Genomic DNA, 165,707 nt, shown 5'->3' on the forward strand with positions numbered 1-165,707 from the left:
CCAATATGCTGACCAACAGCTGGGATATGAATCTATTATTGATGGCCGCAGGCATTGTCACCTCAGTGCCCCTGCTGTGTTTTGCCGGAGCCGCTGTGCGTATTCCGCTGACTGTGCTGGGATTTTTCCAGTATATCGGCCCCAGCATTATGTTTGTATTGGCCGTCACCTTGTACGGTGAGCCCTTTGATCTGGAAAAAAGCATCACCTTTGGCTTTATCTGGCTCGCCCTGCTCGCCTTCACGGCTGATATGATCTATCGCCGCCGGGAATCCCCCCCGAAAAAAAGCCCCAACACCGCTAAACCAAGGCTGTAAACAAGGGGCTGTCACGTGGCGGGTAGCATCCCCCGCCACTTATTCACCATATCTCACGGCATCAGTTCACTGCTTGCGACTGGGGCTACAATAGCCCCATTAATCTGTCGGCATCAGCCACACTGACAATCACCACATAACCTGCGCGGGTGGGGATCAGGACCGGCTCGACACTGCCAGTCATCATCAATGCCTTGCGACCATCTTGCAATGTAAACCACCCCAAATGCAGGCCGGGTAGCTCCATGCCATTACGGCGATACAGGGGTTTAAACTCTGGCTCAAGGGCAAAATCAAGTCGCCGCACGCCGGTTGATAAAATCTCATCCCGGGGCAACGACAGGGTATAAAAGGGGATATCTAATTTCAGCTCACGGGTATCAAGGGTAAGCTCAGCCTGCAGTGCCGCCACCCAACTCCAGCTACCAAATACCAGCAGCGCGCCGGTCAGCGCCATGGCGACATAATGGCCTCGCCCCGGTTCACGGCGATACTTTAACCAGAGCAACAATAACAGCAGCAGTAACAACGCAATCGCGATGCCGGTATTGGTGCTACTGTCCAATGCCACTAAGTCAAAGATATGAGTATGCATAATCCCTCCCAAGGCGCTCGTTATGGGGATCAAGCTTAGGCCAAGCTGAGGAAACATGCGGCCTGAAACAGCGCATATTTCAGGCCAATATCAGACTTATATTAGTGTGAGAGCAAAAATTTTAGAGCGGCGTTGCAAGTTATATAACTGCTTTTTTTTCACCGGTAAGGCATCAATGTCCACCGGCTCGAACCCTTGTTCTAAAAACCAATGAATACTGCGGGTTGTCAGGGCAAATAATCTGTCATAGCCCCGCGCTTTGGCCTGACTAATAATATTATGTAACAGTGCCTGACCACGGTCTTGATCCCGATAATCTGGATGCACTACCAAACAGGCAAATTCTCCGGCATTATCTTCCTCAAAGGGATACAGCGCTGCACAACCAATAATCAAATTGTCACGCTCTATCACCATAAACTGCTCAATTTCCATCTCCAACTGCTCACGGGAGCGGCGCACCAACACTCCTTGCTCCTCCAGCGGCTGGATCAGCTCTAATACCCCGCCGATATCGGCAATGGTGGCACGGCGCAACTGCTCCGCGCTTTCAGTGACGATTTGAGTACCGATACCTTCTCGCGTAAAGAGTTCTTGTAGCAGAGCACCATCTTCTTGGTAGCTGATAAGATGACAGCGGGCCACACCACGACGACATGCTTCAATGCTGCCGCTAATAAATGCTCGGGTTGCCTGACAAACAGGATGGGGAGGGCAATCAAGATACGCTTGCGCAGTGGCGGGCATTAACTCACTGATTAAGTTAGCATCGCCATCCAGTAGGCCTTTTCGGCAGCTAAAGCCAATCATTTTATCGGCCTGTAAGCGCACGGCCACCTGAGTGGCAACCTCTTCCGCGGTGAGATTAAAACTCTCCCCAGTCACAGAGGCCGCTACCGGCCCCAACAAAACAATACAGCCTTGGTCCAACTGCTGCGTCAAACCATTAATATCAATCCGCCGTACCTTACCCGACAGGCAATAATCCACGCCATCATCAACGCCCAATGGCTGGGCAATGACAAAATTCCCGCTGACCACATTGATCTGGGCCCCCTGCATTGGGGTATTAGACAGGCTCATTGATAAACGAGCGGTTATATCAAACTGTAGCGCCCCGCTGATTTGATGCACTACTCGTAATGCTGACTCATCGGTAATCCGTACGCCATTATGAAACCCGACAGACAATCCCCGCCGATACAGTTCAGTATCAATCTGGGGGCGAGCCCCATGCACGAGTACCAAACGGATCCCTAGGCTATGTAATAGGGCAACGTCATTGATAATGGCGCGATATTGCCCCTCTTCAATGGCTTCACCACCCAGCATAATGACAAAGGTTTTCCCCCGGTGCGCATTCACATAAGGTACTGAATGCCGAAAACTATCCAATAACTGTGTTGTTCCAGCTAACACATGCCACCTCTCACATATCCCTAACGGCGTAAATCAGACGAATTTTGCCATATTAATGCATTAAAATTCACTTTTACAGCATTTATTTTCACGACATACACAAACAAAAAAACAGAATTGCAATGGGAGCAAAAGACAGAAATCAGAGGAAAGGCGCGTGATTGGCGGGTAAAAAAAAGCCCCTCAGAGAGGGGCTTTTCAAGAAACCGTTTCCGCAGTGCGGAACGCAATCAATTACTTGATCTTAGCTTCTTTGTAGATAACATGCTGACGGATCACAGGATCAAACTTTTTGATCTCCATCTTTTCTGGCATGTTACGCTTGTTCTTTTCAGTAGTGTAGAAGTGACCAGTCTTAGCGCTTGAAACTAATTTGATCTTCTCGCGATTACCTTTAGCTTTAGCCATGATCTATTACACCTTCTCGCCACGGGCACGAAGTTCAGCAACAACAACTTCGATACCTTTCTTATCGATGATACGCATACCTTTGGTAGAAACGCGCAGCTGTACGAAACGCTTTTCAGTTTCTAACCAAAAACGGTGATTTTGCAGGTTAGGCAGAAAACGACGACGGGTCGCGTTTTTTGCGTGCGAACGGTTGTTACCAACCATAGGCTTCTTGCCAGTTACTTGGCATACTCTTGACATGTCAATCTTCTCCAAAAAACAATTTTAACGCTCGAGCATTAATGTGCCTCGTATGGCCGTCGCCCGAGGCACACGAAGGGCGCATTTTATACAGGATTGCCGAGGAAAGATCAAGCGGTGGTTAAACAATCCACCCCCTTTCCGCAAAGGAAACAATCTCGCGATCCCCTACTACCATGTGATCCAGCAAGGATACATCTATGGTTGCTAACGCATTTTTCAATCGCTCAGTAATTCGCCGGTCAGCCTGACTTGGCTCTGCGATGCCAGACGGATGATTATGACAAACAATGACCGCCGCAGCCTGTTTTTCCAGCACCAGTGCTACCACATCACGGGGATAGACTGACGCTGAATCAATAGTGCCCCGGAATAATTCAACAAATTGAATTACCCTGTGCTGGCTGTCCAACAGCAGGATGGCAAACACCTCGTAGGGTCTGTCAGCCAGCTGCGTCATCAAATAATCCCGGGTTAAGCCGGGGTTGGTCAAAACCTGCCCTCGATGCAGGTTTTCACGGGCAATTCGGCGCGCAATTTCTGCGGCCGCCTGAAGCTGCGCGTATTTTACCGATCCCACGCCCCGAAGTCGACACACCTTAGCCCTAGAAGCACAAAACAATGATCTTAGGCCGCCAAATTCCAGCAATAGCTGGCGTCCCATGGCAACGGCGCTCTGTCCAGCTGTACCATTTCTGAGCAAAACGGCGAGTAATTCAGCATCTGATAGCTGCCCGGCCCCGCCTTGCAATAATTTTTCCCGTGGGCCTTCCCCTTCTGGCCAATGTTTTATGGTCATTTTCCCTGCCTATTTCAGCCCGATGACTTCAGCAAGTATGGTGTAAATTTATCCATTGACCGCCATGGTGGTATTTATCTGCCCATTATGAGTCATCACCTCCTCTCCTAAGATGTGCCGCAAATGGCAAAAGCGGGAAAAAACTGCCGGGGTGATATCAACAGCGCGGCGGGCTTTATGTTAAGGTTAGCGCCATTATCCCGTGCGTCGGAAAACAACCGTGAGCCTGAAAAATAAAAACATTCTGTTGGGCATTGGCGGCGGCATTGCCGCTTATAAAAGTGCCGATTTAGTGCGCCGCTTAAAAGAGCGCGGTGCCCAAGTACGGGTAGTGATGACCCAAAGTGCCATGGAGTTTATCGCCCCGCTGACACTGCAGGCCCTCAGCGGCCACCCTGTGGCTTCAGATTTGCTTGATCCCGCCGCCGAAGCGGCAATGGGCCATATTGAACTGGCGCGTTGGGCTGATTTGTTTGTTATCGCCCCCGCAACAGCCAATATCATTGCCCGCATGCAAGCGGGGATGGCGGATGAACTGCTGACCACCTGCGCCCTTGCAACAGCAGCCCCTGTGGTGATCTGTCCGGCCATGAACCAGCAGATGTACCAACACGCCGCAACTCAGCACAATCTGCAATCACTACAAAGCCGTGGCACCCATATTTGGGGACCAGATAGCGGCAGTCAGGCCTGTGGCGAAGTTGGCCCTGGCCGTATGCTAGAGCCGCTGGATATTGCCAAGCGCTGTGAAGGCTTTTTCGCGGAGAAACTGCTGGCGGGGCAAAAACTGTTGCTCACTGCCGGGCCAACCCGAGAAGCGATTGACCCGGTTCGTTATATTTCTAATCACAGCTCAGGTAAGATGGGCTTTGCGCTGGCGCAAAAAGCAGCAGAAATGGGAGCTGAAGTCACCCTCGTTGCGGGGCCGGTAAATTTGCCTACACCCGCAGGCGTTCGGCGGATAAATGTGCAGTCAGCACAACAGATGCTTGATGCGGTGATGCAAGCAGTCGCAGAGCAGGATATCTTTATTGCCTGCGCTGCTGTGGCAGACTACCGTATTGCACAAGTCGCCGAGGCCAAAATTAAGAAATCAGCGGAAACCATGCAACTTGCGCTGGTACGCAATCCTGATATCTTAGCCACGGTCGCCGCGCTGCAACATAAGCCATTTACCGTAGGATTTGCCGCCGAAACCCACGACGTTGAACACTACGCCACAGATAAACTGCAGCGTAAAAAGTTGGATATGATCGCCGCCAATGATGTTTCAATTGCCGGACAGGGATTTAATGCTGACAGCAATGCCCTGAAAGTCATTTGGCCCAACGGCAGCCAAGATCTACCAGCCACCGATAAGCATACACTCGCCGGGCAATTGCTCGGTTTGATAGCCCAAGTCAAATAAGCAACATGAAAACACCTATTGAACTAAAGATTCTTGACTCGCGCATTGGCGCACAATTCCCACTGCCAGCTTATGCCACACCAGGCAGTGCCGGTATGGATCTACGCGCCATGCTGGATACTACATTGACCATCGAGCCGGGTGAGACCAAATTGATCCCGACCGGTATCGCAATTCATGTTGCCGACCCATCTTTGGCTGCAGTTATTTTGCCTCGCTCTGGTCTAGGTCATAAACACGGTATTGTTTTGGGTAACCTGGTTGGTCTGATCGACTCTGACTACCAAGGACCACTGATGGTCTCTTGCTGGAACCGCAGCAATGAACCGTTCTCCATTGAAATCGGTGACCGTCTGGCACAGCTGATGTTCGTGCCTGTGGTACAAGCCGAGTTCAAACTGGTCGATGAATTTGATACCAGTGATCGCGGTGAAGGCGGATTCGGTCACTCAGGAACCAAATAATCAAGCCCGGGTGCACCGCAGCGTGCCCCCTGACCGCAGCATTTTTCTGTGCGATCATCCGGGCGGTGCTCCCCGTATAACGTACGCAGGCATCAAGTTGTAATTGAGCGAAGGATACTGCAATGGCCGTAAATCAAAAAATCAATCGGCGTGAACACATTCTCCAATGCCTGGCCCAAATGCTGGAAACCAATCCCGGTGAGCGCATTACGACCAAAAAACTGGCGGCCGAAGTCGGCGTGTCAGAAGCCGCGCTATACCGGCACTTTCCCAGTAAAGCCCGCATGTTTGAAGGGTTAATCGATTTTATTGAAGAATCATTACTGACACGGATCAACCTGATCCTCGGGGAAGAAAAAGACACCATGCGCCGCTGCCAGCTAACGCTGCAACTGCTGTTGGTGTTTGCTGAGCGCAATCCGGGGATTTCCCGGGTATTAAACGGTGATGCACTGCTGGGAGAAAACGAACGCCTGCGCAGCCGCATGAGCACGCTATTTGGCAAAATTGAAACCCAGCTTAAACAGATCCTGCGGGAAAAGACCCTACGCGAGGGGCATGGATTTGCGCTAGATGAAGCCATTCTCGCCAATCTGCTGCTGGCCTTTGCTGAAGGCCGGATTGCCCAGTTTGTTCGCAGTGAATTCAAGTTCAAGCCAACCCAGCATTTTGATCAGCAGTGGCTGTTCATTCAGCAACAATTACTGCAAAGCTAATCTACGATGCCACGATGAATGCCGCACTTGCCGCATTCATCGATTATCTCCCCCATACCCGCCATAATACTTGAGTCAGTTAATCGGTTTTTTTGTCCGTCTGACAGTATGAATTTGCAACAAATCGCGGTATCCTGCCCCATCCTGACGCTGGCCAAGATGTACTGCAGACAAAATATTTTTGCTATATCTTTGTCTGGTAAACAAAAAACTTGTAGCTCAGGAGTGTTAACGCGGAGGATATATGGCATTAAGTGAAGCAGCATCTTTGGTACAAGCCGCCCTGTTAGAGCGGGGACTGGAAACACCTATGGTTCCTTGTGGGCAAAGCCCCGAAGTACGTAAAGAGCAAATAGAGCAGCATATGCGCGCTATTTTGGAACTGATGTCGCTGGATTTAACCGATGACAGCCTGATGGAAACCCCAAAACGGGTCGCCAAAATGTATGTGGATGAGATTTTCTCCGGCTTAGATTACAGCAATTTCCCCAAAATCACCGTTATCGAAAACAAAATGAAATTCGATGAAATGGTGCGAGTGCAGGACATTAGTGTTACCAGCACCTGTGAGCATCATTTGGTAACGATTGATGGCACCGCTTCTGTGGCTTATCTACCAAAGCGCAAAATTATTGGCCTGTCGAAAATCAACCGCATTGTGCGCTTTTTTGCCCAGCGCCCTCAGGTGCAAGAGCGCCTAACGCAGCAGGTATTGGTTGCCTTGCAAACCTTGCTGGAAACCAAAGATGTGGCCGTGAAAATTGATGCGGTACATTACTGTGTTAAATCCCGCGGAGTCATGGACTCAACCAGCTCCACCACCACCACAGCACTGGGTGGCATTTTTAAGTCCAACCCGGCGACCCGGGCAGAATTTTTACAGCAATAACGGCAGCAGTCACAACGCCGGTATGACGATAAAAAAACGCTGCTTGGGCAGCGTTTTTGCGTTGTAAATTAAGGGACAGTTACTCTGTTAAAACAGATTTGGCCGCAGTTTAAATGCCGTATTGTTCTCGGTAAGCACTCACAGCAGCCAGCTCTTGTTCCATGCCCGGTTGCTGCGCCAGATAAGCAATTAAATCAGCCAGCTTAATAATGGAAATCACCTGGCAGCCATAGTCGCGTTCTACTTCCTGAATCGCAGATAACTCGCCTTTACCTTTTTCTTGGCGATCAAGTGCAATTAATACACCGGCTAACTGAGCCTGATGAGCATTAATAATATCCATAGATTCACGGATCGCCGTACCTGCGGTGATCACATCATCAACCAGCATCACTCGGCCTTGCAGCTCACTACCAACCAATGAACCACCTTCACCATGGTCTTTTTTCTCTTTACGGTTAAAGCAGTAAGGCATATCCACATCATGGTGTTCAGCCAGCGCCACCGCCGTAGTTGTGGCAATGGGGATCCCTTTATAGGCTGGGCCAAACAGCAGATCATAATCAATGCCGGCATCCATCAATGCGGCGGCATAAAAACGCCCCAGTCGCGCTAAATCACGGCCGGTATTAAACAAACCGGCATTAAAAAAGTAAGGGCTCTGACGGCCAGATTTAAGTGTAAACTCACCGAATTTCAGCACCTGACGTTCCAGGGCAAACTCAATAAACTCGCGCTGATAAGCTTTCACTCTGTATCCTCTTATTAGGGTATGGGTAGGTTTGCCAGCCCAAAGCTGGCGATGTAAATCGTTATTCCTGACGTTATATTTCACTGCCGCATGTTATTGGCATTATTGCGGCCGAAAAAAAGGACCCCGAAGGATCCTTAATATCAATTCAGTGCAGCGCGCTGCACATCAATAATCTCGCGAATGCCATGTTTGGCTAAATCCAGCATGGTGAGTAACTCATCGTGGCTGAACGGCTCACCTTCTGCCGTCCCCTGCACTTCGATGATCTTACCGGTTTCCGTCATCACCACGTTCATATCGGTTTCAGCAGCGCTATCTTCCACATATTCCAGATCGCAGATAGCCTCACCATCGAAAATGCCAACGCTAACCGCTGCAATCAAAAACTTCAGTGGGTTAGTTTTAATCATGCCTTTGGCACGGGCCCAATTCAGGGCATCAACCAGTGCCACACACGCACCTGTGATAGAGGCTGTGCGGGTACCACCATCGGCTTGGATCACATCGCAATCAATCATAATGGTGTTTTCACCCAGAGACTTCATATCCACGGCAGCGCGCAAGGCTCGACCGATCAGACGTTGAATTTCTTGGGTACGACCGGTTTGCTTACCACGGGCAGCTTCACGATCCATCCGGCTATGGGTAGAACGTGGCAACATGCCATATTCTGCAGTCACCCAACCTTGGCCGCTACCCTTCAGAAAACGTGGCACCCCTTCAGTAAAACTGGCGGTACACAGTACTTTGGTTTCACCAAACTCAACCAATACAGACCCTTCTGCATGGGCAGTGAAATTACGGGTAATGGTGATTGGGCGGGTCTGGGCAGACGTTCTGTTACCTGGGCGCATGAAGATTCCTGTGGTTGAGGCTTAAAAAGCTAAGCGCAATTTTGGCTGCATATTATAGGGAGTTGCGCCGCAGTATGCCACGGCCTAAACCGGAAACCGACCGGGAAAAGACAAAATCCTGTTAAGTGATAAACAACTTGTCTATACAAGTCGGAAAACCAGGATAAATAGGTATGCACACAGCCAATCTCCTCACCACTAGCAATAAAGGGAATCAATGCCCTTAGATTCAACGCCATGCCCCGTGTTACTGGCCACCGCAGTCAAACATACTTTACCCATCGGGGTATCTCCAAGGTTGGCAGCACATGCATTTCACGCCCACATAGGGGTATAATTCAGCGGAACTCTTAAGCAATGCAGGACAGCACATGATTCAAAGCATGACCGCCTATGCCCGTATCGAGCATAAAGCCGACTGGGGCACCGCCTCCTGGGAAATCCGCTCCGTTAACCAGCGCTATCTGGAAACGTATTTAAGACTGCCTGAGCAGTTTCGCAGTTTTGAACCTGTGCTGCGCGAAAGACTGCGTAAACGCCTCAACCGCGGCAAGGTTGAAGTCAATCTGCGCGTTGAGCTGGCTGACAAAACCGATACTGAGCTACAGGTCAACCAGGCCCTGGCCAAACAGCTACTTAATGCAGCTAATTGGCTAAAACAGGAAGCGGGCCAAGGTGATATTGCCCTAACTGATATTCTGCGCTGGCCGGGCGTAATCGCCTCTCAGGAGCAGGATCTCAATGCTATTGGCGCAGAATTGCTGCAGGCATTTAATGCCGCGCTGGATCAGTTTATTGCTGCCCGGGGCCGTGAAGGCGATGCCATCAAAACCATGCTGGAAACTCGCCTGGATGCCATTACCGGCCAAATCGCCATTGTGCGTGAACATATGCCACAAGTGATCCAATGGCAGCGCGATAAGCTGACCAACCGTTTGGCCGAAATCAAAGGGGAATTGGATCCTGCTCGCATCGAACAAGAAATGGTACTGCTGGCACAAAAACTGGATGTTGCCGAAGAAATGGATCGCCTTGAAGCCCATGTTACCGAAGCCCACCGCATTCTGAACAAAGGTGGTGCAGAGGGTCGCCGGATGGACTTTATGATGCAAGAATTTAATCGCGAGTCCAACACACTGGCGTCTAAGTCCATCAGCACCGAAGTTACCGCTGCCGCTGTGGAATTGAAAGTACTGATCGAGCAGATGCGTGAACAGATCCAGAATATGGAGTAAGTTCCAATAAAATTTTCACCCGTTCTTCGAGCCCTGTTTTTACAGGGCTTTTTTGTGCCTACAGTCTAATAAGGTCTATAAAAATTTTGCCTAGATTAATACCTTTCGGGTAGTAAACTGGGTAGAAAATAGAGTACTACCACCTGCCAACTATCTGAAAACCACATTTACTACCCATTGATGCCATTTCCTGCTAAAACAAGATTTATAGGAGTATTGAGGAGTAACAAATGGGCAAGTTGAGCGCGAAAGGCATTCAATCGATAGTTAAGGAAGGAAAACCCGGGCGATACGGTGATGGCGAAGGATTGTATTTGATGCTTCCTAAAAGCGGGCATCCATACTGGATGTTGCGGTATACACTGTTCGGCAAGCGCCGCTCAATGACACTTGGCAAACTGATTAACATTTCTCTTGCCGATGCTCGCGCCCAAGCAGCTTTGCTCAAGCAAAAGATAAATCAGGGTGAAGATCCTATAACCGAGCGTAAATCAGAGAAACAAGTCAGCTTTCAGACAGTTGATGACTTATTTGCTGACTGGTATCAGGATTTAGAAAAAAGGCTCAAGCATCCAAATATCCCTAAGCGCATCTACTCGAAAGAGATTTCCCCTTATATTGGTAACCATCAGATCGATAAGGTCACACCTTTGGATGTCCGCAATATTATTCGCATTATTGCCAAAAGTGGTAGGCCTTCTATTGCTAATGATGCATTAATGAACCTCAAGCAACTCTTTAACCATGCATTGAAACTCAACCTATTGATTTATAATCCTGCATCTGCATTTAAAGTTGATGATGCAGGGGGGATAGAAAAAAGCCGTACCCGCGCACTAACTCTTGATGAGCTCTCACATGTCTTCAAGGTTTTCAGGATGCACTCCACCAGCTTTACACGAGACAACTACTTAGCCTGTGCATTATTGGTTACGCTGGGAGTCAGAAAAACAGAACTAACTGAAGCTAAGTGGCAAGAATTCGATCTTAAACAAGCACTCTGGCATCTACCTAAACACAGGAGCAAAACAGGAACGGCTATTACCATTCCTTTACCGCAATCGGTGATTCAGTGGCTTGAAGAGCTCCATATCCGAGCCTGTGGTTCTGAGTATGTCTTTCCAAGTCGAAGGACAGCTAAAAATCCCCACATGAGTGCAGATACACTTAACCGAGCCATAGCAAAACTGTTTGGTCAGGAGCCAGGAAAGAAAAAGCAACCGAAGAACAGAATGGGGGAACTGGAGCCTTTTACAGTGCACGATTTTCGCCGTACCTGCCGTAGTTTACTGGCAGCTGAAGGCATTGCTCCACATGTTGCAGAGCGCTGCCTCAACCACAAAATTCAAGGCATAGAAGGAATTTACAACCAACATGACTATCTTGAAGAACGTCGACATGCACTTGGGCTAATTGCAGATAAGATCTTTCCCCTGACATTGGCCATATAAATCAGTCAACGACTCTCATACTCACGCTCAATCAGCGCCTCCACCAGCTGGTTGAGCCTGATGCCTCTTGAAGCCGCCATTTCATCAAGCATCTCCTTCACTTCTTCACGAAGTACCAAGTTACATACTTTCTTACCCTGCCGATTGTCACGATGTTTCTTCTGTTGCCACGCTTTATTGAAATCATTTAAAAACAATCTCTTCAGATTTGGAATAGCATCCCAAGTATCAAAAGCAGCAAAGATAGCCAAATACATTTCAACCGTTCCTGTCGGATGAAGATAAGAAACTGAAGGAAGATTCTGGTCAAAACTTGGTCTTGTTAGATATTCCCACGCCCATCGGCATTGCATTTCATCATTACTCTGCAACCAAGATAGCGGCTTACGTGCACTAAAAATACGCCCCCAATTAGATTCTAGCCTGTTCACTAAATCTAATTGCCACCCAAGCGATTGGCCGCTCCTATCAAAAAACTTAACGACCTCTTCAAAGCGATCCATGGTACTTGATGTCTGCAACTTTAAGCCAAGTTTATCGTAGGGTGGAACCTGGGGTTGACTGGGTGCTGAATTTAGAGGGTTTGAGGTATTCAGTTGCAGGGCATACCTTGAATAATCAATATGAGGTAGCACTGCCGGTCGAACAAATTCTTGCAATCCAGAAACTGATAAACCATAGACACCCCCTCTGACTAAAGTTAACCAAACCCAATAACAGGCACGGTCATTTCCTTTAAGCCAATCCAACTCACTTAATGGCAATAGCTTCTGCTTTGCCTCATCAACTAACCACTCGACAAAGCTGTCCTTCTTCTCTGTGCTCTCCTGCCAAGCATGGATTACCTGGTTAATGATATCTGTGCTCTCAGAAGCACTCTGCGCCGTAAAAGGAACAGTTAAACCACTAGCATTCATTAGCCTCAAGCATGACTCAATAAAACGAATGTCACTACTGACAACTTGCCTAACCCCATCCCTGTGGCACGCCATAACTACAACTACTCAGTAACATTTAAAGTAGCACACAAAGTAGCGCAAAAAGTCACCAAAAAGCAATGTATTAAGTAACTTTAAAGTAACTATCCAGCCATTGGTTGATATTGAAAACCCCATGGCAATAGGGTTTCATAGACATTTATCACAGGCAGTAACTTCAGAGTATTGGAAATCGAAGTACAGAAGGCCTCGTCGAGCCAGATGATCGTTTTCCACAAGGGAACCTCTTACATGACAGCAAGCCTAGTTGTCGGATTAGTAATATGTAATGTAAGAAAACTGACTTTGACCAATACGGAATAAGTGATCGAATGGGCGGTGCTTAGTGGGTCGATGAACCGCGATAAATGTAAAGAATTACTCCAGATGCTTCTTCTATGTGTGAGTACGTCACTCGCACCTGATACCATTTAGGAGAAGAGCAAATGACCTATCCTCAGTTAACCAATCAAGGCCCACTGAACCAGAATTATCTGAAACGAATTGAAGAGACTGTTAACGGGGCTTTGGCAATCCACCCCCGCTTGACCGTTATCAGAATTGACCTGAGACTGCCTGACAATGGTGCTCACTCAGACAACCCACTGGAGCATGACACCCCTGCCTTTTTCGCCAACACCGGTCCCAATTTAATAAAGCGATTCATCGCCTCTCTCAAGGCGCAAATTGCTGCAGAGCAATACGAAAAACTTAGACTAGGTATGAGGGTTCACGATACTGGGACTCAATATGTCTGGGCTCGGGAATATTCACAGAACCACAAAAGCCATTACCACCTGGCCTTACTGTTCAACAAGGACCGATATTTTTCACTGGGTAGTTATTACGACCCTAACTCACTGGCAGGGAAGGTTAGAAAAGCTTGGGCCAGCGCATTGGGCATGCCGGTTGAGATGTGCTCTGCCTTGGTTCACTTTCCCGAAAACCCTGTCTACCACCTCAATCACAATGCTGAACCTGCCACCTTCTTGGCTCAGCTCTACCCAATGCTGACACGGCTAAGCTATCTGGCTAAGGAAAACTCCAAAGTTAATGGCACAGGACAGCGAAACTTTGGCTGTAGCAACCCAAAAAAAGAAGTGAGGTAAACCCGCTCCTTTTTGGTGAAACGAAGCAGCGATTTCAACGTCGCTGCTCCATCTTCTGTCTAATCCACGCCTGCACCTCACCGGCGACCCAGGCCACATTCCTTGGCCCCAGATGAACAGGTTTAGGAAAGGTATCGTCACTGCAGTACTTGTAGAGGGTTGATTTAGGCAAGGCGGTTATCGCCATAACTTGCCTGATTTTGAGTAATTGCAATGGCTGTGGCTCAATCAGCTCAGTATTCATAATTCAAGCTCCTTGAAGTCTTGGTCTACCTCCTCCTGGGTGATCCCTATATAGCGCAGTGTCACCCCTTCAGAGCTATGCCTGAGCATCTTCATTACTCGCGCAATATCTCGGGTAGATTTGTAAAGATGATAACCACGGGTTTTTCGCATGGAATGAGTACCCAATGGCAAACGCAGCTCTTCACCAATAATGCCAAATGCCTTACATACGGCACGACGGGTTAACGGGCGAGGAGCCTGGTTGATAGCTTGTCGATTGCGATAGGATTGAAATAGATAGATATGACTCGGATGTTCCTCCCGAATACGGTGAATGATCTGCAGTGCTTTGGGGTTAAGTTGAATACTGGCGTGCTTACCAGTCTTTTGCTCACGGAGATTCAATCTGTCCTCATCGATATCGCTGAACTTGATTGATAACAGATCAGAGATCCTCAGAGCCAGATTGATGCCTATGTTCCAGATATCTGCCATCTGTTGGCTATGATGCCGTGCCAGTAGATGACCGATTAAACGAATCGTATCCGGATCTTTTACAGCCTGAACTTCAGCCATAGCGTGGTTCCTTTTTCCGTTTAAATTGATAGTTTCGAGAAGCTTGAAGGGGGGAGTTGACGCAAACCCTTGTGTGACAAGGAGTGCAAGGTTCCCAAAAGGCCAAAATGGGTACCTGAATGAGACAGTGGCTTAATATGTGGTAATTTCCACTTGGAAGGCGTCTGCATTGTGGTACTGCACAAAGTTCTCCAAATAGGTGTTGATAAGCTCTGCAGCCTGAGTAATGGCACAACTGCCAAAGAAGCTATTAAAAAGCCTGTCCTCACTAAAACAGATATCCAACTCCTTCACCAACTCAGGAAACTGGCCGCCACACCAGGCAAAGTCAGTGACATAACTTAGCTGCCAGTTATCGCTATGGCGAGTCAGTCCGATTTCCACCGGGTGGTAGCCGCCATCCTCAACGCTGTAGTCAGGATCACGAAAGTTAATAGTGAGCAGTGTGCAATCATTGCCGATGGCTCCTGCTTGGTGTTGTTCCAGATAGTGACTGATTAATTGGTAGAAAGGCTCGGGCAATCTGAGCCTGGAGTAGGTTGTAAGTTTCATGTCGCCTCCTGTGGCGTTTGTAAACTGGGGAATATGGGGGCGAGGTTCAGGTATGGCTTTGCCAGTCAGGAGACTGGTTATTGCCATGGTTGTAGTAAACGCCATTGATGATCGGCTGCCACTCGCCTGTAGGCTGGCCGTACTCATTGCAAAGGCATTGCTGGCGCACAAAGGCAATCTCTTTAGGGAGGTGCTCAATGAGATCACTTGGAGAGACCAGCAGCAACGTCCGGCGCAAAGTACTCAAAGGCGCGATTGCTGGTGGTCCTATGACGTGTCCTTCACCATCTAAAGGGCGAGCAAATATCGGCAACGTCAGTTCCAGCGCAAGACGATTAAGCAGTTTGGGGGATGTACTGCAAGCCTCAGCAACGCAGGCCTGCGAAAAGCTATCTGAAAATACAATCATAGTTATTCCTCAAGGCTTAACGGCAAAAATGCTGCCGCCAGGCAGCTAGAAGGGAATCGCAAAAGGATTAAAGCCAGCCGCGCTCCGCAAACGACACAGATGTTTCGCCAACAACAATATGGTCGAGCACACGCACATCAATCAGGGCCAACGCATCCTTGAGTTTATTGGTAATAGCCCGGTCAGCATGTGAGGGCTCAGCCACACCAGAGGGATGATTGTGAGTCAGTATCACAGCTGCCGCATTTGCAAGTAACACGGCTTTGACGACCTCCCGCGGATAAACACTCGCAGCATCAATAGTGCCGAAAAACAGAGGTAAGAACTGGATGAGTCGGTGTTGGCTATCCAAAAGCATCAAAGCAAACACCTCCCGCTCATAATGTCCCATCTTCAAACTCAGGTACTCCTTCACTATTGGCGGGTTCTCGAATATCCCCTCGCGGGAATATTTCGACAGTAAAACTTCCGCCGCCTGCTCCAGTACCTGGTCAATGGGAACAGGCTGATTAACACGTTCTCCTTGCATGAAATACCTCCCCAAAAATCAGTGTCATAGACAATGCAATTCAGTGGCATATGCCTAAAAAGAGTTGGACCAAAAAAAGGAGCAGCCTTAGCTACTCCCTTGATTGCACACAGATTACAAATCTGAGTTCCGTGCCCAGGTATAGCCAGAGACCACACCAAGAACAAACAGCTTAGTTGCTGGCAGCGTTATCAGAAATGGCATCACCTGACTCCTTGAGGTAGCAGTAGATCCCAACGCCGACGATGAAGCCAGCAACGAAAGGTAAAGGCATATCGCCTCCTGATTATGTTCCTGTAGATGAGCGCCAGTTGGAACAAAACATGGCCCCCAACAATGACCTCAATAGCCACTGCATGTAGGTGATATATGCCTGAAAAAAGTTCGAGTCAGGTTCATGCCGAGTTGAAGTATGAGGCCAAGCCATCTTCGCGTCGAAATTTACGCAAAAGCCATATCACATGAGCAAATCACAAGGACAACACTCATGCGATTAATGAAACTGAAAGAAGTCATGTACATCACTGGCTTACCTAAATCGACCGTGTACAAATACATGAACGATGGCAACTTCCCCAAGCCAGTATCTCTGGGCGAGCGCAACGTGGCCTGGGTAGAGAGTGAGATTGAAGATTGGATAATGGAAAAAATCGAACAGCGAGACGCTGCAGAGGCATAGCGCATAAACCGGGAGCAACTGCTCCCGGTTTATGCCGCAGCCATGTTATCGTAACAACAAAACTTCCGAAATATGTTTGCAAAAATAAAATTAATCAGGTCCTGATTACTTGATATTAATCAGGACCTGATTATTATTAGGTCATAACTTACAGATGGAGAGTGGTTATGGCAAAAACAAGACACATCCAACAGCGTATGTCCCAACGAGGGATAAAGCAGTCAACTCTGGAAGTCGTTGAGCAGTTTGGAGCTTGGTGTGGTGATAAACAGATCCTTAATCGGAATGCATGTGACGCAGCATTGAGAGAACTTGACCGAATTCGACATGAATTGATTAAGGCTAAGGAACGAGGTGGATATGTCTTAGTTGAAGCCGGTGGCCAGAAAATTACAACGTATGCCCTCGAGAGCTATTCGAGGGCGCGGTAGGAATCATCAATGGAAAACAAAATCAAAAACCTTGTTAGGAAAGCAAGCGAGTTGATCCGAGGGGTCCCAGATCCAAAGGACGCTCTCCATATTGTAACGGCGCTCATTGCTTGTCGTGTAGCCGCAAACCGAGCAGACCTAGACTTAGATAGACAATTTGCCAATGTAGAAGAGCTGGCGGACTACCTCTCGCCAACGTTACCCGACATTGCAGATGCTTTGCTCGATATCAATGGGATTATACATCGTGCCAAAGTCGATGGTGTCACAGACATGCTTAGATATGCACAGTTAATATTGCAAACTGGCATCGAAGAGGTCGAACTAGGTTGGTTGCTTCACGATCTACATATGGAGGCAAGTGGGAAGAAAGGTCCTCCATTTGTACAGCGAGACCTAGCAGAGTTTGCTGTTGATTGGACGAGTCGAGAAGATATCTACGATACTGCATTTTGCCCTTTTGGAGGCTCATTTAGCTTTGCATATGCCTATGCAAGCAAGGGTATCAAGGCTGTATATATCCCTGATATGTTAATAGAAAGAGCTTGGGCAAGGATGATGTCCGTCTTCTGTGGAGATCGAATCAAAGTAAGCGGAACAAGTTCTATACACGATCATCTTGATGCATTAAACACTCATCAGCGTTTTGTACAGGGGGCGGCATTTCCCTATTGGGGTATGAAACTTAGCCAGAACGACCTACCAGCGTCATCAGAAATAATAGCACCTCATCAACCAGCCAGTAGCGAAGCTTTATTTACGCAGGTGATGCTATACAGCGTAGAAGGCCGCTCCGTAGTCATCGTTCCACCGAGCTTTCTATCTCGAACCGTAACAGGCGATAAGTCGTTAAAAGAAGAGCTGCTAAAAACTGGCAAGTTAGCCGCAGTAGTGCAACTCGCAAGCTTTTCCTTAAACGTTACATCAATGCCCCCGGTTATGTTGCTTCTGGACAAAAGACACAGTTGCAATGCGTTGGCAATAGACGCCTCAGGTGATCACTTTTATTTCAAGGAGCGCTTCAAAAACCACTTTGTCGGTAAACAGGCTCTTTTTGATGCGATTGACGGGCGAGACAAAAGCATATGCCATCACATTACAATTGCTGAAGCTGAGGCGAACGATTGGAACTTAGACGTGCTTCGCTATGTATTGTCAGACGAAGCATGGCAGCTCCAGGAAAAACTGGAGTCGATGCGGACCTGCTCTCTATCTGATGTAGTTAAATTCGTGCGCTGCCAGGCTTTAAAGGTTGATGATGAAGGTGAGCTTTACCAAGAAGCCAATCAAAGTGACATCGATAGAGTGGGCTTATTCAATAGCCCAAAGAAACAGATTCTCATCTCTGATTCCAAAGTTATGACTCGGGTCAATCGTCAACGTATGCTTCCCGGTGATGTATTACTAACGGTGAAGGGCAATGTCGGAAAAGTCGGGCTGGTTCCAAAAACCGCAGAGAACAATTGGATTGCAGGTCAGTCTTTTATCATCTTGAGACTTAAACCCAACGGCCCGATCCAGAACAGTGCATACCTTTATCGCTATCTCAATTCACCGATGGCTCAGCAGGCATTGGTGAGTAAGGCTGTGGGTATCGGTACCGGGATCAGGACTATCAAAATGAATGACCTGGAAGAACTGCCCGTGATTATTCCCACTCAGGCACAGGTCGAGGAAGCATCCGAAAAGCAGCAGCAGATGGTATCGCTGCAAGAACAAATCGCTCAGCTCCAGCAACAGATTGACGCCCTGCGTCACGACGACTGGCTGACACTTTAATTATCTCAAGTTCAAGGCACCGCATTGCTTTGAACTTTAACAAAGAATTACAGGACCCTTATGGACCATTCAGTACACAACAAACTGGTTTCTTTCATCTGGAACATCGCTGACGACTGCCTGCGCGATGTCTACGTGCGCGGCAAATACCGTGATGTGATCCTACCTATGGTGGTGTTGCGCCGCCTTGATACTCTGCTGGAACCTACTAAACAGGCGGTTTTGGACGAAGCCAAGTTCCAGCTTGAAGAGATGAATGAGGTTGAGTTGGATGAAGAGCCGTTGCGCCAGGCATCCTGTTATGTGTTCTACAACACCTCCAAGTGGACCCTGCGTAGCCTGCACAGCACTGCCACAAATAATCGCCAGATCTTGCTAGCCAACTTCGATGACTACCTCGATGGCTTTAGCGATAACGTCAAAGAGATCATCGAGCGTTTTGAACTGAAGCAAAAGATCCGCCATATGGCAGGTAAAGAGGTGTTGCTGGATGTGGTGGAGAAGTTCATCTCCCCACACATCAACCTGACCCCGGAAGAGAAGAACGATCCGGACGGCATTAAAATGCCAGCTCTGAGCAACCTGGGCATGGGCTATGTGTTCGAGGAACTGATCCGCAAGTTCAACGAAGAGAACAATGAAGAGGCCGGTGAACACTTTACCCCCCGAGAGGTTATCGAGCTGATGACCCACCTAGTGTTCGACCCCATCAAGGACAATCTGCCAAACGTACTCACCGTCTACGACCCTGCCTGTGGTAGTGGCGGCATGCTAACTGAAACCCAGAACTTCATCGAAGAGAAGTATCCAATAACTGGATCCAAGCGGGATATCTACCTCTTTGGTAAAGAGATTAACGATGAGACCTACGCCATCTGTAAGTCCGACATGATGATCAAAGGCAACAACCCTGAGAACATCAAGGTCGGCTCCACCTTGTCTACCGATGAGTTTGCGGGTAAGAGCTTCGACTTTATGCTGTCTAACCCCCCTTACGGCAAGAGCTGGGCCTCTGAGCAGAAATTCATCAAAGAAGGTAAGGACGTTATCGATCCTCGCTTCAAGGTGAAGCTGAAGGACTACTGGGGTGAAGAGCATACTGAGGATGTGACGCCACGCTCCAGCGATGGTCAGTTGCTGTTCCTGATGGAGATGGTAACCAAGATGAAGTCCACCAAAGACAGTCCTCTGGGTGCACGCATCGCCTCAGTTCACAATGGCTCCAGCCTTTTTACTGGGGATGCCGGTGGTGGTGAAAGTAATATCCGTCGTTACATCATTGAAAACGACATGCTGGAAGGCATCGTTCAGTTGCCAAACAACCTGTTCTACAACACAGGGATCAGCACCTACATCTGGCTATTGAACAACAACAAGCCAGAAAGTCGCAAAGGTAAGGTGCAGCTAATAGACGCCAGTCTGCTGTTTAAAAAGCTGCGTAAAAACCTGGGGGAGAAAAACTGCGAGTTCACTCCCGAGCACATTGCAGAGATCACCCGTACCTACCTCAGTGCAGCGAGTATTGAACGCGCCACCGATGAGCAGCACAACCCTATAGGCATTGCCGCTCAGGTGTTTGATAACGATGATTTTGGCTACTACAAAGTCACCGTTGAGCGACCAGATCGTCGTAAAGCCGAGTTCCGGGATGATTTAATTGAAACTCTGCGTTTTGACAAGTCACTGAGCGAAGTCATGGCGCACCTCTATGCTGAGCATGGAGAGCAGGTTTATGAGAAGAACTTCCTCAAATCTCAGGAGAAGGAAATCCTCACCTGGTGCGAAGAGAATGACATCACCCTCAATACCAAGGCCAAAACCAAGCTTTTCAGCACCGCGACTTGGGTTGGCCTGAAGGAGCTGGTGGATACCGCTTACCTGCTGAAGCAGAAGGTTGGTACCGAGGAATACCGTGACTTTAACCGGTTCCGCGAAGATGTGGATGCTGTATTGAAAGCGCAGAAGGTCAAGCTGGGTGCACCAGAGAAGAAAGCCATTCTGAACGCCGTTAGCTGGTATGACGAGACAGCCGAAAAGGTGATTAAAAAGGTTGCCAAGCTGACCGGCACCAAGTTGGAGGAGTTATTGGAGCGCTGTGAGTGTGAGTTGGCGGACCTGCCAGACTTTGGCTATTTCCCAACGGGCAAAGCCAATGAGTTCACCACTTATGAGTCCAGCAGTGATCTGCGCGACTCAGAATCCATCCCGGTGAAACAGAGTATCTATGAATACTTCCTAGATGAAGTGAAGCCGCACGTTGAGGAAACCTGGCTCAATATCGACAGCGTGAAGATCGGCTACGAGATCAGCTTTAACAAGCACTTTTACCGGCATAAGCCGCTACGTTGCCTCGATGTGGTTGCAGGTGACATCATCCAACTGGAGCGTCAAGCCGAAGGCCTGATTGCTGAGATCTTAGGTGTGAAGGTGCCTGAGGTTCAGGGAGAATCCGCATGAATAGCCTAATTGCGATGCCTAAATACGAAGATTATAAAGATTCTGGTATAGGTTGTATTGCGGACATCCCATCTCATTGGGAGATCTCTCGCTTGAAATATGTCGCCAATATAAAAAATGGCGATAGCTTAACACCAGCACAAAAAGAACTCTATTCAACTAAAAATGAGTCGACTCTATCATACATATCATCTAAAGATATTAATGTAACCACCTCCGAAATTAACTATAACAGCGGCATTTTTGTTCCCCAGCAAGAGGCAGGATTCCGTTTAGCTAATAAAAATACAACTTTGCTTTGCATTGAAGGTGGTAGCGCAGGTAAAAAAATTGCCTACACCAATCGTGAAGTATATTTTGTAAATAAGCTGGCTTGTTTGTTCGCACAAAAAGCGAATAGCAAGTTCCTATATTACTTTATATTTTCTAAACCATTTCAAGAGCAGTTTAAAAGTTCGATGTCAGGCTTAATTGGAGGGGTTTCTTTATCAAGTTTGAACAATTTTTATATATGCTTGCCAGATCTCGAGGTTCAATCTCAAATTGCAGCTTATTTGGATGTAAAAGTTAAAGGTGTAGATAGGGGCATTGCTATTAAAGAGCAGCAGATCGCGCTGCTCAAAGAACGTAAACAGATCATCATTCAGCACGCAGTTACCCAAGGGCTAAACCCAGATGTACCGATGAAGGATTCTGGAGTTGAGTGGCTTAGGGACATTCCTGAGCATTGGAAAAGTCAACGCTTTAAGTACCTCTTTACCCAGAGTAGACTGCGGGTTAGCCCTGATGATGGTGTTGTTACTTCATACCGGGATGGCCAGGTAACCTTGCGCTCCAATCGCCGCTTGGACGGGTACACTGAAGCCATTCTTGAAGGGGGGTACCAAGGGATCCGAAAAGGACAATTGGTATTGAACTCTATGGATGCCTTTGAAGGTGCAATCGGTGTGTCTGATTCCGACGGCAAGTGTACTCCAGAATATGTGATCTGCGACCCCATCTCGGATGAGTATGTTCCCGAGTATTTTGCCTACCTGCTGCGTGAAATGGCTCTGGCTAGATACATTCAGGTTATCTGCAGTGCCGTCCGGCAACGAGCAGTTAGGATTCGTTTTAATAACCTTGCGACACGGTTTTTGGTTGTTCCACCGAAGAGTGAGCAGCTTGAAATCGTTGAGCACGTTAAACGTGAATCAGCCCGAATTGATGGGGTGATTGCCCATCAGACCAAGCAAATCAGCAAGCTGAAAGAGTACAAAACCACACTGATCAATGCCGCTGTAACCGGCAAAATCAAAGTGGCTTAAGACGAGTCAACTGCAGAGGGCTAGCCCGCTAAAAAAAGCGGGCCAGGCTCTGAATCAAACAAGAAGGACCCCATCAGTTATGGTTAGTCAAACCAACGAACAAGCACTTGAAGCCGCTATTCAAAAACACCTGGTTGGCACTTGCGTTGAAACCCTGCAAGTCGGCGAAGCGACACCAAATTACGGTAACCGCTGCTTCCAGCTTGGATTGCCTGATGACTTCGATATGCAGTACGCGCTGGATACCAAGTACTTCTGGCAGTTTCTTGAACTTACTCAAGAGAAAGAGTTAGAGAAACTTAAGCGCAACAGCCCTAACGACTGGCGGCGTAAGGTACTGGAACGGTTTGACCGACTAATCAGTAAGCATGGGATCTTACACCTTCTGAAGAAGGGATTGAGCGTGGACGATGCTCACCTTCTTTTGATGTATCCAGCCCCATTGACCAGCAGTAGTGATCGGGTGAAGCAAAACTTCGATGAGAACATCTTCAGCTGCACTCGCCAGGTTCGCTACAACAAGCAAAAGCCGCTGCAGGAAATCGACATGGTGCTGTTTATCAACGGCATCCCGATTGTGACCCTGGAGCTGAAAAATGCCTGGACAGGTCAGAATGCCTGTTACCATGGCCAAAAGCAGTACAAGGAAGACCGCGACCCGACTCAGCCTCTATTAAGCTTTGGCCGCTGCTTGGTGCATATGGCTGTGGATACCGATGAGGTCTACATGACCACTAAGTTGGCTGGTAACAAGACCTTCTTCTTGCCGTTCAACAAGGGGGATGACCACGGCAAAGGTAATCCACCGAACCCGCACGGCCACAAGACAGCTTATCTGTGGGAAGAGGTATTTAAAAAAGAGAGCCTTGCCAACATCATCCAACACTTTGTTCGGCTGGATGGCACAAGCAAGACACCGCTGAATAAGCGCACATTGTTCTTCCCTCGCTATCACCAGATGAATGTGGTTCGAAAGCTGATTGATGATGTGTGCAATCGAGGCGTCGGCCAGACCTACCTTATCCAGCACTCTGCAGGTTCCGGTAAGTCCAACTCTATCACCTGGGCTGCCTACCAGTTGATTGAAGCCTACCCAACTAGCAATGAGGTTACAGGAAGCCGTGGTGTGGAGCATCCGCTGTTTGACTCAGTGATCGTGGTGACCGACCGCCGTTTGCTGGACAAGCAGTTGCGGGACAACATCAAAGAGTTCTCCGAGGTGAAGAACATCGTTGCCCCGGCGTATCGTTCTGCTGATCTCAAGTCCGCGCTGGAGAATGGCAAAAAGATCATCATCACCACCATCCAGAAGTTCCCATTCATCATAGATGGGATCTCCGATCTCAGCGATAAACGCTTTGCAGTGATCATTGATGAAGCCCACAGCTCCCAGTCTGGCTCGGCCCACGACAACATGAACAAGGTGATGGGTTCTGATGAAGAGTATGAGGATGCGCAAGACAAGGTGTTGCAAGCGATGCGTGCCCGTAAGATGCGCGGTAATGCCTCCTACCTCGCCTTCACAGCAACTCCGAAGAACTCGACCTTGGAGAAATTTGGTGAAGGTCAGGATGATGGCAGCTTTAAACCGTTCCACTTGTACTCGATGAAGCAGGCCATTGAGGAAGGCTTCATTCTCGATGTGCTGGCCAACTACACCACCTATAAGAGCTATTACGAGATCCAAAAGTCGATTGAGGAAAATCCTGAATTTGACAGCAAGAAAGCTCAGAAGAAGCTGCGGGCCTATGTGGAAACCAGTCAGCACGGGATCGACAGTAAAGCTGAGGAGATGCTCGATAACTTCATCACTAACGTAGTAAATACCAAGAAGCTTAAGGGCAAAGGTAAGGGGATGGTGGTGACGCAGAACATTGAGACTGCCATCCGCTACTACAAAGCGCTTAACCGTCAGCTGGATAAAATGGGGAATCCCTTCAAGGTTGCTATCGCCTTCTCTGGCACCAAAGAGGTGGATGGGGTTGAGTACACTGAAGCTGGCATGAATGGATTCCCGGATACCGACACCAAGGATTACTTCGACGTTAACTACAAACGTAACAATCCCAATGATCCAATCCCGAAGCATGTGGATCAGGACGCCTATCGCTTGCTGGTAGTAGCTAACAAGTATCTGACGGGCTTCGATCAGCCCAAGCTCTGTTCCATGTATGTGGACAAGAAGCTTGCAGGTGTTCTGTGTGTGCAGACTCTATCGCGGCTGAATCGCTCTGCACCAAGCCTCGCGAAGAAGACAGAAGACCTTTTTGTGCTGGATTTCTTCAATACGGTTGAAGACGTCAAGAAGTCTTTTGACCCCTTCTACACATCGACCACCCTGTCTGAGGCAACCGACGTTAACGTGTTGCACGAGCTCAAGGATTCTATGGACGATGTGGGTGTCTACGAGTGGCATGAGGTAGACCAGTTCACCACCCGCTTTATCGATGGTGTGGATGCCCAGGAACTGAGCCCGCTTATTGATACAGCAGCCGCTCGCTTTAACCATGAGTTAGAGCTTGAAAACGACGACAAAGTGGATTTCAAGATTAAGGCTAAGCAGTTCGTGAAGATCTACGGCCAGATGGCGTCCATCATGCCCTATGAAGTTGTCGCATGGGAGAAGCTATTCTGGTTCCTCAAGTTCCTCATACCAAAGCTGAAAGTGGAAGACCCTGAGGCTGATGCACTCGACGCGTTGCTTGATTCTGTTGACCTTAGCTCCTACGGCCTCGAGCGTGTAAAGGTCAGCTATAAGATTGCCTTGGATGCTGAGGAAACGGAACTGGATCCACAGAATCCTAATCCACGCGGTGCCCATGGCGGTGAGAAGGAAACCGATCCGCTGGATGCCATCATCGAGGTGTTTAACGAGCGCTGGTTCCAAGACTGGAGCACGACACCAGAAGAGCAGCGAGTGAAGTTCGTCAATATCGCTGAGAGCATGAGGAATCACCCAGACTTTGAGGCGAAGTACCAGAACAACCCTGATCCTCACAACCGTGAGCTTGCCTGGGATAAGATGCTCATGGAGGTGATGCTGCAGCGTCGAAAGGACGATATGGAGTTTTACAAGCTGTTTGCCAAAGACTCTGCCTTTAAGCTGTCACTGAGCCAAAGTATGCAGCGTATGGTTGGAATGTAGAGCACGGAACGATTGAGTCCTCTAACTACTCATTGTAAAAACATGAAACTCATACGGATTATCAACTTAAAATGTTGCATCATGGCATCTAAAGAACGCTTTCCCTTCCCCGTCACGGGGCCACAAAAAGCGATAGGCCTGCTCCGTATGGCCATTTTAAAGGACTAATTGTGAACCCATCCGTTTCTCACATCACCCACCTAGACAACCTTGCCGGTATTATCCAGCAAGGTTGTCTGTGGTCGGACGCCAAACGAATTGAGCTAGGGCTGATGAACCACAACATTGGCTATAACCATATCAAGCAACGTCGCCTTATTCGCCCTGTTCGTGTCGCTGCCGGTGGCACGATAGGGCAATATGTACCGTTTAATTTTTGTCCTCGCTCAGTAATGCTTTATGTTATCCATAGAGGACACGCCGACTTTCAAGGTGGACAGGACCAGATCCTGCACTTGGTCAGCAATGTAGAAACTGTGTGTCTGAGCAATCAACACTGCTTTTTTACAGATATTCATGCAGACCTTGATTATGCTGAGCAAATAGATGATTTCAGCCGCCTCAAGGAGTTGGACCTGCAACGCATCATCAACGAAAGATACTGGCAAGACTTTAAGGAAGAGAAACAAGCAGAGTTTCTTGCTTTTGAATCGGTAAGTTGGAACAACATCATCCGAATCGGTGTAAAATCAGAGGATGTTGCACAAAAGGTAAATCAGCAAATCGCAAACTGTGCTCATAAACCAATCGTTGAAGTAAAGCCAGGCTGGTATTACTAGGAGGCAAATGATGATCAATTATGTTACTGGCAACATCCTGCATGATCAGTCAGATGCAATCATCAATACCGTCAATACCGTTGGTGTGATGGGTAAAGGGCTAGCGTTACAGTTTAAAAAAGCCTTTCCACACAACTTCACTGTTTACAAAAAAGTATGTGATAACAAAGAGATAACTACCGGAAAAGTATTGTCCGTGTCGCTTAACAGCATGAATGCCCCCTACTACATCATCAACTTCCCTACCAAGTCACATTGGAAAGGTAACTCTAAACTGGAGTATATCGAACAAGGTCTTGATGATTTGCTGAAAGAAGCTGACCGACTCCAACTCAAGTCCGTTGCTATTCCGGCCTTGGGAAGTGGCTTGGGAGGCTTGCCCTGGAATGAAGTCAGCAAAGTAATTGCACAAAAATTATCGACCAGACCAGATATCGAGTGGCGGGTTTATCCTCCGCAATCAGCACCTGATGCCAAAGCAATGGTAGACAAAACTACACGCCCTAAAATGACTCCCGGACGGGCGGCAGTGCTAGGGGTAATAGAACGCTATAAGTCTACCGGCTTCGATTATCGACTTTCTCTATTAGAAATACAAAAGCTAGTCTATTTCTTGGTTGAGTCAGGCGAACCCTTAAATAAAGTCGTGTTCAGTAAACACCACTACGGGCCCTATGCCGATGTTTTACGCCACGTATTGAACCGAATGGAAGGCCATTTCATTACAGGGTTTGGTGACGGCAAAAATAAACCTGAAACGCCCATAGAACTTAAACCTGATGCAGCCGAAGAAGCACTGAGTTATCTAGAGCAACATGCTGACACCAAACAACGCTTTGAGCGCGTTTCTAAGCTCATTGAAGGCTTTGAGTCGCAAAACGGTATGGAATTACTCTCAACTGTGCACTGGGTGGCAACCAAGGAGTCTGACGGCTCTTTAACCCCAGAGGATATTGTTAGTAAAGTTCACTCATGGAACCCTCGTAAGGCCCAAATGAAGCCAGCGCATATTCTGGCCGCGTGGGAACGGCTCAAGGACCAACACTGGATTGCTCAGTAACGATGTTCCTAAACAAGTGGTAGTAATCAAACACAAGCGGGTAGTGATATGGGTAGCAAATGCATTCAAATACCTTAACAACCCCCTTGAAAGCCCACCAAGGCGGCCAAACTAGACAGCCAATCAACATTAAGATCCAGAACGTAGAGTAATTAAATCAAGCTCAAAATTAAAACGCCCGAATGATAGGGCGTTTTTATTTTCAGCTACCTCTAACTTCAATATTCCAGCTCAATGGCTCTTCAGCAGAGGACTAAACAAGAACGGTGGATTCAAATCCAACAAACTGATTAATACCAAGCCAAAGCTGAGTGTGGTTTGCGGCGGCGAGTTGATAAGCCCAGCTAGTTACAGCGGTGGAACGATGAGCATCAGCAGTAAAGCTGCGGCCCAGTTCGGTAGTAATTAAATCAGTATGCTGCACAATATTCTGCTCAAACCAGTTGTCTTTATGGCACTGAGCAGCCAAGAAAGCCTTTTTATTGTTATTACAAGAGCTATGGGCTAATACAAAGTTGTGGGCTAAATCATTGGGATAGCGAGCCCAAGGAATAAAATGATCCACTTGGCCTTTTTCGCGCATCGCTTTACCGCAGTAAAAACAGTTATCCTGCTGGATATGCCGTAATACCTCAGTGACTTTCGCTAACGAGTTGCGATTAGTACCAAACAAAAAGTTCTCTAAATTACCATTGTCACCGATCATGGCGTGATTAGCCGGATATTCTCGGATTTTCTGTAGCCACTGCGCCCGAGTCATGGAGACTACTAAGTCATGAAATCGCCGAAAACAATAATCAACCCCAAGATTTAACTGAATTTCCCGCTTGCTATTCAACTGATGGGGATACAACAAGCACTCATCCACCCCGGCCAATTTCTGCAATCGCCACAATGGCCCATCCATTAAAACTCGCTGGGTTTTCACTAACAGTGCATGCCAATCGGCATGTTTTCTCAGCTGAGTTAAGCTCCCCACACCCTGTAAACGAAATCCTTCTAACTGGCTAATTAAAGCCGATTGTTTGCCCGTATTTTGTCGTAGCAATATCGGCGTTTCACCATTAGCGGAATAGGGCACAGAGTGCTGCCAATAAAGCTCAATAAACTTCTCCGTCAACAGTGATAAAGGAATACACAGTCCATCTTGGGGATCTTTTGGTAGCGATAATTCAACACAGATATCCGCCAGCGCATGCAACAGGGCAAATTTATAAGTGGCAACAAAATCACCCTCAACAAAAATCCGCTGCAGATAAGCAATAAAATTCAGTTGGGTATCGGCATTAGGCACTAACATTGAGCGCCTCCTAGCATGCCTTGCGCTGATGTCAGCACTAGCGTCTGCCAGCTGAGATGATCCCGCGCTAGTGCATCTTTGCCATTATCACAGTGCCTTAGCAGGCTCAGGCCATGCAACGCGGCCAGCTCACACACCTCAGTAACGCTGACATCAAACATCTGCCGCTGCTGTTTATCAAATGCAGTCTGACCAAAGCGCAGCGATATCACCAGCATTCCTTCAGGATGCAACAATGTCGCTAACCGCGCCATTGCCGTCGCTCGGTCATGTGGGGCTAAATGCATCCATACTGCACTGAGTAAAATAAGGTGAAATTGCCCTGCAAACGGCGTCAACGATGACAACTGCGGCAAACTGTCTGTCAGCCATTTAACCGCTAAGTCAGCTGTAAATTGCTGACCAAACTTTGCCAGTTCAGCCACAGGCTCAACTGCAATCACGTTACAACCGGGATAACACAGGGCTAATGCCGCGGCATCCCGGCCTGCACCCGCACCAACATCCAACACCTTGAAACCATTATCAAACACAACTAATTGAGAAAGTAGATCTTGCCAACCGGCATGCACCTGCTCAAAACTAAGAGACTGATATTGAGCTGCCAGCGCTGCTGCATGCTGGCGATAAAAAGCAATCGGCATATATTTACATATAAAACAATGGACTTAGCTGCACACTATACGCATACCTTCATTAGTTTCAGTAATCGCGCTCCGAAATCTGCTTTATTTTCAGTGCCATTTCATACTCCATTGCTATTGCGACAAGCAGATTATTTCCAGCCTCCCGTCATCCCAAGCCATGACGGGAAAATTCCTGCCACAGACACTATCCTATTGAAAACCCAATTTAACCAAGGAATGAGTATGCCTAGCATCACCATCGTCGGGGCTGACACCGTATTTACCCTATCACCGGGGAGCAAACTGACAGAACTTGAACCGCAGCAAAATACCCTGCCGTTCGGCTGCTGCTCCGCGGCCTGTGGTACTTGCGCTATCGAAGTTGTGGCGGGTATGGAACACCTCAATAGTAAAAGCGAGGAAGAAAATGATGTATTGGATAATCTGGGGGAAAATGGCCCCAATCGACGCCTAGCTTGCCAATGTCAGGTTACCGGCGATGTCACCCTGTTGCCATTGGGCTAATCGTCAGAAGGTATCGGCAACAGGATAAATACAGCTTTATATCAATGACAAATAACAAATTAAGTCAAGATTAACTCTCGGTAAGAGTAATTGGTAGCAGTTGACCTAAGTCACTGTTGAGGAATAACTTATTACGCAGCGAGCCACTATTGGCTCGCTGTCTTTTTTCGGTGTGTAGCGCAGCCCGGTAGCGCATTTCGTTCGGGACGAAAAGGTCGGAGGTTCAAATCCTCTCACACCGACCACTTTCTCTTTCTTACCGTAAAACTCAAGCCAAATCTAATACAAATTATATATTACTTGCCAAAACTTCATCTGGCCTTCTACGTCGAATTCGTGAGGCATACTGGGCATCTATCTCATTAAGTAATTCATTAACAGTATTGGCAGTCTCACTCTCATGAAGAAGCTGGCTCAACTCTTCTGCGATCCGCTTACCATGAATCAACACTATCGGATAATTATCCTCTATGACTTCACGCTGTACACTCTCAGAAAAATAGCTTGTAGTGACATACACTCCAAGCCAACCACGTTTTAATCGAGCAACGGTTCTTGCAATGTGGTTTCCTCCTGTAGGCGAATCTAATTTCTCACACTTAGCTTGCCCAAGCACAATTAGTTCAACCTTCGAAAAACCACTCCCTAACACCACCTTCCCCACAAAATCTGCACCGCCATCACTGCTACCTTGCGTGATCCATCCCCGCCGATATATTCCCATGTCTTGACCGATAACCCGCTCAGCAATTAGTTCCGCTAAAGCTTCAAAGTTATGTTTTTTATCTGCATAGAAATCATAAACAGACTTTAAAGTCTGATACTGTCTTGTTCCCTGCTGCGGCCGCTGCTCACCAGCTTTTACAACTTTTAGTTTGGAGACGCGGCGGCGCAAATTATCCAAAGAATTGCTACCAAGCTGAAGCCATGATTTCCAGCTTGAGGGTGCCTTGGCGTTTGTATCTTGTAATGAAAAACCTGAGCGGCGACGCTCATTTATCCACGAAAAATCAAAGCGTTCGTGCTCCAGCTCCAAGGTTAATACGGTAAAATCAAAGGCATAGTTGGTAAAGGAACGCTGCTTATCGTTGTCCCACTGAGTCACCAAGTCCACACTGTTGATAACCCCAAATCCCATAAATTTTGGAAACCCTTTTGAGATACCATTAACAGTCACACGTTGGAAAAACAATATTGGAGGTGTCATTAAGCGTTGTTTGGGATCATGAGAATGAGCTAAGCAAAAGGCTTCAAGTAAAGCTTTATTTCCTGGAGCCATCGCAGGATCTTTCCCAGGTAATTTATTATCACCAAAATAACGAATATGCCCGTTATCTACATCAAAAAAATCTTCCCAAGGAGTCTCTGCACTCCCTTTTTTATTCGGACTACTGGCAACTAAAATTACGGGTCTAACTTTACCAAAATCTGCGCTTTGAATTGCTGACGAGGCATTAATTCCTTTTTCCAACTGCAACCCTTTCACCACAGGCATTTTGGTAAGAAAGTGGAAATTTAAACAACCATCCTCATAAAGATTCTCACTACAAATTACTTTCTTATACCTTAGAATATCACCTACCGCTATACGCATCCCCTTCCCTCTGCGAGTAAAGTCAGACCTGATTTAACCAACAAAACCATATGCTTACATGTTATCTCACATACTTTTGGAATTACATGTTCTTCGATAAATATGTTGTTCTATAAATTCAGATAGCCATCTTAAGAAGACCAAATCACAGGTCATATGATTCATAATCCATAGATCATCCCTCCATTTCACCAATATACACCCCAACGATCATCCAAAAGGTTCCACTATGTACCCACAGCTAGAGAATTATGGGGTTGCCTATGAACCGAACGTTGACAGCTATCAAGCTGGATTAATGTGGTATGTATTTCATAACGACTAAATTTAGGACTCAAGTATTGGATGGCGTCAAAAGATTCACTCACCAAAGCAAGACCCATTCTGGAAACGCGAAATCCGAAGAATAAGCAAACTCCTAGCCTGAAGTTACCAAACAACTACATAAATTCAGCAGATAAAGCGAACAGGCGCACTACAGTCGAGAGTAAACAGCATAAATATTTCCTTAACGATTAAGCTCTTGCAGGCAAGCTTATAAACACAAATATCGAGTCGACTACTGTATAAGGATTTATGTTTGGTAACTCAAACGCCATTAGCCAAGCTCACACTCCGGCAAGTTTTGCTCTATCCGTCACTGAATAACGAAAGCGAGTAACAGTTTGTCGCTTATGCTGTGCCTTTTTGTCCCAATATTGCTCGGTAACAATTGCGTGCGCTATGCTGCTGACAGGTAAAAAAATGCCACTTTGTGACCCAACATGGATTTTTACTATTCTGTTTCAGGCGATACTCATTTAGCTCCGCTATTTAGCTTTTCCCGCCTGATTTTTAGTTAATTTTTACCCCAACTTTCGCTATCAAAACGTAAAAATAAGCACTTAAAACCGTAGTTTTATTTCATCATTTTTTCACCGCAACGCTGACGTCTCTTAAAATTTTCTCTGTGATAACAATAATGTGCGTAGGTCACATTATTCTGGGTTACAGCGGATTTATCCCCCGGCGGAATTTATATTAGCTGCCATAACAACCTCCCCCCTACAGCTCAGAAAGGTGAACCAAGGTGAAAAAGTCCCTCTTTAAAGTAGCGGCACTGTCGCTGGCATTGCTTACTGCTGGCGTCACCGCCAAGGATTACGAAATCGTTAACGTGGTAAAAGTGTCCGGTATTCCTTGGTTTAACCAAATGAATAAAGGGGTTGAGCAGGCTGCGGCTGATCTCGGTGTTAATGCCCGTCAAGTGGGGCCATCTACCCCAGACCCAGCCCAGCAGGTCAAAATTATTGAAGATTTGATCGCCAAGGGTGTAGATGCCATCACAGTAGTGCCCAATGATGTCACCGTATTGGAGCCCGTATTTGAAAAAGCCCGCGCCAAGGGCATTGTGGTGCTGACCCATGAATCGCCAGATAAACACAACGCCGACTGGGATATTGAAACCTTGGATAACGCCGCGTACGCCAAGGCAACCATGGATGAGCTGGCCAAGCATATGGGAGGCAAAGGGGGATACGCCATTTATGTCGGCTCCCTGACAGTACCGCTGCATAATAACTGGGCCGATCTCGCTATCGCTTACCAAAAGCAGGCTTACCCGGAGATGTACGAAGTCACCAGTCGGATGCCAGTGGCTGAAAGTGTTGATGCTTCCTACGCCGCCACCAATGATCTGATGAAAGCCCACCCGGATATGAAAGGCATAATCTCCTATGGCTCTCTGGGGTTGATCGGGGCCGGTGAAGCCATCAAGAAAAAACGCGCTAAAAACAAGATTGATACTGTAGGTATTTTGATGCCAAGTCAGGCAGCCCCATATCTGATGCGTGGTGAAATTGATAAAGGCTTCCTGTGGAATCCGGCCGATGCAGGCTATGCCCTGGTATCCGTTGCCAAGTTGATGCTGGATGGGCAACAAATCAAAGACGGCCTAACCATCAAAAACCTTGGCAAAGCCGAAGTCAATCCTGATACCCGAGTGATTAAATTCAATAAGATCTTGGAAGTGGATAAATCCAACGCCCGTAGCTTGGGCTTCTAATCAGTTCCCCTGTATGGCGGGTCGGATACGGCCCTGACGCCCGACCCGCCATCTTTTCTGTCCGGTACAGTCCCGGCCCGCCCGGGAGACTGCGGATACCCGATTTCGTTTTTCTGCGGGATAGTCCTATGTCCAATGCATTTATCACACTCAACAATGTGTCCAAGCATTTCGGCCCTGTTAAAGCCCTGAGCAACATTAACCTCAGCTTTAATCGTGGAGAAGTTCACTGCCTGGCCGGTAAAAACGGCTGTGGGAAAAGCACCCTGTTTAAGGTGATTTCCGGCGTACACGCTCCGGAGAAAGGGGCTGAAATTATAATTGATGGCAAACGTTATAGCCGCCTCACGCCCCAACAATCCATTGATCACGGCATTCAGGTGATCTATCAGGATCTGTCTCTGTTTCCCAATTTGACCGTGTATGAAAATATCGCCATTCAAGATCATATGCAGTGGCATAAAGGCTTTGTCCGCACCAGTCGATTGAAAGACATTGCCCGCCACGCCATGGCACGTGTGGGCGTATCGCTGCCATTGGAAAAACGCGTGGCGCAACTGTCCATCGCCCAGTGCCAACTGGTTGCCATTTGCCGAGCGATGGCGGCGGATGCCAAGCTGGTCATTATGGATGAACCGACCGCCTCACTGACCCGTACCGAGGTCAACAATCTAATTAAAGTGGTGGCCGATCTAAAAGCCCGGGGCATTACCGTGGTCTTTGTCAGCCATAAATTAGATGAGGTGATGGAGATTTCAGACCGCATTACCGTGATCCGCGATGGCAAATCTGTCGGCACCTTTGACGCCGACAGTGTCGACAGTGATGAACTGGCCTTTTTAATGACAGGTCAGCGGTTTGAATTTACGCCCATAGGCGCATTCACACCGAAAGCCGATGGCAGTGATATCCGGCTGTCCACCAGCAAGCTGACGCGTCAGGGGCAATTTTATGATATCGACCTGATACTGCGAGCAGGAGAGATAGTCTCTATCACAGGGCTGCTGGGCTCAGGCCGCAGTGAGCTGTGCCTGTCACTGTTTGGTATGACCCGGCCAGATCGCGGTGCCATCAGCATTAACGGGGAGCAGGTCTATCTGCGTAATAACCGCGATGCCATTGCCCATGGCATAGGTTATGTCACGGAAGACAGGATGACCACAGGGCTGGTAATGAACCAGAGCATCAGTGATAACACCACTGCCGCCATTTTGCCGCAGCTTAGCCGCCACGGGCTGCTGGATCATCGCCGCGCCCGTGACACAGTGCAAAATCTGATCCGTTCACTGGCCATTAAGGTGTCAGATCCCGCCTTACCGGTCACCAGTCTGTCTGGCGGTAATGCCCAGCGGATTGCCATTGCCAAATGGATTGCCGCCAACCCCAGCGTCCTTATCCTGGACGCCCCAACTGTGGGGGTGGATATCGCCAACAAAGAAAGTATTTACCAAATCGCGCGGGATCTAGCTGCAGGCGGCATGGCAATCTTGATGATCAGTGATGAAATTCCAGAAGTCTTTTACAACAGCCACCGGGTTCTCGTGATGAAAGAGGGGCGCTTTACCCATGAATTCAACCCAAGCCACTGCAGTGAGCAAGACATTATGGAGGCGGTCAATGCCTGAATTTCTGCATCACACCAACCTGAAAGATCTGTGGCAACACCATGAAAGCTATCTAGCCGCCTTGATTGTGTTACTGATAGTTGCACTGGGGCTGGGCACGGAAGACTTTATGACCTTAGGCAATATCTTTGATATGACCGTCAGCTCCGCCATCCTTGGCATCATGGCCTGCGGCCTGTTTGTGGTGCTGATCGCCGGGGGGATCGATATATCCTTCCCTGCCACGGCGGCCATCGCCCAGTATCTGATGGCCAGTTATATCCTTGCCAATGGCGGCAATTTCTACCTCGCCTTTGAAATTGCCGCTGTCACCGGCATGGTATTGGGCATGCTGAATGCCGCGCTGGTGTATTTCCTCAAAGTGCCCGCCATTATCATCACCATCGCCATGCTGAACGTCTATTTCGGCCTGTTGATCTATTTCAGTAACGGTGACTGGCTGTATGGCTTCCCTGACTGGTTTATGAATGGGGTGGAGCTGCTGAAATTTACCGGCAGTGACGGCTACGACTACAGCCTGAATTTACCCATTCTCGTGCTGCTGGGCGTAATTGCCCTGACGGCGCTACTAATGGGTAAAACCCGCATTGGCCGCCAGATTTACGCCATGGGGGGCAACAGTGATGCCGCGGGCCGTATTGGCATCAATCTATTTGGCCTCAACCTGTTTGTGTATGGCTATATGGGTGCGTTGGCGGGGATTGCCGCAGTCGTGCAAACCCAAATCACCCAGTCGGTGGCACCCAACTCCCTCATGGGCTTTGAGCTAACGGTACTGGCAGCCGTGGTATTGGGTGGCACCAGTATGACAGGTGGCAAAGGCACCCTGTTGGGCGTGGTACTCGGGGTGGCATTATTGGCTATTTTGAAAAACGGTTTGACCCTGCTGGGCGTGCCATCTTACTGGCATACCCTGGTAACAGGTCTCATCATTCTGTTCAGCATCAGTATTACGGCGCTGAATGAAAAACGACAGGCAAAGCAGGAGGCCTGATGGACGCGCTAATGAATTCCCTCAAACTGCCCAGTGATAAAAATATTCGCTATCTGCTGGTGATCTTAGCCGCCATTATGGTGTTGATGGCCTGCACATCTGGCACCACCTTTTTCTCGCTGGCTAATTTGCAGTCCATGTCATCCCAGATGCCACTGCTGGGCGTACTGGCGTTAGCCATGGCGGTTTGTATGCTCACGGGCGGCATTAACCTGTCTATTATCGCCACTACCAATGCCTGCGCCCTAGTTATGGCAGGCATTATTACCCAGCACCCTGACAGCCTTGGCATGTTGATGGTGGCGCTGGCGGCGGGGCTGGCAACCGCCGTAGTCGTAGGGTTAGCCAATGGCCTGCTGATCGCTTGGATTGGTGTTTCTCCCATTTTGGCAACGCTGGGGATGATGACCTTTATCAATGGCCTCAATGTGCTGATTTCCGGCGGCAGTGTGATTGCCGGCTTCCCGGATGCCCTGCTCACCCTGGGCAATGGCACCGTACTGGGGATCCCCATGCCACTTCTGCTATTTGCCCTGTTTGCCTTTGGTTTGTGGCTGATCCTGGAACACACCCCGCTAGGCCGCACTATTTATTTGATCGGCTCCAATGAAACCGCCAGTCGCTTTAGCGGTATCAATACCCGTCGCAGCCTGATCGCTGTCTATGTCATCTCTTCAGTACTGTGCTGGGTCGCGGCGCTGATCATGATGGCAAAGTTCAATTCTGCCAAAGCCGGTTATGGCGAGTCCTACCTGCTGGTCGCGATTCTGGCCGCCGTGCTGGGTGGCATTAATCCTGACGGTGGTTTTGGCCGCATTATCGGCATCTGTCTGGCGCTGGTTGTGCTGCAGACGCTGGAAAGTGGCCTTAACCTGCTGGGCGTTTCCAGTTATCTGACCATGGCACTGTGGGGCGGCATCCTTATTCTCTTTATTGCCCTACAGATGCCCACAGCAAAAAAATGATTTGCGCAGTGAAACAGTCTCAACCCATGCCGCAAATTGTTTTTGCCGCATAAGTTATAAAGCATAGGAATCGGTTATGAGCAGCTATTTTATCGGTGTAGACGTAGGCAGCGGCAGTGCCCGAGCCGGCGTATTTGACAGCTGTGGCCGCAAGGCCGGAGAAGCGAAACGGGATATTCAGATGTTTAAACCCCGGGCCGATTTTGTCGAGCAATCGTCAGATGATATCTGGCAATGTGTCTGTATGGCAGTACGCGATGCGGTGTCACAAGCCAATATTGAGCCGATTCAAGTGCGCGGGATCGGTTTTGATGCCACCTGCTCTATGGTGGTGCTAGATAAGCGCGGCCAACCGCTCACTGTTAGCCCCACCGGACGGCGAGAGCAGAACATTATTATGTGGATGGATCACCGCGCGATTGCTCAGGCTGAGCGTATTAATGCCACTCATCACCCGGTGCTGGCATTTGTTGGCAACACCATCTCCCCGGAAATGCAAACGCCCAAGCTACTGTGGTTAAAAGAAAATATGCCACAAACCTGGAGTAAAGCCGGCTATTTTTTCGATCTGCCAGATTTTCTGACCTGGAAAGCAACCGGGGAAGACAGTCGCTCACTGTGTTCCACCGTATGTAAGTGGACCTATTTGGGCCATGAAGGCAAATGGGACAAAGATTATTTCCGCACCATAGGGTTGGATGACTTGCTCAGCGATCATGCTCATGCCATTGGTAGTCATATCCGCCCGATGGGGGAAGCAATCGGCAATGGCCTGACCCTGCAGGCAGCGCAAGAACTGGGGTTGGTAAGAGGTACCCGAGTTGGTACTTCCATTATTGATGCCCATGCTGGCGGTATCGGGGTATTGGGCGCGGCGGGCATGACAGGAGAAGCCGCTGACTTTAACCGCAGATTGGCATTGATTGGCGGGACATCCAGTTGCCATATGGCCGTGGCGAAAACGGCCCACTTTATCGATGGTGTATGGGGTGCCTATTACAGCGCGATGATCCCCAATTACTGGCTAAATGAAGGTGGACAGTCCGCCACCGGCGCCTTAATTGATCATGTGATTGCCGCCCACCCCTATTATGCTCAGGCGCTGGATCAAGCCGCTGCAGCTGGGCAAACCATTTATGAACTGCTGAACCATCAATTACTGAAACTGGCAGGCAACAAAGAGGATATCGCCTTTTTAACCCGCCATCGCCATGTGCTGCCCTATTTCCATGGTAACCGTTCTCCTCGGGCTAACCCGCATCTGACCGGCAGTATGACTGGCCTGACCATGAACCGCTCCTTAGAGGATATGGCGCTACAGTATTTGGCCACCATTCAGGCCATTGCTCTGGGCACCCGGCATATTATCGAGCAGATGAATGCAGCCGGTTACGCCATTGACACCATTATGGGGTGTGGTGGCGGCACCAAAAACCCGGTGTTTATTCAGGAACACGCCAACGCCACTGGCTGCGCCATGTTACTGCCAGAAGAAAGTGAAGCCGTACTGCTAGGCTCTGCCATGCTCGGCGCCGTCGCCGCTGGCTGCTATCAAGATATCCCGGATGCGATGAATGCCATGAGCCGGATTGGCAAAACCGTGACGCCTCAGGCGGATCGCAGCAAGCGCTTCTATGATGCCAAATACCGGGTATTTCAGCAGATGTATGAAGATGATTGTCGCTACCGCGCCATGATGGCGGAGTACTAACCGATAGCGACACAACAATCTTAAATAGCTTCGCGTAATAATTATCGCACATGATAACCGGACATATTTATGCCCGGTTATCATTTCGAATCATCTTTAAGAAATGATGTTAATGCACGGTTTAGTTTGCGGCATCTTGCTGAGGGCCACCAGCAAGCAGCCACTGACGCAACTGCTCATGGTGTGACACTGTCACTGTCGGATTAATAGCGCTATTGCCATCTACGCCAGCAGCGTTATACCAACAGGTATGCATACCCGCATTGATGCCACCGCGAATATCTGTTTGCAGATTATCTCCCACCATCAATACCCGCTGCGGTACTGTGTTCGCCATTTTGCCTAGGGCATGTTTAAAAATAGCCAGATCCGGTTTTGCTGCGCCCACCTGCTCTGAAATCACCATAAGATCAAATACGTTATCTAAGCCGGTTTGAACCAATCTAGCCTGTTGCAGCTCAGTAAAGCCATTGGTGATAATCCCTAATCGCACCTGGCCCTGTAACGACTGCAGCATGGCATCAACGCCCGGCAGGGTTGTACTGATATCTGCCATCGCTTGCATATAATCCAGCTGCAACTGCTCAGTGCTGATCCCTAATCGTGTGCCCCAGTGGTTAAAGCGGGTGGTTTTCAGGGTGTAAGCGTCGATGCGCCCAGCATTGTAATCATCCCATAGTGGATAGTTAACAGCCTGAAAAGCCTCATAATCATCCGGGGTAAACTCCACCCCGTGCCGGGCAAACATCAATGTCAGCCCACGGGGCGCATCAAAATGGAACAGGGTTTCATCGGCATCAAACAAAATCCAATCGTAAGGCATAAGAGTTAATCAACAATAAGGAATTATTCTATAGGCGATATTGTAAGGGGTAATGCACGGTCGTACACACAAGCAAAGGACATTTGATCCAACACATAGGCTTGTTGCTGCAATCGGGTTAAGCTGATTCAGTACAATGTACCGAATCAGGGAGACAGCAATGGAATTGCACGCCATCGGAACACTGGGTCACTTTACTGTCAGCTTCGACGCAGGCGCTGTCGCAGCGACCCCGCCAACGTCAAATAACCACTCATATTTAGCCAGCGCCCTTACCACACCAAACGATGATAGGGTCTTTCAACACTTGGCCTATCATATCAACCCAACACCACTGACAACGGCAGTCACAACACTGCTAGCTGGGCAGCAAGATGATTGGAGCAGTGAAATTACCGCAAGTCACGGCAGCCCATATTTTATCAAACGCGCCTTGTGTGCTGCTGGGTATCAGGTGTCCACCAGCCCGGATTATGATGAGTCTTTACAACACCATAATCGCTGTAGATTTGCCAGTTTCTGGGACTAATAGCTATCTAGATCGCAGCGTGATTCAACGGCTATGCCGCTGGAGATAACACAGGGCAATACTCGTCGCTGCTAAATATCGCGCTGCCATCTTCAGCTATCGGTTGTGAGTACTTTCGCCCACATCTGAGTGATTAACCCTCTGATTCATCATTTGCTTCATCCTGATCTTCCCAGCTTGACTGTCTATAACGCCCCATTGTTAACCACTAAATTGTTATTCAGCCCCAACAAATATCATGCACTTATCAGCATCGCACTCCACCAAATAAAACCTTGTTAAAACAGCGCGATAAATTTTGATGGTGAATTTTTAGACTTGCGTGACTTTGCCGTGATCTTTGCGTGATAACTCACTGTTAGCTTCAGTTCTGTAGCAGCCGGACAGCATCCGGCCATAGGGCAGGCACAGTGCTCTGCCACGGTATCAGCGCCCGGGGATAACGGCACGGATATCGTTAACAATGAGAAAGGGAGCAAGATTATGTTGAAGCAAACTGTTGCAGTCTCACTGCTGATGCTGGCATCCCAGCAAGCGCTGGCAGCCTATAAGAGCCAATATGAAGTTACAGTACAGAATATTACCCGCGGCCAATCATTCACCCCGATTATTGCTGCCAGTCATACCCGCAGTTTTAAACCCTTTGTGGTTGGTGATAAAGCCAGTGACGCCATTGCTGCATTGGCAGAAGGCGGTATGACAGCGCCATTAAAAGCGGATATGGAAGCATCTTCTGCGGTGAAGGGGATCGCCGTGACCGAAGGGCTATTGGGCCCGGGGCAGAAGGTGACCTTTACGCTGGAGTCAGTCTATTACGCCCGGCGTTTTAGTATGGCCGCCATGTTACTGCCAACCAATGACACCTTTGTCGGCGTCAGCGCCAAATGGTTACCGCGCTGGGGTACCCGGGTGATGTATGCCAAAGCTTGGGATGCGGGGAGTGAAACCAATGATGAGAAATGTGAACATATTCCGGGGCCACGTTGTGGCGGGGAAGCATTGTCAGCAGATGATAACGGCGAAGGCTTTATTTACCCATCTCCTGGCATGCATGGGGAAGGCGATTTAAAACAATCCGTTTATGACTGGCATGATCCTGTAGCGAAAATCACTATACGTCGCACCCGCTAGCATCTTAACTTATCGATTCGATATTGCTCAGTCCCGCCAACAGTTTTAAATGTTGGCGGGACAGTTTTGGTTGGGTTTTCCCCGTACGAGCGTTATTCAGCACAGGCTCTTTTAAGGCAATCTCGCAGCACGGTTTGTTGGCGTAATAAACTGGTATACAAGGTAAACTGGTTGGCAGCCCGTTGCAGGTTATGACCGGGATGCGCCACAGGAAAATACCCATCGCCAAGCAAGTGATCCGTTAAAAATCGTGCGCCTAGCATTAAAGGCATAATCCTTACCCCCAGCCACAAGCTATCACATTCAACAGCAGAAAGACTCCCAGCCAGCGCCCGGCAATAACCGTTGGCCATGGCAGCAAACAGATCAGCCCGAATTTCTACCTGCGCCAGTTCGGTGGCGTCTTCGGCGTGGGAAGCGCAGCCGCTACGCACCATATCCCCAAAATCATACATCAAGGGCCCAACCATACAGGTGTCGAGATCCACCACCGCCAGTGGCGTCATTGTTTGCCTGTCAAACAGCAAATTATTCAGTTTGGTGTCGTTATGACAAAGCCGCTGCGGTAACTGGGGTAATAAGGTTGATAACTCAGTCAGCAACGCCTGCTGTGACAGTGCTAAAGATACCCATTGTTCGCAGCCCGCCAACCGCTGATAACTATCCTGCGCAACCGCCTGTTCTAATGCCGCCAGACGTTTCGGCAGATGGTGAAAATCAGCGATCACCTCAGTAATACCACGGTAATCTAAATCCCGCAGACAATAACTAAAATGGCCAAATGCCCAAGCGGTTTGTTCCGCCAACGCCACAGATGGCATCTGCTGCATACTGATACTATCGGGTAAATAGCTTATCGCACGCCAAAAACTATTATCCGCTAACGTCAACGATAGCGCGCCAGACAGGGTTGGATAAGGCTGCATATTGGCTAAGCGGTACTCCCCAGATAACTGTTTGCGCTGCAAGTGCGCTGCAATTTGGGCGGCATTATCCACCACAGCAGAAGGCTGAGGAAAAACCTGGCGATTAATCTGCTGTAGCACCAGTCCGGCAGCAGAGTCAGTGCCTTCTAAGCCGCTTGCCCTACTACGAAGCAAAAAGGTGTGGTTGATATGCCCTTGTCCCAGAGGGGAAATATGGGTGCTATCAGCAGCCAAACCATAGTGAGGCAATATCTGCTGACGGATAAGGGAAAGCATCATACGGCTCCTGTATGACAATGACGAAGGGTGATATCTGGCACAACAACATCACATGCTGTAGGGCAAATTTTATTGGCAAACGCCAACGGCCAAAACACATTGAGCGGTCAGTAGTACTGACCGCCATAACATCAGAGTAATGGGGCAAATGCCTGATGAGCCTCAAGCCGTGACTGAGTGCCCTTGAGGGAAAAGCGGTAACCGCACAATCTTGCATTGCCCCGGTGGGCCACATTACGGATCACATCTCGGGCATCTAACGGTGAAAACCAGGCTTGGGTTTCGCCGCTGGCGTCGGTGATAACACGAATGGGCCGAAAAGCGGAGCCATCATTAAAAGTCAGCTCACTGCAGCGACTATCCCCAGTTGCCGTTGCCAGCGACCACAGGGTACCGGCGGCGTCTTTCTCGCCCAACCAACTAAAAATCAGCTGACGATCTTGTAATGCCAGCGCAAATCCGTCTGGTAATTTAACCTGATCCTTCGGCGTCGGTAGGGCTGGGACAGTGATGCTCTGCGGCAATGTCTCTGTATCGGCGCTATCGGGAACGGCTTGTATAAAGTTTGCCAGCATCATAATGACGCTGATCAGCACCAAGGTAGCAGCAACAGAGACTAAGGCCCAACGTGGTGCGCTTTTTGCCGCAAGCCAAAAGGGCAACAAGGTAAAACCAGTATCATTGTCGTTATCCTGCAGCCAAGCTTCACTATTGGGAGCGTCACTATTGGCAATATGCCCCACATCCGCTGTTGCCTCATCGGCCACCGAAACTGTACTTGCGGTGGCATCAGTTAAAGTCGCCCCAAAAACGGGTTCCACCCGTTGACTCACGGTGCCAGTCGATGTGCTGGGCTGGTGTTGCACATCGCTTGTCGTATCTGCTGCAGCCAGTGACGAACTGACATCGCTATGACAGCTTGCCATTTGTGTCCCCTGACGCAAGCCACCCATACGCTGCCACAATAGCGGCAGCGATAACAGCAAGGGCAGCAGTGGCCAGAATTGAGGTGCTGGCAAGGTCAGTGTCACCACGCCGCCAGTGAATAACAGCAGTGGTAACATAAAGGCCGTAACAGGCTGCAGCAATGGCCGCCGAGGTTCAACCATCGCTGACATCAGACCAATCACAGCAAGTAGCAGCATAATGCCAAACAGCAGGCCACTTCCCAGCAGATAAGGCCCCAGCAATACAGCCAACCAGACGATAGCAAACACACTCAAAAAACGGCGTGGGGACTCCTTCCCCTTGATCTCATTCAACAACCTCTGCAAAGCCTTAATCCTCTCTCAACCCAATATCAGCAGCTTACCCAAATCAATCACGCTTGTCAGTGATAACTGACGGCCAGAGACGGGCGCCGCGCTGGTATTGAGGCCGTCAGGCCAGTTATAATATCTGGCTATTCTGATTTTTCACCTGATAGCGGATATTTGGCCATGAGTGCGCGTGGTAACCTTTTTATTGTCTCTGCCCCCAGTGGGGCGGGTAAGTCTTCCCTGATTTCAGCATTGCTGAAAGATCAACCTGCCGATATGCAGGTGTCCGTGTCTCACACCACACGTCAGCCACGTCCCGGCGAAGTACATGGTCAGCATTACCACTTTGTCTCTGTCGATGAGTTTAAAGTGCTGATTGAACAGGGTGCTTTTTTTGAATGGGCCGAAGTGTTCGGTAATTTTTACGGTACCTCCCGCCTGGTAATCGAGCAGACGCTAGCCCAAGGCATTGATGTGTTCTTGGATATTGACTGGCAAGGCGCGCAACAGGTGAAGACCCTGATGCCAGAAGCCATTGGCATTTTTATTCTGCCGCCATCTCGTCGCGAGCTGGAACAGCGTCTGACTGGTCGCGGCCAAGACAGTGATGAGGTCATTGCCGGCCGTATGGCGCAGGCAGTATCGGAAATGTCCCACTATCATGAATACGACTTCATTATCATCAATGATGATTTTGATACCGCGCTGGCCGATATGCGGGCCATTATCCGCAGCCAGCGTCTAACCGGCGCTAGTCAGATCCATGCCCATAGTGGTATGCTTAATGATCTGTTGGCAGAATAACTGCCTTCATGTACAATTTTGCGTCATTTTTCCCTCACGAAAATACTGGAGTTTCATCCCATGGCTCGCGTAACTGTAGAAGACGCCGCTAAGCAGATCGGCAACCGTTTTGACATGATCCTGGTTGCTGCACGTCGTGCTCGCCAAATCGCCGTTCAGGGCAAAGACCCAATGGTAGAAGAGCAGAACGACAAACCCACAGTGATCGCCCTGCGTGAAATCGAACTGGGCCTGGTTAACGCCCAGACTCTGGACGCTGATGAGCGTCAAAGTGTTCGTGAACGTGAAGCAGCAGAACTGGCTGCGGTTACCGCAATCGCTGAAGGCCGTTCACTGTAATTTGATGTAAGGAGCGCTGCTTGTATCTGTTTGAAGGTCTCAAGGAGTCTGCGTCCGGCTATTTAGAGCCCGGACAGGTTGAATTACTCAGGCAGGCTTTTGTTGTTGCCGATAAGGCGCACGAAGGCCAGACACGCACCAGTGGCGAACCTTATATTACACACCCGGTTGCGGTTGCCCGCATCCTGGCCGAGATGCGTCTCGATCACGAGACGCTGATGGCTGCCCTCCTGCACGACACCATCGAAGACACCTATGTCACCCATCAGGACCTTGCAGAAATGTTTGGCGCCTCGGTGGCGGAATTGGTCGAAGGTGTGTCTAAGCTGGATAAGCTAAAGTTTCGCGATAAAAAAGAAGCCCAAGCGGAAAACTTCCGCAAAATGGTGATGGCCATGACCTTGGATATCCGGGTTATCCTCATCAAATTGGCTGACCGCACCCATAATATGCGCACCCTTGGCGCGCTGCGGCCGGATAAACGCCGTCGGATTGCACGCGAAACCTTAGAAATTTATGCCCCAATAGCCAACCGTCTTGGTATTCATAATATTAAGAATGAGCTGGAAGATTTGGGCTTTCAGGCCTACTACCCTATGCGCTACCGGGCGCTAAAAGCTGCATTGAATGCCGCCAGGGGTAACCGTAAAGCCATTATCGACAATATCCATGAAGCGATTGTCACCCGTTTGGAAGACAACGGCATCCACGCCGAAGTCACCGGCCGGGAAAAAAACCTGTTTTCCATCTATAACAAGATGCGCCATAAAGAGCTGCCATTTACCGAAATTGCTGATCTTTATGCTTTCCGCATTTTAGTGGATTCAGTGGATACCTGCTATCGCGTACTGGGCGCGATGCACAGTCTATACAAGCCGAAATTAAAACGCTTTAAAGACTATATCGCCATCCCCAAAGCCAATGGCTATCAATCACTGCACACCTCACTTATCGGCCCTCGCGGCACTCCGATTGAAATCCAAATCCGTACTGAAGATATGAATCAGATGGCGGACAAAGGCGTAGCAGCCCATTGGATGTATAAAAATGGTGAGCAGGAAGGGGAAGGAACCACTACCCAGGTCCGTGCCCGTAAGTGGATGCAGAGCTTGCTGGAGTTACAGCAAAGCGCCACGAACTCCTATGAATTTGTCGAAAACGTTAAAACCGAACTCTTCCCAGAAGAGATCTACGTTTTCACCCCAGATGGCCGGATCCTCGAGCTGCCACTGGGTGCCACTCCGGTGGATTTTGCCTATGAAGTCCATACTGATGTCGGCAATACCTGTGTCGGTGCCCGCGTTAACCGGCAGGCTTATCCATTAAGCCAACCGTTACAAAGCGGTCAAACAGTCGAAATTATTACCGCCAAAAACAGTCGGCCCAATGCGGCATGGCTTAACTTTGTCGTTACCGCCAAAGCCCGCTCTAAAATCCGTCAGTTGCTAAAAAGTCTGACGGCGGATGATGCCATTGCGCTAGGTCGACGCTTGCTTAACCACGCCTTGGGTGGCATTGCACTGGATACCATCGCTCCCGATCAGGTGGAGAAGGTCGTAACAGAAACCCGCCATGGCAATTTAGATGAGCTGCTGGCGGATATTGGCCTTGGCAATGCCATGAGTTTGGTGATCGCCCAACGCTTACTGGGTAAATCTGAGCCGAAAACCCAAGGGGATAACCCTTTGATGCCTATCCGCGGCGCGGAAGGCATGTTGGTCACCTTTGCCAACTGTTGTCGCCCAATTCCAGGGGATACTGTCGTTGCCCACGTCAGCCCAGGTAAAGGTCTGGTGGTGCACATGGAAAACTGCGCCAATATCCGTGGCTATGAGATGGAACCGGAGAAATATATTCCAGTACAGTGGGATAATGTCGAAGGGGCTGAATATCAGGCCAATCTGCGTATTGAGCTGGTTAACCACCAAGGTGCTCTGGCGAAGATTACCTCCATTATTGCCGCAGAAGGCTCCAATATTCATAACCTGAGCACCGAAGAGCGCGATGGTCGGGTTTATCTGATTAATTTACGTATTTCGGTCCATGACCGGATCCACCTGGCCAATGTGATGCGCCGGATCCGGGTACTGCCGGAAGTATTGCGTACTTCAAGAAACCGCTGATCTCCCGGTCAGCGGTGCATGGTGCCCTGGTGGCACCCACCGGCAGACAAGGAGATCGTTATGGCCGACAAATCCATTATTGCAACCGACAGCGCACCGCAGGCAATTGGCACTTATTCCCAAGCCGTCAAAGTCGGGGATACTGTCTACCTCTCTGGCCAAATTCCACTTCATCCCACCAATATGCAACTCGTCGCTGACGAATTTACTCCGCAACTAGAGCAAGTGTTACAAAACCTGCAAGCCGTCTGTCAGGCAGCTGGCGGCTCCCTTACCGATATTGTCAAACTGAATATCTATCTGACCGACTTAGCCAACTTCACCACAGTCAATGAGGTGATGAGTCGCCACTTTCAACAGCCCTATCCGGCCCGTGCCGCCATTGGTGTCAGCCAACTACCAAAAGGGGCCTTAGTGGAAATCGATGGGGTTATGGTGCTCTAAGGCCCACAACTGTGCTTCGCACCTTTGCATGTACCTCAACGTCAATTGTGTTTGAGTGGAAAGATGAATAGCAAACAATGTTGGCTGCCAAGCACTGTGCGACATGCAGAGAAGCGGAAGAGAAAAGTGGTGTCACCAGAGCAGTGCTGAATAGATTGATATAGAGGATATGGCAGCATTATGCTGTCAGGGCAAACAGCGCACTAACTGTTATCTAAGGACACTATTTCAAGGATTGCCAATGAGCCCGGAACGCTTTGCCCGCATTAACCACATGCTGGATAACCGCCAGCCAGATCTGACTATCTGTCTGGATCAGGTGCACAAAAATAATAACCTTGCAGCAATCGTTCGCACGGCAGATGCTGTGGGGGTGGGTCAGGTACATGCCGTCTGGCCCGATCCCAACCGCTGGGTGTCGGGCAACACCGCCTCCGGTAGCCAACAATGGGTTCACACCTGTAAATACGCCACTATCACCCAGGCGCTGACAGAAATTAAACGTCAGGGAATGCAGATTATCACCACGGGGATGAGTGCCAATGCGGTGGACTATACCCAGTTAGACTATACCCGACCCACCGCCTTTGTGCTTGGCCATGAAAAAGATGGCGTCAGCGCCACGGCGACTGCAATGGCCGATTATCAAGTCACCATCCCCATGATCGGCATGGTGCAATCCCTCAATGTTTCCGTGGCTGCAGCATTACTTTTATATGAAGCCCAACGTCAACGTAGCCGAGCTGGGATGTATGGTCAGCGACGATTGGATGAGCAACAGTGTCAGACCATTTTGTTTGAACATGGTCATCCTATCTATGCCAAAGCCTGCCGCCGTAAAGGTTTGCCCTACCCGCCACTGGATGCACAAGGCCAGATTGTCGCCGACAGTCATTGGTGGCAGTTGATGCGCCAGTCTGTGACGACAGCGGCGAATTGAGCTTGTATAAAATCAATTTAACCAATTGTTTAAATTGGAATATATTAAAATTTCTTGTGTTTGCGCTAGTTCACAAAACTCGCCATACTGAGTCAGCGACACTGGATCATTGTTTAATGGAATGCCGCAATTAGCCATTCAGGAAAAGTGATAAGCTCATGGAAAATCAGATCAAAACACCGGTGGAAATGCTGGCACATTGGGTACAAGTGCAGGGAGACCGCACTTATCTCAAGCAGCCAGTACAAGGCAAATATGTTGAATTCAGCTGGCGGGATGTGCAGCAACAGATGCAGCAGTTGGCTGGGGCTTTGCGCCATCTGGGTCTCGTTCCCGGTGACAAGGTCGCCATCTTATCGAAAAACTGCGCGGAATGGTTTATTACCGATTTAGCCCTTATGTACGGCGGTTATATCAGTGTACCGATTTATCCCACTGCCAATGCCGACACCATTAAATACGTCTTAGAACACAGTGGCGCCAAAGCCATTTTTACTGGCAAACTGGATTACTGGAGTGATCAGGAACCTGGCGTAAAAGGCGATATTCTACGGTTATCACTGCCCTATGACACCATGCCCGCTCAATACTGTTGGCAACAACTGATGAAAATGGGACAACCACTAATCGATGCCCCCTTGCCACAGCCCGAACAGGTCATGACCATCATTTATACCTCAGGTTCAACCGGTCATCCTAAAGGCGCGGTACATACCTATGCTTCTTTTGGCTGGACCTGTGGCGCTGTCGTGCGGGATTTGCGCACCCATGGAGATGACCGCCTGTTGTCCTATCTGCCACTGGCGCATATTACTGAGCGAGTCGCCATTGAAGGCTCTTCTTTTTACTCCGGCTCCATAGTGTCATTTGTTGAAAGTCTGGACTCCTTTGTTGCTGACGTGCAGCACTGCCGCCCAACGGTGTTTTTCTCCGTTCCCCGGCTATGGAGTCTATTTCAACAAAATATCGTCAATAAGATCGGCAGCTTTTCCAAGCTCAACCTGCTGTTGAAAATTCCCCTGCTGCGTAATGTGGTTAAACGCAAAATTCAGCAAGGCCTTGGATTGGATAAATGTCGGTTGCATGGCTCTGGTTCTGCGCCAATTCCACCATCACTACTGCAGTGGTATCACAGTATTGGTATTGATATTTGTGAAGCTTGGGGCATGACAGAAAATTGTGCTTACTCCATTATCAATTACCCCTTTGACCTGCGAAAAATTGGCACGGTTGGCAAGCCAATCGATGGTTGTCGGGTAAAAAAAGGCCCGGGCGATGAAATGCTGGTAAAAAGCCCGGGGCTGATGCGGGAATATTACCGTCAACCGGAGGCAACCGCTGCCGCTTTTGACAGTGATGGCTTTTTTCATACCGGGGATGTGTGTGAAATTGATGACGATGGCTGTATCAGTATTACCGGCCGGGTCAAAGACAACTTTAAAACCTCCAAAGGCAAATATGTTGCGCCCGTACCGATTGAGCGCCGCTTGGCTCAGGATCCCCATGTAGAACTTATCTGTGTTATCGGCTCAGGCCTGCCCCATCCTATCGCCTTAGTGCAATTATCCGAATCTGCCATGTTGCAACCCAGAGATGAAGTCCGCCAGTCATTACAACATACCTTGGATAGTGTGAACCCACAGCTGGAGTCCCATGAAACTGTAGATGCCATTATTGTGGCTCAGACCCCGTGGACCATTGAAAATGACATTCTGACCCCCACCCTGAAAATTAAACGCCATGTACTGGAAAAACAGTTTAGTGAGAAAGTTGATGGTGTGCGGGGTGGGCAGATCTGCTGGGAAGATGAAATCGCGGCGGCAAAACGGTCATAATGCGTGCTGTATAGCATTCATAGCGCGAGTACCCAGTTAAACTAACGTAAATGATTTACCTGTGCTCACTGATGGGTACAGGTAAATTTTTTTGTGCGGCTTCAAAAGCTGCCCTGCTCGCTTTTTATACCATCTTATAGGTACATTCTGATACAAATCGTTTGATAAAGCAGCAAACGGTCAAGTCGCAAGCATTTTTCTCTGTATCAAATTCAAACTGATTTAATAAACTGTCGCCTTTATTCGCTATAGCCATATTTTACGCGGGAGATGAGGATGAGCACAGGTGTAATGAAGTTTGCGATAGATGACGGGTCTACCAACGTCAAAATCAGTTGGATTGATAACGGAAAAGTACGCAGTATTACCTCTCCCAACTCCTTTCGCAAAGATTGGAAAAGTGCGGCACTGCTAAGTGACAGAAAGGTATATAACTACCAAGTTGGTGAAACCAAATATACCTATGACGCCACATCAGACAAAGCCCTATCTACCACCCATGTAGCATTCCAGTACGACGATCTGAACCTATTGTCCGTACACCATGCTCTGCTGCAGACAGGGGTACAACCGGGTCCTGTCAGCATTTTGGTCACCCTGCCAATCACAGAGTATTACAACGCTGATGATTGCCAGAAGAATGAAGCGAATATCGCCCGCAAAAAAGCCAATTTGATGCGAGAAATTCAGCTGAACAAAGGCGAACTGTTCACTATCACTGATGTGGAAGTGTTACCAGAAAGTCTGCCAGCAGTATTGACCACCCTGATGGACTCAGGTGTGAATCAATTTACCAAATCTCTGGTAATCGACTGCGGTGGCACCACTTTGGATATGGGCGTTATCGTTGGTGAATTTGATGATGTCTCTGCTGTTTATGGTAATGCCGAAATCGGTGTATCCATGGTGACAGATGCGACACGCAAAGCCTTGGCCGCGGCCGACAGCGATGCCAGCTACTTGGTCGCTAACGAGCTGATCAAACAACGTCACAACCGTGACTTTGTTGAGCAGGTGATCAACGATCTGAGCAAAGTCGACTGGGTACTGGAGCGTATTGAAAACAAAATTCATGAGCTGGGTAATGCCGTCGCTTATGAAGCCAAAGTTTTTGCCCGTAACCCGAACCGTATTTATCTGGTTGGCGGTGGCGCATTACTGGTTGAGCCAGCAATTCGCGAAGCCTATCCAACACTGGCAGACAAAATTATTGTGGTCCCAGAGCCTCAAGAGGCCCTGTCCCGGGAAATCTGCTGTTATCACGCTGCTGACGCAGAGTAACAGGTGAACTATGCAGGTTAGATGCAGCTTTACCCTGGACCCCGACAGTCATGAAAGCCATGAGTATGCCATTGAGCTACTCAAGCGCTGGCAGAATCAGGAAAAAGATCGCCAAGATGACAGTCAGGCCAGCCAACAGCGGCGCAATCGCTTTCACCGGGATCTTTATCTGTCCGGTCTGGTGATGCACCAACTGGCACCGACATTGCCAACCCTGCTGCCTCAGGTGTTAACCCCCAGCAACCTGACCCATGTCAATGTGCTGAATATTATGCAGGCAGCCGGGCTACCTTACTGTGAAGAGCAGCGAGGAGGACTGTCTGACAGCCAATGGCAGAAACTGACCGCACTATTGCAGGCCAATCAGCCTGAAGCCGTGCAGCCACAGGCAGCAGAGGATCAGACTCAGCAATTGCTTGACGGGCAGCAGGCGCTACTGGATCAGCAGCAGACATTGTTGCAACAGTTACTGGATGGTCAGCAGCAACTTAGCGAGCAGTTGCAGGCCCTCACTGCGAAAGCGGCTGAACCTGTGGACAGCCAGCCAACAACTGCGACAGTGGATAACAGTGAATTATCTGCCAAACTGGCGGGGATTTCACTGACGCAGGATAAACTGCTGTCGCAACTCAAAGCGATCCGCAGCGAGCTAAAGCAACGGCCGCAATCGGCTCAGGCTGATGCCACGCCACAACCGGCTTTAGATGATCAGCTCAGCAAAGCTGCGCGAGTTAAAGCAAAAGGGCTTTGGTAAGCCACCGCTGTGATATTGGAAAAACAAAAAAACGCCATCCTCGGATGGCGTTTTTATTTTTATACTGCAACTAACCGTGTACTTAATCAGCAGAGGTCATCAGCGCCTGTTTCTGCGCAATGGCTGCGGCGACTCTGGCAGGCGCTGTACCTCCCAGTACATCGCGCTTATTGAGACAGGACTCAATCGTCAACACCTGATACACATCATCTTCAATTTGTACGGCAAATTGCTGCAATTGCGCCAGTGACATGGCTTCAATCGGCTGGTTATTGGCGATGGCCTGCAGCACCACCTCGCCAACAATATGGTGCGCCTGACGAAACGGGATCCCTTTGGCGACCAGATAATCAGCTAACTCAGTGGCATTGGCATACCCTTGTTGCGCTGCCGCCAATGTTTGCTGTGGCTTAACCTTCAAGCCGGACAATACCAACACGGTCATTTCCAGACACAATTGCCAGGTATCCATCACATCAAACAGGCCTTCTTTGTCTTCCTGCATATCCTTGTTATAAGCCAACGGCAGTGCTTTCATCGTGGTAAGAATGCCCGTCAGCGCGCCATACACCCGGCCGGTTTTGCCCCGGATCAACTCAAGGGCATCAGGATTTTTCTTCTGTGGCATTAGGGATGATCCCGATGTCACCTCATCAGCCAACTCAATAAATCCAGCCTCTCCTGAGTTAAAGAAAATCAAATCTTCTGCCATCCGACTCAAGTGCATCATGCTAATGGACGCCGTAGCGCAAAGCTCCACGACATGATCCCGATCCGATACGCCATCAAGGCTATTTAGGGTGGGCGCCGCAAATGCTAGGCTGGCAGCTAAGGCGTGACGGTCAATGGCATATGCCGTCCCGGCCAATGCGCCACTGCCTAACGGACAGGTATTAAGCCGTGTCATTGCGTCAGTCAGGCGACTGGCATCACGCTCAAGCATCTCCACATAAGCCAGCGCCCAGTGGGCAAAAGTGACTGGTTGAGCCCGCTGTAAATGGGTATAGCCTGGCATAACAGATGTTTGTTCCCGCTGGGCTAACGCCACGAGAGCCTGACAAGCTTCAGTCACTAGCGCGCTAAGCACCATGCCTTTATCTTTACACCAAAGTTTAAGATCGGTCGCCACCTGATCATTACGGGAACGGCCTGTATGGAGTTTTTTCCCGAGGTCTCCCACTTTAGCGATCAGCGCCTGCTCAACAAAGCTATGGATATCTTCAGCGCCACTGCGCAGAATAATCTCCGGCGCCTGCGCCACTTCCAGCTGCAATTCCGCTAAGGCGGCTTTCAACGCCAGCCCCTCATTCTCAGTTAATACCCCGACACTCACCAAGGCTGCCGCCCAAGCGACCGAACCACGGATATCCTGCTCAACTAAACGATAATCCACCGGCAGTGAGTCATTAAACTGTTTGAACAGTACGCTGCTTTCGCCACTGAATCTGCCACCCCATAAGGCCATGACCTTCTCCTTTATCTACCTGCGATGTGGCAACTGACTGCCACATCGCTTATTTATGTCAGTAAATTATTTAATGCCCAGCGACCGGATCCGGCTGGACAAAGAATAGAGCCGAATAAAGCCCTCAGCATGTTGCTGGTCATACACATCATCGGCACCAAAGGTGGCAAATGCTTCTGAGTACAAGCTGTTAGGAGAACGTTTTTTCACTGCTATCGCCTGGCCTTTATATAGCTTAATCACCACCTCACCATTAATGCCTTCAGCCAAGGATGCAGAAGCCGCCAGCAGCGAATCACACAGCGGCGTAAACCAGCGGCCGTCATACACCAGTTGCGCCATCTTGGCGCCCACCTGTTCCCGCCACTCCCGGCACTGGCGATCCAATACCAACTCTTCAATTGCCCGCAATGCGGTAAAAATTACCGTCCCGCCGGGGGTTTCATAACAACCACGGGATTTCATCCCCACCAGACGGTTTTCGGTTATATCCACCCGGCCTACACCATGAGCAGCAGCCAGTTCATTGAGCGTCATCAACACCTGATAGGGTGACATTGCCTCCCCATTCACCGCGCACACTTTGCCTTGGGCCAGCGTCAAGCTGACATAAGCTGGCGTATCAGGGGCAGCCTCCGGCGCGACGGTCATCGTCCAGACCTGCTCTGATGGCTCATTCCAAGGATCTTCCAGTTCGCCCCCTTCGTGGGAAATATGCCACGCATTGGCATCTCGGCTGTAAATCTTGGTGGCACTGGCGGTAGTGGGAATATCCCGCTCAGCCAGATACGCCAGCAGATCTTCCCGGCTGACCATATCCCATTCCCGCCAAGGCGCAATCACGGTCAGATCCGGTGCTAGTGCGGCAAAACAGCCTTCAAAACGCACCTGATCATTGCCTTTGCCAGTACAACCATGACATAGAGCATCCGCCCCTACCTGGCGGGCCAGTTCAACCTGAGCCTTAGCAATCACCGGCCGGGCCATAGAAGTCCCTAGCAGATAAGTTCCCTCATAGATCGCGCCACTAGCAACGGTGGGATAAATATAATCCTGCACAAAAGCGTGTTTTAAATCGACCACATAGCAAGCTGAAGCACCAGAAGCCAGTGCCTTGGCTTCAATGCCGGCTAATTCAGCCTCGCCCTGACCAACATCGGCGCAAAATGCAATAATTTCGCAGTTATCATAGTTTTCTTTCAGCCATGGGATAATGGCAGAGGTATCTAAACCGCCGGAGTAAGCCAGTACGACTTTTTTGACTTTCACCTTATCGTTCATTATGTCTTTCCTTTATTCAAATCTGTATCTGAGATGCGGCGATCATCACACCGCAAACTCTGTGTTAAGTAGGGTTAATAGCAGGGCATTTTGTGCATGCATGCGATTTTCCGCCTGACGCAGCACCAAAGAGCCCGCGCCATCGATCACCTCATCGGTGACCTCCTGTCCCCGGTGTGCAGGTAAACAATGCATAAACCAGCTGGCATCAGCTGTTGCCATCAGCCCGCTATTCACCTGATAAGGCATAAACTTGGCTTCAATCTCCGCAAAGCTGGTGTTATCCCCCATGGAAATCCAGGTATCGGTATACACAGCCTGATGCCCAGCAATATCCTCAGGGTTGTCACTTAAACGGATCTCACCACCATGTTGCGCCGCCAATTGCTTAGCTTTCGCCACCATTAAGGCATCGGGGAAATGTCCCGCCGGACAGATCACCGTCATAGAAGCCCCTAACAGCGCGGCACCAAACATCAAAGAATGGGTGACATTATTACCGTCCCCTATGTATGCCAGCTTCAGAGCGGTCAAATCTGGACAAACTTCAGACAAGCTCAAAAAATCTGCCAGTCCCTGACAAGGGTGGTAAAGATCTGACAAGGCATTGATCACAGGAACCGATGCATGAGCCGCCAGTGTTTCCAGCGTGCGATGGCTAAAGGTTCTAGCAACAATGGCATCAGCCCAGCAGGACAGATTAGCCGCAAAATCCGCAACGGACTCCCGCTGCCCCAGTGCGCCATTTTGCTGATCCAAATACAGACAGTGGCCACCGAGCTTATTAATACCGATATCAAAACTAACCCGGGTTCGCAGGGATGGTTTCTCAAACAACATCACCACATTGCGGCCAGCCAATGCCTGTCGGTATCGGTCCGGCTCAGCTTTAACACTGCGGCCCAAAGCCAGTAGGTCGAGCAATTGTTGTTGAGTTAATTCTGTTAGTGTCAGTAACTTATCCATTGCGTTTCTCTCCCGGATTCACGTTTTCTTTTACTCCATTCAAGGCAGAATTTGCGTCCCAATGCGCGCGCCTTGACGCAAAGCCTGCATCTGCCTCGCATCCCGCCAAGATGCCACCTGTACCGGCGCCCCCAACCACTGCGCCACTTCAAGCGCTGCAGCCACTTTTACCTTCATCCCCTCAGCCACTATGCCCAGATTGATAAGATCACTGATGCCTTGCTGATCCAATTGCCCGATTAACTGCCCTTTACCGTCCAACACCCCGGAAACATCAGATAGCAGTATCAATTCACCACCCAATAGCTTCGCAATAGCGGCAGCGGCCTGATCAGCATTGACATTGAGCAGCTGACCTTTGTTGTCCAATGCAATCGAACTGATCAGTGGCAACCACCCTTTACTCAATAAAAACATCAGCAGCGCCGGGTCTTGCCCTGTCACCTGGCCGACGGCGCCCAATGCGGGATCTTTTATCTCAGCCACCACCATAGCGGCATCACCAAGGCATAATCCCACTGAAGTGATCCCTGCTGCGACAGCGGCAGACTGCAACTGTTTATTGGCACTGCCAGCCAACGCGCCAGCGATAATGGGCATTTGCTCCGGCGGGGTGATCCGCAAACCATCTCGTTTTTCTGTCACCATGCCATTGCAGCTTAATTGCTGCTCAACTAAACAACCGCCACCATGCACCATCACCAAAGGGCGCCCAGCGCGTAATAAGTCGGCAACCGTCGCCATCAACCGGCTCAGTCCGATGTCACTTTCCAGCAGAGCTCCGCCGACTTTGAGTACCAAGGGTGTTGTTGTCGCGCTCTTTGCCGGCAATAAACTGCTTTGTTCCATTTTCAGCCCCTTAAATTCAATTTTGTTCAAAATGAATTTTTATGCACTGCATTGCCTGCCCAGCAGCACCTTTGAGTAAATTATCAATTGCGCTACCAATCACCAGATAACCGCTGCTTTCATGGTACTGCCACCCCATCAAACACAAGGGTGTTCCAGCAACATCATCGATCTTAGGAAAACCGTTAGGCAGCATATGCACCAGTTCACAATCGTCATACACAGCAAATGCGTTTGCTATATCCTGACGCGTGACACCAGGCTGTAATTTAACGGTGATAGTGGCCAGAATGCCGCGCTTAAAATTGCCCAGATGCGGCGTAAAAATCACTTCACGACCCAGCTGGGTTTCAATTTCAGGCCAATGCCGATGCCCAAGTACCCCGTAAGGTGTCAGGCTGACTTCGCTGAAACTGGTATGTAATTGCGCCTTACGGCCAGCCCCCGTCACGCCGCTCACAGCATTAATCACCGGCCGCACACTGGTATCCAACATGCCAACCAAAGGCTTTAGCGCCAGCAATGACGCCGTTGGGTAACAACCTGGCACCGCAATTAATTTGGCCTTAGCAATATCAGCAGCATGCCACTCCACCAACCCATAAACGGCTGCAGATAACAGCTCTGCCTCGGGATGAGTAAAGCCATACCAAGCTGGATAGGCCGTCGCATCAATAAAACGGTAGGCACCACTGAGATCAAAGACAGGTACTTGCTGTGCCACAAACCAAGCCGCCAAAGCAGCACTGACGCGATGATCTGTTGCCAACACCACGGCATCGGCTTGCCTAGCTATCTGCTCCTGCGCTGCTTCAGTCAATCCTTGTAGCTCAATGTTCAGTTGTGGATATCCGGGGTACAGCGTATTTAAACATTTACCCAAATCTTCACTTTCAGCAGAAACATAGAGCCCTTGCAGTGCAAATCCTGGGGTGGATGCAATCTGACAAGCCATTTGTGCACCGGTATAACCGCTTGCTCCGATGACGGCGATGTGCTTCATTGGTAACGTCCTTATTATTTGGCATGAACAAATTAACGATTGGAACAGAGGTAGCCGGAGCGGCCGAAAAATGGCGGGGATTATCGTCGTAGGCAAGGAAAAACGTGTTGCAGCAGAGTATTGAACCCCTGAATGCTGCTGATTGATGTGGCCATGTTACCGCTCCGTACATGAAGAAATTTTTAGCTGGTTGACAGAGTAGCACAAAAAACTAACTATGCAATAATATTGAATAACTATTTTTGATATTTTTAAGGAAAGACCATGACTGCCGTGCCGGATTTGCACACCTGTTTTAAGACCCTAATTGCCAGCCCCTCCATCAGCTCACTGGATCCAAGCCAGGATCAGGCTAATGACCAACTAATCCAGCATCTGCATCACTGGCTAACTGATCTGGGCTTCCGCTGTGAGGTCAAGCAGGTGATTAGCAGCCGAGGAAAACAAAATCTGTTGGCCAGCATAGTGCCACCAGACAGTCGGGGGGGATTATTACTCAGTGGCCACACAGATACCGTACCGTTTGATCAACAGCGCTGGAACAGTGACCCGTTTACCCTGACGGAAAAAGATGGCCGCTGGTATGGTTTGGGCAGCTGTGACATGAAAGGTTTTTTTGCCCTGATTATTGCAGCCTTACAGGAACTGCCTCTGACGGAATTAAAGCGGCCACTCTATATTCTGGCTACCGCAGATGAAGAAACCACGATGAATGGCGCGAAGGCATTTGCTGCTGAACGTAAGATCCAACCAGATTATGCCATCATCGGAGAACCCACCGGTCTTCGTCCTGTCTATATGCACAAGGGACATTTAGCAAAAGGGATCCGCATTACCGGTCGCAGTGGCCATTCTTCAGATCCTGAACTGGGACTCAATGCTATTGAGATCATCAATTTAGCTATTAGCCAATTGCTAAAACTCCGCGAGCACCTGAAACAAGGTTACCAAGAATCCGTATTCAGCGTGCCTTATCCGACGCTCAATCTAGGGCATATTCATGGTGGTGATGCCGCAAATCGCATCTGTGGCTGTTGCGAGCTCCATCTGGATCTTCGCCCAATTCCGGGGATCCCTCTGCCCGATCTTGAAGTATTGCTCCGCCAATACCTTATGCCTATTACCGATCAATATCCCGACAGCCTAGAAATCTTTAATCTCTATCCAGGCTCGGAAGCATTTAAAGGCGATGCCAGTAGTGACTGGAGCCAGCAGGTGGCAGCCCTAAGCGGACAGCAACCGGAGGTGGTGAACTATGCCACTGAAGCGCCTTATCTACAGCAACTTGGCTGTCAAACGCTGGTATTGGGGCCAGGTCACATTGCTCAGGCACATCAACCCGATGAGTATCTAGAAATGCAGTATCTGCAGCCAACAGTGCGATTAATTAAAGAATTAATATATAACGCATGCCTTATCTAGAACTCAATTGAATAACTATGCTGTATTCAAAGAGATGTCTCTGTATGATGAGAATGACCCTATCGCAGCCGCAGACACGCTGCTCTCAATAACAGCGCTGCCGGCTGTATATATTTTCCGGAGCGAACATGACAGATATATACGCCCCCCTCAGATCAAATGTCAGTAATCTGGGGCAGATCCTTGGTGACACAATGCGCAGTCACCTGGGCGATGCTTTTGTTGAAAAAGTTGAACAAATCAGACAATTGGCTAAACAGTCTCGCCAAGGGGACGCTGAATCTCGCCAACAGATGCTGGATCTGCTAACTCAGTTACCCGATGACGAGCTGGTACCTTTTGCTAAAGCATTTAACCAATTCCTCAACCTGGCTAATATTGCCGAACAATTCCATACCATCAGCCGCAACTGTGATGAGCTGATCAGTGTGACAGATCCGGTCGATATACTGCTGGGGCGTATGCTTAACGGTTCGATCGATGAAAATAAGGTCTTTTCCTGTTTAGAAAATCTGGATATTGATCTGGTACTGACGGCGCATCCGACCGAGATCTCTCGCCGTACCCTGATCCAGAAATATACCGGCATTATTGATTGCCTGACTGAGTTGGAAAATGATCAGATCAGTGAGCGGGAATCCCGCGCCTTGCATCTGCGTCTACGGCAATTAATCGCCCAGATCTGGCATACCAATGAGATCCGCAATGAACGGCCAACCCCAGTAGATGAAGCCCGCTGGGGCTTGGCAACCGTTGAAAACTCCCTGTGGCAGGCCGTGCCTGAATTCCTGCGCCAGCTTAATGATCAGGTTAAACAGCGCACGGGAAAACAGATCCCGATTGATATAGCACCGGTTAGATTTTCCAGCTGGATGGGCGGCGATCGGGATGGCAACCCATTTGTTACTGCACACATTACTGCTGAAGTATTGGATCGTAACCGGCACACAGCAGCCCGCCTCTACCTGAAAGATATTGTGTTATTGGTCAATGAACTGTCGATGGAAGAAGCCAATGACGAGCTCAAAGCCATTACCGGTAACGGCCATGAACCCTATCGGGATATTCTGCGCCAATTACGCCACAAATTGCGCAACACCATCGACTTCCTCAACCTACGGCTAGAGGGACACAGACCGGAAGTGGCACCAGACAGTATTATCTGGCACCAAGACGATCTGAAGCAGCCATTAACCTTGGTTTACCGCAGTTTATGCGACTGTGGCATGAGCTTAATCGCCAACGGGCTACTGCTGGATATGCTGCGACGACTGGCCTGTTTTGGTATTCATATGCTGCGGTTGGATATCCGTCAGGATGTGGAACGCCATAGTGATGTGATTGCAGAGTTAACCCGTTATTTAGGCATGGGCGATTACAGCCATTGGGAAGAATCAGAAAAACAGGCTTTTTTACTACGGGAGTTAAGCAGTAAACGGCCGTTGATCCCAACAGATTGGGCACCATCTAATGATGTTGCCGAAGTTATTGCGACCTGTCGCTTGATTGCCAAACAACCTGCCTGTGCGCTGGGGTCTTATGTGATCTCTATGGCCAGCACCCCTTCAGATGTACTGGCAGTATTACTGCTACTGAAAGAGACGGGTTGCCATTACCCTATGCGGGTTGTCCCGCTGTTTGAAACCTTAGACGATCTCAACCACGCGGCAGATTGCATTCAAGCATTGCTGGCCATTGACTGGTATCGAGGTTACACCAAAGGGATGCAGGAGGTGATGATCGGTTACTCTGATTCAGCCAAAGATGCCGGGGTCATGGCTGCTGCCTGGGCGCAATATCAAGCTCAGGAGCAACTGGTTGCGGTATGCCAAGACGCTCAGGTTAAACTGACCCTATTCCATGGCCGCGGCGGTACTGTTGGCCGGGGTGGCGGGCCAGCCCATCAAGCCATTTTATCCCAACCGCCGGGCTCTGTTGATGGTCGCATCCGAGTTACCGAACAAGGGGAAATGATCCGCTTTAAATTCGGGCTACCTAAGTTAGCTGTACAGTCCTTAGCGCTATACACCTCTGCAGTAATGGAAGCGACATTACTACCGCCACCAAAACCTAAGCAAGAGTGGCGTGATTGCATGCAGCACATTGCCGATAACTCGGTAATAGCTTACCGCAATATCGTACGGGAGGAACCGGACTTTGTTGCCTACTTCCGCGCCGCGACACCAGAGGTTGAATTGGGTAAACTGCCGCTAGGCAGTCGCCCAGCGAAACGTAAAGTCGATGGCGGAATTGAGAGCCTGCGAGCCATCCCCTGGATTTTCGCTTGGTCACAAAACCGGTTAATGCTGCCAGCGTGGTTGGGTGCAGGTGAAGCACTCCTGCAGGAAATCGAACAAGGAAAGCTGCCACTATTGCAGGAAATGCAAGCTTGGCCGTTTTTCAATACCCGGATCTCCATGTTGGAAATGGTCTATGCCAAAGCTGAGCCAAACTTAGCCCGTTATTATGAAGCCGTGCTGGTACCAAGTGAGTTACATCATTTAGGCCATACGTTACGTCAACGGTTACAACAGGGGATCAGCGTAGTAATGACACTAACAGGCAGTGAGGAGCTAATGTCCCATACGCCTTGGAATCGTGAGTCGGTTAAACTGCGTAATCCTTATATTGACCCGCTGAACTTTCTACAAACTGAACTTTTAGCCCGAACCCGCAAACCCGGCGCCAGCAGTAATGCCGAACTGGCACTGATGCTGACGATTGCTGGCGTTGCCGCGGGGATGAGAAATACTGGATGAGAACCGCTTTACTTGCTTTACTGAGCGCCGGACTGCTACTGCTGTCCGGCTGCGCAGCCCATTATAGTGTTACTGAGCAGCAATTAACTGACTACCTTAACAAGGAGTTAAAGTTTGATGTGCAGCAAGGCAACGATATCTTTGGCGCCAAGCTCAAACTCAATCATGTTGCTGTTACCTTAGGCCAGCGCCCCGGCACCATGTCGGTAACGGCTGACAGCAGCATAGTTATCAACACCCCACTACTGCCATTGCGAGCTAGTTTAACCGCTGAGTTTGATGCAAAACCTTGGTATGACAAAAACACCCAAGGGATCTATCTTAAAGATCTGCAGCTCACCAAGGTCAAGTCCACACCAAAGGATATTGAAAAAGCCATCGATCAGGTATCTCCCGAATTGATGCGTTATATTCGCACTTACTTGGAAAGCCAACCGGTATATATCTTAAATACCGATCATACGGATCAAGCCTTGCTGGCTCAATTTACTGATCAGATCCGGGTCGATCCCGGCAAACTTGTATTGGTATTTAAATAGCCCAAACAAAAGCGCAGCAAATAGCTGCGCTTTTTCATGCTTTGTTACTGTTGATTTATCCTATTTACTCAGCAGGAAAATCCCTCTCTGCTGTCCGGGTAATATAACCATAATCAGCAATCACAGGTAATGCCAGCAATGCCCGTCGCAACATGTCATAACCGACAGCACAGCTCATCTGGCGGATCTGTTCCCGAGTGCGGCGAGAGAGCAAAATCATCTGGCAGTGCACGCCCTGCCTGGTAGCCAATGATATTGCGACTGTTCCTACCGGTTTTTCAGTACTGCCACCATCTGGGCCAGCAATACCACTGGTTGCCAATGCAAAATCGGCATCCAGTAGCCCCCTTACACCAGAAGCCATTGTCGCCGCAGTTTCTAGGGAGACCGCACCATGCTGTGCCAATGTCAGCTCAGGGACTGCCAATAACTTCATCTTTGCAGCATTACTATAGGTAACCAGCCCCTGCTGCAGGTAAGCAGAGCTACCGGGGAACGCCACCAATTGACTGGTCAACATACCGCCAGTACATGACTCAGCAATACTTAACGTCTGTTGCTTTTCTAATAATAAATGGTGGACAGCTTCAGCCAGTGAAGAATAGTGCGCCGTAACCAAGGCGTCACCCAGCAAGATTTTCACCTGTTTAGTGATAGCTGCTAGTGCGGCAATTGCCTGCTGACCGCGAGCAAACAGCTTGATTTCGATATAAGGCATCGAAGAACGGTAACCCAAAGTAATACCATCAGGTAAGTGACAAGCTGACAGTATATCTTGCAGATTCGACTCGCCTTGACCCAATGTCAGCAATTTTTCAACTCGAGTCGGCTCCCCAAGCTGAAACTCTTGCTGCAAAAAAGGGATAAATTGCTCTTCCACCATGTGCTTAAATTCAAAAGGCACACCAGGGGTAAAGTACAACCAGGCTCGATTTAATTTAACCCGGAAACCACAGGCAGTACCCACCGGATTATCAACCATCACAGCTGATGCAGGCAGCATGGCCTGTTTAAGATTACTCGTTGGCATCGTGCGCTGATGTTTGGTGTACCAATCTTCCATCTTTGTCCGCCACTGAGCATTTTCGACCAAAGCTTCTCCTTTTGCTTCAGCCATTGCCTGAGCAGATAGATCGTCAGTCGTCGGCCCAAGACCACCATTTACCAAAATGACATCGGCATGATGACTACGTTCCTGAAACGCTGCCACTAAATCTTCCAGACGATCACCAACAGTTAAACGTCTTTGCATTTCAATGCCTTCTGACAATAATCTGTCAGCGCACCAAGCAGCATTGGTATCGACTATCTGCCCGGCTAACACTTCCTCACCGGTACAAATCATTTCTAATTTCATCAATTTCTCCATTCCACTCCCTGCTAATACTTTCAGTATCTGCGTAAGGATCATTTGACTCCAGCTTTTAATTAGCTGATATATTGAAATAATTAAACAATATAAAGATCAAGATGCCATTTTTTGCAGCAGAAAATACGTCGCTGATATAAATAAAGGAAATGAGGAGCAAAAGAGCTAACACAAAGAAAATACTTACTTGCTTAAAACGGGAGTTTTTATGGATAAAGCTTATAACAATGGTGTATTTCGAATGCTTAACAAACGGCTTACCTTGCCAATAAGACTCTTTAGAGCAATTTAGAAAAAATAACGGAAAATTTGTGATAGAAAGACTAAGCAACTGAGCTTTTGAACTAAATTTCAAATACAAAAAAGCCCCGTCATTTCTGACGAGGCTTCGATGTAAGTGGCGGAGCGGACGGGACTCGAACCCGCGACCCCCGGCGTGACAGGCCGGTATTCTAACCAACTGAACTACCGCTCCACTAAATTAGGCGCTTGGCGATGACCTACTCTCACATGGGGAAGCCCCACACTACCATCGGCGCGACTGCGTTTCACTTCTGAGTTCGGAATGGGATCAGGTGGGACCACAGTGCTATTGTCACCAAGCAAATTCTGTACAATCTAGAAAGCTGCTTTTTTTTCTCGTTCTCTAACTTCAATCAAGTCTTGATTATTCTATCAAGGTTTCCAACAAAACCCTTTTGGGTTGTATGGTTAAGCCTCTCGGGTCATTAGTACAGGTTAGCTCAACGCCTCACAACGCTTACACACCCTGCCTATCAACGTCCTAGTCTCGGACGGCCCTTCAGTAGACTCTAGGTCTAAGGGATGACTCATCTTGGGGCTCGCTTCCCGCTTAGATGCTTTCAGCGGTTATCGATTCCGAACGTAGCTACCGGGCAATGCCATTGGCATGACAACCCGAACACCAGCGGTTCGTCCACTCCGGTCCTCTCGTACTAGGAGCAGCTCCCCTCAATCATCCAACGCCCACGGCAGATAGGGACCGAACTGTCTCACGACGTTCTGAACCCAGCTCGCGTACCACTTTAAATGGCGAACAGCCATACCCTTGGGACCGACTTCAGCCCCAGGATGTGATGAGCCGACATCGAGGTGCCAAACACCGCCGTCGATATGAACTCTTGGGCGGTATCAGCCTGTTATCCCCGGAGTACCTTTTATCCGTTGAGCGATGGCCCTTCCATTCAGAACCACCGGATCACTATGACCTACTTTCGTACCTGCTCGACGTGTCTGTCTCGCAGTTAAGCTGGCTTATGCCATTGCACTAACCGTACGATGTCCGACCGTACTTAGCCAACCTTCGTGCTCCTCCGTTACTCTTTGGGAGGAGACCGCCCCAGTCAAACTACCCACCAGGCACTGTCCTCAACCCCGATTCAGGGGCCAGAGTTAGAACATCAACACTACAAGGGTGGTATTTCAAGGTTGACTCCACGATGACTGGCGTCACCGCTTCAAAGTCTCCCACCTATCCTACACATGTAGGGTCAATGTTCAGTGCCAAGCTATAGTAAAGGTTCACGGGGTCTTTCCGTCTAGCCGCGGGTATACGGCATCTTCACCGCAATTTCAACTTCACTGAGTCTCGGCTGGAGACAGCGTGGCCATCATTACGCCATTCGTGCAGGTCGGAACTTACCCGACAAGGAATTTCGCTACCTTAGGACCGTTATAGTTACGGCCGCCGTTTACCGGGGCTTCGATCATGAGCTTCTCCGAAGATAACCCAATCAATTAACCTTCCGGCACCGGGCAGGCGTCACACCGTATACTTCCTCTTGCGAGTTCGCACAGTGCTGTGTTTTTGATAAACAGTTGCAGCCACCTGGTATCTGCGACTCCCGTCAGCTTAGAGAGCAAGTCTCATCACCAACAGGAGCGTACCTTCTCCCGAAGTTACGGTACCATTTTGCCTAGTTCCTTCAGCCGAGTTCTCTCAAGCGCCTTGGTATTCTCTACCCGACCACCTGTGTCGGTTTGGGGTACGATTCCTACTAACCTGAAGCTTAGAAGATTTTCCTGGAAGCATGGCATCAACCACTTCAGTGCCGTAGCACCTCGTCATCAATTCTCAGCATTATGTGTCCGGATTTGCCTAAACACACTGCCTACCATCTTAAACACGGACAACCAACGCCGTGCTGGCCTAGCCTTCTCCGTCTCTCCATCGCAGTTAGCAGAAGTACGGGAATATTAACCCGTTTCCCATCGACTACGCCTTTCGGCCTCGCCTTAGGGGTCGACTCACCCTGCCCCGATTAACGTTGGACAGGAACCCTTGGTCTTTCGGCGAGGGAGTTTTTCACTCCCTTTATCGTTACTCATGTCAGCATTCGCACTTCTGATACGTCCACGGTGCCTTACGGCTTCCGCTTCAACCGCTTACAGAACGCTCCTCTACCGCACTAGCACAAGTGCTAGTACCCATAGCTTCGGTGTATTGCTTAGCCCCGTTACATCTTCCGCGCAGGCCGACTCGACTAGTGAGCTATTACGCTTTCTTTAAATGATGGCTGCTTCTAAGCCAACATCCTAGCTGTCTAAGCCTTCCCACATCGTTTCCCACTTAGCAATAACTTTGGGACCTTAGCTGATGGTCTGGGTTGTTTCCCTTTTGACAACGGACGTTAGCACCCGCTGTCTGTCTCCCGCATAGTACTCATTGGTATTCGGAGTTTGCAAAGGGTTGGTAAGTCGGGATGACCCCCTAGCCTTAACAGTGCTCTACCCCCAATGGTATTCGTGCGAGGCGCTACCTAAATAGCTTTCGAGGAGAACCAGATATCTCCCGGTTTGATTGGCCTTTCACCCCCAGCCACAAGTCATCCGCTAATTTTTCAACATTAGTCGGTTCGGTCCTCCAGTTGATGTTACTCAACCTTCAACCTGCCCATGGCTAGATCACCGGGTTTCGGGTCTACACCTAGCAACTAAACGCGCAGTTAACACTCGGTTTCCCTACGGCTCCGCTATTCGCTTAACCTCGCTACTAAATGTAAGTCGCTGACCCATTATACAAAAGGTACGCAGTCACGGTCTCAAGAACCGCTCCCACTGCTTGTACGTATACGGTTTCAGGTTCTATTTCACTCCCCTCACAGGGGTTCTTTTCGCCTTTCCCTCACGGTACTGGTTCACTATCGGTCAGTCAGGAGTATTTAGCCTTGGAGGATGGTCCCCCCATGTTCAGACAACATATCACGTGTGCCGCCTTACTCGATTTCATCTTCAGTTAGTTTTCGTGTACGGGACTATCACCCTGTACCGTTAAGCTTTCCAACTTATTCCACTAACACCCTGAAGACTTAAGGGCTGGTCCCCGTTCGCTCGCCGCTACTTGGGGAATCTCGGTTGATTTCTTTTCCTAAGGGTACTTAGATGTTTCAGTTCCCCTCGTTCGCCTCATATACCTATGTATTCAGTATATGATGACACCTTATGGTGCCGGGTTTCCCCATTCGGACATCTGTGCCTCAAGTGCCTTTTATCGGCTAAGCACAGCTTTTCGCAGATTAACACGTCCTTCATCGCCTCTGACTGCCAAGGCATCCACCGTATACGCTTAGTCGCTTAACCATACAACCCAAATGAGTTTCATTCAGGTTGCATTGCAACTTGCTGGTTTGATAATTGTAATTCTTTCGAATCACAACGCCTTGATTAGAATACTCAATTTACTTGATTAAAGTGTTTGAGAACTCAATTTTGTATTAACAAAGCCTTTCTTAAAAAGAGAGGTTTGTTTCTACTATCAGCTTTCCAAATTGTTAAAGAACGTCATCAACTCAACTAAGGAGTCAATGTTGCCAGACAAGGCAATCTGTGTGAACACTCAACAGCGTAATGTGTCGCTTAGGTAAGGAGGTGATCCAGCCCCAGGTTCCCCTAGGGCTACCTTGTTACGACTTCACCCCAGTCATGAACCACACCGTGGTAAACGCCCTCCCGAAGGTTAAGCTATCTACTTCTGGTGCAGCCCACTCCCATGGTGTGACGGGCGGTGTGTACAAGGCCCGGGAACGTATTCACCGTGGCATTCTGATCCACGATTACTAGCGATTCCGACTTCACGGAGTCGAGTTGCAGACTCCGATCCGGACTACGACCGGCTTTCTGGGATTAGCTCCACCTCGCGGCTTGGCAACCCTCTGTACCGACCATTGTAGCACGTGTGTAGCCCTACTCGTAAGGGCCATGATGACTTGACGTCGTCCCCACCTTCCTCCGGTTTATCACCGGCAGTCTCCCTAAAGTTCCCGGCATGACCCGCTGGCAAGTAAGGATAAGGGTTGCGCTCGTTGCGGGACTTAACCCAACATTTCACAACACGAGCTGACGACAGCCATGCAGCACCTGTCTCAGAGTTCCCGAAGGCACTAAGCTATCTCTAGCGAATTCTCTGGATGTCAAGAGTAGGTAAGGTTCTTCGCGTTGCATCGAATTAAACCACATGCTCCACCGCTTGTGCGGGCCCCCGTCAATTCATTTGAGTTTTAACCTTGCGGCCGTACTCCCCAGGCGGTCTACTTAATGCGTTAGCTTGAGAGCCCAGTGCTCAAGGCACCAAACTCCGAGTAGACATCGTTTACGGCGTGGACTACCAGGGTATCTAATCCTGTTTGCTCCCCACGCTTTCGTGCATGAGCGTCAGTCTTTGTCCAGGGGGCCGCCTTCGCCACTGGTATTCCTCCAGATCTCTACGCATTTCACCGCTACACCTGGAATTCTACCCCCCTCTACAAGACTCTAGTTCGCCAGTTCGAAATGCGGTTCCCAGGTTGAGCCCGGGGCTTTCACATCTCGCTTAACAAACCGCCTGCGCACGCTTTACGCCCAGTAATTCCGATTAACGCTCGGACCCTCCGTATTACCGCGGCTGCTGGCACGGAGTTAGCCGGTCCTTCTTCTGCGAGTAACGTCACAGCTACTGGATATTAGCCAGTAACCTTTCCTCCTCGCTGAAAGTGCTTTACAACCCGAAGGCCTTCTTCACACACGCGGCATGGCTGCATCAGGGTTTCCCCCATTGTGCAATATTCCCCACTGCTGCCTCCCGTAGGAGTCTGGGCCGTGTCTCAGTCCCAGTGTGGCTGATCATCCTCTCAGAACAGCTAGGGATCGTCGCCTAGGTGAGCCTTTACCTCACCTACTAGCTAATCCCACCTGGGCTAATCAAGATGCGCAAGGCCCGAAAGTCCCCTGCTTTGACCCGTAGGTATTATGCGGTATTAGCAGTCGTTTCCAACTGTTATCCCCCTCATCTCGGCATATTCCCAGGCATTACTCACCCGTCCGCCGCTCGTCAGCAAAGTAGCAAGCTACTTCCTGTTACCGCTCGACTTGCATGTGTTAGGCCTGCCGCCAGCGTTCAATCTGAGCCATGATCAAACTCTTCAATTAAAAGTTTTGGTTGAACCCGAAGGTTCTGCTCAATGAATTCTGTCTTTGCATCATTACCCATTAAGGCAATGACTGCATTTGCATGCTGCGCGAACTTCGTTCATTGATAAAAGTCTTTGTCGACCTCATCAACATCTGCGAATGTCCACACAGATTTGCTTGTCTGTTTATATTGTTAAAGAGCAACCGATGCTGTTTCTCACCGGGTCAGGGCTGCGTATTCTACGCTTTCCTGTTGTCGCGTCAAGCATTTTTTCAAATGTTTTTCGCGTCACTCATTGCCTTAGCAAGTGAGTGAATCTTCACTTCAACAACCGCTGGAAGCGCGTTGTGCCGTGTCGATGGAGGCGCATTATAGGCAGCTTATTTTTTTGCGCAAGAGCTTTTTTAAAGAAAAAAGGCCGCATGCTGAGTTTTTCAACAATAACGGCCTTTTTACCCATTTTGTGTTTATAAAAACAACAAAACCAGCAAATTAACTCTTTTGCTCTATCAGATTATTAATCAGTGTGAGCGCTTTAGGATCATTCCAATCAACATAGCTACGTACAAACGCAACTAAATCCCCTTTCTTATTCAGAATAAAGGTGGCAGGTATATAGTCCAGAGGAAACACCTGTCCTAAATGCTGTTTAGGATCATAAAAAGAGTGGAAGTTCTCCATCCCCAGAGACTTCAGAAATGGTTGCACCTGTTTCTGTCCTTGGGCATCGATAGAGATTGGCAATACAACAAAATCGTCAGTAGAAAATTTATGCGCCAACTTATCCAATGAGGGGAGCTCCCTGACACAGGGAGGACACCAGGTCGCCCACATGTTTACCATGACGACCTTACCTTTATACTGACTAAAATTAACTGACTGACCATCCGCCCCTTGAAACGGAATCGCTTCGATAGGATACGCTTTGGGTAGCAGCTGTACTTTATCAACTGTGGATACCGCCTGTTGCTGCGCTTGCGGCTGCATACCCGGATAGGCCAAAGCCGCTCCCGCACCCAGCACTGACAGCACCAGTATTGCCTTTATCGCAATGTTCATTGTTTGTCCCGCTTAAGCAGTTCATCCAATTGACGCTGATCATCTTCGCTGAGTTGTACTGGTTTGGTGACATCACCACGCTGACGCCGGACAAAGAACACTACGACCAGCAAACCAATCACAAACAGGGCGATAGGCCCACCCCAGAGAATATAAGTCTTTGTCTCAACCCGAGGCATGTACAACACAAATTCGCCATAACGACTAGTCATGAACTTGATGATATCAGCATCACTTTTTCCCCCATCAACCATCTTATACACCTCAAGGCGTAAATCGCGGGCAACGGGAGAATTGGAATCCACCAAGTTTTGGTTTTGACACTGAGGACAGCGTAGTGATGTGGCTAAGCTAACCGCGCGCTGCTCATTGGCCTCACTTTTAAACTGATAGGTATCAATCGGCGAAGCAAAAGCATTGGTTGCTAATACCAATGCCACAGTAGCGGCACCTACTAGCTTTAATAATTTGGCGATCATGCTGCACCATCCTTTTTCGCTGCGTCAGCTTCCGCCATCAGCTGCTGAACTTTAGGCAACAAGATCTCAGTCCATACCTGTTGATCAACAGGCCCGGCATAGCGGAAGCGAATAATGCCTTTACTGTCGATCAAGAAGGTTTCTGGTGCACCATACACGCCCATATCCAGACCAAGACGTCCGTCTTTATCATAGATATTCAGTGTGTACGGATCGCCTTCACGGGCCAGATCCATTACAGCAGGGCCCCGCTCATCACGATAATTAATACCGTAGATAGGCAAAATTTTCTGGCGAGCAAGCTGCATCAGATACGGATGCTCGTAACGACAGCTAGGACACCAGGTCGCCCAGAAGTTCAGCAAAGCCACTTTACCAATCAAATCTTTGTTGGTGATGATCTCACCTTGATTTTCCAGTCGCTCCAGCTGGAAAGCCGGCAACGGCTTTCCTGTCAGTGCTGAATCCAGTTTTTCTGGGTTAAGGAATAATCCTTTGAACAGGAATACCCCCATCCCAAGAAAGACTAACAGCGGAATAAAGAGGATCAGTCTTCTTTTACTAGTCATTAATCAGTCACCCATCACGCAGTGGCAGCGGCATTGTCAGCCGCAGATTCTTTGGCACTTTGTCGCACACGGTAACGTTTGTCCGATGCAGAGAAAATACCGCCGATCATCATAAAGATACTGCCAAACCAAATCCAACGGACATAAGGCTTATAATTCAGCCGTACAGCAAATTCTGTCGCACTAACTGGATCACCCATGGTGACATAAAGGTCACGGGTAAAGCCCCAGTCAATGCCGGCTTCAGTCATATCCATGGTGCGGACATTGTACTGACGACGATCAGGTTTCAGTAGCGTGATAAAGTCATTGCCTTTATACACTTCAACCTGTCCCTGCTTCGCGGTGTAGTTAGGCCCTACTACATTTTTTGTTTCCAGATACTTGAAGGTGTAACCGGCCAGTTCCTGAGATACCCCAGGGCCCATACGCACACTTTTCTCTAGTGAGTAGTTGGACACCATGGTGGCACCCACAATCGACATGGCAATACCAAGGTGAGCCAACAACATCCCCACTTGGCTACGCCCCAGTCGGGCAAAGCTAACCTGAGCATCTGCTTTTGGCTTAACAATGTTGTAGCCAGCGCGCAGTGTCATCAGCACAACCCAAGTTGCGGTCGCGATACCACACAATACCCAGCCATTAAATTTACCATCAAACAGGAATGGCACTGCCAGGCCGACAACAATGGCAATAATGGCTGGCACCATAGCCTGACGCATCACTTCGCCTTGCTTGGCTTTTTTCCAGCGGATAATCGGACCGATACCCATAAACACAAACAGCACCAGTGCAATCGGTACAAATACTGCGTTGAAGTATGGTGGGCCAACAGAAATCTTACCCATGTTCAGGGCGTCAATCAGCAGTGGATACAAGGTACCCAGCAATACAGTCGCCGCCGCAACAGTCAGTAATACGTTGCAGATCAACAGCATTGTTTCTTTTGATTTCAGCTCAAAACGAGCAGGGCTGGCCATTTCGCTAGCGCGGAAGGCAAATAGCATCAAAGATCCACCGATAGCTAACCCTAACAACAGCAAAATAAACATACCGCGGCTTGGATCAGCAGCAAATGAGTGTACAGAGGTCAGAACCCCGGAGCGGACAATAAAGGTCCCCAGCAGACTCAGGGAGAACGCAAAGATAGACAGCAGTACAGTCCAGTTGCGGAATGCCCCACGCTTCTCAGTTACAATGACGGAGTGCACCAAAGCCGTGCCGACCAGCCAAGGCATAAAGGAGGCGTTTTCAACTGGATCCCAGAACCACCAACCACCCCAGCCTAGCTCGTAGTATGCCCACCAAGAGCCTAATGCGATACCGCCGGTCAGGAATACCCAAGCCGCCAAGGTCCATGGACGACTCCAGCGAGCCCAAGCAGAATCAAGCCGGCCACTCATCAGTGCCGCAATTGCAAATGCGAAGCTGACAGAGAAACCAACATAGCCCAAATACAGCATTGGCGGGTGGAAAATCAGCCCCACATCCTGCAGCATCGGGTTCAAATCCCGCCCTTCCATCGGCACCGGTAACAAACGCGCAAACGGACTGGAAGTCAGCAGCATAAACAGGGTAAAGCCGATAGTGATCATCGCGAGGATACTCAGTACCCGGGCAGTGAAGACCTCTTCTAAACCTTTGCTGAATAATGCGACCGCCGCAGCCCAAGCTGACAGGGAGAACACCCAGAACAGCAACGAACCTTCATGGCCGCCCCACACGGCTGCTATCTTAAAGAAGATAGGCAGTTGTGAGTTGGAGTGGTGGGCAACATAAGCCACAGAGAAATCATCCGTTGCGAAGCTGTAACCCAGCGCCACTACGGACATCAATATGAAGAAAAACATGCCATAGCTTAACGGCCAGGCATAACGTACAAGATATTGATCTTTACGCGCTATTCCGATCAAGGGCACACTGGCCAACAGGAAGGCAAATGCCAATCCTATGATCAATGAGAAGTGTCCAAGTTCTGGGATCATGGGGGTTCCTCAGTCTCATAGTTAAACAGTTGATACGGAGCTCAACCGATCAATGAACAACAATGGAGCGTTAATTTTTTGGTCATTTTAGTATTTGCTATAGTTCCTGTCTGCTGCTTTAGAACAATTCTGGGTGACTTGTCTCATTCTCCGATTTTACACGTGCTGAGCCCAGATACAGACAGCCCTTGAGCCGGGAATCTGACTCTGTTGACAGCATTAAGTTTCAATTATTTTTCCATGAACTTTTAATCTGTGAACCAGTCCCCAACTCTGTTCTTTACACTTAGTTTACCGGTTATATTACTGTTCAATGAATCAGCTTTCCGTATAATCCCGAAACTAAACTTTGCGGTGTTGCCGCGTTTTATAACCTAACGTGAAGTAGAAATAATGGCCACATTCTGGATTTTTATTGCGCTTGTGTTGTTGGTCAGCTTACTGCTGATTTGGCTTCCCCATTTCCGTCAACAGAAGCTTATCCGCGCTGAAGAAGCCGGAGTCCGCAATCAGACTAACATGGAATTGTTCAATGAGCGTCTGGCGGTATTGGAAAAAGAACTGCAAGAAGGGCTGTTGGATCAAACAGAATTCGACTCACTGAAGCAGGAGCTGGAAATCAGCTTGCTGCAGGATATGAAACAGGGCGAAGACGAGTCTCTCAGCCATAAAGCGAAACCTAAAGGGATCTTGTGGCCAGCAATCATGTCCGTTGCGGTTATCGCGATTGCCGGGTTCGCTTACCTTCAGTTAGGTGCATATAAAGAACTGCCGCTGCTCGATAGTCCTCAGGGCGCTAATCCTCATGCTGGCATGTCCCCAGAGCAGTTGCTGGATCAAGAAATTGCTATGTTGAAAGGTCAGGTAGATATGCAACCTGACAACAGCCAAGCGTGGTTTAACCTAGGACATGCTTATATTTCTGCCAACCGTTATGACGATGCCGTCAAAGCGTTTGATAAAGTGATCGCTTTAGTTGGCCCCCATGCCGAACTGCTGGGTCCAAAAGCAACGGCCATTTACTACAAAAATAACCAGACGATGACACCGGAAGTTCAGGCTCTGGTTGATGAAGCGTTAAAACTGGATCCTAAAGACCCATCAACCCAACTGTTGATCGGTATGAACGCGTTTTACACTGCAGATTATCAAGCAGCAATCAATGCATGGCAGACTATCTTAAGCAATGAAAGCAATGATTATGACCGCAGCGCCATCATCAATGCTATCGACACAGCAAAGATGCGTATGTCCGCCGAAAACGGCGAAGCAGCTATGCCCCATGATGCCAATCATGCAGGTGTGATCGCCAATGATAAGAAAGTGACAATTAATGTATCCATCTCACCAGAATTAAAAGAAAAAGTAGGCCCAACAGATATGCTGTTTGTGTTTGCCCGCTCTACCGATGGTGACAAGGTTCCGCTAGCTGCGACTAAAATTAGTGCTAAAGCCTTACCAGCCGAAGTCGTACTGGATAACACCACCTCAATGGGGGGTAGCCAGAAACTCAGCGATGCCAAAAATGTTGAGATCATTGCCGTATTGTCTAAGCATGGCAGCGTAAGACCTCAGCCAGGCGATTTACAGGGTATTTTGCCGCTGGTTCCTGTTGGTGATACCGCCACGCTAGTACTGGACTCAGTCGTGCAGTAAATGATGTAAATATAAAAAAACCGGCTCAGGCCGGTTTTTTTATTGCTGCAGCTAGGCCATTTACTTAGACATAAACTCAATGGCTTTTTTGTAATCTTCATCGCTGCAGTCAGTACACATTCCACCGGGAGGCATAGCGCCCTTTCCGGTTTTAACTGTTTTAATCAAGGCATCCATTCCAGCAGCCAATTTCGGCTTCCAAGCGGCGGCGTCATGAGCCTTAGGCGCACCGGCAACACCCATAGAATGACAAACCTGACAGGCTTTTTGGTAAACAGCTTCTCCATCCTGAGCAAACACGTTTGCAGACATAGTCAATGCAGCTACTGCAGTCATCGCTAACAGTTTTTTCATGTTTTTTGTTCCTAATGTTAATACTGACAAGCTCTTCGCCGATTAATAATTGTTATACGGCAGATGTTTAAACAGCATCAGAAGATTACAACAAATATCAAAAAAACTCACCTTTTTGTGATATTCCACTTACATTATTCAAAGAAAACCCGCGCCAGCCCTGGGATTGGGCTACATTAACCATATTTAAAAAAGTTCCCAAAAAAGCATTTTTCTTGGAACCACATCAAATTGCTGACACATTAATCTAATCAATGGTAAACCCCTGTTTGCGGCTGTGTTAGTATCGCTTGAGTTTCTTTTCTGCTTGAGATAGAGGACGCAGTGGCGACGCAGAAAACAGCAATTTCTCTGGTATCAGCAAGCAGTCTGACCTGTATCCGTGAAGAGCGGATCCTGTTTGATGAGCTGAGTTTTGACATCCATGAAGGCGATATCGTCCAAATTGAAGGGCCAAATGGCGCAGGTAAAACTAGCCTGCTGCGCATCCTTGCCGGTTTGTCTCGTCCCTATGGCGGCGACGTACTCTACCGCGGTGAAGTTATTGGGCGTTGCCGGGATGAATATAATCAGGATTTGCTCTATCTCGGCCACTTACCCGGCGTCAAAAGCGAATTAACCGCAGAAGAGAACCTTAATTTCAATTTAAGAGTCAGCGGCTACGATGATGCAGACATCCGCGGGATCCTCGCTAAAGTCAATTTAAGCGGTTTTGAAGATGCTCTAGCGGGACATTTGTCGGCGGGACAGCATCGTCGAACAGCACTGGCAAGACTGTGGCATACCAATAGTAAAGTTTGGATCCTCGATGAGCCTTTTACTGCCATTGATAAACGCGGTGTAAAAGAGATGGAAGAACTGTTTATTCGCCATGCAGATCTTGGTGGTTGCGTCATCCTCACGACGCATCAGGATATGGGGGTGATCACCGATGACCGCCTACGCAAAATTCGTCTGCAGTACAGTTTTGATTAAGGGGCCTGGAGAATGAAAAGAGGTATCAGCTACAGCCAGGCATTTATTACCCTGCTGAAACGGGATTTAAAAATCGCAATCCGCCACCGCGGTGATATTTTCAATCCGCTTTTGTTTTTCATTATGGTTGTCACCCTGTTTCCGCTGGGGATAGGTCCAGAGCCACAGGTATTAACTCGCGTGGCACCAGGCATTATTTGGGTTGCGGCACTGCTGGCATCCATGTTGTCTTTAGAGCGGTTATTTAAAGCGGATTATGCAGACGGCACATTGGAGCAAATGATGCTCAGCCCACAGCCATTACCCATTATGGTGTTGGCTAAAGTGTTAGCCCATTGGTTATTAACCGGTGTGCCATTAATTATCGTTGCCCCGCTATTAGCGGTTCTGCTGCACCTTGAGAGCAATAGTTACGGTGCGCTGATCTCGACATTAGCATTAGGCACGCCTGTACTGAGTTTACTTGGTGCTATTGGTGTTGCACTAACGGTAGGGCTACGTAAAGGAGGGGTACTACTCAGCCTGCTGATCCTACCGCTTTATATTCCGGTATTGATTTTTGCCACCAGTGCAATCGATGCTGCAGGGATGAATCTGCCTTACGATGGTCAGCTTGCCATTATTGCTGCAATGCTGGTTGGTTCGTTAACTTTAGCTCCTATCGCAATAGGTGCGTCTCTTAGAGTGAGTACAAACTAAAATGTGGAAGTGGTTACATCCCTACGCCGATCCTGAAAAGGCGTATCAACTGTCAGGTAAGTTGCTGCCTTGGTTCAGCATTCTGGCACTTGGCTTTATTCTGACCGGAACGATCTGGGGGCTGATGTTTGCACCAACAGATTACCAACAGGGTGATAGCTATCGAATCATCTTTATTCATGTACCAGCGGCATCTATGTCGATGGCGGCCTATATGAGTATGGCTGTAGCGGCCTTTATTGGCCTGGTATGGCAGATAAAAGCGGCTGACTGGGCGGCAGCTTCGATTGCCCCGATCGGTGCAGTGATTACCTTTATTGCTTTATTTACCGGCTCGGCATGGGGTAAACCTATGTGGGGAACTTGGTGGGTATGGGATGCCCGCTTAACCTCTGAATTGGTATTGCTCTTCCTCTATCTCGGGGTGATATCTCTGTATGCCTCCTTTGAAGACAAAGTGTTAGCAGCTCGCGCTGCTGGTATCTTGGCGATTGTTGGGGTTATTAACGTTCCTATCATCAAATACTCAGTGGAGTGGTGGAGTTCACTGCACCAAGGCGACACGATTAAAATTACCGAAAAATCAGCAATGCCCAACGATATGTTAATCCCACTGCTTATTAATATTCTGGGATTTGGTCTGATGATTGGAGCTCTGACCCTGGTACGTTTCCGTGCTGAAATTCTGGCGCGAAACGGTATGCGTCCTTGGGTCCGTAAGCTGGCTCAGGCACAAGGAGTTAAATAATGCAGTTTGATTCTATCAGTGACTTTTTCCATATGGGTGGCTACGCATTTTATGTCTGGCTGGCCTATGGCGTAACCTTTGCCTGCATATTGGGATTGGTTATACAAAGCTGCGGACAAAAAGGCAGAGTGTTAAAACATATCGCGCAAAAACTGGCACGCGAAGAGCGCCTAAAACAACATCGGAGTAGCAATGAATCCAAGACGTAAAAAGAGACTTATTCTGGCAGTTGCCCTGGTTGCGGGTGTTGCAGGCATTGCCTCTCTACTGCTATATGCCCTGAATTCAAACCTAAACCTATTTTTCACCCCAACAGAGATTATTCAGGGGAAAAAGGATACAGGTTTGTTACCTGAAGTTGGTCAGCGTATCCGAGTCGGTGGCATGGTCACAATTGGCTCACTTAAACGCGATCCTAAAAGCTTGGACGTTGAGTTTAAAGTACATGATGCCTCAGGCGGTGAAATCACCGTGACTTACGACGATCTGCTGCCAGATCTGTTCCGTGAAGGACAGGGTATTGTGGCACAAGGGGTACTAGAAAAAGGCAATGTGCTCAAAGCAACAGAAGTGCTGGCTAAGCATGATGAAAACTATATGCCACCTGAAGTAGCTGAAGCCATGGATAAATCCCATGAGAAACTTAGCTATGGTGAAGGCCAAACTGACGCAAAATAATTGCTGATATCACTTTAAGCCCTCCCTGTGAGGGCTTTTTTATATCTATATCTAGCAGATAATCATCATGCGCTAAGAAGCTACAAAAACGATTAAATTTATTCCCACCAAGAGTTTCACCGTTCAGAAGAAAGCGCCTTAAAGGCTATTTAAACGCGCCAAAATCGCAATATTCACTACAACCCGCTCAGCTTGCGGCTATTGCAGTGCCAATAATAAGGAATGAAGACCATCCACTTACCGCAGTCTTTAGTCATAAATAAGCTCAAAAATCGATTACAGAGTAAGGCGCAATAAAGCTGCGCGATCGATTCATCACGAAAATATATGCAGTGATTAAATTGGTATATTTAGTACCAAACCTCCATACAGCACGGTAAGTTGTCTATAGAAAGAAATATTGCAAAAGAATACTGAAATAAAATAGCTATAAAATTAGCTATTAGCTGTAACTCGCTTCATCACTACAGTCTAGGGGGACTAACGTGTCTAAAGCCTGATAGTGAATCAACCTAGCAGTAGAGGAAGACGGGGTATTTGGGAAAGGATGAGCAGCCGGTATCGTATCAAACAAAAACAGATAAATTTCAGGCAGAAAAAAACCGGACACAGGGTCCGGTTTTTCTTTGCAGCCTAAGATTACTCAGCAGCAGCTTCAGCTTCTACAGCTTGAGCAGCTTCTGGACGACCTACCAGCTCGATGTAAGCCATAGGGGCTTTATCACCGGCACGCAGACCGCACTTCAGGATGCGGGTGTAACCACCAGGACGTTCCTGGTAGCGTGGACCCAATTCGTTAAACAGTTTACCTACGATTTCTTGATCGCGGGTACGAGCAAACGCCAGACGACGGTTTGCAACGCTGTCACTTTTAGCAAGTGTTATCAGAGGCTCAACTACGCGACGCAGTTCTTTCGCCTTCACTACGGTTGTCTTGATAATTTCATGACGAACCAGTGAAGAAGCCATGTTACGGAACATAGCTTGGCGATGGCTGCTATTGCGGTTAAGTTGACGACCACTCTTACGATGGCGCATGACCTAATCCTTATAACCTAAATCTGTACAAACCTGGGACTTATAGGTCGTCAGCCAAACTAGCTGGAGGCCAGTTTTCTAGACGCATACCTAACGACAGTCCGCGAGATGCCAACACGTCCTTGATCTCGGTAAGAGATTTCTTACCCAGGTTAGGAGTTTTGAGCAGCTCAACTTCAGTGCGCTGTACCAGATCACCGATGTAATGAATCGCTTCGGCCTTCAGACAGTTAGCCGAACGTACAGTTAGCTCTAAATCGTCGACAGGACGCAACAGAATCGGATCGAATTCTGGCTTCTCTTCTTTCTGCTCTGGCTCAGAAACATCGCGCAGCTCAACAAACGCATCCAGCTGTTCAGCCAGAATAGTTGCAGAACGACGGATAGCTTCTTCTGGATCGATAGTACCGTTAGTGGTCATATCAATTACCAGCTTATCCAAGTCAGTACGCTGTTCAACACGAGCAGCTTCAACATTGTAAGCAATGCGGGCTACAGGTGAAAAAGAAGCATCAACCAACAGGCGACCGATTGGGCGATCATCGTCTTCAGTTTGTGCACGAGCAGAAGCTGGTACATAACCGCGACCACGCTCAACACGAATACGCATGCTGATATCATGATTACCAGTCAGATGACAGATAACATGCTCAGGATTCATGATGGTTACATCACCATCGTGGGTGATATCTGCTGCGGTGACAGGGCCTGCGCCGGACTTGCTCAAAGTGAGCATAGCCTCGTCTTTACCCTCGATGATCACAGCTAAACCTTTTAGGTTCAGTAAGATCTCAAGGATATCTTCTTGTACGCCTTCCTTGCTGCTGTATTCATGCAGCACGCCATCGATCTCGACTTCGGTTACCGCGCAGCCGGGCATAGACGACAAAAGGATGCGACGCAACGCGTTGCCCAAAGTATGACCGAAACCACGCTCAAGCGGCTCCAGAGTCACCTTGGCACGAGTTGGGTTAACCTGCTCGATATCAACGAGACGCGGTTTAAGAAATTCTGTAACAGAACCCTGCATTGTGTCCTCTCTTGTTTGTTAGCCTTACTTAGAGTAAAGCTCGACGATCAGCTGTTCGTTAATTTCCGCAGACAAATCGCTACGCTCTGGCAGACGCTTGAAAGCACCTTCCATCTTAGCGGCATCTACTTCAACCCATGTAGGCTTTTCACGTTGAGCAGCCACTTCCAAAGCACCCTTAATACGGGATTGCTTCTGAGACTTCTCACGGATGCTTACTACATCATTCGCAGACACTTTGAATGACGGAATGTTAACAACGCGACCGTTTACCATAACAGACTTATGGCTAACCAGCTGACGTGCTTCAGCACGTGTCGCACCAAAGCCCATACGATAAACTACGTTATCCAGACGGGTTTCCAAAAGTTGCAGCAGGTTTTCACCAGTGTTGCCTTTCAGACGTGCAGCTTCTTTATAGTAGTTACGGAACTGCTTTTCCAGTACACCGTAAATACGACGAACTTTTTGCTTCTCGCGCAGCTGCAGACCGTACTCAGACAAACGTGGCTTACGAGCGCCATGTTGGCCTGGTGCAGCTTCCAGCTTACACTTCGAATCAATTGCTCTCACACCGCTTTTTAGGAAAAGGTCAGTACCTTCCCGGCGGCTGAGCTTGAGCTTAGGACCCAAGTATCTTGCCATTATCTTTCTCCAACTATCCTATGAACGCGAATTACACGCGACGCTTCTTAGGAGGGCGACAACCGTTATGAGGGATCGGCGTCACATCGGTAATGTTGGTAATTTTATAACCAACAGCGTTCAGCGCACGAATGGCTGATTCACGACCTGGACCTGGACCCTTCACGAACACTTCAAGGTTTTTAACGCCGTAATCCTGAGCTGCATTACCTGCACGCTCAGCAGCAACTTGTGCAGCAAAAGGGGTAGATTTACGTGAACCACGGAAACCTGAACCACCTGCAGTTGCCCAAGCCAAAGCATTACCTTGACGGTCGGTGATAGTAACAATTGTGTTGTTGAAAGATGCATGGATATGAGCCATGCCATCAGCAACCTGCTTACGTACGCGCTTACGCGGAGAACGTGACGGAACTTTAGCCATAGAGATCTACCTTCCCGTTACTTCTTGATTGGTTTACGTGGACCTTTGCGAGTACGCGCATTGGTCTTAGTACGTTGCCCACGCAGGGGCAGGCTACGACGATGGCGGAGGCCACGATAACAACCAAGGTCCATCAGACGCTTGATGTTCATGGAAACCTCACGACGCAAGTCACCTTCTACTGAGTATTTGGCAACTTCTTCGCGCAGGGTATCGATTTGAGCTTCGCTCAATTCCTTGATCTTAGCATCCTCGGCGATAGCAGTAGCCGCGCAAATAGCTTTAGCGCGAGTACGACCAATACCGTAGATAGCAGTCAAACCAATGACTGTATGCTTTTGATCAGGAATGTTAATGCCAGCGATACGGGCCACTATGCACTCCTTAAGTTAAAAGCCATCTGAGAAAAGCCCGAAAGGATACTCGACAGATGACGTTTTTGCAATCATTTTTGGCCAGTTCGGATTAACGAAACTGGCCAGATTTTTTAGCCTTGACGCTGTTTGTGTTTTGGTTCAACACAGATAACGCGTACAACGCCACTACGCTTGATGATCTTGCAGTTACGGCAGATCTTCTTCACGGAAGCACGAACTTTCATTTCACCACTCCGTTAGGCCAGGCTTAGCGCCCAAAGCGATCTAAATGCGCTTTGTTTACCAAGTTGGCTTTTTTCATTACAGACTCATACTGATGAGACATCATATGGGTCTGAACCTGAGCCATGAAGTCCATGATCACTACTACCATAATCAGTAGTGAGGTACCGCCAAAATAAAACTGTACCTTCCAAGTGATTAACATGAACTCCGGAATTAAGCAGATAAAGGTAATGTATAACGCACCGGCCAGAGTCAGTCGGGTCATTACTTTATCAATGTAACGCGAAGTCTGTTCTCCAGGACGAATCCCGGGAATGAACGCACCACTCTTCTTCAGGTTGTCTGCTGTCTCGCGAGGGTTAAATACCAACGCGGTGTAGAAGAAGCAGAAGAAGATGATCGCAGTCGCATACAACAATGAGTACAGCGGTTGTCCTGGAGACACAGCCAGAGAGAAATTACTCAGCCATGACATGGACTCATTCTGCCCGAACCACTGAGCCAGGGTTCCAGGGAACAGAATGATGCTGGACGCAAAAATTGGCGGGATAACCCCAGCCATGTTGACCTTCAGCGGTAAGTGGGTAGATTGCGCTGCAAACACCTTACGGCCCTGCTGACGCTTAGCATAGTTAACAACGATACGACGTTGACCACGCTCTACGAATACCACGAAGTATGTTACTGCAAACACGATAACTGCAATCAAGAGCAGTACCAGTACGTTCAAGTCACCTTGACGCGCCTGCTCGGCTGTTTGGCCGATAGCTTTTGGCAGGCCGGCTACAATACCTGCAAAAATCAGGATTGAAATACCGTTACCAATGCCCCGCTCGGTAATTTGCTCACCCAGCCACATCAGGAACATAGTCCCGGTAACCAAGCTCACTACCGCAACGAAGTAAAAACCGAAACCTGGGTCGACCACAAGGCCTGGCACCAAATTCGGCAAACCTGTCGCAATACCGACCGACTGGAATGTACCCAGCACTAACGTACCCCAACGGGTATATTGACTGATTTTCTTACGTCCAGACTCGCCTTCCTTCTTCAGTTCAGCCAGTGCTGGATGCACCACAGTCAACAACTGCATGATGATCGACGCCGAAATATACGGCATGATCCCTAATGCAAAAATAGAGGCACGCTCAAGGGCGCCACCTGAGAACATGTTAAACATGCCCAGAATGGTACCCTTTTGCTGAGCAAACAGTTGAGCTAATACAGCAGCGTCAATACCAGGAATTGGCACAAAAGAACCCGCCCGGAAGACGATAATTGCACCAATCACGAACAGGAGACGAGCCTTCAATTCAGAGAGACCGCCTTTCGCGCTTTTTAAATCAAGTCCTGGTTTTGCCATCGACGTATTATTCCTCGATCTTACCGCCGGCAGCTTCGATAGCTGCACGTGCACCTTTGGTTACCTTCAGACCTTTTACGGTCACTGGGCGCTCAATGGTACCTGAAAGAACGATTTTCGCAAACTGGATGTTGCGAGTAATCACGTTCGCATCTTTCAGTGCGTTCAGGTCGATAACATCACCGTTTACTTTTGCCAGTTCGCTTACGCGAACTTCAGCGGTTACCATCGCGATGCGTGAGGTGAAACCGAACTTAGGCAGACGGATCTTCAGTGGCATCTGACCACCCTCGAAGCCAATGCGAACACCGCCGCCGCTACGAGATTTTTGACCCTTGTGACCGCGACCAGCAGTCTTGCCTAAGCCAGAACCAATACCACGACCTACACGCTTAGCGGCATGCTTTGAACCCGCTGCTGGGGAAAGAGAATTCAATTTCATTGATTAACCCTCCACCTTAACCATGTAGTAGACCTTGTTGATCATACCGCGAATAGCAGGAGTATCCTGCAGTTCAACAGTGTGACCAATGCGACGTAGGCCTAGGCCTGTCAGAGTCGCACGGTGCTTAGGCAGACGGCCGATAGCACTCTTGGTCTGAGTTACTTTGATAGTCTTAGTTGCCATGGTGCATTACCCCCGAATTTCGTCAACATTCAGGCCACGCTTAGCTGCAATCTGCGCAGGTGACTTCATGTTCACCAGAGCATCAACAGTTGCACGTACGATGTTGATCGGGTTAGTAGAACCGTATGCTTTAGACAGAACGTTATGAACGCCTGCTACTTCCAATACGGCGCGCATCGCACCACCGGCAATAATACCGGTACCTTGAGACGCTGGTTGCATGTATACGCGAGAACCAGAGTGACGACCTTTCACTGGGTGGTGCAAGGTGCCTTGGTTCAGTTGTACATTCACCATGTTACGACGCGCTTTTTCCATTGCTTTTTGAATAGCAGCTGGAACTTCGCGAGCCTTACCGTAACCAAAGCCAACCTTACCAGCACCATCACCCACTACAGTCAGTGCAGTGAAGCTGAAGATACGGCCGCCCTTAACTACTTTAGAAACACGATTTACTGCAATCAGTTTTTCTTGCAGATCGTCTTTTTGCTGAGCTTCTACTTTAGCCATTGTATAAACCCCTTAGAACTGGAGGCCAGCTTCACGAGCAGCATCTGCCAGCGCAGCTACACGACCGTGATACTTGAAACCAGAACGATCGAAGGCAACAACAGTTACGCCTTTTTCGATCGCGCGTTCAGCAACAGCTTTACCTACTGCCTTGGCTGCGTCTACGTTACCGGTGTACTTCAGCGCTTCTTTTACTGCTTTTTCAGCAGTAGAAGCAGAAGCAACAACCTGAGCTTCAGGATTGATAACCTGAGCGTAAATGTGACGCGGAGTACGATGTACAACCAGACGGTTAGCGCCCAGCTCTTGGATCTTCTTGCGAGCGCGAGTCGCGCGACGCAAGCGAGATGATTTCTTATCCATATCGCGTTACCTTACTTCTTCTTAGCCTCTTTACGGCGTACTTGTTCGTCTTCATAACGAACACCCTTACCCTTATAAGGCTCAGGTGGACGATAGCCACGAATCTCAGCAGCTACCTGGCCAACCAACTGTTTGTCAACACCATGGATGACAATGTCGGTTTGACTTGGGCATTCTGCAGTAACACCAGCAGGCAGAGTGTGAACCAGTGGGTGTGAGAAACCTAAGGTCAGGTCAACACCATTACCAACTACTTTGGCACGGTAACCTACACCGATTAGCTTCAGTTTCTTTTCGAAACCTTGAGACACACCGATAACCATGTTGTTAACCAGAGCGCGTGCAGTACCAGCTTGAGCCCAAGCATTTACAACACCTTCAACTGGACCAAACTTGATTTGGCTATCTTCAACAACAACTGCAACTGCACTGTTGATTACGCGAGTCAGAGAACCTTTACCACCTTTTACGGTGATTTCCTGACCGTTTAAAGTCACCTCTACGCCAGCTGGAATAGTGACTGGTGCTTTTGCTACACGAGACATTCCTAGCTCCTTATGCTACGTAGCAGATAACCTCACCACCCATGCCTGCAAGGCGGGCGGCACGATCAGTCATCAGGCCTTTAGAAGTGGACACGATTGCGACACCCAGACCGCCCATCACCTTTGGCAGTTCGTCTTTACCTTTGTAAATACGAAGACCAGGACGGCTTACGCGCTGGATAGTCTCAACAACTGGTTTGCCTTGGAAGTACTTCAAAGTCACTTCCAATTCAGGCTTGGCTTCACCTGCTACAGCGTAGTCAGTGATATAACCTTCGTCTTTCAGCAGCTTAGCGATAGCTACTTTCAGCTTGGCAGAAGGCATCTTCACAGACACTTTGTTAGCAGCTTGGCCGTTACGGATACGGGTTAACATATCCGCAATAGGATCTTGCATGCTCATATTAGCTTACTCCGTGACAAGTGCTTACCAGCTGGCCTTACGCAGACCAGGAACTTCACCACGCATGGTTGCTTCACGCAGTTTGATACGGCTCAAGCCGAACTTGCGTAGGAAGCCATGTGGGCGACCAGTTTGATTACAGCGGTTACGCTGACGCGCAGCACTGGAATCACGTGGTAGGGCTTGCAGCTTCAGTACTGCATCCCAACGAGCTTCGTCAGAAGTCTCTGGGCTGCTGATGATAGCTTTCAGAGCAGCACGCTTTTCAGCGTACTTAGCTACGAGCTTTGCACGCTTTACTTCACGTGCTTTCATTGATTGTTTTGCCATTACGCTACCCTTACTTTCGGAATGGGAAGTTAAAAGCGTCTAACAAAGCACGACCTTCTTCGTCAGTCTTCGCAGAGGTAGTGATAACAATATCCATACCGCGAATTTTATCGATCTTATCGTAATCGATTTCTGGGAAGATGATTTGCTCGCGAACGCCCATAGCGTAGTTACCGCGACCATCGAATGACTTAGCACTCAGACCACGGAAGTCACGGATACGTGGGATTGCGATGTCAACCAGACGCTCGAAGAATTCCCACATGCGCTCTCCGCGCAGAGTGACTTTACAACCAATAGGGTAGCCTTCACGGATTTTGAAGCCTGCAACTGATTTACGAGCAACAGTTACAATTGGCTTCTGACCAGCGATTGCAGTCATATCACGGACAGCATTTTCCATGATTTTCTTGTCTGCAACAGCTTCGCCAACACCCATGTTCAGGGTGATTTTCTCAATCCGAGGGACTTGCATGACACTGGAATAACTGAACTTGTTCATCAGTTCAGCAACAACAGTCTCTTGATATTTATCATGCAGTTTCGCCATCGTTTACTCCAATTACTTAACGAGTTCACCGTTCGACTTGAAGAAACGCACTTTTTTGCCGTCTTCAATTCGGAAACCAACACGATCAGCCTTGCCAGCGGCAGGGTTGAAGATCGCAACATTCGATGCTTGAATTGGGGCTTCTTTCTCTACGATGCCACCAGTCACACCCAACTGTGGGTTTGGCTTAGTGTGCTTCTTAACCAGATTGATGCCTTCAACAATCACCTTACCGGTAGCCAAAACTTGGGAAACCTTACCGCGCTTACCCTTGTCTTTGCCTGCCAGTACAATTACTTCGTCTTGACGACGGATTTTAGCTGCCATTTTGAAGCTCCTTACAGTACTTCTGGCGCCAGCGATACAATTTTCATGAACTGCTCAGTACGCAATTCACGAGTCACTGGTCCAAAGATACGAGTACCGATCGGTGCCAGGTTGCTGTTCAATAGAACAGCCGCATTCCGATCGAAGCGAATGACAGAACCGTCTGGACGACGTACGCCTTTCTTAGTACGGACTACCACCGCGTTATACACATCACCTTTCTTCGCTTTAGCGCGAGGAATAGCTTCTTTAACAGAAACCTTGATGATGTCGCCGATACCGGCATAACGACGATGAGAGCCACCCAAGACCTTAATACACTGAACTCTACGAGCGCCACTGTTACACGCGACGTCCAGAGTCGATTGCATTTGGATCATTTTAAGTGCTCCGCTATCGTTACTACACAATCCCACATGGGATAATAAATAAACCTATTTTTGCCGAAAACGGTCAAAAATGGTGCGCAATTATAACACCATAAAATTGGGTTTGGTAGTAGTAAAAACAAACGGCCCCAAAAAAAGTGGAGCCGTTTACCTAATACTTAATCAAAGATTAAGCTTTTGTTACAACGTCAACCAGAGTCCAAGACTTAGTCTTAGACAGCGGGCGGCATTCGCGAATGGTCACGAGATCGCCAGCATTACACTGATTTTGTTCGTCATGAGCATGGATCTTGGTAGTACGCTTGATGTACTTACCATAGATAGGATGTTTCACCTGACGTTCAACTGCAACAGTGATGGACTTGTCCATTTTGTCGCTGATTACACGACCCTGCAAAGTACGGATTTTATCAGACATTATGCACCCGCCTTAGAAGTAATAATGGTCTTAACACGCGCAATATTACGGCGCACTGTTTTCAGCTGGTGAGTTTGACTCAGCTGACCAGTGGCATTTTGCATACGCAGGTTAAACTGCTCACGCAGCAGACCAAGTAATTCAGCGTTCAGTTCTTCAACGCTCTTTTCTCTCAGTTCGCTCGCTTTCATTACATCACCGTCTTAGTTACGAAGGTAGTCTTGATTGGCAACTTAGCGGCGGCCAGTGCGAAAGCTTCGCGGGCCAACTCTTCAGGTACGCCATTCATTTCATAGAGAACCTTGCCAGGTTGAATCTGGCATACCCAGTATTCAACATTACCTTTACCTTTACCCATACGCACTTCAAGAGGCTTAGAGGTAATTGGTTTGTCAGGGAAAACCCGAATCCAGATTTGGCCTTGACGTTTTACGTGACGTGTCATAGCACGACGTGCAGATTCAATCTGACGTGCAGTCAAACGGCCGCGGCCAACTGCTTTCAGACCAAAAGTACCGAAGGACACTTCAGTACCGTTCGCCAGACCGCGGTTACGGCCTTTGAACATCTTGCGAAACTTCATACGTTTAGGTTGCAGCATTGCGGGCTCTCCTACTTATTACGAGGCTTGCGCTTAGGTTGCTGCTTCGGCTCTTCGATCTGAGGCAGCATACCATCCAGAACTTCACCTTTGAAGATCCAAACTTTAATGCCAATCACACCGTATTGGGTGTGGCTCTCAGAAGTCGCATAGTCGATATCAGCACGCAGGGTATGTAGAGGCACACGGCCTTCACGGTACCACTCGGAACGCGCAATTTCAGCGCCGCCTAAACGGCCACTAACTTCAACTTTGATACCTTGGGCACCGATACGCATAGCGTTTTGAACTGCGCGCTTCATAGCACGACGGAACATTACGCGACGCTCTAGCTGCTGAGCGATAGAATCAGCTACCAGCTTAGCGTCCAGTTCAGGCTTACGAATCTCAGCGATGTTGATTTGAGCTGGAGTGCCAGTAATACGGGCAACTTCCGCGCGCAGTTTTTCAACGTCTTCACCTTTCTTACCAATCACAACACCTGGACGGGCAGTGTGAACAGTAACGCGGATGCTTTTCGCTGGACGCTCGATAACGATCTTGGATACTGAAGCAGCTTTCAGTTTCTTTTCCAGAAACTTACGCACTTCCCAGTCGCTGTTCAGATTATTTGCATAATCTGAACCATCTGCGTACCAGGTAGAGATCCAAGGCTTGGTGATACCCAAACGGATACCATTAGGATGTACTTTCTGTCCCATTGCTCTCTCCTAGCGATCGGATACAACCACAGTGATGTGGCTGGTACGCTTGATGATACGATCAGCACGACCTTTAGCACGTGGCATGATGCGCTTCATAACTGGGCCTTCATCTACGAAAACCTTGGCTACTTTCAGCTCATCGATGTCAGCGCCTTCGTTGTGCTCGGCGTTAGCAATCGCTGAATCTACTACTTTTTTGACCAGTACGGCAGCTTTCTTAGGGCTAAAAGTCAGAATTTCCAGGGCCTTAGAAACAGGCAAACCACGGATCTGATCAGCAACCAAGCGAGCTTTCTGCGGAGACGTACGGGCAAAACGATGTTTAGCTAAAACTTCCATCTTATTCCTCCCGTATTAACGCTTCTTCGCTTTCTTATCAGCAGCATGGCCGCGATAAGTGCGAGTTGGTGAGAATTCACCAAGTTTGTGGCCGATCATTTCGTCAGTTACGAAAACAGGTACGTGCTGACGACCATTATGGACAGCGATAGTCAACCCAATCATATTTGGGATGATCATAGAACGGCGAGACCAAGTCTTAATAGGCTTCTTCTCACCCGCTTCTACCGCTTTCTCTACCTTCTTCAGCAAGTGCAGGTCAATGAATGGACCTTTCTTGAGAGAACGTGGCATGGCGAATCCTCTTATTACTTATTACGACGACGTACAATGTACTTGTCAGTGCGTTTATTGCTGCGAGTCTTATAACCCTTGGTTGGAACACCCCATGGAGTCACTGGGTGACGACCACCGGATGTACGACCTTCACCACCACCATGTGGGTGATCGACTGGGTTCATTGCAACACCACGAACGGTTGGGCGTACGCCTCTCCAGCGCTTAGCACCAGCTTTACCCAGCTGACGCAGCATGTGCTCGGCGTTACCTACTTCACCCAGAGTGGCGCGACAATCTACTGGAACCTTACGCATTTCGCCAGAGCGAAGACGCAAAGTTGCGTAGGCACCATCACGGGCAACAACCTGTACGTAAGCACCTGCAGAACGTGCGATCTGAGCGCCTTTACCAGGCTTCATTTCAACAGCGTGTACAACAGAGCCCACAGGGATGTTGCGCAGTGGCAGTGCGTTACCTACTTTGATGTCTGCATCAATACCAGACTTGATTACGTCGCCAGCTTTCATGCCTTTAGCAGCCAGAACATAACGACGCTCACCGTCAGCGTATAGCACCAGTGCGATGTTCGCGGTGCGGTTTGGATCGTATTCCAGACGTTCTACTTTGGCTGGGATACCATCTTTGTTACGCTTGAAGTCGATCAGACGGTAGTGTTGCTTGTGACCACCACCGATGTGACGAGTGGTGATACGGCCAGTGTTATTACGACCACCGGACTTTGACTTTTTCGCCAACAGGCCTGCAAAAGGCTTACCCTTGTGCAGTTCGTTGTTTACCACTTTTACAAGGTGGCGACGACCTGGAGAGGTTGGCTTACACTTAACAATTGCCATGAGTAATCTCCTTATGCTTCAGCGCCGACGAAATCGATATCAGCACCAGCAGCCAGGGTCACGTAAGCCTTTTTCCAATCGCTACGACGGCCAGTACGGGCACCGTGACGTTTGGTTTTGCCTTTGTTAACCAAAGTGCGAACTGCATCTACTTCAACTTCGAACAGTTTCTCAACAGCAGCTTTAACTTCAGCCTTAGTGGCATCCATAGCTACGCGGAAAACTACAGTGTTGGTCTTTTCTGCATTCACAGTACTCTTTTCAGAGATATGTGGAGCCAGAATAACTTTTAGCAAACGTTCTTCGCGGATCATGCCAGCATCTCCTCGATTTGCTTAACAGCATCAGCAGTTACTAGCACCTTGTTGAACGCGATCAGGCTTACTGGATCAACACCAGCAACATCACGAACATCAACCTTGTACAGGTTGCGGGCAGCCAAGAACAGATTCTCGTCTACTTCAGCAGTTACGATCAACACATCTTCCAGATCCATTGCTTGCAGCTTAGCTTTTAGCTCTTTAGTTTTAGGAGCTTCAACACCGAACTTCTCAACAACGATCAGACGATCTTGACGTACCAACTCAGACAGAATGCTTTTCAGCGCGCCGCGGTACATCTTTTTGTTTACTTTTTGGCTGTGATCTTGTGGCTTAGCAGCAAAAGAAACGCCGCCTCCACGCCAGATTGGGCCTTTAACTGTACCGGCGCGAGCGCGGCCAGTACCTTTTTGGCGCCATGGCTTTTTACCAGAGCCAACAACTTCAGCGCGGGTTTTCTGAGCACGAGTGCCCTGACGCGCGTTTGCAGCGAATGCTACAACTACCTGGTGAACCAGTGCTTCATTAAAGTCACGGCCGAAGGTAGTTTCGGAAACTTCAAGAGCGCTATTCGCGTCTTTCAATACCAATTCCATTACTATCTCCTCAGACCTTAAGCTTTAACAGCAGGCTTGATAATCAGGTTACCGTTGGTAGCGCCAGGAACGGCACCTTTAACCAGTAGCAGGTTGCGCTCAACATCTACACGTACTACGTCCAGATTCTGAGTCGTTACTTGCTCGGCACCCATATGGCCTGACATTTTCTTACCCTTGAAAACACGACCAGGCGTTTGGTTCTGACCGATAGAACCATTTGCGCGGTGTGCCAGAGAGTTACCATGAGTCATATCTTGAGTACGGAAGTTCCAGCGCTTAACGCCACCTTGGAAACCTTTACCTTTAGATTGACCAGTAACATCTACTTTCGCTATGTCAGCGAAGATATCAACTTTCAGCTCAGCACCAACTTCAATGCCTTCGCCTTCACCGTCGGCCAGACGCATTTCCCACAGACCACGGCCGGCTTCAACGCCTGCCTTGGCAAAGTGGCCAGCTTCTGGCTTAGTGATGCGATTGGCTTTTTTGGTGCCGGTAGTAACTTGAAGAGCACGGTAACCATCGTTTTCCAGAGTTTTAACCTGGGCAACACGGTTTGCTTCTACTTCAATTACTGTAACAGGGATAGACACACCATCTTCAGTGAAGATGCGGGTCATACCCACTTTACGACCAATAAGACCGATAGCCATCTCTCAAACCTCTTCTAAGGATCTCAGTTAACCTAAGCTAATCTGTACATCTACGCCAGCAGCCAGATCCAGACGCATTAGGGCGTCAACGGTCTTTTCTGTTGGCTCTACGATGTCAACCAGACGCTTGTGAGTACGCAATTCGTATTGGTCACGAGCATCTTTATTAACGTGCGGAGAGATCAAAACGGTATAACGCTCTTTGCGCGTAGGCAGTGGGATAGGACCACGTACCTGGGCACCAGTACGTTTAGCAGTTTCAACGATTTCCGCGGTTGACTGATCAATCAAACGATGATCAAATCCTTTTAAGCGGATCCGGATTCTTTGGTTCTGCATTGACCAGAGCTCCTAAAATGGACACATAAAAAATCACCCTCTAGCTATTCCTCTATGGGAAAGCAGAGCGAGATGATTTAACCGTTCGACTCCCAATCGGAGTCGCTGTAATTAAGATGATTAGCTCAGATTTGCCAACCAACTGTCGCTAACATATGTAAGCGAGGCCATATTATACATGGTCAAGACCAAGATTCAAGCCCTCTGTATGAATAGTCAACAATAAACGCAACCATCCATTAAAACTGTCTGGATTATACGAAGTTTTTTCGTATCCGCCAACCCTTTTCCTGTCACGTAAATAACAAACGCGTATTTACTGCAACAAAAAAGGGAAGCCGAAGCCTCCCCTTTTAGTAGTGCAGTCAAATTATCAATTACTTGATAACTTTTGCTACTACACCAGCACCTACAGTGCGGCCACCTTCACGGATAGCGAAACGCAGACCTTCGTCCATCGCGATAGGAGCAATCAGAGTCACTACCATCTTGATGTTGTCGCCTGGCATTACCATTTCTACGCCTTCTGGCAGTTCGATGGTACCGGTTACGTCAGTTGTACGGAAGTAGAACTGTGGACGGTAGCCTTTGAAGAATGGAGTGTGACGACCACCTTCTTCTTTAGACAGAACGTATACTTCTGATTCAAAAGTAGTGTGTGGAGTGATGGTGCCTGGCTTAGCCAGTACTTGACCACGCTCTACTTCATCACGCTTGGTACCACGCAGCAGGATACCACAGTTCTCGCCTGCACGACCTTCGTCCAGCAGCTTACGGAACATTTCAACACCGGTACAAGTAGTCTTGGTGGTGTCTTTGATACCAACGATTTCTACTTCGTCACCTACGCGGATGATACCACGCTCAACACGACCAGTTACTACAGTACCACGGCCAGAGATTGAGAATACGTCTTCGATTGGCAGCAGGAATGGCTTGTCGATGTCACGCTCTGGCTCAGGGATGTAAGAATCCAGAGCTTCAGCCAGTTCGATTACCTTAGCTTCCCAAGCTGGGTCGCCTTCCAGCGCTTTCAGAGCAGAACCCTGAATTACTGGCAGATCATCACCTGGGAAGTCGTATTCAGACAGCAGTTCACGAACTTCCATCTCAACCAGTTCCAGCAGCTCTTCATCATCAACCATGTCACACTTGTTCATGAATACGATGATGTAAGGTACGCCTACCTGACGAGACAGCAGGATGTGCTCACGAGTCTGTGGCATTGGGCCATCAGTAGAAGCAACAACCAGGATAGCACCGTCCATCTGAGCAGCACCGGTGATCATGTTTTTAACATAGTCAGCGTGGCCTGGGCAGTCTACGTGTGCGTAGTGGCGAGTTGGAGTGTCATACTCGATGTGAGAGGTATTAATGGTAATACCACGCTCACGCTCTTCTGGAGCGTTATCGATCTGTGCGAAATCACGAGCTTCACCACCATAAGTCTTAGACAGTACGTGAGAGATAGCAGCGGTCAGAGTAGTTTTACCATGGTCAACGTGACCAATGGTGCCCACGTTTACGTGGGGTTTGCTACGTTCAAATTTTTCTTTAGCCACGATATATTCCTTTCTTTTCGAGAATGTCCGGCTCTAGGAGCCGGCCAGTATCAAACAATTTACAGTTATTCGTATACTAGATTTAGTTACGAGCTTCAATAACTGCTTTAGCAATGTTTTGTGGTGCTTCAGCGTACTTCAGAAACTCCATAGAGTATGAAGCACGACCCTGAGTTGCGGAACGCAAATCAGTCGCATAACCAAACATTTCAGCTAGAGGGACAACAGCTTTGATGATCTTGATGCCGGCCACGCCATCATCCATCCCATCAATCAGACCACGGCGACGGTTCAGATCACCGACCACATCACCCATGTAATCTTCAGGTGTTGTCACTTCTACTTTCATGCAAGGCTCGAGCAACACAGGGCTGGCTTGAAGCGCACCCTTCTTGAAGCCCATAGAACCTGCAACCTTGAACGCCATCTCGTTTGAGTCCACATCATGATATGAACCATCAAACAGAGTGACTTTCACGTCCAGAACAGGGAAGCCAGCGAGCACGCCGTTCTTCGTCTGTTCCTGGATGCCTTTGTCAACGGCAGGGATGTATTCCTTCGGAATCACACCGCCCACGATTTCGTTGACGAATTCGTATCCGGCACCTTCTTCGTTAGGCTCCAGTTTCAGCCACACGTGACCAAACTGACCACGACCACCGGATTGACGTACGAACTTACCTTCCACTTCAACTGCACTGCGGATGGTTTCGCGGTATGCAACCTGTGGTTTACCCACATTACATTCAACACTGAATTCGCGACGCATACGGTCAACAATAATATCCAGGTGGAGTTCACCCATACCTGAAATCAGTGTCTGACCGGTTTCTTCGTCGGTCTCAACCCGGAAAGAAGGATCTTCCGCTGCCAATTTTTGCAGCGCGATGCCCATTTTTTCCTGATCGGCTTTAGAGCGAGGCTCTACAGCAATGGTAATTACCGGCTCAGGAAACTCCATGCGCTCTAGAATCACTTTATGATCACTGTTACACAGAGTATCACCTGTGGTCACTTCTTTCAGACCAATCAGGGCGGCAATATCGCCGGCGCGAACTTCTTTTAGCTCTTTGCGGTCATTAGCATGCATTTGCACCATACGACCAATACGTTCACGCTTGCCTTTTACTGAGTTATAAACTGCATCACCAGACTCTAGTACCCCAGAATATACCCGGATAAAGGTCAGTGTACCCACAAATGGGTCAGTCGCAATTTTAAATGCCAATGCCGCGAATGGTGCGTTGTCGTCAGATGGACGCTCAACCTCATTTTCATGCTCATCGATACCCTTGATTGCTGGTACATCGATAGGGGCTGGCAGATATTCAATCACGGCATCAAGAACGGCCTGAACGCCTTTGTTCTTGAACGCACTGCCACAGGTGGCCAGTACGATTTCATTGTTAATGGTACGCTGGCGCAGGGCGGCTTTAATTTCCTCTTCTGACAGTTCACCTTCTTCAAGGTACTTATCCATCAGTTCATCGGATGCCTCAGCGGCTGCTTCAACCAGGTACTCACGCATCTCAGTGGCTTTGTCCACCAAGTGTGCAGGAATCTCTTCATGGGTGAAAGTCATGCCCTGGTCTGCTTCGTTCCAGTTAATGGCTTTCATCTTGATAAGGTCGATAACACCTTTAAATTCGTCTTCTGCACCGATGTTCAATTGAATAGGAACACAAGTAGCACCCAGACGATGGCGGATTTGATCAACAACGCGATCAAAATCAGCACCGGCACGGTCCATCTTATTGACGAATACCATGCGGGGTACACCGTACTTATCGGCTTGTCGCCATACGGTTTCAGATTGTGGTTCTACGCCAGAGGAGCCACAAAATACTACTACGGCGCCATCCAGTACACGCAAAGAACGTTCAACTTCAATAGTGAAGTCTACGTGGCCAGGTGTATCAATAATATTAATGCGGTGTTCAGTAAACTGCGCATCCATACCACGCCAGAATGTGGTTACCGCAGCAGAAGTGATTGTGATACCACGTTCTTGCTCTTGCACCATCCAGTCAGTGGTCGCTGCACCGTCGTGTACTTCACCGATTTTATGAGACAGGCCGGTATAAAACAGAACGCGTTCAGTGGTGGTGGTTTTACCAGCGTCAACATGAGCACAGATACCGATGTTACGGTAGCGCTCAATAGGAGTTGTACGAGCCACGATTATACCCTCTTACCCGGGAATAATCGTCCCGGAAACAACATAGTGGCGTGGACCGAAGCCCACGCCAATTTTATTACCAGCGGTAATGAGCAAACGCTTTGTTTGCTTCAGCCATACGGTGAACGTCTTCACGCTTCTTAACCGCAGTGCCTTTGTTTTCGGATGCATCCAGCAATTCACCTGCCAGGCGCAGAGCCATAGATTTTTCACCACGCTTACGAGCAGCTTCAACCAACCAGCGCATAGCCAGAGCGTTACGACGCACTGGACGCACTTCACATGGAACCTGGTAAGTAGAACCACCAACACGGCGAGACTTAACCTCTACCGCTGGGCGTACGTTGTCCAGGGCTGCTTCTAGTAGAACCAGATGGTCTTCGCTTTTCTTTTCAGCGATTACATCCAGAGCTTTGTAGATAATTTTTTCAGCAGTAGACTTTTTGCCGTCCTGCATAATGACGTTGATGAACTTAGCCAGCAACTCACTATTGAATTTTGGATCAGGTAGGATTTTACGTTGTCCTACAACGCGACGTCTTGGCATAACAATTCTCCGTATGCTTCAGGTACTTCCAAAACTTGGAATTACAATTTAACTAGCTTGGCCTTACTTAACGGGAAACCATTAAGACTTAGGACGCTTAGCACCGTACTTGGAACGGCCTTGGCGACGAGTAGTCACGCCAGCACAGTCCAGAGCGCCACGAACGGTGTGATAACGCACACCTGGCAAATCTTTAACACGACCGCCACGGATCAGGATTACGCTGTGCTCTTGCAGGTTGTGACCTTCACCACCGATGTATGAAGTTACTTCAAAACCGTTGGTCAGACGAACACGCGCTACTTTACGCAGTGCAGAGTTTGGTTTCTTTGGAGTGGTAGTGTACACACGAGTACAAACACCACGTTTCTGTGGGCACGCTTCCAGTGCAGGCACGTTAGTCTTTTCGACTTTCGCTGCACGTGGCTTACGTACCAACTGGTTTACAGTTGCCATGTATAGCTCCAAATCAGTTGAATCTGGTTCAACAATAAGGTGTGAAAAATCTATATCCCACTATGGTGGGACGCGGAATTTTAGAAAGGTAAAGCCAGACTGTCAAGAAATAGCCAACTTTTGCTGTGCTTTACAATAAAAAAGGCGCCTTCAGGCGCCTTTTTTAATTTCAGGCGATTAGTTCTAGTTGCTGGTCATATTCAGCAGATCTGCCAGATTCTGCTCAGCTTCGCTGGCAGTAATAGTCTGGGACTGCTCTGACTCACCATGACCATGCGCCTGATTACGCTTATTATGATAAGCATAACCGGTACCCGCAGGAATCAGACGACCCACGATCACGTTTTCTTTCAGACCGCGCAGGTTATCACTCTTACCACCTACTGCCGCTTCGGTCAGTACGCGAGTGGTTTCCTGGAACGATGCCGCAGAAATGAAGGATTCAGTTGCCAAAGAGGCTTTGGTGATACCCAGCAGTTCGCGTTCGAACTTCGCTGGCATCTTACCCTGCTCTTCCAGTTCGCGGTTAGCGATCTTCACGCGAGCCACTTCAACCTGTTCGCCTTCCAAGAACTCAGAGTCACCGGCTTCTGTGATGATGCACTTACGCAACATCTGACGGATGATAACTTCAATGTGCTTGTCGTTAATCTTCACGCCCTGCAGACGGTAAACGTCCTGCACTTCGTTCACGATGTAGTTAGCCACATGGTGGATACCACGCAGACGCAGGATGTCGTGTGCCGCTTCTGGACCATCAGCGATCACTTCACCACGCTCAACTTTTTCACCTTCGAACACGTTCAGGTTACGCCACTTAGGGATCATCTCTTCGTAAGCGTTGCCGCCTTCGTTAGGAGTGATTACCAGACGACGCTTACCTTTGGTTTCTTTACCGAAGGAGATAGTACCGCTGATTTCGGCCAGGATTGCAGGTTCTTTTGGCTTACGCGCTTCGAACAAGTCAGCAACCCGTGGCAGACCACCGGTAATATCGCGGGTCTTAGAAGATTCCTGAGGAATACGCGCCAGCGCATCACCCACACGGATCTGAGCGTTATCGGCCAAGTTCACAATCGCGTGACCAGGCAGGAAGTACTGTGCAGGTACTTCAGTACCAGGGATCATCAGATCGTTGCCGTCAGCATCCACCAGACGAATCATAGGACGCATTTCTTTACCGGCAGTGGTACGCTGACCTACGTCCAGTACCACGATAGAAGACAAACCAGTCAACTCATCGGTTTGAGTTGTCATGGTCACGCCATCGATCATATCCTGGAACTTCACATAACCCGCCACCTCAGAGATGATTGGGTGAGTGTGTGGATCCCAGTTCGCAATGATCTTGCCAGCTTCAATAGCCTGATCTTCCAAGCATTCCAGTACAGTACCGTAAGGTACCTTGTAACGCTCTTTTTCACGACCCAGATCATCGATAATCGCCAGTTCAGAAGAACGAGATACAATAACCAGTTTGCCGTCACTGTTAGTAACATGCTTAGCATTGTGCAGTTTAAGTGTACCAGGGTTTTTCACCTGGACATTATTTTCTGCAGAAGCTCGAGATGCCGCACCACCGATGTGGAAGGTCCGCATCGTCAGCTGGGTACCAGGTTCACCGATTGACTGAGCTGCAACCACACCAATTGCTTCACCGTGGTTAATCAGGTGACCACGAGCCAAATCACGACCGTAACAATAGGCACAAACACCGAAATCCGTTTGACAACCGATTACTGAGCGTACTTTCACTTCGTCTACGCTGTGCTCTTCCAGCTTATCACACCATGCTTCATCCAGCAGAGTGCTTCGAGGTGCCAAAACCTCTTTTGTGCCTGGGTAGTAAACATCTTCTGCGACCACACGGCCCAGAACACGTTCACGCAGCGGCTCAACCACGTCACCACCTTCAATCAGCGGCTTCATGATCAGACCTTCGTGGGTACCACAATCATCTTCAACGACAACCAGATCCTGAGCCACGTCAACCAGACGACGAGTCAAGTAACCGGAGTTCGCAGTCTTCAGTGCGGTATCCGCCAGACCCTTACGAGCACCGTGGGTAGAGATAAAGTACTGCAGTACGTTCAAACCTTCACGGAAGTTCGCCACAATTGGCGTTTCAATGATCGAACCATCTGGTTTCGCCATCAGACCACGCATACCCGCCAACTGACGGATCTGAGCGGCACTACCCCGTGCGCCTGAGTCGGCCATCATATAGATGCTGTTGAAGGACTTCTGCTTCTCTTCTTCGCCGTCACGGTTAATCACGGTTTCAGTAGACAGGTTTTCCATCATCGCCTTGGACACTTTTTCGTTAGTCCGGGCCCAGATATCGATTACCTTGTTGTAGCGTTCGCCCGCAGTTACCAGACCTGACTGGAACTGCTCCTGGATTTCCAGGACTTCTTCTTCAGCTTCCTTCACCAGGCTGTACTTCAGCTCTGGAACTTCCATATCGTTGATACCTACAGAGGTACCGGAAATGGTTGCATATTGGAAACCGGTGTACATCAGTTGGTCAGCGAAGATAACAGTATCTTTCAGACCCAACTGACGGTAGCAAGTGTTCAGCAGCTTAGAGATCTGCTTCTTGCCCATATCCTGGTTCACCAAGTCAAATGACATACCGGCTGGCAGGATAGTAGACAGCAGTGCACGGCCAACAGTGGTGTCGACAATGCGGCGTACTTTAGTGCGCTCACCGTTTTCACCAATGTGAGTTTCGGTAATACGTACTTTTACGCGAGAATGCAGTTCAGCAGCACCTGTGCGGTAAGCTTTTTCAGCTTCAGCCACAGATTCAAAGGCCATACCTTCACCCTTGCCGTTTACTTTTTCACGGCTGGTGTAGTACAGACCCAATACCACGTCCTGAGAAGGTACGATGATAGGCTCACCGTTCGCTGGCGACAGGATGTTGTTGGTAGACATCATCAGGGCGCGCGCTTCTAACTGAGCTTCCAGCGTCAGAGGCAAGTGAACCGCCATCTGGTCGCCGTCGAAGTCAGCATTATAGGCCGCACACACCAGAGGGTGCAGCTGGATTGCTTTACCTTCGATCAGGATAGGTTCAAACGCCTGGATACCCAGACGGTGCAGTGTCGGTGCACGGTTCAGCAATACAGGATGTTCGCGGATAACTTCATCCAGTACGTCCCAAACCTCAGCAACTTCACGCTCAACCATCTTCTTGGCAGCTTTGATGGTAGTCGCCAGACCGCGACCTTCCAGCTTACCGTAGATGAATGGCTTGAACAGTTCCAGTGCCATCTTCTTAGGCAGACCACACTGGTGCAGACGCAGGTATGGACCTACGGTAATTACCGAACGGCCTGAGTAGTCAACACGTTTACCCAGCAGGTTCTGACGGAAACGACCCTGCTTACCTTTGATCATGTCAGCCAGAGACTTCAGTGGACGCTTGTTGGAGCCAGTGATGGCGCGACCACGACGGCCGTTATCCAACAGGGCATCAACAGATTCCTGCAGCATACGCTTTTCGTTGCGTACGATGATGTCAGGCGCAGCCAAGTCCAGCAGACGCTTCAAACGGTTGTTACGGTTGATCACGCGGCGATACAGATCGTTCAAATCTGAAGTCGCGAAACGACCGCCGTCCAGCGGTACCAGTGGACGCAGATCCGGTGGCAGTACAGGCAGCACTTTCAGGATCATCCACTCTGGCTTGTTGCCGGAGTTGTAGAAAGCTTCCATCAGCTTCAGACGCTTGGTCACTTTCTTACGACGGGTTTCAGAGTTGATAGATGGCAACTCTTCACGCATTTGTTCGATTTCTTTTTCCAGATCGATGGCTTTCAGCAGTTCCAGAACTGCTTCTGCCCCCATCTTGGCTTCGAACTCATCGCCGTACTCTTCCAGAGCGTCCAGGTAGTTTTCTTCGGTCAGCATCTGACCGCGCTCCAGGCTGGTCATGCCTGGCTCGATAACTACGAAAGATTCGAAATACAGTACCCGCTCGATGTCGCGCAGGGTCATATCCAGCATCAGACCGATACGGGATGGCAGTGATTTCAGAAACCAAATGTGGGCAACTGGGCTAGCCAGTTCAATGTGACCCATACGCTCACGACGTACTTTAGTCTGGGTAACTTCTACGCCACACTTTTCACAGATTACACCGCGGTGCTTAAGACGCTTGTACTTACCGCACAGACACTCATAGTCTTTTACAGGACCAAAGATGCGCGCACAGAACAGACCTTCACGCTCAGGCTTAAAAGTACGGTAGTTAATGGTTTCAGGCTTCTTAACTTCACCAAAAGACCAAGAGCGGATCAGATCAGGCGACGCCAGGCCGATCTTGATACCGTTAAACTCTTCGGTCTTGCTTTGCTGTTTCAGAAACTTTAATAAGTCTTTCACGTTTCTCTCCTGAAGGAGTTAAACCGGGTGCCCCGCCGCTGGGCGGAGCACCAATTCTGTTACCTACGAGGCCTTAGCCTGTATTACTCTTCGTCCAGCTCGATATTGATACCGAGTGAGCGGATTTCTTTCAGCAATACGTTGAAGGACTCTGGCATGCCAGGCTGCATCTGATGGTTGCCATCCACGATGTTCTTATACATCTGGGTACGGCCGTTCACATCGTCAGACTTCACTGTGAGCATTTCCTGCAGGGTATAGGCTGCGCCGTATGCCTCCAGGGCCCACACTTCCATCTCACCGAAACGCTGACCACCGAACTGTGCTTTACCGCCCAATGGCTGCTGGGTCACCAAGCTGTACGAACCGGTAGAACGGGCGTGCATCTTGTCATCTACCAAGTGGTTCAGCTTAAGCATGTACATGTAACCAACGGTTACTTCACGCTCAAATTGGTTACCGGTGCGACCATCAAACAGTTTCAACTGACCAGAGGTTGGCAGGCCGGCAAGTTCAAGCATCTGCTTGATCTCTTTCTCTTTGGCACCGTCAAACGCTGGCGTGGCAACTGGCAGACCATCTTTCAGGTGCTTAGCCAGACGCATCACTTCATCATCAGTGAAGGAGTCGATATCCACTTTCTGCTGCAGACCGTCACCCAGCTCATATGCCTGCTTGATATAATCACGCAGTTCAGCCAGTTCACGCTGCTCTTCCAGCATGGTGTTGATACGGTTACCAATGCCTTTAGCTGCCGCACCCAAGTGAACTTCCAGTACCTGACCGATGTTCATACGGGATGGTACACCCAGAGGGTTCAATACGATGTCAACAGGGTTGCCGTTCTCATCGTATGGCATGTCTTCGATAGGACAGATCTTAGAGATCACACCCTTGTTACCGTGACGACCCGCCATCTTATCACCAGGCTGGATAGTACGTTTAACTGCCAGGTAAACCTTAACAATTTTCAGTACACCAGGAGCCAGATCATCACCTTGGGTAATCTTACGACGCTTGATTTCAAACTTCTTATCAAAGTCTGCTTTCAGCTCTTCGTGCTGTTCGGCCAGCTGTTCCAGTTCAGTTTGCTTAACTTCATCGTCAATCACCTGAACTAAAAATTCTTTGCGAGCAATCTCAGCCAGCTGTGCTTCGCTATAACCGGCATTAACCAGTAAGTTACGCGCACGGCCGAAGATACCTTCTTCCAGGATCTTGAACTCTTCAGTCAGGTCCTTACGAGCCTGAGCAATGTGCATTTCTTCAATTTCCAGTGCGCGCTTGTCTTTCTCAACGCCGTCACGGGTAAATACTTGCACATCGATTACGGTACCCTTCACAGAGTTAGGTACGCGCAAAGAGCTGTCTTTCACATCAGAGGCTTTTTCACCAAAGATGGCACGCAGCAGTTTCTCTTCTGGTGTCAGCTGGGTTTCACCTTTAGGTGTTACCTTACCAACCAGAATGTCGCCGCCTTTCACTTCAGCACCGATGTAAACAATACCGGACTCGTCCAGCTTGGACAGCGCAGACTCACCTACGTTAGGGATATCAGCAGTGATCTCTTCAGAACCCAGCTTGGTATCACGAGCGATACAAGACAGTTCCTGAATGTGGATAGTACTGAAACGATCTTCCTGCGCTACGCGCTCAGAGATCAAAATCGAGTCTTCGAAGTTGTAACCGTTCCAAGTCATAAATGCGATACGCATGTTTTGACCCAGAGCCAGATCACCCAAGTCGGTAGATGGACCGTCAGCCAGTACGTCACCACGTACAACTGGATCGCCTACTGAGCAGCATGGACGCTGGTTAATACAGGTGTTCTGGTTAGAACGGGTGTACTTGGTCAGGTTGTAGATGTCGATACCAGCTTCGCCTGGTGTCAGCTCATCTTCGTTAACCTTAACCACGATACGGCTAGCATCAACATAGTCGATTACACCGCCACGCTTGGCAGCCACAACCACGCCAGAGTCCACAGCCAGGTTACGTTCAATACCAGTACCAACTAAAGGCTTTTCAGACTTCAATGTTGGTACGGCCTGACGTTGCATGTTCGCACCCATCAATGCACGGTTCGCGTCATCGTGTTCCAAGAATGGAATCAAAGATGCTGCAACAGAAATAATCTGTTGTGGCGATACGTCCATATACTGGATATCAGCGGCACGCATAAAGGTAGATTCACCCTTGTGACGGCAAGCAACTTGCTCGTCCAGAATGCGACCTTCGCTGTCCATGGTGATGTTGGCCTGTGCTACTACATAGCGGCCTTCTTCGATGGCAGACAGGTATTCAACCTCTTCGGTCACCACACCATCAATCACTTTACGGTATGGTGTTTCCAGGAAACCGTAAGAGTTGGTGCGGGCGAAAGTTGCCAGCGAGTTAATCAGACCAATGTTTGGACCTTCAGGGGTCTCAATTGGACACAGACGACCATAGTGAGTTGGATGCACGTCTCGCACTTCGAAGCCGGCACGCTCACGGGTCAAACCGCCTGGACCCAAGGCAGAAATACGACGCTTGTGGGTCACTTCTGACAGCGGGTTGTTCTGATCCATAAACTGAGACAGCTGAGAAGAACCGAAGAACTCTTTTACTGCCGCAGAAATTGGCTTGGCATTGATCAGGTCCTGTGGCATCAGCTCGTTCAGATCGCCCAGAGACAGACGTTCACGAACGGCGCGCTCAACACGTACCAGACCAACACGGAATTGGTTTTCAGCCATTTCGCCCACAGAGCGAATACGGCGGTTACCCAGGTGATCGATATCATCAACTTCATCAGAACCATTACGGATCTCGATGATCTTGCGCATTACCGCAACGATATCGTCATTGCTCAGTACACCAGTACCTTCATCATCTGGGATTTCCAGACGACGGTTGAACTTCATGCGACCAACCTTAGACAGGTCGTAACGCTCATCACTGAAGAACAGGTTTTGGAACAGAGCTTCGGCGGCATCCTTGGTTGGTGGCTCGCCTGGACGCATCATACGATAGATCTCAACCAGCGCTTCCAAACGGTTGGTGGTGGTATCGATACGCAGGGTGTCAGAAATATAGGCACCGTGGTCCAGCTCATTGATGTACAGAGTACCGATTTCCTTGATGCCGGCCAGAGACAGCTGGGCCAGAGATTCCAGGCTCAGTTCGCTATTGGCGCTAACCAGTACTTCACCGGTATCAGGATCGATGTAATCTTGTGCAGCCACTTTGCCGGTAATGTACTCAACAGGTACTTCCAGCTCTTTCGTGTTACTGCGCTCCAGCTGACGGATATGACGTGCAGTGATACGACGGCCTTTTTCAACCAATACAGTACCTTCTGCATCTTTGATGTCAAAGCTGGCAGTTTCACCACGCAGACGCTCAGGAACCAGTTCCATTACCAAGGAATCTTTCTTCACTTTGAAGTCAATACGTTCAAAGAAAGTATCCAGAATTTCCTGGGTTGTGAAGTTCAGCGCGCGAAGGATGATGGTTGCAGGCAGTTTACGACGACGGTCGATACGAACGAACAAAGCGTCCTTAGGATCGAACTCAAAGTCCAGCCATGAACCACGGTAAGGAATAATACGTGCGTTATACAGCACTTTACCTGATGAGTGAGTCTTACCACGGTCGTGGTCGAAGAACACACCAGGGCTACGGTGTAACTGAGATACAATTACCCGCTCAGTACCATTGATCACAAAGGTACCGTTTTCAGTCATCAGAGGGATATCCCCCATGTAGACTTCTTGCTCTTTAATGTCTTTTACAGTGCCAGGCGCTGCTTCACGGTCATACAGTACCATGCGCAGTTTTACGCGCAGTGGTGCGGAATAAGTAACACCGCGGATTTGACACTCTTTCACATCAAAGACAGGCTCGCCCAGCTTGTAGCTTACGTATTGCAGCTCGGAGTTACCGGAAAAGCTCTTGATGGGAAAAACGCTACGGAAGGCAGCTTCAAAGCCACGCTCACCGGTAGGGTCTTGATCGATGAATGTCTTGAAAGAGTCTAATTGAATAGACAATAGGTAAGGAATGTCCAGTACGCGTGGACGCTTACCAAAGTCTTTACGAATACGCTTCTTTTCAGAATAGGAGTAAACCATGGGTTTCCTCTGCTTGCGAGATGTGACCAAGACTGAACCAACCCAAAGGTTAACTCAGCACGTTTGCCCATCACCGTTGAGGCAAGAACCTAACCAATAATCACTGCTAGGGACTGCGAAATATGGCGACAAACGGTGAACAAAAAATCGCCAACGCCTACAGCGCAAAAAAGGCCGACGGTTAATTAACCGCCAGCCTCCACTCGATTGCTCGAGTGTTTTAGTATGCTAAATAATAGCTTACTTGATCTCTACAGAAGCACCAGCCGCTTCCAGCTCAGTTTTCAGAGCTTCAGCTTCTTCTTTAGAGATAGCTTCTTTAACTGCTACAGGAGCAGATTCAGCCATAGCTTTGGCTTCTTTCAGGCCCAGACCGGTAGCGCCACGCAGAGCTTTAATAACAGCTACTTTGTTGTCGCCGTGACCAGTCATAACTACGTCAAACTCAGTCTTTTCTTCAGCAGCAGCAGTCTCAGCACCGCCAGCAACTACTGCAGCAGCAGCAGAAACACCGAACTTCTCTTCCATAGCTTCGATCAGTTCAACAACTTCCATTACAGACATTGCTGCAAAGGCTTCTAACATTTGGTCTTTAGTGATAGACATAAGAAATATTTCCTATTGTTCTGAATTCAATGATTTCAAGCAGCCAGCTTAAAATTAAGCGGCTTCTTTTTGATCGCGCAGGGCGGCCAGAGTACGAACAAACTTGGCAGCTGATGCCTCTTTCAGAGTCATCATCAGCTGGGCCAGTGCTTCTTCGTAAGTTGGCAGTTTTGCCAAACGATCGATCTGAGCTGCAGGGATAAATTCCCCTTCAAAAGCTGCACCTTTAACTTCAAATTCGGCTTGCTCTTTAGCAAAGTCTTTTAACAGACGAGCTGCAGCACCTGGGTGCTCGTTAGAGAAAGCGATTAAAGTTGGGCCAGTGAACACCTCGTTCAGGCACTCAAAAGAGCTACCTTCAACTGCGCGACGAGCCAGAGTGTTACGTACAACTTTTACGTATACACCGTTGGCGCGGGCAGCTTTACGCAGGGCAGTCATGGCGCCTACAGTAACACCGCGAGAATCGGCTACTACTGCAGACAGTGCACCTTTGGCAGCTTCGCTGACTTCAGCAACAATTGCTTTCTTGTCTTCGAGTCTTAATGCCATTGGCTATACTCCTGGATTCTACCCGGGTTAATTCCCGGAAATTACCTACTAAGTACCAAATGTACTTAGTGACTTACGGTGCAGATTATCCAGCAGAAAAATTCTTAACTGGGGCCTGACACCGTCTACGCAGGCAATTAAGTAAATTTTATGATTCACACCTGCGATCTTGGACGGAAACCAATTTAAACCTGACGGCAAAAAAGGCTTCAACCCACCAAAGTGCGCGCATTATATGCTAACGCGCACACCCTGTAAATTAGTTAGCCGCTTCCAGAGTATTCTGGTCAACAACTACACCTGCACCCATAGTGGTGGAGATGGTCACTTTCTTGACGTACACGCCTTTAGCAGCAGCTGGCTTAGCCTTTTTCAGAGCAGTCAGCAGAGCTTCCAGGTTTTCTTTCAATTGAGCAGTTTCGAAATCAACCTTACCGATAGTGGTATGGATGATACCGTTCTTGTCGTTACGGTAACGAACCTGACCTGCTTTAGCGTTCTTAACAGCTTCAGCAACGTTAGGCGTTACAGTACCGGTCTTAGGGTTAGGCATCAGGCCGCGTGGCCCCAGGATCTGACCCAGTTGACCAACAACGCGCATTGCATCTGGAGAAGCAATTACTACGTCGAAGTTCATTTCACCAGCTTTAACTTGTGCAGCCAGCTCGTCCATACCAACTAGCTCTGCACCCGCTTCTTTAGCAGCTTCGGCATTTGCACCTTGGGTGAACACAGCAACACGCACTTCACGACCAGTACCGTGAGGCAGAACAGTTGCACCACGAACGTTTTGATCAGATTTACGAGGATCAACGCCCAGGTTTACAGCAACATCAACACTTTCAACGAACTTAGCAGTAGCCAGTTCTTTCAGCAGAGCAACAGCTTCGTTGATTTCGTAGCTCTTGGTTCCGTCTACTTTCTCACGGATTACGCGCATGCGTTTAGTCAGCTTAGCCATTGTATTAGTCCTCTACTACCAAACCCATTGAACGCGCAGTACCTTCGATAGAACGCATCATAGCTTCTACGTCAGCACCAGTCATATCAGCAGCTTTAGTTTCAGCAATTTCCTGAACCTGTGCACGCTTGATAGTACCCACTTTTTCAGTGTTAGGACGGCTAGAACCGGACTTCAGACCAGCAGCCTTCAGCAGCAGGAATGATGCTGGAGGAGTTTTGGTTTCGAAAGTGAAAGAACGGTCGTTGTATACGGTGATAACAACAGGAATTGGCATACCTTTCTCGAACTTTTCAGTACGAGCGTTGAATGCTTTACAGAATTCCATGATGTTAACGCCCTTCTGACCCAGAGCAGGACCTACTGGTGGGGAAGGGTTAGCAGCACCAGCTGCAACTTGCAGCTTGATGTAAGCTTCAATTTTCTTTGCCATGAGACATTTTCCTCAAGTATGGGTTCAAACGCTGACCAGCAACAGGCCGGTAAGCTCCCCCGAAAACAACGGGTGCGGATTATATATTAACCCGCACCCGTTGCCAAACGGATTTTGTACTTTATTTGATCAGCTTTTTTCAACCTGACTAAAGTCCAGCTCAACTGGAGTAGAGCGACCAAAGATCATTACAGATACTTTTACGCGGCTCTTTTCATAATCCACTTCTTCCACGGTACCGTTAAAGTCGGCAAAAGGCCCTTCATTAACGCGTACCACTTCACCAGGCTCAAACATCACTCGATGAGTTGGAGACTCAGTGGTTTCCTGCAGACGCTGCAGGATAGCATCAGCTTCACGATCGGAAATTGGCGCAGGACGGTCAGACGTACCGCCAATAAAACCCATTACCCGTGGAATGCTTTTAACTAAATGCCAGCTTTCGTCATTCATTTCCATCTGCACTAGTACATAGCCAGGGAAAAATTTACGCTCACTCTTGCGGCGTTGACCAGCACGCATTTCTACAACTTCTTCAGTTGGTACCAGTACTTCACCGAAATACTGTTCCATACCGTGCATTTTGATATGTTCAATCAGTGACTTACAGACCCGGCCTTCGTAACCGGAGAATGCCTGTACCACATACCATCTTTTTTTAGCTTCTTTCGCTTCAGTCATTCGAGGTGCCTATACGCCAGTAATGAAATTGACAATTCGCAGCAGCACTGCGTCCAGACCCCAGAGGATCAATGCCAGAATACCTGTTGCCGCCAGCACAATGAAAGTAGTGTTCAGGGCTTCCTGACGAGTCGGCCACACCACCTTGCGCACTTCGATTTGTGATTCACGGGCAAACGCCAGAGCCTGTTTACCCTTGGCTGTTTGCAAAGCAATAAAACCTGCCAGAGCAAACGCAATTACCACTGCAATTGCACGTACCAGCACGCTATGATCGCTGTACATTTGATTGCCAATAACAGCAGCGGCCAGCAAAATAATCGCCAGACCCCACTTCACGATATCCAAGGAGCTTCCTTGGTTTTCAGTATTAGTTGTCATCGGTTAATTCCGTTACTCATTACAACCTGAGCTAAAGCCCGCTGCTATTCAGAATTACATCATCAAAGATTACGGACTTGCCTTTCCGAACTCACCCTTGATTCGCGAATTGCATCAGCTCAGGGGTCAAAAATCGGCCATAGATTGTATTCTTAATCAGCTTGGTTAGCAAGGCAACCGGCGGCAGGGACAAGGTAAAATCAACAAATTTATGTACTCGCCAACCGTCCAGCCCAGTGGAAAAGTATTGTCTTCATCACAGAATAAAACAAAAAAGGGAAGCCGAAGCTTCCCTTTTGGTAGTGCAGTCAAATTATCAATTACTTGATAACTTTTGCTACAACACCAGCACCTACAGTGCGGCCACCTTCACGGATAGCGAAACGCAGACCTTCGTCCATCGCGATAGGAGCAATCAGAGTTACTACCATCTTGATGTTGTCGCCTGGCATTACCATTTCTACGCCTTCTGGCAGTTCGATGGTACCGGTTACGTCAGTTGTACGGAAGTAGAACTGTGGACGGTAGCCTTTGAAGAATGGAGTGTGACGACCACCTTCTTCTTTAGACAGAACGTATACTTCTGATTCAAAAGTAGTGTGTGGAGTGATGGTGCCTGGCTTAGCCAGTACTTGACCACGCTCTACTTCATCACGCTTGGTACCACGCAGCAGGATACCACAGTTCTCGCCTGCACGACCTTCGTCCAGCAGCTTACGGAACATTTCAACACCGGTACAAGTAGTCTTGGTGGTGTCTTTGATACCAACGATTTCTACTTCGTCACCTACGCGGATGATACCACGCTCAACACGACCAGTTACTACAGTACCACGGCCAGAGATTGAGAATACGTCTTCGATTGGCAGCAGGAATGGCTTGTCGATGTCACGCTCTGGCTCAGGGATGTAAGAATCCAGAGCTTCAGCCAGTTCGATTACCTTAGCTTCCCAAGCTGGGTCGCCTTCCAGCGCTTTCAGAGCAGAACCCTGAATTACTGGCAGATCATCACCTGGGAAGTCGTATTCAGACAGCAGTTCACGAACTTCCATCTCAACCAGTTCCAGCAGCTCTTCATCATCAACCATGTCACACTTGTTCATGAATACGATGATGTAAGGTACGCCTACCTGACGAGACAGCAGGATGTGCTCACGAGTCTGTGGCATTGGGCCATCAGTAGAAGCAACAACCAGGATAGCACCGTCCATCTGAGCAGCACCGGTGATCATGTTTTTAACATAGTCAGCGTGGCCTGGGCAGTCTACGTGTGCGTAGTGGCGAGTTGGAGTGTCATACTCGATGTGAGAGGTATTAATGGTAATACCACGCTCACGCTCTTCTGGAGCGTTATCGATCTGTGCGAAATCACGAGCTTCACCACCATAAGTCTTAGACAGTACGTGAGAGATAGCAGCGGTCAGAGTAGTTTTACCATGGTCAACGTGACCAATGGTGCCCACGTTTACGTGGGGTTTGCTACGTTCAAATTTTTCTTTAGCCATGGTATTGCCTCAATCCAAGAGTCTTGGTGATGAAAACCTACAGATATGAAAAAATTCCGACGAAACAGTTTTCGTCGAAACGATTAATTTGTATTAGGTTTTAGCTTGAGTAGGAAGGATGGTGCTGATAGGCAGACTCGAACTGCCGACCTCATCCTTACCAAGGATGCGCTCTACCACCTGAGCCATATCAGCAACAAATTGGAGCGGGCGGCGGGAATCGAACCCGCGTTATCAGCTTGGAAGGCTGGAGTAATACCATTATACGACGCCCGCGTAACCTACTAGGCTACCTAATACTTTTAGAAAGTGGTGGAGGGAGAAGGATTCGAACCTTCGAAGGCGGAGCCGTCAGATTTACAGTCTGATCCCTTTGGCCACTCGGGAACCCCTCCAGAGAAATGGTGCCGGCACCAAGAGTCGAACTCGGGACCTACTGATTACAAGTCAGTTGCTCTACCAACTGAGCTATGCCGGCGTGTCATTTCGGTAGCGGATATTAGGTAAATGTGGCGGCGAGTGCAATAGATATTTTGAAATTTTCCTAAAAAAAGCATCAAGCGTTGTTTTTTTGTACTTAAAAACCAAATTATAACCAATTATTCATGGCTATCACCGCTTAAGGCTGTCTGCGTAACAGCATATTAGCGCTAACTATTGTCCCACCTAGGGCGATGGTGTACTGTGCCCTTCCGGTCAGTGAGGAAAAACCATGATCACCAACAATCCAATCCAACAGGCCCTTTATCTGGCATTTGCACGCCAGCAGTGGGCTGGTCTCCGGGACGCCGTACCACTGACCCTCAGTGAAACAGAGTTAACCCAATTGCGCGGTATTAATGAAAATATTTTGCTGGCAGAAGTAACTGATATTTACTTACCCCTTAGCAGGTTGATGAACCTGTTTGTTGGCTCAAAGCAACAGCGGGGCATTGTCTTAAATGAGTTTCTCGGCAAAAAACCGACAGATGGTCCATACATTATCAGTATTGCTGGCAGTGTTGCGGTCGGGAAAAGTACTACCGCTAGGATTTTACAAGCCTTACTTCGACGCTGGCCTGAACATCCTAGAGTAGACCTAGTGACCACTGATGGCTTTCTCTATCCATTGTCGATCTTAAAACAAAAAGGCTTGTTACAACGTAAAGGCTTTCCAGAAAGCTATGACACCCGCATGCTTATCGACTTTATTTCAGCACTGAAATCTGGTCAGCCAACGGTACATGCGCCTAAATACTCGCATATTACTTATGATAGGTGCGAAGAAACTCAAGCTGTCAGCCAGCCCGACATTCTCATTTTAGAAGGGTTAAATGTGCTGCAGACAGAATTGGACTCCCCTGTCGATATACGCCGTCCATTTGTTTCTGACTTTGTTGATTTTTCCATTTATGTTGATGCGCCTGAAGCACAACTGAAACAATGGTATATCAATCGTTTTTTACAGTTTCGCAGTGGCGCTTTCAGTGCTGATAACTCTTATTTTCGCCACTATGCACAACTCTCAGATCAGCAGGCCAAAGAAACTGCAGCAACCATATGGGATAGCATTAACGGCCCCAATTTAAATCAGAATATTCTCCCTACTCGCGAGCGGGCACATCTGATCTTACAAAAAGGACCTGAACATGAAATTGCCCAAGTCCTACTAAGAAAATAATTAACGTATCTGTTAATCTTGGGGGCGCAGGCTAATTTCGCCCCCTAGATAACTTTGCAAGTTGCCGTTATTTTCCAACACAACAGCCCCCTGCTCATCAATTCCGCGACAAATCCCACTAATTTCTTGGTTACCCAGCTGTAGCTGTACCGCGCGACCGGCAAATAAATCCGCCTGCTGCCATCGCGTGACAAAAGCAGATAACCCTTGTTGCTCAAACTGACGCAAATCAGCACATAACTGCTTTTGCAACTGGATCATCAGCGCCGTTTTATCCAAACGATCCACTAAAGTGGACAAATCACTCCAAGGCTGATCAATCAACTCGCCTTGCGCCATAGACATGGCCATATTGATCCCGATACCGATCACTAATTGACATTCACTGTCAGCCTGGCCAGTCATTTCAACCAAAATACCGGCTAATTTACGTCCTTCTAAATAAATATCATTCGGCCATTTTAAGCCTAAGTCGCTTACATCAAATGATTCAAGCACTTTGACTAGAGCGCAGCCAACAACCAAACTCAACCCCATTGCTTGAGCTATTCCTTGAGGAAATCGCCAAAATAGGGAGAAATAGAGATGATTACCATAAGGAGAAATCCACTGCCGTCCACGGCGTCCTCGCCCTGTCGACTGGTATTCCGCAATACACAGATCGCCACTCTCTAATTCACTGGCGTGAGCCAGCATAAAGGCATTGGTAGAGTCTATTTCATCAAAGTAAAAGCAACGCTGCGGCATAGTCTGCTTTAATTGAGCTTCATTAAGCAAAAATACCGGTTGCTCAAGGCGATACCCTTTACCTTTGACACTGAATACCGACACGCCATATTCGGCTAAACCTTCAATATGTTTATTAACGGCTGACCGACTGATAGATAAGGCACCAGCAAGGTTTTCGCCGGAGGTAAACGTTTTATCTGATAGCAGCGCTAATATTGCCCGCTTACGTTGCCAATGATCATGCATTTGCTAACTCCACCTCGCCATGTAGACCAATCAGTCGTGGTTCAGGCTCCAACACAACACCAAATTTTCGATTTACCTCAGTAATAATATGACGTGCTAAATCGCATATCACTTGCCCAGTAGCGCTACCGAGGTTGACCAGCACCAGCGCCTGTTCATTGTGCACGGCAGCACCTTGGTATTCATACCCTTTTAACCCAGCACGTTCAATCAACCAGCCTGCCGCCAGCTTAACGCGCCCATCCTCTAAGGCATAACCAACAGTATCCGGAAAATTCTGCGCCAAGCGCTGATACTCGAGTACAGTCACAACGGGGTTTTTGAAAAAACTTCCTGCATTACCCAATTTGTGTGGATCAGGCAACTTGCTACGCCGTATCTGGCAAACAGTATCAAACACCTCTTGTGGCGTCACCACCTCTGCTGAAAAGCCTTTTAATGGGCCGTAGCTAAGTTGTGGCCGCCAGGGTGTAACAAGTTTCAAACCAACCTGGGTTATAACCGCTTTGTTTTTTAATGCTTGCTTGAAAACTGAATCCCGATAGCCAAATTGGCATTGCTCAGCAGACAAACGCACTAGTTTTCCGGAATCCAGATCCAAATATTCAACCCAATCGCATGCCTGGCAGAACTCAACACCATATGCCCCTATATTCTGAATGGGTGCAGCCCCTACAGTACCTGGGATCAACGCCATATTTTCTAACCCTGGAATCCCCTGCGCTAAACAAAATAACACTAAATCATGCCAATTTTCTCCTGCAGCAACAGTCAAATAATAGGCGTCTTCACCGGCTTTAATCTCAATACCATGGGTCTCAATAAGTACAACAGTTCCACTGAAATCATCTGTCAGAACAATATTACTGCCACCACCTAAAACCAGCATGGGCTCCTTATTGCGGTGTAGTCTCAGGCATTGTGCCTGTAATGCCTCAATTGTATCGATATGCAAAATTTCCGAACAAGAATGGGCTAAACCAAAAGTATTGTAAGGCAATAAAGAGGTTGGATTATTCACTGTAGAGTCTTGGTCATGTGTGGATTAGCTACCATTGTACCCTGCAATAAAGCCCTAATCGATAATAGGCTGCATCTGGCCATGCGCAAATAATTACAGATATCCAAGACGAAACAAGCAGATTTAGGTATTGGGATCAGCGCTTAGGGGATATATGACTTAAATACTGCAAGAGAATGTATTGGGAAAATCCAACACACTTTACAGGCTAAGCGTTAAGGAATGATTTTACATTGAGGGGCGAACGAACAGGTAAATAAGGCGGATAAAAATGGTAAATATCACTAATGCAGCCCCTGTACGACAAGAGCCATAAATATAGAGATAACCTAAAGCATTTCTCGATAGAATGGTGGCGGTGGTTACTTACCGCTTGGGTATAAGCGACACAGCCAGCTGAGTAAAAAGACTCTGGGCTTCAAGATAGTGTTAACAATGCTCAAAACCCCAAACGCAAAAAAGCCACCTTATTCAGGTGGCTTCTTCACTTATTAGGCGCTTGGCGATGACCTACTCTCACATGGGGAAACCCCACACTACCATCGGCGCGACTGCGTTTCACTTCTGAGTTCGGAATGGGATCAGGTGGGACCACAGTGCTATTGTCACCAAGCAAATTCTGTACAATCTAGAAAGCTGCTTTTTTTTCTCGTTCTCTAACTTCAATCAAGTCTTGATTATTCTATCAAGGTTTCCAACAAAACCCTTTTGGGTTGTATGGTTAAGCCTCTCGGGTCATTAGTACAGGTTAGCTCAACGCCTCACAACGCTTACACACCCTGCCTATCAACGTCCTAGTCTCGGACGGCCCTTCAGTAGACTCTAGGTCTAAGGGATGACTCATCTTGGGGCTCGCTTCCCGCTTAGATGCTTTCAGCGGTTATCGATTCCGAACGTAGCTACCGGGCAATGCCATTGGCATGACAACCCGAACACCAGCGGTTCGTCCACTCCGGTCCTCTCGTACTAGGAGCAGCTCCCCTCAATCATCCAACGCCCACGGCAGATAGGGACCGAACTGTCTCACGACGTTCTGAACCCAGCTCGCGTACCACTTTAAATGGCGAACAGCCATACCCTTGGGACCGACTTCAGCCCCAGGATGTGATGAGCCGACATCGAGGTGCCAAACACCGCCGTCGATATGAACTCTTGGGCGGTATCAGCCTGTTATCCCCGGAGTACCTTTTATCCGTTGAGCGATGGCCCTTCCATTCAGAACCACCGGATCACTATGACCTACTTTCGTACCTGCTCGACGTGTCTGTCTCGCAGTTAAGCTGGCTTATGCCATTGCACTAACCGTACGATGTCCGACCGTACTTAGCCAACCTTCGTGCTCCTCCGTTACTCTTTGGGAGGAGACCGCCCCAGTCAAACTACCCACCAGGCACTGTCCTCAACCCCGATTCAGGGGCCAGAGTTAGAACATCAACACTACAAGGGTGGTATTTCAAGGTTGACTCCACGATGACTGGCGTCACCGCTTCAAAGTCTCCCACCTATCCTACACATGTAGGGTCAATGTTCAGTGCCAAGCTATAGTAAAGGTTCACGGGGTCTTTCCGTCTAGCCGCGGGTATACGGCATCTTCACCGCAATTTCAACTTCACTGAGTCTCGGCTGGAGACAGCGTGGCCATCATTACGCCATTCGTGCAGGTCGGAACTTACCCGACAAGGAATTTCGCTACCTTAGGACCGTTATAGTTACGGCCGCCGTTTACCGGGGCTTCGATCATGAGCTTCTCCGAAGATAACCCAATCAATTAACCTTCCGGCACCGGGCAGGCGTCACACCGTATACTTCCTCTTGCGAGTTCGCACAGTGCTGTGTTTTTGATAAACAGTTGCAGCCACCTGGTATCTGCGACTCCCGTCAGCTTAGAGAGCAAGTCTCATCACCAACAGGAGCGTACCTTCTCCCGAAGTTACGGTACCATTTTGCCTAGTTCCTTCAGCCGAGTTCTCTCAAGCGCCTTGGTATTCTCTACCCGACCACCTGTGTCGGTTTGGGGTACGATTCCTACTAACCTGAAGCTTAGAAGATTTTCCTGGAAGCATGGCATCAACCACTTCAGTGCCGTAGCACCTCGTCATCAATTCTCAGCATTATGTGTCCGGATTTGCCTAAACACACTGCCTACCATCTTAAACACGGACAACCAACGCCGTGCTGGCCTAGCCTTCTCCGTCTCTCCATCGCAGTTAGCAGAAGTACGGGAATATTAACCCGTTTCCCATCGACTACGCCTTTCGGCCTCGCCTTAGGGGTCGACTCACCCTGCCCCGATTAACGTTGGACAGGAACCCTTGGTCTTTCGGCGAGGGAGTTTTTCACTCCCTTTATCGTTACTCATGTCAGCATTCGCACTTCTGATACGTCCACGGTGCCTTACGGCTTCCGCTTCAACCGCTTACAGAACGCTCCTCTACCGCACTAGCACAAGTGCTAGTACCCATAGCTTCGGTGTATTGCTTAGCCCCGTTACATCTTCCGCGCAGGCCGACTCGACTAGTGAGCTATTACGCTTTCTTTAAATGATGGCTGCTTCTAAGCCAACATCCTAGCTGTCTAAGCCTTCCCACATCGTTTCCCACTTAGCAATAACTTTGGGACCTTAGCTGATGGTCTGGGTTGTTTCCCTTTTGACAACGGACGTTAGCACCCGCTGTCTGTCTCCCGCATAGTACTCATTGGTATTCGGAGTTTGCAAAGGGTTGGTAAGTCGGGATGACCCCCTAGCCTTAACAGTGCTCTACCCCCAATGGTATTCGTGCGAGGCGCTACCTAAATAGCTTTCGAGGAGAACCAGATATCTCCCGGTTTGATTGGCCTTTCACCCCCAGCCACAAGTCATCCGCTAATTTTTCAACATTAGTCGGTTCGGTCCTCCAGTTGATGTTACTCAACCTTCAACCTGCCCATGGCTAGATCACCGGGTTTCGGGTCTACACCTAGCAACTAAACGCGCAGTTAACACTCGGTTTCCCTACGGCTCCGCTATTCGCTTAACCTCGCTACTAAATGTAAGTCGCTGACCCATTATACAAAAGGTACGCAGTCACGGTCTCAAGAACCGCTCCCACTGCTTGTACGTATACGGTTTCAGGTTCTATTTCACTCCCCTCACAGGGGTTCTTTTCGCCTTTCCCTCACGGTACTGGTTCACTATCGGTCAGTCAGGAGTATTTAGCCTTGGAGGATGGTCCCCCCATGTTCAGACAACATATCACGTGTGCCGCCTTACTCGATTTCATCTTCAGTTAGTTTTCGTGTACGGGACTATCACCCTGTACCGTTAAGCTTTCCAACTTATTCCACTAACACCCTGAAGACTTAAGGGCTGGTCCCCGTTCGCTCGCCGCTACTTGGGGAATCTCGGTTGATTTCTTTTCCTAAGGGTACTTAGATGTTTCAGTTCCCCTCGTTCGCCTCATATACCTATGTATTCAGTATATGATGACACCTTATGGTGCCGGGTTTCCCCATTCGGACATCTGTGCCTCAAGTGCCTTTTATCGGCTAAGCACAGCTTTTCGCAGATTAACACGTCCTTCATCGCCTCTGACTGCCAAGGCATCCACCGTATACGCTTAGTCGCTTAACCATACAACCCAAATGAGTTTCATTCAGGTTGCATTGCAACTTGCTGGTTTGATAATTGTAATTCTTTCGAATCACAACGCCTTGATTAGAATACTCAATTTACTTGATTAAAGTGTTTGAGAACTCAATTTTGTATTAACAAAGCCTTTCTTAAAAAGAGAGGTTTGTTTCTACTATCAGCTTTCCAAATTGTTAAAGAACGTCATCAACTCAACTAAGGAGTCAATGTTGCCAGACAAGGCAATCTGTGTGAACACTCAACAGCGTAATGTGTCGCTTAGGTAAGGAGGTGATCCAGCCCCAGGTTCCCCTAGGGCTACCTTGTTACGACTTCACCCCAGTCATGAACCACACCGTGGTAAACGCCCTCCCGAAGGTTAAGCTATCTACTTCTGGTGCAGCCCACTCCCATGGTGTGACGGGCGGTGTGTACAAGGCCCGGGAACGTATTCACCGTGGCATTCTGATCCACGATTACTAGCGATTCCGACTTCACGGAGTCGAGTTGCAGACTCCGATCCGGACTACGACCGGCTTTCTGGGATTAGCTCCACCTCGCGGCTTGGCAACCCTCTGTACCGACCATTGTAGCACGTGTGTAGCCCTACTCGTAAGGGCCATGATGACTTGACGTCGTCCCCACCTTCCTCCGGTTTATCACCGGCAGTCTCCCTAAAGTTCCCGGCATGACCCGCTGGCAAGTAAGGATAAGGGTTGCGCTCGTTGCGGGACTTAACCCAACATTTCACAACACGAGCTGACGACAGCCATGCAGCACCTGTCTCAGAGTTCCCGAAGGCACTAAGCTATCTCTAGCGAATTCTCTGGATGTCAAGAGTAGGTAAGGTTCTTCGCGTTGCATCGAATTAAACCACATGCTCCACCGCTTGTGCGGGCCCCCGTCAATTCATTTGAGTTTTAACCTTGCGGCCGTACTCCCCAGGCGGTCTACTTAATGCGTTAGCTTGAGAGCCCAGTGCTCAAGGCACCAAACTCCGAGTAGACATCGTTTACGGCGTGGACTACCAGGGTATCTAATCCTGTTTGCTCCCCACGCTTTCGTGCATGAGCGTCAGTCTTTGTCCAGGGGGCCGCCTTCGCCACTGGTATTCCTCCAGATCTCTACGCATTTCACCGCTACACCTGGAATTCTACCCCCCTCTACAAGACTCTAGTTCGCCAGTTCGAAATGCGGTTCCCAGGTTGAGCCCGGGGCTTTCACATCTCGCTTAACAAACCGCCTGCGCACGCTTTACGCCCAGTAATTCCGATTAACGCTCGGACCCTCCGTATTACCGCGGCTGCTGGCACGGAGTTAGCCGGTCCTTCTTCTGCGAGTAACGTCACAGCTACTGGATATTAGCCAGTAACCTTTCCTCCTCGCTGAAAGTGCTTTACAACCCGAAGGCCTTCTTCACACACGCGGCATGGCTGCATCAGGGTTTCCCCCATTGTGCAATATTCCCCACTGCTGCCTCCCGTAGGAGTCTGGGCCGTGTCTCAGTCCCAGTGTGGCTGATCATCCTCTCAGAACAGCTAGGGATCGTCGCCTAGGTGAGCCTTTACCTCACCTACTAGCTAATCCCACCTGGGCTAATCAAGATGCGCAAGGCCCGAAAGTCCCCTGCTTTGACCCGTAGGTATTATGCGGTATTAGCAGTCGTTTCCAACTGTTATCCCCCTCATCTCGGCATATTCCCAGGCATTACTCACCCGTCCGCCGCTCGTCAGCAAAGTAGCAAGCTACTTCCTGTTACCGCTCGACTTGCATGTGTTAGGCCTGCCGCCAGCGTTCAATCTGAGCCATGATCAAACTCTTCAATTAAAAGTTTTGGTTGAACCCGAAGGTTCTGCTCAATGAATTCTGTCTTTGCATCATTACCCATTAAGGCAATGACTGCATTTGCATGCTGCGCGAACTTCGTTCATTGATAAAAGTCTTTGTCGACCTCATCAACATCTGCGAATGTCCACACAGATTTGCTTGTCTGTTTATATTGTTAAAGAGCAACCGATGCTGTTTCTCACCGGGTCAGGGCTGCGTATTCTACGCTTTCCTGTTGTCGCGTCAAGCATTTTTTCAAATGTTTTTTCGCGACACTCACTGCCTTAGCAAGTGAGTGAATCATCACTTCAACAACCGCTGGAAGCGCGTTGTGCCGTGTCGATGGAAGCGCATTATAGGCAGCTTATTTTTTTGCGCAAGCGTTATTTCTCAAAATAAAGCGATTTTTTATGCACTTAACTTTACTACCAACCTAAACACTACCTACACCCAAGTTACCCACAGATTTAGTCACAAACGCCTATTAATGAAGTAGCTTTTAATGAAACGATATCTCCTTAATGACAAACACAAAGGCGCTCACTTAGCTTCCAGAAAGCCCATCTCCCAGCTAAAAATCACGCCAATTGATAACAAGGGAAAGATATCCCATGCACCATCTACTTCACTTCACTTCACTTCACTTCACTTCATGATATCGTCAGAGTGAAGAGATATTTGACTATTACATTTCTAAAGACATCCTCTTCATAAGCAGCTTTAGAGCTGATGGCTCATATAAGTAACGAAGCACGAATACTCTAAGACGAGAAAATATAAAATGGTAGGCCAATAAAATATTCCAAGGCCATTCAACCTCGATGATATTTATAGGGCATCTCGCATTAAGTTATCTGTACTATTAGTAGAGGTTAAATTTAGCGCACATTGAAAACTAAGAGACTTGCAGCAATCGATTCATATGGCATAGAGAACGGCCGAAAATAGATTTTTTCATTACTTTACATGCCTATGCACCTCGGTCAGTTTGGGCGTAATATAGAACCATAAATCGCTTCTTGTGGAGGGTTTTATGATGAACATGTCAGAAATGAGCTTTATAGATTGGCAACGTCAATTTTATTCAGAAAATGCCTGTCTTGATTACCTGAAAATGCAGCGATGGCCGGATGGATTTATCTGCCCTAAATGTGGTCATCGTCAAGCCTATCAAATCCATACCCGTGAGCTTTATGAATGCTGTCAGTGCCATAAGCAAACATCCGTGACATCTGACACGCTGTTTCACGGCACGCATATCCCGCTGTCTAAATGGTTTACGGCCATTTATTTTATAGGGTCAGACAAAGGCGGAATATCAGCATTACGGCTCAAAAAGCTCATTGAAGTTAACTGGCGAACGGCAAGGTTGATACTGAAAAAATTGCGTATCGCAATGGGGCACAGAGACAGACTGTATTGGTTATCTGGCAACATAGAATTGGATGATTGCTTGGTTGGCGGCAAACAAAAAGGTAAACGTGGTCGAGGCGCGGCAGGGAAAACACCGATAATTGTGGCCGTTGAAACCCAAGGTGAACGAGCCGGCTATATTGCCATGCAGGCTGTTAACCGTATCAGCCACCAAAGTGTCGAGCAATTTGTGCAAGCGCATATTCTCCCCAATCAATATGTTCGCTCAGATGGGCTACGTGCATTGACTATCATTGATAAAACCCAGCATCACGAAGCCAGAGTGACGCCGAAAGAATTGGTTGATGAGTGGCTCCCGTGGGTACATATCGCCATTAGCAACCTGAAAACATTTATTCAGGGCACATTCCACGGAATATCCAAAAAATATGTACAGGAATACCTCAATGAGTTCATTTATCGTTTTAATCGCAGAAGAATAGAAAAACAAATTCCTATGCGGCTGTTAAATATAGCTATTTTTCATTCACCTATGAACTCATGCTGAGCAAAGTGCATAGGCATGTTACTTTATAAACGAAACAGCCAAGTAAAATACTCTGGATTTGAGGTGACATCAAAAATGTTCAAAACCCCAAACGCAAAAAAGCCACCTTATTCAGGTGGCTTCTTCACTTATTAGGCGCTTGGCGATGACCTACTCTCACATGGGGAAGCCCCACACTACCATCGGCGCGACTGCGTTTCACTTCTGAGTTCGGAATGGGATCAGGTGGGACCACAGTGCTATTGTCACCAAGCAAATTCGTTAATTCGGAAAGCTGTACAAAAATATGGTGGTCGCTACTGGGCTCGAACCAGTGACCCCCTCCTTGTAAGGGAGGTGCTCTCCCAGCTGAGCTAAGCGACCTGGGATTCTTTTCGCTTTGAGTTCAAAACTTCAATCAAGTCTTGATTATTCTATCAAGGTTTCCAACAAAACCCTTTTGGGTTGTATGGTTAAGCCTCTCGGGTCATTAGTACAGGTTAGCTCAACGCCTCACAACGCTTACACACCCTGCCTATCAACGTCCTAGTCTCGGACGGCCCTTCAGTAGACTCTAGGTCTAAGGGATGACTCATCTTGGGGCTCGCTTCCCGCTTAGATGCTTTCAGCGGTTATCGATTCCGAACGTAGCTACCGGGCAATGCCATTGGCATGACAACCCGAACACCAGCGGTTCGTCCACTCCGGTCCTCTCGTACTAGGAGCAGCTCCCCTCAATCATCCAACGCCCACGGCAGATAGGGACCGAACTGTCTCACGACGTTCTGAACCCAGCTCGCGTACCACTTTAAATGGCGAACAGCCATACCCTTGGGACCGACTTCAGCCCCAGGATGTGATGAGCCGACATCGAGGTGCCAAACACCGCCGTCGATATGAACTCTTGGGCGGTATCAGCCTGTTATCCCCGGAGTACCTTTTATCCGTTGAGCGATGGCCCTTCCATTCAGAACCACCGGATCACTATGACCTACTTTCGTACCTGCTCGACGTGTCTGTCTCGCAGTTAAGCTGGCTTATGCCATTGCACTAACCGTACGATGTCCGACCGTACTTAGCCAACCTTCGTGCTCCTCCGTTACTCTTTGGGAGGAGACCGCCCCAGTCAAACTACCCACCAGGCACTGTCCTCAACCCCGATTCAGGGGCCAGAGTTAGAACATCAACACTACAAGGGTGGTATTTCAAGGTTGACTCCACGATGACTGGCGTCACCGCTTCAAAGTCTCCCACCTATCCTACACATGTAGGGTCAATGTTCAGTGCCAAGCTATAGTAAAGGTTCACGGGGTCTTTCCGTCTAGCCGCGGGTATACGGCATCTTCACCGCAATTTCAACTTCACTGAGTCTCGGCTGGAGACAGCGTGGCCATCATTACGCCATTCGTGCAGGTCGGAACTTACCCGACAAGGAATTTCGCTACCTTAGGACCGTTATAGTTACGGCCGCCGTTTACCGGGGCTTCGATCATGAGCTTCTCCGAAGATAACCCAATCAATTAACCTTCCGGCACCGGGCAGGCGTCACACCGTATACTTCCTCTTGCGAGTTCGCACAGTGCTGTGTTTTTGATAAACAGTTGCAGCCACCTGGTATCTGCGACTCCCGTCAGCTTAGAGAGCAAGTCTCATCACCAACAGGAGCGTACCTTCTCCCGAAGTTACGGTACCATTTTGCCTAGTTCCTTCAGCCGAGTTCTCTCAAGCGCCTTGGTATTCTCTACCCGACCACCTGTGTCGGTTTGGGGTACGATTCCTACTAACCTGAAGCTTAGAAGATTTTCCTGGAAGCATGGCATCAACCACTTCAGTGCCGTAGCACCTCGTCATCAATTCTCAGCATTATGTGTCCGGATTTGCCTAAACACACTGCCTACCATCTTAAACACGGACAACCAACGCCGTGCTGGCCTAGCCTTCTCCGTCTCTCCATCGCAGTTAGCAGAAGTACGGGAATATTAACCCGTTTCCCATCGACTACGCCTTTCGGCCTCGCCTTAGGGGTCGACTCACCCTGCCCCGATTAACGTTGGACAGGAACCCTTGGTCTTTCGGCGAGGGAGTTTTTCACTCCCTTTATCGTTACTCATGTCAGCATTCGCACTTCTGATACGTCCACGGTGCCTTACGGCTTCCGCTTCAACCGCTTACAGAACGCTCCTCTACCGCACTAGCACAAGTGCTAGTACCCATAGCTTCGGTGTATTGCTTAGCCCCGTTACATCTTCCGCGCAGGCCGACTCGACTAGTGAGCTATTACGCTTTCTTTAAATGATGGCTGCTTCTAAGCCAACATCCTAGCTGTCTAAGCCTTCCCACATCGTTTCCCACTTAGCAATAACTTTGGGACCTTAGCTGATGGTCTGGGTTGTTTCCCTTTTGACAACGGACGTTAGCACCCGCTGTCTGTCTCCCGCATAGTACTCATTGGTATTCGGAGTTTGCAAAGGGTTGGTAAGTCGGGATGACCCCCTAGCCTTAACAGTGCTCTACCCCCAATGGTATTCGTGCGAGGCGCTACCTAAATAGCTTTCGAGGAGAACCAGATATCTCCCGGTTTGATTGGCCTTTCACCCCCAGCCACAAGTCATCCGCTAATTTTTCAACATTAGTCGGTTCGGTCCTCCAGTTGATGTTACTCAACCTTCAACCTGCCCATGGCTAGATCACCGGGTTTCGGGTCTACACCTAGCAACTAAACGCGCAGTTAACACTCGGTTTCCCTACGGCTCCGCTATTCGCTTAACCTCGCTACTAAATGTAAGTCGCTGACCCATTATACAAAAGGTACGCAGTCACGGTCTCAAGAACCGCTCCCACTGCTTGTACGTATACGGTTTCAGGTTCTATTTCACTCCCCTCACAGGGGTTCTTTTCGCCTTTCCCTCACGGTACTGGTTCACTATCGGTCAGTCAGGAGTATTTAGCCTTGGAGGATGGTCCCCCCATGTTCAGACAACATATCACGTGTGCCGCCTTACTCGATTTCATCTTCAGTTAGTTTTCGTGTACGGGACTATCACCCTGTACCGTTAAGCTTTCCAACTTATTCCACTAACACCCTGAAGACTTAAGGGCTGGTCCCCGTTCGCTCGCCGCTACTTGGGGAATCTCGGTTGATTTCTTTTCCTAAGGGTACTTAGATGTTTCAGTTCCCCTCGTTCGCCTCATATACCTATGTATTCAGTATATGATGACACCTTATGGTGCCGGGTTTCCCCATTCGGACATCTGTGCCTCAAGTGCCTTTTATCGGCTAAGCACAGCTTTTCGCAGATTAACACGTCCTTCATCGCCTCTGACTGCCAAGGCATCCACCGTATACGCTTAGTCGCTTAACCATACAACCCAAATGAGTTTCATTCAGGTTGCATTGCAACTTGCTGGTTTGATAATTGTAATTCTTTCGAATCACAACGCCTTGATTAGAATACTCAATTTACTTGATTAAAGTGTTTGAGAACTCAATTTTGTATTAACAAAGCCTTTCTTAAAAAGAGAGGTTTGTTTCTACTATCAGCTTTCCAAATTGTTAAAGAACGTCATCAACTCAACTAAGGAGTCAATGTTGCCAGACAAGGCAATCTGTGTGAACACTCAACAGCGTAATGTGTCGCTTAGGTAAGGAGGTGATCCAGCCCCAGGTTCCCCTAGGGCTACCTTGTTACGACTTCACCCCAGTCATGAACCACACCGTGGTAAACGCCCTCCCGAAGGTTAAGCTATCTACTTCTGGTGCAGCCCACTCCCATGGTGTGACGGGCGGTGTGTACAAGGCCCGGGAACGTATTCACCGTGGCATTCTGATCCACGATTACTAGCGATTCCGACTTCACGGAGTCGAGTTGCAGACTCCGATCCGGACTACGACCGGCTTTCTGGGATTAGCTCCACCTCGCGGCTTGGCAACCCTCTGTACCGACCATTGTAGCACGTGTGTAGCCCTACTCGTAAGGGCCATGATGACTTGACGTCGTCCCCACCTTCCTCCGGTTTATCACCGGCAGTCTCCCTAAAGTTCCCGGCATGACCCGCTGGCAAGTAAGGATAAGGGTTGCGCTCGTTGCGGGACTTAACCCAACATTTCACAACACGAGCTGACGACAGCCATGCAGCACCTGTCTCAGAGTTCCCGAAGGCACTAAGCTATCTCTAGCGAATTCTCTGGATGTCAAGAGTAGGTAAGGTTCTTCGCGTTGCATCGAATTAAACCACATGCTCCACCGCTTGTGCGGGCCCCCGTCAATTCATTTGAGTTTTAACCTTGCGGCCGTACTCCCCAGGCGGTCTACTTAATGCGTTAGCTTGAGAGCCCAGTGCTCAAGGCACCAAACTCCGAGTAGACATCGTTTACGGCGTGGACTACCAGGGTATCTAATCCTGTTTGCTCCCCACGCTTTCGTGCATGAGCGTCAGTCTTTGTCCAGGGGGCCGCCTTCGCCACTGGTATTCCTCCAGATCTCTACGCATTTCACCGCTACACCTGGAATTCTACCCCCCTCTACAAGACTCTAGTTCGCCAGTTCGAAATGCGGTTCCCAGGTTGAGCCCGGGGCTTTCACATCTCGCTTAACAAACCGCCTGCGCACGCTTTACGCCCAGTAATTCCGATTAACGCTCGGACCCTCCGTATTACCGCGGCTGCTGGCACGGAGTTAGCCGGTCCTTCTTCTGCGAGTAACGTCACAGCTACTGGATATTAGCCAGTAACCTTTCCTCCTCGCTGAAAGTGCTTTACAACCCGAAGGCCTTCTTCACACACGCGGCATGGCTGCATCAGGGTTTCCCCCATTGTGCAATATTCCCCACTGCTGCCTCCCGTAGGAGTCTGGGCCGTGTCTCAGTCCCAGTGTGGCTGATCATCCTCTCAGAACAGCTAGGGATCGTCGCCTAGGTGAGCCTTTACCTCACCTACTAGCTAATCCCACCTGGGCTAATCAAGATGCGCAAGGCCCGAAAGTCCCCTGCTTTGACCCGTAGGTATTATGCGGTATTAGCAGTCGTTTCCAACTGTTATCCCCCTCATCTCGGCATATTCCCAGGCATTACTCACCCGTCCGCCGCTCGTCAGCAAAGTAGCAAGCTACTTCCTGTTACCGCTCGACTTGCATGTGTTAGGCCTGCCGCCAGCGTTCAATCTGAGCCATGATCAAACTCTTCAATTAAAAGTTTTGGTTGAACCCGAAGGTTCTGCTCAATGAATTCTGTCTTTGCATCATTACCCATTAAGGCAATGACTGCATTTGCATGCTGCGCGAACTTCGTTCATTGATAAAAGTCTTTGTCGACCTCATCAACATCTGCGAATGTCCACACAGATTTGCTTGTCTGTTTATATTGTTAAAGAGCAACCGATGCTGTTTCTCACCGGGTCAGGGCTGCGTATTCTACGCTTTCCTGTTGTCGCGTCAAGCATTTTTTCAAATGTTTTTCGCGTCACTCATTGCCTTAGCAAGTGAGTGAATCTTCACTTCAACAACCGCTGGAAGCGCGTTGTGCCGTGTCGATGGAGGCGCATTATAGGCAGCTTATTTTTTTGCGCAAGAGCTAATTTACATAAAAACGTATTAACGAGTTTAAGTGCTTAAAGTGCAGCCAAACCGAACAAAAAACGCCCTCTAAATGCTATTTTAAGGGCGTTACTGTTAAGTTTATTGTCTAACGACTGAAAAAACGTGACTCCTGCGATACTGTCACAGGCTGATTACCTGCGAGCTGTGTCACTGAAAATTGGATATCCGTAATAGCACGAGTAAGACTGACAGGATCAACGGCAATACTAATAGGTAAGGTAAAGATCTCGCCTCCTTTTACTGTAACGGATTCAGGTCCAATCCATTGATGATCAGGTAATCCCGTTACCGATAATCGATATTGGGCATCCACCTCTGTTTTGTTCAGTAATTTCAGCGTAAAGGTGTTTTCAATCAACCCATCGATATTTTCCCGGTAAAGCTGATTGCGATCGCGAATAATATCTATGCGCAGCGGGGCAATATGTCCCATGGCATAAATCAATAACAGCATCATGACCACGAGTACAGCACCATAGCCAAGTAACTTAGGTCTGAGGACAGATTCTGTTTTGCCGGCCAATCGGTTTTCAGTTGTGTAACTGATAAGCCCATTTTGATATCCCATACGAGTCATTGTCTGATCACAAGCATCAATGCATGCGCCGCAGTTAATGCATTCGTATTGCAGTCCATTACGAATGTCGATTCCCGTGGGACAGACCTGCACACATAAATCACAATCAATGCAGTCTCCCAACCCTAATTGTGCCGGATCTGCTTTACGGGATCTGGGGCCACGAGTTTCTCCTCGCACAGTGTCATAACCGACAATATAAGTATTACGGTCAAACATGGAGGACTGGAACCTAGCATAAGGGCACATATGGATGCACATAATTTCCCGCATCCATCCCGCATTACCATAGGTTGCCAAAGTAAAAAAACAGACCCAGAAATATACTGCACCACTGGCATTTAGGCTGAAAAAATCCAGATAGAGTTGCTTGGCAGGCACAAAATAAGAGACAAAGGTCAACGAGGTCAGCAGAGAAATCAACAACCAGAGGATGTGTTTACTGCTTTTACGTATCACCTTATTACTATCCCAGGGCATTTGATCCAGTTTGATGCGTTTATTACGCGCCCCTTCAATCTTCTCCTCGACCCAGATAAAAATAAACGTCCATACGGTTTGCGGGCAGGTGTAGCCACACCATACCCGCCCCAGATAAGTAGTAATAAAAAACAGGCCGAAAGCTGCAATCATAAAGACCGCGGCTAACAAAGTGAGATCCTGAGGCCAAATCACCAAGCCCCCAATATGAAACTTCTGCTCGACCAGATTGAACCAGACAGCCTGACGGTTATGCCAACTGAGCCACGGCAACAGTAGGAAAAATAGCATGGCAACCCAACCCATTTTTCGCCGCAGTCTGGTCCAAACACCATCAACAGCGCGTACATAGATGCTATTTCTGGGGTTAAAGCGGTCTGCTTTATCCGGATCAGGTTGGTGGATTTTAATTGTTTGGTGTTGCCGGGTAGTTTTTTGTTTGGGTACGGAGTTCATCGGCTTCAGCCTTTTACTGCTTTATCAATGATCTGAAACTGGCTTATTATAGCCGCCATTGTAAACGCAATTCATCTAATTGGAATAAAAGATGAGGCAATTGATAACACTTGGTTTACTGCTTGCTGCCGGATATTATCTGTATTTGGAAACGGACTTACTGACAGCATCAAGTGATAAAGCCGCACAACTGCAAACAGAGATCCGACAAACTGTGGCAGCCTTCACTGGTACCGACATTATTCGCACGCATACGAAACCAATGCCGGATAAACATCGTTTTACTGTGCGAATGTCAAAGCCAGAGCAGACTGAACTGGACATTATTTTTACCTCACCAGAAACCCTCAACAATTTTGTCGACACCATTTGTCAAAGTGCGAATCCAACACACCCGGTGTTTTCCCGAGATAACACCCGCTATTTATGTGATCAGCTCAATTAAGCATCCATAGCTAACAAATGACGCTAATTGGATTTAGCAATGGCAATCCCATTACTCAGCGGGGAATTGACCACAAAGGCAATTCAGCCTAGCCTTTGACGATTATTCCTATTTAGGCCGTTTAACATGACCGAGCAACACTCTCAGCCACAGCAATCCCAAGTTGCTGATATTTTTGATGCTACTTTATGGGATAGCGTCCCTGGATTTGATTTTGAAGATATTACTTATCACAGAGCCAAAGATCAGGGTACCGTTCGTATCGCTATTAACCGCCCAGACTGTCTCAATGCTTTCCGCCCTAAAACTGTGGATGAACTGTACATCGCTCTGGATCACGCCAGACAATGGTCAGATGTTGGCTGCGTTTTACTGACAGGTAATGGCCCTTCAGCCAAAGGCCAGTGGTCTTTCTCATCCGGTGGCGATCAGCGTATCCGCGGTAAAGATGGCTATAAATATGAAGGAGCCGAAACTGGTACTGCCGATGTGGCCCGTATGGGACGACTGCATATTCTAGAAGTACAGCGTTTAATCCGCTTTATGCCTAAAGTGGTTATCGCCGTTGTCCCAGGTTGGGCGGTCGGGGGCGGACACAGTCTACATGTAGTATGCGACCTGACCTTGGCTTCCAAAGAACATGCAGTATTCAAACAGACAGATCCAGATGTCGCTAGCTTTGACTCAGGTTACGGCAGTGCTTACCTAGCCAAGATGATTGGCCAAAAACGGGCTCGGGAAATTTTCTTCTGTGGTTTTAATTACAGTGCTGATGAAGCCTTTGATATGGGTATGGTTAATAAATCGGTTCCCCATGCCGAGCTAGAAACCGAAGCATTGCGCTGGGCAAAGGAGATTAACTCCAAATCCCCGACAGCCATGCGGATGTTGAAATACGGCTTTAACCTGCCAGATGATGGCTTAGTTGGACAACAATTATTTGCCGGAGAGGCAACCCGTCTGGCGTATGGTACAGATGAAGCCCAAGAAGGCCGGGATGCATTTTTAGAAAAACGGGATCAGGATTTTTCTCGCTTCCCATGGCATTACTAATGCCATAGCATCACTTTTACCATAAAAACCGCCTCTGGGCGGTTTTTTACTATCAAGACGGCATATTGTGCATACATCACATTCCATGCTGGTATGGACAGTGATCCATCAAACAAAGCCACAAAATATTCAACTCTCTTCATATTTTTCCCTGATAGTGCTGAACTTTTCTTTATAACCAGCCATCTTACTGTGAAACCCTTCCAGGGCCGCAACGTCGGTCGTCATAAGAAAGAGAACAAATAAATGAAAAGTCTGGCTCTATTTTCCATGTTGATGTTCACCAGCCTCAGTTATGCCGATGTCATACTGCCAGAACAATTACAGGGCATTAAAGCCGTGCAGCAGGTGGATAAGCATACATTAACCGCCGGATTACCCAGCGAAGCGCAAATTCCTCAATTGAAACAAGCCGGTGTTGATATGGTGATTAACTTAATGCCGGATAGCACCAACAAAGAATACCAAAACGAAGCCGAGCTAGTGAAAGCCGCAGGGATGGAATATGTCGCCATTCCTGTAGACTGGCAAAATCCCCAAATGACAGATGTGGACAAATTCTTTAACGTTATGCTGGCCAATCAGGGCAAAGATATTATGGTGCACTGTTTAGCAAACTACCGGGCATCCGCTTTTGTCTATCTGTATGAAGTCACCCATCTGGGCAAAAGCGATAGTAAAACCATGGCCAAAACCATGACGCCATGGGGTGAGGACATTCAAGCCAGCCTAGCACAATACCCTCAATGGCAAACGCTCATTGACAATGTAAAAGCCAAATACGGCAACTGATTGACATCAAGCCATATCCTATTGGTCTGAATTCCCGAAAAAGCGGTGTAAATAAGGAGCGTCTTTTATTCTGTTAGCCGGCTATTTGTCAGCAGCATATAACGTAAAGAAAAGATCGCAGTAATATCGCCTACGCTAGTATTTATAAAGAACCATAAAAAAACTCCGGTTGCACAAGCACCGGAGTTTTTTTGTTAGCTCGGTAATTTATACCGCTGACATTATTCCACAGTAACGGATTTAGCTAAGTTACGAGGCTGATCGACATCTGTGCCCTTAATCAATGCGACATGATAAGACAGCAATTGCAGTGGGATGGTGTAGATCAGCGGAGCCATAAAGGCATCACAATGTGGCACTGGGATCACTTTCATGGTGTCATCAGACTCAAACTCTGCATCCACATCGGCAAAGACATACATTAAGCCGCCACGGGCACGCACTTCTTCTACGTTAGATTTCAGCTTTTCCAGCAGCTCATTATTAGGAGCCACCACAATTACTGGCATATCGGCATCGATCAACGCCAATGGACCATGCTTAAGCTCACCAGATGCGTATGCTTCAGCGTGAATATAGGAAATTTCTTTCAGCTTCAGCGCGCCTTCCATTGCAATCGGGTACTGATCGCCACGACCTAAGAACAGAGCATGATTTTTATCGGCAAAGTCTTCTGCTAATGCGGCAATGGCATCATCCAGACTCAAGGCTTGTTCCACTTTAGCAGGCATAGACAACAAGGATTGAGAAATGGCTTTTTGCATTTCATCAGGCATACCATTGTAACGGCCTAGCACCGCGGTCAGCATCATCAAACCGGCCAGCTGTACAGTAAATGCCTTAGTTGATGCCACCCCGATTTCAGCGCCAGCTTTCATCATATACGCCATATCAGACTCACGTACCAGTGATGACCCAGGTGCATTACAGATAGTCAGGGTAGACTTGTATCCCATTTCCTGAGCCAAACGTAGAGCAGCCAACGTATCCGCGGTTTCACCGGACTGAGAAATGGTCACCAGCAGGCTGTTTGGAAATAGATGGGATTTGCGATAACGGAATTCTGAAGCGATCTCCACATTACAGGAAACACCTGCCCATTCTTCCAGCCAGTAACGAGCCGCCATACCGGCATGATAGCTGGTACCGCATGCAATAATTTGAACGTGTTTGATATCTTTTAGAAACTCAGCCGCATTGTCGCCAAAAGCGCTATCCAATACATGTTGGCCCGCAATCCGGCCTTCCAGAGTTCTGGCTAAGGCTGCTGGCTGCTCATAAATTTCTTTGAGCATATAGTGGCGATATTCGCCTTTATCACCGGCATCATGGGTGATTTCTGACTCTTTTTGTTCCCGCACAACTGGATTGCCATCTACATCGAAAATATTCACTTCACGACGAGTAACTTCAGCAACATCACCTTCTTCCAGATAAGCAAAAGTCCGGGTCACCGGTAATAGAGCCAACTGATCAGAAGCAACGAAGTTTTCCCCCAGACCAAAACCAATCACCAATGGACTGCCACTACGGGCAACAACCAGACGCTCAGGATCGCGACGGTCAATCACCACGGTACCATAAGCCCCTTCCAGCTGTTTTACTGCCGCTTGTACCGCAGCTAACAAAGAATCATGACGCTGCAGTTCATGATGCACCAAGTGGCAAATCACTTCTGTATCAGTATCTGAGGCGAACACATAACCCAGACCAGTCAAGAATTCCCGCAGCTTGGCGTGGTTTTCAATAATGCCATTGTGTACCACAGCAATATCTGAGCCGGAAATATGTGGATGGGCATTGCGCTCACTCGGTTCACCATGGGTAGCCCAGCGGGTATGTGCGATACCGGTACCACCTGGCATAGCATTTTTCTCCAGTGCACTGGCCAGTTCTTGAACCTTACCCACACGCCGGGTACGGCTGAGCTGTCCTTCATGCAAAATTGCCATACCGGCGGAGTCATATCCACGATATTCCAGTCTTCTCAGACCTTCTAACAAGATTTCAGCAACATCCCGTTGCGCCACTGCGCCTACAATTCCACACATATTTTTCTGTCCTGCGTAAAACCAATATTGTCTATAGCAGCCAGCATAATGCCGGCTACCAGTTATATGATTATTCTGTAAAGGGGGCCAAGATAACCTCAACCCCTTGCTTGCGGATTTGTGCAGCCGCATCTGCGGGCAGAGCATCATCGGTAACCAGATAATGGATCTGGCTCCAAGGTAACTCAAGATTAGGGATAATCCGCCCCAGCTTGACTGACTCCAGCATCACAACAACAGTACGAGCAACGTCGGCCATCACTTTGCTTAAGCCCGTCAATTCATTAAACGTTGTGGTGCCACGCTGTAAATCTAAGCCATCAGCACCAATAAACAACTGGTCAAAGTTATATGAACGCAATACTTGCTCAGCCACTTTGCCCTGAAAGGATTCTGAATGCGGATCCCACGTGCCCCCCGTCATCAATAGCGTTGGTTCGTTTTCCAGTTCCTGAATAGCATTGGCTAATTGCAGTGAATTGGTCATCACCAGTAAGCCACGCTTGTCATTCAAGTGGGGAATTAAGCCAATCGTGGTACTGCCGGAGTCAATAATCACGCGATTATGATCCCGAATCAGCCCTGCAGCTGCCGCCGCAATCCCCTGCTTATTAGTGGACAAGGGCCGATAATTGCCCTGACTGATGTCTTGGGGCACAGAGATAGCTCCGCCATAACGACGAAACAGCAAACCATTTTTCTCTAGCAGGGTTAGATCCTTACGAATCGTAACTTCGGAGGTTTCTAAACGGACAGCTAACTCATCGACACTCACTTCACCCTTTTTATTCAACAGGTTAAGTATTGCATGCCGTCGTTGCTGAGTATTACGTTTAGTCATGGTTTACTAATATAAGTTTCGTTTCGAAAGAAATTATATAAAACTGAAACAAAATAGCCAGTTTAATTTTGCAGCAGCTCAACATCCCCCTGTCTCAACTTTTGAGACAAAAAACAAGCAAATAAGATGTTACGAACTGTTTTATCAACAGACGATAAGAAGACTCCTAATGCTATGATATGCGGGACTAAAGATAGTCACCCAAAAACTACATCAAGGAAGAATTAAATGAAAAAAGCGCTAGCAGTTTTAACCCTAGCGGTATTGTCACCTTTGGCCAATGCCGGTGGTTATATTGGCGGTAATTATGCAGCTATTGAATATACTGAGTCTGGATTAGATCCAGAGCTATCACTCGGGGCAATCTCGGTTATTGGTGGATATCGATTCAATGAATATATCGCAATTGAAGCTCGGGCAGGCTTCGGGGCTGGGGATGATTCTTACAACGGGGTAAAACTAGAACTGGATAGCTATTATGGTGCATACGCCAAGCTTGGCATGCCAATAGAAAATTTTTACCCCTACATTTTGGCTGGTTACACTAGGGGCGAATTGACCTTATCAGCCATGGGCTTTTCCATATCAGACTCAGACTCCGACATATCTTACGGTATTGGTCTAGGTTATCAGATCAATCAAAATTTCAGTCTTAATGCTGAATACTCCAATTTATTAGATAAAGATGGCGTCACATTAGATGGTTTCAGCATTGGCGTAAATTACGCTTTTTAATTTCGGCTATACCTAGGGTCTGTTGACGTTTCGTGATTAAATTTTGTTCGAGATAAAAGCGTTTTAATCGCGGCGAGTGGTTTGTCGCCTAGTTATTCTAAGCAAGAACCGCTCAACAAAGAGTAAAACGCTTTTAGCCGAACCCTGCGGGCAGCGTTTGAGGCTCCTTTCTACTGCGTTATCGGCTTATCAGGTAGCGCAACTACCTATCAAAGCCTCTGCCTTGTATAAAGCATCCTCAAATCGCTGCAAAAACAAACTTGAAACGTCAACAGACCCTAGCGAAAGATAAAAAAAAGCAGCCACAAGGCTGCTTTTCTTTATTTAAATCAATTTTTATTAGAATCTTGCTTCCAGAGCCAAACTCAGGTTACGCCCCTGACCGATGGTCACCTCTTTATAGCTACCGCCATCAATATAATCGGTATCAAACAGATTCTTCACATTCAGACGTAAACTCATTTCTGTGCCCTTGATATCCCAGTTATATGCCGCCCCCATATCAACCCGAACAAAGGCATCCTTTACAATTGAGTTACCTAAGCTTGCATCGGCAGATGCGTAACGCTCACCAACATATTGAGCGCCCAGATTCAATGCCAACTGGTCAGTCACTTCGTATCGAGTCCAAATATTGGCAGACCATTTAGGTGCATCAATTGGCGTCAGGCCATCCAGTTTTGGGTCACTTTCATATTTAGCAGCCAAGTACATCATAGAACCGGTTATAAATACTGCATCGGTCAATTGTCCCTGCGCTCCCAACTCGAAACCTTTGTGGTTCTGCTCTCCATCTTGGGTGGTGATCTTATCTGCATCACCAACAGCTGGGGTATAATCTTGAGTCACAACACGATTTTCAACCGTGATATCAAACAGCGCTGCGGTCATCAGCAAACCACTGTCGAACAACTCCCACTTGGTCCCAATTTCATATTGAGTACCATATTCCGGCTTAAGATCAGTATTGTAATTAGCATCTTTGCTATTAGTGACCCGATCTTTTGGGGTAAAACTCTTAGAGTAATTAACGTAAATACTGCCAAAATCAGTCGGCTCATAGATCACGCCAAACTTGGGAGAAAGCGCATTGGCATTATTATCAAATGCTTTATCGCCCTTATAACTGGTCTTGTGCTGCTCGTCATAACGCACACCGGCCAAGACTTTCCATTGTTCAGTTAGGCTGATTAAATCCTGAATATAGAAACCATAGTGATAATATTCACTCTCGTATTTATCTTTATCATCGTGATAATTCACATCTGGAGGTGGAATATTCTGACCTGGGATATAAGTCCCTTTCTGACCTTTTACATAAAGCTGACCATAATAGTAATCCAACATATTCGCCCCGATCAGGAACTGATGTTCAAATGACCCAGTGGTAAAATTACCAGTAAAATCAACATAGGCTGTCTTATATTGCCAGTCATCATGACGATCAAATGGCTGTACGGAATAACCATTCGCAGGGTCTTCAGTGTATTTTGGCCCAGATCCCATACGTTGACGCTCATACATCTGGTGGTTATAGCCGGTTTTCATCTGCCAGTTATCATTGATATGCCAAGTTAAATCGGCTCCAACATTCTGCACATTGATATCAATAAAGGCCCAAGGCAATTCCCAGATTTTATCTTTATCGCCAATCACCTCACCTTTGTGCTCACCTGTACTGTACAACCAAGCGCCTGAATCCAAACCCGCTTTATCTGCCGTATTATCATACTTAACGGATAACGTGATATCGTCGGTCAGATCAACATCCACCGTCAGAAAAGTCAGCAGGCGATCGCGCTCTTTGTTTTCACCATTGGGGTATTCAGTCCAATAGGTCGTATCTTGTTTAACCACCATTGTACGGTAACGCACACTACCATCATCATTAGCAGCACCTGATGCGTCCATTTGAAAACGGGTAGAGCCGTATTCATCGGTATCAAAACCTAGGTTAAATAAAGCATCATAGGTTGGTCTTTTGGTTACCATATTCACCAAACCTCCCGGGCCCGATTGGCCATAGAGCATAGATGAAGGTCCTTTTAACACCTCAACCTGCTCAAGGGTTTCAATCGGCTGGATATAATGAGACCAATGCTGATGGCCATTAACCAAGAAGCCATTACCAGAATCCAAGGCAAATCCCCGGATAGAAAATTGCTGTCGGTTCCATTTTTCACTGCCAGCGGTAACGGAAGAGTCATTACTCAGCACTTCTGACAGATTACGCGCCAATTGCTCATCGGTAACAAAATCGGGGATCACAGTGACTGACTGTGGAGTATCAAGCAGATCAATATTTCCGCGCATGGCACCTGAGGCGGAGCCGGTTTTGTAATCATTAAAACTACGGCCTAACACATTAATCCGCTCAATGTTATCAGCGCCATGTTCAGCCTCAGCCAATGCAGGTACTGCCGTCAACGCCGAGATTACAGCCAGTCCTACACAGGATAATTTCAATGCCATTTCCTACCTCTGAATGGTCCCTATTGGAAGTTGCAGGAAATATAAATGAGAACAATTAACACTTAAACTAATTTTAATAATTTCTTCATTATTTATCGGCCCTTATCACAGCCCCCCTAAATTTGCTGTATAGATAACAAAAAAGCGGCATTAGCCGCTTTTTTGTACAGCAGAAACAAATCCGTTTTATTTAGATGATTTCACTGGTCGTTGCCACTGGCTAAAATGCTTCTGTTTTACCCGGGTGATCACCAATTCCTGTTCACCAACATTACGGGTAATTGTTGACCCAGCGCCAACCGTTGCGCCACGGGCAACAGTGACCGGCGCAACTAACTGGCTGTCACTACCGATAAAGACATCATCTTCAATCACAGTCAGATGTTTATTGGCACCATCATAATTACAGGTAATGGTACCTGCGCCAATATTCACCCCTTTACCGATTTTGGCATCACCTAGATAAGTCAGATGACCAGCCTTAGAGCCTTGTCCTAATACGGCTTTTTTCATCTCCACGAAGTTCCCAACATGGGCATCTTGGTGGAGCTCTGCGCCAGGTCGCAAGCGAGCAAATGGGCCGGCACTGGCATCTTCTGCCAGAGTCGCACTTTCAACTAGGGTATAAGGCTTAATCTCAGCATTATCAGCAATGGTACAATCTTTCAAAATGGCGCCAGCACCAATCGTGACGTTATTGCCGAGTACCACATTACCTTCGAAGATCACGTTAACGTCGATCATTACATCCATACCGACTGTCACGTCACCACGAATATCAATACGGCTGGGATCACGTAAGTTGGCTCCGTTGAGCATTAATTTTTCAGCTTCACGAGCCTGATAAGCCCGCTCTAACTGGGCGAGCTGAACCCGGTTATTGGCGCCTTCCACTTCAATGGCAGACTCAGGTTGCGCAGTCGCAATCTCAACATCCTCGGCATGAGCCATGGCAATAATGTCAGTCAGATAATATTCACCCTGCGCATTATTATTAGAAAGCTGGCTCAACCAAGCTTTCAATTGTTTGCCCGGCAAGGCCATAATGCCGGTATTAATTTCTTTAATCGCCAACTGCTCGGCATTTGCATCCTTTTGTTCCACAATGCCGATGACTTTACCTTCCCAGTTACGTTCAATACGACCATAACCCGTTGGGTTTTCCAGATTAACAGTCAAAATTGCTAGGCCGTTTTCTGGTTTAGCCATAAGTAACGCATCTAATGTGGATTGCTGGATCAGCGGTACATCACCATACAATACCAACACAGTATCATCATCATTGATGTTGTCCTTGGCTTGCGCCACGGCATGTCCTGTACCTAACTGTTCAGCCTGTAGCACCCAGTTAAGTCCCTGCTCACCTAAGCTTTGCTTTAACGTGTCACCGCCATAGCCATATACCAGATTAATTTGAGCCGCGTCCATGGAACGAGCGGTATCAATCACATGCTGCACCATGCTCTTATGGGCAATTTTATGCAGTACTTTGGGCAAATCAGAACGCATCCGGGTTCCTTTCCCGGCTGCAAGAATGACAACGTTAAGCGACATAGTTAAATCCTTCGAAAATTGGCTGCGGCAATTCTAACGAAAAAAACAGGCAAAATCAGTGCTACATACGCAGCATCCTGACAGAGAGACAACAAAAAAGGCGCCCTGATGGACGCCTTTTTGCAACAATCACCTTATCTGGCAATATTTTTCTTGATGGTCTCAACGACACGCAGCTGAGCTAAGGCCTGAGCCAGCTCTACCGCAGCAGCGGCATAATCAAAGTCAGCACCAGCATTAGCCATATCGGCTTCAGCCCGGCGCTTGGCTTCCATTGCAGCAGCTTCATCAATTTCATCGGCACGCAATACCACATCAGCCAAAACGGATACGGAAGAAGGCTGGACTTCCAGCATACCACCTGAAAGGTAGAACACCTCTTCCTGACCGTGTTGTTTGACGATGCGCACCATGCCAGGTTTGATACGTGTCAGCAGTGGTGTGTGTCCGGGCATAATACCCAGCTCACCCTCAGCACCGGTTACCTGCAGGTGTTCCACCAAGCCGGAAAAGATGCTGCTTTCTGCACTGACGATATCAAGATTTACTGTCATGGCTGCCATCGGGTTCTCCTTAGACAATCAAACCTAAGTTTGATTATTTCTTGTTAGCGCGCTCGATCACTTCATCAATAGAGCCGGCCATGTAGAACGCCTGCTCAGGGATGTGGTCGAATTCGCCATCCAGGATGCCCTTAAAGCCACGGATAGTGTCTTTCAGTGGCACATACTTACCTGGAGAACCGGTAAAGACTTCTGCTACGAAGAATGGCTGAGACAAGAAACGCTCGATCTTACGGGCGCGAGACACAGTCATCTTGTCGTCATCAGACAATTCGTCCATACCCAGAATCGCGATGATATCTTTCAGCTCTTTGTAGCGCTGCAGTACAGTCTGTACGCCACTGGCTACGTCATAATGCTGTTGACCAACTACCTGTGGGTCCAACTGACGAGAGGTGGAATCCAGTGGGTCAACCGCTGGGTAAATACCCAGAGAGGCAATTTGACGAGACAGTACCACGGTCGCATCCAAGTGGGCGAAGGTGGTTGCTGGAGATGGGTCAGTCAAGTCATCCGCTGGTACGTATACAGCCTGAACAGAGGTAATAGACCCTGTCTTGGTTGAAGTAATACGTTCCTGCAGTACACCCATTTCCTCAGCCAGTGTTGGCTGATAACCTACCGCTGAAGGCATACGACCCAGCAGCGCAGATACTTCTGTACCAGCCAAGGTATAACGATAGATGTTGTCCACGAACAACAGTACGTCTTTACCTTCATCACGGAATTTTTCCGCCATGGTCAGACCGGTCAGCGCAACACGCAGACGGTTCCCTGGAGGCTCGTTCATCTGACCATACACCATGGCCACTTTATCCAGTACGCCGGAATCCTGCATTTCGTAGTAGAAGTCGTTACCTTCCCGGGTACGCTCACCTACACCAGCAAATACAGATAGACCTGAGTGAGCTTTCGCGATGTTGTTGATCAGCTCCATCATGTTAACTGTCTTACCAACACCCGCACCACCGAACAGACCAACTTTACCACCCTTGGCGAACGGACATACTAGGTCGATTACCTTGATACCGGTTTCCAGCAGTTCAGTGGTATTAGACTGTTCTTCATAAGAAGGCGCTTCACGGTGAATGATGTAACGCTCATCTTCACCAATTGGGCCTTGCTCATCTACAGGCTCACCCAGCACGTTCATAATACGGCCAAGGGTTGCAGCCCCTACCGGTACCGCAATAGCTTTACCGGTGTTTTCTACCTCGATACCACGACGCAGACCATCAGAAGAACCCATGGCGATGGTACGAACTACACCACCACCCAGCTGCTGCTGAACTTCCAGCACCAAGCCGTTACAGGCGCCTTCACCTGTGATCTTCAGAGCGTCATATACCTGAGGTACAGCATTATGTGGAAACTCAACGTCCACAACCGCGCCAATTACTTGGACAACAGTACCTGTGCTCATGATTAATCCTCTAAATCTTGTATTCGTTACCTTGCTTAAACCGCTGCAGCACCAGAAACAATTTCTGACAGCTCCTGAGTAATGGCAGCCTGACGGGCCTTGTTATAGACCAGTTGCAGGTTGTCAATCAGGTTACCGGCGTTATCGGTTGCCGCCTTCATCGCCACCATACGGGCAGCTTGTTCTGAGGCGATATTTTCAACCACGCCTTGGTACACCTGAGACTCCACATAACGAACCAACAGAGTATCCAAAAGTTCTTTTGGATCAGGCTCGTAGATGTAGTCCCAATGATGGGCCATGTCGTCACTTTCTGATTTAGGCAAAGGTAGCAGCTGCTCGATCACAGGGGTCTGAGTCATGGTGTTCACAAACTTGTTGAATACCACGTACAGACGATCCAGCTTGCCTTCGTTGTAAGCCTGCAGCATCACCCGCACGGTCCCGATCAGATCTGCCAGTTTCGGGGCATCTCCTAATCCGGAAGCCTGTGCAGACAATTGCCCGCCATGACTTTTGAAGAACTGCACACTGCGGGCACCGATGGCACAAAACTCCACCTCAACGCCCTGCTCTTTCCAGCTCTTCACGTCTGCGACAACCTTTTTAAATAGGTTGACGTTCAGACCACCACAAAGACCGCGGTCGGTGGCTACCACAATGTAACCAACCCGCTTGGCCTCCCGCACCGCCAGGTAGGGGTGTTGATATTCGAGAGAACCTTGCGCCACGTGACCGATCACCTTACGCATATTTTCCGCATAAGGACGGCTGGCAGCCATGCGCTCATTCGCTTTACGCATTTTACTGGCAGCCACCATTTCCATGGCGGAAGTGATCTTCTGAGTGTTCTGCACACTCGCGATCTTGGTTTTAATCTCTTTTGCGCCGGCCATCTCTACTCTCCAATCTGGACCTTGAGGTGCCTAACGACACCTCGATGATTTTTACCAGGTTTGGGTTTCCACGAACTTGTCGAGACCAGCTTTCAGTTCACCTTCGATATCGGCGTTATAGTCACCGGTTTCGTTGATGGTCTTCATCAGCTCAGCGTGCTCGCTGTTCATGAAAGAGAGCAGAGCGGCTTCAAAGCTACCGATCTTCTTCAGCTCAATGCCCTTCAGGTAGCCTTTTTCAGCAGCGAAGATAACAACGCCCTGATCTGCTACGCTCATTGGCGCATATTGCTTTTGCTTCATCAGTTCGGTTACACGCTCACCGTGCTCCAGCTGAGCACGTGTTGCATCGTCCAGATCAGATGCAAACTGTGAGAACGCAGCAAGCTCTCGGTACTGTGCCAGCGCGGTACGAATACCACCGGACAGTTTCTTGATAATCTTGGTCTGAGCTGCACCACCTACACGGGAAACAGAGATACCTGGGTTAACCGCTGGACGTAGCCCAGAGTTAAACAGATCAGTTTCCAGGAAGATCTGACCGTCTGTAATCGAAATTACGTTGGTTGGTACGAACGCAGATACGTCACCAGCTTGAGTTTCAATGATAGGCAGAGCGGTCAATGAACCGGTTTGGCCTTTCACTTCACCATTGGTGAATTTCTCTACATATTCCTCGTTTACACGGGAAGCACGTTCCAGCAGACGGGAGTGCAGGTAGAATACGTCACCTGGGTAAGCTTCACGCCCTGGTGGACGCTTCAACAGCAGGGAGATCTGACGGTATGCTACAGCCTGCTTAGACAGGTCATCGTATACGATCAGGGCATCTTCACCGCGGTCACGGAAGTATTCACCCATGGCACAGCCAGAATATGGTGCCAGGTATTGCAGTGCAGCGGCTTCAGAAGCTGATGCTACAACGACAATGGTATTGCTCAGTGCGCCGTACTCTTCCAGCTTACGTACCACGTTAGCGATGGTAGACGCTTTCTGACCGATGGCCACGTACACACACTTAATACCGGAATCTTTCTGGTTGATAATGGCGTCAATCGCCATTGCTGTTTTACCAGTCTGACGGTCACCAATGATCAATTCACGCTGGCCACGACCGATTGGGATCATGGAGTCAACGGCCTTATAACCAGTTTGCACAGGTTGAGACACTGACTTACGCTCAATAACGCCCGGAGCAATCATTTCAACAGGAGAGAAACCGTCGTGTTCGACAGGTCCTTTACCATCAATTGGCTCACCCAGGGTGTTTACCACACGGCCCAGCAAACCACGACCGACTGGAACTTCCAGAATACGACCTGTGGTTTTTACTTTTTGTCCTTCTGCCAGATCAGCATAAGGACCCATTACTACGGCACCGACAGAATCACGTTCTAAGTTCAACGCGATTGCATAACGGTTACCAGGCAATTCAATCATCTCACCCTGCATCACATCGGCCAGGCCGTGTACGCGGATGATGCCGTCACTTACTGCAACGATAGTACCTTCGTTGCGGGCTTCGCTGGCGACATTGAACTGCTCGATCCGCTGCTTAATCAGATCGCTGATTTCAGTGGAATTCAGTTGCATGCTCAAACTCCCAATTACGACTGCAGCGCATCAGACAGGCGGGTTAATTTACCGCGGACAGATCCGTCAATGACCAGATCCCCTGCCTTGATGATTACACCGGCGATCAGGCCGGCATCTATACTGCAGTTCAGCTTAACTTTGCGTGCGAGACGTTTCTCTAGAGAAGCACTCATCTGCTGTTTTTGCTCATCGCTGAGCTCAATAGCTGAAACCACTTCGGCTTCAACCTCTTTAGCCCACTCATGGCGGAATTCCACATAGAGTTTGGCAACAGCAGGCAGTACCTCCAAGCGACCGTTTTCAGCCATCACCTTGATCAGGTTTTGACCGTGCGTGTCGACCTGCTCACCACAGATACTGATAAACAGCTGGGCAAGCTCAGAACTGGCCATAGCGCCAGTTAACAGTGGTTGCATTGTGTCGTTTTCACTGACCAATGCAGCAAAGCCGAGCATTTCTGCCCACTTTTCCACGGCCTGATGTTCAACAGCAAAGTCAAAAGCTGCCTTTGCGTAAGGACGAGCAATGGTGGTTAACTCAGCCATAACTCAGCTCCCTTATCAAATTTCAGCAACAAGTTTATCAACGATGTCGCGTTGTGCGGCTTCATCAATAGAACGCTCAAGGATCTTCTCTGCACCAGTGACGGCTAGAGTAGCTAACTGCTTACGCAGTTCCTCTTTCACACGGTTACGTTCAGCTTCAATTTCTGCTTTACCCTGAGCGATGATTTTCGCACGCTCAGCGTCTGCTTCAGCTTTGGCTTCTTCAACGATTTGGTTTTTACGCTTATTAGCGGATTCAATAATTTCGTTGGCAGTTGCCTTGGCTTCTTTGAGTTGCTCAGTTGCTTTCTCCTGAGCCAGCTCCAGGTCTTTGGCGGCACGGTCAGCATCAGCGAGACCATCAGCAATCTTTTTCTGGCGCGCGTCGATGGCATGCATCAAAGGCGGCCAAACGAACTTCATGCAGAACCACACGAAGATCATAAATGCAACCGTCTGACCGAGTAGGGTAGCGTTGATATTCACAACAGCCTCCTAATTAGAGTTAAGACAGAAGCGTTTATTACAGCATTGCACCCAGTGGGTTAGTGAACAGCATATACAATGCAATACCCACACCGATCATGGTTACGGCGTCCAACAGACCCGCTACGATGAACATTTTAACTTGCAGCATTGGGGCCATTTCTGGTTGACGCGCAGCGCCTTCCAGGAACTTACCACCCAACAGACCGAAGCCAATAGCAGTCCCCAGTGCACCCAGACCAATCAACAGAGCAACAGCGATTGCAGTAAAGCCCAGAATAGTTTCCATCTGTATCTCCAGTTCTAAATCTTTAATTTAGTTGATGATTTAGTTTAAAAAATTTCTTCAGCAATCCTTAATGATCTTCATGTGCCATGCTGAGATAAACAATGGTCAGCATCATGAAGATAAACGCTTGCAGTGTGATAACCAGAATGTGGAAAATCAGCCAGCCCAATTGCAGGGTAATACCCAGGGCAGACAGAGCCACGTTGGCACCATACATCAGCGCAATAAGGATGAAGATCAACTCACCTGCATACAGGTTACCGAATAGACGCAGAGCCAGAGAAATTGGCTTAGCAATCAAGGTAACTGATTCCAGCAGTAAGTTGACGGGTATCATTGCCCAATGGTTAAAGGGCTGTAACGTCAGTTCTTTTACAAAGCCTTTAATACCCTTGACCTTGATGCTGTAGTAAATAATCAGCACGAAAACCCCCAGCGCTAAGCTGAAGGTGATGTTTAGGTCAGTAGTCGGAACTACTCTTAGGTGAGAAACGCCCATCAATGACGCCGCATGCGGCAGCCAGTCAACAGGAACCATATCCATGAAGTTCATCATGAATACCCACACAAAAATAGTCAGAGCTAAAGGAGCAATAAGGGCATTGCGACCATGAAAGGTTTCTTTCACGCTGTTATCAACGAACTCGACGATCATCTCAACAAAGCACTGAAGCTTGCCAGGAACGCCGGTGGTCGCTTTTTTTGCAACGCTATGGAAAACCCACAGGAACAAAACGCCAAGACCAACCGAAAAGAGCAACGAATCAATGTGCCATGTCCAGAAGCCTTCCCCAGCCGTGAGGTTGGTAAGGTGATGCTGGATATAGCCCTGCGGTGTTAACGCTTCACCAGTTGCAGCCATGATTCATCCCACTTAACTTTGCTTGAAGTATAAAGGTGCTGCCCAATGCACGATCAGCGCCAGGGAATAACACACGAACAGCGGCATGAATGCGACTTCCATGTAAATAAACACTAGCGAAAACAACACAATGGTTAACAGCAACTTTACCGCTTCCCCCCAGTAGAAGGCTTTGAGAACCTTGCCAGCTGAACTTGCTCCCGAATGGGAGAAAGCGAGGGTTGCGAACACAAAATTAGGGAGTACAGCGATAACTGCGCCTGCGAATGCAGACCAGCCAAACTGAACTCCCCACACGACGAAAAAGAGAAAGGAAGTACCCCCAGCTATCGCCGCCTGCATCAACACTAATCGATAGGCTGACCACCGGCCACGACGCGCCAAAATCTTACTCAATTCATCCTCTCCGTATTTTACTTTTTGTTCCCCTTGACCGGATGTTCAAAATCCTTATTTAGTCAAGGTACAAAAAGCTTGCGAAAGTATACCCTTTCAGGGTTTAGATGCAACTTTGAGATAAGATAAAACGGTACTTTTAACGTGATATAACGCTAAAACTGAGAAAATCTAAGATTAACAAACGTAACAAATTTACACAAAATTGTCTTAACTTTTAAAAATCAGCTAATTTTACTAAGAATTCCATCCAGTTCAGCTAAATTTTGATAATTAATTACAATCTTTCCCCGACCTTTTTGATTATATGTTATCGAAACTTTAGCACCGAGCTTTTCAATTAACTGGTTCTCTAAACGGCTTACATCAGGATCTTTAACTGGATTTTCGGGGCTTTCGACTGGATTTAGCGCTTTATTAACTAATTGTTCCGTTTCACGAACTGTAAGTTCTTTAGAAGCAACCAATCTGGCCAGTTGAGTTTGTTCATCTCCTGGGATGGCTAATAAGGCACGGGCATGCCCCATATCAATGTCGCCATTTTCCAATAACCGCTTAACCGGCTCATTGAGGGCCGTCAATCGCAGTAGATTGGTAATAGTGGTACGGGATTTTCCCACAGCTGTAGCAATTTGTTGGTGAGTTAGTTCAAATTCTTCGATTAAACGATGTAAAGCAACGGCTTCTTCCATTGCATTAAGGTCTTCCCGCTGAATATTCTCGATTAAGGCAATAACAACAGCAGATTCATCTGGGATAACTTTAACAATACAAGGTACCTTATCCAGCCCAGCAATCTGCGCGGCACGCCAGCGCCGCTCACCGGCAATAATCTCGTATTGGTTTTCAGATAATGGTCTAACAACAATGGGCTGAATAATGCCTTGGGTACGAATAGATTCGGCGAGCTCTTCCAATGCAGCTTGCGACATATCTCGGCGGGGCTGGTATTTCCCCGGTTGCAGCAAATCCAAATCCAGTTGCACTAACGTATCCTTTTCAGGCTTTGTTTGCATCTCTGTCGCCAGATTCTGCTGTTTCTGACTGGCTGCATGGCTGGTACTCAACAATGCATCCAAGCCTTTACCCAAGCCGCGTTTTTTTATATTCATCATCATTCCTTAATCCTGAGTAGCCTGGCATTGCTCAGCGCGGCGGATAATCTCCCCAGCAAGGGCTAAATAGGCCTTAGCACCGGCACTGGACTTGTCATAGTACATCGCTGGCGCGCCGAAACTAGGCGCTTCAGCCAAACGGATATTACGTGGAATCACAGTGCGGTAAACTTTATCGCCGAAATGCTGTTTGAGCTGCTCAGAAACATCATTGGCTAAACGGTTGCGGGGATCGTACATGGTGCGCAGGATCCCTTCGATAGCCAACCCTGGGTTCACCATCGCAGCCAATTTACCTATGGTATCAATTAGGGCTGTTAATCCTTCCAGCGCGTAGTATTCACACTGCATAGGAACCAGTACAGAATCAGCCGCTGACATTGCATTCACAGTCAGCATATTCAAAGAAGGAGGACAATCGATAAAAATGAAATCATACTCATTCCGGATCGGTGCCAGAGCGTTGCGCAATCTGACTTCACGGGCAAAAAACTCAATCAGTTTGATTTCAGCGGCGGTCACATCACCATTGCCAGCAATCATGTCGTATTTGCCGGCGGTATTGCGGATCACCACATCATTAAAGGGTTTATCTTCAACCAGCAATTCATAGGCAGTGTTTTCGACAGTATATTTGTCGATACCACTGCCCATGGTGGCATTACCCTGAGGATCAAGATCAATCAGAAGGACTTTGCGTTTTGTGGCCGCCAAAGATGCTGCCAAATTTACGCATGTTGTTGTTTTTCCCACACCACCCTTTTGGTTGGCGACGGCAATCACTTTACCCACAATACTACCCTGTTAATGTTGTTACCCTGACCCATCTGCTGTACAAATTGCAAGATGTCCAATCAGAATGCAACCTGATCATCCTGATCCAGGGAAAAATCTGGTTATTTTTCTTTAATTATTTTAAGCAGATGACGTTGTTCATCCAATGCTGGCACTTGCAGGGTAATCGTTTCCTGCAATGTAAACCCAGCGGGAATGTTTGCCATTTCATCATCCGCTAACTGACCTTTGAGCGCATAAAACATCCCATGCTCATTAGGTAGATGATGACACCAACTGAGCATATCTTCTACTGAAGCAAAAGCCCGACTTAACACCCCATCAAAACCGGCATCATCCTGATAAGCTTCCACTCGGCTTTCTGTTGGGACAATATTATTCAATCCCAGCTCAAACTGTACTTGTTTTTGGAAACGAATACGCTTACCTAAAGAATCAAGCAACACAAATGTTTTGTCCGGATTAAGAATGGCCAGCGGGATCCCCGGCAAACCAGGACCTGTTCCCACATCAATAAAACGTTTACCGACCAAATGAGCAGATACAACCAGTGAATCCATAATATGGCGGATCAACATTTGCTGTGGATCCCGCACTGAGGTCAGGTTATAAGCCTTATTCCATTTGTTGAGCATCCCAACAAAATCGAGCAATTGTTTCTTCTGTTTGTCACTGGCCTGAATATTTGCTTGGGCCAGATAGGCATCCAGTTGGGTTGTCAACACGGGCATTCTCCCTTTAAAAACGAATAGATATTATTGATCTGTAGATAAACAAAGGGAAGCATGATGCTTCCCTTTGTGTTGGGCGATAAGCTCACCGCTGATAGATAGTTATCAGGCAGTTTTACGCAGTAGACCGCGTTTTTTCAGGTGTACCAACAGGATAGAAATTGCAGCTGGTGTTACCCCAGAAATACGGGAAGCCTGCCCGATAGTCTCTGGTTTATGCTCATTCAGTTTTGCGGTGACTTCAATAGACAGTCCCGGTACTTCAGCATAATCCAGCTCTAGTGGCAGACGAGTATTTTCATTGCGTTGCGCTTTGTTGATCTCTTCCTGCTGACGCTGAATATATCCGGCATATTTCACTTGGATTTGTACCTGCTCAGCAGCATAAGGATCTGACAAGCCTGGTCCAAATCCTTCAATGTCCATCAGTTGCTGATAATCCAGTTCCGGACGACGCAGTAAATCTTCAAAGGAAGCTTCACGGGCCAGAGGCGTATTCAAATGTGGGTTCAGTTGCTCAACTAATGGAGACTTCACATGTACCCACTGACTGCGCAAGCGCTGCAACTCTTGCTCAATTGACTCACGTTTCTCATTGAATTTCGTCCAGCGGTTATCATCCACCAAGCCCAATTCACGGCCTTTTTCTGTTAAACGCAGATCGGCATTGTCTTCTCGCAGCAACAAACGGTATTCCGCTCGGCTGGTAAACATACGGTAAGGTTCTTTGGTACCCAGTGTTGATAAGTCATCCACTAACACGCCCAAATAAGCTTCATCACGACGTGGAGCCCAAGCTTCCCGTCCCTGAACCTGCAATGCCGCGTTAGTGCCGGCTAACAGCCCCTGAGCGCCAGCTTCTTCGTAGCCAGTGGTGCCATTAATTTGGCCAGCGAAGAACAAACCGGAAATGGTTTTGGTTTCCAGTGATGTTTTCAGATCCCGCGGATCGAAATAATCATATTCGATCGCATAACCTGGACGCATGATCTCCGCATTCTCCATCCCTTTGATGGATCGAACCAGATTGATCTGTACATCAAATGGCAGACTGGTTGAGATCCCATTAGGGTAGATCTCGGTGGTTTTCAGCCCTTCAGGCTCAATAAAGATCTGATGGGAGTTCTTATCCGCAAAGCGGTGAATTTTATCTTCGATACTTGGGCAATAACGTGGACCAACGCCTTCAATGATACCTGAGTACATTGGGCTGCGATCTAAACCACCACGGATAATGTCGTGAGTACGTTCATTGGTATGGGTGATATAACAAGAAATCTGCTCAGGATGCTGACTGGCATCACCAATAAATGACATTACAGGTAAAGGATTATCTCCCTTTTGCTCTGTCATTTGTGAGAAATCAATAGTATTGGCATCAATACGTGGTGGTGTACCGGTTTTTAAACGGCCAACACGAATTGGCAATTCACGTAGTCTTTGTGCCAGTGCAATTGCAGGCTGATCACCTGCGCGACCGCCGCCATAATTCTGCAAGCCAATATGAATTCGACCACCAAGGAAGGTGCCTGTGGTTAACACTACCGCAGGTGCTTCAAATGCCAATCCCATCTGGGTTACTGCACCAACTACCCGACCATTTTCTACCACAAGATCATCAACGGCCTGTTGGAAGATTCTCAGGTTGGGTTGGTGTTGCAGGATCGACAAGATCGCTTGTTTGTACAATGCACGATCTGCCTGAGCACGGGTAGCCCTAACGGCAGGCCCCTTAGAAGAGTTCAGTGTCCGGAATTGAATACCAGCTAAATCAGTCGCCGTTGCCATGGCACCACCCAGGGCATCGATTTCCTTGACCAGATGTCCTTTACCTATACCACCGATAGCTGGGTTACAGGACATTTGTCCTAAAGTATCGACGTTATGGGTCAGCAGCAGTGTTTTACTGCCCATCCTGGCTGCAGCCAATGCGGCTTCAGTTCCGGCATGACCACCACCCACAACAATTACATCAAACCGTTCATGAAAATGCATGACATCGCCTTCGATAAGTAAAAGAGGAAATTTTTGGAGCCGGATATTTTAGCATCTGTAACAGCGAAGGTGAATGATCTATTTAGAATGAAAAGATCATGAAGGATCGCGCTTATAGATCTTAAGATCTTTATATAGATCTTCTTACTGTGTTTACTATTAGGATCGCTGTTTTCGGTGCATAACTAAAATTTCTTTTTATATTCAATAGTTAGCGCGATCTAGATCCTGTGATCAAACGGCGATCTAACGGGAGATAAGGTGGGGATAGATCTGCTGGTTATCCACAGGGGTGATCTTTGACCAGATCACGTGTGTATTAATTCAAGGGTAAATCAGATCAAAATCATACCTTATCCACAAATTTATACCTTGAGTTCATATTTTGTGGATAAGGTTGATCTAATCTGTGATCAAATAACGGGACTGTGAAAAAAGATCGATCTTAAAGTTGGTCTTGCCAGGATGCCAACCAAGACTGGGCGGCCTCTTCCGGGATCGCTTCTCCTTGCACGTCGATCTGGATCTTATCCACACAAGGTTTTGCACCGGCCTGTTCTAGGGCGCGGATCAGCTGCTCGGGCCCTTGGCAGAAGGTGTCGTAGCTGGAGTCACCGATTGCACATAAAGCATACTGTATGCCATTTAGATCGGGTGATTGGGTTTGGATCTCGCCTAAAAACGGCTGCAGATTATCTGGTAGATCGCCAGCGCCATGTGTGGCTGATACCACTAACCAGATCGCATCGGTATCGAGATCGCCGAGTTGAGGATCAAGATATACTTTGGCCTGATGACCAGCTTGTTCTAACTGCGCCGCCAATTCTTCAGCAACATATTCACTGCCGCCCAAGGTGGTCCCAACTAGAATGTCAAATTTACTCATTAGGGTTCTCTATCTAGGTCTAAAAACAGCTTCATCTTATCGGATTGCCTTGGTATAGCATAGGACTGCAGCATGGTTGGTGAGCGGTGACAGCTAGCGGTACACTGGCGCAATCGTTAAATGAAAGCAGTGTGATATCCCTGATGACTAACCCCGATGTATTACCGATCGATCATTATTTTTCAAACTTTTGTCAGATGATCGGTCAAAGCGATCTGGTGGTGGAAGCTGATACAGGATCGGGGAAGTCGACCCGGTTACCGATCTGGGCGGCGGGAATATATCGTCGGGTGTTAATTGTTGAGCCGCGCCGCGTAGCCTGTGTGGCGTTGGCAGATTATCTCAGCTCGGCGTCACAGCAGGTACAGCATGGCTTACAGGTTGATTATGCTATCCGTCTTGATAATCGGGTCAGTGCCGACACTCAGGTCGCTTTTGTTACGCCGGGGATCGCGCTTAACTGGTTTTGTGAGGATCAACTGGCGCAATTTGATCTGGTGATGATCGATGAGTTTCATGAGCGCCGTTGGGATACAGATCTGTTGTTATCTCTGCTTAAACGCGGTGGTTGTCACCGATTGTTACTGACATCGGCAACATTAACGGCAGCCCCTTTGTTGGCTTATTTAGGCGCGAACAGTCAATTACTTCAAGCTACTGGGCGGCGGTTTACTGTTGAAATCAGCTATCTGGCAAGTCAGTCAAACAGTTTACCCGATGGGCATTTGCTCTCCCAGCGGGTATTTCAGGCGATAACTTTGGCGGTAAAACAATATGATTGTGGCGATATTCTGGTTTTTTTACCAGGCAAAGCTGAGTTGGCTAGTTGCGCCAGTATGTTGCAACCGCTAGGGATACCTTGTTTACAACTCCATGGTGGTACCGATGTGACGCTGCAGCGGCAGGTGTTGGCTGTGAGTTCTGTTCGGCGGATTATTCTTGCCACTAATGTGGCCGAAACATCACTGACGATTCCCGGGGTGACCGTGGTGATCGACTCTGGGCTTGAACGACGTACTTTACAGCGCAATGGTCGCACAGTGTTATCTTTGCAACGGATATCTAAATCCGCAGCTGCGCAGCGTTGTGGTCGGGCAGGACGTTTGCAGGCTGGGCATTGTTATCGGCTGTGGGGTGAGTTTGCTCCTTTGGATGCGGTGACGCCAGCGCAGTTACAGCGTGAGGAGTTGGTTGATGCCATGCTGGCCGCCGCCGCGGCAGGCTCCGCATTGTCGCAATTGGCATTTATTGAACCTTTGCCGGAAAAATCTTTACAAAGCGCTAAGCAGAAATTACTGCAGATCGGTGCGATCCAATCAGATGGTACTGTCACTGATCTTGGCCGCAGGATATTCCCTCTGCCTATAGATACTCAATTTTCATATTTAATCACTGTAATGCAAGACGAATGCAGTCAAGGCATGATGGTAGACATTTGTGCCGCGCTCAGTATTAGCCGGCGGTTATGGCAATTGCCTACGAGCCCAGAAGGGCAGGCGGCATTGCTCCAATGGCAGCCTTTGCCCTGTGATGCCAGTATGCTATTGGCGATTGTACGAATGGATATACCAGATTTTCTTCACGTGGATATGGTTCTGCGACAAGAGGTCCAGCAGTTAGCAAATCAAATCCGCACGGCGCTTGGTTTAGCGCCATTTACAGCCACGATGCCGGAGCAATCTCAGCGACTGTGTTGGCTTAAGCAACTCGTCGCAGCCATGCCAGAATTGGCGTTTATGCAACGTCATAGTCGAGTTAATGCTTATGGTAATGAAATCAGTGAAGTGCAAATTAGTCGCGATAGCCGCTTTGCTTTGTTAACGACCGGACATGCGCAGCTACCTAGTGCAGCGTTAGTGTTGGATCAGTTTTCTTTGCCGGGCAAAGGACTGCGACAGACGCTGAATATAGCAACCTGTATGGTGCCAGTTCCCTTGTCATTGTTATTTGATGCGGGATTGGGGCGGGATCAATTATCTGAACAACGAGATAGCGATGGCCATCATCTATTTGAGCGAATATATGCTGGCCATGTGTTAGGGCTGTATTGTGGCGAGTTATCACCAGAGCAGGCTTTCGCTGAGACAGTGACGGCGATCCTTAAGGGGAATTGTATGGCTGGCGTCGCAGCCGCTATTCAGGACGATCTTGCCGCTTGGCAATTGTGGCGAGCATTAACGCCTAAGGAGCGGCAACGGCTATTAGGTGGTGTTGATGAGCCACAGCCCGGTGAGGTATTTCCTATCGACGCTGCCGAGTATTTGCGGCAAAAATTGACATTATTAGGGGTTGAAGGCATTGAGGATTTAGCCCTATTGGAGCCAAGTGATTTACAGGTTTGTGGGATCCCGGATTGGTGTCGTGCTGAATTTGATGATTTGTACCCTAGAGCCCTTATTTTGGCGGAGTTACAACTGCATGTTGAATATGATGTACGCCGACGTTTGGTGAGCTTGGTTTATCACACTGGGGTAAGAAAAGCCGATCCTAAAAGGTGGGAATTACCTAAATGGCAGGGGTGGCGGATTGAATACCGCCGTGCCAGCCGCGTAGTGCAGGTAAAATAACGGGCAATCATTGAGATTGCCCGTGCAGAATTACTTCATATGTGCAGCATGAAAACGCAGATGATCTTCAATAAAGCTGGCGATGAAATAATAACTGTGGTCATAACCCTGTTGCATTCTCAGGGTAAGTGGATAGTCCGTTGCCAGTGCTGCCGCATTGAGGCTGTCAGTCCGCAGTTGTCCTTGACGCAGGAATTCATCTTCACTGCCTTGATCTACTAATGCAGGGACTCGACTGTCGGTGCTACGCATTAGTTCACTGGCATCATATTGTTGCCATTTGTTTTTATCATTACCCAAATAGCCCTGCAGTGCTTTTTGACCCCATGGACAATTGATGGGATTACAAATTGGACTGAATGCGGATACTGAACTGTATTGCTGTGGGTTACGCAGGGCGATGGTCAGTGCACCATGTCCGCCCATGGAATGCCCGGCGATAGCCCGTTTTTGACTGACCGGGAAATGCGCTTCAATCAGTCTTGGCAGCTCAGAGACAACATAATCGTACATATGATAATGGCGATGCCATGGTGCTTGGGTCGCATTGAGATAAAACCCTGCGCCCAGCCCGAAATCATAAGCCCCTTGCTCATCATCCGGTACATTGTCACCCCGAGGGCTGGTATCTGGCGCCACAATGGCAATACCCAGTTCAGCGGCTAACCGCTGAGCACCGGCTTTTTGCATAAAGTTTTCATCTGTACAGGTCAGTCCTGACAGCCAGTAAAGCACCGGCACTTTTTCTGTGGCGGCTTGTGGCGGCAGGAAAATAGCAAAGCGCATGCTGCAGCTCAGTGCTTCCGATTGATGACGATATTGTTTATGCCAGCCACCAAAAACTTTATTGGCGCTGAGATTTTCTAACTGGGTATTTTTCATTGTGTGCTGCTCTTATTTGGGCAGCCAGTGCCCGTCTCAGGCTTTCAGCAGTGGCAGACGCTGATCAATGACCTGTTGCATCATCTCCAGCCACTCATAGCGGCGACGGTACATGGTGCGTTTGGACTGGCTGACTTCTTCAATTGGTTTCAGTGTATCTTTAACATCCAGTTCAACAAATTCTTTACTGAATGGTGTGGCATTCAAGGTTTCCCAGTGACTGTCATAATTTGCTTTGACCCGGCTGCGAGTATGGCGTTTGGCCTGATAAATATGGGAGTTATTTCTGATTGCCAGAATTTGCTCTACTTCCCATGTTTTTGCCAGCATACGTAATAACTTAATCACTAAATCTTTGGGTCTTAGGCCATGCAAACCTCGGGTCAGAATTTTAATTCTGACATTATTTTCTTCTGAACTGTGTGGTCCCTGAATTCCACCAATAATCATGGTGCGTTTACTTTCAGTATCATTAACAATGAAGGTTAATGTATAAAAGCTGTTATTGTTTTCATCTAACAGTTTTAAAATAAGCGCCCCTTCACGACGCAGACGATAATCAAAACCTAGAGCAATTTTGAATTGTTGTTCTTTTAATTCAAAACTGAGTAATTCAATATCTTGATGCTCCTGATAAACAGTTTTGGAAATATCCTGTGTAACTTTTTTGTCGATAAATTGATAATGATTTAATAAAAATGCTGCTCGCTCAGCGACATTACCTTTTGCCTTGACGTAAGGACGCAGGGGCTTTTCAAAAAACTGTTTGTTTAATTTCATTAAACCAGACAGCAATGGCGCGGATAGACTGCTTTGTATATCGCGGATAGTTTGCTTATATAGCCAGCCTCTAACCATAAAACGCAGACGACAAAATGGAATTGAACGGTGATAATTACCAATTAATTCATCTGGATATGTTGCTTTTGCTAACTCTGGAATAGTCAGTGTTTTGATCATTTTATTTGATATCGACAAGGAGAAAATCGCAAAAGATTAACAATTGTATATATCAAAATCAAATGAGCATAAAATATAAAGTCCGGCCCGTTATTACGGGCCGGTATAAATAAGAAAAGGTCTTATTTATTATAATGAATAACAGTACGAATACTTTCGCCTTTATGCATTAATTCAAACGCTTCATTAATATCTTCCAGACCCATGGTGTGGGTAATGAAATCATCCAGCTTAAATTCGCCAGCCATGTAGCGCTCTACCATTTCTGGCAGTTCAGAACGTCCTTTTACACCACCGAATGCACTACCGCGCCATACGCGACCGGTAACCAGTTGGAATGGACGGGTAGAAATTTCTTGACCAGCACCGGCAACACCGATGATGACGGATTCGCCCCAACCTTTATGGCAGCATTCCAGTGCGCTACGCATTACGTTGACGTTACCGATACATTCAAATGAATAATCCACACCACCGTCGGTCATTTCAACAATCACATCTTGGATTGGCTTGTCGAATTTCATTGGGTTGATGCAGTCTGTTGCGCCCAGCTTTTTCGCCAGTTCAAATTTGGACTCATTGATATCCACACCGATGATGCGGCTAGCACCGGCCATGGTGGCACCAATGATGGCAGACAGACCAATACCGCCCAGACCGAATATCGCAACAGTGTCGCCTGGTTGTACATTAGCGGTTTTAGTTACTGCGCCCATGCCTGTGGTGACACCACAACCCAGCAGACATACTTCTTCCAGTGGCGCATCTGGGTTAACTTTGGCCAAAGAAATTTCAGGCAGTACTGTGTATTCAGAGAAAGTTGAGCAACCCATGTAGTGGAAAATAGGCTGGCCATCTTTGTAAAAACGGGTAGTGCCATCTGGCATCAGGCCTTTACCTTGAGTTTCGCGTACTGCGCTACACAGGTTGGTTTTGCCAGATTTACAGAATTTACACTCACCACATTCTGCGGTGTACAGTGGGATCACGTGATCACCAACGGCAACGCTGGTGACGCCTTCACCTACCATTTCAACAATACCGCCGCCTTCGTGGCCCAGAATGGCAGGGAACACTCCTTCAGGGTCATCACCTGACAGGGTGAAAGCGTCAGTGTGGCAGACACCGGTTGCGACAATGCGTACCAGTACTTCGCCGGCTCTTGGCAGCATTACATCCACTTCTTCTACGGACAGCGGTTGACCCGGTCCCCAGGCAATGGCTGCTTTAGATTTAATAAATTGATCAGACATGAAAACGGTCTCCGTTTGACGATAGATAAACAGAATAAGCCGATGCTTCCGGTGTCCCTGTCGAAGTCTGTTGTCCGGCGGCTTTACTGATGGACGCTATTGTATTTATTTATTATGAGATGATAATTACAGCTTAATGCAAATTACTTTTACTTGGGTGTAATAATGTTTCTGTGGGAAGGCGTGACTGAGTTTATATCGGTTGCAGAAACGGAGAGTTTTACCGCTGCTGGGCGCCGTTTGGGGATCTCGACTGCTCAGGTTAGTCGGCAGATCAGTCAACTGGAAGCCCGGTTAAATACCAAGCTGTTTTATCGTACCACCCGCAAAGTTTCTTTGACAGGTGAAGGTAGCGTTTATTACAGCCATTGTCGTCAGGTGATGGATGGGCTGGAAGAAGCTGAACGGGCAATTTCTTCGCTGCGGGATACGCCACAAGGCAGCATTAAGATGACGGCACCGGTAACTTATGGTGAGCAGTATGTTATGCCTGTAGTGCTGGACTATATGCAAGCGTATCCAGACGTGGAGATTACTTGTGATTTGACTAATCAGATGATTGATTTAGTTGAAGATGGATATGATTTAGCTGTACGGCTTGGCCACTTACGGGATTCTTCCATGATGGCTAAACGGTTGGCCAGCCGGATGCAGTATGTCTGTGCGTCACCGGAATATATTGAGAAATATGGTGCTCCTTACACTCTGTCAGAATTGGGGCAACATAATTGTTTAGTCGGCAATTCGAACCATTGGCATTTTGTGGAAAAAGGTAAAGCTCGCAGTGTCCGGGTCAGTGGCAATTTGGTTTGCGGCAGTGGTTATGCACTGTTGGAGGCGGCTATTCGCGGCATGGGGTTGATTCAATTGCCTGGATATTATGTGGATGAGGCCATTGCTGCAGGGAAGTTGATGGTATTGCTTAAGCCATATCAGGAACCCAAAGAAGGCATCTGGGCGCTGTATCCGCACAACCGGCAGTTGTCGCCGAAAATTAGATTACTGGTTGATATGTTGGCCGAGAAGCTGGCAGAACCTAGAGAATAAAGTCTGTTTGATATAGCGATAAAAACAAGCCGCAGTGAACCTGCGGCTTGTTTGGTGTTGGGCTTAAAATTTGCCTTGTTGCCATTTGTCCACAATCACCGCGGCGATCAAATCCCCCTCTACATTGACTGCAGTTCGGAATGTGTCTAGCGGTCTTTCGATAATCAGCAAAATAGCAATCGCCTCTAATGGGATCCCGACGGCTAGCATCACTAGCTGCATACCGGACATGGAGCCTGATGGCATTCCGGGGGCACCAATGGAGGAAATCATTGCCATCAGAAAGATAATGATCAGCTCTGTCGTGCCCAAATCCATACCATATAGTTGGGCAAGGAATATAGCGGCAACCCCTTCAAACAAGGCTGTACCATCCATATTCATAATGGAGCCTAAGGGAAGCACCATACTGCTGGTTGTGTCCGATACCCCCAGTTCATCCCTCGCGGTTTGCAGTGACAAGGGCAGGGTTGCGGAGCTTGATGAGGTGGCAAATGCCATGGTCATCGGGGCGATAATGGCTTTCATCATCGGCGTGATTTTGCGGCCGGAAAAGGCTTTTGCCAGCAAAGGCAGCGTGATCCCGCCATGAATAGCCGTCAGCACAAAGACTAAGAGGGCAAATTGGGCAAGCTCACCAAATAAGGCACTGTTACCGGCACTGCTGTACTGCAACAAAATACTGAAAATGGCGATAGGGGCGAACCGTACGATCACACTGATCAGTCGATTTAATCCGCTATTGATGCCTTCAATAACACTGAATACCGGATGTTTAGCCGGCAGACTCACAAGTAAGGCTATGCCCATCATAACGGCAAATACCACTACTGCGAGCAGGTTACCGTTTGCTAGCGCACTAAAGGGATTAACTAAGGCCATCCCCAGTAGTTTATGGGCGATGCTGCCGCCGGATGCGGCATCTTGCGCGATAAGGGTAATACCATCGGTATCAGGTAAATTTTGTAATGGTGGCCAGTGAGGCATCATCAGGGTGACACCTAGACCAAGACAGATGGCTAAGGTGGAGGTGAGGGCATATATCCCTAGGGTGCTGAGACCAAGGGATTTTAACTTTACCACTGAACCTATATGGGTAATCCCTTGTAGCAGAGCAAATAACACCACTATCCCGACCAACATTTTCAGTAGGCCAATGTAGATAATTTTTCCCAGCGCAGTGAAAGCCATAAAGTCACTACCCTGTTGCAGCCAGGCGGAAGGGAGACACTGTGCGAGTAGGACAGCAAGGATGGCGGCGATGATCATCTGCCCCGGAAGAGAGCGAAAAAGCTTTTTGAACATAGAATACCTTGGGCTCTGGGCCGTGGGTCAAAACTGCGGGAGGCGGCGCTAGGCCGCCTGAATTGATACCGGATCTGATGATGCTAACCCGCCTGGGGTTACATACTGCCCGGCATGAATACACGCTTGAGTTGCTTGGTAATCATTAAGCGTAACACAGTCAGGATACCACTGACCGTCTTCTGATGCAGACGGAAAATGGTGTTATACAGGGTTCTCATTAGCTCACCCTGTAAAATCAGCCGGTTATTCATTGTGGTACTGATAGCATAGTGATGTCCCATAGCGACAAACATACCGGCATCTTTGAAGATAAATTCTGTTAGCGGTTCTCCCCGCAGAAATCCTGGCAGTGTTTTAGCTAAGTGCAGGGCTGCACGGTTGGCCGATTGCGCTTTTGGTGGCACCATAGTGCCATCAGGCTGAGGAATTTCAGCACAATCACCCAGAGCAAAAATCGCATCATCCAGAGTCGTTTGCAAGGTGGGTTTGACCTGCAGCTGGTTTATGCGATTGGTTGCTAAACCATCAAGCTGTGTTAGCCATTGTGGCGCTTTAATGCCCGCTGCCCAGAACTGTAATTGTGCTGGCAAACTGCGGTTTGTTGCCGTTGTCATGCCATCAGTATCGACTTGGCTGATTCGGGTCGAGGTCAGCACATTGATACCATAAGACAACAGGCGTTGTTCAGCCTTGCGGGACATGGCCGGTGGATTATGGGGCAATACTCGATCTGCGGCTTCAATCAGGTTGATACTTAGCTCTGCTGCGTGGGGGTGCTGTGTCAGGCTACGACTCACTTCTGCTAGCTCCGCCGCTAACTCTACGCCTGTTGCGCCAGCACCCACAATATTCACGGTGCGGCGACCACCGGAGCGCAGTAGTGTGTTGATTTGCTGTTGGCTTTGTAGCGCCTGCTGCGGAGTATCAAGGAACAGACAGTGCTCGGTCACCCCTTGGGTGCCAAAATCATTACTGATAGCACCGGTTGCCATCACCAGCAGATCATAACTGAGTAGTTGGCTGGTGCCATCTAAGGTGCTGTGTAGCTCAATCTGTTTTTGGGTACGATTGAGACCTGTCATTCGCGCCTGCAGATGTTGATAACCCTGTTTGGCACTGTGGCTAAAATAGCAGATAGCGTCCAACTCAGAATCAAAGCTGCCGGCGGCGACCTCATGAAAGCGGGGTTTCCAGTAGTGGTGACTTTCCGGTTCCACCAAAATAACTTGATGGTGGCCAGTTTTTTTGAATTGGGCGGCCAGCAGGGTGGTCAGCTCCAAACCTGCGGCACCACCGCCGACAACAACGATGCGGGACATTATTTTCCTCTGTTTCCTCTGGGGAATAGATAAATGGGGGGATGATGTTGCTACTTAGCCGAGGGGGAGCGGCTAAGCAGCAGAGCGGGGCATTATAATTACCTTTGTTTGATAGATAATCTGGCGTAAAGGTAATTAACTTTTACTGTGAGGTAATAAAAAACGGTGTTTTGGAAGAGGTTTGGGCAATAAAAAAGCCCGCATAGCGAGCTTTTTTAACCCATTGGTGCTTATTTACCGATACAGAAAGAACTGAAGATCCGGCCCAGCAGATCATCAGAAGTGAAGGTTCCGGTAATTTCAGCCAGGGCTTGTTGGGTCATGCGTAGCTCTTCGGCTAGCAGTTCCCCGGCTTGGAATACTTCCAGCTGTTCTTTGCCTATCTGCAGATGTTCTGCAGCCTGAGCCAGTGCTTCAAGGTGGCGGCGGCGGGCAATAAAGCCTCCTTCCAGGTTACTTTGGTAACCCATCAGAGATTTTAAATGCTGTTTTAAGGCATCGACCCCTAAGCCTGTTTTAGCGGAAATGCGGTAAACGCTATATCCGTGTTCATTGGTGGTTTCCAGACTTTCACCGGTTAAATCCGCCTTGTTACGCACCACTGTGACGCCTAATCCTTGTGGTAAGCGGTCGATAAAGTCCGGCCAGATTTCCCGAGGGTCGATGGCGTCAGTCGTGGTGCCATCGACCATAAAGAGCACCTGGTCGGCTGAATTGATTTCGCTCCATGCCCGTTCAATGCCGATCTGCTCCACTGTATCTGCGGTATCGCGCAGTCCTGCAGTATCAATGATGTGCAGTGGCATGCCATCTAAGTGAATATGCTCACGCAGCACGTCTCGGGTTGTGCCAGCAATTTCGGTAACAATGGCGGACTCTTTACCGGCTAGCGCATTAAGCAAACTGGATTTGCCGGCATTGGGGCGACCTGCGATAACCACTTTCATCCCTTCACGGATAATGGCGCCCTGCTTGGCGCTGGCTTGAACACCGGTCAGTTTATCTATGATGCGATATAGGGCTGAAGCGATTTTACCGTCAGAGAGGAAGTCCACTTCTTCATCGGGAAAATCAATGGCCGCTTCGACATACAGGCGCAGGTTAGTTACCTGTTCCACTAGTTCATGGACTTCTTTGGAGAATTCACCTTGCAGTGACTGCAGCGCACTTTTGGCGGCTTGCTCACTGGTGGCATCAATCAAATCCGCAATCGCTTCAGCTTGCGTCAGATCCAGCTTGTCATTCATAAAGGCTTGTTCACTGAACTCACCGGGACGGGCAATGCGGATGCCCGCTACTTCCAGCACCCGTTTGATCAACATATCCAGTACGATTTGGCCGCCATGCCCTTGCAGCTCTAGGACATCTTCCCCGGTAAAGGAGTTTGGACCTTTAAAGAACAGCGCAATGCCCTGATCCAGTATTGTGCCATCTGCTGCCTGAAAGTCACAATAGTCGGCGTATCGTGGTTTTGGCAGGTGGCCCAGCACGGCCATAGCAGCAGCGCTAGCTTGCTTGCCTGAGATACGGATAATGCCCACACCACCCCGGCCGGGAGCGGTGGCCTGTGCCACGATAGTGTCTGTTGTCACGCTGTTATCACCTTTTTTGCAATCAAAAGAAAAGGCGACCGAAGCCGCCTTTACATCTTATTCAGTGGTCATCTGAAGGCTTATTTTAAGCCTTTTTTCTCCAGAGATGCATAGATAATCTTCTGCTGAATAATGGCTACGATGTTACCAACCAACCAGTACAGTACCAGACCTGCTGGGAACCACAGGAAGAATACGGTAAATACCACAGGCATCCACTGCATCATCTTCTGCTGCATTGGGTCCATGGTTGGGGCCATAGGCTGCATCTTCTGCATCAGGAACATGGAGATACCCATCAGGATAGGCAGGATATACAGTGGGTCCTGTACTGATAAGTCATGGATCCACAGCATAAACGGCGCATGACGCAGCTCAACACTTTCCAGCAATACCCAGTACAGGGCAATAAAAATAGGCATCTGTAAGATGATAGGCAGACAGCCACCCATAGGGTTGACCTTCTCCTTCTTATACAGCTCCATCATGGCCTGACCCATCTTCTGTCGGTCGTCGCCGTACCTGTCTTTCAGCTCTTGGATCTTAGGCTGCAGATTACGCATCTTCGCCATAGAAGTGTATTGAGCTTTCGTCAGTGGGAACAACAGACCACGCACAGTCAGGGTGATCAGGATAATGGCCAGACCCCAGTTACCGACAAGGGAGTGGAAGAACATCAGTAGTTTGTAGATAGGAACTGCCAGCCACCACAGGAAGCCGTAGTCCACAACTAGGTTCAGGGTAGGGGAGATAGCAGACAGCGCGGCCTGATCTTTAGGTCCTACATAGAACTGAGCACTGATATTGTCAGTGGCTCCAGGTGCGACGGTAAACACTGGGCTGCGGAAACCGATATTGGCCATGCCACCGGCGGTTACGCTGGTAAAGATAGTGTTCTGTTCATTGGCTTGAGGTACCCAGGCAGACACAAAGTAGTGTTGCAGCATCGCTGCCCAACCACCCATGGTCTTTTCATCTAGGTTCTTTTTCACCATTTCATCAAACTTGTACTTCTCATAACGGGTATCGTGAGTTGAGAAAGCACCACCGCGGTAAGTCGGCATCATCATGCTGGACTCACTTGGTTTGATGGTTTGTTTGATTTGGCCATACATCTGCACCTGCAGCGCATCGCTGGAAGTGTTATGGATGCGGTAATCTACATTGATATCAAATTTACCTTTGTGGAAGGTAAATATTTTTGTGTAGGTTACGCCATTGGCTGCGGTATAGGTCAGCGGTACTTCCAGTGTTTTCTGGTCGCTGCTCATGGTGTAGTCAGTCTTGGCTGCAGAGAAGTGGGCACGGCCCGCAACTGAGTCAATACCGCCTGTACCAATCAGACCGCTTTGGGAAATGTAAGTGAAGCCGGGTTTTTGTTCCAGCAGCACAAACGGCTCATCTTTACCCAATTCCAGCTTGTGGGACAGTAAAGCCGCATAAACAATGTCACCGCCGACAGGATTGATTTTCACATCCAGTTGGTCAGTTTTCACCGTGATCAGGTCTTTTGACGCCGCCGCAACTGTTGCTGGTACATCAGCATCTGATTGTGGCACATCTGCACTGTGATTAACGGATTGCGTTGCCACAGAGGTTTGTGACTGTGCTTGGGGCGCTTTGTCAGTATGCCATTGTTGATATAGCAGGAAGCTGACTAACAGCAGACCGATCAGCAATATATTGCGTTGAGAGTCCATAACCTTATTTATTACACCTATTGTTTTTAGGGGGGACGGGATCACTACCGCCGGGATGTAAAGGGTGACATTTTAATATGCGTTTGGCTGCAAACCAACTTCCTTTCACAGTTCCGTGAATTCGGATGGCCTCAATTGCATAATTTGAACATGTCGGCGTGAAACGACACCGGGGACCCAGAAGGGGACTGATGAAAAGTTGATAGCCGCGGATAACCGCGGTCATTAGCCATTGTAGCGGCGAGAGAGTTTTCGCCATAGCTTCTCTATCAACCTCTTGAGCTCGGCATTTTCCATGGTTAAAACACCACCTCTGACCAATACCACTATATCAATGGCAGGCAGATTATGCTGATTCAGGCGGAAACTATCGCGGACAATGCGTTTAACACGGTTGCGTTGGTTGGCCCGTTTTACATGCTTTTTCGCTACGGTGAGCCCCAGACGCGGATGATTATCCGAGTTTGGCACAGCAAGTAAGGTTATTTCAGCAGATGAGGCTTTAATAGGATTGGAAAATACGGCTTTGAATTGCGCGGGAGTTAACAGACGTAACTCCCGCGTAAAGGTGTAGCTAGTCACCTGAGATTCTGCTCCGTAATTAGGCAGACAGGCGAGCACGACCCTTGGCGCGGCGACGAGCCAGCACCTTACGGCCGTTGGCAGTAGCCATGCGAGCGCGGAAGCCGTGAGAACGCTTGCGCTTCAGGTTGCTTGGTTGAAAAGTACGTTTACTCATGATTGGCAATCCGTCTTTAATTGGTTAACGTTGTCCCTTATCTCTGCAAGCAGAGGCAAGGATAAAAAGAGGCCGAATTGTAATCACTTTCCGGAATGGCGTCAACACGCAATACTGGGCTGTGAGCAATTAAAGCACTCATCAGACCGCAGACCGACACGGATAAACACTAGGAGATGTGGATAACTCTGTGAAGTAACACTACATCTGGTAGCGGCTTCCTATGGGGTCTGGATCACAGGTTACCTATTATAGATCAGAGGCGATCGCTTTATAAAGCAGGAATTCTCTGGGTTTGCGTGGAAAAACAATTTGCCTGATCTTGACGGATTTGCAGCGTTTTGTTCCACGGGCGCGCCTGTTGATAATTCTATTTTAAGGATAGCGATCATCGGACTCACACTATAGAATAGCCTC

Annotated in this window: 150 protein-coding genes, 7 tRNA genes and 9 rRNA genes (1 of these 166 only partly in view); 49 read left to right on the forward strand and 117 right to left on the reverse strand. The window is 48.4% G+C overall.

Annotated features, from left to right (window positions below; all coding sequences use genetic code 11):
* Positions 1 to 317, forward strand: partial view of an EamA family transporter RarD gene (gene rarD / locus NFHSH190041_RS18475; RefSeq protein ID WP_261923167.1) — the final stretch only. It extends 607 nt beyond the left edge of the window; only the last 317 of its 924 coding nucleotides appear in the window; its start codon lies beyond the left edge, outside the window; it ends in the stop codon at positions 315 to 317.
* A gap of 85 nt (positions 318 to 402) precedes the next feature.
* Here rarD and NFHSH190041_RS18480 read toward each other — a convergent pair whose 3' ends face one another.
* From NFHSH190041_RS18480 to radC (NFHSH190041_RS18500), 5 genes are all read right to left on the reverse strand, one after another.
* Entirely contained in the window at positions 403 to 912 is a 510-nt protein-coding gene (locus tag NFHSH190041_RS18480; protein ID WP_261923168.1) for a hypothetical protein, read from the reverse strand.
* Positions 913 to 1,008: 96 nt separating this feature from the next.
* A complete protein-coding gene (argA, locus tag NFHSH190041_RS18485) occupies positions 1,009 to 2,331 on the reverse strand; it encodes an amino-acid N-acetyltransferase (RefSeq protein WP_261923169.1) in 1,323 nt (440 codons plus the stop codon).
* Positions 2,332 to 2,565: 234 nt separating this feature from the next.
* Positions 2,566 to 2,739, reverse strand: coding sequence for a 50S ribosomal protein L33 (gene rpmG, locus NFHSH190041_RS18490; RefSeq protein ID WP_007651290.1), 174 nt, complete (start codon positions 2,737 to 2,739; stop codon positions 2,566 to 2,568).
* A gap of 6 nt (positions 2,740 to 2,745) precedes the next feature.
* Positions 2,746 to 2,982: a 50S ribosomal protein L28 gene (gene rpmB, locus NFHSH190041_RS18495; protein ID WP_261923170.1), complete on the reverse strand. Its 237-nt coding sequence runs from the start codon at positions 2,980 to 2,982 to the stop codon at positions 2,746 to 2,748.
* Positions 2,983 to 3,103: 121 nt separating this feature from the next.
* Positions 3,104 to 3,781, reverse strand: a complete 678-nt coding sequence (gene radC, locus NFHSH190041_RS18500) for a RadC family protein (protein WP_261923171.1) — start codon at positions 3,779 to 3,781, stop codon at positions 3,104 to 3,106.
* 220 nt (positions 3,782 to 4,001) lie between these two features.
* Between radC (NFHSH190041_RS18500) and coaBC the strand changes: the two genes are divergently transcribed.
* From coaBC to folE, 4 genes are all read left to right on the forward strand, one after another.
* The gene (gene coaBC / locus NFHSH190041_RS18505) at positions 4,002 to 5,189 is read left to right on the forward strand and encodes a bifunctional phosphopantothenoylcysteine decarboxylase/phosphopantothenate--cysteine ligase CoaBC (RefSeq protein ID WP_261923172.1); all 1,188 of its coding nucleotides are present in this window, start codon (positions 4,002 to 4,004) and stop codon (positions 5,187 to 5,189) included.
* A gap of 5 nt (positions 5,190 to 5,194) precedes the next feature.
* Positions 5,195 to 5,653, forward strand: a complete 459-nt coding sequence (gene dut / locus NFHSH190041_RS18510) for a dUTP diphosphatase (RefSeq protein WP_261923173.1) — start codon at positions 5,195 to 5,197, stop codon at positions 5,651 to 5,653.
* Positions 5,654 to 5,775: 122 nt separating this feature from the next.
* Positions 5,776 to 6,369, forward strand: coding sequence for a nucleoid occlusion factor SlmA (slmA, locus tag NFHSH190041_RS18515; RefSeq protein ID WP_261923174.1), 594 nt, complete (start codon positions 5,776 to 5,778; stop codon positions 6,367 to 6,369).
* 244 nt (positions 6,370 to 6,613) lie between these two features.
* Entirely contained in the window at positions 6,614 to 7,258 is a 645-nt protein-coding gene (gene folE / locus NFHSH190041_RS18520) for a GTP cyclohydrolase I FolE (protein ID WP_261923175.1), read from the forward strand.
* Between the two features lie 109 nt (positions 7,259 to 7,367).
* On the opposite strand, the gene pyrE is transcribed toward folE, so the two are convergent.
* Together pyrE and rph are read right to left on the reverse strand one after the other, a co-directional pair.
* Positions 7,368 to 8,009 (reverse strand): orotate phosphoribosyltransferase, encoded by a 642-nt coding sequence (gene pyrE / locus NFHSH190041_RS18525; protein ID WP_261923176.1) that lies wholly within the window; start codon positions 8,007 to 8,009, stop codon positions 7,368 to 7,370.
* A 143-nt stretch (positions 8,010 to 8,152) separates the two neighbouring features.
* Positions 8,153 to 8,866, reverse strand: a complete 714-nt coding sequence (gene rph, locus NFHSH190041_RS18530) for a ribonuclease PH (RefSeq protein ID WP_261923177.1) — start codon at positions 8,864 to 8,866, stop codon at positions 8,153 to 8,155.
* Positions 8,867 to 9,237: 371 nt separating this feature from the next.
* Between rph and NFHSH190041_RS18535 the strand changes: the two genes are divergently transcribed.
* Positions 9,238 to 10,101, forward strand: coding sequence for a YicC/YloC family endoribonuclease (locus NFHSH190041_RS18535; RefSeq protein WP_261923178.1), 864 nt, complete (start codon positions 9,238 to 9,240; stop codon positions 10,099 to 10,101).
* Positions 10,102 to 10,331: 230 nt separating this feature from the next.
* Positions 10,332 to 11,552 (forward strand): tyrosine-type recombinase/integrase, encoded by a 1,221-nt coding sequence (locus tag NFHSH190041_RS18540; RefSeq protein ID WP_261923179.1) that lies wholly within the window; start codon positions 10,332 to 10,334, stop codon positions 11,550 to 11,552.
* Between the two features lie 5 nt (positions 11,553 to 11,557).
* Here NFHSH190041_RS18540 and NFHSH190041_RS18545 read toward each other — a convergent pair whose 3' ends face one another.
* The gene (locus NFHSH190041_RS18545) at positions 11,558 to 12,469 is read right to left on the reverse strand and encodes a hypothetical protein (protein WP_261923180.1); all 912 of its coding nucleotides are present in this window, start codon (positions 12,467 to 12,469) and stop codon (positions 11,558 to 11,560) included.
* Positions 12,470 to 12,975: 506 nt separating this feature from the next.
* Between NFHSH190041_RS18545 and NFHSH190041_RS18550 the strand changes: the two genes are divergently transcribed.
* A complete protein-coding gene (locus NFHSH190041_RS18550; protein WP_261923181.1) occupies positions 12,976 to 13,638 on the forward strand; it encodes an inovirus Gp2 family protein in 663 nt (220 codons plus the stop codon).
* Positions 13,639 to 13,672: 34 nt separating this feature from the next.
* On the opposite strand, the gene NFHSH190041_RS18555 is transcribed toward NFHSH190041_RS18550, so the two are convergent.
* The 5 genes from NFHSH190041_RS18555 to radC (NFHSH190041_RS18575) all read right to left on the reverse strand — a co-directional run bounded on the left by NFHSH190041_RS18555 (position 13,673) and on the right by radC (NFHSH190041_RS18575) (position 15,929).
* Entirely contained in the window at positions 13,673 to 13,882 is a 210-nt protein-coding gene (locus tag NFHSH190041_RS18555) for a helix-turn-helix transcriptional regulator (RefSeq protein WP_261923182.1), read from the reverse strand.
* A complete protein-coding gene (locus tag NFHSH190041_RS18560) occupies positions 13,879 to 14,439 on the reverse strand; it encodes a tyrosine-type recombinase/integrase (protein ID WP_261923183.1) in 561 nt (186 codons plus the stop codon). Before NFHSH190041_RS18560 ends, NFHSH190041_RS18555 begins: the two co-directional genes overlap by 4 nt.
* Before the next feature lie 132 nt (positions 14,440 to 14,571).
* Entirely contained in the window at positions 14,572 to 14,991 is a 420-nt protein-coding gene (locus NFHSH190041_RS18565) for a DUF2787 domain-containing protein (protein WP_261923184.1), read from the reverse strand.
* Positions 14,992 to 15,037: 46 nt separating this feature from the next.
* Positions 15,038 to 15,400, reverse strand: coding sequence for a hypothetical protein (locus NFHSH190041_RS18570; protein ID WP_261923185.1), 363 nt, complete (start codon positions 15,398 to 15,400; stop codon positions 15,038 to 15,040).
* A 67-nt stretch (positions 15,401 to 15,467) separates the two neighbouring features.
* Positions 15,468 to 15,929 carry a RadC family protein gene (gene radC, locus NFHSH190041_RS18575; protein ID WP_261923186.1) on the reverse strand — a complete coding sequence of 154 codons (462 nt, stop codon included), beginning with the start codon at positions 15,927 to 15,929 and terminating at the stop codon, positions 15,468 to 15,470.
* 487 nt (positions 15,930 to 16,416) lie between these two features.
* Here radC (NFHSH190041_RS18575) and NFHSH190041_RS18580 point away from each other — a divergent pair, with 487 nt between their 5' ends.
* From NFHSH190041_RS18580 to NFHSH190041_RS18610, 7 genes are all read left to right on the forward strand, one after another.
* The gene (locus NFHSH190041_RS18580; RefSeq protein ID WP_261923187.1) at positions 16,417 to 16,608 is read left to right on the forward strand and encodes a helix-turn-helix transcriptional regulator; all 192 of its coding nucleotides are present in this window, start codon (positions 16,417 to 16,419) and stop codon (positions 16,606 to 16,608) included.
* Between the two features lie 440 nt (positions 16,609 to 17,048).
* Entirely contained in the window at positions 17,049 to 18,818 is a 1,770-nt protein-coding gene (locus NFHSH190041_RS18585; RefSeq protein ID WP_261923188.1) for an N-6 DNA methylase, read from the forward strand.
* Between the two features lie 60 nt (positions 18,819 to 18,878).
* On the forward strand, positions 18,879 to 21,275 hold the full coding sequence (locus NFHSH190041_RS18590; RefSeq protein ID WP_261923189.1) for a class I SAM-dependent DNA methyltransferase: 2,397 nt from the start codon (positions 18,879 to 18,881) through the stop codon (positions 21,273 to 21,275).
* On the forward strand, positions 21,272 to 22,582 hold the full coding sequence (locus tag NFHSH190041_RS18595; RefSeq protein WP_261923190.1) for a restriction endonuclease subunit S: 1,311 nt from the start codon (positions 21,272 to 21,274) through the stop codon (positions 22,580 to 22,582). Before NFHSH190041_RS18590 ends, NFHSH190041_RS18595 begins: the two co-directional genes overlap by 4 nt.
* Positions 22,583 to 22,661: 79 nt before the next feature.
* Entirely contained in the window at positions 22,662 to 25,727 is a 3,066-nt protein-coding gene (locus NFHSH190041_RS18600) for a type I restriction endonuclease subunit R (RefSeq protein ID WP_261923191.1), read from the forward strand.
* 170 nt (positions 25,728 to 25,897) lie between these two features.
* On the forward strand, positions 25,898 to 26,506 hold the full coding sequence (locus tag NFHSH190041_RS18605; protein WP_261923192.1) for a DUF4433 domain-containing protein: 609 nt from the start codon (positions 25,898 to 25,900) through the stop codon (positions 26,504 to 26,506).
* 7 nt (positions 26,507 to 26,513) lie between these two features.
* Complete coding sequence (locus NFHSH190041_RS18610) at positions 26,514 to 27,566, forward strand: macro domain-containing protein (protein WP_261923193.1); 1,053 nt, start codon at positions 26,514 to 26,516, stop codon at positions 27,564 to 27,566.
* A 253-nt stretch (positions 27,567 to 27,819) separates the two neighbouring features.
* On the opposite strand, the gene NFHSH190041_RS18615 is transcribed toward NFHSH190041_RS18610, so the two are convergent.
* Positions 27,820 to 28,866, reverse strand: a complete 1,047-nt coding sequence (locus NFHSH190041_RS18615) for an HNH endonuclease (RefSeq protein ID WP_261923194.1) — start codon at positions 28,864 to 28,866, stop codon at positions 27,820 to 27,822.
* Positions 28,860 to 29,510 carry a class I SAM-dependent methyltransferase gene (locus tag NFHSH190041_RS18620; protein WP_261923195.1) on the reverse strand — a complete coding sequence of 217 codons (651 nt, stop codon included), beginning with the start codon at positions 29,508 to 29,510 and terminating at the stop codon, positions 28,860 to 28,862. Before NFHSH190041_RS18620 ends, NFHSH190041_RS18615 begins: the two co-directional genes overlap by 7 nt.
* 225 nt (positions 29,511 to 29,735) lie before the next feature.
* On the opposite strand from NFHSH190041_RS18620, the gene NFHSH190041_RS18625 reads away from it, so the two are divergent.
* Both NFHSH190041_RS18625 and NFHSH190041_RS18630 read left to right on the forward strand, forming a co-directional pair.
* Positions 29,736 to 30,017, forward strand: a complete 282-nt coding sequence (locus NFHSH190041_RS18625) for a (2Fe-2S)-binding protein (protein ID WP_261923196.1) — start codon at positions 29,736 to 29,738, stop codon at positions 30,015 to 30,017.
* A 168-nt stretch (positions 30,018 to 30,185) separates the two neighbouring features.
* Positions 30,186 to 30,262, forward strand: a tRNA-Pro gene (locus NFHSH190041_RS18630).
* Between the two features lie 44 nt (positions 30,263 to 30,306).
* Here NFHSH190041_RS18630 and NFHSH190041_RS18635 read toward each other — a convergent pair.
* Positions 30,307 to 31,611 (reverse strand): restriction endonuclease, encoded by a 1,305-nt coding sequence (locus NFHSH190041_RS18635; RefSeq protein ID WP_261923197.1) that lies wholly within the window; start codon positions 31,609 to 31,611, stop codon positions 30,307 to 30,309.
* A 1,069-nt stretch (positions 31,612 to 32,680) separates the two neighbouring features.
* Here NFHSH190041_RS18635 and NFHSH190041_RS18640 point away from each other — a divergent pair.
* The 5 genes from NFHSH190041_RS18640 (at position 32,681) to NFHSH190041_RS18660 (ending at position 38,950) form a co-directional block, all read left to right on the forward strand.
* Positions 32,681 to 33,655 (forward strand): autoinducer 2 ABC transporter substrate-binding protein, encoded by a 975-nt coding sequence (locus tag NFHSH190041_RS18640; protein ID WP_261923198.1) that lies wholly within the window; start codon positions 32,681 to 32,683, stop codon positions 33,653 to 33,655.
* Positions 33,656 to 33,783: 128 nt separating this feature from the next.
* Positions 33,784 to 35,280: a sugar ABC transporter ATP-binding protein gene (locus NFHSH190041_RS18645; protein WP_261923199.1), complete on the forward strand. Its 1,497-nt coding sequence runs from the start codon at positions 33,784 to 33,786 to the stop codon at positions 35,278 to 35,280.
* Positions 35,273 to 36,274 carry an ABC transporter permease gene (locus tag NFHSH190041_RS18650; protein WP_261923200.1) on the forward strand — a complete coding sequence of 334 codons (1,002 nt, stop codon included), beginning with the start codon at positions 35,273 to 35,275 and terminating at the stop codon, positions 36,272 to 36,274. The genes NFHSH190041_RS18645 and NFHSH190041_RS18650 overlap by 8 nt, the downstream gene beginning before the upstream one ends.
* On the forward strand, positions 36,274 to 37,239 hold the full coding sequence (locus NFHSH190041_RS18655; protein WP_261923201.1) for an ABC transporter permease: 966 nt from the start codon (positions 36,274 to 36,276) through the stop codon (positions 37,237 to 37,239). The genes NFHSH190041_RS18650 and NFHSH190041_RS18655 overlap by 1 nt, the downstream gene beginning before the upstream one ends.
* Positions 37,240 to 37,315: 76 nt before the next feature.
* Positions 37,316 to 38,950 carry an FGGY-family carbohydrate kinase gene (locus NFHSH190041_RS18660; protein WP_261923202.1) on the forward strand — a complete coding sequence of 545 codons (1,635 nt, stop codon included), beginning with the start codon at positions 37,316 to 37,318 and terminating at the stop codon, positions 38,948 to 38,950.
* A 121-nt stretch (positions 38,951 to 39,071) separates the two neighbouring features.
* Here the strand turns inward: NFHSH190041_RS18660 and yjjG are convergent, their stop codons facing one another.
* Entirely contained in the window at positions 39,072 to 39,773 is a 702-nt protein-coding gene (gene yjjG / locus NFHSH190041_RS18665; RefSeq protein WP_261923203.1) for a pyrimidine 5'-nucleotidase, read from the reverse strand.
* Between the two features lie 160 nt (positions 39,774 to 39,933).
* Here yjjG and NFHSH190041_RS18670 point away from each other — a divergent pair, with 160 nt between their 5' ends.
* Positions 39,934 to 40,302, forward strand: a complete 369-nt coding sequence (locus tag NFHSH190041_RS18670; RefSeq protein WP_261923204.1) for a hypothetical protein — start codon at positions 39,934 to 39,936, stop codon at positions 40,300 to 40,302.
* A 483-nt stretch (positions 40,303 to 40,785) separates the two neighbouring features.
* On the forward strand, positions 40,786 to 41,433 hold the full coding sequence (locus tag NFHSH190041_RS18675) for a spondin domain-containing protein (RefSeq protein WP_261923205.1): 648 nt from the start codon (positions 40,786 to 40,788) through the stop codon (positions 41,431 to 41,433).
* 92 nt (positions 41,434 to 41,525) lie between these two features.
* On the opposite strand, the gene NFHSH190041_RS18680 is transcribed toward NFHSH190041_RS18675, so the two are convergent.
* Positions 41,526 to 42,635 (reverse strand): phosphotransferase enzyme family protein, encoded by a 1,110-nt coding sequence (locus NFHSH190041_RS18680; protein ID WP_261925177.1) that lies wholly within the window; start codon positions 42,633 to 42,635, stop codon positions 41,526 to 41,528.
* A 134-nt stretch (positions 42,636 to 42,769) separates the two neighbouring features.
* Positions 42,770 to 43,900, reverse strand: coding sequence for a hypothetical protein (locus NFHSH190041_RS18685; RefSeq protein ID WP_261923206.1), 1,131 nt, complete (start codon positions 43,898 to 43,900; stop codon positions 42,770 to 42,772).
* Positions 43,901 to 44,077: 177 nt separating this feature from the next.
* On the opposite strand from NFHSH190041_RS18685, the gene gmk reads away from it, so the two are divergent.
* From gmk to NFHSH190041_RS18725, 8 genes are all read left to right on the forward strand, one after another.
* Positions 44,078 to 44,701, forward strand: coding sequence for a guanylate kinase (gmk, locus tag NFHSH190041_RS18690; RefSeq protein WP_261923207.1), 624 nt, complete (start codon positions 44,078 to 44,080; stop codon positions 44,699 to 44,701).
* Positions 44,702 to 44,761: 60 nt separating this feature from the next.
* Positions 44,762 to 45,040, forward strand: a complete 279-nt coding sequence (gene rpoZ, locus NFHSH190041_RS18695; RefSeq protein ID WP_115138876.1) for a DNA-directed RNA polymerase subunit omega — start codon at positions 44,762 to 44,764, stop codon at positions 45,038 to 45,040.
* 20 nt (positions 45,041 to 45,060) lie between these two features.
* Positions 45,061 to 47,163 (forward strand): bifunctional GTP diphosphokinase/guanosine-3',5'-bis pyrophosphate 3'-pyrophosphohydrolase, encoded by a 2,103-nt coding sequence (gene spoT / locus NFHSH190041_RS18700; protein ID WP_261923208.1) that lies wholly within the window; start codon positions 45,061 to 45,063, stop codon positions 47,161 to 47,163.
* A 60-nt stretch (positions 47,164 to 47,223) separates the two neighbouring features.
* The gene (locus tag NFHSH190041_RS18705) at positions 47,224 to 47,607 is read left to right on the forward strand and encodes a RidA family protein (RefSeq protein ID WP_261923209.1); all 384 of its coding nucleotides are present in this window, start codon (positions 47,224 to 47,226) and stop codon (positions 47,605 to 47,607) included.
* A 241-nt stretch (positions 47,608 to 47,848) separates the two neighbouring features.
* Positions 47,849 to 48,547, forward strand: a complete 699-nt coding sequence (trmH, locus tag NFHSH190041_RS18710) for a tRNA (guanosine(18)-2'-O)-methyltransferase TrmH (RefSeq protein ID WP_261923210.1) — start codon at positions 47,849 to 47,851, stop codon at positions 48,545 to 48,547.
* A 158-nt stretch (positions 48,548 to 48,705) separates the two neighbouring features.
* Entirely contained in the window at positions 48,706 to 50,382 is a 1,677-nt protein-coding gene (locus tag NFHSH190041_RS18715; protein ID WP_261923211.1) for an AMP-binding protein, read from the forward strand.
* Between the two features lie 276 nt (positions 50,383 to 50,658).
* Positions 50,659 to 51,663, forward strand: coding sequence for a plasmid segregation protein ParM (locus NFHSH190041_RS18720; RefSeq protein WP_261923212.1), 1,005 nt, complete (start codon positions 50,659 to 50,661; stop codon positions 51,661 to 51,663).
* Between the two features lie 10 nt (positions 51,664 to 51,673).
* Entirely contained in the window at positions 51,674 to 52,417 is a 744-nt protein-coding gene (locus NFHSH190041_RS18725) for a plasmid partitioning/stability family protein (RefSeq protein WP_261923213.1), read from the forward strand.
* A gap of 82 nt (positions 52,418 to 52,499) precedes the next feature.
* Here NFHSH190041_RS18725 and argH read toward each other — a convergent pair whose 3' ends face one another.
* The 5 genes from argH to argC form a co-directional block, all read right to left on the reverse strand.
* Entirely contained in the window at positions 52,500 to 53,882 is a 1,383-nt protein-coding gene (argH, locus tag NFHSH190041_RS18730; protein WP_261923214.1) for an argininosuccinate lyase, read from the reverse strand.
* Between the two features lie 66 nt (positions 53,883 to 53,948).
* Positions 53,949 to 55,163 (reverse strand): argininosuccinate synthase, encoded by a 1,215-nt coding sequence (locus NFHSH190041_RS18735; RefSeq protein WP_261923215.1) that lies wholly within the window; start codon positions 55,161 to 55,163, stop codon positions 53,949 to 53,951.
* 45 nt (positions 55,164 to 55,208) lie between these two features.
* A complete protein-coding gene (locus NFHSH190041_RS18740) occupies positions 55,209 to 56,129 on the reverse strand; it encodes an ornithine carbamoyltransferase (RefSeq protein WP_261923216.1) in 921 nt (306 codons plus the stop codon).
* A 39-nt stretch (positions 56,130 to 56,168) separates the two neighbouring features.
* The gene (gene argB / locus NFHSH190041_RS18745) at positions 56,169 to 56,978 is read right to left on the reverse strand and encodes an acetylglutamate kinase (protein WP_261923217.1); all 810 of its coding nucleotides are present in this window, start codon (positions 56,976 to 56,978) and stop codon (positions 56,169 to 56,171) included.
* A gap of 16 nt (positions 56,979 to 56,994) precedes the next feature.
* Positions 56,995 to 57,981, reverse strand: a complete 987-nt coding sequence (gene argC / locus NFHSH190041_RS18750; protein WP_261923218.1) for an N-acetyl-gamma-glutamyl-phosphate reductase — start codon at positions 57,979 to 57,981, stop codon at positions 56,995 to 56,997.
* Between the two features lie 264 nt (positions 57,982 to 58,245).
* On the opposite strand from argC, the gene argE reads away from it, so the two are divergent.
* The 3 genes from argE (at position 58,246) to NFHSH190041_RS18765 (ending at position 62,701) form a co-directional block, all read left to right on the forward strand.
* Positions 58,246 to 59,403: an acetylornithine deacetylase gene (gene argE, locus NFHSH190041_RS18755; RefSeq protein ID WP_261923219.1), complete on the forward strand. Its 1,158-nt coding sequence runs from the start codon at positions 58,246 to 58,248 to the stop codon at positions 59,401 to 59,403.
* Positions 59,404 to 59,531: 128 nt separating this feature from the next.
* The gene (gene ppc, locus NFHSH190041_RS18760) at positions 59,532 to 62,162 is read left to right on the forward strand and encodes a phosphoenolpyruvate carboxylase (RefSeq protein WP_261923220.1); all 2,631 of its coding nucleotides are present in this window, start codon (positions 59,532 to 59,534) and stop codon (positions 62,160 to 62,162) included.
* Positions 62,159 to 62,701, forward strand: a complete 543-nt coding sequence (locus NFHSH190041_RS18765) for a DUF1439 domain-containing protein (protein ID WP_261923221.1) — start codon at positions 62,159 to 62,161, stop codon at positions 62,699 to 62,701. Before ppc ends, NFHSH190041_RS18765 begins: the two co-directional genes overlap by 4 nt.
* Positions 62,702 to 62,765: 64 nt before the next feature.
* Here the strand turns inward: NFHSH190041_RS18765 and NFHSH190041_RS18770 are convergent, their stop codons facing one another.
* The 9 genes from NFHSH190041_RS18770 to NFHSH190041_RS18810 form a co-directional block, all read right to left on the reverse strand.
* Entirely contained in the window at positions 62,766 to 64,058 is a 1,293-nt protein-coding gene (locus NFHSH190041_RS18770) for a CinA family nicotinamide mononucleotide deamidase-related protein (protein ID WP_261923222.1), read from the reverse strand.
* Between the two features lie 410 nt (positions 64,059 to 64,468).
* Positions 64,469 to 64,545: transfer RNA gene (locus tag NFHSH190041_RS18775), tRNA-Asp, on the reverse strand.
* Between the two features lie 12 nt (positions 64,546 to 64,557).
* Positions 64,558 to 64,673: ribosomal RNA gene (rrf, locus tag NFHSH190041_RS18780) — 5S ribosomal RNA — on the reverse strand.
* Positions 64,674 to 64,777: 104 nt separating this feature from the next.
* Positions 64,778 to 67,670, reverse strand: a 23S ribosomal RNA gene (locus tag NFHSH190041_RS18785).
* A 281-nt stretch (positions 67,671 to 67,951) separates the two neighbouring features.
* Positions 67,952 to 69,494 (reverse strand): 16S ribosomal RNA (locus NFHSH190041_RS18790).
* The 16S, 23S and 5S rRNA genes sit together here with 1 tRNA gene alongside, the layout of an rRNA operon.
* Before the next feature lie 475 nt (positions 69,495 to 69,969).
* Positions 69,970 to 70,536 (reverse strand): TlpA disulfide reductase family protein, encoded by a 567-nt coding sequence (locus NFHSH190041_RS18795; protein ID WP_261923223.1) that lies wholly within the window; start codon positions 70,534 to 70,536, stop codon positions 69,970 to 69,972.
* A complete protein-coding gene (nrfF, locus tag NFHSH190041_RS18800) occupies positions 70,533 to 71,012 on the reverse strand; it encodes a heme lyase NrfEFG subunit NrfF (RefSeq protein WP_261925178.1) in 480 nt (159 codons plus the stop codon). Before nrfF ends, NFHSH190041_RS18795 begins: the two co-directional genes overlap by 4 nt.
* Positions 71,012 to 71,584: a DsbE family thiol:disulfide interchange protein gene (locus NFHSH190041_RS18805; RefSeq protein ID WP_261923224.1), complete on the reverse strand. Its 573-nt coding sequence runs from the start codon at positions 71,582 to 71,584 to the stop codon at positions 71,012 to 71,014. Before NFHSH190041_RS18805 ends, nrfF begins: the two co-directional genes overlap by 1 nt.
* 14 nt (positions 71,585 to 71,598) lie before the next feature.
* Positions 71,599 to 73,572, reverse strand: a complete 1,974-nt coding sequence (locus tag NFHSH190041_RS18810) for a heme lyase CcmF/NrfE family subunit (RefSeq protein WP_261923225.1) — start codon at positions 73,570 to 73,572, stop codon at positions 71,599 to 71,601.
* 393 nt (positions 73,573 to 73,965) lie between these two features.
* On the opposite strand from NFHSH190041_RS18810, the gene ccmI reads away from it, so the two are divergent.
* Positions 73,966 to 75,228, forward strand: coding sequence for a c-type cytochrome biogenesis protein CcmI (gene ccmI / locus NFHSH190041_RS18815; RefSeq protein WP_261923226.1), 1,263 nt, complete (start codon positions 73,966 to 73,968; stop codon positions 75,226 to 75,228).
* A gap of 60 nt (positions 75,229 to 75,288) precedes the next feature.
* Here ccmI and NFHSH190041_RS18820 read toward each other — a convergent pair whose 3' ends face one another.
* Positions 75,289 to 75,582 (reverse strand): c-type cytochrome, encoded by a 294-nt coding sequence (locus NFHSH190041_RS18820; protein ID WP_261923227.1) that lies wholly within the window; start codon positions 75,580 to 75,582, stop codon positions 75,289 to 75,291.
* A 324-nt stretch (positions 75,583 to 75,906) separates the two neighbouring features.
* Here NFHSH190041_RS18820 and ccmA point away from each other — a divergent pair, with 324 nt between their 5' ends.
* The 5 genes from ccmA to ccmE are packed head-to-tail and all read left to right on the forward strand — an operon-like array spanning position 75,907 to position 78,682.
* On the forward strand, positions 75,907 to 76,557 hold the full coding sequence (gene ccmA / locus NFHSH190041_RS18825) for a cytochrome c biogenesis heme-transporting ATPase CcmA (RefSeq protein ID WP_261923228.1): 651 nt from the start codon (positions 75,907 to 75,909) through the stop codon (positions 76,555 to 76,557).
* Positions 76,558 to 76,569: 12 nt separating this feature from the next.
* Positions 76,570 to 77,256: a heme exporter protein CcmB gene (gene ccmB, locus NFHSH190041_RS18830; RefSeq protein ID WP_261923229.1), complete on the forward strand. Its 687-nt coding sequence runs from the start codon at positions 76,570 to 76,572 to the stop codon at positions 77,254 to 77,256.
* 1 nt (position 77,257) lies between these two features.
* Positions 77,258 to 78,004 (forward strand): heme ABC transporter permease, encoded by a 747-nt coding sequence (locus NFHSH190041_RS18835; protein ID WP_261923230.1) that lies wholly within the window; start codon positions 77,258 to 77,260, stop codon positions 78,002 to 78,004.
* Positions 78,004 to 78,213, forward strand: a complete 210-nt coding sequence (ccmD, locus tag NFHSH190041_RS18840) for a heme exporter protein CcmD (protein ID WP_261923231.1) — start codon at positions 78,004 to 78,006, stop codon at positions 78,211 to 78,213. Before NFHSH190041_RS18835 ends, ccmD begins: the two co-directional genes overlap by 1 nt.
* Entirely contained in the window at positions 78,197 to 78,682 is a 486-nt protein-coding gene (gene ccmE, locus NFHSH190041_RS18845; protein ID WP_261923232.1) for a cytochrome c maturation protein CcmE, read from the forward strand. Before ccmD ends, ccmE begins: the two co-directional genes overlap by 17 nt.
* 639 nt (positions 78,683 to 79,321) lie before the next feature.
* Here ccmE and rplQ read toward each other — a convergent pair.
* The 45 genes from rplQ to NFHSH190041_RS19070 form a co-directional block, all read right to left on the reverse strand.
* A complete protein-coding gene (gene rplQ, locus NFHSH190041_RS18850; protein ID WP_261923233.1) occupies positions 79,322 to 79,720 on the reverse strand; it encodes a 50S ribosomal protein L17 in 399 nt (132 codons plus the stop codon).
* Positions 79,721 to 79,760: 40 nt separating this feature from the next.
* Positions 79,761 to 80,750, reverse strand: a complete 990-nt coding sequence (locus NFHSH190041_RS18855; RefSeq protein ID WP_261923234.1) for a DNA-directed RNA polymerase subunit alpha — start codon at positions 80,748 to 80,750, stop codon at positions 79,761 to 79,763.
* 24 nt (positions 80,751 to 80,774) lie between these two features.
* Positions 80,775 to 81,395 (reverse strand): 30S ribosomal protein S4, encoded by a 621-nt coding sequence (gene rpsD, locus NFHSH190041_RS18860; protein ID WP_261923235.1) that lies wholly within the window; start codon positions 81,393 to 81,395, stop codon positions 80,775 to 80,777.
* A gap of 31 nt (positions 81,396 to 81,426) precedes the next feature.
* Positions 81,427 to 81,819, reverse strand: coding sequence for a 30S ribosomal protein S11 (gene rpsK, locus NFHSH190041_RS18865; RefSeq protein WP_261923236.1), 393 nt, complete (start codon positions 81,817 to 81,819; stop codon positions 81,427 to 81,429).
* A gap of 17 nt (positions 81,820 to 81,836) precedes the next feature.
* Positions 81,837 to 82,193 carry a 30S ribosomal protein S13 gene (gene rpsM, locus NFHSH190041_RS18870; protein ID WP_261923237.1) on the reverse strand — a complete coding sequence of 119 codons (357 nt, stop codon included), beginning with the start codon at positions 82,191 to 82,193 and terminating at the stop codon, positions 81,837 to 81,839.
* A 113-nt stretch (positions 82,194 to 82,306) separates the two neighbouring features.
* Complete coding sequence (gene rpmJ / locus NFHSH190041_RS18875; RefSeq protein WP_011758355.1) at positions 82,307 to 82,420, reverse strand: 50S ribosomal protein L36; 114 nt, start codon at positions 82,418 to 82,420, stop codon at positions 82,307 to 82,309.
* A 23-nt stretch (positions 82,421 to 82,443) separates the two neighbouring features.
* Positions 82,444 to 83,784, reverse strand: a complete 1,341-nt coding sequence (gene secY / locus NFHSH190041_RS18880; RefSeq protein WP_261923238.1) for a preprotein translocase subunit SecY — start codon at positions 83,782 to 83,784, stop codon at positions 82,444 to 82,446.
* 7 nt (positions 83,785 to 83,791) lie between these two features.
* A complete protein-coding gene (rplO, locus tag NFHSH190041_RS18885; protein ID WP_261923239.1) occupies positions 83,792 to 84,226 on the reverse strand; it encodes a 50S ribosomal protein L15 in 435 nt (144 codons plus the stop codon).
* A 3-nt stretch (positions 84,227 to 84,229) separates the two neighbouring features.
* Complete coding sequence (rpmD, locus tag NFHSH190041_RS18890; RefSeq protein WP_261923240.1) at positions 84,230 to 84,412, reverse strand: 50S ribosomal protein L30; 183 nt, start codon at positions 84,410 to 84,412, stop codon at positions 84,230 to 84,232.
* 6 nt (positions 84,413 to 84,418) lie between these two features.
* Positions 84,419 to 84,922 (reverse strand): 30S ribosomal protein S5, encoded by a 504-nt coding sequence (gene rpsE / locus NFHSH190041_RS18895; RefSeq protein WP_261923241.1) that lies wholly within the window; start codon positions 84,920 to 84,922, stop codon positions 84,419 to 84,421.
* A gap of 12 nt (positions 84,923 to 84,934) precedes the next feature.
* Positions 84,935 to 85,285, reverse strand: a complete 351-nt coding sequence (gene rplR, locus NFHSH190041_RS18900; RefSeq protein WP_261923242.1) for a 50S ribosomal protein L18 — start codon at positions 85,283 to 85,285, stop codon at positions 84,935 to 84,937.
* Between the two features lie 11 nt (positions 85,286 to 85,296).
* Complete coding sequence (rplF, locus tag NFHSH190041_RS18905) at positions 85,297 to 85,830, reverse strand: 50S ribosomal protein L6 (RefSeq protein WP_261923243.1); 534 nt, start codon at positions 85,828 to 85,830, stop codon at positions 85,297 to 85,299.
* A gap of 10 nt (positions 85,831 to 85,840) precedes the next feature.
* Positions 85,841 to 86,233: a 30S ribosomal protein S8 gene (gene rpsH, locus NFHSH190041_RS18910; protein ID WP_261923244.1), complete on the reverse strand. Its 393-nt coding sequence runs from the start codon at positions 86,231 to 86,233 to the stop codon at positions 85,841 to 85,843.
* Between the two features lie 24 nt (positions 86,234 to 86,257).
* On the reverse strand, positions 86,258 to 86,563 hold the full coding sequence (rpsN, locus tag NFHSH190041_RS18915) for a 30S ribosomal protein S14 (RefSeq protein WP_261923245.1): 306 nt from the start codon (positions 86,561 to 86,563) through the stop codon (positions 86,258 to 86,260).
* Positions 86,564 to 86,573: 10 nt separating this feature from the next.
* Complete coding sequence (gene rplE, locus NFHSH190041_RS18920; protein WP_261923246.1) at positions 86,574 to 87,113, reverse strand: 50S ribosomal protein L5; 540 nt, start codon at positions 87,111 to 87,113, stop codon at positions 86,574 to 86,576.
* 12 nt (positions 87,114 to 87,125) lie between these two features.
* Positions 87,126 to 87,440 carry a 50S ribosomal protein L24 gene (rplX, locus tag NFHSH190041_RS18925; RefSeq protein WP_261923247.1) on the reverse strand — a complete coding sequence of 105 codons (315 nt, stop codon included), beginning with the start codon at positions 87,438 to 87,440 and terminating at the stop codon, positions 87,126 to 87,128.
* 11 nt (positions 87,441 to 87,451) lie between these two features.
* Positions 87,452 to 87,820, reverse strand: a complete 369-nt coding sequence (gene rplN, locus NFHSH190041_RS18930) for a 50S ribosomal protein L14 (RefSeq protein ID WP_261923248.1) — start codon at positions 87,818 to 87,820, stop codon at positions 87,452 to 87,454.
* A gap of 178 nt (positions 87,821 to 87,998) precedes the next feature.
* Positions 87,999 to 88,247, reverse strand: coding sequence for a 30S ribosomal protein S17 (gene rpsQ, locus NFHSH190041_RS18935; protein WP_261923249.1), 249 nt, complete (start codon positions 88,245 to 88,247; stop codon positions 87,999 to 88,001).
* On the reverse strand, positions 88,247 to 88,438 hold the full coding sequence (gene rpmC / locus NFHSH190041_RS18940) for a 50S ribosomal protein L29 (RefSeq protein ID WP_261923250.1): 192 nt from the start codon (positions 88,436 to 88,438) through the stop codon (positions 88,247 to 88,249). Before rpmC ends, rpsQ begins: the two co-directional genes overlap by 1 nt.
* Entirely contained in the window at positions 88,438 to 88,848 is a 411-nt protein-coding gene (gene rplP / locus NFHSH190041_RS18945; RefSeq protein ID WP_261923251.1) for a 50S ribosomal protein L16, read from the reverse strand. The genes rpmC and rplP overlap by 1 nt, the downstream gene beginning before the upstream one ends.
* Positions 88,849 to 88,859: 11 nt before the next feature.
* Entirely contained in the window at positions 88,860 to 89,549 is a 690-nt protein-coding gene (rpsC, locus tag NFHSH190041_RS18950; protein ID WP_261923252.1) for a 30S ribosomal protein S3, read from the reverse strand.
* A 9-nt stretch (positions 89,550 to 89,558) separates the two neighbouring features.
* Positions 89,559 to 89,891, reverse strand: coding sequence for a 50S ribosomal protein L22 (gene rplV / locus NFHSH190041_RS18955; RefSeq protein WP_261923253.1), 333 nt, complete (start codon positions 89,889 to 89,891; stop codon positions 89,559 to 89,561).
* 15 nt (positions 89,892 to 89,906) lie between these two features.
* Entirely contained in the window at positions 89,907 to 90,185 is a 279-nt protein-coding gene (gene rpsS, locus NFHSH190041_RS18960) for a 30S ribosomal protein S19 (protein ID WP_261923254.1), read from the reverse strand.
* Positions 90,186 to 90,199: 14 nt separating this feature from the next.
* Positions 90,200 to 91,024, reverse strand: coding sequence for a 50S ribosomal protein L2 (gene rplB, locus NFHSH190041_RS18965; RefSeq protein WP_261923255.1), 825 nt, complete (start codon positions 91,022 to 91,024; stop codon positions 90,200 to 90,202).
* Positions 91,025 to 91,035: 11 nt separating this feature from the next.
* Positions 91,036 to 91,338: a 50S ribosomal protein L23 gene (rplW, locus tag NFHSH190041_RS18970; protein WP_261923256.1), complete on the reverse strand. Its 303-nt coding sequence runs from the start codon at positions 91,336 to 91,338 to the stop codon at positions 91,036 to 91,038.
* A complete protein-coding gene (gene rplD, locus NFHSH190041_RS18975; RefSeq protein WP_261923257.1) occupies positions 91,335 to 91,940 on the reverse strand; it encodes a 50S ribosomal protein L4 in 606 nt (201 codons plus the stop codon). Before rplD ends, rplW begins: the two co-directional genes overlap by 4 nt.
* A gap of 17 nt (positions 91,941 to 91,957) precedes the next feature.
* The gene (rplC, locus tag NFHSH190041_RS18980) at positions 91,958 to 92,596 is read right to left on the reverse strand and encodes a 50S ribosomal protein L3 (protein WP_261923258.1); all 639 of its coding nucleotides are present in this window, start codon (positions 92,594 to 92,596) and stop codon (positions 91,958 to 91,960) included.
* Between the two features lie 27 nt (positions 92,597 to 92,623).
* Positions 92,624 to 92,935 carry a 30S ribosomal protein S10 gene (rpsJ, locus tag NFHSH190041_RS18985; protein ID WP_011070616.1) on the reverse strand — a complete coding sequence of 104 codons (312 nt, stop codon included), beginning with the start codon at positions 92,933 to 92,935 and terminating at the stop codon, positions 92,624 to 92,626.
* Between the two features lie 377 nt (positions 92,936 to 93,312).
* A complete protein-coding gene (gene tuf, locus NFHSH190041_RS18990) occupies positions 93,313 to 94,497 on the reverse strand; it encodes an elongation factor Tu (RefSeq protein ID WP_261923259.1) in 1,185 nt (394 codons plus the stop codon).
* Positions 94,498 to 94,579: 82 nt separating this feature from the next.
* Positions 94,580 to 96,676 (reverse strand): elongation factor G, encoded by a 2,097-nt coding sequence (fusA, locus tag NFHSH190041_RS18995; protein WP_261923260.1) that lies wholly within the window; start codon positions 96,674 to 96,676, stop codon positions 94,580 to 94,582.
* A gap of 76 nt (positions 96,677 to 96,752) precedes the next feature.
* On the reverse strand, positions 96,753 to 97,223 hold the full coding sequence (gene rpsG / locus NFHSH190041_RS19000; RefSeq protein WP_261923261.1) for a 30S ribosomal protein S7: 471 nt from the start codon (positions 97,221 to 97,223) through the stop codon (positions 96,753 to 96,755).
* 81 nt (positions 97,224 to 97,304) lie between these two features.
* The gene (gene rpsL, locus NFHSH190041_RS19005; protein WP_115139184.1) at positions 97,305 to 97,679 is read right to left on the reverse strand and encodes a 30S ribosomal protein S12; all 375 of its coding nucleotides are present in this window, start codon (positions 97,677 to 97,679) and stop codon (positions 97,305 to 97,307) included.
* A gap of 183 nt (positions 97,680 to 97,862) precedes the next feature.
* Positions 97,863 to 102,071: a DNA-directed RNA polymerase subunit beta' gene (gene rpoC / locus NFHSH190041_RS19010; RefSeq protein WP_261923262.1), complete on the reverse strand. Its 4,209-nt coding sequence runs from the start codon at positions 102,069 to 102,071 to the stop codon at positions 97,863 to 97,865.
* Positions 102,072 to 102,154: 83 nt separating this feature from the next.
* Positions 102,155 to 106,186 (reverse strand): DNA-directed RNA polymerase subunit beta, encoded by a 4,032-nt coding sequence (gene rpoB, locus NFHSH190041_RS19015; protein WP_261923263.1) that lies wholly within the window; start codon positions 106,184 to 106,186, stop codon positions 102,155 to 102,157.
* A 240-nt stretch (positions 106,187 to 106,426) separates the two neighbouring features.
* Positions 106,427 to 106,792: a 50S ribosomal protein L7/L12 gene (gene rplL, locus NFHSH190041_RS19020; RefSeq protein WP_261923264.1), complete on the reverse strand. Its 366-nt coding sequence runs from the start codon at positions 106,790 to 106,792 to the stop codon at positions 106,427 to 106,429.
* Between the two features lie 54 nt (positions 106,793 to 106,846).
* Entirely contained in the window at positions 106,847 to 107,344 is a 498-nt protein-coding gene (gene rplJ, locus NFHSH190041_RS19025; RefSeq protein WP_261923265.1) for a 50S ribosomal protein L10, read from the reverse strand.
* A 259-nt stretch (positions 107,345 to 107,603) separates the two neighbouring features.
* The gene (rplA, locus tag NFHSH190041_RS19030) at positions 107,604 to 108,305 is read right to left on the reverse strand and encodes a 50S ribosomal protein L1 (protein WP_261923266.1); all 702 of its coding nucleotides are present in this window, start codon (positions 108,303 to 108,305) and stop codon (positions 107,604 to 107,606) included.
* 4 nt (positions 108,306 to 108,309) lie between these two features.
* Positions 108,310 to 108,738 (reverse strand): 50S ribosomal protein L11, encoded by a 429-nt coding sequence (rplK, locus tag NFHSH190041_RS19035; RefSeq protein ID WP_261923267.1) that lies wholly within the window; start codon positions 108,736 to 108,738, stop codon positions 108,310 to 108,312.
* 129 nt (positions 108,739 to 108,867) lie between these two features.
* Positions 108,868 to 109,419 carry a transcription termination/antitermination protein NusG gene (gene nusG / locus NFHSH190041_RS19040; protein WP_261923268.1) on the reverse strand — a complete coding sequence of 184 codons (552 nt, stop codon included), beginning with the start codon at positions 109,417 to 109,419 and terminating at the stop codon, positions 108,868 to 108,870.
* 9 nt (positions 109,420 to 109,428) lie between these two features.
* A complete protein-coding gene (gene secE / locus NFHSH190041_RS19045) occupies positions 109,429 to 109,800 on the reverse strand; it encodes a preprotein translocase subunit SecE (RefSeq protein ID WP_261923269.1) in 372 nt (123 codons plus the stop codon).
* A 320-nt stretch (positions 109,801 to 110,120) separates the two neighbouring features.
* On the reverse strand, positions 110,121 to 111,305 hold the full coding sequence (tuf, locus tag NFHSH190041_RS19050; protein WP_261923259.1) for an elongation factor Tu: 1,185 nt from the start codon (positions 111,303 to 111,305) through the stop codon (positions 110,121 to 110,123).
* Positions 111,306 to 111,424: 119 nt separating this feature from the next.
* Positions 111,425 to 111,500: transfer RNA gene (locus NFHSH190041_RS19055), tRNA-Thr, on the reverse strand.
* Between the two features lie 7 nt (positions 111,501 to 111,507).
* Positions 111,508 to 111,581 (reverse strand) — tRNA-Gly (locus tag NFHSH190041_RS19060).
* 34 nt (positions 111,582 to 111,615) lie between these two features.
* Positions 111,616 to 111,700, reverse strand: a tRNA-Tyr gene (locus NFHSH190041_RS19065).
* Positions 111,701 to 111,707: 7 nt separating this feature from the next.
* Positions 111,708 to 111,783: transfer RNA gene (locus NFHSH190041_RS19070), tRNA-Thr, on the reverse strand.
* Positions 111,784 to 112,017: 234 nt separating this feature from the next.
* Between NFHSH190041_RS19070 and coaA the strand changes: the two genes are divergently transcribed.
* Positions 112,018 to 112,965 (forward strand): type I pantothenate kinase, encoded by a 948-nt coding sequence (gene coaA / locus NFHSH190041_RS19075; protein WP_261923270.1) that lies wholly within the window; start codon positions 112,018 to 112,020, stop codon positions 112,963 to 112,965.
* A 12-nt stretch (positions 112,966 to 112,977) separates the two neighbouring features.
* Here coaA and birA read toward each other — a convergent pair whose 3' ends face one another.
* From birA to NFHSH190041_RS19100, 5 genes are all read right to left on the reverse strand, one after another.
* Positions 112,978 to 113,940, reverse strand: a complete 963-nt coding sequence (birA, locus tag NFHSH190041_RS19080) for a bifunctional biotin--[acetyl-CoA-carboxylase] ligase/biotin operon repressor BirA (protein ID WP_261923271.1) — start codon at positions 113,938 to 113,940, stop codon at positions 112,978 to 112,980.
* The gene (gene murB / locus NFHSH190041_RS19085) at positions 113,933 to 114,961 is read right to left on the reverse strand and encodes a UDP-N-acetylmuramate dehydrogenase (RefSeq protein ID WP_261923272.1); all 1,029 of its coding nucleotides are present in this window, start codon (positions 114,959 to 114,961) and stop codon (positions 113,933 to 113,935) included. The genes birA and murB overlap by 8 nt, the downstream gene beginning before the upstream one ends.
* Before the next feature lie 497 nt (positions 114,962 to 115,458).
* A 5S ribosomal RNA gene (gene rrf / locus NFHSH190041_RS19090) occupies positions 115,459 to 115,574 on the reverse strand.
* Between the two features lie 104 nt (positions 115,575 to 115,678).
* Positions 115,679 to 118,571: ribosomal RNA gene (locus NFHSH190041_RS19095) — 23S ribosomal RNA — on the reverse strand.
* Between the two features lie 281 nt (positions 118,572 to 118,852).
* Positions 118,853 to 120,395: ribosomal RNA gene (locus NFHSH190041_RS19100) — 16S ribosomal RNA — on the reverse strand.
* 1,036 nt (positions 120,396 to 121,431) lie between these two features.
* Between NFHSH190041_RS19100 and NFHSH190041_RS19105 the strand changes: the two genes are divergently transcribed.
* Positions 121,432 to 122,316, forward strand: coding sequence for an IS1595 family transposase (locus NFHSH190041_RS19105; protein WP_261925107.1), 885 nt, complete (start codon positions 121,432 to 121,434; stop codon positions 122,314 to 122,316).
* Positions 122,317 to 122,453: 137 nt separating this feature from the next.
* On the opposite strand, the gene rrf (NFHSH190041_RS19110) is transcribed toward NFHSH190041_RS19105, so the two are convergent.
* From rrf (NFHSH190041_RS19110) to ccoG, 5 genes are all read right to left on the reverse strand, one after another.
* A 5S ribosomal RNA gene (gene rrf, locus NFHSH190041_RS19110) occupies positions 122,454 to 122,569 on the reverse strand.
* Positions 122,570 to 122,603: 34 nt separating this feature from the next.
* Positions 122,604 to 122,679, reverse strand: a tRNA-Val gene (locus NFHSH190041_RS19115).
* An 85-nt stretch (positions 122,680 to 122,764) separates the two neighbouring features.
* Positions 122,765 to 125,657: ribosomal RNA gene (locus NFHSH190041_RS19120) — 23S ribosomal RNA — on the reverse strand.
* 281 nt (positions 125,658 to 125,938) lie between these two features.
* Positions 125,939 to 127,481, reverse strand: a 16S ribosomal RNA gene (locus NFHSH190041_RS19125).
* Positions 127,482 to 127,974: 493 nt separating this feature from the next.
* Positions 127,975 to 129,402: a cytochrome c oxidase accessory protein CcoG gene (gene ccoG / locus NFHSH190041_RS19130; RefSeq protein ID WP_261923273.1), complete on the reverse strand. Its 1,428-nt coding sequence runs from the start codon at positions 129,400 to 129,402 to the stop codon at positions 127,975 to 127,977.
* A 91-nt stretch (positions 129,403 to 129,493) separates the two neighbouring features.
* On the opposite strand from ccoG, the gene NFHSH190041_RS19135 reads away from it, so the two are divergent.
* From NFHSH190041_RS19135 to NFHSH190041_RS19145, 3 genes are all read left to right on the forward strand, one after another.
* Positions 129,494 to 129,847 carry a hypothetical protein gene (locus tag NFHSH190041_RS19135; protein ID WP_261923274.1) on the forward strand — a complete coding sequence of 118 codons (354 nt, stop codon included), beginning with the start codon at positions 129,494 to 129,496 and terminating at the stop codon, positions 129,845 to 129,847.
* A 126-nt stretch (positions 129,848 to 129,973) separates the two neighbouring features.
* The gene (locus tag NFHSH190041_RS19140; RefSeq protein WP_261923275.1) at positions 129,974 to 130,900 is read left to right on the forward strand and encodes a 1,4-dihydroxy-2-naphthoyl-CoA synthase; all 927 of its coding nucleotides are present in this window, start codon (positions 129,974 to 129,976) and stop codon (positions 130,898 to 130,900) included.
* A 246-nt stretch (positions 130,901 to 131,146) separates the two neighbouring features.
* Positions 131,147 to 131,692: a protein tyrosine phosphatase family protein gene (locus NFHSH190041_RS19145; RefSeq protein ID WP_261923276.1), complete on the forward strand. Its 546-nt coding sequence runs from the start codon at positions 131,147 to 131,149 to the stop codon at positions 131,690 to 131,692.
* Between the two features lie 221 nt (positions 131,693 to 131,913).
* Here NFHSH190041_RS19145 and glmS read toward each other — a convergent pair whose 3' ends face one another.
* Together glmS and NFHSH190041_RS19155 are read right to left on the reverse strand one after the other, a co-directional pair.
* The gene (glmS, locus tag NFHSH190041_RS19150) at positions 131,914 to 133,743 is read right to left on the reverse strand and encodes a glutamine--fructose-6-phosphate transaminase (isomerizing) (protein ID WP_261923277.1); all 1,830 of its coding nucleotides are present in this window, start codon (positions 133,741 to 133,743) and stop codon (positions 131,914 to 131,916) included.
* 70 nt (positions 133,744 to 133,813) lie between these two features.
* A complete protein-coding gene (locus tag NFHSH190041_RS19155; RefSeq protein ID WP_261923278.1) occupies positions 133,814 to 134,584 on the reverse strand; it encodes a DeoR/GlpR family DNA-binding transcription regulator in 771 nt (256 codons plus the stop codon).
* Between the two features lie 228 nt (positions 134,585 to 134,812).
* Between NFHSH190041_RS19155 and NFHSH190041_RS19160 the strand changes: the two genes are divergently transcribed.
* Positions 134,813 to 135,319: a porin family protein gene (locus tag NFHSH190041_RS19160; RefSeq protein ID WP_261923279.1), complete on the forward strand. Its 507-nt coding sequence runs from the start codon at positions 134,813 to 134,815 to the stop codon at positions 135,317 to 135,319.
* A 339-nt stretch (positions 135,320 to 135,658) separates the two neighbouring features.
* Here the strand turns inward: NFHSH190041_RS19160 and NFHSH190041_RS19170 are convergent, their stop codons facing one another.
* The 16 genes from NFHSH190041_RS19170 to mioC form a co-directional block, all read right to left on the reverse strand.
* Entirely contained in the window at positions 135,659 to 137,791 is a 2,133-nt protein-coding gene (locus NFHSH190041_RS19170; RefSeq protein WP_261923281.1) for a TonB-dependent receptor, read from the reverse strand.
* A gap of 186 nt (positions 137,792 to 137,977) precedes the next feature.
* Positions 137,978 to 139,345, reverse strand: coding sequence for a bifunctional UDP-N-acetylglucosamine diphosphorylase/glucosamine-1-phosphate N-acetyltransferase GlmU (gene glmU / locus NFHSH190041_RS19175; protein WP_261923282.1), 1,368 nt, complete (start codon positions 139,343 to 139,345; stop codon positions 137,978 to 137,980).
* A 134-nt stretch (positions 139,346 to 139,479) separates the two neighbouring features.
* Complete coding sequence (locus NFHSH190041_RS19180; protein WP_261923283.1) at positions 139,480 to 139,908, reverse strand: F0F1 ATP synthase subunit epsilon; 429 nt, start codon at positions 139,906 to 139,908, stop codon at positions 139,480 to 139,482.
* 34 nt (positions 139,909 to 139,942) lie between these two features.
* On the reverse strand, positions 139,943 to 141,331 hold the full coding sequence (gene atpD / locus NFHSH190041_RS19185) for a F0F1 ATP synthase subunit beta (protein ID WP_261923284.1): 1,389 nt from the start codon (positions 141,329 to 141,331) through the stop codon (positions 139,943 to 139,945).
* A 35-nt stretch (positions 141,332 to 141,366) separates the two neighbouring features.
* Entirely contained in the window at positions 141,367 to 142,227 is an 861-nt protein-coding gene (gene atpG, locus NFHSH190041_RS19190) for a F0F1 ATP synthase subunit gamma (RefSeq protein WP_261923285.1), read from the reverse strand.
* Positions 142,228 to 142,278: 51 nt separating this feature from the next.
* A complete protein-coding gene (gene atpA, locus NFHSH190041_RS19195) occupies positions 142,279 to 143,820 on the reverse strand; it encodes a F0F1 ATP synthase subunit alpha (RefSeq protein ID WP_261923286.1) in 1,542 nt (513 codons plus the stop codon).
* A 14-nt stretch (positions 143,821 to 143,834) separates the two neighbouring features.
* Positions 143,835 to 144,368 carry a F0F1 ATP synthase subunit delta gene (atpH, locus tag NFHSH190041_RS19200; protein WP_261923287.1) on the reverse strand — a complete coding sequence of 178 codons (534 nt, stop codon included), beginning with the start codon at positions 144,366 to 144,368 and terminating at the stop codon, positions 143,835 to 143,837.
* Between the two features lie 15 nt (positions 144,369 to 144,383).
* Complete coding sequence (atpF, locus tag NFHSH190041_RS19205) at positions 144,384 to 144,854, reverse strand: F0F1 ATP synthase subunit B (protein WP_261923288.1); 471 nt, start codon at positions 144,852 to 144,854, stop codon at positions 144,384 to 144,386.
* 37 nt (positions 144,855 to 144,891) lie between these two features.
* Positions 144,892 to 145,143, reverse strand: a complete 252-nt coding sequence (atpE, locus tag NFHSH190041_RS19210) for a F0F1 ATP synthase subunit C (RefSeq protein WP_025011729.1) — start codon at positions 145,141 to 145,143, stop codon at positions 144,892 to 144,894.
* Between the two features lie 67 nt (positions 145,144 to 145,210).
* A complete protein-coding gene (atpB, locus tag NFHSH190041_RS19215) occupies positions 145,211 to 146,005 on the reverse strand; it encodes a F0F1 ATP synthase subunit A (protein ID WP_261923289.1) in 795 nt (264 codons plus the stop codon).
* 12 nt (positions 146,006 to 146,017) lie between these two features.
* On the reverse strand, positions 146,018 to 146,401 hold the full coding sequence (locus tag NFHSH190041_RS19220) for an ATP synthase subunit I (RefSeq protein ID WP_261923290.1): 384 nt from the start codon (positions 146,399 to 146,401) through the stop codon (positions 146,018 to 146,020).
* A 224-nt stretch (positions 146,402 to 146,625) separates the two neighbouring features.
* Positions 146,626 to 147,513, reverse strand: a complete 888-nt coding sequence (locus NFHSH190041_RS19225) for a ParB/RepB/Spo0J family partition protein (protein WP_261925179.1) — start codon at positions 147,511 to 147,513, stop codon at positions 146,626 to 146,628.
* 9 nt (positions 147,514 to 147,522) lie between these two features.
* A complete protein-coding gene (locus tag NFHSH190041_RS19230; RefSeq protein ID WP_261923291.1) occupies positions 147,523 to 148,308 on the reverse strand; it encodes a ParA family protein in 786 nt (261 codons plus the stop codon).
* 104 nt (positions 148,309 to 148,412) lie between these two features.
* A complete protein-coding gene (gene rsmG, locus NFHSH190041_RS19235; RefSeq protein WP_261923292.1) occupies positions 148,413 to 149,036 on the reverse strand; it encodes a 16S rRNA (guanine(527)-N(7))-methyltransferase RsmG in 624 nt (207 codons plus the stop codon).
* A 111-nt stretch (positions 149,037 to 149,147) separates the two neighbouring features.
* On the reverse strand, positions 149,148 to 151,037 hold the full coding sequence (gene mnmG / locus NFHSH190041_RS19240; RefSeq protein WP_261923293.1) for a tRNA uridine-5-carboxymethylaminomethyl(34) synthesis enzyme MnmG: 1,890 nt from the start codon (positions 151,035 to 151,037) through the stop codon (positions 149,148 to 149,150).
* Between the two features lie 445 nt (positions 151,038 to 151,482).
* Complete coding sequence (mioC, locus tag NFHSH190041_RS19245; RefSeq protein ID WP_261923294.1) at positions 151,483 to 151,923, reverse strand: FMN-binding protein MioC; 441 nt, start codon at positions 151,921 to 151,923, stop codon at positions 151,483 to 151,485.
* Positions 151,924 to 152,009: 86 nt separating this feature from the next.
* On the opposite strand from mioC, the gene NFHSH190041_RS19250 reads away from it, so the two are divergent.
* Positions 152,010 to 154,490 carry a helicase-related protein gene (locus tag NFHSH190041_RS19250; protein WP_261923295.1) on the forward strand — a complete coding sequence of 827 codons (2,481 nt, stop codon included), beginning with the start codon at positions 152,010 to 152,012 and terminating at the stop codon, positions 154,488 to 154,490.
* Between the two features lie 30 nt (positions 154,491 to 154,520).
* Here NFHSH190041_RS19250 and fghA read toward each other — a convergent pair whose 3' ends face one another.
* The 3 genes from fghA to NFHSH190041_RS19265 form a co-directional block, all read right to left on the reverse strand.
* A complete protein-coding gene (fghA, locus tag NFHSH190041_RS19255; protein WP_261923296.1) occupies positions 154,521 to 155,372 on the reverse strand; it encodes an S-formylglutathione hydrolase in 852 nt (283 codons plus the stop codon).
* 36 nt (positions 155,373 to 155,408) lie between these two features.
* Positions 155,409 to 156,332: a VirK/YbjX family protein gene (locus tag NFHSH190041_RS19260; RefSeq protein WP_261923297.1), complete on the reverse strand. Its 924-nt coding sequence runs from the start codon at positions 156,330 to 156,332 to the stop codon at positions 155,409 to 155,411.
* Between the two features lie 122 nt (positions 156,333 to 156,454).
* Positions 156,455 to 157,585 carry an S-(hydroxymethyl)glutathione dehydrogenase/class III alcohol dehydrogenase gene (locus NFHSH190041_RS19265; protein WP_261923298.1) on the reverse strand — a complete coding sequence of 377 codons (1,131 nt, stop codon included), beginning with the start codon at positions 157,583 to 157,585 and terminating at the stop codon, positions 156,455 to 156,457.
* Positions 157,586 to 157,750: 165 nt separating this feature from the next.
* Here NFHSH190041_RS19265 and NFHSH190041_RS19270 point away from each other — a divergent pair, with 165 nt between their 5' ends.
* On the forward strand, positions 157,751 to 158,632 hold the full coding sequence (locus tag NFHSH190041_RS19270; RefSeq protein WP_261923299.1) for a LysR substrate-binding domain-containing protein: 882 nt from the start codon (positions 157,751 to 157,753) through the stop codon (positions 158,630 to 158,632).
* A gap of 63 nt (positions 158,633 to 158,695) precedes the next feature.
* Here the strand turns inward: NFHSH190041_RS19270 and NFHSH190041_RS19275 are convergent, their stop codons facing one another.
* The 7 genes from NFHSH190041_RS19275 to rpmH form a co-directional block, all read right to left on the reverse strand.
* Positions 158,696 to 159,937 carry a dicarboxylate/amino acid:cation symporter gene (locus tag NFHSH190041_RS19275; protein ID WP_261923300.1) on the reverse strand — a complete coding sequence of 414 codons (1,242 nt, stop codon included), beginning with the start codon at positions 159,935 to 159,937 and terminating at the stop codon, positions 158,696 to 158,698.
* Between the two features lie 98 nt (positions 159,938 to 160,035).
* Positions 160,036 to 161,259: an NAD(P)/FAD-dependent oxidoreductase gene (locus tag NFHSH190041_RS19280; protein ID WP_261923301.1), complete on the reverse strand. Its 1,224-nt coding sequence runs from the start codon at positions 161,257 to 161,259 to the stop codon at positions 160,036 to 160,038.
* A 230-nt stretch (positions 161,260 to 161,489) separates the two neighbouring features.
* The gene (gene mnmE / locus NFHSH190041_RS19285; RefSeq protein WP_261923302.1) at positions 161,490 to 162,851 is read right to left on the reverse strand and encodes a tRNA uridine-5-carboxymethylaminomethyl(34) synthesis GTPase MnmE; all 1,362 of its coding nucleotides are present in this window, start codon (positions 162,849 to 162,851) and stop codon (positions 161,490 to 161,492) included.
* A gap of 80 nt (positions 162,852 to 162,931) precedes the next feature.
* Positions 162,932 to 164,551, reverse strand: coding sequence for a membrane protein insertase YidC (yidC, locus tag NFHSH190041_RS19290; RefSeq protein ID WP_261923303.1), 1,620 nt, complete (start codon positions 164,549 to 164,551; stop codon positions 162,932 to 162,934).
* Positions 164,552 to 164,555: 4 nt separating this feature from the next.
* On the reverse strand, positions 164,556 to 164,810 hold the full coding sequence (gene yidD / locus NFHSH190041_RS19295) for a membrane protein insertion efficiency factor YidD (RefSeq protein WP_261923304.1): 255 nt from the start codon (positions 164,808 to 164,810) through the stop codon (positions 164,556 to 164,558).
* Positions 164,777 to 165,133 (reverse strand): ribonuclease P protein component, encoded by a 357-nt coding sequence (rnpA, locus tag NFHSH190041_RS19300; RefSeq protein WP_261923305.1) that lies wholly within the window; start codon positions 165,131 to 165,133, stop codon positions 164,777 to 164,779. Before rnpA ends, yidD begins: the two co-directional genes overlap by 34 nt.
* Before the next feature lie 19 nt (positions 165,134 to 165,152).
* Complete coding sequence (gene rpmH / locus NFHSH190041_RS19305) at positions 165,153 to 165,290, reverse strand: 50S ribosomal protein L34 (RefSeq protein WP_011758135.1); 138 nt, start codon at positions 165,288 to 165,290, stop codon at positions 165,153 to 165,155.
* Positions 165,291 to 165,707 lie beyond the last annotated feature (417 nt).

Source organism: Shewanella sp. NFH-SH190041 (assembly GCF_024363255.1).
Classification (GTDB): Bacteria; Pseudomonadota; Gammaproteobacteria; order Enterobacterales; family Shewanellaceae; genus Shewanella.

Excerpts from the sequence above, each read along its gene's own strand:
- rplR (WP_261923242.1), bottom strand. The coding sequence starts at position 85,285 with ATGGATAAGAAATCATCTCGCTTGCGTCGCGCGACTCGCGCTCGCAAG.
- NFHSH190041_RS18540 (WP_261923179.1), top strand. The coding sequence starts at position 10,332 with ATGGGCAAGTTGAGCGCGAAAGGCATTCAATCGATAGTTAAGGAAGGA.
- yjjG (WP_261923203.1), bottom strand. The coding sequence starts at position 39,773 with ATGCCTTACGATTGGATTTTGTTTGATGCCGATGAAACCCTGTTCCAT.
- NFHSH190041_RS18720 (WP_261923212.1), top strand. The coding sequence starts at position 50,659 with ATGAGCACAGGTGTAATGAAGTTTGCGATAGATGACGGGTCTACCAAC.
- argC (WP_261923218.1), bottom strand. The coding sequence starts at position 57,981 with ATGAAGCACATCGCCGTCATCGGAGCAAGCGGTTATACCGGTGCACAA.
- NFHSH190041_RS18635 (WP_261923197.1), bottom strand. The coding sequence starts at position 31,611 with ATGCGTATAGCGGTAGGTGATATTCTAAGGTATAAGAAAGTAATTTGT.
- rplB (WP_261923255.1), bottom strand. The coding sequence starts at position 91,024 with ATGGCAATTGTTAAGTGTAAGCCAACCTCTCCAGGTCGTCGCCACCTT.
- NFHSH190041_RS19160 (WP_261923279.1), top strand. The coding sequence starts at position 134,813 with ATGAAAAAAGCGCTAGCAGTTTTAACCCTAGCGGTATTGTCACCTTTG.
- NFHSH190041_RS19180 (WP_261923283.1), bottom strand. The coding sequence starts at position 139,908 with ATGGCAGCCATGACAGTAAATCTTGATATCGTCAGTGCAGAAAGCAGC.
- NFHSH190041_RS18620 (WP_261923195.1), bottom strand. The coding sequence starts at position 29,510 with ATGCCGATTGCTTTTTATCGCCAGCATGCAGCAGCGCTGGCAGCTCAA.
- rplD (WP_261923257.1), bottom strand. The coding sequence starts at position 91,940 with ATGGAATTGGTATTGAAAGACGCGAATAGCGCTCTTGAAGTTTCCGAA.
- rplJ (WP_261923265.1), bottom strand. The coding sequence starts at position 107,344 with ATGGCATTAAGACTCGAAGACAAGAAAGCAATTGTTGCTGAAGTCAGC.
- rpsH (WP_261923244.1), bottom strand. The coding sequence starts at position 86,233 with ATGAGCATGCAAGATCCTATTGCGGATATGTTAACCCGTATCCGTAAC.
- NFHSH190041_RS18795 (WP_261923223.1), bottom strand. The coding sequence starts at position 70,536 with ATGAACATTGCGATAAAGGCAATACTGGTGCTGTCAGTGCTGGGTGCG.
- glmU (WP_261923282.1), bottom strand. The coding sequence starts at position 139,345 with ATGTCGCTTAACGTTGTCATTCTTGCAGCCGGGAAAGGAACCCGGATG.
- rpmJ (WP_011758355.1), bottom strand. The coding sequence starts at position 82,420 with ATGAAAGTTCGTGCTTCCGTGAAGAAGATCTGCCGTAACTGCAAGATC.
- rplW (WP_261923256.1), bottom strand. The coding sequence starts at position 91,338 with ATGATCCGCGAAGAACGTTTGCTAAAAGTTATTCTGGCTCCACATATC.
- slmA (WP_261923174.1), top strand. The coding sequence starts at position 5,776 with ATGGCCGTAAATCAAAAAATCAATCGGCGTGAACACATTCTCCAATGC.
- NFHSH190041_RS18735 (WP_261923215.1), bottom strand. The coding sequence starts at position 55,163 with ATGAACGATAAGGTGAAAGTCAAAAAAGTCGTACTGGCTTACTCCGGC.
- rplC (WP_261923258.1), bottom strand. The coding sequence starts at position 92,596 with ATGGCTATCGGTCTTATTGGTCGTAAAGTGGGTATGACCCGCATCTTC.
- rpsS (WP_261923254.1), bottom strand. The coding sequence starts at position 90,185 with ATGCCACGTTCTCTCAAGAAAGGTCCATTCATTGACCTGCACTTGCTG.
- argB (WP_261923217.1), bottom strand. The coding sequence starts at position 56,978 with ATGGAACAAAGCAGTTTATTGCCGGCAAAGAGCGCGACAACAACACCC.
- rplN (WP_261923248.1), bottom strand. The coding sequence starts at position 87,820 with ATGATCCAAATGCAATCGACTCTGGACGTCGCGTGTAACAGTGGCGCT.
- NFHSH190041_RS18835 (WP_261923230.1), top strand. The coding sequence starts at position 77,258 with ATGTGGAAGTGGTTACATCCCTACGCCGATCCTGAAAAGGCGTATCAA.
- NFHSH190041_RS18585 (WP_261923188.1), top strand. The coding sequence starts at position 17,049 with ATGGAAAACAAAATCAAAAACCTTGTTAGGAAAGCAAGCGAGTTGATC.
- NFHSH190041_RS19135 (WP_261923274.1), top strand. The coding sequence starts at position 129,494 with ATGAGGCAATTGATAACACTTGGTTTACTGCTTGCTGCCGGATATTAT.
- NFHSH190041_RS18600 (WP_261923191.1), top strand. The coding sequence starts at position 22,662 with ATGGTTAGTCAAACCAACGAACAAGCACTTGAAGCCGCTATTCAAAAA.
- rpmB (WP_261923170.1), bottom strand. The coding sequence starts at position 2,982 with ATGTCAAGAGTATGCCAAGTAACTGGCAAGAAGCCTATGGTTGGTAAC.
- NFHSH190041_RS18705 (WP_261923209.1), top strand. The coding sequence starts at position 47,224 with ATGGCCGACAAATCCATTATTGCAACCGACAGCGCACCGCAGGCAATT.
- NFHSH190041_RS18675 (WP_261923205.1), top strand. The coding sequence starts at position 40,786 with ATGTTGAAGCAAACTGTTGCAGTCTCACTGCTGATGCTGGCATCCCAG.
- birA (WP_261923271.1), bottom strand. The coding sequence starts at position 113,940 with ATGCATGATCATTGGCAACGTAAGCGGGCAATATTAGCGCTGCTATCA.
- fghA (WP_261923296.1), bottom strand. The coding sequence starts at position 155,372 with ATGAAAAATACCCAGTTAGAAAATCTCAGCGCCAATAAAGTTTTTGGT.
- NFHSH190041_RS19105 (WP_261925107.1), top strand. The coding sequence starts at position 121,432 with ATGAACATGTCAGAAATGAGCTTTATAGATTGGCAACGTCAATTTTAT.
- rpmD (WP_261923240.1), bottom strand. The coding sequence starts at position 84,412 with ATGGCAACTAAGACTATCAAAGTAACTCAGACCAAGAGTGCTATCGGC.
- rpsJ (WP_011070616.1), bottom strand. The coding sequence starts at position 92,935 with ATGCAGAACCAAAGAATCCGGATCCGCTTAAAAGGATTTGATCATCGT.
- NFHSH190041_RS18590 (WP_261923189.1), top strand. The coding sequence starts at position 18,879 with ATGGACCATTCAGTACACAACAAACTGGTTTCTTTCATCTGGAACATC.
- NFHSH190041_RS18480 (WP_261923168.1), bottom strand. The coding sequence starts at position 912 with ATGCATACTCATATCTTTGACTTAGTGGCATTGGACAGTAGCACCAAT.
- rpsD (WP_261923235.1), bottom strand. The coding sequence starts at position 81,395 with ATGGCAAGATACTTGGGTCCTAAGCTCAAGCTCAGCCGCCGGGAAGGT.
- rpsK (WP_261923236.1), bottom strand. The coding sequence starts at position 81,819 with ATGGCTAAAGTTCCGTCACGTTCTCCGCGTAAGCGCGTACGTAAGCAG.
- rpsN (WP_261923245.1), bottom strand. The coding sequence starts at position 86,563 with ATGGCAAAACAATCAATGAAAGCACGTGAAGTAAAGCGTGCAAAGCTC.
- ccoG (WP_261923273.1), bottom strand. The coding sequence starts at position 129,402 with ATGAACTCCGTACCCAAACAAAAAACTACCCGGCAACACCAAACAATT.
- rplV (WP_261923253.1), bottom strand. The coding sequence starts at position 89,891 with ATGGAAGTTTTAGCTAAACATCGTTTTGCCCGTACGTCTCCGCAGAAA.
- NFHSH190041_RS18805 (WP_261923224.1), bottom strand. The coding sequence starts at position 71,584 with ATGACTAGTAAAAGAAGACTGATCCTCTTTATTCCGCTGTTAGTCTTT.
- secE (WP_261923269.1), bottom strand. The coding sequence starts at position 109,800 with ATGACAACTAATACTGAAAACCAAGGAAGCTCCTTGGATATCGTGAAG.
- NFHSH190041_RS18725 (WP_261923213.1), top strand. The coding sequence starts at position 51,674 with ATGCAGGTTAGATGCAGCTTTACCCTGGACCCCGACAGTCATGAAAGC.
- NFHSH190041_RS18770 (WP_261923222.1), bottom strand. The coding sequence starts at position 64,058 with ATGAAATTAGAAATGATTTGTACCGGTGAGGAAGTGTTAGCCGGGCAG.
- atpD (WP_261923284.1), bottom strand. The coding sequence starts at position 141,331 with ATGAGCACAGGTACTGTTGTCCAAGTAATTGGCGCGGTTGTGGACGTT.
- NFHSH190041_RS18570 (WP_261923185.1), bottom strand. The coding sequence starts at position 15,400 with ATGATTGTATTTTCAGATAGCTTTTCGCAGGCCTGCGTTGCTGAGGCT.
- ccmD (WP_261923231.1), top strand. The coding sequence starts at position 78,004 with ATGCAGTTTGATTCTATCAGTGACTTTTTCCATATGGGTGGCTACGCA.
- folE (WP_261923175.1), top strand. The coding sequence starts at position 6,614 with ATGGCATTAAGTGAAGCAGCATCTTTGGTACAAGCCGCCCTGTTAGAG.
- NFHSH190041_RS18765 (WP_261923221.1), top strand. The coding sequence starts at position 62,159 with ATGAGAACCGCTTTACTTGCTTTACTGAGCGCCGGACTGCTACTGCTG.
- rplP (WP_261923251.1), bottom strand. The coding sequence starts at position 88,848 with ATGCTGCAACCTAAACGTATGAAGTTTCGCAAGATGTTCAAAGGCCGT.
- ccmI (WP_261923226.1), top strand. The coding sequence starts at position 73,966 with ATGGCCACATTCTGGATTTTTATTGCGCTTGTGTTGTTGGTCAGCTTA.
- yidC (WP_261923303.1), bottom strand. The coding sequence starts at position 164,551 with ATGGACTCTCAACGCAATATATTGCTGATCGGTCTGCTGTTAGTCAGC.
- yidD (WP_261923304.1), bottom strand. The coding sequence starts at position 164,810 with ATGGCGAAAACTCTCTCGCCGCTACAATGGCTAATGACCGCGGTTATC.
- NFHSH190041_RS18555 (WP_261923182.1), bottom strand. The coding sequence starts at position 13,882 with ATGAATACTGAGCTGATTGAGCCACAGCCATTGCAATTACTCAAAATC.
- rplE (WP_261923246.1), bottom strand. The coding sequence starts at position 87,113 with ATGGCGAAACTGCATGATAAATATCAAGAGACTGTTGTTGCTGAACTG.
- atpA (WP_261923286.1), bottom strand. The coding sequence starts at position 143,820 with ATGCAACTGAATTCCACTGAAATCAGCGATCTGATTAAGCAGCGGATC.
- rplK (WP_261923267.1), bottom strand. The coding sequence starts at position 108,738 with ATGGCAAAGAAAATTGAAGCTTACATCAAGCTGCAAGTTGCAGCTGGT.
- NFHSH190041_RS18670 (WP_261923204.1), top strand. The coding sequence starts at position 39,934 with ATGGAATTGCACGCCATCGGAACACTGGGTCACTTTACTGTCAGCTTC.
- argH (WP_261923214.1), bottom strand. The coding sequence starts at position 53,882 with ATGGCCTTATGGGGTGGCAGATTCAGTGGCGAAAGCAGCGTACTGTTC.
- NFHSH190041_RS18740 (WP_261923216.1), bottom strand. The coding sequence starts at position 56,129 with ATGGATAAGTTACTGACACTAACAGAATTAACTCAACAACAATTGCTC.
- atpB (WP_261923289.1), bottom strand. The coding sequence starts at position 146,005 with ATGGCTGCAACTGGTGAAGCGTTAACACCGCAGGGCTATATCCAGCAT.
- rpoZ (WP_115138876.1), top strand. The coding sequence starts at position 44,762 with ATGGCTCGCGTAACTGTAGAAGACGCCGCTAAGCAGATCGGCAACCGT.
- NFHSH190041_RS18615 (WP_261923194.1), bottom strand. The coding sequence starts at position 28,866 with ATGTTAGTGCCTAATGCCGATACCCAACTGAATTTTATTGCTTATCTG.
- rplX (WP_261923247.1), bottom strand. The coding sequence starts at position 87,440 with ATGGCAGCTAAAATCCGTCGTCAAGACGAAGTAATTGTACTGGCAGGC.
- NFHSH190041_RS18545 (WP_261923180.1), bottom strand. The coding sequence starts at position 12,469 with ATGAATGCTAGTGGTTTAACTGTTCCTTTTACGGCGCAGAGTGCTTCT.
- NFHSH190041_RS18655 (WP_261923201.1), top strand. The coding sequence starts at position 36,274 with ATGGACGCGCTAATGAATTCCCTCAAACTGCCCAGTGATAAAAATATT.
- dut (WP_261923173.1), top strand. The coding sequence starts at position 5,195 with ATGAAAACACCTATTGAACTAAAGATTCTTGACTCGCGCATTGGCGCA.
- NFHSH190041_RS18810 (WP_261923225.1), bottom strand. The coding sequence starts at position 73,572 with ATGATCCCAGAACTTGGACACTTCTCATTGATCATAGGATTGGCATTT.
- NFHSH190041_RS18645 (WP_261923199.1), top strand. The coding sequence starts at position 33,784 with ATGTCCAATGCATTTATCACACTCAACAATGTGTCCAAGCATTTCGGC.
- rpmH (WP_011758135.1), bottom strand. The coding sequence starts at position 165,290 with ATGAGTAAACGTACTTTTCAACCAAGCAACCTGAAGCGCAAGCGTTCT.
- ppc (WP_261923220.1), top strand. The coding sequence starts at position 59,532 with ATGACAGATATATACGCCCCCCTCAGATCAAATGTCAGTAATCTGGGG.
- rpmC (WP_261923250.1), bottom strand. The coding sequence starts at position 88,438 with ATGAAAGCGAGCGAACTGAGAGAAAAGAGCGTTGAAGAACTGAACGCT.
- radC (WP_261923171.1), bottom strand. The coding sequence starts at position 3,781 with ATGACCATAAAACATTGGCCAGAAGGGGAAGGCCCACGGGAAAAATTA.
- NFHSH190041_RS18855 (WP_261923234.1), bottom strand. The coding sequence starts at position 80,750 with ATGCAGGGTTCTGTTACAGAATTTCTTAAACCGCGTCTCGTTGATATC.
- mnmG (WP_261923293.1), bottom strand. The coding sequence starts at position 151,037 with ATGCATTTTCATGAACGGTTTGATGTAATTGTTGTGGGTGGTGGTCAT.
- nusG (WP_261923268.1), bottom strand. The coding sequence starts at position 109,419 with ATGACTGAAGCGAAAGAAGCTAAAAAAAGATGGTATGTGGTACAGGCA.
- secY (WP_261923238.1), bottom strand. The coding sequence starts at position 83,784 with ATGGCAAAACCAGGACTTGATTTAAAAAGCGCGAAAGGCGGTCTCTCT.
- NFHSH190041_RS18650 (WP_261923200.1), top strand. The coding sequence starts at position 35,273 with ATGCCTGAATTTCTGCATCACACCAACCTGAAAGATCTGTGGCAACAC.
- NFHSH190041_RS18565 (WP_261923184.1), bottom strand. The coding sequence starts at position 14,991 with ATGAAACTTACAACCTACTCCAGGCTCAGATTGCCCGAGCCTTTCTAC.
- NFHSH190041_RS19145 (WP_261923276.1), top strand. The coding sequence starts at position 131,147 with ATGAAAAGTCTGGCTCTATTTTCCATGTTGATGTTCACCAGCCTCAGT.
- rpmG (WP_007651290.1), bottom strand. The coding sequence starts at position 2,739 with ATGGCTAAAGCTAAAGGTAATCGCGAGAAGATCAAATTAGTTTCAAGC.
- NFHSH190041_RS18715 (WP_261923211.1), top strand. The coding sequence starts at position 48,706 with ATGGAAAATCAGATCAAAACACCGGTGGAAATGCTGGCACATTGGGTA.
- NFHSH190041_RS19140 (WP_261923275.1), top strand. The coding sequence starts at position 129,974 with ATGACCGAGCAACACTCTCAGCCACAGCAATCCCAAGTTGCTGATATT.
- rpsQ (WP_261923249.1), bottom strand. The coding sequence starts at position 88,247 with ATGTCTGATAAAATCCGTACTTTGCAGGGTCGTGTAATCAGCGACAAA.
- rplL (WP_261923264.1), bottom strand. The coding sequence starts at position 106,792 with ATGTCTATCACTAAAGACCAAATGTTAGAAGCCTTTGCAGCAATGTCT.
- rpsC (WP_261923252.1), bottom strand. The coding sequence starts at position 89,549 with ATGGGACAGAAAGTACATCCTAATGGTATCCGTTTGGGTATCACCAAG.
- NFHSH190041_RS18625 (WP_261923196.1), top strand. The coding sequence starts at position 29,736 with ATGCCTAGCATCACCATCGTCGGGGCTGACACCGTATTTACCCTATCA.
- NFHSH190041_RS19280 (WP_261923301.1), bottom strand. The coding sequence starts at position 161,259 with ATGTCCCGCATCGTTGTTGTCGGCGGTGGTGCCGCAGGTTTGGAGCTG.
- rpsG (WP_261923261.1), bottom strand. The coding sequence starts at position 97,223 with ATGCCAAGACGTCGCGTTGTAGGACAACGTAAAATCCTACCTGATCCA.
- tuf (WP_261923259.1), bottom strand. The coding sequence starts at position 111,305 with ATGGCTAAAGAAAAATTTGAACGTAGCAAACCCCACGTAAACGTGGGC.
- trmH (WP_261923210.1), top strand. The coding sequence starts at position 47,849 with ATGAGCCCGGAACGCTTTGCCCGCATTAACCACATGCTGGATAACCGC.
- NFHSH190041_RS19225 (WP_261925179.1), bottom strand. The coding sequence starts at position 147,513 with ATGAATATAAAAAAACGCGGCTTGGGTAAAGGCTTGGATGCATTGTTG.
- rpsE (WP_261923241.1), bottom strand. The coding sequence starts at position 84,922 with ATGGCTAAAGTAGAAGCTCAGCAAAAAGACGATCTGCAAGAAAAACTG.
- NFHSH190041_RS18820 (WP_261923227.1), bottom strand. The coding sequence starts at position 75,582 with ATGAAAAAACTGTTAGCGATGACTGCAGTAGCTGCATTGACTATGTCT.
- radC (WP_261923186.1), bottom strand. The coding sequence starts at position 15,929 with ATGCAAGGAGAACGTGTTAATCAGCCTGTTCCCATTGACCAGGTACTG.
- ccmE (WP_261923232.1), top strand. The coding sequence starts at position 78,197 with ATGAATCCAAGACGTAAAAAGAGACTTATTCTGGCAGTTGCCCTGGTT.
- NFHSH190041_RS18610 (WP_261923193.1), top strand. The coding sequence starts at position 26,514 with ATGATGATCAATTATGTTACTGGCAACATCCTGCATGATCAGTCAGAT.
- coaA (WP_261923270.1), top strand. The coding sequence starts at position 112,018 with ATGATCACCAACAATCCAATCCAACAGGCCCTTTATCTGGCATTTGCA.
- gmk (WP_261923207.1), top strand. The coding sequence starts at position 44,078 with ATGAGTGCGCGTGGTAACCTTTTTATTGTCTCTGCCCCCAGTGGGGCG.
- NFHSH190041_RS18595 (WP_261923190.1), top strand. The coding sequence starts at position 21,272 with ATGAATAGCCTAATTGCGATGCCTAAATACGAAGATTATAAAGATTCT.
- rplA (WP_261923266.1), bottom strand. The coding sequence starts at position 108,305 with ATGGCTAAGCTGACTAAACGCATGCGCGTAATCCGTGAGAAAGTAGAC.
- rpsL (WP_115139184.1), bottom strand. The coding sequence starts at position 97,679 with ATGGCAACTGTAAACCAGTTGGTACGTAAGCCACGTGCAGCGAAAGTC.
- rplQ (WP_261923233.1), bottom strand. The coding sequence starts at position 79,720 with ATGCGCCATCGTAAGAGTGGTCGTCAACTTAACCGCAATAGCAGCCAT.
- rph (WP_261923177.1), bottom strand. The coding sequence starts at position 8,866 with ATGCGCCCAGGTAACAGAACGTCTGCCCAGACCCGCCCAATCACCATT.
- NFHSH190041_RS18660 (WP_261923202.1), top strand. The coding sequence starts at position 37,316 with ATGAGCAGCTATTTTATCGGTGTAGACGTAGGCAGCGGCAGTGCCCGA.
- NFHSH190041_RS19265 (WP_261923298.1), bottom strand. The coding sequence starts at position 157,585 with ATGTCTGATCAATTTATTAAATCTAAAGCAGCCATTGCCTGGGGACCG.
- rpoB (WP_261923263.1), bottom strand. The coding sequence starts at position 106,186 with ATGGTTTACTCCTATTCTGAAAAGAAGCGTATTCGTAAAGACTTTGGT.
- ccmB (WP_261923229.1), top strand. The coding sequence starts at position 76,570 with ATGAAAAGAGGTATCAGCTACAGCCAGGCATTTATTACCCTGCTGAAA.
- atpH (WP_261923287.1), bottom strand. The coding sequence starts at position 144,368 with ATGGCTGAGTTAACCACCATTGCTCGTCCTTACGCAAAGGCAGCTTTT.
- NFHSH190041_RS18580 (WP_261923187.1), top strand. The coding sequence starts at position 16,417 with ATGCGATTAATGAAACTGAAAGAAGTCATGTACATCACTGGCTTACCT.
- NFHSH190041_RS19270 (WP_261923299.1), top strand. The coding sequence starts at position 157,751 with ATGTTTCTGTGGGAAGGCGTGACTGAGTTTATATCGGTTGCAGAAACG.
- NFHSH190041_RS19275 (WP_261923300.1), bottom strand. The coding sequence starts at position 159,937 with ATGTTCAAAAAGCTTTTTCGCTCTCTTCCGGGGCAGATGATCATCGCC.
- NFHSH190041_RS18550 (WP_261923181.1), top strand. The coding sequence starts at position 12,976 with ATGACCTATCCTCAGTTAACCAATCAAGGCCCACTGAACCAGAATTAT.
- atpG (WP_261923285.1), bottom strand. The coding sequence starts at position 142,227 with ATGGCCGGCGCAAAAGAGATTAAAACCAAGATCGCGAGTGTGCAGAAC.
- NFHSH190041_RS19155 (WP_261923278.1), bottom strand. The coding sequence starts at position 134,584 with ATGACTAAACGTAATACTCAGCAACGACGGCATGCAATACTTAACCTG.
- NFHSH190041_RS19260 (WP_261923297.1), bottom strand. The coding sequence starts at position 156,332 with ATGATCAAAACACTGACTATTCCAGAGTTAGCAAAAGCAACATATCCA.
- NFHSH190041_RS18535 (WP_261923178.1), top strand. The coding sequence starts at position 9,238 with ATGATTCAAAGCATGACCGCCTATGCCCGTATCGAGCATAAAGCCGAC.
- NFHSH190041_RS18680 (WP_261925177.1), bottom strand. The coding sequence starts at position 42,635 with ATGCTTTCCCTTATCCGTCAGCAGATATTGCCTCACTATGGTTTGGCT.
- rplF (WP_261923243.1), bottom strand. The coding sequence starts at position 85,830 with ATGTCTCGTGTAGCAAAAGCACCAGTCACTATTCCAGCTGGCGTAGAG.
- NFHSH190041_RS18560 (WP_261923183.1), bottom strand. The coding sequence starts at position 14,439 with ATGGCTGAAGTTCAGGCTGTAAAAGATCCGGATACGATTCGTTTAATC.
- argE (WP_261923219.1), top strand. The coding sequence starts at position 58,246 with ATGACTGCCGTGCCGGATTTGCACACCTGTTTTAAGACCCTAATTGCC.
- glmS (WP_261923277.1), bottom strand. The coding sequence starts at position 133,743 with ATGTGTGGAATTGTAGGCGCAGTGGCGCAACGGGATGTTGCTGAAATC.
- NFHSH190041_RS19170 (WP_261923281.1), bottom strand. The coding sequence starts at position 137,791 with ATGGCATTGAAATTATCCTGTGTAGGACTGGCTGTAATCTCGGCGTTG.
- mioC (WP_261923294.1), bottom strand. The coding sequence starts at position 151,923 with ATGAGTAAATTTGACATTCTAGTTGGGACCACCTTGGGCGGCAGTGAA.
- atpE (WP_025011729.1), bottom strand. The coding sequence starts at position 145,143 with ATGGAAACTATTCTGGGCTTTACTGCAATCGCTGTTGCTCTGTTGATT.
- rplO (WP_261923239.1), bottom strand. The coding sequence starts at position 84,226 with ATGAAATTGAATTCTCTTTCCCCAGCAGCGGGTTCAAAGCATGCCGCT.